Below are 230,686 nucleotides of genomic sequence, written 5' to 3'. Positions count from 1 at the left end.
TTTGATACGGTCGGTTAAACGTGTCAGACGTTCTGGTAAACGCATCAAATAGTCTTGTGCTTTCGCAGCAGTACCATTTAAGCCAGTCATTGTTGATACATTCCAATCGTTCAATAAAATCTCTGTAATTTCGATATAATCTTTTCCTGTATAAACGCCTAAACGCTGAGCAGCATCAGAAAAGTGACCATATACGCCACTTTTTTCACCATTCATTTCACGTAAAAAATGAGCAGGCATTACAATTTTTTGTTTCATCATATCCGCAAAAGCAATCATCATCTCAGATGGATCAATTTCAAAAATACTACTGATAAAACTCTTGTAAGCTTTATGGTGACGCATCTCGTCGGCAGCAATCATTGCACACATTTTTGACAATGAATTATTACCATGCTTTTTAGCTAAAGAGGCCGTACGACGGTGCGAAATATTAGTTGCTAACTCTTGGAAAGAAGTATAAACAAACGTCTTGTATGGGTCGTCATCTGTTTTAATATCAAAGCCATCAGCAATTAAATGCTGCGTTGAGATTTCAACCGCTTTCATATTTACACGTCCAGAAAGGTATACATATTTGTTCAGTAAATCTCCATGACGGTTCTCTTCTGCTGTCCAAGCACGTGTCCATCTTGCCCAACCTTGAGGTTCATGAACCATATCGACACCTTGTACTACCATAATTGATGATTCGTAAGTAGGCAAAGCTTCTTCAGTAATCATATCTCCAATCAACACTGCCCAATAATCATAAGGTAGTTCACGTGCAGCCTGCTGAATTTCTTTTACTTCATCAAAAAAAGTTTCTTTGCTAGCATCTGGTAAAAAATCAGAAGGTTGCCAGTTGGTATCTATAGGAATGAGGTACTTGTTCACAATGTCGTCCATATTAACGGCAAGGTGATTCATTACTTCAATTCTTTCATTTCGCTTTTCCATTTAATTGTTGTGGTTTGTGGACTAAGAGTATCGGTCAAAAGTTTTTTATCATCACAAAAATAGTTCCATTTTCGCTATAGAATTTTACAAAGATACTGAATAATATATAAATGCTAGAATGATAATTATCATTATTACCCTATATAATTTGGTATTATTCAGATTAATCTATAAATCTTTTAGTAATTGGATGATAACTGTCTACTCTTCTATCCCGTAAATAAGGCCAAGTTGAGCGATAATATTCCGTTTTAGCTAAATCTATTTCTTGAACATGCACTTCTTCTTGCTCGTGTGAACCTAAGTAAAGTAACGTTCCGAAAGGGTTCGCTACAAAACTTCCTCCCCAAAATTGTTGGTCAGCCTCACGTCCTACTCTATTAACAGACACCACATGAACACCATTTGCTACAGCATGAGAACGCTGTATAGTTTGCCAAGCATTATATTGCTCACGATTGGTATTAGCATCCGTTTCATTTGTATCCCACCCAATAGCTGTTGGATAAAACAATACTTCCGCCCCCATTAAAGCCGTGATTCTTGAAGCTTCAGGATACCACTGATCCCAACAAATTAATACACCAATTTTTGCAAATTTTGTTTGAAAAACTTTATATCCCGAATCTTCCGAAGAAGCATCTCCAGGGGTAAAATAAAATTTCTCGTAATATCCCGGGTCATCGGGAATATGCATTTTTCTATATTTTCCTAAGTAAGCTCCATCAGCATCTAATACCGCTGTTGTATTATGGTATAAACCCGCCGCCCGTTTCTCAAACAATGAAGCTATAATTCCTACGCCTAATTCTTTAGCAACTTCCGACAATGTTTCTGTAGATGGCCCCGGAATTGGTTCTGCCAAATTAAAATTAGCATGGTCTTCCACATCACAGAAATACAATGAGGTAAATAATTCTTGCAAACAAACAATATTAGCACCTTTTTGGGCTGCTTCACGAATGCCTTTAATTGCTTTTTGCATATTTTCCTGTACATTTTCAGTACAAGACATTTGGACAAGTCCTATGTTTACTTTTTTTGTCATTGATACTTACTTAAGTAATTGAGTGATTTAATGAATGGGTGATTTAGTGATTACACTTTCATTATCATTGAATTACTCTTTTTAATTATATCGTTTAATTTTGCTCTATTATTTCTTATCAAAACTAGAAGTTAATTTTTGCCATTCAAAACTACTCAAATTCCAATTCATTCATACATTTAAAATGTCCCAATGGACATTGCTCATAACCAATTTTTGAACAGGGTCTACACGCTAAATCTTTCACTTCAAGTGCTACAAAATTAGTTTGATACGGATACATTCCAAACTCAGGCACTGTATTTCCCCAAATTGAAACAACTTTTTTCTTTAATGCTGCCGCTACGTGCATCATTCCTGTATCATGTGTATAAACAATGCTTGCTCCTTTAATCAACGAAGCAGATTGGTTTAAAGTACATTTACCACAGGTATTTAAAATTTGTTTATTTGCTTTATTTTCAAAGGCAAAAACCAACTTTTCCGCTTGCTCAGTATCCTCTTTTCCCCCAATCAACACAAGTGGTAAATCTATCTTTTCACACAATTCTATCATCTTAGGCAATGGCAACTTTTTGGTTTCATGTTGCCCGCCAATAGCATATACAGCATAAGAATCTCTAAAGCTTGCAGGGAGCCATTCAACTGGCAATTCGTCTTTTGCTGGAATAAAATAGTCTAATCCAGCATTATCATTCTTAATCCCTAAAGTTTCAACCGTTTTTAGATTTCTATCAACTATGTGGACATTTGGCATCACATTTTTCTTAAACTTTACCAAAAGCCATTTTTGAAAATTTAGTTTATCATAACTGAATGATTTTACACCAAGTCTAAATTTGATAACCCTTGTTCTTAAATTATTATGCAAATCTATCACATAATCATAGCGTTCTTCTTTGAGTTGTTTTATCAAATCATTAAGGCTATTATCCAACAAGTAATACTTATCTATGTAGATATTGGTTTCAACTAAAGTTTTGTAAGATTTCTTCGTAACAAAATGCACTTCTGCATCAGGATATTGTTTTTTCAAACAGCGAACAACTGGAGTAGTTAAAATAATATCACCAATAGAAGAAAAACGAAGAATTAGGAATTTGGTCATGCAAATTGGGTGATTTTCAAGGAAGAATGTTCTGCAATTAAGTCAAAATCTGAATCTTGATGACAAATCTCAACCTTAAAATGAATAGCATAAGCAGCAATTAGGCAATCATTGGCTTTACGGATTGTTACTCCTTTTTGTCTTAAAGAGCGATAAAGGTTTGCGGATTCAATCGCTATATCAATGGGATTCAACACCAAACATCTAAAACTTAACAGAGAAGCTTTTAATCTTTCAAATTCTTGTTGGCTTTTTGTACCTTGCAGAATCTCTTGTAAAATTGTTGGCGTTATCCATAAAGGGTGATTATCAGCAATATATTCTCTTAGCAATAATGCTTGTGACGTTTTTTTGTGTTGTATTAATTGAATCCAAACCGAAGTATCAAAAATGATAGCGTGTTTCATTGACTTCTCCATTGTTCTAAATCGCCTTCCCAATCAATTCCTTTATCAATTAATGTCAATAAATCAACACGTTTCAAATACATTAAGTACTCTTTCAAAGCAATATTGACAATTTCTTTTTTAGAAGAAGCTGGTTTAAGTTGGCTAATCTCACGTAAGATTTCGTCATTTATTTCAATATTCGTTCTCATGATTTTCGGCTTTTAATATACAAAATTAACGATTTTTTAAGGTAAAGTCTTTAAAACATCTATTTCAATCAAAAAAATTGGGATGTTAGTTTTCCTAACACCCCAATTTATTATTTAAATCCTCCTGAATAAACCTCTTTGACAAAAATTCTATTAGCAAAACCTGAATTAATTTCAATCTTTTCGATTTGCTCTTGGTAAAAAGTTTCTCCGTAATAATCTTCAATCTGATATAAAATACGATGTGGTATAGCTCCACTATTAAGACTGATTAATTCTCGATAATCCTGAAAAATCTTTCGTTCAAATGATAGCTTTTTGCCATCTTCAAATGCTGTCTTCTCAGAAGAAATCACCCTAAATGTCTCTTTGTCAATATACAAATGATATTCTGTTTTAGGAACAGAACGATTTTTTGAATTAAGTGTTTTCTCCGTATAAGTTAAATGATAACACAACCTTTCATCTATTGTTACATCATCTGATAGCTCATAATTCTCCCATAAGTCCAAACGAAATGAAGTAAGTAAATAGAGTGGGTCAAGATTAAGGAAAGTCTCCCAATAATCATCAGTATCTATTTTTTTCCATTTTTCACCTCTTATTCGATCATCATGCTGCCATCCTTCAGCTTGATTTACTACCTTATAAAACAAATCTGGGTTTTTCTTTTTTAGGAGATAATTGGTAAAAGCACTCTCCCATTTTTCTTCATAAAAAGGCACATTACTATCTTCAAAAGATAATTTTGAAAGGGTATGTACTTTTTCAATTCCTTTTATAATTTGTCCTCCGCCAAAGCCTAGTATTACTTTTTCTAAAATTTTAGCATTATTTTGGCTAGCCAGCGAATCAAGGACATTATTGCGTTTAGCTTTTGTCTTTTCTAAATATGCTGATCGATTATTTTTCTCTTGTTCCCAATCGGCAATATCTCTTTCTATTTTTTCAAAAAAGGCAAGTCTGGTTTCTTCTTTTTCATTAATCTCATCCTGCTGAATCTCAAAGCCTAGCTTTTTTAATTCACTAAAACGAGGTGTATGGGTACGTTTCTTTTTATCAACAAAAAAGCTATTATTGGTTCTCACAACTAGCTCGCGTCCCCATACTTTTCGCATATCATTTTTAATTAACAAGTCTGCGTAAAACAAGGCTTTTTCACGATTTTCAAGTAAGAAATACAACTGACTCAAATTGTTAGTGATGATAAATCTTATTTTAGTATTTTCATCTGATTGCGGATATTTTACCAGAAGGCTTTCTAAATAGGCTAAATGAGGTAGCATTGCTTGTTCATCAATGCCCGATGCTAAGGTAACTTTTTTTAATTGTGCCGTTATTTCCTTTTCAAATTCAAGCATTTGCTTGTACTCTGGATGTTCTACAGAAGTCAAAAACACAAAAGTCTCTTTACTTACTTGGGGATAATAGCCTAGTTTTTCATTCAGTTTTACTTGAATCTTTTCCAAAGCAATATGTATTGCCTTTTCTATTTCATCCCCATATTCATTGTTTACTTCAATTTTATTTAAGCCTTTTTTTAAATCCTCTAATGTTGCAAAAGGATCTGATGTAACTATTTCATTCGTATTGAATTCTTCTTTATAAATAGTTTGCGATTGACACTTCACTTCTACTTTAACAATCACCTTAAAGCTTGAGTAAGGAACATAAGAAAACTTTAGTGTTTTTTTATTGAATATAGTATCAATTCTGCTTTTTTGATATTCAGGGACAGGAATCGTCACAAAAATTTTAAGTTGTCCATTGTCTGCTTCCTTGATATAACCTTTTATATTGAAAAATTCTTTCTTCAGATTTGTCTCTGAAACAGGTAAACGATTCCCTAATTGATAAAAAGTAGATTGCGTAAGAAAATTATCTAAACAACTATATTCTGAAGGAACAATGCTTGGAATAATAAAGTTTTTTTTAGTAAACTTCACCTTTTCTTGTGAGAATCCGCTAATAAAACTAAAAAAAAGGATGATAAAGGGTATAGTTCTTTTCATATGGCAAAAAAAGAGTCCATCAAACTTATTTTGATGGACTCTCTTGTTTATTGGTTTATTTTTTAGCATCAAAAATCTGTACCGTATTATTCAAAATATAGAATACATTTTGAGTAGCAGGGTCAATTTCATAAACTGGTCTATCGTTTTTGAAAATCAATTTATCTACTTCTACTCCGTCAGTCTTTCTTACTTTTACTAATACTTTCTCACCAGTTTCTTCTTTCGCATAAATATACGAGAAGTCTCTGTTTTGTTTCATCGCTTTAAAACGAGATCCATATCTTGATGCCAATTGATTTAAAGCACCTGCACCCATTGCTGATGCATCCGCCATTGCCATTTTACCCTTATCGGCTTCTCTAACAACTCCAAGGTCTCTCAAAACGCCATTTTCATCGCGCTGATACATTCTAATTTCCCCTCCTTCTAACACATTTTTAGCAGAGTTAACTCCAAGTGCGAAGCTACCTACCATTGAAGCTCCTTTAATCAACTGTCTGTTGCCTTCACCCGGTTGTTTGTACACTTTATGATATTTCACTTTACCATCTAGTCCTACACCCATTACCTCTACTGGGCCTGACAAAACAACACCCCAAGGGAACAATTCTATACTATTTAGCTCTTTTTCATTTTTGATGTTAACTTCTGCAAAAGGTTCTGGTTTGTCAGCTATTGATGGGTCAAACTTATACAGCTTTTCGTCATTATAAACGATATAGGCGTTGGCAGCTTCATCATAATATGGTAAAACAGGTCTTTTTTCATTGAATTTGATGTTTCTTTTCCATAGTTTACGTCCACTTTTGTAATCCACCATGTTACCATAAGTACCCGTCAAATACATTACTTTATCACCAACTTTACCTAAGTAATAAATAGGATCTTCTTTTTCATCAGCAATTTCAATAAAGCTCTTCCAAAGTTTTTCTCCTTCTTTATTTATCAACATCATTTCGTTTTCAGCTACATAAAGGAAGTCTTTATCAATAGGAATAACACGCTTTAAACCATCACCACGAGCATCTTTTTTCCAGATTTTTTCACCCGTCTTCAAGTCAAAAAAGTTAAAACCACTATTATGAGCAATTAATAATTTTGTGCCCCAGTCTTCTAAATATACTATTCTCTTTGTCTTGATTGATTCCTCCCAAATACTCTTTCCAGTTTCAGTATTCAAAACATTCAAATATTCTTTAGAAGACAGCAAACCTTTGCTGTTTACTACCACGATATTTTTATCGTTTTGAGTAGGGAAAAATCTGGTATATTCTTCTTGCCCAGTCCAGTTTAATTTACCTGTTGTTTTATTAAAAGAATACAACTTACCATAAAGTAGATAATAGATGGTTTCGCCATTTATTCTAGCAATATTGGTATTCACAGATTCTTTTAAAGAAATACTAAAAATAAACTTTTCTTTACTTACCGCTGAATTCCATTTCAATGTTCCTGTTTTCATATCCAATAAGGCAATTGACACAGTATTGCTGTTTTTTAATGTCAATAAATATTCGTCAGATTCAGGAATAAAATCAGATTGAAATACAGTGAAAGGCTCTTTAGAAGAATTGTAAACAATCTTACCAGTTTCAGTATTGACAACCACGTATTTAGAATTAATAAAAGCCTCTACATAAGGGCTATTAGCAACACTAGTAAGTTCTTTTTTTTCTTTAAAAAATTTACCGAATTCAGGGTCGTCCAAAATATCTTTTACAGAAGTTGCCCCAAAATCATCTTTGGTTAAAGTCCATACGATTTTTTTACTTTCTGCATCAATTCCTTTTAAAGTAGAACCTTCTTTAATGACGATAATACCAGTAATTTCATTTTGTACTAAATCTTGAATGTTACCTTCTGTTTGAAGAATGTGGTCGAATGAACGTTGGGCAAATGTGCCAAAAGAGCATAGCACAAGTAGGAAAGCAGATAAAAACTGTTTCATTTGTAGTAGTTGTTTAAAATATTAAGGAAAATTTATGGGGATACGGTAGTATTTTCCACAATTCTCTTCTAATGGTTTTTAAACAATAGATGATATTAAAGTGTAGATACTACTTAGAAACAAATATAAATAAAAACCTAAAAAAATCTAAATGTAAATCAATATTTAACTTTGAAATTATTATTCTAAACTTCGTAACAGACAATTCAAGGCAAATTTGATAACTTTGTTAATATTTTTACAAAAAACAAGTAAAATGCTAATTACAGTTGACGAGCAATCGTTAATTGATCATTAAAATCATGGCTGAACAAAAACAACAAGATACTGCTTCCTCGCTAAAAGAAATCATTTCGCATGCCAAAGAATATGGCTTTGTATTTCCTTCTTCTGAAATTTATGATGGGCTACAAGCCGTTTATGATTATGGTCAAAACGGTGTAGAGTTGAAAAACAATCTTAAAACTTTGTGGTGGAAAGCCATGACGATGCTCAACGATAATGTTGTTGGGATTGACGCAGCCATTTTTATGCACCCGCTTACATGGAAGGCTTCAGGACACGTTGATTCTTTCAACGACCCAATGATTGATAACAAAGATTCTAAAAAACGTTATCGTGCTGACCAATTATTAGAAGCCAAAGCTGAACTTTATGAAGCTGAAGGAAGTCCTGAAAAAGGAAAAGCATTATTACAGGAAATGGCACGTTTGTTAGATGCTGGTGAATTGGATGGCGTTCGTCAATTAATTATTGATGAAAACATTAAATGTCCAATATCTGGTACAAGCAACTGGACAGAAGTACGCCAATTCAATTTGATGTTTTCTACCCAAGTAGGTGCAGTTTCAGAAGATGCTTCATTGATTTATCTTCGTCCAGAAACAGCACAAGGAATTTTTGTAAACTTCTTGAATGTTCAGAAATCTGGGCGTATGAAAATTCCGTTTGGAATTGCCCAAATCGGAAAAGCTTTCCGTAATGAAATCGTTGCGCGTAACTTCATTTTCCGTATGCGTGAATTTGAACAAATGGAGATGCAGTTTTTCTGTCGCCCTGGTACAGAAATGCAATGGTATAATTCATGGAAAGAAACTCGTTTGAAATTCCACCAAGCAATTGGTCTTCCTGCTGAAAAATTAAAATTCCACGACCACGAAAAGCTGGCTCACTATGCCAATGCTGCCGTGGATATTGAATACCAATTCCCATTCGGATTTAAAGAAATGGAAGGGATACACTCAAGAACTGCTTTTGATTTGACCGCTCACCAAACGCTTTCAAAGAAAAAACAACAGTATTTTGATGCCGACCTTGACGAAAATGGTAAACCTTATGGAAACTATATTCCTTACGTAGTAGAAACATCTGTAGGTGCCGACCGTCTGTTCTTGGCTGTACTTTGTAATGCATATACTGAAGAAACCGTGGGTGAAGGCGAAGCTGAAAAACAACGTACTTATCTAAAATTCCATCCATCGGTTGCTCCTATCAAAGCAGCAGTTTTACCTTTGGTGAAAAAAGATGGCTTGGCTGAAAAAGCACAAGAAATTTTCCATTCATTAAAACGTTCGTTTAATACCACTTATGATGATGGTGGTGCTATCGGGAAACGTTATACTCGTCAGGATTTAATTGGTACTCCTTATTGTATCGCCGTAGATTATCAAACAATGGAAGACGAAACCGTAACAATTCGTCACCGTGATTCAATGGAACAAGAAAGAGTAAAAATTGCTGACTTACGAGACAAAATTGGCTATGCTATCAGCATGGAAAGAGTATTTGAGCAATTATAATAATTACTTAATAATCATTCTTTTGAAAGGCTTTTGAGAAATCAGAAGCCTTTTTTATTTGGGTATTCTACAATAAAAAATATGTCTATACGTTATATAGGTACATTTTCTATGAAGAAACTGATTTTAAACTCTTCTTACTTCAACTCCAGAATACATCTCTTGTGTTTCTCTTTTAGCACAAAACATTCTACTTTACAGTAAGTAATAATTGGCAAGAAGTATTTTTTTCGTTGTTTTCTTCGTATTTTTCATAAGCATTATTTGCTCATTAAACCCCTTTACATTATGATCCAACCAATTCTACAAAACACTTCGCAACAAAAAAACGTAGTACTTCAATATGGTAAAGATGCCTTGCTTGTAATAGTTGGTGTACTATCAGCTAGTTTCGGGCTTAAAGGATTTTTACTCCCAAACGACTTCTTAGACGGAGGCGTTACGGGTATATCCCTGTTAATCAACATTTTAACAGACATCAATTTGCCTTTATTAATTATCATAGTCAACCTGCCTTTTATATGGTTGGCCTATACGCAAGTATCTAAAATTTTTGCTTTTAAAACTTTATTAGCCATTGGTGTACTAGCACTGAGTTTGACTTTCATTACATTTCCGATTGTCACTACAGACAAGCTTTTGATTGCGGTCTTCGGTGGTTTCTTTTTGGGTGCAGGCATTGGACTATGTATTCGTGGTGGTTGTGTATTAGATGGTACAGAGGTATTAGCCTTGTTTATTAGCCGTAAAACAGTATTGAGTGTGGGTGACGTTATTATAGTTATCAACGTGATTATTTTCTCTGCAGCAGCTATTTTAATTAGTGTAGAAACTGCCATGTATGCTATGCTTACTTATTTAGGTGCTTCTAAAACCATCGATTTCTTAATTCATGGTCTTGAAGAATTTACAGGCGTAACCATCATCACAGAACATAGCGAAGCTGTCAGAAAAGTAATTATCGAAAAATTAGGACGTGGTGTTACCATTTTTAATGGTAAAAGAGGGTTTGGAAAGCGAGGGCAATTAAATGAAGATTTAGAGATAATTTATACGGTAGTTACTCGATTAGAAATTCAAAAATTAACCGATGAAGTTGCCAATATTGATAAATCGGCTTTTATCATCCAGCAAAGTATCAATGACGTAAAAGGTGGAATGATTAAAAAATTGCCTTTGCATTAAAATAATTTGAAAATTTGAGGATTTGAAGATTTGAAAATACATTAATCAATAATATCAAGTGAATTAAAAATAACTTGAAAATGTATTACTCAATAACATCAACTGAATTAAAAAGGGTTTAATCTGTACTAGATTAAATCCTTTTTGATATTTTCATAAATAAAGAACTCCCAAAGAACCCTTTATAAAATAGTTTTTCTTCAAATTTCACTAACTCATAACAGCAATTATTCACGAAATCGGAAGGGACTTCTACATCAGAAACTACATTATCTGTTTTTATTAATCCTAATTTTATACCCAATCGTTGGCTTAATCTGATTGCGAGTACTAAAGGTGACAGAAGCCATGTCCAATAAGAAAAGTAATCAATCTTTAGTAAATGTCGAGGTACTAATACTTCAAAATCGTTAATAATAAATCTATGCTTTCCTCCTACTGCAATATCATGTGTACCCCAAAAAACATCAAAAGCATTATTATTTGAAATAAATATTCCGTCTGTATTTAATAAAGAATAAATCGTTTCAAAAGTCTTATTGATTAAGTCTCTCTCAAGGCAATAAAACACATCATTACAAACGATTACGTCAAATTTATTAAATACAGCAAGCTCACTTAAATTTTCTATATTCAGTCGCTGCACATTTAGTTTTCTTTCTTTACAAAAGAAAATGGCAGCTTCTGAATAGTCTATCCCTTGAATATTTTGGTAACCTTTTTTTATTAAAAAACTCATTAATCCCCCCGTGCCACAACCAATATCCAAAATACTGATATTGTCATTGTCAGGATATTTTTTGACTATTTCAGCTAATACTTTTTCATGTAAGATTCTATACCACCAAAGTTTCTCTTCGGCATCATACATCATTTTGTATTCTTCAACACTACTATTTAGCATGGTTTAGTACTTTATATTTTACTGAATATTGTGGATAATTGTTTTGTGTTAAGAACATTCTACCCATGTATTCTCCAATAATGCCCAATGACATTAATTGTACTCCTCCAAAAAACATGAAAACTGTAATAGAATATTCAGACAATATGCCCCATATATCTAATCCAAAAAGTAATAGCGAAACCACAATAAGGAAAAAGCCTGAGAGTAAAATAAACCTAGCAGGTAGGATTGAATAGCCAAAAATGATTGTCAGGAAAAGTACTGATAGTTTACTAAAGGTATAATTAGAATGCCCTTCTTCTCTTTCTGAATGTTCCACATGCACACTGCCTACTTGGGAAACTACACTAAAAATAATGCCATCGATGTAAGGAAATGGGCCTTTATACTGACAAATTTCATCTACAATATCTTTCTTGATTAATTTAAAACTTGAAAGATAGAGCCCTTTGGGTTTATTTAATAGATGGGTTGCTAATTGATTAACCAACCAACTTCCAAAGTTCCTGAAAATACTATGTTTTTTGTCTGAATAGTAAGTATAAATTACTTCTAACCCTGTTTTTTGTGCTTCTTCGAGTAGCTTAATAATTTCGGAGGGTGGATTTTGGAAATCATCATCAATCATCACAGCATATTCGCCTCTAACATGGTTTAAACCACACATTACAGCATTGAATTCTCCAAAGTTTTTTCTGAGTGAAACAAACGTAATATTGCTGTATTTTTTGGATAATTCTAAGCACACTTGCTCTGAGTTGTCGGGGCTACCGTCGTTGACTAACACAATTTCAAAGTCGTATTGATTTAATTCTTCATGAAGTTTTTCAATCAATTTACCAATGGTCTTTGCACCTTTGTAAACTGGAATGACAACCGATAATAACATAAAAAATGGGATTAGAAAATATTTATAGTTTCAATGATATATGTGATTTCGTTTTCAGTCAGTGAGGGATTTAGAGGAATACTCACCACCTCTTTATGTATTTTTTCTGTGATTGGCAATGATACTCGATTCCATTCGGTAAAAGCGTTTTGCTGATGCGGAGGGATAGGATAATGAATATCAGTACCTATTCCTTTAGATAACATATATTTTACAAAATCGTCTCTTTGGGTTGTCCGTATGACAAACAAATGCCATACATCATCCTCAAGCGTATCATTAGGGGGCAATATTATTTTGTCATTCTTGATATTATTGAGGTATAAAGAAGCTATTTTTCGTCTGTAATGATTATCATCTTCCAATTTCCGTAGTTTCAAGCTTAATATTGCTGCCTGAATCTCATCTAGTCTGCTATTTATTCCTTGATAATCAAATACGTATTTTTTGCTAGAGCCATAATTTCTTAAAGCCATAATTTTTTCAGCCAACGCTTCATCGTTGGTTGTAATAGCGCCAGCATCACCCAGTGCTCCTAAGTTTTTAGAAGGATAAAAACTAAATCCAGCACCATCTGATAAATTTCCTGCTAGTTTTCCATTGTATTTAGCCCCATGAGCCTGTGCGGCATCTTCAAATACATATAGATGATGCTTTTTTGCTATCAGATTAATCGTCTGCATATCACAGCATTTTCCGTAAAGATGCGTAACCAGTATAGCACTTGTTTTGGATGTTATTTTTTGCTCAATGTTAGCTGGGTCAATTAAATAAGTTTCCAAAGAAGGTTCTACTAAAACGGGAACATAGCCAGCATGTTTAATAGCTAGAATAGTAGCAATATAAGTATTAGAGGCAACTAAAATTTCTGCTTCCAGAGGAAAGGCACAAGCTTTAAGGATGATTGTTAAAGCATCCAAGCCATTTGCAACGCCCAAACAATATTTTACGTTACAAAACTGAGCAAAGGCTTCTTCAAAAGCCCTTCCCTTCTCTCCTAGTATATACCATCCCTTCTCTAAAACTTCATCAAAAACTTCTTTGATTTCCAGCTCAAAAGGCTTGTTTATAGCCTTTAAATTAAGAAAAGGTATTTGCATTTTCTTTTTGTTGTATCATTTCATAAGGTTCGTCGATATAATCACTAGCATCATATAGCTCGTTGGCTAAAACTAATAGAATACATGACTCAGAGAAAGAATCCATAATGTGCCAATCCTCAGGTTCAAGGATGATGCACTGATTAGGGGAACTTAAAAAATATTCTTTTTCGCTCTTCCCATCATTAATATAAATTCTACAAGTACCTGTCAAACAGGTAATTGCCTGCCAAGTTTTTTTATGGCGATGCCCCCCCCTCACCTTGCCTTCTCCACAGTGAATATAAAAAACCCTTTTTATACTGCCAGGAAGATGCTTTTCAAAAACGGTTAGAGAGCCTGATTCAGAATCAAAACATTGTAATTCAAGAAATTTACTCATTGAAATTTTGTTTTCCACCAAAAGTCATCGGAAATTATGTAGAATAAAATCCGATTGCATTGATGATTTAATTAATAATTTTCTGAATTGGATAAATGTGATGTGATAATTGTTTTTAGTTTATTTTAAACTAAAAACGGTTTTCATGGTTGGTATAAAACTTATTTTTTTATACCTAAAAGCAGTTACTTCAAAGATAAACCTCAAAACTTAATTTTCCAAAATCAGGCTATCAATTAAATAACGAAATCGATACCAAAATTTATATTTCAGAGGGCATTATATTATCTCTTTAAAAGAGGGTAAACAAAAAAATAGTTGATTTATTTAGTTTAGTGCCTTGTTACGTTACTTTCTACCAAACATAAGAAAGCAGTAATCCAATGAAAAGGACTACTGCTTAATAAAAATATAATATATAGATTTAGAGATTTTTTTTTACTTGGTATATTTCCCCACAATTTTTCTGATAGAGGAGGATTTAATCATACTCATTTTTCTTCTGGAAATAGGCGCATACAAATTGTTGTCCATGATGATGGTATTATCTTTACTAATATATTTCACAACATATTTAGGATTAATGATGTATGACTTGTGTACTCTTAGAAATCCCTGAGCATTCAATTCATCTTCAAAGGCATTAATACACTTTGCAAACAAGGAATTTGTTCCATCTTTCAAGTGTATTAGGGTATAATTCCCGCTGGCTTCCAACATAATTATCCTATCTATTCCAATGAATATCTTTCTTTTTAAATCAACGGTTAGTTGTATTTTTGGGCGAGGTATTAAAAGTGACATACGCTATCTATAGTTGGTGGTTAGAAAAACTATTCAAGTTCCTGTCAGTTTAGTCGTAGAAAGGCGTTATGATGGTAACAAAATCTTTTATTTTTTTTATTTATGAATACCGTTTTGTTTCAACCTTCGTTTAAAATGAATTAATAAAAGATTAATACTAATTTTGTAGGCTTGTATAAAACATCAATACATTTCAGTCTGTCTTAACAAAAACAGTGAGAAGAAAATTTTCTAAAAATTAAATGAAAAATAAAAGCATTCAATTTATAATCATTTTTATAGCAGTAATTGGCGTTAATCTATTGGCAAGCCATTTCTTTTTTCGGTTAGATTTAACCCAAGAAAAACGATATACGATTGCTGATGCTACCAAGAATTTATTGCAAAACCTTGATGATGAAGTATATATAAAAGTATATTTAACAGGAAAAGGTATTCCTGCTGGTTTTAAGCGCTTAGAAAATGCTGTTAAAGAGACGTTGGATGAATTTAGGATTTATGGTGGTTCAAACGTGAAATACACCTTTGTTGATTTGAATGCTGAATATAGAGACGAGAAAACAAGAAATGAGAGAATAGCGGCTATTGCTAAAAAGGGAATTACGCCTACTAATGTTTATAATAATGAAGATGGAAAAAAAACGCAAAGTTTGATTCTACCCGGTGCAATTATCACTTATAAAGGCAAGGAAATTGCTACTTTATTATTAAAAGGGAATAAATTATCCTCTCCACAAGAAATTTTGAATCAGTCTTACGAAGGTGTTGAGTATCAGTTAGCTTCTGCCATCAAAAGAGTAACAGCTACTCAAAAAAAGAAAATTGGCTTTTTTATTAATTATACATCGCTTCCTGCGGTCAATCAGCTAGACTTAATTGGTGCTTTAAAGCCCAACTATGAATTATATCCTGTTGATTTAAGAAATTCCCCTACGTTGGATGGCTTAGATGCTATTTTTGTGTTAAAGCCCGACCAGCTTTTCAACGATGATGATAAATACAAAATTGACCAATTTATTATAAACGGAGGCAAGGCGATTTTCTTTGTTGATGCAGTAAAGGTGGATTCTGTAGCTCGAGAAGGGAATATGGCTCAAATTCAAAATGTTGGACTAGAAGATTTATTGTTTAAATATGGTGTCCGTTTAAATCCTAATTTAATTAAGGATGCCCAAATGAGTGCGGCTATTCCTTTGGATATTGGAAATTTTGGCGACCGTTCTAATATTCAGCTTGTTCAGTGGCAATATTATCCTTTAATCAACACTTTTGGGAAGTCGCCAATTGTTAGAAATCTGGATGCTATTTATACTAAATACGTAGGTTCATTAGATACCGTTCGTGCCGATGGCATTACTAAAGTACCATTGTTGATGACATCTCAATATACGCAGTTATTGCACGCTCCAGCGATTATGAGCTATAATTTCGCTAGTAAAGATTTGAATGCTAATCAATACAAAGGGGGTGTTCAAACTGTGGGTATATTGCTTGAAGGTAAATTCGAGTCTTTATTCAAAAATAGAATTTTGCCTAGCGACCCTCGTTTTGCTACTTTTAAAGCAGAAGGGAAGGATTCTAAAATCATCGTTTGTTCAGATGGAGACATTCCTGTGAATGATTTTGATCAAAAACACAATGCTCCCCTACCCCTTGGTTTTGATAAATACTCTGGCAATACATTTGCCAACAAAGATTTTGTATTAAATGCTATTGATTATTTATTGGATGATAATGGCGTAATAGTAGCCCGAAACAAAGAAATCAAGCTAAGACCTTTAGACAAAGCGGCCTTGCAAGATGAAAGAACTTATTGGCAATCAATCAATTTAATTGTTCCCGTAATCATTTTAGTGGTTCTTGGGCTTGCCAGAAACTTTTGGAGACAAAGAAAATATACACGATAATATATTTTTAACTGCAAAAAAAACCTTTCTTCTTAGCGAATTTTGGTGAAAAATAATTAAAAGTCGGGGCTTATTCGTAGTTTTGTAGTAATTTTTAAAAATAAAGTACTCAATATCAAAACCCGATGCGTTTTGATAATGTAATAGTCATTCTCAACTAAAAATATTCCTCAAGATAATGAAATTCGTCGTATCCTCATCAGTTTTATTGAAACAACTATCGACAGTTAATGGCGTTATTGCTAATAATCCGATTGTACCTATTTTGGAAAACTTCTTATTCCAAATTGATCAAACTCAACTGACAGTGACTGCTTCTGATTTACAGACGGTAATGATTACGACGCTAGCAATTGAATCTTCAGACAACGGAGCAATCGCTATTCCTGCTCGTTTATTGTTGGATACTCTCAGAGGGTTACCAGATCAGCCAATTACGTTTAAAGTTGATAAAGACACTTTTGGTACTGAAATCATCACCGAAAATGGTCGTTATAAGCTATCAGGCGAGAATCCAATCGATTTCCCTAAAGTGCCACAAGTGACAAAGAGTTTGTCAGTACAAATATCTGCTGAAGTACTAAGTGCAGCCATTTCAAATACTATTTTTGCTGTTTCAAATGATGACTTACGTCCAGCAATGACAGGCGTTTATGTACAACTGTCACCTGAATATACCAATTTTGTAGCAACAGACGGTCACCGTTTGATTCGCTATAAAAGAAGCGATGTAAAGTCTGAGTATGATTCTACGATGATTATTCCTCGTAAAGCATTGAATCTATTGAAATCATCATTGCCTTCTGACGATACTACCGTTACTTCAGATTTTAGTACATCTAATGCTTTCTTCAGCTTCAATAATGTGAGAATGATTTGTCGTTTAATCGACGAGCGTTTCCCTGATTATGAAAATGCTATTCCTAAAAACAATCCAAATGTTTTGACAATCAACCGTTCAGAGTTTTTAGGTTCTTTGAAACGTATTTCTATCTATTCAAACAAAACAACTCATCAAATTCGTTTAAAACTATCAAACAACGATTTAGTGATTTCGGCTGAGGATTTGGATTATTCTAACGAAGCTAATGAAAGATTAATGTGTGATTATGAAGGCGATGAAATGGAAATTGGCTTTAATGCTAAATTCATGATTGAAATGTTGGGCAACCTTACTTCAAACATGATTTCGCTAGAAATGTCTCAGCCAAACCGTGCTGGTTTGATTATTCCTGCTGACAAAAAAGCTGACGAAGATATTTTAATGTTAGTAATGCCAGTTATGCTTAATACTTATGCATAATTAAAAATATAATCGAAAAAAGGCGTGAGAGTTTTATTCTTACGCCTTTTTAGTTTTAAAATGTTAATGATTGTTAATGACAAACTTTGTTATTCAATTAACAGTTAAAGAATTATTCATCGGCTAAACTATTATAACCAATTTAAACGTTTTGTATCAAACTTAATCAATCTTAATAAAATGTTAAAAACTAGAATTTTATCTGCTTTATTAATCCTTTTTGCCATCGGTGTAAATGCTAAACCAACTCTTTCAAAAGACCCAGTTGCTGCTACAGGCATTCAATTTTTCAAAGGTACTTTTAAACAAGCTTTAGCAAAGGCCAAAAAAGAAAACAAAATGATTATGATGGATTGCTACACTACTTGGTGTGGACCATGCAAAATCTTGAAAAATCAAGTATTTACTGATAAAGCTTTGGGAGATTACATGAACCAAAAATATATTTGTGTAGCCATGGATTATGAGAATGGTGAAGGCCCAGCAGTTGCTCAAAAATATCCAGTAGATGCATACCCATCAATTTATTTTATTGATAGCAACGGTAAGCCTAAAACGATTATGGTAGGTGTTCCTAACCCTATTCCGAATGCTGCCAATGTAATTTTAGCACAAGCGAAAAAATTTGTAAAGTAATATTTTTGAGAAAATAAAAAAGCCGTGATTTTGTATCAAACAAAGTCACGGCTTTTTTATTAGTAACTGAAGTGCTTATAAAATCTATTGCGCTATTTTGATGAATCGGTGGATAGCATAAAATTTATTTAACAACTTCCTGTTTTGTCCTCATTTTAATGTTCAGTACTTCCACCAATAATGAGAACGCAATAGCAAAGTATAAATATCCTTTTGGTACCTCACCTACTTCTGAACCAAATAAAGAAACGTTAGCATCATGAGCAGATTGAGCGATTAGCATAAAGCCAATCATAATCAAAAATGCCATACCCAGCATTTGAATAGAAGGGTGACGGTTTACAAAATCACCAACTGGCCCAGAAAAGCCCATCATAATAGCAATAGACAGTACTACTGAAATAATCATAATTGGTAAATTATGAGTTAAACCAATCGCCGTAAGAATCGAGTCTATCGAGAATACAATGTTAATCAATGCGATTTGAAGCACTACAGCCGTCAATTTATCCGCTGCCGAACCTTTAGGTACTTTTACATCATGTTCCTCTCCTACCTCAAGTTTCTCATGAATCTCTGAAGTAGCTTTAAATAGTAAAAATAATCCTCCGACAAATAAGATTAAGCTCTGTCCAGAAATCCCAGCATTAAACCAACCTAAATTAATGAAAGTAAAAGGTTCTTGTAATGAAATAATGAATGAAATACCAAACAATAAGGTAATTCTAAAAAGCATTGCTAACAATAAACCTATATTTCTAGCTTTTGCTTGGTCTTTCTTCGCTAATTTATTGGCTGCAATTGAAATAAAAATGATGTTATCTATTCCAAGAACGATTTCTAAAAAAGTAAGTGTAAGTAAGCTTATAATACCCCCTGCTGTAAATAATTCTGACATTTTAGTTTTGGTTTAAATATTTTGATTACACAAATTTATTCAGTTTAGCCAATAAACAAAACCTCAATTGTTATGAAAGGTTAAAAATCACTACAGTTTATCCCAAAATTGGCATGAACGTTTTGATGAGTTCTTCTTTTTTAAAGCCTCATCTAGCCTTACTTTACAAAGGTCGCTTGCTGATTATAAAAGAATAAAAAAATATGCAAATTTTCTTATAATTTAACTTATTGATAATAAAACACTTATCATTTTTTACAAAAAAGTATTGATTTTTTTCTTCGTTGAGATTTGCACAGTAAGGAAATAAAGCGTAATTTTGCACCACCTTAAAAGAAAGGGATTTGGTTTCATAGCTCAGCTGGTTCAGAGCACCTGCCTTACAAGCAGGGGGTCCTAGGTTCGAATCCTAGTGGGACCACCAAATTACAACAACAATCTCGGTTTCATAGCTCAGCTGGTTCAGAGCACCTGCCTTACAAGCAGGGGGTCCTAGGTTCGAATCCTAGTGGGACCACCATCAAACAAGACAAGCCTTAACATTTTGAAATGTTAAGGCTTTTTTATTGGCTTCATATTGATATCAAACAAAAAGGGTTAAAAAGATAAATCTTCTTAACCCTTTTTGTTTGATAAAGCTCAAAGCTAATTACTCAAAGCTGACAGCTATTTACGCATCATATTTGCCATGTTAGGCATTTTCATTTTGCCATCTTGCACATTGTTCATCATTCTCATCATTTTGCGCATTCCGTCAAACTGTTTGATTAAATTATTAATCTCAGTGACAGACGTTCCTGAACCAGTTGCAATACGCTTCTTACGAGACATATCTAAAATTTCAGGCTTCTGGCGTTCCTTCGGCGTCATTGACTGAATAATAGCTTCGATAGATTTAAACGCATCGTCTGGAATATCTACGTCTTTCACAGCTTGCGACATTCCTGGAACCATACCCATCAAGTCTTTGAGGTTACCCATTTTCTTGATTTGTTGTAACTGCGAATAGAAATCTTCAAAACTAAATTGGTTCTGACGGATTTTCTTGTTGATACGTTCTGATTCTTCTTCATCAAAAGCATTTTGTGCTCTTTCCACCAAAGAAAGTACGTCACCCATACCCAAGATACGGCTCGCCATACGATCAGGATAGAATTGATCAAGGGCATCCATTTTCTCGCCTGTAGAAATAAACTTGATTGGTTTATCTACAATATGACGAATAGAAAGCGCCGCTCCACCACGGGCATCACCATCTAATTTAGTCAATACAACACCATCAAAATTCAGGCGTTCGTTGAATGTTTTAGCAGTATTTACAGCATCTTGCCCCGTCATCGAATCCACTACAAAAAGGATTTCTGAAGGTTTGATAGCATCTTTAACTGCTGCAATTTCATTCATCATTGCCTCATCTACCGCCAAACGACCAGCAGTATCGACAATGATTACTCTTTTACCCATTTTTCGTCCATAAGAAATGGCATTTTGGGCAATCTCAACAGCGTTTTTATTCTCAGGTTCAGCATATACATCTACGCCTACTTGTTCCCCTAATACTTTCAATTGGTCGATAGCCGCAGGACGATAAATATCACAAGCAACTAACAACACATTTCTACCACTCTTTTTAAGGTATTGTGCTAATTTACCTGAGAAAGTAGTCTTTCCAGAACCTTGTAAACCTGCAATTAAAATAACGGCTGGGTCTGGTTTTAAATTAATAGCCTGTACCGACGAACCCATCAATTTAACGAGCTCTTCATGCACAATTTTTACCAACATTTGTCCAGGATCAACAGCAATAAGGATTTTTTGTCCCATTGCTTCTTCCTTGATACGGTCAGTGATTTCTTTAGCTACTTTATAGTTAACGTCGGCATCCATCAAAGCCTTGCGGATTTCCTTGACAGTACTTGCTACATTGACATCCGTGATACGTCCCTTACCTTTCAGGGTACGCATTGCGGTGGTTATTTTACTGCTTAAATTCTCAAACATTTTTATCTATTGCTTCTAATTTTTCTTGTATGATTTTGCTCAAAATTAATTTTTACAAAGTTTAGTCATTATTGACACTCCTAAATTTTTTTCAGAACGATTTGTATTTTTCATCATCAAAACTAATCCAACATCTAAAGATGTTTTTATCTCAGATTTATTTTTGTGACAAGTCATTTCTCTACAATTTTGAGTTACAATACAAAGGTACAAAATTCTTAATAAAACAGTAGAGAATGATTTATGTATGTTGTATGTGAATCAAGGCTTTCAAAAATCAAATCTAAATAGTTTTAAAATAATTTCATCTACGCAAATACCTTGCGTATTAGCTATTCAACTTTGTATCGTTAAAAAACTTGTCATTGCTTCAAGTAGATTCTCATTAAGGGTTTCTAATTTATGATAAATCAAGTATTGACATTATCAATTCAATAAAATTGTTTATTTTACTCAGCCAAGTATTAGACCCATTAAAACAACTATTTTTTTCTGAAAAGTAATAAATAGTTTATCGCAAATGAACATACTATTTAAAACTATAGTAGGTAGCCAATCCTATGGCACCAATACAGTAAATTCAGATATTGATTATAAAGGCGTATATGCCCAATCGACCAAAGAACTGATTGGGTTTAACTATCTTGAACAAATTGATGTAAATAAAGATGAATGTTATTATGAAGTGAGGCGATATTTACAATTACTTCAATCTGCCAACCCAACAATGTTGGAGTTGTTGTTTATGCCCAAAGATTGTATCATTGAAAAACATCCTGCTTTCGATTTAATCATTCGTGAAAGAGATAAATTCCTGACAAAAAAATGTTTACATTCTTTTGGAGGCTATGCTATTGCACAAATAAAAAAAGCTAGAGGCTTACAAAAAAAGATGAATTGGGAACATGATAAAGTAAAGAGAAAGTCTCCTTACGATTTTTGTTATGTGTATGAAAACGGTAAAACTATTTCATTATTAACGTACTTAGGTATTAATCAACTTATTGAAAACCAGTGTGGATTAGTTGCTTTAAACCATTTTAAAGATTGTTTTTCTTTGTATTATGATGCTCAGAATACTTTAGGATATCATGGCATTGTAACTGAAAAAGGAAATGCATTAAAATTATCTTCTATTCCACAAGGAGAACAACCAGTGACTATTTTATATTATAATCAGGAAGGATATTCAGCTCATTGCCGAGAATACAACCAGTATAATGAATGGCTGACCAATAGAAATACCCAAAGATATGTTGATATAAACAATCATGGGCAACAAATAGATGGTAAAAACCTCTTGCATTGCCGAAGATTATTAGATATTGCCCGTGAAATTGCGACAGAAGGAACAATTAATGTTCGACGGCCAAATGCTAAAGAACTGTTAAAAATAAGGCATGGAGAAATTAATTTGGATGCTTTTATAGAAAATACAGAGTATGACATTCAACAGTTATACCAACTTTATGATATATCTACGTTACCAGATGATGTAGAAATGCCTTTTGTCAATTCGCTATTACTAGCAGTAAGAGAGGCAGTAAATTTATAGTGATTTTATGAAGAAAATATTAATATTAAGAGGCTTACCCGCGAGTGGAAAATCCACTTTCGCACGAAAGTTAATTAAAGACAATAAGGGTACATGGAAAAGACTTAACAAAGATGAGTTAAGAGACATGTTAGATAATTCGGTGTATTCACTAGATAATGAAAAATTTGTGGATACTGTTCGCAATGTGATGCTTATTGAAGCATTGAAAGAAGGCAAAAATGTGGTACTAGACGATACAAATCTTTCTGAAAAATCCATAGAAACGATTCGTGAAATTGCACAAAAATATGTAAAAGAGACTGGCAAAAAAGTAACGATAGAGTTTAAAGAATTTGATACGTCTTTAGAGGAATGTATTATTAGAGATGAAAGAAGAGAGAAAAAGGTAGGTCGCGAAGTGATTATGAAGTTTTATCATCAATATATGTTGAAACAAACTGATACAACTACCGACACCATAAAACCATCAAAATCAAGTGCTAGAGAACGTGGGCCATTTTATGAAGTACAAGACGAGACATTACCACACGCTATCATTTGTGACTTAGATGGTACTTTAGCCATTATTCATGATAGAAGTCCTTATGATTCAAAAAGCTGTGAAACAGATTTATTGAATGAACCTATTGCATCAATATTAAAAACCTATTACCAAAAAGGGTCAAAAATCATCTTGATATCGGGCAGAGAAGATAATGCAAAAAGTCAAACGATTAATTGGTTACATTATAATCGGATTCAATATGATGCCCTTTACATGAGAAAAACAGGTGATAGTCGTAAAGATGCGGAAATTAAGAAAGAGTTTTATGAGCAGTATATCAAAAATGTTTTTTTCGTAGAATTCGTTTTAGACGACCGTAATCAAATCGTTGACTTATGGAGAAACGAACTAGGCTTGGCTTGTTTACAAGTAAACTATGGAAACTTTTAATCGTTTAAAAACAAAAAACGCCACAAGGATTTAGATTCTCGTGGCGTTTTAAGAGGACAATATGATAATTATTTTCTAATCACCGCTCCGATTTCTTTTTCAAAAGCTGTCATTAGTTTTTCCATGGTTTTGTCAATTACTTTATCTGTCAATGTCTGTTCGTAATCTTGAAGGATAAAGCTTACTGAGTATGACTTTTTATCTGCTCCTAAATTCTCGCCTTGATATACATCAAATACGTTAATCTGACGCAACAAGTTTTTCTCGTAATTACGTGCCAACTTTTGAATTTGGTCAAAAGTAACTGTTTTGTCAATCACTAATGAAAGGTCACGACGTACTTCTGGGAATTTAGGTAATTCTACAAAAGCAGCTTTGTCGTTATATTGCTTGAATAAATAATCCCAGTCAAAATCAGCAAAGAAAACGTGTTGCTTTACTTCTGCCTTTCTGGCTACGCTTGGTTTTACTAATCCAACTTTCACTACTTCTTTTTTATTTAATACATAGCTTAGTCCATATTCAAAAGTAGCAGTGCCTTCTAATGGTTTTGTGTCTAAATTTTTGAAACCTAAACTACCCAACACTTTATTCACAGCACTTGCCAAAGTATGAAATGCTACTTTTTGCGATTTCAATTGCCATGTTTCATTTTCAGTATTTCCTGTTACGTACAATGCTAAATGGCGTTTTTCAACGTATTTGTCATTGATTTTGTGATAGGTTTTACCAAAATCAAACACTTTTAAATCTTTCTGACGGCGATTGATATTATGCGCTAATACTTCTAGTCCAGAAAATACCATCGTCTGACGCATCACGCCTAAATCTTCTGATAATTTATTCAAGATTTCAACATCATCATTTGGCAAATCAGCCTTAACCAATGCTGAATAAGCAGGTTTTGTTAAAGAGTTTGTAATGATTTCGTTGAAACCATTTGCGGCTAAAACCTGAGAGATTTTTAACTGCAATTGTTCTCTATCTTTCTGAGGGAAGCCAGATAAAAATTCAGTACCTAAATTTTCTGACAACTCTACATTTTCAAAACCATAGATTCTTAGCACCTCCTCGATAATATCAGCTTCACGCGTAACATCTACACGATAAGGTGGCACAATGGCTGTAAAACCATTTTCATCTTCTCCTTGAATCTGAATATCTAACGATTCAAGAATAGATTTTACCAAGCTTGTATCCAATGTTTTACCAATCAAACGGTTTACGTTTTTGTATAACACTGGAATCGTAAAATCTGCAATTGGATTTGGATAAAAATCACTTACTTCCGAAGCAACTACACCGCCAGCCAATTCTTGAATCAACAAAGCAGCGTATTTTAATGCATATAATTTAGCATTTGGGTCTGTACCACGTTCAAAACGGAACGAAGCATCTGTTTTCAAAGCATGACGCTGTGCAGTTTTTCTCACAGAAGCTGGGTTGAAATAGGCTACTTCTAAATATACACGAGTAGTTTCAGGCTTAATACCAGACTTTGTTCCACCAAAAACACCTGCGATACCCATTGGTTCTTCACCATTACAAACCATCAAATCGGTTTCGCCTAAAGTACGTTCTACTTCATCAAGCGTGGTAAATTTAGTACCTGCTGGAAGTGTTTTTACAATTACTTGCTGACCAGCAATAGCATTCCAATCATAAGCATGCATTGGTTGCCCCAAGCCATGACAGATGTAATTGGTAATATCTACAATATTATTAATTGAACGCAAGCCTATTGTTTCTAATGATTTACGCAACCATTCTGGTGACTCCTGCACTTTTACGCCATCAATCGTAACACCACAAAAACGTGGACAAGCCTCAGGGTCTTCTACGATTAATTCTATCGGGAAATTAGTATTATCTACTTTAAAAGCTTCTATGGAAGGCAAAGTAATAGCACGACCCGTTTTAGCTTTAATATCACGTGCTACTCCCCAGTGCGACGCAGCGTCTGCACGGTTGGGCGTTAGTCCAATTTCGATTAATAAATCTGCTTCTAAATTAAAGTATTGAGTAGCAGGCGTACCGTTTGGTAAATCAGTATCTAATATTAAAATACCATCATGCGAAGTACCAATTCCTAGTTCATCTTCTGCACAAATCATCCCTTCTGAAAGATGCCCGTAGGTTTTTTTACTAGTGATTTTAAAAATCTCTACTCCTTTGGCATGGTCATAAAGTGTAGTACCAACTGTTGCTACAATTACTTTTTGTCCAGCATCTACATTAGCCGCCCCACAAACAATTTGCGAAGGTGTTTCAGCACCAATATCAACAGTGGTTAAACTTAGTTGCTTTTCTTTCACCATAAATCGTTCGCAAGTAAGTACTTTACCTACTACAAAACCTTCTAAACCGCCCAAAATTGCTTCGTGACGCTCGATGGATTCTACTTCTAAGCCCGTTCCAGTTAAGAGACTATCTAATTCTTGAGCCGACTCTGTTATTTCTACAAATTGTTTAAGCCAATTAAGGGAGATTTTCATTCTAAATGCAATGTAAGATTTCGTGATTGAGAATTGTTTTCTTTTAAAAATTTCTCGGAAATGCAAAGTTAAACAAAAAATAGAAGACATAAATAAACCCCACAAGATTGCTTGCATCTTGTGGGGTAAAGATTTTTATTATGAAGACCTGCAAACACGTATGATTTTACTTTTTAGGTAAATCATAAACTGTTAGTTTTAGGCGGTCTTTTGTTATTTTAGTATTCAATAGCTCTACTTCAGCACTGACTCTGGCTGATTGCGGAGTAGATTGTAACACACCTGTTCTGTAATATTCTAAAGCAGATTTCAAGCACGCTTCATCTGCATCACCTAAGTCTTTGGTAAAATCATCTGTTTGAACTTTATCTACCGCAAAACCTTCGTAAAAATCACCCGTACCTGCTGAATTAACATTTCTGAAAGCGACAGGAAAAGCATAATAGTCCATCGTAGGAATAGCATAATAGCCTACTGGTTTGCCATGAGTAGCATTTCCTATCAATTTAACAGTCATGACTGGTTTTAAAGCATTTATTAATTCTTCACTTGCCGACGCCGTTCCTTTATTCACAATGATTACTATTCTACTTAATTTCAAGCCGTTAGTCGCATTAGTAAAATAATCAGTGCTGTTGTATTGTGTATAATTGCTATTATGTTCCGTTTTGGCAAATACCTTCCCAATTGCAGAGGCTGGAGCAATTAAATTTCCTAAATAATTAGACACTAACCCATAGCCTCCTCCATTGTATCTCAAATCTAAAATTAATTCTGTTACATTTTTTGACTTGAAATCAGCAAATGTTTGGTCTAATACATTAAGCGTAGATTGCGCCGTTTTACCATTGATTGCATCTCCTAAAAATGAATCAAAATTAAAATAACCTACATTTACACCATTTACAGAAAACACTTTCGGGTTTATTACGTAGTCTGATTTATAAGCCGCTGCAGTAAGCGTTAGTGTTTGTTGTGTACCATCTGGTTTAAGGAAAACTGTCGTTTGAGTACTTTTGGCAAGCTCTGTATTTAATTGATTAATATTAGCACTAATGGCATCAATTCCATTAATTTTTAATACCTGCCACCCACGTTTTATACCCAATAATCCCCCTGGAGACTGTGAATAGACTAATTTAACTCTTAAGTCTGTAGCACTCACAAAGGCATACTGTATGCCAGCATCAGTACTATTACCACTTACGTAATTATCCCATACAGATTTTTCAATGGCAAAGCTCCATCTATCTTGATATTTACCATTTACAAAAGGACTATATGTTCTTATTTTTCTCATTACCGAATCAGCGGTTGGATAGCTCGTCGGGTTAAATATAGCTGAACCGGGTAAATTCGTATTCCAGAGGTACAATTCCTGTGAAATAGCATAAACGCTATCCCTCACATCTTTTGTAGCATTACTAATGACATTGTCCTCTGTTTTCTTGCAGGAAGAGAACCAAGCAATCGTAAAAAGCAATCCAACAATTGCTATGTTTTTAGTTTTGTGAAGCATATAAAATAAAGTTTGATTTGGCAGAACATACAACGAATTCAATCTTAGATTATTGAGTAATAGCTTAAGATTGAATTCGTTATTTTTTCCACTTATATTCTAAGTAAAAATTTAAAGCTTCAACACTACCTGTGTTCTATCGGCTTTGCTTACTTTCTTGTAGAATTCAACAAATTCAGCGTAACTCTCAGCAGGAAACTTTCCGTGATTTCTAACAAACCTTCTAATATATAATAAGCTTCCATCTTTCATTTGAAATTCTGATTGGTAAGAACCAAATTTATTCACAAACTTTACCCCTTCTGGCTTAAACTCTAGGGCTACATTTTTAGGTAATTGATATAATACTGAATCTGTTTCAGTATAGGCCGTTTTTAGTACTATTTCTGTTTGACGTGGCTTATCTAGAGCGGGTGGAATAATATGAGTAATCGACATCAAGTTTGGTGTTAAAAACAACCTTGTTCCACTTTTAGAAGCACATTTTCTAACATTCAAATTTAGCTTTACTGTTGCCACAGGTATCATGCTTTTTTTATCTTGTATAGAAAAATCATTCAATTCAAAACTTGGTATGCTAATACTTTTATAAAGCTGTTTTTGTTGTTCATCCCGACTGGATAGATTTTTAATCTCCACATAATCATCCGATAACAGCCCTGTATATTCTGAAATTGCCTCGGCAGTAGCATTGCCATCTTCAGCTAAAGTTACCTTTATATTTCTATTTTGCTGGTTATCTTTTGCTTTATAAACAGGGGTGTGAACTAACTTTCCTCCTTCTGGTGTTGCCAACAAAGCGTATCTATCACTGGTAAAATCAGACAAATAGCCAAAGGCATTATCCTGTGAAGTACATTCCAACCATATAGTATCCGTTTTCATAGGTACACAAACAATTACATGATTGAATTGCTGAGAAGGAAAGTCTGTCTGAATATCTCTTTCATTACTACCTCCTCTAATAGAAGCATAAAATGATTCTATTCCTACATTTTTCAATAATGCCTTTGTATAGTTGGAGAGTGCCTTACAATCGCCATAGCCTTTCTCAGCTACATAGCTAGCTTCAAATGGTTGCCACCCTCCAATACCCAATTGGATAGAAATATATCGCGTTTTAGACTGTAAATATTCATATATTTTCTTAACCTTTAGCTTTGGGTCTGTAATATTGGCTACCAATTGTTTTACTTCCTGTTGAATATTTTCAGGTAAAATATCTCTTCCTTCGCACAAAGTGTTATCAAACAAACCGATGTCTTTCCAAGTTTTCAAACTTCCCTTAAAGCCCTCCACCTCAAATTCATTCGGAGCAGTTAATACTCCTTTTCCATAGCGTGTCCATTTAGGGGAATATGTTTCATTTTCATAAACTTTCATCCCCTTTACTTGCCAATTATAAGTAGTACCTTCTGGCTTGTTTTCCACAGTAGGTTCAGCCATCCCATTAATGCTTTTATAACGCAATGGCATACCTGTTGGCATTTGTATTTTCAATGAAGATTGTTCAACTGTCACATTTTCCTCATCTTCTTGCGGGAACCACATTGGATAAAATAGCAAATTTTTGTTAAGTGTCTCAGTAATAAACTCTACTGTAAAAGGGTAAAGAGCATATCGAAATTCAGCGTGTTTATAACGATTATCGCCAAAAAGTGTTCCGTTACCGTTCGCACTTCCGTCTTGAATATCATCTTTCTTGAGTTTCTTTACTTTCTCTCCATTACTATCATACAATACCCCTTCAAAATTGTTTACTTTTTGAAGTTTATTATAAAATAAATTCATAGAGGCATACTGCAATCCTTGTTCATCAAGGATTGTAATAATTGTATGCTGTTTTTCTATGGCTTCACCTAAGTTTTTTACGATAAAAACTGTTTCACTATTTCTGATAACAGCATGAGCCTTTTCCTTTAATTCAGCAGGAATACTGGCCACCGTCCAAGTATTCTGAGCAAAAGAATTACTCAGCGTAGCAATGAATAGTAGCGAACTTATTATGAATGATTTCATCATTTTATTGAGCTTTCTTTAAAACAATTTGTTCGGCGTGTTTTGCAATAATTTGGTCGAAGAACCTCTTCAACAATTCATATTCTTCAGCATAATACATAGTCTTCTTTAATTGTATTTTACTAGAAATAGAAATCCTGTCGTCGGCTTTGCCCACTAAAAACGTAAATCTCCCTGAGTCTTCTGGTAAATTCACTTTCATACTTTTAGGTACTTCTTCAACGACATATCCTTTCGGGATTTGATAGGTAGCAATAAAATTATCTTCAATCAAGGCAGCAAAATCCACTGGATATTTCCGCTCAAGCGTAGTAAAAGGGTTTTTATCTTCTCCTTGTCCAATCATTGGACTAATGTAAATTCTTTCTCCAGCTACCCCTACACCTTCAGTAATATTAAGGTCTAATTTTATTTGTAGGGGTCTGGTAATATCTTTTTCATCTTCAATATCAACAGTCTTTATCTCCCAAGCTGAATGTTTTTTCTTTAGATTTTCTATGTACTTTGCTTTAGTATCTTTTACAACACTTACCCTTTCATCATGTGCTAAATATCCCATGTGGTTTATGCTTAACTGTCCCTGTAATTGTCCCTCAGGGGTAATCTCCAAATTGGCTATCACAGTTTTGGCTAGTTTATCATTACTTTCCAACTTCACCCAGTCACCCGAATCACCATGAATTAAACGCCCTTGTCCATTCAAACAACGTATTGGCAAAATACCCAAAGACATCATTGGCTCAGTAGCATCTATTAGTAGCCATTTTCCTTGATAAGCAATCGCAGCAATCACATAATTAAATTTTCGTTCTAGTACATAATGGTCCAACACTCTCCCATTAGTTCTAGTACTCATCACAACAGGGTCAGCTTCTATGTCTAATTCTCTCAATAAAACAATCAGCATCAAATTTATATCAGCAACATTACCTGTTTTCGTTTCAAAGGCTTTTTTCAAGTTACTGGTAGCCAAAAAACTTTCGTTTTGGTTCCATGTCATATTTTTTGAAACATAGTCATATGCTGCTTGTATTTTTGATAGGCTATCCTTAGCCGTCAACTTTATAGTAGCTGCAACATCCTTCAAAAAGCCTCCTTTATTTAATAATCTGCCGAAGCGTTCATATTCATTTAAAGTTTTAGAAAAGTCATTCCATGTTGATGAAAAATTCTTGTGAATTCCACCTCTTGGCGTATATGCCGAAATCTCAAACTCTACTTGTGTTCGGTAGTCATCAATGGTTGTGATATAAGGTTCTTCTCTTAATGCTGGCACATCTTTTTGAACAAATCTGTAATATGTGGCGTTGATTGTTCCTACGCCAGCACCAAGATTTATTGATTCTTGCGTATTGCTTGCAACAAGGAAGGGCTGATATCCTTGCGTTATTACTTGAAATTGATAAAATTCAGGCACCTTTACTTGGTATTCACTCCAAACTGTAGGAATACTTCTTTGAAATTCCCAAGGACGAACTTCGGTGTCAAAATCAGATTCAATGATATAAGAAAACTCTATAATAGACCCTTCTTTTACATTCGGTAATGTAATCTTTTTAATACTATAATATTCATTTTTCTTTTCTAGAAAGATAGATTCTTTCTCTAGCTTTGTCACTTCAATTTTACCATTGACAAGATTATAGGTAGCTCCTTTAATATTAGTGGCGTACTCTTTAGCACTACTATTTTTAGCACTACTTAGTCCGAATGAATGGGTAGCCCAATCATAGCCTGATTTCTTGAGGATTTTAATTCTTCTATGTCTTGTAAAAATTACTTTCAAATTTTCCCCTTGAAAGGTATAATCATGGGTTCCGAAATCACAAAGGACTACGGCTTCAGCAGCAGTATCTTTATCATAGCTTTTACTTTGTAAATCTGCAATCTCCACTTTACCAAATTTGATGGGACTGTTTTGGGCAGCAGTAGAAAAGCCCACTAGAAGCAATAGAAGACAGAGTAGCCTTCCTTTAAAATTTAAGTTGTGGTTATTCATTTGTATGTATGTTTGTAGTAATTTAATAAAAAGGGTAAATAGTGTATTTATTCTCTCTATTCGCTTTCACCTTGTTACAAATATTCTAGAATATTGCTTTAATTTGACGCGTGATAGTAGTATCTATTATTTTATCATCTTCGGCTAGTAGAAGGGCTTTACTTAAAATGATAGATAATACGGCATCGCCTTCAAAAGGTAAAAAAACAGTTTCAGAGCCAATGTTTTTAGCACTTCTATCAGGTACTATACACAGATATTGGTCGTTAGGCTCCATCAAAATATTACCTGACCCAATATGAATCTTATAAATCCTAAATTCCCCTTTTACGATTACAAATTTATCTTTAACCTCTGCTACCTTGGCTATTTTTAACCGCGGAATAAGCCGTAGAAGGATTTCTTTGCGCGTCTTTGCCAGTTCCCCCAATTCTCCAAAAGAGTATGATTCCCAATAATTTCTAAATTGTTGAAGCCCTCCATTATCCCTCCACTCAGGGTCATTTCCCACACTAGCAACCCCAACAAACAAATCTACATCTCTCATAATCTCAGAGAAAACTATTGGAGGTACATCTATCAAGTTGATGGTAATATCATTATTATTGATAAACCTTACTTGGTCGGTTGAAATATAATGCCAAATCCCTGTATCATTCCAAGCATCATTAGCATTTACTTCACTTACCCAAAACTCTGCTCTAAGGTTATATTTCGGCAAATTAATTCTTGCTATTTCACTCTCATATCCTTTGTCGTATGCTCCTAAAAGGCTATATTTCCAGCCTCTTAATTTTGCAAGGGTATTAAATTGATGCTGCTTTAAAATATGAGCAGCCATACGATTAGAATAATTAAGTGTACTGATTTCAGCATCTGTTAACAAATAAACCTCTCTATAAACTTGCTTGATTGGTTGCTTTATTTGGTAATTTGCAAATACGTTTCGCCATGCCGTTACTTCAGCAATAGGCTTATCAACTGGATGCCAAAGTTTCACAAGAGTTTTGCTATCTATGTTTTCAATCAGTTTTTCATCGACAGAAACCCATTGACCATTCAACTTAAATGCACTGATTGTGATATTGTCATTAATAAATTCCCAAACCAATAAATCTGATAAATAACTCATCAATCCATGTTCTGCATAATATTGATTAAAATCATCCCAAGTCCAAATTCGGTCTTGAATCAGCATTCTATCTAATCTATCACGTTGGGCAGATAGCATCTTTTGAATCTGGACATTAACATCTTTGAATTCCTTTAGCTCATCAGCAAAAGTTTTCTTAACAACTGATGGTTCTGTTTTGAGTGATGAGCCTTCCTGCTTCGTCCATTTTATTTCTGTTTTTCCTACCGCACAGATTGTAAGAGTAGCGGTATAATCACCAAAATTTTCTGTTAATGTGCCTTTTTCTAAACCAAAATTAGATACCGACATATCTTCAATTTCTTCTGGGCTAACCCCAATTTTTTCTGAGGCTTCTATAATATATTTTTGAAGGAGTTCCTGAGAACTGGCTTGTTTGATGCGAAGTTTTAGGCGAGAAAGCTGAGAAACACCTCTCATACCAGATTGAGCCAGTACATAAATACAGGCATTACCAACACCTGCTGCTGCGGGGCCTTTACCTGGAATTTTTGTATGACATTTTTGAGCAACCTCTGAAAGTAACAAAACTATATTGGCGTCATTTTCTTCGAAAGTCAATAAAGACCAAACGCAGCCTTTTATTATACTACTATTTATTTCTTCCAGAAACGTTGCATTTACCCACGTATGTTCTCTGCCACCATAATGTGATGTATGTTCTTCAATTGTTGGCTTCAATTTTTTTACTAATATTAACCAATCTCTTATTATAGCTAGATACCGTTGTTTATCAATTGCTGAACAAATATTTGCTACCTCCTTTAAAAATTTATTGGTTGGTTTGCCTGAAGTTGCCGTTTTAAATAATGCAAGTAACTGATATAAAACAGTTTGCTCGGTAGCATCTGTACTTGCTATAAATCTGTTAATCTCTTGTCCAACCTCATCTTTACTGTCGGCAAAAACTGGGTTTATATTGTTTTCGTTGCTTGGTACCAGAAACTCATAAATTGCTAAAGCTTTTCTTTTATTATATCGGTTTGATTTTAATACATCATAAATCTTAGTTAGTTTTTGCTTAACTTCATCAGAGAATGGGGTTTCTTTGTTAGAAAAATGTAATTGTTTAATAAACATCTCTAGAGGAAAAGACCCCTGCTTTTTAGATTTAAGGTAGATATCAACAGCATCAATTATTTGTTTTTCATTTAATAACAAATTGGTTCTCAATATTATATTTAATAATGTTGACTTGATAGAATTTTCCCGTCTCTCGTTAAGGTTTAAATTCCAATTATCCCCTGAATTAGCTATTTCATCTAAAAGTAAAATCATTAGATTACTCTTAAATACTGTATCTTTTTCTTGGATTAACCCATAAGCTGTTAACCCCGAGAGCTTTGGATTGATATCACTCCACCCTTCTTTTATGGCCTCGTCTATCAGTTGATTCAGCAATGATGTTATTTCTACACTATGATATTTTGAACTATTTGTTCCAAAAATCATATCTTTAATTTTATTGAACATATAAGTAGTATTATGATAATATTTGAAAATTACCCTTTATCAGCCTCCAATCAAAGGAGTCAATTTCACAAAGCTTATCATCATAGAACTACTCAGTAATATTTGTTCGTCTAATGCTTCAGCCTGACGATTATCTATTAACACAAAATATCCATTTTTTTGAAATGCATCCAAAGCAATATATAACTGCTTTTCAGGATCAATTTTTCTTCTTTCTTTAGACTTGTACCCATTTAATACATTTCCAGTTTCAGAAGGTTGGACCAACCCTTGGAAGTAACCTGAAAGGCGATTGTTATAATTGGCTACTTCTTGATATACTCGCATTTGAATTAGGTCTTTAACCGTAATTATTTCTTGGTCAAATTCAAGTATAATTTGATTGGTAATTTTCCCAATCGCAGTTTCATCATTGATTGTTAGTGCTATCATAGAAGTTATCGTTAAATACTTTTCTTATTTGTCTTTCTGCTTCAAAATAATCTTTTCTGCATGCTTAAAAACAATTCTATTGTAAAACTCTCTTAACGCTCCATATTCTTCACTAGAATATATGGGCTTTTTCAAGACTATTTTACTATCTATTTTAAAGCCCCCTTCCAATACAGTCAATCTAAAGTCAAAGCGTCCTCCATTATCAGGCAAAGCGATACTCTCTGATTTAGGTAATTCTTCTACTGTATAATCTGCTGGAAGTTTATAAAGTGCACTAAAAATTTCTTCTTGAGGTATTCCAAATTCCACTGGATAACTTCTATTAGGCGTTTTAAATGGATTGGTATCTTCGCCCATTCCAAGCATGGGTGACAGGTAGATGCGGTCGCCAGCTATCGAATAGGCTTCATTCACGGTAGCTGTTAGTTTTAACAGAGGCATCGTTTCAGCTGAGTCAACACCAGTTATCGCTATTTTACTAAAATCATAATTAGGTTTATTCTTTTTATAGTCAACTAAATAAGCATCTTTTCCTTTTGCAAGCACCGCCGATTTGAAATAGATAGCTTCATGCCCTAAGTATGATATATCAACATTCCCTTTGAGTTGCTGGTCAGGCAGAATATCCATTTCCATTAAAACTACCTTTCTACTTGTTTGTGGTACAGGCATAGGTATCCAACGACTATTTTTCCGAACAATCAACCTCCCTTTATCATTCAAACAACGTAAGGGTAATTGTCCAACTTTGGTAAGTTTACTAGTAGCATCCAATAACAAATCTTTCCCGTTTAGTACCACATGAGCAATAGTAAAATCAAACCTATCTAATAATACTAAATCTGTAGGAAAGCCATTTTCACGTGTACTTAAAATAACAGGATTAGCCTCAAAACCGCACTCTCTGAGCAATCTTACCAACATCAAATTAATCTCGGCCGAGTTACCTATTTTTTTCTCTGCTACTTTATTGAGGTTAGTACCTGACGTGAACACTCTATTATCACCATCCCATTGCATCGAATTTTGGATATACTGATAAGCGGCTGTCAATAACGACAATGAATCCTTGGTTTGGCTTTTTAAGGTTTCAGCTATCTTTTGGGCTTCATCATATTTCTTGATTTGCTTTCCGAAATAGTCACTCGTTAAAAGTGTTTCATTAAGGGCCTCCCAAGTCTGAGAGTAATCTATTTTTCCCTGATTAGGGAAAAAAGTAGAGGCTAATTCAAATTCTAGTTTAGACCGATAATTTTCAATGGTCGTTATAAAAGGTTCAGGTTTGAGGGCTGGCGCATCTGCCAAAGCAAACCTGTATGAAAGATAAGGGTCACGAATATTACTACGTATAAAATTGCGGGAATCTTGTTTTGTTTCCTTTACTTTTAGGGGGATAAAGCTTAGCAATGTTATTTTGAAATCAAAATAAGCAGGAATCTCAGCCCTTATTTCACTCCAGATAGTAGGGATGTTTGTCTGAAAATTCCACGGACGAAGGTTATACCACATGCCAGATTCTAATTCATAACTGAATTCTAGCACAGAGCCTTCGCGAACTTGTGGGAACGTAAATTTTTTATAGTACGTATTACTACTTCCTTTCTCTTCAAAAAAATCCTCCTCAGACATTGTATAGCTCACTAGTGAGCCATTTTCAAGGTTCCAAGTAATAGCTTTTAGGTCAGTTACCGATTCTGATTTGTTTCCATCAGAAGATATATAAAAAGGGATTTTTTGGCTTGCAAAACCAAAGCCAGCCTTTTTTAAGATTTTAATTCGGATATGTCTTTTGTAATGTACTTTGGGCAAATCATTCCCAAAATAATAGGAATATTCGCCATAGTCACATAATACAACGGCTTCAGCGGACGTGTCTTTTTCGTAAGTCTTCATCTGAAGATCTTTCAAATCGATACTCCCAAAGGTGATTGGGGTAGCTGGCGTTTGGGCATTAATACAAAAACTTAGTAGAACACAAGCGATAAACAGGATACACTTGTGAGGTGTAAAAATAGGTGACATGTAAGAGTTAAATTTGTTCGTGGCTTAATAAACTATAGCATAGTTACTCATAATATTAAAACTCTCAAAAAATATTATGAAACTTTTTTTTAATTAAAATACCAACAATTTTATCACTTGAACAAAAGCAATTAAAAAAAAAGTCCAACCCATAATCTTATCAAACATATTCTGCGATAAATATTGAAAAATCGCTCCCTTCTTTTTGATGGCAATCAAAGCACATAAATAATTTAGTATAAAAGCACCAGTACTTGCACCTAACACAAAAGCAATTTTATCCAATAAAAATTCAACTTTTAAGTATTCGTAGTTTTGATAATTGATTAAGATAACTAACCAGAAAGCCATTATCGGAGGATTAAGAAATGACAATAAAAATCCTTTAATAAAATCGCCCCAATAAGAAGTTACTTCAATATCTACATTTATTTCTTCAGACTTAGAAAGCTCTTCCTGCATTTGTTTTGGTTTTAAATACTTCCACCCTATCAATAGTAAAACAGGCAATATAGCCCATTGCATAATTTCAAAAACCTGCGGGTATTTATCAAATACTTTTAAGCCCTCTACGGCTAAATAGCCATAAATTATTTCAGGAAGCACACCTCCGACAGTCATCCATAGACCTGCTATTAGGCTTTTTCTGAGGGTAGCTTGAATCACCGACATATTCAATGGACCAGGGTGAAAAGAACCTAAAAAACTAATGATAGTAGTGACGGAGAAAATAATAAGTGCTTTCATAAGACAGTAATACGTTTAGATTATTTAAATTGTTATTAAACAAAACTACTATATTTCTTTACTTCGGGTTTGTCGGCTGTATTACCAAAACATTATTTCCCGTAAATTGCATATAATATCGGCAACACCGAGCTTAATATTAGCATCCATTTTATTCCTGTTTGAATAACAAGAAGGCATCAATCAAGCAAATGCAATCCTCAGAAAATAATCAAACATCATCCTATACAGAAGAAATCACCCTTTTTGCCGATGTAATTGTTCCCGTAGCAGTACCTAATACTTTTACATATCGTGTACCACGTGAATATGCTGCCAGTATCACTACTGGTCTTAGAGTAATTGTGCAATTTGGCAAAACCAAAGTAGTAACTGCTGTTATTGCTCGCATTCATAATAAACCTCCAGAAAAATATCATGCCAAGTATATTTTAGAAGTATTAGACGACGCACCTTTGGTAAATACTAAGCAAATAGAACTATTTTATTGGGTAGCCGACTATTATATGTGTACTGTAGGAGAAGTGATGAACATCGCTTTGCCCTCGGGTTTAAAGATTTCTAGCTTATCGAAAGTGCAGTTTAATCCTGAATTTGACAAGCCTGAATTATTGACTGAACGTGAAGGAGAAATCATTGAAGAACTCAAAAAACATCAATCCTTAAATTATGATGAATTAGCCCGTTTTGCTGAAGTCAAAAATGTTTATCATATCATCAAGTCATTAATTCAGAAAAAAGCAATTATTGTTTTTGAAGAAGTACGTGAAAAATATTCCCCTAAAATTCTAAAAAAAATCAGGCTCAATGCATTTTATGAAGATACTAACTATCTAACAGCACTCATTGGTGAATTAGAAAAAACACCCAAGCAGTTGGATGTCATTCTGAATTATTTAAAATATGTCCCCGTATTACGCACCCCATCATTAAATAAAAAAGGATTAGAAAAAAGTGCCTTGACTAAAGCCAAAGTGTCGGAAAGTTCATTGAATACCCTCTTGAAAAATGGCATCCTTGAGCAATTTGAAGTAATTGTTAGTCGCTTCGAGGAAGACCTTGATTTTGTAGAAGCCCCTACTCCTATTTTGTCTTCAGCACAAGAAAGTGCCTTTACAGAAATCATGCAGAGTTTTCAAGAAAAAGACACTACCCTTTTGCATGGTATCACGGGTAGTGGCAAGACGGAAGTTTATATCAAACTCATAGAACAGGTATTAGAAAGTGGTTCGCAGGTATTGTATTTATTACCAGAAATTGCTTTGACTACCCAAATTGTGGTGCGACTTAGAAAAGTATTTGGGGATAAAATGGGCATTTATCATTCTCGTTTTTCTGATAATGAACGTGTTGAGGTTTGGAAAGGTGTAGTATCTGGCAAGTTTCAATTTATCGTGGGTGTACGTTCTGCCGTATTTCTGCCTTTTGATAATTTAGGACTTATCATTGTAGATGAAGAACACGAGACTTCTTATAAACAATTTGACCCTGCTCCTCGCTATCATGCCAGAGATGTGGCTGTAGTAATAGCTCACCGACAAAAAGCTAAAGTGCTGTTGGGTTCTGCTACGCCCTCTATCGAAAGTTTTTATAATGCTAAAATAGCGCGTTATGGTTTTGTAGAAATGAAAGAGCGTTTTGGTAATACTCAGTTGCCCGATATTGAACTGATTGACATCAAAACTGCCCGTAAACAGAAGCTGACGAAAGGCGATTTTTCTAACATGATGTTGGATACGATGGGGCTAAATTTTGAAAAGAAACAACAAACCATTTTATTTCAGAATCGTCGTGGATATTCGCCTTATATTCAATGCGAAGATTGTGATACAATTGTGGCTTGTCCTAATTGTGATGTTAGCCTAACCTATCATTACAGTAATCAAGAATTACGTTGCCATTATTGCGGACATCACGAACCAATGTCGAAGACTTGTCAGGCTTGTGGTTCTGCTAAATTGAAAACCAGAGGTTATGGGACTGAAAAGCTAGAGGAGGAATTACAATTATTTTTTCCAACTGCCAATATTGCCCGCATGGATTTGGATACTACCCGTACAAAAACGGCATTCCAGACACTCATTAATGAGGTAGAAAGTGGAGAAGTAGATATATTAGTAGGTACACAAATGGTATCTAAAGGTCTTGACTTTGAAAAGGTTAGTCTTGTCTGTGTTTTTGATGCCGACCGAATGATTCATTTCCCAGACTTTCGTTCCTCTGAAAGAGCCTTCCAAATGTTAACACAAGTAGCAGGACGAGCAGGACGAAGAGGAACGCAAGGAAAAGTATTGATTCAGACAAATAATCCAACACAAAAGATACTCAAGCAAATCATCGAAAATGATTATGAAGGCTTATATCAAGATGAAATCAAAGAGCGGGAAGATTTTCAATATCCTCCCTTTACTCGCATCATCAAGATTACCTTAAAACATATCGACCAGCCCAATGCTGAAAAAGCGGCTAAGGCATTAGCATTACAACTAACCGAAAAGCTAGGAAAACAAAGAGTTTTAGGTCCAGAAAAGCCATTAGTTGAAAGAGTACGCAATCAGTATTTATTTGAGATTTTGATAAAATTAGAAAAGGCCATCAACCTAAAAGGAGCCAAAACATTTATTGCAGAGCAAGTACAAAATATAGAATTGTCTAAGGATTTTAAGGGCGTGGGGATTGTGGTGGATGTGGATTGTGGGTAATTTGAGCAGATTTACTTTTTCACCTTTGAAAAAGCAATTAGTTCTAAGTAGAATAATATATAGTCTATTAAATTTAAAAAAAGACTAATAAATAAAATTATAAATCTTGTAAGATGGCTAAAATTGAAATTATTAAAAACCTTGCATTATTAGAGGAATTTGATACATCAAATAAATTAATTAGAATAGGGCTTGGGGAATTACAGAATATTAAATCAGGTGAACGTTTTTATTTTTTAACTTTTCAATTATTATCACAAGGTTTTGAAAGGTTTATGAAAGCATATATATGCTTAGGGTATTTTAAGAAAAACGGAATTCTACCAGATTATAAATACTTAAAAAATCTTGGTCATGACTTAGAGTTATTATTACAAGAAATATTAGATAATTTTTTTTCAGAGTTCCGAACAGTTCAATATCAAGTAGATAGAGACTTTCTAACTAATGATAAAGATTTAAAAGAATTATTCTTTTTACTTTCAGAGTTTGGTAAAATTTCAAGATATTATAATTTCGACATCATTACTAACAATAATAAAAAGGGTGTCGATATAATGGAAAGATGGAAATCTTATGAATATGAAATAATGATAAGAAAAAATATTTCTTTTGAAAAAATTCTTTCTAGTGATTTTAGTCATGAGGTAACACAAGAAATTACAAGTCATATAATCATAGTTTTTGAGAAGTTTCTTGCCAGCTTAGCAAGGCAATTTATATTTAATAATATGGGCGATATTGCAAAACGATTAGTATTAAACTCTTTTTTTGATTATGGACTATTATATGAAAAAAATATTGGTAAAACTGATTATAGAAAAGCGACAACGAAGTATAAAGAAACACCTTTAAAGGTTCATAAACGAACATTATTAGATAAATTAAATAGACGATTTAATTCTGAATATAAATCAAAAAGAATACTCAAATCAGAATATTTAGAAGAATGGCCATTTTATTGTGATGAAGTAATTATTGAGTGTCGTTATAAACATTGGTGCATAATTACAATTGAAGGTAAGGACTACTCTTTAAATGGCTCTGCCAAAGGTAGATATAAATTAGAAAACCCTCATGATGCAGGTATGGCTATTTTAGGTAAAACTATTAGTGATTTCACAAAAATGGCACTTAATTTATAGTTTATATAATTACTTTTGCCAAGGTTCGTACCTCCACGAACTTCTTCTTTTCCATAACCTATGAAATACTTACCGCTATTATTGATATTCCTTTCTATCCAAGCAAATGCTCAAACATTACCATCTTGGTTTAAAAAAGCTTTTATTGAAAAGGGTTTGGATAAAAAATATATGATAAATAAAAGGCTAAAACCTACATTTCTAGAAGCAGATTTTAATGCTGATAAAGAACAAGATATAGCTGTTTTTGTCACGGATAAACTCAATAAAAAGAATGGTATTTTAGTAATTCATGGTAAGACCAACGAGTATTATGTATTTGGGTCAGGTAAAAAACTTGACGATTCAGACAATTTTAATTGGGTTGACAAATGGTCGGTTTATAAACAGAAAACTGCACAGGAAACACAATTTGACCAAGAAAGCGGTGATATAATTGGAGGTAAAGAAATCAAATTGTCACATCACGCAATATTAATCGAAGCTTATGAAGATGGTGGATTTATAGCAGGAGGTATTATTTATTGGAATGGCAAAAAATACATTTGGATTCATCAAGGAGAATAATGTTTAGGAAAGGTCCCCACTAGTTCAAGTGTTAAACAAAGCGTCACTTGGACTAGTGGGAAAAAACTAATTAGTTAAAATTAATGATGCCTAAGTTAATGTTTGTAAGCATGTTATATAAAAAATCAAATAATTCCCTTTAATATTGTCATTGTATAAGAATAATGCGGTCGGGACTGCTCAAATTAAGCATTTGGCTTCTAAGAAACTTGACAGTAGATGAACAGAGCATATCTCTAAAATCCTACACTACGATTATTTACCCTTTGACATCAATATTAAACAAATACTTTAAACAATGAAGACTGTTAAAAAATTCACAACATTTGATGACATGAAGACTATTGAAAAGAAGGTTGTACGATATGATTCAAGTCTAAAAAACCATACTAACTTTGAAAAAGTCATTATGGACATTAGGTCAATAAAAGTTGACAAAAGTAAGCCTATTCATTCTAAACAATAGTTCATGGAAGATAATCTAAAAAATAGCTTATTGACCATTTGCGGATTGTTTGAAAAACACAATGTGCAATATATGATTATTGGAGGAACGGCTGTAGCATTAAATGGCTATTATAGACATTCTATGAACATTTCGGGGGAACTAACACAGAAACCAGATATTGATATATGGTATAATCCGACCTATGAAAACTACTTCAATATTTTGAAAGTAATAGAAGAATTGGGACAAGACATCACTGAATTCAAAAATGAGAAAAGCCCAAATCCTCGCAAGTCTTTTTTCAGATTTGACTTTGACAATTTTACCCTTGACGTTTTACCAGAAATAAAAGCTATTATCAAATTCATTGACGCAAATAAAAGAAAAGAGACAGTTGAACTACTGGAAACTAAAATTCATTTTATGCACTATTGGGATTTAATTGAAGATAAGGAAGCAACGGCAAGAAAGAAAGATTTGGAGGATATTGAACAATTAAAAAAAATTTGGGGTAAGGAATAGTTCCCACTAGTTCAAGTGTTAAGCAAAGCGTCACTTGGACTAGTGGGTGCTTGTAAATTTTCAAAGGATTTCCTACAGAAATAAAAAATCCCTGAACCATTAGAAGCGAACCAAAAGATTCCTTTTTTATCTTCTAAAACAGAAGAGATATTTATTTTTTTGCTACAATCTTAATATAGAATTCAATGGAATCCGACATAGTTTGGTTAGCTAAATTATCATAAAACTTTGCTGATTTATATCGGACATCCCATAGGGTTCGATCAATGACCAGCTTGCCATTCGCTCTGACAATTCCGTCCTTAACTTCCATTTTGGCTGGGAAAGTAACTGGGTGTGTGATACCTTTAATCGTTAGATTCCCTGTTATGTTTTTATTCTCCCCATTTATTAATGCAACCTTGGTAATTACGATTGTAGCAAATGGGAATTTTTTAACCTCAAAAAAATCAGGATCTTTTAAGTGATTAACAAGGTTATTATCACTCCGATGGTTTTTATCTTCAATTGTATTCATGTCGATTTCAACTGTACCACCCACAAGTTGACCGTTTTCAATCATCAATTCTCCTTTTGATATATATACGTACCCTGTTTGAGTGTTTAAACCATTTAGATTAGAACCTTTCCATGTTACAACACTTTCTTTCGTATCTATCATGATGTATTTATCATTCCCAACATGTAAGGATACAGAGCTTGCCGATGCATTTTCGTTTTCCTCTTTTACAGTTCCACGGCAACCGAAGACCAAAGGAGCAATCATCAAAATTAAGTAAGTGATTGATATCTTGTTGTTCATACTATAGTAATTATATTGATTAATAATAATTGACAAATGATTTTAAAATCAGCAATACAAATTATTGCTGATCCTCTTTCCTTCTAAAGTCCGTGATGGTCTTGCCGTCATAACGATACACTCCGTTCATAGAGCCAAACCATATACTGCCATCGTTAGCTTCCAAAATCCCACAAAGCATTTTATTTAACGACATTATCTCGGTTACAGCGGGGTTTTTATTGTACAAGGACTTTTGATCATAACGGGAAAGTGTCCAGTCACCAACCCCATTAGGATTGACTGGACCAGTAGTCCAGATGTTTCCTTTTTTATCTTCGATGATGGCAGAAGCACTCCTTTTCGTTACCTTAGTAAACCTATTGCCGTCATACCGCCAAAGACCATTAGAAATCACCAACGTATCGCCTTTTTTATCTTCGATTATCGACGCACCGAACCAAATATTACCTTTTCTATCTTCTATTATCGACCAAACATTGTAAAATGCCTTACCGTCTTTATTTCTGAAAACAGTAAATGTTTTTCCATCATAAAAACAAGCATCGCCACTTGTGCCAAACCATAATTTCCCGGTTCTGTCTTCAAGGATAGTATGAATGCCATTATTAGAAAGTCCGTCTTTCGTTGTAAAATTTTGAAATGATTTCCCATCATAACGGCTTGCTCCACCTCCAGTACCGAACCAAATATTACCGGCTCTATCTTCATAAATAGACAAGACCCCATTATTGACAAGTCCCTCCCTAGTTGTAAAATGTTGAAAGGATTCCCGCTTGGGATTGTAATGATAAACACCTGAATCAGAAGTAGCGACCCAAAGGTTTCCGTGTCGATCTTCCAGAACATTCCAGTATCTGCGCGAACCTATTTTACTTGCGAGATTAGTGAATGTTTTTCCATCGTATCGAAAAACACCAGCAAATGATGCAGCAATCAGAATAGTGCCATTTCGGCCTTGTTTTACATTACGAACCATTCTGTTAGGCCCGTAGGTAGTGACTGTGTCTTTGATGTCGTAATTGATATTATCTTTATGTGGTTCATTTTGCTTTTGTCCACAAGAGGCGTAAAAAACAGAGATTAACATCAAAGCGTATATGTGTATGTATTTCATAATTTATTTGTTTTAATATTGGTGACAGCGGCACGGTTCTAATAGCAGTCAATGCGGCTCCCTTATTTCATTTTTCAGTAAACACTAAGACGTTTTTTCTATTTTCATATCCCATCAAAATTGGTTCAGCGAATCTACTTGGATATTTTTCGGATTGAGAGATTTGGATTGTAAATAAAAATGTAAACTTTGTAAATAAAAAAATGACACTATGCTTGATAGCCGAAATCTCCTGTCTGGGAAAGGCAAGTACCTCTTTGGATTGATACTGCTTTTGTTTACTTCTGCAATCTGCGTAGCTTTCAGTATGACTGATAGTGACGACTTTGCTATCGAAAGAAGGGAAATTTTGCTCCGCAGAATCGGACATGAACTACTTTTACAATCAGGCGACAGTACGTCAAGGGTGCTTCCGATAAAAAAAAATGCAGAATATGAATATCAAATCAGCTTTGAAAATGATCTAACTTTCCAAACGGACTCCTTGGTAAATACTACCCAGCGTTTGTTGGCCAAAGACCCGCTCGCAGATGATTATGTTGTCAAAGTTCTGAACAGTAGCAACTCCAGTGTAGCCTATGGATATGCTATATCCAAAAATAAAAAAGATGACATTGTAGCTTGTAGAGGAAGAAAGCAACCCAGAGCAAGTTACATGATCAACATTAAATTTAAATCGTCGAGCATAAATACAGCTAAGAATGAATTTCTGCTAGGCGGTTTGCCCTTTTTAGTACTTGTTGGTTTTATTTTTTTGAAATCTGCTAAGCCTCAGAAAACATTACCTGACGGTCAGAATACAGACTTGTTAACTTTAGGTTCGGTGCTGTTCGATGCTAAGAATCGCAAGCTTATGATAAATGGAAAGACAATAGACCTGACCGCAACAGAAACCCGTGTATTGCTCATTTTTGCATTGTCTCCCAACGAGACTATAGAGAGAAGCCGACTGCAAAAAGAGATATGGGAAGATGAAGGTGTTATTGTGGGGCGTAGTCTGGATATGTTCATATCAAAACTTAGAAAAAAATTGGAATTTGATCCAGAGGTTAAAATTCTTAATATCCGTGGCAAAGGATATAAGCTTACCATCAGCTCTTAGGATGTGTTGGGAAAATTTTAGACTTACTAGCTATTAATGAAAGTGATTTAGGAGTAGGAATAGTAGACTTAGTCGCAGAATTGCTATTAATTCAAAGTGACGAAGACAAAGACTTTTTCGTTCTGGAAACATTTATATCAATAAAAGTAATTTAGGAATACCTTTTGCGTGGTCTTTAACAGACAGACCACGGAAAAGGATGACTTTATTATTCACAAAAAGACCAACTATTTAATGTTTTTCTTATTAAGAAAATAATAATAACCACGTATAGACACTACTCCAACAAAAAAAAGAATAACATATACCCAACTCAATTGATTTAGGATTGTATCGGCTTTAGAATTATTAAAATACAGTCCCAAAGAAATTCTTAAAAATACACAAATAGCAAACCCCCAAAGTAAATACTTCATATAGACCTTCATAATAATTATATAGTTTAAGTATTTTTAATACTGAGTGAATATTTCTCTCATCCGTGTTCTGTGTGCTACAGCCTATAGAAGAGAAGTAGCCAAAAGTACGAATTGGTTTATTTATATTTATTCTTTACTTTTAAGAAAAACCGTAAATGTGTATATATTTACAAGTTAACTATTATTGTATTAAGACCAAATCATAAAAATAAAAACACTGATATAATAAAAAATGATGGACAAAGTATTTACTATCAAAGGCCACAAAATTTCTGCTTTGATAATTGACGAAAATTCTCTGAAATTTTCAAGTCAAAATCACGACACCTACTCTACATTTCAAGAAGCTTGGAATAAAGCACTTTCTTTTGCAACAAAAGTTGAAATCAAATATGATGCTATAAAATCAATTAAAAAAGAAGAGAATGAAGATGATATCTTGATAAAGTATAAGACTTTAGGTGGAATTCCTATAGATTGTGAATTCAGCTTTATAAACAAAGAAGATTACGATGTTTTCTTTAGCTATTTTATAAAAAACCAATATTATCAGAAAACAAATGAAGCTTTAACGCCTTTTCGTGCTATCAGGAATTATTTAATAGGACTTGTAGCAACAATAGCTTATACAATTTTTTCATATTATGAAGCAATCGCAATAGAAAATGGAACAATAGAAGAAGCTAACTCTAATAAGGCAAAAGTTTTTAACTATGTTGTTGGGCTTCTTGGCGACAAGGGAGTAATCGCTGTTGGATTGAGTATGGCTATATTTTTTATTTACAAGATTTGGACACGATACAAAAACCCACCCAATCAAATCTGTCTTGTTCCACCAAATATATAAATAGCCCACGGAGAAAGAAAACAATAAAACATCTTTCTTAAAACATAATGCAAACCACAGAAACAACCTATTTATTTAGACCTGTCAATCAAGCTGAATTAGATAAAATCGCTAGTTCCGACTGGACAAAGTTTCCCCCTAGACTACCCGAGCAACCCATTTTTTACCCTGTAATGAATGAAGAATACGCTATTCAGATTGCAAGAGAATGGAATGTACCTGCTTATTGTGTTGGTTACGTGACAAAATTTGCTGTAAATACCAATTATCTTAAAAAGTTTAAAGTAGAAAATGTGGGTGCTGAAATCCACAATGAACTTTGGGTAGATGCTGATGAGCTAGAAGAGTTTAACAACAACATCGTTGGAAAAATTGAAGTGACAAAGGAGTTTAGATGAAAATTAGAGTATCAAAAGAGAAATATAGAACGACAAAAATTTATAAATTCTTTTACTGTACTAGGTCTTTGTTCGAACTAGAACGACAAATATCCTTGCAGTGTCCGACTTCAAGTATATAATACATTAATGACTTAAGCTTGAATCGTGACTTTTTGTAATTTCAGTTTGTAACTAAAATTCTATCTAAGTATAAGTGATGCTTCACTTAACACTTGAATTAATGATGCTATCAATATATTTTAATGAAGAATAAAATATTAATAGCTAATTTATTTCTATTATTTACTTTTAAGTAAATAAACGTGAGTGCGTGTATATTTATGAGTTTTGTACCATTTAAAAGACAGAATCACAAATGATATTTGAATTTATTTCTGACAAAAATTTCAAAGAACTTCTTGAGCGTGATTTTCAAGAATTAGAGACCTGTTTAAGTGTAAAAGCGACTAAATCAGTTCTTGTTCTTTCAGGTAGCATTATTGAAGCTTTATTAATTGAATATTTTCTTCAATTTTTACCAACAGCATACACAAGAGAAAAAATATTTAAACTTACTTTCCAAGAATTACTTGATTTGTCAGAAAAGGAAATATTATTAACTCCAAGAGAAAAAAATCTGGCTTGGGTAATTAAAGATTATAGAAATCTAATCCATCCAGGAAAAGAGATTAGAAAAGACGAGAAATTTGATTTTGAAAGTGCTCAAATTTCATTTTCATTAGTCAAAATAATAGTAAATGCAATCCGAAATAAATATAGTTCTTCATATGGCTATACTGCAAAAGAAGTCATAGACAAACTTAAAAATGACTGGAGCTTTAGGACAGTATATGGAAAAGTCATTTTAAAACTTAATAATACTGAGAGGATTAACCTTTTCCATAAATTGATTGAAAATGAATTTTACGAAAAAAAATATTGGGATTGTTTTTTGTTAGAAGATATAATTCCTCAACGAACATCGAATACAAATTTAGAATACACGAAACCATTCCTTCTCGAATTAAAGCCGTTGGTTTCAATTGACTTAATAAAAGAAAATCTGAAACAATTACTTAAAGAAGTTGAAACTGGCGATAGTGTGAAAGCATTTTCTTTATACAACCTATTTCACGAAGAATTAAACTTTTTGACTAAAGATGAAATAGAATCTATTGTTATATATATATTTTCAATGTTTAATGACGTATTAGAAAAATGCTCTGATTTAGTTGAAGAGAAAACATACTCAACTATTGGAAAATATATTGAGACTGAGAAGACTCAACTAGCGTTGAAAAACTTCGCTGTATTTTGTATGGTTCATTTTGACAACAAAGACGGCTTTTCAAAAGAAATGGACTTGTTTGAGCAAGTTTTCAATAGTCTTAATCAAACAGACAAGGAGTTTTTGCAAAAGGAGATGACAGCCTTTTTGTCTCCATTTGACAAACTTCCTCCAAATATGGTTAGTGGCTTTTTGCAACCAGCAATACAACGAAAAATAATATCTGTCAGCAAATAAAAATGCAGTTTCCGAATGTAAAGATGTAATCCTAATCCAACTTAATACTTGAATTAGGATGCTATTAGTACCCATATTCCGCCAAAACCCTTAAACGACTTCGTAACTATCAAAATTTATACATTCAATACAGCCTCTTTGTAGTATTTCCCTTTATATTCCAAGGGAGACATACCCGTAATTTTCCTAAAGACTTCTCGAAATGCTTTTACATCTGAATAACCCACTTCATACATTACTTCATTAATTGTTTTTCGGTTGGTTTCAAATGATTTTTTTGCAGTTTCAATTTTCACCCTTTGTGCATATTCAATAGGGGTGTTACCTGTTGCTTTAATAAACCTTCGGTCAAAATTTCTTCTACTAACATTATACTTGGTAGATAAATCTTCAATAGTAATTTTTTCAGTGATATTCTTTTCAATGTATTCCTGTGCTTGAAGAACCACCTCGTCATCATGTTTTTTTTGCCCTGTGAAAATGGCAAATTCAGACTGCGTATTTCTGTCCATTTCTATCTGAAACACTTTTGAACAATAAATAGCCGTTTGCCTGTCATAATATTTTTCAATCAGGTATAGCATTAAATTAAGAAATGAATACGCTCCGCCATTGGTATAAATGCCGTTTTCATCGGTAATTAATTTATCAATTTGCAAATTAACTTTTGGAAACATCATTCTAAAGTTTTCAGTAACAGACCAATGGGTAGAACAACTTCTCCCATTAAGCATTCCTGATGCTGCAAGTATAAATGCTCCAGTACAAATAGTGGCGATTTCCGCTCCGTTTTTATATTGTTTTTCCAGCCACGCTATCAACAACTCGTTGTCTTTCAACGCAAGTGTATAATTATGATTTAAGGAAGGGATAACGATAAGGTTTGTTTTTTCAATAGCCGAAATATTCAGATGTGGTTTTACCGTAAATAATCCCCCATTGAAATCTACTTTTTCAGCAATTCCAGCTAGTTGAATGATAAACAATTCTTTCTTGAAGTTTTCTTTCCAATAATTATTTGCCTTATTAAATATTTCATACGCTCCTGAAATACTACTAAGGTTATTTTCGCCATTAGGAACGATAATAGTGAGATGTTTCATTGCTTTTTTGAGTAAAAGTAATCATTTTAATTGTCCAAATCAACCCATCATAAAGTCTATTTAACACCTCTTTAAAATAAATATTAGACAATATATTTGTAGTATAATACTAAAGAAAGAAACATGCAAGCATCTAATTTTACAACAATTATCTTAGTTGATAATACTGCGGAAGAAGTTTACAAAGCCATTAATAATGTTCGTGGCTGGTGGAGTGAAGAGATTGAAGGTACTACAGACAAACTTTACAGCGAATGGAACTATCATTACCAAGATGTACATCGTTGCAAGATGCTAACGATAGAATTAATTCCCAACCAAAAAGTAATTTGGCAGGTACTAGACAACTATTTTAGTTTCACCCAAAACAAAGACGAATGGAAAGGCAATACAATGGTTTTTGAAATAACCGAAAAAGATGGCAAAACACAACTACAATTTACTCAAGTAGGCTTAGTACCCGATTATGAGTGTTATGATATTTGTGAAAATGCTTGGAACACTTATATCCAAAAAAGTTTGTATAGTCTTATTACAACAGGTACTGGACAACCCAACAGTCAAGAAAATCCACAAACTGAAGACGAAAAGAAAATGGCGACTTCAAACTATACCACTACCTTTTTTGTAAATCAAACTCCAGAGGAAGTATTTAGTGCCATTAATAATGTTCGTGGCTGGTGGCAAGGAGAAATTGAAGGCAACACCAATCAACTGGATGATGAGTTTGATTATCGAATAACGGAACATCATTTTTCAAAACAGAAAATAGTGGAATTTATTCCCAACAAAAAAATTGTTTGGCTAGTAACCGATAGTAAATTGAATTCTTTTACCGACAAATCAGAATGGACAGGCACAAAAATAATTATTGAGATTAATGAAATAAACAACAAAACACAAGTACGTTTTACACACGTTGGTTTAGTGCCAACAATAGCGTGTTATGATGCTTGTTCAGGGGCTTGGGAACAGCTAGTTCAAGCAAGTTTATACAGTTTGATAACTACAGGAAAAGGAACGAAGGTTTTTGGATAATAAAGGCTATCGTGTTTAGAAAAGTACTTTTCGTTATACAAAAATACACTTTTGCTTAAATCACAAAATACGCTGAACCTTTTTCTGAAGATTTTATGATAAATTACCGAGTTGAAAACGTGGAAGCACTTGTTGAAGGATTGAAAAAAGAAGTATTATTCATTGTTGATAAAATTGAATTATGGGAATCTATAGACTAAAAGTAAAACTGAAAAATAACAACTTAAATAACGATTAAATAGGAGCATTACTCACCGACATTGGTTGGTAATATGCAGACTTTTACAGAAATTCGTATATAGCGAACTTTTTTATGACATGAAATATTTCTCACTATTATTATTCATATTACTTTCTTCTTTAAAGACAAATGCTCAGGTATTCCCATCTTGGTTTAAAAAAGCATTTGTTGAAAAGGGATTAGACAAAACGTATGTAATAAATCAAACTCTAAAACCTACATTTCTACAAGCAGATTTTAATGCGGATAAAACACAGGATATTGCTGTTTTTGTGACTAAAAAACTCAGTAAGAAGAAAGGAGTTTTATTGATTCATGGTAAAACCAATGAGTATTATGTATTTGGGGCAGGTAAAAAATTGGGAGATTCAGATAATTTCAACTGGATTGACAAATGGTCTGTTTATAAAGAGAAAACGGCAAAAGAAACACAATTTGATAAAGAGAGTGGTGATATAATTGGTGGTAAAGAAATCAAATTATCACATTCAGCGATACTAATCGAAGCTTACGAAGATGGTGGATTTTTAGCAGGAGGTATCATTTATTGGAATGACAAAAAATATATTTGGATTCATCAAGGGGAGTAATGCTTGAGAAAGGTTCTACTGAGATTCAAACCCTGATTGAGCTTTTTTATGTAAATGCCAAGCAGGATTTTCTTCGGTATTACCAAATTCGTTAGAAAATGATTCTAAAGGTTTTTCTGTTAATTTTTCTTTTTTTAGTGTCAGTTTCCCAATCAAATCCATCAATTGCGAAATTGTATTTCTCTGCAATGTTGAAGCTCCTTCAATTAATTTTTGTTTGGCAAAAGCTAATTCCATTTCAATCCATTCCAACTCTAGCTTTCCATCTTTTTCATCAAAAGAATAATTAATTTCTAATTCAAAAAAAGTAGGCGTATGTATTATTTTAATTTTATCTGAAACTTTTGTTATCGCTCCTATATCATATTTCAATTGCTGTATAAAATAATATCAATTTTGATTACCTTAAATTTAGCATTATATAGATATGATAAAGTGTTGAGGTTAGTAAAACAGAAATAATATTTCATAGATGAATACATACTTTTGAGATGAAATCTAGATAAATTCCCTTATTTTTATAAGAATCAAATTTCATCAAAATCCCTCATCATGAACAAACTATACATTGCCTTTATTGCTTTACTTTTTTCTATTCATTCCCTTTTTGCACAGGATATTCCTAAAATTTTAGCGTTAAAAGATAGAGCCGTTTTGCAAGACCAATTGTTGGAAGAACGTTTTAAAACCTTGTTGCCTTCATTAATGCGAAAACAAGGTATTGATATGTGGTTAATCATTGCTCGTGAATATAATGAAGACCCTATTATTAAAACGATGTTGCCATCTACTTGGCTGAATGCTCGCCGAAGAACGATTTTGTTAATTTACGATAAAGGTGAAAAAGAAGGCTTGGAATGTTTGGCCGTTGCTCGCTATAATGTAGGGACAATTTTTAAATCTGCTTGGAAACCCGATGAAGAACCTAATCAATGGAAACGTCTTTCTGCGTTGATTGAGGAACGAAACCCTAAGAAAATTGCGATTGATGTTTCAGAACAATACGCACATTCTGATGGTTTATCACACTCTGAACATGAGGGTTTGGTACAAAGTCTATCCAAAAAAAGTCAAGACAAATTGGTCTCTAGTGAAAAACTCGCTGTTGGTTGGCTAGAAAGCAGAACGCCTCGTGAGATAGCACTTTATGAAACCCTTGACCGTATTACACATCAAATTATAGCAGAGGCATTCTCTGAGAAAGTAATTATTCCGGGGGTAACTACTACTGAAGATGTAGTTTGGTATCTCCGTGAAAGAGTAGCCGAATTAAAACTAGATACTTGGTTTCATCCAACGGTGGATGTTCAGCGACCCGACCCAGACAAAACTAATTGGCCTTACGACCGTCGCCCAGCGGAGGATGTAATACTGCCAGGAGATTTATTACATTGTGATTTTGGCATTACTTATCTTCGGTTGAATACTGATGTTCAAGAATTAGCTTATGTATTACGTCCTGAAGAGGTAGAACTTCCTGAATATTTAAGAAAGGCTTTGGTAGCTGGAAATCATTTACAGGATATTATGACGGGCTTCTTTAAAGTGGGCATGACAGGCAATCAAATTTTAGCATTATCCCTCCGCAAAGCAGAACAAGATGGTCTGGTGGCTCAAATATATTCTCACCCAGTAGGCTATCACGGTCATGCAGCAGGAACAACTATTGGTATGTGGGATATGCAAGGGGGCGTTCCGGGGAATGGTGAATATCCTTTGAATGAAAACACTGCTTATGCCATAGAGCTAAACGCTAAAGTAAAAATTCCAGAATGGGGAAATAAAGAAGTGAGAGTAATGCTAGAGGAACAAGGGATTTTTATCAATGGAAAAGTACATTATAACGACGGGCGACAAAAACAAATTCTGACAATTCCTCGAAGAGATAAAATTCAACATTTAGGACAGTGAATTATTGAGTGATTGAGTGAGTTGCGAATTAGTGATTGTTTTCAATTGTTAGTTAGCGAGTTGTGAGTTAGTGATTATTTCCAATTGTTAGTTAGCGAGTTGTGAGTGAGTGATTGCTTTAAAATAAATATTTTAGCTTTCACAAAAAGCTGACGTCCGACATCTGAATACCGAAAGCAAAAAGCCTACAGCATATAGCATAAAAACCAAAACTGTCTGATTACCGACATCTACCATTTCCACAATATGCGTAAGTTTGTGATATGAATAAAATACAATTACCCCTTTGGCTCATTAAACTTACGAATTTTGAATATTGGACATGGTGGATGTTTTATATTCCACTACTCCCTTATTGGCTTTACCAAGCTACTCGTACTCGCTCGCTTACTTTTTTTACCAATGCCGACCCTTGTATTGACTATGGGGGTTTCTTTGGTGAAAGCAAAATTGAGATTCTTAACCAAATTCCTGCAGAATTTCTGCCTACTTATTTTTTTGTATCAAAAGGAACTTCATTAACCAGCATCCAACAACAATTGATAGCAAATAAGCTTGAGTTTCCCATCATTTGCAAGCCAAACGTAGGAGAAAGAGGGTCGCAGGTAGAAAAAATAGCTGATGTTACATCACTTGAAAAATACCTGCAATCTGTTCAAGAAGATTTCATTATTCAAGAATTTATCACTTTTGATATTGAATTAGGAGTCCTCTATTATCGTTATCCCAACCAACCTAAAGGTCAAGTAAGCTCTATTACCCGAAAAGAATTTCTTTCAGTAACAGGAGATGGTAAATCAAGCATTGAAAAATTGATGCAAGCAAATACACGTGCCAGATTTCAATTAGAAAATATGCGTATACGTTTGGGCGAAAAAATAAAAGAGGTAATCCCAGCAGGACAAAAACGTTTACTAGAGCCAATTGGCAACCATTGTAGAGGTACAAAGTTTTTAGATAACAACTTCTTGATTAATGAAAAAATTAACCAAGTTTTTGATAAAATTGCCTTACCCATTGATGGCTTTCATTACGGTCGTTTTGATATGAAAGTAAAATCTATCGAAGACTTATACGAAGGTAAAAACATCAAGATTATGGAGTTAAATGGTGTCAGCTCAGAACCTGGACATATCTATGACCCCATTAATACAGTTTGGAATGCCTACCGTGATTTAGCCAAACACTGGAAAATTATCGCAGATATTTCTATTCAACAGCAAGCTAATGGAATTATGCCTGTTCCAACTAAAATTATTTGGCAAGTAGCTCGCAAGCATTTTGGATGAATAGGTATTTATATTATATCACTTTTAATAAAATTTAAAACCTCAATCCCCACCTCCTCCGCAACCACTACAGCCAGAAGCTGCGCATCCAGAACAACCACTACTACAACCACTATCGCTACTATGCCCATGATGGCTATCAAAACTAGATGAAGTAGAACAACCACTTCCAATATCATTATCTTTTTGTGGAGGTTCCTTTTTATCCCAATTTTTATTAGTTATAGCTTTTATAACAACGTCAAGTAAGCCTATAATAATTACAATGCCTGTAATTATTAGCATAAAAATACTACCTGATGCTTGAACAAATAAACCTAAAATACAAAATGTAATGACTAATACTGTTATTCGAATGATGGGAAGTTTAGGTTTCTCTATAATCCAAAACTTTTTCAGGTTAACTCTTTGGAAATCGACATCTGAAAATCGGGTATGATTATCCTGCCAAATATCTTCTGGTGGTATTGCCCCAAATGTTTCAAAATACAATTGATGTGAATGCGTATAAAAATCATTGAATTTCAAAGCTTCTTTCTCACCTCCTTTTGTAGGATTATGATGAATTTCCTTCTCTAGGGTATTTCTACAAAAATCAACCCAATAAGATTTAGTGAATGTAAGATGCAAATGCCAGACTTGGTCAACAGAATCTGAAGGTGTTATCCCTGTATCAGCAATACAACACAGAAATATAAACTTTTTATACTCTTCAATCACACGAAGAGTATAAGCTTTTGTCCATCCATTTTCACGAGCAACACGATCAGAGAACTTAAATACAACGGAGTTATCATCGAGTGAGAAATTTCTGATTTTTTGCCATAATTCAGCTTGTTGTGTCGTCATTTTGTAGAAGATTTATTTCTGTTTAATTAACATAGGTAATTGTTCTAGTGACTATTTGATATTTTTTCTATTATATGATAACGGTGTTATTAAGTCGTCATAAATTTAAATAATTAAGTCTATTAAACTAATAGCATTAAAGAATTTTATACTAAATTTCATGTTTTCGTTTTCTTCTTTCACCGCCCTATTCTCAATATTCTTTCTACTCCAATTAAACAGATATTTTGTTTTACCTTTGTGGTATGGAAACCAATCAGACAACACAACAAATTCTTCAAAACTTGGGGATTGAAGCTTTGAATCCGATGCAAGAAGCGGCTCAAAAAGCTATCCTTGAAGACAATAATGTACTTTTAATATCACCTACAGGTTCTGGAAAAACCATTGGTTTTTTAATGCCTATTTTGCAATTATTAAAGCCTGATGTTCCTTCTGTACAGTGTTTAATTCTTACTCCATCACGTGAATTAGCTTTACAAATCGAACAGGTTTGGAAGAAAATGTCAACGGGCTATAAAGTAAATGTTTGCTATGGCGGACATGATGTTGGTACTGAAATTAAAAATTTAAGTAATCCGCCAGCAGTATTAATTGGTACTCCTGGACGAATTGCCGACCATATAACACGTAGGTCTTTTAACCTAGACGGTATCAAAACGTTAGTATTAGATGAATTTGATAAATCGCTAGACCTTGGCTTTCATGAGCAAATGTCTTTTATCATTGGTGGTTTACGAAAACTCAATAAAAGAGTATTAGTATCGGCTACCAAAGGCATCAAAATTCCAGAATTTACAGGCGTTTCTTCTCCTACTTTATTGAATTTTATTCCAGAGGATAAAGTAGCCGAGGGCTTAGTAATGAAAGTGGTTATTTCAGAACAAAAAGATAAAATTGATGCATTGTTCAATCTGCTTTGTTCAATTAATTCTGAATCTGCCTTGATTTTTTTAAATCATAGAGATGCCGCTGAACGTACTTGTGAGCTACTTCAAGATATGGGTATTTATGCTATTTTTTATCATGGTGGAATGGACCAAGACGACCGTGAGCGTGCTTTGATTCAATTTAGAAATGGTAGTGTTCGTTATTTAGTTACGACCGACTTAGCGGCTAGAGGCTTGGATATTCCTGAGATGAAACACGTAATTCATTATCATCTGCCCTTACAGGCTCATGAGTTTATTCATAGAAACGGAAGAACGGCACGTATGAATGCGGAAGGTACGGCCTATTTAATTTTCTCTCGTAATGAACATCGTCCGAGCTATGTAGATGATTCTTTAGAGGAATTAGAAGTGCCAGAAAATAACCCTCTACCCCAAGCTCCTGAGTTTCTGACAATTTATATTAGTGGAGGCAAGAAGAACAAACTCAACAAGGTTGACATCGTTGGTTTCTTCTCTCAAAAAGGCAAATTAGAAAAAGGTGATTTAGGGCTCATCGAAGTAAAAGACTTCACCTCTTTTGCTGCCGTGAAAAAAGATAAGGTAAAAGAATTATTACAAACCGTTCGTGATGAAAAAATGAAAGGTAAGAAGTATAAGATTGAAGTGGCTAGATGATATTGATGGATTTATAGACTGGAGGACTTTAAGAAAAATATTTCCTATCTCTGTTAATCTTTACAATCAAATATTTTGAAATTATTTACTTGTACTTTTAGTCTTCAAGTCCCAAAGTCTTTTAGTCATTTTTCAAAAACTATTCAACATTGAACAATCCTAAAGTTTTTTTAATAACCCCTCCTTTTACGCAACTGAATACGCCGTATCCAGCTACTGCGTATATAAAAGGGTTTTTGAATACTAGACATATTATTTCTAATCAAGCTGATTTAGGAATTGAAGTAATATTAAGCCTTTTTTCAAAAGAAGGGTTATTGAATCTGTTTGCCCAAATTGAAAGTCAAACACTACCATTATCAGACAATGCTCAACGTATTATAGCCCTTAAAGATCACTATATCCATACTATTGATGCAGTAATCCTTTTTTTACAAGGGAAAAATCCTACCTTATCACATTTAATTTGTCAAGAAGATTTTTTGCCCGAAGCCAGTCGCTTTGCTCAATTAGAAGAACTAGATTGGGCTTTTGGAACAATGGGAACGCAAGATAAAGCAAAGCATTTTGCTACACTTTACCTTGAAGATATTTCTGATATTATTGTTGAATGCGTGGATGCACATTTTGGATTTAGTCGCTATGCTGAACGTTTAGGTCGCTCGGCCAACAGTTTTGATGAACTGTATGAAGCATTATCGCAAGAGTACACCTATATAGATGAATTACTCATCAAGATTTTAGCGACTAGAATGGTCGATTTTAATCCTAATTTGGTAGCGATTACAGTACCTTTTCCGGGTAATTTATACAGTGCTTTTCGTTGTGGGCAATGGATTAAAAAACATTTTCCCTTAGTAAAAATTGCCATGGGCGGAGGTTTCCCGAATACAGAATTACGTTCGCTTTCTGATAAAAGGGTATTCGAGTTTTTTGATTTTATTACCTTAGACGACGGTGAAGCCCCTTTGGATAATTTAATAGAACACTTAGAAGGCAAGCGAAAACAAGAAGATTTAAAAAGGACTTTTACTTTAGTAGATGGTGAAGTAAAATATATTAATAATAGCCATACACATGATTACAAACAGTCGGCTGTGGGTACGCCAGACTATGCTGATTTACCTTTAGATAAATACATTTCAGTCATAGAAATAGTAAATCCTATGCACCGAATGTGGAGTGATGGCAGATGGAATAAACTAACAATGGCACATGGCTGCTATTGGGGTAAATGTACTTTCTGCGATATTTCGCTAGATTATATCAAGCTTTACGAACCAATCTCTGCCAAAATACTCTGTGATAGAATGGAGGAAATGATGGCTCAGACAGGACAAAATGGTTTTCACTTTGTCGATGAAGCAGCCCCTCCTGCCCTGATGCGTTCTTTGGCTTTAGAGATTATCAGGCGAAAACTAACCGTTACTTGGTGGACAAATATACGTTTTGAAAAAAGCTTTACAGCCGATTTATGTCTATTGTTAAAAGCATCTGGTTGTATAGCCGTTTCAGGTGGTTTAGAAGTAGCCTCTGATAGATTACTAGCATTGATTCAAAAAGGTGTGACAGTAGCCCAAGTTGCCAGAGTAACTCGTAATTTTACCGAAGCAGGCATTATGGTGCATTCATATTTGATGTACGGATTCCCTACTCAGACGGCACAAGAAACCATTGACTCACTAGAAATGGTACGTCAGATGTTTGAATTGGGCATTTTACAATCTGGCTTTTGGCATCAATTTGCGATGACGGCTCATAGCCCTGTCGGAATGTATCCAGAACAATTCAAGGTTCAGAAAGAGAGTGCTAAAATTGGTAGTTTTGCCAATAACGATATTTTTCATATTGACCCTACTGGCACAGACCACAGCCTATTTAGCGACGGATTGAAAAAATCTCTGTTCAATTTTATGCATGGTATTGGTTTTGACTTAAACCTTAGTCAGTGGTTTGATTTTAAAATACCTAAAACCAAAATACCCAAAAATTATATTGAGCATGCCGTCAATCAAGAGGAGGAGGTTTCTTTAAAACCTAGTAGTAAAATTGTTTGGTTAGGCACAAAACCAACGATTAAGTATATTACTAAAAATCAAAAAGGTAGGCTCTTGAATCTAGCTAGTCTGTCTTTTCATGATAAAAAGGAAAGCTTTAATATTGCTGTCGAACAAAAGCAAGGGGAATGGCTAGTTGAAATATTACAATTGATTTCTGTTTCTAATCCAAAAGTTTATACGTTTCAAGAAGTAAAAACACATTACGAAGCGTATGGGCTAGAAGATTTTGAATTATTTTGGTTCAATAAGCCTGTCAATAATCTCCAGAATTTTGGATTATTAACTTTATAATCGTTTTATTAAAACGCCGATAATTTTCAAAACATTGAAGATTTTTAATTTCTTAATAAACTCCAATATTTACATTTCGTTGGCGGCAGTAGCACTAACGGTAGAAACTCAATTGCAATTGGGGATGGCTCCCCAGTGGCACCCTTATTTGTTCATTATCTTTTTTGCTACCTTATTTGATTACAATTTACACCGCCTTGTTACTTTACTGACCAATAAAGAGGCTTTAAATGATGATAAACATAAATGGCTGAAAGAATACTTAAACCTCTTTTATGCCTTAGTAGTTTTTTCGGTAATAGGATTCTTAATTGCCGTATTACTTGCTAAAAAAGAGGTTTTAATCACCTTAGCTCCTTTTGCTTTAATTACTTTTTTTTATTCATTACCGATATTCAAAAATCAAAAATACCTTTTCCGATTAAGGGAAATACCCTTCCTAAAAATATTTCTTATATCAATAGTCTGGTCAGCAACTACTATATTATTACCCATCATTCAATCAGGAAGACATTTTGATTCACAGCACGTTAGCATTATGCTCATCGAGCGGTTTTTGTTTGTTTTTGCCATCACTATTCCCTTTGACATTAGAGATATCCATGCCGATATTCAGTCGGGATTAACTACTATTCCGAATTTTATCGGCAGCAAAAAATCATTAGTAATAGCCAATTTCTTAATGATTTCTTTCCTGTTGATTAGTTGTTTTCATTACTCAAATGCACCTTTTCAGTTTATCCTTCCTGCCTTTATCATTTCTGGAATCAGCACTATCTTTTTTTTTAACATTAAATCTATCCAAAATCTTACTTTTTATCATTATGGTATTTTAGATGGAACTATGCTTTTGCAAGGTATTTTAGTTTGGCTCGCACATACAATACTTGTTTAAAACACAAAGGCTAGATTCAATCATCTGAATCTAGCCTTTTGTGAAAATATTATTTTATGATTAGTCTACTGTACGAATCAAATCTTTTTTAACAGCGGTTTTGGTTTTGCTGATGGTATATGGGATACATCTAGCAACACCGCAGTCACAAGTTACTTTTTGGATGGTTACAGTATGGTCTGAAAAACAATCATTAGCATTAAATACTCGCACGGTATATTGCTGAACAACCGTTGTTGGATTTGGCACATCAGACCTTAACACTCCGTCAGTTGGTATAGCCGTCGAAGTAGCATATAGTTTTCCTCCTGTATAAGTTGCACCTGCACTAATATCATATCTCAAATTTGTACTAAATCCTGTAAGCTTTATCGTTCCATCATTTTTTACAAGGTCTTGGTCACAAGTTGAATTGGTAGACGTGGCAGTAATACCCAGTGCCCTATCAAAAACAACTAAATTAATCATCGTAGTATTAGAGCATAGTCCATTGCTTACTTCTACACTATAAATTCCACCTTGGCTAACTTGAACATTATTAAGCTGTGGACTTTGAATAGAAGAAGTAAAACCATTAGGACCCGTCCAAACATACGTAGAAGTAGCTGGCGTAACCGAAAGAATAACATTTGTACCTGCACAAACTGGTGAAGTCGAAGTTGATATCACAGGGTCAGGAATTGGACTAAATGTAGCGACAACTGGTGTTCTGCTCCCTGCTGGCGATTCACAACCACTCACTAAATCTTTACAAGCAACAAAATATGTTTTTGATGCAGTGACTGGTACAGTGAACGGACTACCTCCTCCTAAGATAACTACTGAACTTTGTGAATCATACCAAATAGGGGTATAACTAGGTGCACAAGTAGCTTTTAAATCAAGGCTTCCAGCACCACATATTAATCCTCCTGCCACCGTCGCTGGTAATGGAGCTGCTGGAGTGCTACTCACAGAAATTGTCAATTGTGTTCTATTAGCCGTTGCCACTCCACAATGATTATCATTTGCTTTACAACCCACAAAGAATGAAATGGTTGAGGTAGCATTAAAAATAAAAGTATTCCCCGTACCCAACACAGTTGTTGAAGTTGCCGAATTATACCATTGTGGGATTAAACCAACTGGACAAGTAGCATTCAAGGTGCCAATACCAGGATTACAAAGAACCGACCCGCTTGACGTTGTCACCTTCGAACTAAAATCTAATGTTTTAAATGTCACATCGTTGTAACAAGCATCGCTACCCGACCAAATACGAACAGTATATTTAGTTCCCGGCTTTAAACCAGTAAATGTAAATGATGTTTGTCCAACACTTAACGTTTGGTTAGCCCCTGCGCCAAAAATTGGTGTTGTACCAAAAGTTTCGCCTTCTTTAATACTAGCTTCAATAACCTTTGATGCATTATAAACAAGGTTAGAAATAGTAGCAGTACCGTTGTTGTTAGGCACAAACCCTGTACAAGTTCCAAGCGTAAAGCTAATATCACTTGCAAGGACAGTGGGTGCATCACAACCAGCACATTTTAAGTTACCACATACGAAGGCAATAGATTTACCTTGTTCCCCAGGTTGATAAGCAATCTCAGTCGTAAATGTGTTAGTCGTAACATTAAATTTTGATACACAGTCACCATAAAATGTAGTAATATATAAATTACCATCAGGTCCAAAAGCTAAATCGTATGCCTCTACATCTCCTACTGTTCCAGTGATAGAAGGAGTTATAAAATCGAATGAAGCAATCAAAGCCCCAGTTGTTCCATTATAATGGAATAGTTTGTCTGGACCAGTAGTTCCTGAGGCAACTGCCCAAAGAGTACCATCCGCACCAAAATTTAAACCACGATAGTTATATCCACTTGGAGCAGTAGTAAACAATGACGAAGGCCCTGCATAGCTTGAATCTACAGATTCAATTGTACTTAAACCACCTCCTGAAAAATAGTTTGTAGCTACAAATACTCTCCCGTTTGCAGGATTAACAGCTACACCCCACAATCCCACATCTTTATTTGTTAAACGGTTAGTACTATAAATACCTACTACTGTGTTTGTAGTTGTACTAACCTTTGATACGCCTTGATAGCTAGTTACATACAAATATTTTCTATCTGTAGACAATACCACATCTAGTAAATCTTGTCCTGGCACTGGTATAGGTGCCAAGTAAGCTCCTTTGGCTAAATCATACACTAAAATTTCTGATCTAAAACAGCAGGTAGCGATATAGGCTACGTTTTTAGTCGGGTCTACTACGATACCTTCTCCACCTCCGCTAATTGAACAACCTACTGGCCCTGCACCAGTTCCACCAAAAGGGTATATCTCTGAACGACTACCCTGCGTAGCATTTGGCAATTCACTAACAATCATGTAGTATTTATCACATCCGAGAGGTGCATTCTGAGCTTTTAAATAAAAAGAAGAGAGCATCGAACACAACAATATTACCAATGAAGTGATGTTGTTTGGAAAACGAGAGGATTGTATTCTCTCATAAGAAAGTAAAGGTTTTATCACAATATTACGATGAATGTTTTGTTGGAAAAATACGCCTACCTTGGTTATCGGTAAGAAAAGGTCGAATAAAGTCTGATTGACTTTACTTAGCCATAATTTAAAATTGTTCATCATTTTATATTTGTATTTTTTCAAGTAATATATTTATCAAATTAGATTAAGCTTATTTTTGAACTTTATTCCAAGGTAATGAATTGATATTCTTTCCTACCTTTTTACCTTCTGCTAAACCGACTTCATTATCTTGTCGGGTATGAATTCCTCCATATAAACGCGACATAGCAGATTCTTCGGCAGCAGCCCAAAACGATTTAAAACTTCTTGCTTTATAGTCTGTATTCCTCTCTGCATCTCTAGGTCTTCCTACGTGCGAATCATCAACGAAACTAAAATTTGGTCCATATAAATCTGTCAAAATAGTGGCCGTTGATGCACTTTGAACAGCATGCCCAGAATAATAAGCTGGGAAAGGGGGTTCAGGCCAATATAAATCCCAAAGGGTATCAATGTTGAAATAAATAAAAGAATATGGCCGTTGAGCATTATAAATGTATTTTGTTTTCCAACAATTAATAAATGAATCAGCCACACCCATTCCAACCCTAGCATACGTTTCAGCCGCTTTAAATAAATCTGGTTTTGCCCCTTGTACAGCAAAATTAGCAATGTTATATGAATGTCCGGGTGGCGAAAATGTTTCCGAAGGGTCGTCTCCCCACCAGTTGGCTATTTCTTTTTCCTCCTGCGTCAATGTCTTACGTTTCATATAAACCTCATACATATAAGCATAGTATTTTGAATCAGGCCTATAGTCGTAACCAATCATTGTTGGAATTGGCAATACGCCATTTAATGGTGCAAAGGTTCTGTTTTTGCCCCAATATGGATGTAAAGGAAGAGGAATCTTTGATTGCCCTTTAACGGGCGCTTTCCATAAGCCTTTACCTACTGGCACTTTATAAGATGTATCAAAATTCCTTTTATATCCTTCATGACCTCCGTCTGATTTCGACCATTCGAAAATTGCCTGAGCCACAGATAAACCAAAAGCTTTTGAACGTTCAGCTACTTTTTCATCAGTTGTTTTAAGCTCATTGTTATAAATAGCAGTCTCTAAAGAATCTATTGCATTAATGTTTTTCTTAGCAGATTGTTGATATAATTGTTTCAAAAGAAAGGCTTGCCCTGCATTTAGTGATAATACCCAATTGTAAGTCTGCCCAATTGTAGGTTTAGGTAAGTTATTTAATCCTTGTAATTTTCCTGCTAATGAATTTTTCCCAACTGCCCCTGCCACTACACATTCATACATGGTTAAACCTAAATACCCCAAAGAACGTGAGCCATAAGTAGGCGAACCTCCGGGTGTATTTTTCATCGTTGTCAAAGCCATTTTTCCCCATAGAAGAGCTACTTCAGAAGAGACAACTTTTTTTACAGGCTCACTTGTTTGCACTTTATTTTTTGTTGCTTGACCTTGAACACTCGAATAGGACAAACAAAGAATCGACACAAATATAAAAGCTTTTATTAGTCTCTTGTCATAGAATATTTCTTGCTTAATAGGCAAGCACAATGAATTAGTATTAACGTATATATGCTTATTAATTAGGTAAAAAATCATATTTTAAATTATCAACAGAAGAATTTCCAACAAAACAGCATTAGCTAACTGCTAATACAAACTCATTTAAATCATCAAAAGTTATTAAAGTAACGTAGAATTTATTTATCAATTGATAAAAAGCAACTAAAACCATGCCAAATTATTGGCAAATTCGCAATAAAACCTATTCAATTCTTCATTTTAGTGTTTTATTATTAAAATGTCCTAAGTATTTATTGAATTATCTATTCAATTTGAGAATTCTAAGACCCACTGATAAAAAAAAGTCCCTTTACTTATTCAGTAAAGGGACTTGCAATATTAATATAATGGATTTTGAATCAGATTGCTATTTTTATTCAGCTCTTCTAACTTTATAGGTAAAAAGTAAGCCCTATCTTTCCAGTTTCTATCTTGTATATCTATCACTTTATAGTTAGGAGTACTTGATGTTGTTTTATCTGGATTTAATGGATACCTAATCTCTATCCCTTTGGCATTATCAAAAGTAGTAGGCGCTATCATCCATCGGCGAACATCAAAGAAACGATGATCTTCAAAAGCCAATTCTACCCTTCTTTCATTTCTATAACGCTCTGACAACGCTTGCCCGCTTTCAGTTATATCTGGCATTCCTGCTCTTCTACGAATCATATTCAAGTATTGGCGAGCTTCGGCATCTTGCCCTAAACCGATACAAGCTTCTACATAATTCAAAATCACTTCGGTATATCTAATATATCTCCAAGGAAAATCTTGTTTTACGTATTGTGCATCAATCGTCTGATCAATAAACTTTCGAAGATAATATCCAGAATAAGTACCATTCCAGTCTTCAATAGGGCCTTTCCGCGTATCTAGGCCAGCCACAACATCCACAGCATTAGACGACGCGTTCCATTTTTCCCAAAAACCCACCTGTATTACTCCTTTAGGGTCTGATGCTGTTACATCTGAGGGACGTTTACGCCACTGAACGCCTTCATAAAGGATAGTAGCATAAAAACGTGGATCACGATTTTTGTATGGATTTTTAGCCTGTGTTGTATTTAACCAACTAAACTTAGAGCCGTCTTTCATTTCGTAGGCATCTACCAGTTGCTGTAATGGCGTATTGCTTCCCCAACCATGATAACCATTAGGATTATTAAACAAACCGGGGTTATACCCATCCCAACTATCTTCTGTTTTAGGCAAAAAGAATCTTACGAAAATATCTTCTACGTTTTCTTTCATCAAAAACATTTCTCCATAGTTTTTTGCAGTGGAGTCACCTGCTGCGGGACTGCCTTTGTAAATACTATACGCACCTAAATCGATTACAGCTTTCGCTGCGTTCTTAGCAGCTAACCATCTTGCATTGCGGTCACCACCAACATAACCAATCAATTCTGGATGTGTATAACTTCCTGCCCAAGTAGGTGCTTTATTGTACAAATCACTTGCTGCATGCAATAATACTCTGGCTTTTAGTGCCAAAGCAGCCCCTTTGGTAGCCCTGCCTTTATCGGCTCCAGTGTTTGCCAATAATAAGTTTTGTGCTGCTTTATCGCAATCGTCAACAATAAATTTGATACAATTTTCATAGGTATCTCTAGGGGGAGTAAAATCATCAGACAATTTGTAAGCTTTCGTAATAATAGGCACACCACCATAAACTGATACAAGGTTATGATATAAATAGGCTCTTAGGAAATATACTTCTCCTATCAATCTTTTCTTTGTATCAGCGTTATCAAAGGGTGTACTTTCTATTTTTTCAAGAAAAAGATTGCAGGCACGTATATACTTGTATACGTTTGCCCAAATCATCCCTTTGTAGCGATTGCCCGACCAAAAATCCCAAACCGAATAGTCACTGGCTGTGACTAAACATTTAGTAACGTTGCTACTTCCAAAATCAGCATTATACATCGACTCATCGCTCAATGATGCCATCATCATATTACTGAAACCATGTGGAATACCTAAATAAATATTATTGACGAAAGTAGTTACCAAGGCTTGGTCTTTCCAAACGGCATCTTCTGAAAACTGATCTAAAGGCTGGAGGTCAAGGTCAGTTTTACACGAAATAGTGTTAAGAAGCACTAAGGCAGTTGTAAGTAAAATATATATTGTTTTTTTCATCTGATTAAATGTTTATGTAATTCCTGCAATGAGTGTTGATTAATCAGCACTCACCAAGAATTATTTGATCTTCAAGAATCAAAATTTAGAATGTAAACGAAAGCCCTGTATTAAGCACTTTTTGAAGTGGATAACCTTGTCCGCTTCCGCTTCCCATTTCTGGGTCAAAGTCTTTATAGTCTGGACTAAACGTCCATAGGTTAAGACCGCTCACATAAATTCTCGCTCCTTCTAAACCTAGTTTTTGACTTAGTTTTTTTGGAAGAGAATATCCAAATTGAATGTTTTTTAAACGGATATAATCAGTGTTTTTCAAGAAATAGGTATTTCTATTACTTACCCAATATTCATTACTACGGTTGAAAGTTCTTGGGCCACTAGCATTTGGATTCTCGGGCGTCCAACGTTCGTTATAAAAACTTTTCAAGAAATTACCAATTTCACCCGACTCAGTAGAGATATAATTCACTGCCCCAAAAGCTCCTTGAAACAAAATGCTCAGGTCAAATTGCTTATAGCGAAGATTAGCCGTAAAGCCCGTTGTAAAGCGTGGAATATTACTTTTAGTATTTCTTATACGGTCGTTTCCATCAATTTTACCATCTTTGTTCACATCCTCAAAAATCACATCACCCGGTCTGGCATTATCCCAATGTGGGTAAGCATCCACCGATGCCTGATCTTTAAAAATACCAATAGCATTATAATACAAATCTGCCGTAGGATTTTTGGGGTCAGTAGGAATAGGATATCCTGTAGTTTTTTGATAGTCTGGCGCACCGGGTGCTTCATCCCAGAATACAATTTTATTTTTTGAATACCCTCCGTTAAAACCAAGCTGATAACTGAAATCTCTTGATTTGTTATGATAATTAATATCAAACTCAAAACCTGTATTCGCTACCTTACCAATATTTTCGCTTGGCAATGTTAGTCCCGTTGATGTTGGTACTGAGGCATTTCTTGGCCACAAAATTTGCGAACGAGTATTGTAGAAGTAATCAGCAGAAAATGATAGTTTATCTTTTAACAATTGCATATCAAACCCAACATTGGCCTGATTGGCTACCTCCCATGTTACGTTTAAGTTAGGAATACGTGTTTCATAAAGGGTTTTGTTTTCTTGGTCTATGCCCAAAATAAGTGGCTGAGGAACTCCTCCGCTATTGGCAAAGAAACCATAAGAAGAGAGATATTGCCATTCTGCGATACGGTCGTTACCAGTTTGTCCCCACGATGCCCTCAACTTCATGTTATCAATAAATGACACCTTATCTTTCCAAAATTCTTCTTCTGATAATCTCCATCCTAAAGAAACACCAGGGAAGAAACCATATCGTTTGTCGGCAGGGAAAATGTATGAGCCATCATAACGCCATACAAATTCGGCTAAATATTTTTCTTTATAGTTGTAGTTTACACGACCAAAAAAGTTTCTACGTGCATTCTGTGAAGCTGACCCATTATTATCTTTCTGTAAATCTCCTCCTGCAAAAAGTTGGTCAATTGCCGTCGAAACAAAGTATCTACGATAGGCAGAAAATTTGTCCATTTGTCCAGAACGCGTCTCAGTACCAACCATAAACTTCATATAATGATGACTTCCAATCTGTCTTTCATAGTTCAAAATTGAGTTCATCAAAATACTATGATTATCCTCCATTTGTTCTGTTAAACGAGCATCATCAAAGCCTTTTTTACCTTTTACTAACACAGGTTTACCACTAGCATCAACCGTCTGACCATCCCAAGAATACAAATACCAAGGAGTTTCAAATCTCTTATCAAAACGTAGGCCTTTGTCTATACTGGCAGTAGTCAAGAAAGATAAACCTTTCACCCAAGGAATCTGAATATTCAGTTTCATATTACTATTTAAGTAATACCACTTATCTCTATCATATCCTGTAGCATCAGTACTTACTACTGCTGGATTATCACCATATTCAATATCTGGGCCAGGGGTTCCATCTGGCCAATAAGCAGGCAAATTAGGTTTGCCACGCATCACCATTCTAAAAATACTTCCAGCATTACGTGTAGGATAATTTCTATCTTCCATTCTTCCAGAAACATCAAACCCAAAACTTATATTTTTACTAATTTTGGCATCTATATTACTCCTAAAATCATATTGATTGTATTTTGTACCACTGTTTTTATAGTAACCGTCTTGGCTTTTAGCACCGAACGATACAAAGTATTTAAAGTTATCACTCCCACCAGCAATACCAATGTTAGCATAGTTTTGTGAAGAAGATGGTTTTAATACAGCCCCAAACCAATCAGTATTAGGATAACGCCAAGGGTCAGAACCATCTCTAAATTTTTGCACTTCTTGTGCCGTGAATCTACCTGTTCTATTTGCATAAGCATCAATTTCATTGAGCATAGTAGCATACTCTGCTGCATTTGCCATCGCTGGCAAGCGGGTAGGCTGTCCAAAACCTTGATTAAGGTTAAAAGTAATCGTTGGCTTACCACTTGCTCCCCTTTTGGTAGTTACTAAAATAACGCCATTGGCAGCCTGAGCACCATAAATTGCAGCAGAGGCATCTTTTAAGATGGTTATACTTTCTATCGTACTTGGGTCTAATCTTTCAAGCGAACGACCAGGGACACCATCTACTACCACCAACGGACTGCTATCTCCTAGTGTGTTTACGCCCCTGATACGTAATGTTGCACCATCGTATCCTGGTTCACCACTAGATGTTACAGCCACTAAGCCAGGTAAACGTCCTACTAAACTATTACTGACATTCATAGAGGGAGATTGTACTACCTCTGAACCTTTTACAGATACTACAGAGCCAGTTACGGTTACTTTTTTCTCAGTACCATACCCCACTACTACTACTTCATCAAGCGACTGTGCATCAGTTGATAACGTAATGTTTAGGACTGATTTACCTCCTACGACAACTTCTCTCTTTTGAAAACCAATTGAGCTGAAAATCAAGACGGCGTTATTATCAGGTACAGATATTTTGTATTGCCCTTTAGCATCGGTGATGGCTCCTCGCTGGGTACCTTTAATTAGGATGTTAACACCCGGCAATACCTGCCCCGTTTCGTCAGTAACGGTTCCTGTTATAGTTTGCTCTAAAATCTCAATACTCAATATATCATCACTTTCTTGGAGCGTATTGGTTGTAGAGGAGCTCCCAGTAGAACGATTGATGATAACCATTTTACCAGAAATCTCATAAGTTAGATGAAGAGGTTTAAACAGATTATCAAAAATTTTTGATAATTGAGCATTTTGAAAATCAACACTAATTTTTCTGTTTGATTGGATAAGCTTTGAGCTAAAAACAAACTTTACATCTGTTTGTTTTTCAATTTGGGTTAGTACACTTCTCATGCCTAACTCCTGAGCTTGCAATGTTACTCGTTGACTTAGAACATTTTGGGCATTAGTATTACTCGCAAAAGTGGAGCTCATAAGCCCGATTGCAAGAAAAACTTGAGTGAGTGTAATTTTCATAGCCGTAAGTAGTAACTTATGGATTTGTAATGTTTTTTTCATACATTTGGAGATGTTTTGTTTAGGTTGAATTTGAGCAAAACAATTCCCGCACTTTACCTAGTAAAGTGTTCATTGGCTGTAACCAAAAAGGGAATTTCAAGGTCGGTAATGCGGGAACATTACCGACTTTTTTTGTGGAGTCGGTTTTTAGTGTTTCATCTAGTTAAATAGTCTTGGTTTAATTAAAATTCAATATTTAGTTTAAGGTTTACTTTATTTGCAGCCTTTGCTATAAATTACAATCTGACCATCCAGAATTTCGTAACGAGCCTCTACGCCTTTACAGATAATATCTAGTTTGTCGAATAGTTGTAAGTCGGTTAACGAAGCTGTCAATGGGCAATTGGATAATAGTTCTTCATCAAAAACGATATCAATACTATAAGCTTTTTCTAGGGTTTGTAATACTTCGCTTACAGGCGTATCTTCAAATTCAAATTGTGGTTTTGTATTCTTTTTGATGGTAATTTTAGGTAGTTCAACCAACAATTTATCCATTCTTACTTCTTCGCGAGCATAAACAATCTTTTGATTAGGGGTCAACACTACGCCTTTCAATTCTCTACTTGTAGCTTTTTCTTCAACCCTCGTATCTGATTGGGCAAAGACTGATACTTTTCCTGTTTTTACTTCTACGGTCACTTCCTTTTCTTTGTCATAAGCACGAACAGTAAAACTTGTACCCAACACTTTGGTAATTAAACCATTCGCATACACTAAAAATGGTTTCTTTGGATTCTTAGTTACTTCAAAAAAAGCCTCTCCCGAAAGGTATATTTCACGATTGTTACCCTCAAATTGCTTTAAATAACTAATCTTACTACCTTTCTTCAGTAAGACTAAACTTCCATCTACTAGCTGAATTGGCAAAGGGCTTTCATGGTCGTTCTTTACTTCTATTAGTTTCTCAGGATTAGCAGCAACGTATTTTTCATAAATTCCCTTTGGCTCGTTTATCTGATTCAATAATTGATGATAAGTAATGCCTAAGCCAATGATTATGGCTATTAAAGCAGCTACTTTAAGCCATTGATTTTTGCTCGTGGTGAACCATCTTATTTTTTTAGTCGTATTATTCTCTTGCTCATCAATTTTTGAAACAGTATTTTTTACTAATTCTTCTACCTCTGTTTTTTCTAATGATAGGTCTTTAATAACCAATGCTTTTACAATTGACTTTGCTTTTTCTACTTGAGACTTTTTTTCTGGATTTGCCTCTAACCATTTTTCCCAAAAGGCATTCACTTCTCTGTTTGGACTTAATACCCAATTTCGGAAATTAACATCCCACACAAAGTCTTCTGTATTGAAGTCACGATAATTTTTCATATAGCTTAATAATACCTTTCTATATAGCGTTAGACATCAATGGTACACAGATACCATAAATTATTAAAAAAAATATAAAAAAAGTTAAATTAATTATTTTGAGGCCTTTATTAGCGCAATAAAAGCGGTAAAAACAACGCAATAAACTCGGTAGTCCAATATTTTTTGAGTTGTTTAATAGCCATCTGAAGAAGATTTGAGGCTGTCTGAGGGGCAATATCCATAATTTGAGCGATTTGGTCACGCTCTAATTCTTGGAAAAATTTAAGATAAATAACTTCTTTTTGTCTTTTTGGCAAAGTTTCAATTACTTGTTTAATGCGTTGGGCTAGCACCAAACTTGTTTCATCCTGAATAAATTTTTCTTCAATAGAAAATTCAATATCAAAAATATCATTTGCTTCAGTATAAGGGTCAGAAAAACGAAGTTGGAGAGATGCTCTATGAATTCTTCTTCTTAACGAAGCCATCAAATAAGGTTTTACAACAATTTCATTTGATAGGTGCTCACGACGCTCCCATAGTTGCAAAAATAAATCTTGAATACAATCTTTAATAAACTCCTTGTCCTTAGAAAATTTTGAGCCATAATGAAATAATGATGAAAAATTAGCTTTCATCAATTCCTCGAATGCTGACTTGTCTCCTTCAAGAAATCTAAGCCATACGAATTGGTCAATATAATTTTCAGGATTTAGATTAGAGAGTTTCATAGTAATTTGGACATAAGCAATTATGTTAACTGTAAACCAGCAATGATAACTGTGGAAATTTACAAATAAATATTGAAATACTTAAATTTATGTTAATAAAATCTTAATCTGTCATGATACCAATACCATACATAAAAATGTCATGATAGTTTCATTCAGCAAAATTTTGATTGACTAAAACCATAGCGATATACGCTAAGTAAAATCTGTTATTATTATAAAGAGATTTTAAGCATTTCAATACTCAACTATTTATATTATAATAAATTATTGGAAAAGTTCTGGTTAAAAAAATGGTTAATGGAAATAAAAAAGCCAAAAACCACAGTAAACTGTAATGGTTCTTGGCTTTTCGTGAAACAACAATTACGCAATATTATTTCACTGATAATATTTTAAACTCTGTCCTCCTATTTTCCTGATATTGTTCTTCCGTACAAGGCACTCCGTCGATGCATTCATTAATGGGTTGGTTTTCCCCGTACCCTTTAGCCACAAGGCGATTAGGGTCTATGCCACTTTCAACCAAAAAATCGACAACAGCTTTGGCTCTTTTCTGTGATAACTCCAAATTATAGGCCGCACTCGCCCTTGAATCCGTGTGTGAACGAATCTCAACTTTCATAGTAGGATATTTCTGGAGAATTGGCAAAAGCGTATTCTCTAATTCTCTGGCAGCATCAGCACGGATAAAATACTTATCAAGGTTATAATAAATATTATTTAGTTTGATAATATCTCCTTTGCCATACATTTCTTGTATATGTTGGCGATTATCTATGTTCTTAATTACTTCGCTATTGGTAGCATAATTATCTTTTTCAACCGTTAACTTATTTTCTGTTTCGGGCTTAACTTCAAATTCATACTCTCCATCTTCACCCGTAATGACGGTTTGCTTAGTCTTGTCTTGTTGGTTTTCTAAGGTTACTTGTACACCTGCAATTGGCTTCTGATTTACTTCCGACTTCACAATACCTTTTAATACCGAAGTATTAGATTTTTCAAGATAAATAGCCAAGGTAGTGTTCTGAGCAGTATTACTTCTGGTAGAGAACGTAATTGAATTCATCTGGTAGCCTTCTTTAATCGCCTTGAACTCATACTCAGATAGCGATTGTAAGCAAATTGACATAGCCCCTTCTGCATTAGTCACCTTCAATTCTTGATTTTCTCCATTAATTACACTTCTAATATCAACCTCCTCTAAAGGAGCCTTCGTCAAAGCATCATACACCATAATATTTAATGGATGGCACTCTCTTCTAAAACTATAAATATTGTCATCATGAATGCCCTTTTTACGGTTTGATGAAAAGTACCCCGAATTTCTAGCACCATCAGTAATCAAGCCGAAATCATCTTTTTCAGAGTTTAAAGGAGCACCTACATTCACTACCGTTCCAACGAATGCACCATCTTTTCTTTCAGCATAAAAAATATCTAATCCGCCGAGTCCTTCATGTCCATCCGAGGCAAAATATAGGTTATCGTTCTCATCGATAAAGGGGAACATTTCATTTCCTTCTGTATTAATTTCCCGTCCTGCATTTACTGGCGTTCCCCATCTTCCATTGCTATAGTCAACTACATAAATATCAGTTCCGCCAAAACCACCGGGCTTATCGGAAACAAAATACAGTTTGGTATTATCTACATTCAATGCAGGATGCCCACAGGAATACTCATTGCTATTAAAGGGCAACTCTTTTACATCGCTCCAATTTGTTTTGTTTAAATTGGCAATATATAATTTTAGTCCATTCGTACCACTTTTTGATTGCCTCGCCTTACCATTGTTATAGTTATTTCTTGTAAAAATAACCCGTTTCCAATCTTTAAAAAAACTCACTGGCCCTTCATGGTATTTTGTATTGAGCACTCTGCTAAAATCTTCAATTTTGCTTAATGGTAGGTCTTGTGCAACTGCTTCATTATTACTGGTGCTTGACGACATTCCCCCTAACGATGTAGCACCCTGTAAGCCCAATTTGGGCGATAACAAAGCTGTATCGGTAGCAATGTATAAATTTAGAAAAGGCGTTTGGTTCCATCCAAAAACACGTTTTATTACCCCAGATTCGTCACGAGCCGAGCAAAAAACTAAACCACCTTTGTAATACATCGGACTAAAGTCTGCTTGGCGAGAATTAATATTGAGGTATTCTATTTTATAGGAAGATGAATCTCGGTAAAACTGACTCATATCCATGTATGAAATCGTAAAACGCTTTCCTCTTAAATCAGCTTTTTGTTTTTCGCCATACAATGAATAATATTTCTGCGATTCACGATATTTTTGATTGGATGCTAAGGCCTGTGCATAATACAGATAAATCTCACTTTCAACATCAGGATAATCTTTAATGATATTGAAATATACTCTTTCTGCATTTTTAGTATCTTGTATTTTCCGATAAGAAAAACCAAGTTTTCTTAATGCTTCTAAGGTGCTTTGAATGTCTTGTCTTTCACGTAAAAAATCTTCATACAAACGAATAGCTTCAAGGTAACTTAGCTTTTCAAATTGATAATTAGCAGCCTTTAGTTTGGTTTGAGCATAGACATCCCCAAATGTGCCAAGCAAAAACACACATAAAACTAGACCTATTTTATAGATTTGGGTTATCATTATAGTAATGGTATACTACCTATAAATGTGTTGAATGATAATTGTTTAACAGTATTATTTATCTAAAATAACAAACAATATCTCAAAACTAGCACAAGATATTTAGGTTTTAAGATTAAAACCAATAAAAAAGGTTTGGAAATTCATCCAAACCTTTACTTTCACTAGGTAAATAATATTTTGAAGCTTAGATTTTAACGGCTTGTCTAGCAATTAATTTCCATTCTTTTTTAGTTTTTTGGAAAACAAGCAAAATGCCTAATTTCACCGTTGCTGGTACATTACGATTATTCGTTTCAGCGTATAACTTATGGCGAACAATGGCAGTATTGCCAAAAATTTTGATTGTTTGTTCTGTCAAATCCATTGTTTTGAAATCAGAATCGCCATTCATTAAAGTCTCTATTAAATGAGCTTTCCCTTCTAAACTTCCGCCCGAATGTCCGTAACTCAAATCATCATCCAATATTTTTTCTAGTGTTGCTTTGTCTGCATCCACTACAGCTTTTCTAAATGTCTCGACGGCAGCAGCTACTTTTGCTTCATCATCTGTTTGTGCTTGGCTCATGGTTATCGTTCCTAATAAGATGGTACCTAATATTAATAGCGTTTTCATTATGTTAAAATTTATTGTGCGGATGCACATTATTTATTTTTTACTCTGTGTTTTAGTATTGCCTTTTTGCAACAACCAAACTGATAAGTTTTTAGCCGCTTTGAAATTTTCAAATTCCATTGGCAAACGTTTTCCGTTTAAGTATTCATTGTAAATCCAAGGGTCACCAATGGCAAATACTGTTCCTTTGCCTACTTTGGCTACTGCCATGATAACGTCGTCGCCTTCACTAATACTTGCTTTTGCTGGTGATTTTACCGATAAAACAGATAATTCTTTTACGAATACTTTACTAACATCTTTAAAAATAGGGTGATTAGCAGGTATTGTTACACGTCCTTGTTCATACACATTATTTTTCACCATATTGATGCTTTTGTTAGTAAACTGAATACCGAACTTAGCGGCCAATTTATTGAAATGTGGTAATTCCACATTAGCAGAATCATTAGCCATCAATACTAAAGTTCCCCCAGCTTTTACCCAGTTTTCAATCGCTGTAATATCCTGTGCTTCTACAAAATTAGGGTTTGGTGTTTCCTTTTTAGTATCAGGGTCAACAATGATATAAACATCTAAATCTTTTAAATTTTCGGCTCTTGGTGCAGTCGAAACTGTACATAATTCAGCACCATAATTTTCGAAAATACTTCCCCACAATGTAAAGCCAGAATCTTTACCATCATACCATGTATAATGATATGGCTCAGTAATGCCTTCACGCGTAGTACGCATTTCGTGGTTAAAATAATTGTCTAATCCTACTTTTTTGCCTGCACCTACCCCTAAATCTTCAGCAATTTCCATTTCAACGCTTGCCATGATAAATGGAGCCATGCCTTTTAAGTCATCACGACGGATAGGTTCTTTAAGGTAATATTCATAGCTACCGTCACGGTATGGATTTCCGCCTAAGCCACTTACCAATACTACTTTTTCAAGGTGATTGATGCCATTGCTTTCTGTAGAAATAAAGTTTCTTAAAATCCCGTCATATCCTTTTTTAGCATTTTGATAATAAGCCTTATCGATGTATCCCATTCTAGCACCTTTTGCCAATCCATAAACCATCATTGAAGAACCTGATGCTTCAAGATAATTGCCTTTACCATTGATTTTATCCACAACTTGATACCAACAACCTTCTTTCGGGTCTTGATATTTCACGATAGCAGCCGCTAGTCTTTGATAAATTGCGATTAGTTCTTTGCGTTTTGGATGGTCTTTTGGGAAAGTATCCAACACATCTGCTAAAGCCATGATGTACCAACCGATTGAACGTCCCCAGAAGTTTGGAGAAACACCAGTAGTTTTATCTGCCCATTTTTGCTCGCGACTTTCGTCATAACCGTGGTATAATAAGCCTGTTTTAGGGTCACGTGCATTTTTTTCCATCCAAATAAATTGGTTGGCGATGTCATCAAAATTCTGTGGCTGATTAAAAGCTTTGCTATATTCTGCATAGAAAGGCTCTACCATATACAAACCATCTAACCACATTTGGTTTGGATAAATTTGCTTGTGCCAAAAACCTCCTTCTTTAGTACGTGGTTGTTCAGAAAGTTGTTTTCTAAGCAAATCGGCAGCCAATTTAAACTTTTCTTTACCCGACTCACGGTAAAGCATTACTAAAGAACGACCACCTGTAATATTATCAGAATTGAAATTATCGTATCGGTACGTCTTGATTTCTCCTTTATCGTTTACATAAGAATCCATGTTGTTCAAGATAAAACGATAATATTTAGCGTCACCAGTACGATACCATACTCTTTCAATGGCTTTCAAAAGAATAGCTTGTTCATAGTCCCAACGAGCACGCTTTCCTTCTTCTTTGTAGGTAATAGAGTCTTTGTGAACGTCTAGCATAATATCTGCCATTCTCGTAGACCATTTCGTTTGTGCAAACGAAGTATTCATCGAAAAGAAAAGGCAAATTCCAGCAAGAATTATACTACACTTGCTAACAATAGGAATGGTAAAAAAAAGTTTTCTTTGCATTTTTTGTTAAATAATTATTTGTTTTGAGCTGTAAGCAATGAGTTGTGAGTGATAAATTGTGAGTTGTGAGTTGTCCTTTATCCTTGCCTAAAATAGGTTGCACTTCAACGGTAACAATTGATTAGGAAAGTCAAACATTAATATTCAATACTTTAATTGATACAACAACATCGTTTATTTTATATTAAGTAATGAACCTAAACGACATCCGTGTAGAATAATTTAGTGATAATCAAACAATTAATCGCTAAATCACTCATTCACTAAATCACTCAATTCCCCTATTACTTAAATCTCTACTTGAGCATTGCGTGGAGCAAAAAGATGCATAATTCCCCAAGCTAAAATATACGCACTTCCACATAATAAAAAGATGATATTATACCCTGCATTGATATCACCAGAGGCTTTGTAAGTATCCAGTAACGAACCTACTACAAAAGGGAAAATCATTCCTCCTACTGAGCCAGCCATTCCACCAATACCAATGACAGAACTAATTGCTTTTTTAGGAAACATATCTGATGCTACTGTATAAATGTTAGCACTCCAAGCTTGGTGAGCCGCCGCCGCAATACTGATTAACGCTACAGCTTCCCAGATGTTAGTGGCATAACGGGCAGCCATAATTGGTACTACACAAATAGCAAAAATAAACATGGATACTTTTCTGGCTTTGGGAATTTCCCAACCTTTTTTGATAAAGTATCCTGATAAATATCCTCCACCAATACTTCCGATGGTAGTAGCTGTATAAACCAAAATCAAAGGCAAGCTTGGTTTTTTCAAATCTAAATTAAACCTCGTTGAAAAATATGACGGCAACCAAAATAGGAAAAACCACCAAATAGGGTCTGTCAACATTTTTCCAAAAACAAAAGCATAGGTTTGTCTAATGCCAAAAAGCTTTATCCAAGTAACAGGCTTTTCATTAGCATTTACGGGTTCAACATCACTATGAATATAGTCATATTCAGCTTTCTCTAATTTTTTATGTCTCGATGGAATCTCATAATAAATTATCCAGAAAACTAGCCAAATAAAGCCTATTCCACCTGTAATGATAAAAGCCATTTCCCAACCATAAGAACCCAAAATCCAAGGTACCATAATAGGTGCTACTACTGCACCAATGTTAGCTCCTGAGTTAAAGATACCTGTTGCCAAAGCTCTTTCTTTTTTGGGAAACCATTCAGCCGTTGCTTTAATGGCTGCTGGAAAGTTGCCCGCCTCCCCTAAACCAAGCGCCGCTCTAGCTAAGCCAAACCCGAAAGTACTTTTTGCAAATGCATGAGCAATGGCAGCAAGACTCCACATAATCACAGAAATTGTATAGCCCAGTTTTGTACCTATCTTATCAATAATACCACCAAAAGCCATTAAACTCAGTGCATAAGCGGCCTGAAAGGCTATTACTATTCTACTATAATCTGTTTCTGTCCAACTAAATTGTTTTTCTAAAGTTGGTTTCAAAAGACCTATCACTTGTCGGTCTAAATAGTTGATGGTTGTAGCAAAAAAAAGTAGCGCAACTATTTGCCAACGGTACTTACCAATCGTCTTGTTCATTTTTTTGGGATTATACTATAAAATTTAAGCAATTAATATCTTCATCTCTATCTAAAAAATGAACATTAATCATACTTCACTAAAAGGGAAAAACACTTATTTTTTACTTGATTTATAAAAAATGATTCCAGATTAATGAGTAATTATACAGTATTTAAGCCTTATTCTTTTAATAGAAATTATTGAAAAATATTTTCCCCCAAAAAAGCGTTTTAGTAAACTAGTATAACTAGATTATTTCAAGAAATGGTATTTTGTTCTATTGTCTGTTCTGAACAAAGGTTTAGATAAACATATCTCTTAAAGTAGAAGGATACAAACATTTTATTGAATATTTTTCGTAAATCTTTTCGGGAACGTTGCCATTCATACAAAATTTAAATTTCTATATTTGTAGGATAACCTATTTAGCTAAAAATTGTAATTTCAACACAGCAAAAACGGCACGAGAAAAGGAATCAAAAATTTGTACAATTCAAAGAAATAACATTTTGGAACATATTACCATTAAAGATATTGCTAAAGCCTTGAACCTCTCGACTTCAACCGTTTCGAGAGCGTTGAGAGGGAGTCATGAAATTAATCCAGAAACCAAACGCTTGGTGATGGAATATGCTGAAAAGTTCAATTATCAGCCCAATCCAATTGCCTTAAGTTTAAAAGAAAACAAGAGCAGATCTATTGGTGTAATAGTCCCTGAAATTGATAATCCTTTCTTTTCACAGGCCATTAATGGTATTGAAGATATCGCTTATAACAAAGGTTATCAGGTAGTTATCTTTCAAAGTCATGAGTCATACGAAAGAGAAGTAATTAATACACAGCATATTACATCAAGACGGGTAGATGGTTTATTGATTTCATTGTCGGGACAAACGACTAACGTAGATCATTTGAAACGCTTGCATGACAAAGGTTTACCCATCGTTTTATTCGACCGTATTTCGGATGAAATAGATACACATAAAGTGATTTCAGATAATTTTGAAGGCTCGTTTACAGGCACCGAACATTTAATCAAGATAGGAAGGAAAAGGATTGCCCATATTGCGGCTTCGCCACATTTGTCAATTTCCAAAGAAAGAGTAAAAGGCTATTTGGCAGCCTTAGCAAAATATAATATTCCTGTTGACGAATCTTTGCTAAAGTACTGTAATTATGGCTTGCAGGATATTGAGTTTGTGATAGACCAACTTTTCACAAATGGCAACCCTCCTGATGCCATCTTTACGGCTAGTGATAGGTTAGCATTAGGTTGTTTAAGTACCCTACAAAAAAGAGGAATTAAGATTCCCGAGGAGGTAGCTTTGATAGGTTTTACTAATTTAAAAGTGGCTTCTCTCCTAGCGCCATCACTAAGCACCATTGTACAACCAGCTTTAGAGATGGGTAAACGTTCGGCTGAATTATTATTTGAGCTAATAGAAAATACATCTAAACTACCCAAAAAGTATCAAACGTTTAAATTATATACAGAATTGATTATCAGGAAATCTTCTGATAACAGGATTCTGATTGATTTATAGGTAGTAATTAGTAAATAGTGATTGGTGAATGGTCTGCCGTTGCGGTAGTATTTCAATTTACTACCTATCAGTTATTTACTTCAAATGAAAACATGGCTTAAATTGTACTGATTACTTAAGAATCTTTTAACAAGTTATGTTTAATTTATTTAGTCCTTTCAATCGTAAATTGAACCAATCCAGCCAATGATTTTCTATAGATAGAATCAGGGAAGGTAGAAAGAATATTCTGTGCCTCTTCAACGATGTTTTTCATCACTTTTGTGGCATATTCTAAGCCTCCAGATTGTTTTACGAATGATATGACCTCTGCTACCTTTTTAGGGTTATCAGACTCGTTCTTGATGATATTAATGATATTACGCTTGGTGCTCCAATTCGCTTTGTTCAAGGCATAAATCAAGGGCAATGTCATTTTCTTTTCTTTGATGTCAATCCCTAAAGGTTTACCGATTTCAGCATCACCATAATCAAACAAATCATCTTTAATTTGGAAGGCAATACCTACCTTCTCTCCAAAAGAATGTGCTTTGGCAACAGTTGCTTCATCTGCCCCTACTGAACTAGCACCAGCGGCACAACAAGCAGCAATAAGGGTTGCCGTTTTTTGTCGGATGATTTCAAAGTAAACGTCTTCAGTAATATCCAGTCGGCGAGCTTTTTCAATCTGCAATAATTCTCCTTCCGTAATTTCTTGGAAAGCCGTAGAAATGATTTTCAGGTTTTCAAAATCGTTATGTTGAACCGACAATAAAAGTCCTCTGGTTAATAAATAATCGCCTACCAAAACGGCAATTTTATTTTTCCAAAGTGCATTTACCGAGAAGAATCCACGGCGGTAATTAGAATCATCCACCACATCATCATGAACCAACGATGCCGTATGCAATAATTCGATTAAAGCAGCACCACGATAGGTTTTTTCAGTGATTTCTCCACAAATTCCAGCTGATAAAAACACAAACATCGGGCGTAATTGCTTGCCTTTGCGTTGTACGATATAATTCATAATCGTATCCAACAGCATAACCTTCGTTTTCATAAACTCCTTAAATTTTCCTTCGAAAGCATTCATTTCAGTAAGGATAGGAGCCTGTATTTCTTTGATAGATAAATTCATGATATTTTTAAATGGCTTGCAAATTACGCTTTTCTCTAAAAAAATGTATATTGCCTTAATTAATAACCTAAATTTATTTTTTTAGTTCGTTATTCAATGAATCGTTTGTTTTGCTAAATTGTTCATTCATAAGTGCATACCAAACCTTGACTGGAGTATTAAAAATCAATATTTAATTATGAGTAAAATTTTAGTTTTGGCGGGTGGGTCGGTAAAAGGTGCATATCAAGCAGGTGTTGTTAAAGCAATTTTTGAAACAGGGTTTTCCCCAGATGCCATTTATGGTGTTTCTGCAGGCAGTATGAATGCGTCTTATCTGATTAACAGTTTTGGCAGACAAAGTATTGAAAATGATGGCTATATTAACTTAAGTCAGTCATCAAAGGATTTATGCGATTTTTGGATAGACAACATTTATGCCCCCGAGTGTTTGTCACTCAGAAGAGGTACTTATGAGTTAGGGTTAAGTGCTATTCGTAGGAATTTTGAAGGTTTATTGGATACAACACCTTTAAGAGAAATTTTGAATAATAACATTTCTATGCGAAACCTTAATGCTAGTCCTGTACAGCTAAAAGTTGGTGCTGTGGACATTATTAATGGCAATATGGTTTACGCCAATTCCTCTTATGATCATTTTCTAGATTATATCATGGCATCCTCTGCTATTCCTATTTTGATGCCCGTAGTCAATATTGGCGGGCAAAATAATATGGCTTTTCTGGATGGAGGTATGCGTGATGTAGCACCTGTTAAAAAGGCTATTCAAGATGGCGGTACTGAAATTATTTGCGTAGCCTGTCATACGCGTAATATTGACGGAGGATATTTCCCTTATGGCAATCTTTTAGCTTTGGTTGACAGAGTAATGGATATTGCTGTAAATGAATGTTTGAATGCCGACTTAGACTGGGCAGAGTTTAGAAATGAATGCTTACCAGCCGACGGCTCACCAAGTCAATTTGGTATTTTGGCAGGGCAATCCAGAATAAAATTAAAAATCATTCGCCCTCAACATCATTTGAACATTGATATTCAAGCCTTTAATAGTGATGATATTAAAAGGATGATTTTATTAGGTTATGAACAGGGAATGGAGGAAATGAGGGGGTATAAGTTGTAGTTTTTAGTGATGAGTTAGTGAATTGTGAGTGATGAATTATCTAAAAGCTCATGCATGTTCAAAGCTTGACATGGTATTTCACTAAATAAATGAAGTAGTCATATTATATGAAATGCTTTGTAAGAATTTCAAACATTTATTTTTTAGAAAAAAACGCAAATATTGTATATATAATTACCTACAAGCACATAGAAACACTCCACAATGACAGAGAAAATAAACTTAAAAGGCGGTGTATTAATTATTGGTTCTTTATTGTGGCAAGATCATTTAAAGAACGAAAAGGAGGACAACTTAAGAAAATTATGGCGGGAAAAGCATTTATCGCTTGACAATAAAATAATGGTTAAGGTTCCAATTCGCTATGGCAGACTTTCTAATTCGGATATTTATACAATGACTTTTTCTAATTCTTGTAGGACTACTAAACAAGGAACAGGTTTTTTTGTACCATTTAAACAGACACTTTTGACAACATTTACAGACTTAATGAGTGAAGTAAAAGAAACTTCAATTGCTGAGGGAATGAACGGAAAACTTTTATCAAAAGAAAAAGGAACAGAAAAGATTTGGTGTTGTATGGGCTTATTAACAAACCCCCAAACAGTTAGTAAAGAGACTAAAAAATCATTAATAACTCAATGGAGTGAGAAAATTTCTGAACAAGGCACATTAGATATTTCCCAGTTTAAAATTGGACGAGAAAAGCCGTGTATTGACAAAAAAGGGAATTTGAGTTTAAACTGGCTTTCACCTGTTGACAAAAAGGACACTGAAAAATTAAACAGCTACGATCTTATAATTGCAACAGCTACAAAACCGACAAAATATCCAAGTATTGAAGAACTTTCTGAAAAAGTAAAAGCAGATACGACACGATATTATTTTATACAGAATTATAAATTTGGCATCACAACATTTCAAGACATTAAAGTATTAAACAAAGTGTAATGATAAATGCCTCCAGATAACATTGGGTTTTATGCAAGCTAAGCAAACGGAATAACAATGAGCATTTGTAATGTTATTCAGCTTTTGTACGAGCTGGACGAATATCTTTGTTTTAACTTTATACTTTCACTCAGCAGTGATTAGTTATTGTAGGCAGACACCATTCTATTTCCCAACTTATACATAGCCTTACTAGCTTATACTATGTTACTGTGACACACAATCCATAAATAATGAAGCTACCTAAAAGATCTAAACAACATATTTCGGAAACTGCATCTTTTAAATTATTTCAATCTAAAATACCCGACTCTTGGATTATAAGAGAAGTTACCGAAAGAGATTATGGAATTGACTGTTACCTTGAACTTGTAAATGATGATGATGAATTAACAGGTGAGCTTGTTCTTATTCAACTAAAATCAAGACAAACTATACTGTGGACTCGAGAGAATACATACACTTTGATAGGAATTGATATAGCTACATCAAACTATTGGTACAAGTTTGCGGTTCCAGTTTTTATATTTCTTGCAGACATAGAAAAACAAGAAATTTTTATGCTATCTGTTGACTATTGGATTAAAAGAAATTTTTCTGAATTTATTAAGCAATCTACTTTCAACTATACGTTTAACCGGAGCTCACTTTTTGAAGGTAAAGATGGAATATTTTTTTTCAAATTTTACTTCTATTATGAACATTATAGACAACAATTTGAAAATGAATTATTGTTTTTTTTAACTAGTCTTCAACATTTCCAAGACTTTCAAATTGAACACCATAACAGAGACTATCATTTAGGCATTGAAGGTACTGATTTAATCTACTTTGAAGCTATGCATCGTAACTATAAATTTTTATGCATTTACTTTAACTTAGACAATCCAATACCGCCAATGAGAGAGTTAAAGAAAAAAAGCAGAGAAAAATTCGGCGACGCTCTACACTACGAACTCTATGAACATGACTTAACAGAATGGGTTGGAGAATTTCAAAAACTTACATTAAAAATCATTAAAGGATTAAAAGAATTTTTAGATGGAGAAATGTCATATTGGTTGACAATAAACCCTAGCATCTATAATTATATAATTAACATTAGAGAAGATGGACAGCTCCCAAGCTGGTAGAAAAAGCAAGCAACATTGATTTTGCAGATTTCGTCATTGTTGGTGTTTGTTCACCAACAATACTTGCGTCAGCAACGCACCGATTAGTAAAACACCCATAATCATAAAAAAGAGTTTTGAATACTGAATTTTAAACTCTTCATACTAAATGGCAAACTATATATATGAAAAACATTTAGATAATCCGACAAACAAACAATCGAAAAATCATCGTGCTCACGCCTAATACTGAGCGAACCCATATCATATCACACATTTAATCTCTAAAATACAGTTTCATGAAAAGTAAAATGATTACCTTTTTCCTTTTAATTAGTGTAGTAGCTTATGGGCAGGTAGATAGCACCGATTTAATTGTTCAGAAAATAATGAACGAGCAAAAAATTGTTGGACTTTCCCTTGCAGTGATTAAAAATGGGCAACCACAAGTGAATAAGGGATATGGTTTAGCAAACGTAGAACACAATGCACCTGTAACAGCTGAAACTGTTATTCGGCTCGGCTCTGTCAGCAAACAATTTTTTACCACAGCCATTCTGAAATTACAGGAGGAAGGAAAACTAAGCATTGAAGATGATGTTCACAAATTTTTTCCTGATGCTCCTGAAACATGGAGGCCGATACGTTTGAGACACTTGATGTCGCATACTTCTGGACTAAAAAGAGAAGGCCCTGCTTATAATAATTCAATTATTCAACCCGATCTTGTGATTATCAAATCAGCTTACTCCTTGCCACTTGATTTCAAGACTGGTGAAAAATACCAATATTGTAATCTTGGATATTATATGTTGGCAGAAATCATCAAACAAGTAAGTGGTATGCCTTGGCAGGATTATATACAAGAAAAACTCTTTATTCCTGCCGGTATGAAAAACAGTGGCATGACCGATTTTTATCCTATTATTCCTCATCGTGCTAATGGGTATATGCATAAAAATGGAGTGTTGGTAAATGCTGATGCAATGTATGCAGTACGACCAAGCGGTGGTTTTCTTTCCACTAGCTCTGATATGATTTTATGGGAGAAGGTGTTGAGAGAGAAAAGTAGTATCTTGAAAAAAGAGAACTGGGAACGGTTATGGCAACCTGTTATAAAAACAATAGACGATCCGAAATCAAAAGCCTATTATGGCTTTGGGTGGACAATTGATGAATATAACGGACACAAGGTAATTGAGCATGGTGGTGCTAATGTTGGTTTTCGTTCGCATTATGCCCGTTTTGTAAATGACAATTTGACAATCATTATTATGACGAATACAGACGAAGCTAATCCAAAAGCTATTGTCAGAGCTTTATCAGACTATTATTTTAGAAGCCCAAAACCTTAAATAGGTAACACAGAAAGAGTCCATGCCCGAATGCAAGTTGAAAGAACTTTGTAAAAAATAACAATATGTAATTATGGTAGTACTTGAACGATATATTTCTCCATACGACGGAAAAAGTATTGTGCTTGGTGTTTACAGCACAATTGAAATTGCAAATAATGCAAAACAATTATATATAGCAAAATGCAAAAATATAGATAAATGGTCAGAACAATCGTACAGAACAGTAAATCTTGATGTAGATGTAAGTATTGAAGATATTTCTGATATTTTGGTTTTTCACGAGGGGCTATCAAATGGAATAATATATTTGATTAATTCAGTAGACGAAGGATTTGGACAAATTGGTAGTAGAATCATCAAAGCTTTTTTTACCGAATCAGAAGCTAAAGAGTATGTTATCGAAATGGAAAAACAAGAAAAAGAATATGAGCCTAGTTGGTACGAAATTGAAATTAAGACACTTGATAGTTTTGACTTCGAGGATTAAGCTCAAAATAGTATATGAAAAAAGACAGCATCACCCCTCACTGGTCTAAGTGTTTTTCATTTAGACCTACAAATAAATGCAGTCTCTAACTGCTACCATACCATAGGGTTATTGTAGAAATAATCTTATGAAACACTCATAAACAAAGAGTTTTGAATACTGAAATTTTATCATTCAGCATTCAAAACTCTTCACTCACAACTCAAAACTACACTGACATGATATCTCTTTCTTTATCAGCAAATACAGCATCTACTTTAACAATATAGCTATCTGTGATTTTCTGAATACGTTCTTCGCCAGCTTTTACAGCATCTTCTGAAACGCCTTCATTTTTCAATTTCTTAATAGAGCTGTTCGCATCTTGACGAACGTTTCTCACATTAATTTTAGCTGTTTCTATTTCAGCTTTTACTCTTTTTACTAATTCACGACGACGCTCTTCGGTAAGTGGTGGAATATTTAAACGAATAATTTCACCATCGTTCATCGGTGCTAAACCAATATTTGAATTACGAATTGCTTTTTCGCATTCAGCAATCATTTTCTTTTCAAAAGGTTTTACAACGATTGTACGAGCATCGGGTGTATTGATAGATGCCGCACCTGTTAGGGGCGTCATCATGCCATAATAATCTACTTGAATACCATCTAACATTGAAGGGCTTGCCTTACCAGCACGAATTTTTGAAAGCTCAATCGCTAAGTGCTTTAAAGCTCCGTCCATCGTTTCTTTCGCTGCATCAATGTAAAATTCTATTTCTTCCATTGCTTAATATATGATTTCGGATTTTATATGCTGATTACAAGGCTTCGATGTTGCTTTAAATTCATCATCGGTCAACCCATATCATTAACTAATTAAAGTTCCTACTTCTTCTCCTTTTGCTAAATCTGCTAAATTGTTGTTTTTGTTCATATCAAATACAATGATAGGAACTTTATTTTCTTGGCATAAAGTAAATGCCGTAGTATCCATGATTTTTAAACCTTTGCTGATAGCTTCTGTAAACGAAAGATGTGTATAACGCGTAGCAGTAGGGTCTTTTTCAGGATCGGCAGTATAAACGCCATCAACTCTGGTACCTTTTAATACTACATCCGCTTCAATCTCAATTGCACGTAATGCCGCTGTTGAATCTGTCGTAAAATATGGGTTTCCTGTTCCCGCTCCGAAAATTACGATACGACCTTTTTCTAAATGTCGCATTGCTCTACGACGAATAAATGGTTCGCAAACAGCATCCATTTTGATGGCAGTCTGTAAACGAGTAAACATTCCGTGTTTTTCTAAAGAAGCTTGAATCGCCATTCCGTTGATAACGGTAGCGAGCATCCCCATATAATCTCCCTGAACACGGTCAATACCAGCTTTAGCAGCAGCTGCACCACGGAAGATATTTCCTCCGCCAATAACAATGGCAATTTCAACACCTAATTCTTTTACTTTCTTAATTTCAAGAGCGTATTGCTCTAAAATTGATGGGTCTATTACTTCACCATCTGAACTGAGGGCTTCGCCCGATAGCTTGAGAAGAATTCGTTTATACTTCGGTTTGTCCATGATTTAAGGTTTTTTCGGAGGCAAAGATATACTTTTTTTTTATTTGGCGTGGAAAATTGTCGGTTTCACAATCGAGACTTATTCAAATTCAATTAAAACTTGATTTTTTTCCACATTTTGTTTATTACTCACTTTAATGTTCTTAATGATACCCTCGCCCGTAGCTTTTAGCACATTTTCCATTTTCATTGCCTCTAAAATCAGCAAAGAATCGCCTTTCTTAATGCTATCGCCTATTTGCACTAATAGCGATACGATTAGTCCCGGCATGGGGGCTTTTAAATCGTTTACTTTAGTAGAAGCTGTTTCAGACATGCCCAATTGTTCTAATAAAATATCGAAGCGGTCTTTTACATTGACCACATATTGACGATTATTCATTTTAATCAAGAACGATTTTGCTTGATAATCGGCCTCTAATACCTCAGCATTATACGAACGATTGTTGTACAGGATATGAAAATGATTATTCCTGATTTCAACAATATCCCAATCTAGTGGTTGTTCATCAATGGTTGTACCTGTCTTGTCTGATACAATGTTAAATGTTTGCTGATTTACGGTGGCTTTCAACATGGATGTTTAATTAGATTTGTTCACCAAATATACACCAATAAGGATGATACTCATGCCTAAATAATGCTGAAATATTATAGCTTCTCCATCAAGTACGCCCCATAGGATAGCAACTATTGGAATCAGGTAAGTAACAGAGCTTGCTAGTACAGCACTCGTCATTTGAATTAAACGGTTGAAGAGCACCATTGCAATAGCAGAACCTAAAACGCCTAATAACATAGCAAATATTAACGCTTGCAATGCATTAGGTTGTTGTAGCCTTGATACAAAGTCGGTCGAAAACAATACTCCTGCTGCTACTGGGCCGATAGTCATAAAAATACTTGAGGTGATTAAGAAAGAATCTATGCCCAACCCCGTCAGGTATTTTTTAGTGATGTTCAGGTTGATACCGTACAATAGAGTAGCCGCAATAACAAAAAAAGCATAGCCATTCACATGAAAACCAGTAGCACCAGCTAATATTAGCAATAAAGCCCCAACAAAACCAAGCACAATGCCGATACCTTGACGCTGAGTGATTTTATTACTAAAAAAAAGTGCTCCCACAATCAGCGTAAACAAAGGGGTAGTAGAGTTTAACGCTCCTGAAACACCGCTATCTAATTTTGACCCTGCAAACGAGAACAAATAAGCAGGAAGAAGATTGCCTAATAAACCTGCCAATAGAAAATAGACGGCTTTATTAAGAGGAATCTTTTTGATATTGATGATAAAGAAAGGGAGAAAGAAACAAAAGGCTGAAAAAATACGAATTGAACCCACCTGTGCAGGGTCAAAGACGGTCAAGCTTTTTTTAACGAGGATAAACGAACTTCCCCAGATGCCAGCTAAAAGAGCCAATAGGCCCCACACAAGTAAAGGGTTTTGAAGTTTTGTAGGTACTGTTGTTGAAGTAGTAAGGGTTGTTTTCATAAAAGATTTTAGTCGAAAATTAGGGAAGTTTATTGGGCATTGATTGAATTATTAAAAAAATAGCGAAGCAAATCTTTTCATTTACTTCGCTATTTTTTTAGGTTTTAAGTAGTCGCTGTGTCAATTAAAGCATTTACAGTAATACCTTAAAATCGTATCGGCTGATTACTCACAACTCTTACTTAACAAGGAGTTCTTCCTCACTATAAAATATGGCTACTTCATTCAGAATACTTAGAATCTCTTCATAATTCATAGAAGTAACTAATCTCATCCTAAAGTCTTTGAAGTGCGACAAGCCTTTGAAGTAATTGGCATAATGTCTTCTCATTTCTACAATACCTGTATGTTCTCCTTTCCAGCGAATACTGAAATCAAGGTGTTGTTTACAAACATTAATCCTATCATTCACCGTTGGCGGAGCCAAATGCTCCCCTGTTTTGAAAAAATGTTTGATTTCATTGAATATCCATGGATAACCAATGGAAGCCCTGCCAATCATGATTCCGTCTACGCCATAGCGATTTCTATATTCTAATGCTTTTTCAGGTGAATCAATGTCTCCATTTCCAAAAATAGGAATCCTAATTCTTGGATTTTCTCTTACCTTCGCAATCAAACGCCAGTCTGCCTCTCCTTTATACATTTGCACCCTTGTTCTTCCATGAATAGTTAGGGCTTCAATGCCAATGTCTTGTAAACGTTCGGCAACGTCTTCAATGTTTCTGGTGGAATCATCCCATCCCAAACGGGTTTTTACAGTAACGGGCAAATGTGTTGACTCTACTACGGCTTTGGTCATCAATACCATTTTAGGAATATCTTGCAACAATGCCGCACCTGCCCCACGACAAGCTACTTGTTTAACAGGGCAACCATAATTGATATCTATCAAATCGGGACCAGCCTTGGTAGCTATTTCCCCGCAGTTCCGCATAGTTTCTATGTCGGAACCAAAAAGCTGAATCCCTATTGGGCGTTCGTATTCAAAAATATCTAATTTCTGAATGGATTTGGCTGCATCACGGATGAGGCCTTCAGAAGAAATAAATTCAGTGTACATCAAATCAGCACCATTGGCTTTACACACTGCACGAAACGGAGGATCGGAAACGTCTTCCATCGGAGCAAGCAATAAAGGAAACTCGCCTAATTCTATGTTTTTAATCTTAACCATTGTTCTTTTTCAATTATTCTTGAATGTTTTTTCACATCCTATTCGTGAATATTAATTCAAACTGTGTTTTACTCTGTTTGCTATAATTGTTCACTGCCAATTTTTACGTAAATTTACAACCATTATGACAGAATTCGATACTTTTAATCCACAAACTGACCGTCCGTTTATTGCCAAGCTAATGATTTTAATTGGATTGACATTAATTCTGATGTTTGTAGGTTCAACCATAGGGCTTTTTGCCTTTTCATTAGTCACTGGTGCTCCATTTGAAAAAGCAATCTCTTTTCAACAACATCTCAAAGACTATCCCAATACTTACTTAGGTATCATGCTACTTCAGGTGTTTTCTACGCCTCTACCATTTATTGGCGCATCGTTGATGTATTGGTACGTTTTTGAAAAACAAAGCATTCAATCTTTAAGTTTCCAACCTACTATTTTAAATGTATTGCTCATTACGATGGTATTAGTCATAGGCTTTATGCCTTTTGATGCCTTGATTATAGAGCTTAACCAAAAACTACAATTGCCTGCTTCATTAAAGGGATTAGAGGAGTGGATGGAAAATGCTGAAAAATCAACAGGAGAATTGACCAAATTCCTTACAACCTTTAAAAACCCTGCACAATTTGTTTTAGCTATATTAGTAGTAGCAGTATTTGCAGGCATAAGCGAAGAGCTATTATTTAGAGGAGTATTGCAAAACTTAGCCTTAAAAGCCTTTAAAAACCATCATGCAGCCATTTGGTTTGCTGCTTTTTGGTTTAGTTTTATTCATTTCCAATTCTATGGCTTTATTCCTAGGATGTTATTAGGTGCTATGTTTGGATATTTGTATTATTGGACCCAAAATCTATGGCTTTCTATGTTTGCCCATTTTGTGAACAATGGCTTTACTTTATTGATGGCATATTTGTATCAGATGAAAGTAACAAACACGGATATTGAACAAACCAAAACAGTACCCGTAGCAATGGCGTTGATTTCAGGTTTATTTACCATCATTTTACTTCGTTGGTTCTGGCTTAATAGCATTTATAGAGACAATGAATGATTACTTTTGATTTTTTGAACTGATAACAATGCTATTTATGACAGATTGGAAGAAAATTTACGAGTCTACAAATCCATTTAGAGCAGAGCTTGCCAAAGTTTATTTGGAAGACGAACATCAAATAAATACTGTGGTTATCAGTAAAAGAGATAGTTCATACCATTTTGGGCGTTGTGAAGTATATGTTCATTTGAAGGATGCCGTTTTGGCGAAATTCTTATTGGAAAATGAGGGTGGTTTTGAAGAAAGTAAAGAAATTGCATAAACTATTAATAAAAAATAATCAATATGAATGAAAAACTACAAGGAATGTCAAATCTAAAACAAAGGGTAATTGCAGCCGTTGTGGCTGTTCCTTTTTTGATATTTTGCATTGTTTTTAGCGATTGGACTTTCTTTGGGCTTTTTGCTATTATTGCTATTTTAGCACAGCTTGAATTTTATAAATTATTAGGACTCGATGGCGACGAGCCACTCACCTACTATGGCACCTTTTGTGGTTTCATTTTGGTATCAGTTACCTTTTTAATTGAAAAAGGGATTATTCCTGAAGCTAATTATTATATCCTTTCGCCTTTGATGGCGTTGATATTTTTTATCAAACTTTATAAGGCACAAGACGAAAAACCATTTAAAAATATCGCTTATACTTTTCTCGGTGTTATTTATGTTGCCTTGCCTTTTGCACTGATTATCATTTTAGCATTTTTAAATAGTACAAATTTTAGTTGGCAACGTCCTTTAGGTTGCTTATTTTTGCTATGGGCAAGCGACACTGGCGCTTATTTTGCTGGAACAAAATTTGGGAAAACGAAGTTATTTGAAAGAGTATCACCCAAAAAATCATGGGAAGGAAGCGTAGGAGGATTTTTAGCTTCAATGTTGGTTTCTTTTATTCTTTCAAAATACTTTACAGACCTTTTGCCTTGGCAGTGGTTTGGTTGTGGTGCGATTATTGTAGTAGCAGGTACTTATGGAGATTTAGTAGAATCATTATTCAAAAGAAGTATTAAGATAAAAGATTCAGCTTCGACCATTCCAGGGCATGGCGGTTTCTTGGATAGATTCGATGGTTTATTGCTTTCTATTCCGTTTATTATTACTTTTTTAAAGCTATTTAACTAAACTTAGTCTGAATTCTACTAAACTTATCAAACGTTAAAAACTGTTAAAGCCACACAAGATTTTCATTTGAAAGCGTTATATTGAGTAAGTTTACATAAAAATTCATCATCTGAAAGTGAAACGATGTTACTAAGATTTAAATACATATTAATTGTTACTTTACTTATTTGTCTATCTCAATACACAAGCTTTGGACAAGGACAGGATAAATCCGTGATTTTCTCTGGTAGAGTTGTGGCTGACCGTAGTTCTGATTTTTTGCCTAATGCTTATGTTTTCAATCCGCAATCTGGGAGAGGGACTTTGACAGACGATTTTGGTAATTTTTCATTGTATGTATATCCTGGCGATAGTGTGGTATTTACTTATGTAGGTTATAAAAAGAAGTATTATATCATTCCTAGAACCAACGAACAAACTCAGGTAGCTACGATTTTTATGACTGAAGAGTCGAGAATGTTGGCGGAAGTAAAAATTTACCCATACAGGACTGAGGATGAATTTAAGAAGGCTTTTCTAGACATGAAGTTAGATAATGAAGCAGGAAGAAGAGCATTAGCCAAAAACCTTGAACAATCTAAATTGAATGTACTAGCCCTCAGGGCAGGCTTGAGTGGAGCTGGAAATTTCAAAAATTTCTCAGACCAAATGACCTTTGCTGCTGCTAATAGAAGTTTTGTGCAAAGCCCCTTGATGGCATTTACCAATCCTTTTGCGTGGGCAAACTTTATCAAGTCTATCAAAAATGGAGATTTAAAAAAGACTGAGTATAAAAAAGCATATGAAGATGCTCCTTCTGAGGGGATTTCTAGACAGAAATTCTTGAAAGAACAAAAAACTGGAAATTAAATTTAATGTTATTTTGCTTAGTTACATTTCCAGTAATTTTTACAGCATTTATCAATTATAGAAACTTCCAGAAAAACGGTTTACAGAACTGTTTTCTGGAAGTTTTTTTCTTTATAAAGTAGTGATTATGATTAGCAAATAGTGATTGGAGAACGACCCGCCGTCGCAGTAGCATTACAAACTACTAGTTATCAGTTGTTTACTATAAACAAAACCTTGTTTAAATTGTATTAATTACTTTACTTACAACCGAATTAACCACATTGAAAATTGGAGTTTATTACAGAATCATATCGCATTAGAATTACCGAAGTAGATGCTCATAGCAATCTTACAATCCCTGCATTAAATGGCCTTTTTCAAGAAATGGCTTGGCGACATTCAGTAGATGCCAACGTATCAGCCCCCGAACTAACAGCCCAACATAATATTACTTGGGTATTATCTCGCTTAAAAATCTGGATTGAAAAATTGCCCTCTTATGACGAAACGGTTACTGTAAAAACGTATGTACAAGAAATTGATAAATACTTTTATTACCGTGATTTCAAAGTATATGATGCCAACGGCATAGAGATTATTCGTGCCAATGCACTATTTGGCTTGATTGACATTGCACGTCGCAGAATTACATCTGTACCCGATTGGATGCGTGCCATTACGCCTACTTGTGGCAGCGAAAAACCAGTACAGAAGGTCTCGGGAAAAATTGTGCCTTTAACTTGTATTGAAACCCAAAGGTCATTTGATATTCGCTGGCATGATATTGATTCAAACCAACATGCGAATAACAATCGCTATGTGGAATGGCTGATGGAAAGCGTACCTACCAATGTATTAAACGATGGTGTGCTGAAGACATTTGAGATTATCTTTAAAAATGAAAGTCTTTTTGGTGATAAAATCATTACTCAAAGTCAGCGAGGAACAGAAGGTTTTATACACAAAATGGTTAACCAAAATGGATTAGAATTGGTAACAGGAGCAACTGTTTGGGAGGTATAAAATAAATGATATACCTCTTATAAGGCTTTTAAAATCTTATTCGCTCGATTTTTAAAGGCGGGTGATTGATAAGGTAATTGTTCTTCAATGAGAAACTTTAATTCACTTTTTAGTTCGGGATACAGTTTACTTAAATTGAATAGAATAGTCATAGAGAATACCCTGATAGCAATGGCTTCGTCATGATTACTTAGGTATTTGAAACAAGTATCAACCGCTAATCCATGTAGTTCTTCTGGGATAGCTATGTCTTGCAAAACCCTAACAGTATTGCGTTTGATGGCATCGTGTAAATTGTCTTGCTGTAGATTCAATAGCATTTTTTCGATATAAGGCGTAAGCAGAAAAGGCCAGCGATGAATGCAATCCGACATGATATTGGCAGCATGTTGATTCTTTCTGCTATCTCCTTCAAAAAAAACTACCATCAACTCATCAAACCTTTCAGGCTTTCCATCAATCCAGTCTATAATTTTCGTAAATATTTCTCTTGAAAAGCGTTCAGGGATAGCCTCTTTGATATTCATGGTTTACAAAAACTTAATTTCAATTCTTCTGTTTAGCTTTCTATTATCAGCAGAAGTATTGGGTAAAAGTGGTTTATTTTTTCCATACCCCTCCGCTTTAATCATGGTAGAGTTAATGCCCTTTAGAATAAGATAAGTTCTTACAGCATTAGCTCTTTTCTGAGAAAGCACCAAGTTTTCAGCATCCTTCCCAACATCATCCGTATGTCCAGAAACCTCTATGGGCAATTCTTTATTTTCATTCAGCAAAATAATCAGTTTATCCAATTCTATCATCGACTCTGGGTGTAATTCCCATTTGCCCGTATCAAAAAAGATATTATTTAGGATTTCTTTTGCATTCTTCTGAATAGGCTCAAGCGAGATATTTAGCACCTTATCCGTACCGATTTGTTGGGATAAATCTACATTAATACTTTTAAAGAAATAGCCTTTTTTATTGACGAAAATAGCATATTCTGTTCCTGCAGTAAGTACAAAAGTATATTTACCTGTTTTGTTGTCCGACGTAAACAAGCCCATCTTTTGCTTATCTTTTAACGATACCAATTCAATATCTGCGGCTAAGGTTTGTTGAGTTTTGGCATCTGTAACAATTCCTTTCAAGAAAAAAGTGGGTTTAAATCTAGTCTGCAAGCTTTCGGGCAAAATGATTTCTACAATTTTTGCCCTACGGTATTTATTATCTTGATTTTGCTCTAAAGAATAATAGGCTTTTTTACTATCCGATGTAATAAATAAAGCTACTTGGTCTTCATGGGTATTTAAGGGAAATCCTAGGTTCTCTGGTGTACTCCACTTTCCTTCCTGATTTTCAGAGAAAAATAAATCCAATCCTCCCAAACCGACATGACCTTCTGAGGAGAAAAACAACGTTTTGCCGTTGGCATGGATAAATGGAGAAAGGTCGTCCTCAATGGTATTGATGGTATTGCCAAGATTTACAGCTTTTGCCCAGTTATTAGTGGAGTCTAATTGACTAACCCAAATATCACGCTTGCCAATACTTCCCTTTCTATCAGATACAAAATAAAGCATGCGTCCATCAGCCGATAAAGATGGTTGAGATTCCCATTCACCAGAATTGATATTAGTGCCTAAGTTTTGAGGAGATGACCAATCATCCCCTTGCTTATAAGAAATAAACAAATCGCAACTTCCGTAGCCTTTTCTTCCTCCGCAAGAGGTAAAGACTAATATTCTGCCATCAGCCGAAATAGAGGCCGTACCCTCGTTTTGAAGCGTATTTATTTTATCCGAAATGGATGTAGGAACAGACCATGTGCTGTCTTTGAAAACTGATTGGTACAGGTTTTCATCTTTTTCTTCTTGACCAGTAAAAATAAGTGTTTCACGATCGGCAGAGAGTACTGGAAAATATTGGGATTCAAAACGATTGACTGTTTTGGGGAGTTCTATCGGAGAGATTTTCAAAGGGTTTTCAATCGCTTTGATTGAAAACTTACAACTTTCAAGTCGTGCTAAATAGCGTTTTTTATTCGAAAGAGAAACAGCAGGAAGTCCTTTTTCAAGATAAACCAAGGCTTTCTGATATTCGCCCTTTTTTAAATACAGCAACCCTACTTGTTGCGAAGCAATTTCACTAACACTGGTTTTCTCTTGGGCATTGATGGCTTTTTCGTAATGTAAAATAGCATTACCAAACTGCCTGTTTTGTTCATACAGCTTGCCTAAATGGAAGTAGGGTTCTGCAAATAAATTATCTTTTTCAATGGCTTCTTCAAATTCGTTGAAAGCCGTTTCGATATCCCTATTTTGTAATGCATTTAAGCCTTTTTGATAGGCATCAACTGCTTTTTTATTAGTCGAAGAAAGTGTATTCTGACCTTTAGACTGGAAAATACAAGTAATCAAGATAACGAATAACAATATACTTCTCATGTATGGCAAGTTTAATAGCGCAAAAGAATTTGTTGTACAATTTAGTAAGAAACTAGTCAATTGTTATGCGCTATTAACCAAGTATCCACTAAGGAATATCCATAAATTTATGTACTTGTAACGAAATTCTCCACTTCGGATTGTTCTTGATGTATTCAATAATCTGTGGAAGCATCTGTTCCATTCTACTCCATTCTGGTTGAAGATAAAGCATACAATCAGGAGAAACCAAAGCAGCAAAGCTCTCAGCCCATTCAAAGTCTGATTGATTGAAAATAATCACTTTCAATTCGTGTGCTTTCGGATAAATATCAGGATTAGGAGCTTTGAATTTTTTAGGTGAAAAACAAATCCAATCCCAAGCACCCGTTACTTGTTGGCAAACACCTGATGTTTCTATATTGGTTTCAAATCCTGCTTGATGCAACGCTTCTGTCAACTCATCTAAATTGTGCATCAAAGGTTCTCCGCCAGTAATGACAGCCAAACGACCAGCATGAGCGGAGGCTTCTTCAACAATTTGATTGATAGTAAGTTTTGGATGAGCATTTATATCCCAAGATTCTTTCACATCGCACCAATGACAACCTACGTCACATCCGCCCAGACGGATAAAATAGGCTGCCCTCCCTTGGTGAAAACCTTCGCCTTGAAGCGTATAAAAGGCCTCCATTGTGGGAAGTGATTGATTTGATGAAAGAATTTCTATATCGTTTTGTTGTACTGTCATGAGTGTAATGTCAAAATATAATTACAAAATTAACATTTTTCTGGCAGTAAATTGTATTGGGAGTTTGAAAGGTGTAAAAGGGGTGAGTTTGAAGATGCTCGGGATTGATTATAGATTTCTTTATAACTCAACTCATGGCATGACTTTGAGTCATGCCATGAGTTACATATAGACTGTGTTTATTTCTTTGTAGTATTTTTAAGATATTCTTTAAATTGCTATTTTTCACAAAGTTCCTTCAATTTGTCGAGTGCTTTGGGATAACTCTCGTTCATATAATCTACAAAATCTTCTGCTGTATCTAAGTCAACAGTAACGATTGTAGTACCATTGTTTTCTTCGAAGGTATAGTTTTCAAATCCGTTTGCCCATTTTTCTACTTCTGGTCCTTCTGTAATTTCCTTGTCAGCCTTTAAAAGACCATAATGTTGAATTGAAACAAATTGGTTGGGAATATTTTCAGCTATCTTGGAAACCATCCCTCCCTTTTCTCCATTCTCATCTACTCCAATAAATAGCATTTTATTTCCCTTATTCCAACTTCCTTCATAGGTAGATGTCGGGTTAAACAAAGAAGTCCATTGCTCATAAGTTGTTTTACTGCTAATGCCAAGCATAAAATCATATATCTTAGTCACAGGAGCATTAATGCTTACTTTGAATTGTAACTTTTCCATAAGAGTAAATATTGGTTTAAATTAATCTTTCGAGTTGTTATTTTCCGATACTTAGCAGTCGTTTAACATAGTGTATAACTAATCGTAGACTCTCCTACGATTCAAATTAAAAGGGTACCTTGCTGTTCAACATATTTAGACCTGGAACAATAAATAATGTGCAGTCTCCGACTGGATTCGCGGTGTTAGATTCATCCTAAAGGGCAATTGAACGAGAGATAAAAATCCTATTTACCAACTTTTCTACCTGTCTTTCTGAACTAGTAGAAAAGCAGTAATTCGTAATATTTCATTCAGTTAAAAACTGAATTTACTTTAGTACAAGTGAGGCTACACTTTTGACAATATAATCTTAGCAAATCGTGGTATTTTGCTTTTATTTAATTATTATTTGGGTTATATGGCCCACCTGTTTCTCCCCAGCCCCATTTAGGCATTGGTTCGCTTTTATCTAATGGATTATTGGTCAATTGAGAATTGATGACTGCGAGTCTTGTTCCCCATTCAATGTAACCCACGAAAGCAGAGCGAAATTCAGGGTCACTTTTTAGTCCAACTTCATCAGCAGTTTGCAACAGAAGTTGAACCCAACGTTGGCGTTTATTTTCTGTAAGCATTTTGCCTATATGTTTTCCAATCATTTCAGCATGGCTTCCACCGTCCTCAGTTGTCTATAATTTGTCTCCTCCAAAAACTTCTGCAACAAAATGAGAAACGTGCTTGACATGTTCTGATGACATATTTTTAAAAACTTCACTGAGTAAGTCGTCCTTTAAAACTTTATCATAAAATTTCGTAAACAAGGTCTCAAAGGTTTCCATATCACCCGCCCATTCATATAAGGTTGGTATTTTCTCCATTTCATATAAATTTTTAGATTGGTATTTTACAATGACTGATAAAGTTTTACATCTTAGCAAATGTAGCGTTTTTCACTACAAATGTTGATACAGAGTAGTACAACAGCAGAGTTTTATTCCTCCTTCCATTCTTGTGCAATCCTTTTATAAGACATTCGCTTTTTTCTTCGGTTAAATCTGTCCTTCATAATTTGGGTCAAAATCTATCATCCATTCAATTCCGTATTTGTCTCTAAACATACCAAAATATGAACCCCAAGGACTGTCGGCAATAGGCATTTCAATTTGTCCACCTACTGAAAGTCCGTTAAATAATTTGTCGGCTTCTTCTTTGCTTTCTGCACTGATTGAAATTTTACTTCTGTGTTCATTTTCGTTTGTTCGTCCCATAATTTCGGGGACATCATTAGCCATTAGAACGTTTTTACCAATCGGCAAAGCAATGTGCATTATTTTGTTTGCTTCATTTTCTGGGACTGCAAATTCAGGACTAGCAAGGTCTTTGAAACGCACAATCTTTGCGAATTCTCCGCCAAATATTGATTTGTAAAAATTAAAAGCTTCTTCGGCATTTCCGTTAAAGTTAATGTGGGGATTGATGAGTGCCATAGTTTTTATGTTTAAATTCTTTATATACAAACCTACCCTTTAACACTCAATAAACAAGGTCTAAAAGCGACAAAAAAGAGGTTCTTTGTGCCAATATCTATCACTAGTATTAGGTTCTACAACTAGTCGTAGGTGTTGTTGGTGAACAAACAAAAATAACGGCGGAAAAGCGTCCTTCTAATCTCGTAAAATAAACCTTAATGCATCAAAGTACGCAACTATTGGTTCTGTCATATGGGTTTCTTCGGGGTAGTTTTTATACATATATTCTAGTCCTTTCGGTTTTCTATTTGCAATCAAACTATCAAATTTTAATAAATCGGTATGAAAGAAAGTTCCTTCGTTTCCGTCACTGTAAAAGAAACGTTTTTTGAGAGATGACAATTTTGCCAATTTAGCTTCTGTAAGTTTTAGCATATAATTGTTGTCCCACCAAAACGAGGGACTTACGGCTATATACGCATTAAACATATCAGGATGTGTGAGCATACAATTTATCGTTGCAATACCACCGAAAGAATGCCCCGCCAATATTTTATAGGATGTCGTTTTGTAATTTATTTCAATGTAAGGCATTAACTCTGTTTCTATGAATTGAAGAAATTGCTCATTACCGCCACTTGGTTTTAGGGTAGCGTCTTCCTTTCCATCGTAAGTCTTTGTACTATGGGAAGGGGTAAGGTCTTTTTTCCTGTCAATATTAATAATACCTACCACTATTATTTGAGGAAATATTTCATAGTGGCTTAGGTAATCAATATAGGAGGAAAGTATATGAAAATGGTTTTCTCCATCCAATAAATATAACACAGGCAAAGCCTTCTTAGGCTTTGTTGAATCTTGTTCTGGAACATGAATATAGAATTGCCTGTCTTGATTTAATACTTTGGAGTGTAGTGTATATACTTCATTTGAAATGTGATTAAACAGTTTAACACTTTGCGCTTTTGATTGCAATGAGAAAAGCAATAAAAATAATATCCCGCATTTGATAGCATTAGCATTGATTGACATAGCGTATTTATTTAAAATTAATTTACAATATTTACGGTTGACACTCCTTAGTTTTTCAATATTTTGTCCGAATTGCCTACAAATAGCAGGTATTGCCGACGGTGTGGAATTAGAATTCCGTCAAGCCCCACTATTGTCAATACCAATTTTGGCGGTTGTTGTTTCTGTTTCAATAGAGTTATTTTGCTTTTTTGATAGCAAATTAAGGTACCAATAGGTAACTACTGGAACAGCAAAAAGTTGGAAAATAAAGACAACTGCAGATAAAATTTCACCCAATTTCTGTCCTCCACTAATAACTAAAAGCTGTTTTCCTAAAGGTCCATTCGAAAAGATAATTGTACTTGCAAAGTTCCATCCGAAATGAAGTCCAATTGGCAAATACAGAGATTTTGTCCTTGCAAACGCCATTGCGAACATAGCCCCCCAAATTCCTGTCATTATGAAAATAATAGTCATTTGTAAAGGATTTCCCAATGCTCCAGACGTAAACCAATGATAAATACCAAAGCATATTGCAGAAGTTATGCAAGCAGTCCTGACACCAAATTTTTTAATAAGTATATAAAGCAAAGCACCTCTGAAAATTAATTCCTCATATAGCACCGAATTTAGTGTCCACCATGAACTGGCTAATAATTTTTGCCTTGTAAATTCATTATTAAGTGTCCACTTGTTAGCTATAAAAAAAACGAAGGATAAATAATAAAGTGTACCACAAACAGCGGCTATTAAAATACCAAAGAAAAGATTAAAAAGTGTGCTTTGTGTTGGAACAATTCCCAAAACCAACAAACTCTTTTTGAAAAATATCCATAACAATAGCCAAGAAATTATAAGTTCAACTATTAGTCCAAGCATGGGTTTGTTTATTTTTCAATGTTTAGTCAGTCAAAATATAATGGCTGCTAGCTCGTAAATATAAGCATATTTGCGAGTTTTTTTAAAAATAAGTGATTGATACAAATAAATCAATAAATACTTTTACAAATCTACAAACACTTAACTTTCAATCAATTACACTAATTATTTTTAATAATTGTGGCTTATAACAATACTAAAATCATATTCTAACCCATGAATACTTGCATTTTGTTTTATGTCATTTGCATTTAATAGAATGTAAATCCTATCTTTTTTAGCTCAGTGAGTCTTCCGACAATATTAGGAAAGTTTCAAATCATCATTCAAGACGTTCTAAATCATGTTTTAAGGCGTTTTAGTGTTTTTGATGGGCAAACTTTGACTCATCAATTCAACGAGGCGAAAACCTCATAAACACTCCCTAAAATGAAAATGCTAATCAAAACACTTTTTTTCATTTGTTCGCTTTTAATCACTTTCATCGGACAAGCCCAAACGGAACCTTCTCGTGTAAGCTTTACTATCAAAAACCCTTCTCTTAAAAATAGACTGGTTGGCTTTAGTAGTTACAACACACAATTACAAAAAATTACTGGAGGCTATGGTTATAGCTTAAATGCACTGGCTTCGCACGCTGTCAATTTGCCTTCGCCAGTGTATGTTTATCAAGAAAAAAATGGTATGAAAGAATTATTCTGTGTAGTAACTCAGAAAGATGACGGAAAAGTCTTTTTCATCAATCAAAACTATGAAATTACTCGTGAACAGTATTTAGACTTTGCTCGGGCAGAAATGGTTCAGAAGAATCATGAAAAAGAGAAAGACGAAAATTCAATAGAAAGTATAGCCAAGAAAATGGGTATTAAATTGGTGGGTGTCAAGATAAAAGGTGCATCATGGTTTCCTTTGATGGCTCATATACGTTATGAATTACCTTGGGGAAACGATAAGCAAATAGGCTTTTCAACCTCATTAAGTAAAGCAAAAGGAAGATATGTATTTCTTCCAGTGGGTACAAAAATATATCAGTGCAGTGATAAGTATTGGGACAGAAACGTAAAATTCACAGAGAAACTTCTACTAACTATTGAAGGAAGCAAAGACGATTATACCGTTTCATTACAATAAAAATTCGTGGATTTACTCAAGCTATTTTGTAAAGAAGCCCTTATAAACTCATTGTTATATTTCAATAATTAATTTTAAAAAAATCATAATCATGAAAACATTATTCTCAAAAATCATCAATCCCGTTTATACATCTGCTTGGTACACTGACTTGTTATTGGCTTTACCACGCATTGTTGGCTGTTACTTTTTAGCCTTAAATTTTGGTGGAAGTAAGTTCCCTTGTCCTGATTGGTTTATTCAAGATGTTGCTAAATTTGGTTTTCCATTCCCTACATTTTTTGCATGGGCAGCAGTACTCGCTGAAACATTTGGGGGTGCTTTGTTAGTTATTGGTTTATTTACCCGCGTAGCAGGCTTTATGGTAATGTGTACGATGTTAGTAGCAATTTTCTTTCAAAAATGGGGAGGTGAAGTATGGGAAATGTTACCTGCAATGGGTTTTCTCTGGATTTCTTTATACGCTATCGTCATGGGTTCTGGATATTTTGGACTTGACCACCTCATTGCTAAAAAGTGGCTCAGATAAAACATTTTACGCTTAATTTGATTTCATTGTTTAGACTGCCCAATAATACCTTTATTTTTAAAACATTCCCCCAGATGCAAATCTACTGGTCAAATTATTCTGTTCCGCTTTGGTTTGGCTTTATCCAAGCATGGATTTATGCTTTTCTTTTTTGGAAAAGAGCTTATCAAAACAACCGTCTTTCCGACTACCTATTTGGTTTGGTATTGATAGGAATGGCTTTTAATATCTGGGAGTATATGCTGGGTTTTTCGGGCATTGAAATCCTATGGCAAGAACTAAATTTTCTTCCAAGAACATTTGGTCTTGCTTTTCCTCCACTTTGTTACTTTTATTTTAAAAGCCAAATAGACAAGGATTTCCGTTTTACTTTAAAGGATGTTTATCATTTCTTACCCTTCTTGATAGATACCTTATATCGTATCGTGATTTTTTCAATGGGGAAAGATTTTGTTCAGTATTTTGAGAAAAATTATCACAGTGCTTGGGGAATCGGTCATCTTGAACTACTGATAAGCATTATGCTGACTGCTTATTATGTTTATCGAGCATTCAAGCTTTACAATCAATATAGACTATGGACAAAAACCCAGTTTTCAGATATAGAGGCTGTTAGTTTTAAATGGTTCCGTAACCTATTGATTGTACTACTCTTAGATTGGGTAGTATCATTGATTAAATTGGTTGTGATTAGTAATTTCAAATTAGATTTCCAGCAGGACTGGTGGGATAATTTAATAGGTGTGATATTGATATATTACATTTCAATTACGGGTTATGCCCAAGCTCAACCAACCAAAGATTTAGTCTTCAAAGAAGCAGAGAACACAATATTGGAAAATCCACAAAAAGAGAAATTTGATGAAGGAGAGTTAAACCAATGGAAAACAAAAATATTAACATTAATGCATGATGATCAACTGTATTTACAGCCTGAACTCACGCTTTCTGATATTGCTATTCGACTTAAAACTAATATCTCTGTGCTTTCGGGTGTAGTGAATAATGCCTTTGGAAAGAATTTCAATGATTTTGTGAATGAATACAGAGTAAAAGAGTTTCAAAAAAGAGTCCTCTTGCCTGAAAATAAAAATATTACTCTTTTGGGTATAGCCTTTGACTGTGGTTTTAATTCAAAAGCCACTTTCAACCGTTCCTTTAAGAAATTTACAGGAAAATCACCGAAAGAATTTTTGACTTAATGCAAAACTGGTCTTAGGAAATCCTAAGACCAGTTTGATAGATATGTTTCATTGGTCGCAAGCATCACATCGCCTAAACATTATAAATTGTTTTTGTCCAAAGAAATCTCCTTTTTCAGTCCAAGTCTTTGCATAATTTGAAATAATATCAAGCCCTTCTTGCCAAGGTTCATTATTAAAAAGACACTCCCCAATTATCCTTCCATCTCCTCTTTTAGAAATATAAACTTTTAGCCAATTCAGTTTTTGAGTTGTCAATTTATACTTTACTTTCTCTTTTAATAATTCAAATATAGCTTCGTTTTCAGGAATTAATTCCCATTGCCCTTGTAAACTAAGATTGCCTAGCTTTGGATGCCAAAGTATCTCTTTATTGTCAATTACTGTCGAAAAGTCTAATGCTGGATTATGACTGTCAGTAAAGCTGTCTATGATAGGTTCAAAAGTTGTAGTTAAATAGTTGTCTAAGACAGAGTCTATTTTATCTTGAATTGTCGAACCAATGCCTACTATATTTTCTTCAATTCCATTTGGAAAATATTTAGAATGAAGTGTCAATACCGTTAGCTGAATTATACTTGGATGATTATCGGGATTATCATTAATTGCTGTCGCAATTTCCAACGCTGAATTTATAATCAGCGCCATATATTGTGGATGATTTTCCACTTGATAGCCAGAAGTGATAAGTCTATTCTTTAAAATGTCAAGCAAAAGGAGGTTATCGTCTATTAATTGATTATTTTGAGGTACTTCCTTTTTATTTGCAAAATGAGTTTGATATAACTCAATAGCTCTACTTGCAATAAGTGAGGTTTGTCTATCGTCAAGCCCTTTTTCTTTCAGAAATTTTTCAACGTCTTTTACTGTACTTACATGGTCGCATAACACATTTAGAGATAATAGAATTAATTCATCAACTTCTTCTTTTGTAAATTTTCTTTGATTGTCTTCTTTCTTTTTTAAGAAATCGAATAGTCCCATTTTTATTTGCTTTTTTTATATTAACACCAGCTCGCAACTATACGAAGGTTTTGTAGTACTTTTTGTATTATTCCCAAACCAGTCTCAGGAATCATAAGACCTAAAACAATGAAGAGCGTCACGTTCGAAAGGGCTTATTAAATATATTAAAATGTATCGGAACAAAATGAATCTTTATCTATGATACATTTGCGAGCGTGATGCTCTTTAACATTTTGAGGCGTAGGAAATAAGCTAGGACTAGTTTAAGCCTCAAATTTTTCCTTCTAAAGATAGCCCTAAATAGAGATAACCCATTAAAAAAAGTATATTCATTAGAAATAGAAATAAAATATTTTTTAATCCATAACTCGTAGCAAGATTAAATTTATTTATTATTTTTAGTATTACCATATAAGTAATAAATACAAAAGAAATAATAGGTATAAAAAAAATGAATATGCCTAATATACCAATAACAATCTCGTATTGTTCAGGTATTTTTATTGCCAATGTAAAATATATTGACATTATAACTATACTAATAATACTAGTATAACTCCCCCACTTTATTAGCTGGAATATTGTTGTATTTATTTTGTTGTCCATCTTTGAATTAGTTTAATTACTCATGCTATTCGATTCGAACATAAGGTCAAATCGAATGAATGATAAAACGTTCTCTGAACGTTCAAGCAATTTATCTTCTTAGATTAAAGTGCTATTTTATCAAAGCTACTACTGAATTTATTTTGGGTACAAATAACGCTACACTTAACAACTGCACCAGTATAGGTGTTTACCAACTCACAATTCATCCACATTCCTTTTTGTTGTCTTAAAAATAGTTTGTAATTTAAACAAAATTCAAGCCTTCTTTGAACAAAATATTCAAATAGTAAAAGTATGCTTACGGTACATCCACAATATATTAAAGATGCCAATGGTAAAAAATCATTGGTTGTACTTCCTGCCAAAGAGTTTGATGCTATTATGGAAGAATTGGAAGAGTTAGAAGACATTAAGCTTTATGATGAAGCCAAAAAAGAAGATACTGGCGAACGTATTTTATTTTCTGATTACTTAAAAAACAGAAAAGCAAAAAATGCCTAACTACACGGTTGTATTATCTAAAAAAGCTAAAAAACAATTAGATAAACTTTCTGATGACATTGTCGAACCTATCATTAATGCTATCGCTGGATTGGAAGAAAACCCACGTCCTACTGGGTATAAAAAATTAAAAGGTAGAGATGGTTACAGAATTAGAACGGGCAACTATCGCATCATCTATGATATCTTTGATACTGAACTTATTGTGGATATCATCACGCTCGGACATAGAAAAGACATTTATGAGTAAAAACAGCACCCTACTGTTCCACGTCTTTAGACTTGGAACGATAAATGTACTACCAACTTTATAAAACATAAAGCATGATAATCTTTTTTAAACGCCTTTTTCAGAAAAAAGCCCCCATTATTCTTCAACAAAGAGAAACTATTCCAAATTTAACCCCTGATTCAATTGCATATATTGAATCAAGTTTAAAAATCACCCTACCTTCGTATTATAAAGATTTTCATCTCTCTGAACTTGAATTGATTGCAAAATTAAGAGAACTACAAGAAGATGATATGATTTATCTTTCAACAAACCCTGAATGGCTAATTCATCACAATCAATATTTATTCAATAGAGCAAAAACTGAGCAATATTTATCTAATATGTTTTGCATAGGAACTGACGGCTGTGGAAATGATAGTTTTATAAATCTTGATGAAAATGATACTAATATTTATTTTTTAGATCATGAAAAAACAACACCTCAATTAGAAATAGATGATAGGATATCTGATTCATCAAAAGATGTATCTAATTTGACAAAATTCGTAATTGAATGCATAGGTGAAATTGAATATTTCATTAAAGAGAATAGTGATGAAGAATAAGACATGATTATAAAAATTAACAAATAAATCTTTACCTACAACACAAACACCATCTATTTACTATTATTAATAAAAAACGCCTGATAAGAATATCCTACCAAGCGTTTTACTAATCCTCAGCTTTCTCTCTACCATCAGCCATTCTTACAATTTTAGGAGAAAATCTGGCTAGTACATGTACTAATTCTTCCTGCGACGCCATTACTTTATTGATGTCTTTATAAGCTTGGGGAGCTTCGTCTAAATCTGCCCCAATTAGTTGAACACCCGCTTTATCAAGGGCATCTCTTAAATCGCTTTTGGTAATCATTCCTAATGCTTTGGTACGCGACATCCTTCGTCCTGCACCGTGTGCAGCCGAATTAATGCCTTCATCAATGCCTTTCCCACGAATGACAAATCCTGGCTGTGTCATCGAAGCAGGAATAATTCCTAAGTCGTTAGCTCCTGCTGGTGTTGCTCCTTTTCTATGAACCATCACCTCTGTTCCATCTGACAATTGTTCTTTCCAAGCAAAATTATGGTGGTTTTCAATGCGTTTTAAAGGGTTTTGGTTCATGGCTCTGGCAATTTTATTATGAATTTCATGATGATTCGCCGAGGCGTAATCTCCCGCTAAATTCATTGCTAACCAATATTCCTGTCCTTCGTCGGTATTCATATCCAACCAAGCCAAATGCTTGGCTTCTTTAGGTAACCGAGTTTTATTCATGGCAATTTTTGAATAATGATTCGCAATATTCCCTCCTAAACCACGTGAACCAGAATGTGAAAGTAAGGTCAAGTATGAACCTTTAGGCAGATTCATTAAATCGTCTTCTGCCAAAATCTCTAAAACGCCCCATTCAACAAAATGATTTCCTGTTCCCGAAGTGCCCAATTGTCTATATGCTTTATCCTTTAAATCACGGGTGATTTTGAGTGCTCCCCATTCCGAGCGGTCGAATAATGAATCATCGAATTTCTTTCCTGATTCTGCGCCCATGCCAAAGAAAGTGTTTTCAGTTAATACTTTTTTCAACAATTTATCTTCTTTTTGAATCATATTGGCTGGCAAATCAAAAATACTCATACACATTCTACAGGCAATATCAACGCCGACTGCATAAGGAATAATAGTGTTGGCAGTTGTCGCCAATACACCACCAATAGGCAAACCATACCCTTGATGGGCATCAGGCATTAAAGCTCCTGCTACTGAAATGGGTAATTTCATGGCAGTTTGCATTTGGTCTAATGCACCTTGCTCAATTTGAGCAGCACCATAAATTTTATATGCTAAAGCTTCTTCCCTTAAATCTACGTCTACATCTGCTTGGCGACCTATTTTAGCCAATTCAAATTTAGGTTTAGCATTCTCTGCTTCGATTAATGACTTACCATATTCACTCAATATAATTTCCTGACCTATTTCCTTTAGGTGTTTGGTATAAAGTGCTAGATTAGTCAATTTATTTTTAGAAAACGAAAACTTTTTAGGTGATTCTATCATTTGCGCAAACATCAATAGCACTTGTGCTTTGGGATAGACTCCATTATTTATTAAGCCCCCAGCAACTCTTGAAAACTTGGCTAAAGCTTCTTCTGATTGTACGCCCAAGGCTTGCAAATCTTCTTGGACGATTGTTTCTTCTAGTAAAATGTTCATTGGTTTTATTTAATTTTTTCAAAATTGTTTTTCATAGTTTAAATAGAGGAGATTCATAAAGAATAGGTGTAGATGTATTTTATAAGGCAAAAAACAAAAAGAGATTTATTTGCTCTACCAACTGAGCTACAACTCGATTAGAGAAGGTGAGGCTCGAACTCACGACCCAATAGTTAAGACGAAGTATCTCTTTTTTACGGCACTCATTTCTTTGAGGTAACAGGCATCAAATGTTGTATTAAGCTGGGACTCGAACCCAAAGCATAGAGCTTTTACCACGAAGTAACATTTGATTAACGACACTCATTTTACAAGAGCAAAAAGTACACTGAGGGGGGGCATTGCATTGCTGGAGTCGAACCAAGATGACCTCATTGAATCTTATTCAATCTCGTCATTCCTCCCCTAATCTTGCTACGAAGTAACTCAGCATCTACGGCATCCTGTAAATATCTTAAAGCGCTATTTTCTCTATCATAGATAAAGCTGATTCCCCAGATTCAAGAGCAAATAATACATCAAAAATTTTATCTGACCATCCTGCAATTAAAAATACATCATCTCTTTGCACATTGATGGGTGCTTGACCATACCCAGCCAAATCAAATAAATATAATTTAGCATTTGGAGCTATCTTTTTGTAAAGTCTCCAACAGTTTGACATAGAATTCTCGCCCTTTGTATCCCATAATTGCATATCAGTAAACATCATTACTTTATCTGCAATGTACTTGCGGTTAATCAAATCTTGTATGACCAAATAGCCATTTGTTGAATAGCCCACTTCTCCTTCTCGTCGGTAAAAAGCATCAACATTTGCCAAAATTCCTTGGGTTGGTAATTGTATTACTTTCCAAGTATCGCCAAATATACCTGTTACCATGTTTTTGCATTTTGATTGCAAAATCATCCCTAAGAGTAAACCTATATCATACAATAAAACCTTACTTTTAGAAGAAATACTTTTCTGCATAGAACCTGAAACATCGCAAGCAATGACCACTTTTACATGATTATCAAATCCTTTCAAACTAGCTACACTGTATTTTATAGCTTGTTCTAAAGCATTCAGTATTAATGGAACATTGCCATGATTAACTTTAGATAATTCTCTATACGCTGCTAAAAACCTAAATGGCAATTGTTTTGAATTAGCTACCGCTCGGCTATCTGATAAATAAGTACATACTTTTTGTAAGTATATTTCTTCTACATCAGCTTCAAGTATGTTTCTTAGATTACGCATCAAAGCCATATAGCCTACTTTCTGAGAATCAATTAGTTCTTGCCATTTATGTTTAAAGGCGAGTTTTCTTTCATCCTTATTGTTAAAAGACTTCTGTCCTAAAGCTGAAAGTTCTGTTTCCCATGTATACGGAATAGCTAAAGTATTCTGAGCGATTTTATTAAATATTACTTGTTGAGCTTCGTCTTTTGGCTTAGGGTGTACTAAAAATAAAGCATCTCTCAACTTAATCCCATTAGCATTATTATATTTTGCAAATTGATATTCGTCGAAATTATTAAATGCATTTGCTAAACCTTTCTGAATTTGCTTTGATAATCTATTGAGTTGTTTTGTACCTGTACGAACATTGCTTTTTTGATAATACGCTAATACTTCTAATATTTCGTCTGGTCTGACAACGATATGTTCGATGGTTTTTCTAACTAAACTATTCCCTTGATTAACTTTTGCCAATTCAACAGAGAGCAAGACAGGCACTGTTCGCAAATACATTTGCTGACGTACATACACTGCAAGCTTTGCCACAAACTCGGGACTTACTTTAGTCATTAATTCCTGAATTCTTTTTTGTCTGCTATCCTCATCTTCATAAGTAGTAGCTTCTATCATACTTGTCACTGAGGCGGAATATAATTCCATTTCAGGACTTACTTTATAAGCTGGTGCTCCTTCATAGTTTTTAGAGAGCGTAACAGCATCTTTAAACCAGTTAAATTTCATCATTATAGGCTGTTTTCATTGTTGACACTACAAAGTTGCAAAGCCACAACGCAGTCTTTTTGCGTAGTAAAATTTATTTTCTATTTTTAGCAAAATATTTTATCATTGCCTAAAATAAGTTGCCTTCAAACAGTGACAACTCCTCACTCACAATTCAAAACTCAGTTAATATGCCTACTAATAGAAATGCCTTAATCCGTTATAAAACCATTGATACTTGTTTGCAGAATCGTCAACGAAAATGGACTCTCGAAGACTTAATTGAAAGTGTATCCGAAGCCCTTTATGAATATGAGGGAATCGACAAAGGAATTAGCCGCAGAAGTATTCAGGCTGATATTCAAATGATGAGGAGCGAAAAATTGGGCTATGAAGCACCGATTATCGTGATTGATAAAAAGTATTATACTTATGAAGACCCTAATTTTAGTATTACCAAAACACCTCTGACAAGTGCGGATATATCAAGGATGAATGAAGCCCTTGATATGCTAAAACAATTTAAAGGGTTTTCTCATTTCGATCAACTAAGTGAAGTGGTCAATAAGCTTGAAGAACATATTTATAGTAATAAAGAAAAAAGAGCGTCGGTAATTGACTTTGAGAAGAATGAGAATTTGCGTGGGCTGGGTTACTTAGATACCATTTATCAAGCTATTCTTCAGAAAAAAGCAGTATATATCAATTACAAATCATTCAAAGCGAGAGATGCTAACCAATTTCATTTTCATGTATGGTGGTTGAAGGAATATAAAAATAGATGGTTTGCAGTAGGTGTTAAACATGATAAAGACATTATTACCAATTTGGCCCTTGATAGAATCTTAGATTTACAAGTTGATACAGCGTTTCCTTATATCGAAAACCTAAGGTATAGCCCAGAATTGTATTATTATCATGTGATTGGTGCAACAGTTAGCCATAATATTAGAAACAGTCGAGTACGTATTCAGGTATCAAATCTTCATGCTCCTTATGTAGAAACTAAACCGCTTCATCATTCACAGCAGGTGATAGAAAGAAACCATAAAGGAATCATTATTCAAATAAAAGTTCAGCTTAATTTTGAACTTGAAAGAGAAATATTAGGCTTTGGGGATGGAATGGAAGTATTGGAGCCTAAATTATTAAGAGAAAAGATACAAAAGCGATTAACAATCGCTAGTAATCAATATTAGTATTAATTACTGATGGCATGACTTGGAGTCATGCCATCAGTAGTATTTGCAAAAATTACTTGCCTTGTGCTTCCACAACAGCAATAGCTACCATGTTGACAATCTCTCTCACAGATGATCCTAATTGAAGTACGTGAACAGGTTTTCTTAATCCCAATAATATTGGCCCAATATATTCTATATCACTAGTTTCTTTCAATAAGTTATAAGCAATGTTAGCAGCTGAAAGGTTAGGGAAGATTAAAGTATTGGCTCCTTCATCTGCTAATTTAGAGAAAGGATAATTTTCCTTAATCAATTCATTATCAAAAGCCAAGTGCGCTTGCATCTCTCCTTCTACAATCATCTCTGGATGCTTCTTTTGTAAAATAGCGGTTGCTTCACGCATTTTTACAGCATCATCACCATTGGCAGTTCCAAAGTTTGAATAAGTCAATAAAGCGATTCTTGGTTTTAAGTTAAAACGCTCTACTGCCTTGGCTGTTAGTTCCGTGATTTCTACGATATCTTCTACTGTTGGGTTGAAGTTTACTGTCGTATCCGAGAAAAATACTGGCCCTTTTTTAGTAAGGAGTATGTACATACCTGCTACTTTCTTCACGCCATCTTCACGACCAATAATTTGTAAAGCAGGACGAATAGCATCTGGATAGTTACGCGTAAGACCCGAAATCACACAGTCGGCATCACCAGTTTCTACCATCATCGAGGCAAAGTAACTGCGTACTTGCATCTGCTTGTGGGCTTCGTATTGGTTATAGCCTTTGCGTTTTCTTTTATTAAAGAAAATATCGCCATATTCTTTCAATCGTTCAATCGTTTCTGGGGCACGTGTATCGATGATTTGTACTTCGCTTAAATCTAGGTTATTCTCTTGAATAATTCTTCTGATTTTAGTCTTATCACCCAACAATATCGGTACGCAAATACCTTCGTCTTTCGATTGTTGTACAGATTTCAATACCTTCAAGTTTTCAGCATCAGCAAATACTACGCGCTTAGGCGAGCGTTTTGCTTTGTTGAAAATGTATTTCATCAATTGGTTATCTAAGCCCAAACGCTTACTCAATTCTAATTCATAAGCATCCCAGTCAAGAATCGGCTTTTGTGCTAATCCCGCTTCCATCGCCGCTCTGGCTACTGCTGGCGCTACCGTAGTAATCAGTCGTGGGTCAACAGGTTTAGGAATGATATAATTTCTACCAAAAGATAAATTCTTTTCGTTGTAAGCTAAGTTTACAATATCAGGCACTGGCTTTTTGGCTAATTCAGCCAACGCTTTAGCAGCAGCCAATTTCATTGTTTCGTCAATTTCCGTTGCTCTTACGTCCAAAGCACCTCTGAAAATATAAGGGAAACCCAATACATTATTCACTTGGTTAGGGTAGTCTGAACGACCTGTCGCCATGATAATATCTTCACGAGCAGCTACTGCCTCTTCATAAGAAATCTCTGGTGTTGGGTTAGCCATGGCAAAAACGATAGCATCTTTTGCCATTGTTTTTATCATCTGTTGAGAAACGATATTTCCGACAGATAAGCCAAGAAATACATCCGCCCCAACCATCGCTTCTGCCAGATTATGAATATCAGTACGTTCAGTAGCAAAAGGTTGAACATATTTGTTTAAGTCTGTGCGTTCTTTAGAAACCAGACCGTCTTTATCAAACATCAATATATTCTCTACTTTAGCACCTAAGCCCAAATATAATTTAGCACACGATAAAGCAGCGGCTCCAGCACCCGAAATCGTGAATTTACATTCTTCGATACGTTTGTTTACCAATTCTAAAGCATTCAACAAAGCAGCCGCCGAAATGATGGCCGTACCGTGTTGGTCATCGTGCATGATAGGAATATTGAGGTCTTTTCTCAGTCTTTCCTCTATTTCAAAACACTCTGGCGATTTAATGTCTTCAAGGTTTACGCCTCCAAAAGTTGGCTCTAGAATCTTTACAGTTCTAATTATTTCTTCAGGATCTTCTGTATTCAATTCTATATCAAATACATCAATATCTGCAAAGATTTTAAATAATACGCCTTTACCTTCCATCACTGGTTTTGAAGCTTCGGCTCCGATATTACCTAATCCCAACACGGCTGTACCATTTGAGATTACAGCTACTAAATTACCTTTGGAAGTATATTTATAAACGTCTTCTCGGTTGGCCGCAATCGCCAAACATGGCTCGGCTACACCCGGCGAATAAGCTAATGAAAGGTCTCTCTGTGTTTCGGTTTCTTTGGTGGGAATTACTGCAATTTTACCCGGACGACCTTTTGAATGATAGTCTAAGGCATCTTGTTTCCTAATTGAAATTTGGCTCATAATGAAGTGTCACAAAAAATGGTTTGTTTCAAAAACTGTCGCAAAAGTAAGTCAATGGTTTTTGATAAGCTAAGAAATTACGATGTATTAGGAATAGGTTAAAAAACAATGATGAACCTTTGATTAGAAAAAACATTGCCTAAACAATTCAACATAAAATTTTATTAAACTGATACAGTCCAAGTACGCAAGAATATTTGGTTAGAACTCAAAACTTCCATACCTTCTTTTTCTGTTAATTCTTGCTCATGAATTTCGCTATCTGCTATACCACACCAAGGTTCAATACAAACAAAATCAGCATTAATAGCTGCCCAAATACCTAAAAAAGGGAATCCTTCAAAAGTAAATTTTAATTGTGTCGGAGCTTTATCGGTTTTCAAAATTACTTCCGTAGATTGCAGGTGTTTGAAAACAAGGGCATCCTGATAAAACAATTCTTTTGTTAAAGGCAAACGATTGGTGTTTTCTAAAAAAGTACTCGCTTCTTTTTTGATTAATCCACCATTGGCTAATTCCCATCGTGGAAAATCTTCTGTTTTATCAAATGCCAAATAATAGTCTTCATAAACAGTATCATCTGAAAGTGGTACAGCAAAAGCTGGGTGACCGCCTACTGAAAAATACATTTCATCATTCCCAGTATTTGTAACCGAATATGATACCGACAACGTCTTTCCTATCAATGTATAAATCAAACGAAATTCGAAAGTAAATGGGAATATTTTCAAGGTTCCTTCATCTTCCGTTAACAAGAAAACGATGCTATCTTCTGTTTTTGATTCAACCTTAAATACTTTTTCACGAGCAAAACCATGGCGAGGAAGCGTATAGGTAAGTCCTTGATAAATGTATTGATTATTCTTTAATGCTCCTACAATAGGGAATAATACAGGCGAACTCTTTCCCCAAAAAGCGGGGTTGGCTTCCCACATATATTCCACACCATTTTCTTTATTAAATAGGCTTACTAGCTCTGCTCCTAGCGAATTAACACTTGCTCTTAAATATTGATTTTCAATTATTTGCATAATTATTTATCGTAATTATTGTATCGGTTTATATATTTATTCCCTTAAAATTAATAATCAATAGCGACAATCCCTTGCGTTTACCAAATCCTAGAATAATCTCATACAACGGCAACAACAAGGGATTGCCACTACGTTTTATAAAAAACTCCTCCCTCACAATTCAAAACTCTGCCCTCAAAACTCCTCACTCAAAGACTCTTTCCATTTGTTCGCGGTCAAACTCTTTTTCATTATTGGCTAACCAGATGGTAGCTACGCCATTGCCAATAAAGTTGGTAATAGCTCTTGCTTCAGACATAAATCTATCAACACCTAACAATAAAGCTAGTCCCTCTACAGGTATTACTTTAATCGCTGTTAGTGTAGAAGCCAATACGATAAAACCACTGCCCGTTACTCCAGCCGCGCCTTTTGAAGTTACCATCAAAATGCCAATGACTGTCAGAATCTGTTGCAAATCTAAATGAACATTGAATACTTGCGCCAAGAAAAGTACTGCCATAGATAAATAAATGGTGGTACCATCTAAATTAAAGGAATATCCCGCTGGCACTACCAAGCCTACTACTGATTTTGAACAACCCATTTTCTCTAGTTTTTCCATCAACGACGGTAAAGCTGCCTCTGATGAAGATGTCCCTAAAACAATCAGTAACTCCTCACGAATATACTTTAAAAATTTCCAGAGATTGACTTTATACATTCTCAAAATAAAATACAATACTACAAAAATGAAAATTGCCATTGTGCAATATACTGTTACCATTAGTTTACCCAAAGGTAAAAGTGTATGAACACCATATTTGGCAATGGTAAAAGCCATTCCTCCAAAAGCACCCACAGGGGCAAAAAGCATTACTTTGTGCAAAGCCCAAAATATTTTCTTAGATACTGGCTGAAGAAATTGTACAATCTCATTTCGTTTGGAATAATTGCTCAATATAACGCCTAAGATAATGGCTAAAATAAGGATTTGAAGGGTAGCATTATCCATTAAAAACTTTAGCCAACTGAATGATTCGGCAGATTTAGTATATTTAGAAATATCGCCTCCTTTTATTTCAGAAGTAACTACACCATCGCCCGGGCGAATGATATTTGCCATGATTATTCCAATAAACAGTGCTAATGTCGTAACAACTTCAAAATACAACAACGATTTAGCCCCTACTTTACCCACCTTTTTCAAATCTCCCATCGAAATAATGCCTAGCATGATGGTGATGAAAATAATAGGACAAATAAATATTTTCACAATGCTGATAAAAATACTACTTAGCAATTCACTAAAACTAGTTTTTATCTCAAATTCAGATAAATACAGGCTAAATTTTATCGGTTTTTCTAAAATAGGCTGTAAGGCTATTTCTGGTGCGAAATGCCCTAACAATACCCCCGCTGTGATGGCTGTAAGTACCCAAAAAGTTAAATTTTTAAATAGTTTTTTCATGGAAATTAAAATTGTTTACGTAGTAATTGGTAAATAGTGATTGATGATTAGCATTTCAATTATTTGACGCTCAATTGTTTAATAAAAAATAGCTTAATGCCTACGGCTTACAGCCTAAAGCAAAACAGTTAAAGGTTAAAAATATTGCATTAGTCCATACCAAATACACACATTCAATAAAGATAAAGGAATACTGACACTGACCATTTGGGTGGCTAAACTAGGATTGAGTTTATACGTTACTGCGATGATAGTAGCAGTATTCATTGACCCTAAAGTAGCCCCAATTACACAAAGTTTTCCTAAAGCTGAATATTCTCCTAAAATGAGCATATAAATGATAAAAATTAGCAATGGAGCAATAAATAATTTATAAAACAACCCATAGAAGAGTGCTTTTAAGTCTAATTGGCTCTTGTTAAAATTAATTTGTAAGCCAATAGAAAGTAATGCTAAAAAACTAAAGGGACTTCCGAGTTTATCTAAAATTTGCTGTCCCCATACAGGAAAATGATAGTTTGAAAGGTTTAGTATTAATGCTAAACAAAAAGCTACAAATGGAGGAAATTTAAAAATATTGATGCCTACTCTTCCAAATGAAAAATCAGCAGAAGATGAGTAATAGGATGCTGTAAAAATTCCTAAAGTGCCACACACCACAAAAGAGCCTGCTTGGCTCATTAATACACCATATTGTAACCCTTCCTTGCCAAAAAGCACTTCGAAAATCGGAAAACCTACAAATGAAATACTACTGATGCCTGCAGTAAGAATTAAAGCTCCTTTGGTATTATCGTCTATTTTTATAAATGGTGCTAGCAAATTAAAAAATATGAATGACCCCACATAAATAATATAAGGCATTAAAACAGGCAATAATAAATGGCTACTAAAATGAATTTCGGTAGTATTTAGGAAAGTCAACGCAGGTAAACAAACATAAATAATAATGGTATTCAACACCGTGGGGGCATCCTCAGAAAAACCTTTCAGTTTTCTGAGGAATACACCAATGGTTAGGCAAATAAGTAATAATAATAAATTGGTCAAGTTTTAAATAGTTATTAAGTTGTACTCAGTAATTAATAATAGCTGTGAGTGGTGAGCTTTGAGCCTTGAGATTTAACTATTGATACACTTTACAGTCTAATTGATAGGCTACCATAATAATATGCTCCATTGAAACCAAACTGATTCGCATTTCTGGTATAGGGTACTTGTCCGTTTGAATAAGAAGCATAATTGCTCAGCACTTTGTCAGGATAAACGTTTGTAAAATTATTTCCTCCGATAGTAATGCTTAAAGACTTATTGATACTATAGACTACCGAAGCATCAAATAGATTTTTTCCTCCGAATGTTTGGCTACGGTGATTCTGTCCTGATGGCTTCTCCCAAGCGGTAACTTCGCCAAAGTATGAACTTCTGAAATTTATACTCAACTTGCCTACTTGATAACCTAAAGATACCAAAACTTTAGTATGTGGCTGACTGGTTTCTATGAGGGCTCTACTTACGGTATCAATCAATACTACAGGAGCTTTAGTATCTTGTTGTAAAGCCGTAGGCGTTGCTTTAATCTTAGTAATTTCAGTTTTGTTGACTGTCAGGGCAACGCTTGCCGTAAATTTACTTTTAGGACTGATTGAGTTTTTATAAGACGCCACTACGTCTATCCCCTTTGTTCCAGTATTGATAGCATTGGTAAAAAAGGTGATTTCTTGAAAATTAGGGAATAAGTTTTTCAAGGCAGCTATGTTATTAACATTCAGGTTTTCTGTGATAATAATTCTATCCGTAATATCAATCTGATAGGCATCAACGGTTAACAAAAGGCTATTGCCCACTTTTGCCGTAATCCCCAAATTATAGTTCCATGAAGTTTCTGGCTTGGGGTCTTCTATCCCGATTTGTTTCAATCGTGGGTCATCAGAAGGCAATTGCTTGGTACTTCTAATAATTCCATTTTGCACTGTAGAAGTGGTGGCAGCATTCGCAATTTGTTGAAGCAGTGGTGCTCTAAAACCTTTGTTGATTGACCCTCTGATAGATAAATCCTCTGTAATTTTTATTCTTGACGCTAATTTCCCAGAAATATTACTACCAAAATCGCTATAATTCTCATACCGTAAAGCTGCTGCAACTAATAATCTATTAGTAATATCGCTTTCCACATCGGCATATATCCCTATATTAGAACGGTTTACGCTTTTTACATCAGCCTTATCGATACCAACCCTTCCTTGTGAACCTGGTGTTTTGTTTTTTGAAGCTGCCAATGGTCCTATCAAATACGATGCTTCGTCACCAGCACTAAGTGAAAAATTATCTACACGATACTGCGTACCGAAAGCAAAGTTAACAGACTTTGTATTCCACAAACCAAGTATAGTTTTTGAGGCATTTATTTCCGTCAAACTTTGACCAAATGAAATTCTACCGATGTAAAAATCTCTTGGAGAAGATGCTCCCATAGAAGCATTTGAAGAGTTTTTGGCAGATTGATCAAGGTAATTTCTACCATAGCCAGTACTAAAGTCCCAGTTCCAACCTGTAAATGTCTTACGTTTAATACCTGCAAAAGAAGAATAATCAACAGAAGTACCAGGTAGTTCTGGTACATAACCATCAGGATATAAATCTACATTGGAAGTAGCACTAGTAGGCAAAGCGGTACGGAGGAAAGCACGTGCAAATACATCTTTTTGAGAAAAGCCCCCGAAAGAATATAAAGTCCAATCTATCTTTAATGGAATATCAAGGTTATAAAATACTTGACCAGATTTCATTGCATTACTTCCATAAGCTGTAGGGCGAAATGAACCATAAGTACCATCTCCCCAGTATCCTCTTGATTTCAAAGCTGCTTCATCTGTTGCTTTTACGTTGGTATAAATTCCCGTATAAGCTCCTCCTGCTACTGGCTGGGGATTATATGGGTCTGAGCGGTCAGTTCCTTTTACATCTTGGTAACTTCCTGTAAGGTTCAACGAAGCCTTCTTGCCTAATGAGAAACCATAATTGATTGCCGCGGTATATCCACCACCGTCCCCTTCGGAGGTAACACCATACTGAATCTGAGCTGAACCATTGTTGACAGATTTTTTCAACACTAAATTGGCGATACCCGCAATAGCATCAGAGCCATATTGAGCGGCGGCACCGTCGCGTAGAATTTCCATTCTTTCCAATGCCAGTGAAGGTACAGCATTCAAGTCTGTCACCACTGTTCCTTTTCCTACGGTCACATTATTGTTGAGTGCCGCAAACTGATGATGTCTTTTGCCATCAATAAGCACCAACATTTGGTCGGGAGATAGTCCTTTTAAAGATGCTGGGTCAGCATAGTTGGCTACACCATTGATACCATTTTTGGCCGAATTGAATGAGGGCGACATGAATTGTACTTGTTGAGATAATTCCGTTTGCCCAGTCGACTGCAATTCTTTTGCACTGATTACATCCACAGGCACTGGTCTCTCGACATTCGTACGAGCCACTGTAGAACGTGAGCCAATTACTACAACTTCACCCAATTGTTCATTATCTTCTTTCAAAACAACCTGCATTACGTCTTTAAGGCTTACGTTTACTTCCTGTTTTTTGAATCCAATAAATGAAAACACAAGTACTTCGCCATCTTTGGCTACCATACTAAATTTACCTTCAGCGTCACTCACGGTACCTCGTGTAGTTCCTTTTATTAAGATATTTACACCAATGAGGGCTTCTCCTTTTTCGCTAACTACTTTTCCTGATACTTTTTCTTCTTCAATAATAGCTTCCTCTTTTTCACTGGGAAAAACGTTTGATTGTTCTTTATTCCTTTTCAAAATAATCTGTTCTTCAATTACCTCATAACGAATTTGGTTTGGGAAAAGAAGTTTAGGTAGTACGATACTGAGGGCTTCACGATTTACTTCAAGACTTACTTCTTTATCAAGATGAATTGAATTATTGCTATACACAAAATGTACACCCGACTGTTTTTCGATTTCCAACAATATCACTTTCAAACTCACATTATTGAGTTTTAAGGATACTTCTCTGTTGAGAATCTGCTGTGCTTTGCTCGGAGAGCCTAGAGCAATCACCGAAAAAATAGCAAAGAAAAGGCACTGACTAATTGTAATTTTCATAATCGTAAGCATTAGATGCTTTGTAGCTAGAAGTTTTTTCATCGGTTAATTAAATTTAGTATTGTTTTTGATTTATTTGAGACATATTATCCCACCTCTCTCAAAATTGATTCGAGAGCAGTAAGTATTCTACAGCAATATTGGTTTGATAGTTAGTTTAAGGGCATCCGTTTCCTTTCAGTGAAATATTTTGCCCATCTATTACGTACTCAGCTTCGATGGATCTACAAATTATTTCGAGGATGGTAGAGAGGTGTACATTTTCAAAATTACCGCTCAAACGACAGTTTCGGAGTTTAGGAGATAAATCGATACTTACATTAAAATTTTGTTCAATTCTTTCTATGACGTTTTGCATGTTATCATCATCGAATTGTAATGATGATAATTCCCAGTAAAAAGTTTTATCAGTAGGTAATAAATTCACCAGCATCTCATCTGTCTTTGTTTCCAACACCACTTGTTGTTTAGGTAATAAAATCACTTCTTTTTCTATTTCATTTTTCACAGATACCTTTCCTGTAACGACTGATACTTCAAAAGTTTCCATCGCAGGATATGCTTTTACATTGAAACTAGTTCCTAAAACTGTGGTAGTCATTTTACCTGAATAAATCAGGAAAGGGCGACTTTCGTCTCGTTTTACATCAAAAAAAGCTTCACCTTTTAGATTTACCTGTCGATACAAACGGTCAGATTGATTATAACTCAACTGCGTTTTAGGTTGTAATAGCACTACACTTCCATCTGGTAATACCACCTTTAAAATTTTAGCAGAAGAGTTTTCATATTTTGCCCAATCCGAAATCGGAATATCAGATTTGATTTTGCTTATATGCTCATGGCTATTCGGCAAAAAATAAAAAGAAAGTCCAGCGACAATTACTAGCATAGCTGCCATACTAGCCATTGCCCAAACCCAACGAGGAGGAGTATATCTTTCCTGACGCTTGATTTCTTCACGGATAGATTTTTTAATCTTATTTTCAAGTTCAATACGTTCCAGTTGTGTTAATTCACTTAGTCCATCTGGGTTATTTTCAAATGAAGCGTACCATCTTTCAACAAAGAATATTTCTCCTTCCGAAGCTTCATTGTTAAGATAACGTTCAATAATTTCTTGATTTAGTTTCATTTTATTTCGCTTTCAAATACTAAGTGAAACAAGCCGTACTTTTCCCCTATGCTGATAGAAATATTTTTTTAACAAATGAAATAATTAAAAGCCATCAATTTACCGAAAAACAAAAAACAAGCCTTTTGAGCTTGTTTGAGTATATTTTATTAAATAATTAAATAGTCTTTACTTTGAAGTATTTTCTATTTTTTTGATAATTTCTTCAACTTCTTTAAACGGAAGTTTTAAAACACTCGCAATATATTCTGCTTTTTTACCATCTTCCCATAATCCTTTTATATGATTGAAAATAATATTCTCTCTTTCTTCCATTCTAATTTCATCTGCAATAGTCATATCAATGTTGTTTAATTAGAAGAGCTTTTCAATTTCTTAATAATTTCCTCTACCTTTTGAATAGATATGCCAAAAGATTTTGAAATTAATTCAATAGAAGCCCCATTTTGAAGTAATCCCTTAACATAATTAAATGTAGTTTTTTCTCTTTCTTCGGCTCTAATTTCATCTGCAATAGTCATAGCAATATTGTTTACATTTTGTGAAACCTGTGTAAATATAGGCGATAATTTGTTCTGTGTCAAGTTGATACCTTCTTCGATATAGCGAAAAGTAGTCTTAATAAAATCATCCTGATGGGCAACATCTAAAGCATTTAGCTTATTAACCAAGAAAGGTGTTAAACTCAAAAAGTTATTCGCTTTGTCTCTACTATGCTTCATTAACATCGTTGTGACACCCAGCAAATCACTTTTAAAATTTTCAATTTGATAATCTTCAATCTCATTAAGGGAGAATAGCAGGTAATCAAATTGAGGAATAAACTGATGAAGACTTTCATGAGGATTACCAAAATAAGCAATCATCGAAAGCTTTTTCCAAACTGTCTCTCCATGATAAATAACCGTCGAGATAACGACAGATAGTTCTTTATTTTGTTTTTGCTCTTCTAACCACACGTTATTCATATAACGCAAAAGCTGTAGATGAGGATATTTTTCTGGATAAGATTTGTGCTCAAAAAGTAACGAGACCAAAGCCTTTTGTCCAGCATATTCTGTTTGATAAACAATATCTGCCAAATGCTCTGATAAATCAGCATCCGTAAACGAAGCATTTGTTTTCTTTAATTTAAACAAATTTATTCTCTCTCTAATTTCAGAGGAAAAGTTTCTTCAATAAAGCTCTGTGCAATCTCTAGTCTAGAGAAAGTTTCTTTAAAGAACTTGTCGTGTGGATTATTTAATTGACTCATGATGATAGAACATTTTAATAAATTAACTTTTACATTAGTGTAGTGCAGGTATTAATATAATAGATAGTGCCGTGTAATCGCTCAATACTTCTCTTAGTATTTTCAAAGCTTTGGTCATTTGATTTTCAACTGTTTTTTCTGAGATGTCTAGGCGTTCAGAAATTTCTCTTTGTGATAGTCCCGTTCTTTTCAACAAAAATACCTCCCTACATCTTTCAGGCAACGATTGTAACGCTTTTTGATAAGCTTCGTTTAATTCGTCAAAGGCAACCATTTGTTCCGTAAAATTATAGTCGTCTGCTGGTTGTACACTATTAGAATACTTTTCAAACAAATCGTTTTTCTTGTACTGAGCAATTACCAGATATTTCACAGAAGTAAATAAGTAAGCTTCAATAGTTGTAGTGATAGTCAACAATTTGCGACGTTCCCACAAGGAAATAAACAATTCTTGTATTACCTCTTCTGTCAACTCACGATTTTGAAGTCGCTTATATGCAGCAGCATAAAGTTTGGAAAAAAACTTTTGATACAGAAAATCAAAAGCTCTTGCATCACTTTCTGCAAGCGACGTAAGTATTTCTTGATCTGTATTGAATATTTTTATTTCCATAGTTTGGCACAAAGTAAATATATATTTGTACTAAACCTTCAACTTGAAAGTATTTTTCATACGATTCGCTTTAATTAACCGTACCATAACAAATATTGACTGCAAAGACCATTATTTTTGACGACTTAATGTCTTTATACCTCTAATAACGTCAATTAAAAGATTTATAAAATATCCAGAATTTTATCTTTAATTTTTACATAATGAAATCAATCAATGTTTTCAAGAGTTTCTGTTTAGTATGCTCATTATTTACCAGTGGAATAGCGGTAGGTCAAACCACTGAGCTGAATAGTCATGCAGGTGCTTTAAACTTTTTAGTAATGGGCGATTGGGGTAGAAATGGTGCCGACCATCAAAAACCTGTAGCTAGCCAAATGGGGAAAGTAGCTACAAAAATCAAGGCCGATTTTATCATTGCTACGGGCGACAACTTTTACCCAAGTGGTGTTAGAAGCGAATATGACCCACTTTGGAAATATTCTTTTGAGGATATTTATACTGATTTCTCGTTGCAGTGGGACTGGTTTCCAGTGTTGGGGAATCACGATTACAAATCGAATCCAGATGCACAGGTAGCTTATTCAAAAATTAGTCGCCGTTGGAATATGCCTGCTCGTTATTACTCAAAGACGTTTTCTATCAATGGTGATGCCAACCAACAAGTATTGATAGCTTTTATCGATACTAATCCTCTTATCCCTGAATTTTATAAGGGTGAATACAGCAATGCAGTTGTTAGTCAAGATAGTACTGCTCAAAAAGTTTGGTTAGACAAAACACTTTCAAACAATTCTCCATCCATCAAATGGAAAATTGTGGTAGGTCATCATCCTCTTTTTACGGCTACTGAAAAAAGAAGAGAAAGCTATGATACACGTGCTATCCGTGCTTCGTTAAAATCAGTACTAGACAAGCATAAGGTTGATGCCTATTTGTGTGGACATGACCACGATTTACAACACTTATTACCTGAAGGTAAAACACATTATTTTGTATCAGGTTCTGCTTCAGAAAAAACGCCTATTGGCACTTTGCCAATTAGTAAATTAGCACTTTCTGATTATGGTTTTATGGTATTTTCAGCCACTGGGAACAAACTTTTCGTTCAAGTAATCAATGAAGAAGGGAAAGTAGTTTATACTACTGAATTGACAAAATAAGTCTCTTTAATAATTCTTAGAATTATGCATGCGAAGTTCGGTTAAACGCTTGAAAGGCAATGTTTAACTCGAATCTCGCATGTATAGTTTCAGGCTAATCTTTCATTGAGCAGACCATCGTTTTGTGATAAAAATTAGTTTTGTACAAATTATATTTCTCTGTAAATATTTTTACACACCTCAAAAACAAGTTCATATTACTGACAATCAACAACTTAACATCCATATCACTATTTCATTTTGAATAATTTCTTGGCATTCTGGATTTTATCTGCAATTTTTACGTATAAATTTTTGTTCTCATTTTACTAGCAAACTAGCATAAATATTACAAAAATTAAGTACAAAAAGTATTAAACTTAACAATGGCAGAGCATACCAAATGCCTTATTATAGGCTCAGGACCAGCGGGTTACACCGCAGCAATTTACGCTTCACGTGCAGGATTGACACCGATAATGTATCAAGGGCCACAACCAGGCGGGCAGTTAACAATAACCAATGACGTAGAGAACTTCCCAGGATATCCTAATGGAATTCAAGGACCAGAAATGATGCAAGACTTAGAAAAGCAGGCTCGTAGATTTGGTACTGATGTACGTTATGGAATGGCTACTTCGGTAGATTTTTCAGTAAGTCCAAAAAAAGTTTTCATTGATGATACACACGAAATTTTAGCAGATACCGTTATCATCTCAACGGGCGCTTCAGCCAAATGGTTAGGCTTGCCTTCGGAACAAGCTTTTAATGGTCGTGGAGTATCAGCTTGTGCTGTTTGTGATGGTTTCTTTTTCCGTAATCAGGAAGTAGCAATCGTTGGTGGTGGTGATACAGCAGCAGAAGAAGCTACTTACTTAGCCAATCTTTGCTCAAAAGTACACATGATTGTACGTCGTGATGAATTACGTGCTTCGCAAATCATGCAAAAAAGAGTTACTTCAAACCCTAAAATTCAAATGCACTGGAATACAGAAACAGATGAAGTGTTAGGTGATGACGGAGGTGTAACAGGCGTAAGAGTAAAAAATACAGTATCAAACGAAACCACTGTTTTACCTGTAACAGGTTTCTTTGTGGCAATTGGTCATAAACCTAACACAGACATTTTCAAAGGTTTCTTGGATATGGATGAGGCAGGATATATTATCACAGAAAAAGGATCGAGCCGTACTAATATTGCAGGGGTATTTGCTTCAGGCGATGCACAAGACAACATTTATCGTCAAGCAATTACAGCAGCAGGAACTGGCTGTATGGCGGCTTTAGATGCAGAAAGATGGTTAGCTGAAAATGAATTACACTAACAGCCTATTTTGATGGCATCTTCGTTCTTTATTAATTTTATTTCAGATGAATACAATTAAAAAATTATTAGTCTTAGTATTTTGTCTCGTTTCATTCATTTCTTTTTCACAAGAATCTGGGAGTTTTAAGAAAAACCCTAAGATTAATGTGAAAACAAATGCAAAGGATAAAAGCAACAAAAATTTAGACGAAGCCTTAGATGAGTTGCCCAAACTGCAATTCAGGACTGACTATGTTCCTGAACCAGTAGCTACTTCGTCGGCTATTACTGCTTCCTCAAAATTTGAACCTGCCAAAGAACTAAATTCTTCGATTAGTATTTTTGATACAACATCTGTTGATGAAAGAGAACCTTTAATTGTTGAGATTGAAGAAGAAACCAGAGCAGAAGGCAGTGATGATTTTGTGTCAGTAGCCACCTATTTTTCTATTTGGGATGCTACTAATATCGACCCTTACGATATTAATCCAAAAGATTTTGACGATGTAGTAGATATTGAGCTATTTAATAAAGAACAAGGTAGATACTGGTCTGTACCAAACTCAGCCCCAAAATTAACGTCTGTATTTGGTCCTCGTTGGGGAAGAATGCACTCGGGCGTTGATTTAGATTTAGAAACTGGCGACCCTGTTTATGCTGCATTTGATGGCATTGTCAGAGTATCAGGATATGATGGCGGTGGATATGGTAAATTCTTGGTAGTTCGTCATTATAATGGCTTAGAAACGCTTTATGGTCACTTATCTGCTAAAAACTTTGAATCTGGCGCTTATGTAAAAGCTGGTGACCAAATCGGTTTAGGTGGAAGTACAGGTAGAAGCACAGGTTCACACCTGCACTTTGAGACTCGCTATGAAGGGAACCCTTTCAATCCTGCTATTTATGTATTTAATTTTTCTGGTGAAAGAACTGAACCTGTTTCAGACCATGTATTAATTTCTGCCAGAGTATTCGATACCTACGGACTTTCATTAGATAACGAATATGGTTCAAGTGCTAGAAAAGTAAAAACACGCAGAACTGCTTGGACAACCGTTCGTTCTGGTGATTCATTATATTCTATCGCTAATAGAGCAGGGATTTCTGTAGATAAATTAGCAAGAATGAATGGTATGAGAATTTCTGCTAGTTTAAGAATTGGAAGAAGACTTAGAATTCATTAATTAATAGTGATAATATTTAAAAAGAGCCAACAGCACCAAAATCTGTTGGCTCTTTTGTTTTTTAGCTCAATTTCCTGTTTAAATTGCAACGTTTTTCAATTCAGAAATAAGAATTTATATTACAATGAAGTTAGATATATTGGTGATGGCGGCACATCCAGATGATGCCGAATTAGGTTGTGCTGGAACGATTTGTATGCAAATAGCGCAAGGCAAAAAAGTTGGAATCGTTGATTTTACTCGTGGTGAGCTAGGAACAAGGGGGACACCTGAAATTCGCTTGGCTGAATCTGTTGAAGCTACCAGAATTTTAGGAGTTCATGCGCGCGAAAATCTGGGTTTTAGAGATGGTTTCTTTGTCAATGATGAAGAGCATCTGATGAAACTCATCAGGGTAATCAGACGCTATCGTCCTGAAATCGTGTTAGCCAATGCCATTAACGACCGTCACCCAGACCATATTAAAGGCTGTGAGCTAGCAGTAGATTCATGTTTTAAATCCGGACTACGAATGGTTGAAACGTTTGAGGATGATGGAACTTTACAAGAAGCTTGGCGACCTAAAAATGTTTATCATTATATTCAAGATAGGTATATAGACCCTGATTTTGTAGTAGATATTTCGGCATACTGGCAACAAAAAGAAGATTCAATCAGAGCTTTTAGAAGTCAGTTTTATGACCCAACCTCAAAAGACCCTGATTCATATCTTTCTTCTCCTGCATTTTTGAAATTTGTGGAAGCACGTAATCGTGAAATGGGACATAGTATTGGTGCAGAGTTTGGCGAAGGCTATACGTCTTACAAAAAAATTGGGGTAACTGATTTGTTCCATTTGAAGTAGTGATATAAAAATTATGTCAGTGACGCCCAAAAAGTCACTGACTTAATAAAAGTTAAGGAGATAGACGTTCTATCTTCCAAACGTGTTCTTCTAATTTTGTATAAGCAATCCTATCGTGAAGCCTTGACGGGCGACCTTGCCAAAATTCAACATAAGTTGGTATTAAGCGATAACCACCCCAATGCGGAGGGCGGGGAATAGGCTCGTTACCAAATTTTTCTCTTAAATGTTTTTCTCTTTCTTCTAATACTTCCCTACTTTCAATCACCATACTCTGATTAGAAACCCAAGCTCCTATTTGGCTTCCTAATGGGCGGCTTTGAAAATAAGCGTCTGATTCTTCGGCACTTACTTTTTCAATAGTTCCTTCAATGCGTACTTGACGCTCAAGTTCATTCCAAAAAAATGTAATACAAGCATTAGGGTTTTCGGCTAATTCTGTTCCTTTCTTGCTAAGGTAATTTGTATAAAAAGTAAAGCCATTATCAATACCTTTCAACAAGACAATCCTTGCTGAAGGTTTAGCATCGTTGCCAACCGTTGACACAATCATAGCATTGGGCTCTGGCAATTTACTGGCGATAGCCTCATTAAACCATTTTTGAAATTGTTCTATCGGAGAAACACTTACGTCTTTAACGTCTAAGCTGCCTTTGCTATAGTTTTCACGAAGTGCAGCAATATCGATTTGTATCATTATTGGATTGACTATCTTTCTATTATATAGTCCTATTTTGGTTACTGATAAATTAGTAAAATGATGCTCATACCATTTACTTTTAAATAAACACAAAGTGTATATAATAGTTGCGTAAACGAGTAAGAATCAACATTACTAACGCACAATTTCGGGAAAATAAACCAAAGCAACAATGAGCAAAGTTATTGTTATATCGCAAATCTGTATTAAATAGATTTATTTAGTCAAGCAAAAACGCTTTCTACGTGAAATTGGAAGGATTCGGCCATCTAACAAAATAAGGTCATATTTATCTACCTCCCGAATGAATTTCTGGTTTACTAAATACTTTCTGTTGATTCTCAAAAATGAATCGGTATTAACTCTTCCTTCAACTTTAGAAAGGGTTTTGGCGATTACCTTTGTTTTTCCAAAAGCAAAGTGAATACGTGTATAATTGATTTCTCCCTCAAAAAATATAATTTCATTCGCAAAAAAAGTAGCTCTTTTACCCAATTTGAATTGGATTGGCAGAATATGTTGTGGTATCATGGTATTGCTATGTTAGGAGGATTTTACATAACAATATTCCCAAAATTTGGTAAGTAGAACAATGTGTTAAATACGGTAAAGTGTACCGTATTTAACCCGTATTTATACATGTAGCTTTTGCTTAATCTTATTTAGCTGCCACCTTCTGTGTAATTACTTTGTTGGTATCATTAGTAGGTATTTTATCTTCCCACCCAATATTTACCTCAACATTCGGCAATGCTTTTTGTAAGGCTAATACGCCTTGCTTAGTAACTTTAGTTTGCCAACAATATACTTTTTTTAGGCTTTTCAATTTTGCCAATTCTTTGATGCCTACATCGCTTATTTGGGTATCAAATAAATTGATGTATTCCAGAAACTCCAAATCCTTTAGTTGGGCTAACCCAACATCAGTAATGGCTGTATGTTCTAAATGTAAACGCGTTAAATGTTTTAATTTAGAAATTTCAGCCAAGGATTTATCTGTAATCTTTGTACTACCCAACTTTAACCATATAATTTGGTCAGATAGATTGGTCAAAAGATTTATTTTTGAATCATCAAAAGTACGCGCATTCACAAAGTTGACATCTAAAAAGTGCTGTTCTTTTGATACAGACATCACCACAACATTCATTGATGTTAGTTTCTGAATATCACTTTCAGCAGCGGCTGATACTTTTTCGTTAAATACAGGTGAAATACTTTCTCCTCCACTAGTATTATTGGTTTCCCCTCCGCTACTCAAAGATGCCAAGAATGGTTTTACTTTTTCGTCTGGTTTTAGTTGTGCTACTTTCTTATCAAAGCCTGCTCCGTTTTGAATCCACCAATGCAAAAGCGAGATTTCTTGTTCGCTCAAAGGTGTTTTCCCTTTCGGTGGCATGTGGTGTTCGTCTTCTTCGGGCAATAACAAACGTTTGATTAATTCGCTGTTGGCCGCATCATTTGCTTTGATGATTGCCCCATTTTCTCCACCTTTTATCAAAAGTTCCTGAGTATCCATTCTCAATCCTCCTTTGATTTTATTGGCATTATGGCAAGACCAACATTTTTGTTCCATCACTGGGGCAACAATATCTTGATAGACCAATGCTTCATTGATATTTTCAATTTTCTTTCTAACTCCTGTTCCTCCTTTGGTTCTCGGTGGCAATCCTGCCATCGAACGAAAAGGCTCGGGCGTATAAGCGTATAGATAGTCTTCGCCATGCGTCATATTCCCCCCTAAATGTCCTGTTCCTGTTAATAAAATCACGATTAAATAAACAGCAGGCATATAGGCTTTCTTCATGGTTGGGTCTTGTTGCCAATTCACTTTCATGTACCAAGCCGCTAACGCAACTAATGCTACACCAATACCCATCCACTGGTGAAGGAATAATGTTTCTTCATTGTATTCACCAGAAGTAGAAAGTAAGTAACCAAAAATACAAGATATAACTGCCGTAATCATACCCCAAAACAAAATGGGTGCAATAGCAGGCTGTAGAGATTCGAGTCCTTTTTTACGAGAAATAAGTTCTAATATGGCAGCAATCATCAGCATTCCGATAGGTAGGTGAACTACTACAGGATGAAAATGTCCAAAAAACATTGCCCAATCAGAAGGAACATTCGTTTGTAATAAAATCATTGTTTATTGTTTTGAGCTTTTAGCAATCAGATTTGAGCAATGAGCTGTGAGTTCTTGGTCACTCATGGCATGACTTCCAATTACTTAGCAAGTATGATAAAGCTAGCAAAGTCATGCCATGAGTCTTTTTTATGTTAAGCTAAATCATCTATCATGACTAGCGAGAGAATTAATTCTCTCGCTAGTCATGATAGATGATTTTTATAATTATAGCGTCAATAAACTCATTACTCCTACGCAATTCTTTCTAATTTAACTGGATACGTTTTTTTAGAATTCCATTGAGGGACATAAACGTTTTCGTCAGAATCTACATATACATCATGCGGATGCATGAATACTTGATTAGGGTCATCTTTGTACTGACGTTGTAGTTTACCGTCTTTGTAAGTAGGCTCTGAACCACCCGGTGTTGACACTACTTTCATATCTTTATCCAATACTTGTATGTAACCAGAATTATTCCAAGACCCATCTGTACTTCTGAAAGCGGCAGCAAAAATATGATCGCCACGTAATACTGGGCGACACACAAAAGTACCCGGCAAATGATAAACAGTTAAGAATTTTCCATCTAATGTAAAACGTTTCAAACAGTTATGCACACGGTCGGTAACTAGTAACGTAGGATTCTTTTTATCACGAGTATCTACTAAAATACCGTGGCAGGTATCAAATTTCTCGTCGGTATATTCCTTAGAATACCCACCAAAATGACGGATATATCTTCCTTTTATATCGTATTGCGTAATGTATTGCGAGCCGTACCCATCCGCCACATAAATATCACCATTGGCAGGATTAACGGCTGTTTCGGTAGGCACAAAACGATTCGGTGATTCATAAACGCCTGTTTCTTTGGGATATTCAAGCTTCATTACTTCACGCCCTTTCAAATCCGTTTTAATTACTTGGTGACGAGCATTATCGCAAATAAACAAAAACTGTTCTCCGCCTTCATTTGCAATGGTTAAACCGTGTGCACCTGGATAGGTAGTTCCCCAAGCATCTAATAACTTCCCTGATTTATCATAAATCAAGATATTATTTCTGGTTTCATTGGTACACATAATCAAACGTCCTTTGGCATCTTCCACCATTTCGTGACAATCGTTCACAGGATTTTTGTCAGCATCCAATACGCCCCATCCTGCTATTACTTTGTACTTGTGTGAATTGTGTCCAATCACAACGTTTTCTATGTTCTTTTGAATCTTATTCGCCGAAACTGAATTTGCTATTAAGCCAGAACCCACAGCTAAGCTACTGGTTTTAAGAAAGTTTCGTCTTGATTGATGCTCGTTCATTGATTATGCTTTTTTATATTCGTTAAATAGTAATCGGTTTCCAAAAGGGTCTGTTAAACTCATGATACTTGCCGCCCAAAAGGCTTCTTCTATGGATGGGCGATAATATTTATAAGGTCTGGTTTGTAATTCGTTGAAGAAACTTTCTAAATCAGAACAGTCAATAAAAACTTTTCCTCCCGGAGTGCAGTCTCCGTAATGTTCGGTAAGATGAAAAGTCAATTCCCCTCTTGAAATCTGGATATAATAAGGCGTATTTTCTTCAAACTGATGTACCCAGTCTTCTTGAAAACCGAGCCAATCAATATAGAATTCTCGGGCTTTATTGACATCAAAGATTCTCAACAAAGGAATTGTCTTTTCTATTTTCATGTTATTTTTCTAATTCAATGACGTTATCTAACTCGCTTTTATCTAAAGATGCAATATCAAATACAAAATAGTTATTATCTAATTTTTGAAACTTAATAGGAGTACCATTTTTAAACAACTTCGCACTTTTGAACGCTTGAGGAACTTTCAACATAAACTTATCGTCATTGTATTTCAATAAATGAAGATAGATTTTGTTCCCTTTTTCAGTAACAGCTCCCCATTCCTGCGGACGAATAAAGCCACCTTTAGAGCCATAAATGGTTTCTCCATAAACTTTAGTCCACTCTCCTACTTTCGCCAAACGTTCTACAAATTCTGGCTGGATTTCCCCATTTGGCATTGGCCCAACATTTAATAAAAAGTTAGCTCCATAACCAGCAGCACGTACCAAATAATCTACCAATTGCTTAGGTGTTTTATAGTGGTCATCTTTGATATTATATCCCCATGCACCATTCAAGGTCTCACATGTTTCCAATGGCAATGCTGAAATATCTTGTCCGCTCAATCCTCCTTTGTTTTCACCCGGTAAGTCACGCTCAAACATTTGGAAGTCTTCACCTGGGAGTGGACTCAAATGGTGATTATTCCCAATCAAACATTGTGGTTGAAGTTTATGAATCAAGCCATAAATCTCATCATATTTCCAGTCAATTTTTGATTGCAAGGTTTTGTCATGGTCATTATCTAGCTGATCCCAGTGTCCATCAAACCAAATAGCCGATACTTCCCCATACTTTGTCAATAACTCTGTCAATTGACTTTTCATAAAAGCTAAATAACTGGCATAATTACTCTTTTTAGTACGGCCAGTTCCTTTTCCAGTTTTCCCTGTTTCATAAGGATAGTCATCACGGTACCAGTCTAACAAAGAATAATAAAAACAGATTTTAATCCCTTGTTTATGACATTCGTCTGCTAATTCCTTGACAATATCACGCTTGTAAGGCGTATTCATGATATTCCAGCTTGACTGCTTCGTATCGAAATTACTAAAGCCATCATGGTGGCGAGTAATCAAGGTAATATATTTCATCCCTGCACCTTTGGCAATATCTACCCATGTTTTGGCATTAAAATCAACAGGATTGAAGGCTCTTTGCAGTTTGGTATAATCCTTCACAGGAATATTTTTTATTTGCATTACCCACTCTCCATCACCCAAAACACTGGATAAACCCCAGTGAATAAACATCCCAAAGCGTGCTTTTTCAAATTCTTCACGTGCTTTAATATTTTCGGGACTTGGCGTATAACCCGTTTGGGCAAATGTTGACAAACTTGTTAATAAAGCCAATAAGGCTATTTGTATCTTTTTCATAATAGTTTAAAATATTTGATTTAAAGGAGTAAGATACAACTGCACAATTATACTCTATTCATGCTATCCTGTTTAATCAGGACAGCACAGGCTTAATCACTTTTCCTGCCGTATCGGTCAATCTAAAGTTTCTTCCTTGAAAAGGATAAGTAAATTCTTCATGATTGAAACCTAAGCAGTGCATAATGGTAGCTTGCAAGTCAAAAACGGAAGTTCTATCCTTCGTACCTACATATCCAAGCGGGTCAGTTTCACCATGAGAATATCCCCCTTTGATGCCTCCGCCTGCCATCCAAACGGTAAAGGCTTCGGTATGATGGTCTCTGCCTTTAAAAGCCGCTGCTTTGCCCTCGCGGTTCTCTTGCATGGGTGTTCTACCAAATTCGGCACCCCACACAATCAAGGTTTCGTCTAATAATCCCCGTTGTTTTAAATCTTGTATCAGTGCCGTAATGGCTTTATCGACGGTAGCACATTTATTGGTTAAGCCATTCACGACATCACTGCTTTCAGAAGCTCCCCCGTGCGAATCCCATCCCCAATCAAATAATTGCACAAACCTTACTCCTTGCTCTACTAATTTTCTGGCTAATAAACAGTTGTTGGCAAAGGATTCTTTTCCCATTTCAGTACCATACATTTCATGAATATAGGCAGGTTCTTTGGAAATATCCATTACCTCAGGCACAGTAGTCTGCATTTTAAAAGCCATTTCATATTGCGAAATTCTAGCTAAGGTCTCAGGGTCATGAAATTCTTGATATGACTCCTTATTGATTTCAGTAATAGCATCAATCGTATTTTTCCTAATGTCGCGATTTACCCCTGATGGGTCAGAAATATATAAAACTGGCTCTCCTTGGTTTCTACATTGTACTCCTTGATAAACAGAAGGCAAAAAGCCACTTCCCCACAAGGCTTTACCCCCGTCAGGATTTTTCCCTCCAGATGTTAACACCATATAGCCCGGCAAATTCTGGTTTTCAGACCCTAACCCATACGTTGCCCATGTACCCGTGCTTGGTCGCCCTAAACGTGCCGAGCCTGTGTGCAAAAGCAATTGTGCGGGGGCATGATTAAACTGGTCGGTGTACATGGCTTTTAAGAAAGAAATATCATCTGCCACGGTTTGTAAATGTGGCATTTTATCCGACATCCATGCTCCGCTTTGTCCTACTTGTTGGAAATTCGCCTGTGGACCCATCATCTGAGGTACACCACGAATAAAGGCAAATTTTTTGCCTTCTAAAAATGATTGAGGACAAAGCTGTCCATCCAATTTCATCAATTCTGGCTTATAGTCGAATAATTCTAATTGCGAAGGAGCGCCCGCCATGTGCAAGTAAATAACAGACTTAGCTTTCCCTGCAAAATGAGGCATTTTAGGCGATAGAGGATTAGCAACATTCGTCATAGCCGAAGGCTGATTGCCTCCACAACTCTGTAGCAAAGAACCCATCGCCATCATTCCTAAACCTGTAGTACATTGTTTTAGAAAATGCCTACGTGTTTCGTGACGGAGCGTTTCAAAAAGAAGTTCTTCTTGTAAGTTTTTCATAATTACGTAATTATTATATTACAAACTTTTCTTTTATCAAATAATGAATTAGACCATTGGAAAATATCTGGAGCTTTAATGTATCTATATCTAAAATTTAATATTCCCTTCTATAAGACCTTACTTTTCTTGCCTTGATGCAAGAAAAGTAACAAAAGAAAATCAAGAAATTCCGAAACTCGCTCCGCTCAAACAGCGGAATTTCATCAAATGCTGACGCCAGATTAAGATAAAATTTCAAGTACTATTACAAAACGATATACTCCACACTCAAAACTCTACATTCCTCGCTTATCAATCATTCTTTCATAATAAACTCATCCAAATTCAACAAGGTGCTTGCTACTAAAGTCTTGGCGGCTAAGTCAGGAATATTTTTTGGTTTGATATTATCATCTGGACAAATATTCAATAGCAACGCTGCCTCATTTTTACTTTTCTGATACGTTATTAGTGTGTTAGTATAAAGCTTTTTCAAGATGGCTAATTTCTTGTCTGTAATGTTTTTACACATCGTTAATCGATAAGTATTCTTGATTTGCTCATCAATTGTTCCCCCGCATGCTTCCATCTTCTTGGCTAGGCTTTTAGCACATTCTAAATAAACGGGGTCATTTAAGGTAACAAGTGCCTGCAAAGGTGTATTGGTTCGGATTCTCCTAGCCAAACAAATATCACGGTTTGCTCCATCAAAAGTTATCATGGATGGATATGGCGTTGAACGGCGCCAGTAGGTATATAAAGCCCGTCGATATTTGTCTTCCTTATCACTTAGTTTCCAAGCCATGTTACTATAGGGCGTATTCCAAATGCCATCTGGCTGATACGGCATAACACTTTTACCATACATTTTATAGCTCAATAAACCACTTACCAACAATGCTTGGTCTCTGATTTGTTCGGCCGACAAACGTACTCTTGGCCCACGAGCCAACAATCGATTCATCGGGTCTTTTTCTAATAAATCTTCATTAGCTTTTGAATCTTGCTGATATGTTGCCGACATGACGATTTCCTTCAACAGCTTTTTAGGTTTCCATTGATATTCATCCATAAATTTTATAGCCAGAAAATCTAATAATGCTGCATTAGTAGGCGTGAAACCTTGTGTACCAAAATCCTCTAGGGTTTCTACCAAGCCCGTTCCAAAAAGTTGCTCCCAAAAACGATTCACCGCCACTCTGGCAGTCAATGGATTTTCGTTACTCCCTAGCCACATGGCTAAACCTAAACGATTTTTACGCGCTCCTTTCGGTAATCTTCCCAAGGCTTCAGGAATATCTGGTTGTACTACTTTCGTTTTTGCTAACCAATTCCCTCGCTCCCAAACATTCGTTTGTCGGGCATATTCAAGAGGGTTATCGAGCATAACGGGCGTGTTTTCAGTATTTGCCCTTATTAATTCCAAAAAGGATTGTTTTTTTTCATTGTACTCTGGCTTTCCTTTGCCCGGAAATTCAGGTAATAAGGTAAAACTTCCAATCACACAAGTACTTTGGTCTGGTTTGACTTTTGCATTCTTGAAAGTCAAGTACCAATCCTGTCGACCGCTCATTTTGGGTAAATCATATAATTGATAGTCCCATGAGTTAGTCCATCCTCCTTTTTGCGTAGTGTCTAATTTTATCGTCGTGAGTACTTTCCCTGTCAATGAGCCTAAGCGAATTTCCATCAACGTTGGGCTTCCTGTTTTGTTTCCATACGCTACCAAAAGCTGTCTTTTGCCCTCCACAGGCAAAGACTTAAACCTTACCGAACCACCATTTCTTACACCTAGATATTTATTATCAGCCAATGCCCCATTAATAAATTGGTCGCCCGCATGCGGATGAATTTTAGGTTCTAGAAAAGTCAAATATTGCGTGATTTCTTTTTCTTGCTGGCTACTGAAATTAGTTTTTAACCACGTTTGTAAACCCTCTAGTTTTGCCTTGTCTTCTGGCTTATTAAATTGCCTTAGATAAGGAGAATCGTCTGGTACATCTTCATCACGAGTATTGTAGAAAAACGCCATTGATTTATAATAGTCTTCATGACGAATAGGGTCATACGGATGCGAGTGGCATTGTACACAAGCAAAGGTTGTAGACTGAAATACCTCCCAAGTAGTGTTTACTCTATCTACCATCGTAGCATTTCTAAACTCTTCATCATCCGTACCACCCTCATCATTATTAACAGTATTCCGATGAAAGGCCGTAGCGATATATTGTTGTTCGCTTGGGTTTTTCAATAAATCACCCGCCAGTTGTTCTTTAATAAACTGCGTGTAAGGCATATCTTGGTTAAATGCCTTGATGACGTAATCTCTGTATTGCCAGATATTCCTACCTTCATCTTTTTCATAGCCTTTTGTATCTGAATACCTAGCCATATCCAGCCACATGCCTGCCCACCGTTCACCAAATTGTGAGGATGCCAGCAGGCTATCTACCATCTTTTCATAGGCATTATCACTATCATCCTTCATAAATTCCTCTATTTGTTTTTCGGTAGGTGGTAAGCCTGTTAAATCCAAACAAAGTCTTCTTAATAATATCGATTTTCCCGCTTTAGTTGAAGGTTTTAAGCCTTCTTGCTCCAATTTATTTTTTACAAAATAGTCAATGTCATTCTTCTCCCATTTATCACCAAACAAACTAAAGAATCCTGCAAAAAAGCCTTTGTTCGGCACTGTAGGCATCTCTGGTTTTACAAAAGCCCAATGCTCGCCCCAATTTGCTCCTTGATTCACCCATTTTGTTAATATTTCTATCTCTTCTTTTTTCAGAGGCTCTTTTTTCAAAGGCATCCTTTCTTCAGGGTCTTTATGCGTAAGTCTGATAATAAATTCTGAATGCTCAGCATCACCTGGGATAATAGCTGGCTTTCCTGATTCGGTTTTTCCCAACGCCTCTTCTCTAAATAGCAAACTGAATCCGCCTTGCTTTTTTACCCCTCCATGACAAGCAATACAATGCTTATTCAAGATGGGTTTTACTTGCGTACTATAATCTACCTCATTGCCTGTTTTATTCAGGGAATACAGCGAATATCCCCAAATAATGACAATAGAACCGATAAAGATTAATTTACTAATATTCATATTTTTACGAATCTTACAATGTAGTGACTCTTATTTATCAAAACAGTTCACAGTAAAAAACCCTATCTATATGCTAAATACTTTTGAATGAGTTTTTTCCCGTTTAATTGTAAACTATTATTTTAAATCAATGGCAGTTTATAAGCTTGCCCTATAAAGATGGATAATGTACTGGAAAATATCATCTATGTTGATGAAAAAGCGAAAAACAAAAACAGTATGTACCAAGTATCCTTATCCTTAATTACGATTGATATTTTGAAATAATCTAATATTTAATTGCAAACTTACCTGTTTAAAGCCTACATTTACATGACTCTTTTTATGAAAAACATAGATAATATTATTATATATATACTTCAATGACTACAAGAGAAGAAGGCTTTTTAGGACAACGGACATACATTATGCCTCATGAGTTATTGTCAAGAGTTATTAAGCACCCATTAGTCGAAACCTTATATATTACTGACATTGGGTATTATCTCAAAGCAAATAACCATGCTTGCGAACGTAAAAATGGTTGTGGACAGCATATTCTAATATATTGTTTAGAGGGCGAAGGCTGGTATATGGTAGATAACCAAAAGTATTTTGTCAATCAAGACCACTTTTTTATTATTCCTGCTAATATTCCACATAGCTATGGTGCCAATATTGATAATCCATGGACAATCTATTGGGTACATTTCGTTGGTACACTATCGGCACATTATATAAACTTCTTATTTGAAAACACTAAAAATTATTCGCCTGTAGCATTGCTTCCCAACAATCAGCGTTTAGTGATGTTTGATGATATTATTTCGCATATCGAAATGTCATTCAATGATGATAACATCGTTTATGCAAACGCTCAATTCGCCCATTTTCTAACTACTTTCAAAGCTTCTGTTTTTAACCCCAATCCTCAACACACTACAGAAACTGACCCTATCAGTAAGGTAATTGCTTATATGAAAAAACACCTGACTGAAACACTCACGTTGGAACAATTGGCAGATGTAGCAGGAATGTCTGCATCGCATTTCTCAGCAGTTTTTCGACAGAAAGTACAAAGTTCCCCAATCAACTTTTTCACTTTTCTCAAAGTACAACAAGCCTGTAGCTTATTAGAACATAGCAAATTAAGAGTAAAGGAAATTGCTTACACCATTGGTTATAATGACCCTTATCATTTTAGTAGAATATTTACGACAGTGATGGGTATTTCACCTCGTGAATTCCGTAAAAAAATAAAAGAATAGGTTGACTTATAAAGTAATCAGCATAAAAAAAGCGACTCTGATTGCTCAAAGTCGCTTTTTTTCTTAGGAAATGTTATGGTTATCTTGGACGACCACCACCGCCACCAGTAGTTGCTGGAGCTGCTTGTTGTTGCTGACCGCCGCCGTTTCCGCCACCGTCGCCACCATCTTTCAAGTCATCGTTATTAACAGATTTCTTTCTCTTTTTAGGTGCATCAAAAGACATCTTACCAATACGGTAACTGAAGTTAATTTTAAAGTTCATGTTACGTAAAGTAGTAGTACTTTGCTGAGAAATCGTCGAAGATTCTATGTTATTATTAATCTTGAAACCATTAGGTGTAAAGAAGTTTTCAGCTCCAAAACCGATACTTCCTTTTTTGTTTGCCAAGTCTTTCTTAATACTTAAACTGTAAATTCCGAAACCTCCTTGGCTACCTTGTAATTGTACTTGATTACCACGATAGAATGAGAACGCCTGAAAGCCCCAGCCTTTAGAAAGGTTATAACTACCAAACATTCTAAAGCTTGCTACCCATCCTTGGTTTTTAGCATTCAAAAGTGGGTCAGGGTTGTTGTTATTCAAAACAGCATAATAAATATCTGTTCCTCCGCCTAATTGGAATTTGTTAGAGATATTCACACTTCCAAACAAGTTCATTCCATAAGCATCTTCATTACCAATGTTACGGTAAGAAGTTAAAAGGAATGGTCTGCCTTGGGCATCTACTTCATTTGTACGAATACTTTGGATAGAACCTGTAGTATTACGCATAAACAATGCTGTTGTCAAGAACGTATTTTTAAAGAATGTATTTATCGTAAATTCATAGTTGTTGGTGAATTCAGGCGATAAGTTTGGATTACCTTCTGTAACGTTTGAAGGGTTTGAAGCATTACGATTCGGGTTTAAGAACTGTAATGATGGTCTTTGAATACGACGGTTATAAGCCAATTTCAAAGTAGTTCCCCCTTTCAAGCTTTTTGATACGTTGAAACTTGGCACCAATGTTCCGTAGCTTGGAATATCAATATTATTCTTTGCTCCACCTTCCGTTGTTTGAATCGCATTGATGTCAGTATGTTCATAACGTACACCACCTTTGAAGCTATATTTTTGCTTAGTTGTTAAGGTATAAGAAAAATAAGATGCTGCAATGTTTTGGTCGTAATCTAATGCTCCATTATTTCCAACTTGAGTAAACGTACTATTTACTTTTCTGAAAATTCCTTTTCCACCAAATTCAATCATTTGTGTTTTACCAATTGGTGATTGATAATCTGCTTGAAGTGTAGTTTCTTGGTTATAACTTGGGTTGATATTCGAAATACGGTTTCTACCTAATTGCACTAAAGAGTCAGATAAACCATAAATAATGTTCGTGAAATTATTTTTACGATCATTACGACTATACTGTGCTGACAAACTTAACTCTTGCTGAGGCTTTTTGAACGTATGCGTATAGTCAACGTTTAAATCTATCGTTCCAGAATTATCTTTCGTTTCTACATCACGTACTGTTGTTGTATTACTTCCGTTTGTTCTGATAATGTTTGTAGATAATGCATCTTGAAAAGTATTCTGATTTCTTGCACCATAACGAGCAGAAGCAGTGATTGAGTTAGACTTATTAATATCCCAGTCCCATCCAAATTGATAAGAACCAAACAAACCATCATTTCTAGTTGATGCACTTTGTTTCGTAATTGTTCCATCAGATTTAGCTAGCTGTGTATTAACAAACTCACCATTTACATTATAGTTAGCACGGCCAAAACCACCTAACGAGAAACCCATGTTTCCTTTTCTATAGTTTCCGTTCAATGACATGTTAGCACCACGAATACCTACACTGCTATCCAAGTTTAGGGTTAAACCTTGTAGAGTATTCTTTTTAGTGATGATGTTGATAATCCCTGATGACCCTTCAGCATCGTACTTAGCAGAAGGCGAAGTAATTACTTCAACAGACTTAATCATGTTTGATGGAATTTGTTTCAAGGCATCTGCAATACTACTAGCTACAATTGTTGAAGGTTTATTATTAATCAACACCTTTACGTTTTGGCTACCACGAAGTGTAACGTTACCATCCAAATCTACTGATAACGAAGGTACTTTTCTTAATACATCTGTTGCGTCACCACCTTTGTTAGTTGCATCTTTTTCAGCATTGTAAACCATTCTGTCAACTTTGTCTTCAATCAAAGAACGCTGACCTTCTACGGTTACTTCTTGTAAAACTTGACTTGTTTGGTTTAATTTAATCACACCTAAATCAATGTCATCGTTTTTGTTCACAATTTTCACATCAATTCTTTTTGAGTGATAACCCAAAAATGAAATAGCCAATACGTAATCACCAGTAGCTACTTTTGCTAACGTAAATTTACCTTTATCATCACACACTGTTCCATCAACAGGTTTGTTAGTTGCTTTCGCTAATAATGCCACACTCGCAAATTCAACAGCTTTAGTCGCTGATGAGTCGATTACATAACCTGTAATTTTTGCTGACCCTTTTGGCGCAGCTTGAGCCGTTCCCGGAATAGCAGTAGCTTCTTTGGGACGTCCACCACCCATTCCGCCCATTCCCCCTACTGGAAACTGTGCAAAAAGGTTGGTGCATATAAGGCTAAATAACGTTAAGGATAATAATATTTTTTTCATAAATATATTTTTAAAATGTTCGCTCTTTTCTTTAATCAGAAGCAAAGTTGGAGTAAATAATTTGTTGTAAGAATTAAAAAAGTACAAATGGATTGAATTTGAGATAAGTGGGAAACCCACAAAATTTATCGATTAGACACTCTTAGAACACAAAAATTGCACTGTCTTCTCTTAGATTTAGACAATTTTCGACCAAATACAGAAGTGTGTCGGTGAATGACAATTTTTTATGGACTCAATTTAAAGAAGCTAGAAAAGGCTGATACACAATACCTTTTCCAGGCAATGAGCATGAAATTTATTGCTGATTTAACCTATTTTCTCACCTTGTTTATAGGTGTATTCGGGAGAAAGCAATTATAAACAGTCATTAGTAGTTAGTGTTATGAATAACCTTACCTGTTATCTTCTGTAGAATTTTGGTCGCATGAATCCTTGAATTTTCAATAAATAAGGAATGCGTATTCATTCCTCCGCAAATTACCCCTGCTAGATATATATTGGGTAAATTTGTTTCCTGTGTGTCGTCATTATACGTAGGTTTTAGGATTTCATCATTTGATAACGTAATTCCTATTTTCCGTAAAAAATCTAAGTTAGGTTGATAACCCGTCATCGCAATGACATAATCGTTTTCAATCGTAATAATTCCTTCGGGCGTTTGGATATCTATTTCATGTGGACGAATACTGGCAACCTCTGAATTGAAATAGGCTTTGATAGAACCTTCCTTGATTCTGTTTTCAATATCTGGTTTAGCCCAATACTTTACCCTGTTTCCTATTTCGTCCTGTCTGATAACCATTGTTACGCTTGCTCCTTTTCGCCAAGTTTCTAAGGCTGCATCAACCGCAGAATTATTGGCACCAACTACTACTACATTTTGTAAAGCATAAAAATGCGGTTCTTCGTAATAGTGTGTTACTTTTGGTAAGTCTTCACCAGCAACATTCATCAAATATGGAATATCATAAAAACCTGTGGCAATAATAATATGCTGTGCTTGATATTCGCTTTTAGTAGTTTTAATGGTATAAATAATATCTTCTTTTTCGTCCGACTTGTCGATTTGCTCAACACCTTCGAAAAGTTTTATATGCAACTTTCGGTGAATAGCTACCCTGCGATAATATTCTAAGGCTTCAGAACGAGTTGGTTTAGCATTATTTGAAACAAAAGGGACATCACCAATTTCAAGTCTGTCCGAAGTACTAAAAAAGGTCATGTTTGAAGGGTAATTGTAAAGCGAATTTACCAGACATCCTTTTTCTAAAATCACATAGCTTAATCCAGCTGTTTGGGCTTCTAATCCACAAGCCAAACCGATAGGTCCTCCACCAATAATAACCAAGTCGTAATGTTGCATATAAGTAATAATTGTGAATTGCGAGTGGTGAGTCTTCCGTCAATGCGATTCTGACAGCTGCATCTTAACTCACTCAACAACATCATTTATTTTAATAGACACTTATCATCTTTTAATAGAACAAGTTTCTCTGTCTTTCTAACACACAAAACCCCGCAAGAGTTCTGCAACACTTGCGGGGTTTAAGCATTTAGCATTTATTCATGCTATATTTACTCTCCACTCTTTACTGATGAAGCACCAGACACATCAGATCTTACTGATGGCTGTCCTTTGTATCTTACGGATGAAGCACCACTTGCTTCTACATTCAATGTTTTACTAGCGTTTACTCTAGCAGAACTTGCACCAGAAACTTCAGCATCTACATCTCTTGCTACAAAGTTGTATGAATCTACATTACTTGCACCAGAAAGGTCAAAGTTAAGTTTAGAGGTTTTACCGTTTAATTTTACCCTAGATGCTCCAGAGCAATCTAAATTCACTTTGTCGGCATTGATACTAATTTCAGTATTGGCAGCGCCTGAAAATTTCAACGTCACATCTTCTAAATCATTGAAACCTGAGATTTTAGATCTAGTAGCACCCGAGAAATCTACTTGTTTTAGGTTGGGCATAACAATCGTAAAAGATACTTTCTTACGGTTATTATTCCATTTCCAACCACCATTTGAATTACGGTATTTGGCTATAAGCGTTGTGCCACTTACCTTAACTTCCAAATCTTCAATGTCTTCAGTACGTTCAGCATCCACTAATACTTTGTAGGCATTGCCATACTTTACATCAATGATAAAAGCACTTGACATATCTAATTTATCAAAACCTTTCAAAGAAAACTCTTTGGTATTCTGAGCAAACATTACGTTGGCAATTCCTAATAAAAAACTCAATAATAAAGTGTTACGAAAGTAGGTTTTAGTATTCATGTCTTTGTTGTTTTTATTTTTTATTAAGATGCAATGTATGCTACAAAGGTTGCACACTTGTTCTTTTTTTTATAAAAGGTTTAGTATTATGATAAAACGGCTATTATTAGTCTTGTTCTTTTTCTATAGAACCGCCCTCTTGTACTGAACGATTCACTGAAGGTTCGCCACGATAACGAATAGAACCGAAGCCTACAGTTTTGGCATCTAGTTTTTCACGAACATTGATTTCTGCTGAAGCTGTGCCTTTTACTTCTAAAGTGGCACTGACAACATCCAAATCGAACGATTCTAATTTTGATTCATTGTCTAGTTTAGCTTTCAATTTGTTGTAATTTCCGCTAACCTTTAGTTTAACGCCATTGGCAAGGTCAACCAAAAGTTCTTCTCCGTCAAAATTCTTTATTTTACTAGTTCCCACACCACCTTTAATAGCAAAGCCTTTTAATCTTGGCATACTAATATGAATATCATAAATATCACTTGGCTTTTGTCCGTCTTTGGCTTCAATAATCAATGTACCGTCAGACACCGTATACTTCAATTTTTCAAGGGCATTTTCCCCAGCGCTACTTACTTCTACACTAAACTCGTCTGCTTGATTTACCAATACATTCGATATACCAGACAGGTTGACTCTTATGTTTTCAAAATCTTTTAATGGCAAAGTCTGAATAGATACGCCCTCAGGAAAACCATATTGCTCATCATCTGAATTATGGTCTGAATTTCTTTTTGGGAAACGATTCTCACAAGTAAGGTCTCCGTCTTTGGTAAACTTCCAGATTGAGCCTTTGAATAAATCTCCTGTACTTTCGTCAAAATATCCACCATCAAAATTGTTATCTACAAAACTTGCAAAGCCACGAGTCATCGAGAATGTTTTTCCATAAGGAATATATACTTTCATTCTGATTCTTTGGTCACGGAAATGAGCATCATCTTTGAATTCAAATCTGTCATCAAATTTCAAAACAGAGTCTTTCTGAACGATATTATACATAACAGACATTGCATTGATTTCTGCATCTTTTTTGTCAGCACCATCTGCTCTGAAAATTTTCTCAATTTTAATGTCAGTACCATCATAGCCAATTAGCTCAACTGAAGGCTCCCAGTCTTGATCCAACCCTGTATAATTAATATCAAAGATAGGTGTTTTCTGATTGAAGTTAAACGTTACGTTTTCTTCAATAGAGGCTGTTTTTGCAAAGTTTTTAGCATATTTTACGCCCGTGTACATTGTACTAAGCAAACCAATCAAAAACACCCCTAGTAAGCTTTGCCAAATGATTGCATTGAAAAGGTTTCGGCGAATGACCAATGAAATACCAGCACAAGCCACTACAAATGCAGGAACTGCCAACGTTAGGAAACCACCTAAAAATAATAATGGAGAAGCATCACGTGCAATCAAACCTACAGGCAAATGGTCACCAATATATACGTTAGCATTTTCCAACGCTGTTAAGCCTACAAAAAGCGAAAAGAAAAGTGCTATGATAAATATTACTCCCGAGAAAGTCATCATCCCTCCCACAAAGATTCTAGCAATGGATGCTAAAAATACTGTAAATGGTCCTAATGCTTTAAATACTTGCGAAATAACACGGAAAGGTAATAACAAGATTCTAGTGAGAGTATCCTCAGGTTTACCTTCTGAATGCAACGTTCTTTTGATATTTGATTCGATGTTTTCAAGCGTAATAGGTTCGCCCGACATTTGCATTTTATCTGTCAAAGACTTCGCTTCTGGTGCTATCGCCCACAGGATTAAATATAATACAACGCCCGAACCAAAAAGGAAAATACTAAGTACAAATACAAAACGAAGCATACCTAAATCCCAACCTGTATAAGAGGCTATACCGCTTACTACGCCCCCCATTACTTTGCCGTCTGGGTTAAGGTAAAACTTACGGATTCTATCGTCTTCTTCCAATGCTGCATTCGCAGGGAAAGCAATCCAACAAGCGATGTATAACACGAATGTTACGCCGCTTAATATGCCTGCTGTAATCGGGCCTATGCCTAGTAAGAAAAATAAAAATGTTAAGCGAATCCAAAGTGGGTCAAAGCCCAAATTATGAGCAAGTCCTGCACAAACGCCACCTAATAGTTTTCTTTTGACATCTCTGTAGAGTTTTCTATCATGTGATGCAAACCTACTATTTTCATAAGTATGTGCTTTACGCTCTTGATATTCCTCTTGTTTTTTCTCTTCTTTAGGTTCTTCTTTTTTCTGTCCACCTACAGCAAAGTCTTCATCTTCTTCGATGGCAGCGAAATCAGACACTGAACCCATTGAGGCAATTAAGCCATCTACGTCTTCAATGGTAATTACTTGAGAATCTTCACTTTTATGTTTAGTCCAAAATTTTTCAGCAATTCTGGCTTCGATGTCTGCAACAATTTCTTTTGAACCTTCATAAGAAGCAAAATATTTCTGAATAGATTTCAGATAGGCATTTAATCGCTCGAAGCCGTCTTCTTCGATATGAAAAACTATGCCTGCAATATTGATTGATATGGTCTTTTTCATGTTTGAATGAATATATGAGTTAATACCCAAATGCTATTATTAGTTTTGTCTGGTTGGCGTTTAGCATATTTTCTTAAACTCCTTCCTGCTCTGATTCTTTGTTATGGTGATGAAAAGAATCATGAATTATTTGATTGACAGATGCTTGTAATTCACTCCAAGTTTCGCCAAACTGAACCAAAAATGTTCTTCCAGTATCTGTTAGGATATAATATTTTCTTGGAGGCCCTGATACCGACTCTACCCATTTGTAATCCAACAATCCCGAGTTTTTTAACCGTGTAAGCAAAGGATAGAGCGTTCCTTCCACAACCATTATTTTGGCAGAAGTTAGCTCCTCAAGCATATCAGAGGCGTAAACTTCTCCTCTGGAAATGATGTGCAGGATACAAAATTCTAAAATTCCTTTCCGCATCTGCACTTTGGCATTTTCTAAATCCATATGTATATGTTCTGTTTATATTGTTGGTCTCAAAGTCTTCAACCCTGAATAATAAGCTATTGATTGCGGGCTGTGATGTTGGCTTTTCATGTTGAATAAATGGCTTACTAACTGTTGTTTCATTACTCAATGTATAAAGCTTGTGAATCAAACCTTGAACAAAGATATAAAAAGGTACTATGCGATGCAAGGTACTATGGTAAAATATTTTTTGATTTATACAAAAGGATTAAAATAATTACGAAAGGCAAAAGAAAGTCAGTAAAACTAAGAGGGAAAAAGTAGCATTGGGCTAAAAAAAATTTAGCGAACCTTAATAAGGTTCGCTAAAATGTATCACTAACACACCAAAATATGGTTTCGAGTTTAAAGAGCATAACTCTTCTTGCTAAAAACCTATTTGAATTTATAGATATCACTATTTACTTCATAAGTAAATAGCTAAATTGATCTTCACTTGAAAGAATTAAATAAAACCTAAAGTAAATGATAATAACAAACTTATAACAATAACTTGTTAATTCAAATTTGAATTATATTTTTCTTGAGTAATAGAAAAAAACTTGTTATTTATTATCAATTGTTAATATTTTTATGAAAAAACTTTACATTATTTCTAATATTCTCGCACTCATAAATAATGCCAAAATTTATTAAATATTATTTTTCCATAATATTTAACGAAATAATAGACAAAAGTAATAAACATATGATTTTTTTTATCCTGTATTTTTAGCATTAGACTTTTTATTATGAGCTATATCATAATTTCAGTACCCATAAACTGGATTTACTAACCTATTTACTTTGTAAAACCTTTTGTCACTCGTCAAAAAACCTTTTGTATTTAAACTTATTATTTCCTGACATTGGGATGAAAAAGTGTTAGTTTATTAGTCTTTTGTTAAATATACATTACCATAAATCGATGTTTTATAGTAAAACACTTGATAAAATACGCTTAGAAGGTGCTATTTATTTGAGTCATATTATAAACTAAAAGTTGGGGTTTAATATTATATATAAACTAAAGAAACGTCATTAATCTTTTTTAAAACCTTATGGTTAAAAAGAATTAATGACGTATCAAGAAAAACTTTAGCTGGAAAAATAATATATTTTTATACTTCTAAGCATTTGCTTTCTTTCTTCTCCAATTCAAAACTCTATTTTTCAAGCTTTCGATGATGTAGTACATACTTGGTACTAACAACAGCGTTAATAATAACGAGCTAGTTAAACCTCCGATAATTACCCAAGCCATCCCATTTTTCACTTCCGCTCCTGAACCACTTGCTAAGGCAATAGGCAACATCCCTGCTATCATGGCGATGGTAGTCATCAAAATAGGACGTAAACGTTCTTTGCCTGCTTCTATTAATGCTTCCGTAACGGACATCCCTTTTTCTTTTAGGTGATTAGTAAAGTCTACAATCAAAATACCATTTTTGGCTACTAGCCCTAATAACATAATCAATCCTACGATAGCAAATATTGTTAAAGATTCCATTGTCAAAGCCAAGGCTAACAATGCCCCAATCAAAGCAACAGGAATAGAAAACAATACTACAAATGGATAAATAGTGCTTTCGTACAGGGCTACCATGATTAAATAAACCAATAAGATACCTAATAACATAGCCAACCCTAAGCTACCAAAAGCATCTGCTTGGCGTTGTGCTTCTCCTTGATATTCAATAATAACACCATCAGGTAGTTTTACAGTACTCAACGTTTTTTGAATATCCGCTACTACAGTTCCCGTTGCTCGTCCCACGGTTGAAGCCGTTACTTTGATTGAATTCATTCTGTCTGAACGTTCTAACACAGCTTGTCCCACAATTTCACTCACATTGGCTACTTCTTTTAAGCGAATGATTGCTCCGCGACTATTTCTAAGCGTCAGCTCTCTCACATTTTCGATAGAACGCTTATCAGATTTTTCTAAAGAGATATTAATCGGATATTCCTCTCCTCCTTGCTTGAATTTGCTTTGGTCGTTTCCTCTAAAAGCCAATTGCACTGCTAAACCCACTTCAGGAATCGTCAAACCAGCTTTCGTGATTTTTTCACGGTCAAGATTAATAGCAATTTCTGTTTTCGGACTTTTAGTACTAAATTCTACATAGTCAGTCCCGGGTGTTTTACGAACGACTTCTTTCACAATTTTGGCTGTTTCCAAAATCTTATCCATATCAGTTCCTTTAATCGCTACTTGGATAGGTGCTTCGCTACCACCAGTCAGTGAAGTAGGGCGAACAACAACTTTTACACCCGGTATTTTTGATATTTCATCTCTTACCAACATTCCCATCGCATCTGTAGAAATGTTACGATGTTCTTTATCTACTAGCGTAACTGAAAGCTCCGCGATGTTTGAATTAGCGCTACCTGTACCCACGGCTCCAGTCTGTGTCCCAACGTTAGAGAACACTTTGGTTACTTCTGGTTTTTTCAATAAAATGGCTTCGGCTTGTTTCACCATCAAATTGGTTTGTGCTAAAGGTGTTTGCGGAGACATTTCTAATTGCACTGAAAACTCCCCACGGTCGCCAGAGCCTGCAAATGATGACCCAATAAAGCCCTTCGCCAATAAAGCAATCGACCCAATGAACATAAGAATAATACCGATAAGTACGTAGCGTTTGTGTCCTAACGTCCATCTTAGGATAGTACCGTAATCTTCTTTCAGCCCATCAAGGAAGCGTTCAAAACCAAGGTTTACTTTACCCCAAAGGCTATCTTCACTCAGGATTTCTATTTTTCCCCAACGTGATGCCAACAAAGGAGTAAGCGTAAAAGAAACAAATAAACTCATCAAAGTAGAGAATACTACTACCAAAGAAAACTCACGAAGAATATTTCCAATCAATCCTCCACTCATTGAAAGTGGTAGGAATACCACAACGTCTACTAATGTAATGGCAATAGCAGTAAACCCAATTTCACTTCTTCCTTCAATCGCCGCTTCCATTTTGGATTTACCCATTTCGAGGTAGCGATAGATATTTTCTAATACCACGATACTATCATCTACGAGAATACCAACTACCAAAGAAAGCCCCATCAAACTCATTAAGTTGAGCGAGAATCCGAATAAGTACATTAAAATAAACGTCGGAATCATAGCCGAAGGAATAGCAATCAATACAAATATTGAACTTCTGAAACTGTGTAAGAAGAACAACATTACTAAACCAACGATGATAATGGCCAGAAATAAATCGTGTATTACAGCATCTGCTGAAGCAAGCGTATAAATAGACTGGTCGGCGGCAATATCATAACTAAATCCCTTGCTAGCATACTGTGCTTGAATCGTTTTCAACTTTTCTTTTACCAATTTACTTACGTTAACAGCATTAGCATCGGCTTGTTTCACAATTTCAATCCCTATCCCAGCCTTACCATTATTTCGGTTAAGGGTTTTGGTTTCTGTTTGTGCATCTGTAATGATGGCAATGTCTTTTAATAAAACTCGGCTACCGTCAGCATTTTGACGAACGATTAGTTCACGGAGGTCTTCTACTTTTACAATTTTGGCATCTAAACGTATAGACGTTCTGTTTTCATTATTCAATACACTACCTGCTGGGTATGAGCTATTACTATTGGCAATCAATTGACTAGCCTGTGCCGATGAAATATTATAAGCTTGTAGTTTATCATTATCAAAAGTAACCTGAATTTCACGTTCATTACCACCAATCAATCGAACCGTTCCTACACCGGGTACGTTTGATAAAATTGGTTTTAATTTTTGGTCGATAAGGTCGTACAAAGCTGGTTCTGACATTTTTGCCGAGGCACTTATTCTCAATACAGGAATTTCGTCTGTATTAAATCTACTCACTACGGGGTCGTCTATATCATCAGGTAGCGTTGATTTAATTTGATTAATCTTTCTTTCGGCATCTCTTTGCGCATTCAGTGTATTAATGCCCGCTTTCAATTGAACGGTGATTAACGATACACCTTCAGATGATGATGACGAAATTTTATCTACCCCTTCTATGGCCGAAACGGCCTCTTCTACAGGTTTTGTAATTGTATTTTGTACTTCTTCAGACGACGCACCACGATACGTTGTTTGAACGATGATTACGTTAGCTTCAAACTTGGGTAATAAATTATAATTCAGTTGTTTATAACTTACAAAACCAAATAAAATCAACGTCACGAAAATTACTGTAATCAGTAATGGTCGTTTTATGGCTATTTCAGTAATTGACATATTTCTTAAAATTATTGGTTAGTGGTTTTTGTAATTTTACTACCATTGGTCAGGTTGATTTGTCCACTTGTGACCACTTCTTCGCCAGCTACTAAGCCACTAATCACTTCTATGTTTTCGCCTATCTCACGGCCCACAGTAATTTTACGGAGTAAGGCCGTATTGCCTTCTACTACATAGACAAAAGGATTCTTTGTACCTTCTGCTAAGGCTAGCTTAGGAATTTGTAGTAAAGTTGCTTTTCTCCCTAAATCAAAATCAACCATTACATAAGTACCCGCACGGAGCACGTTGGTATTCAATAGTAATTCCACACGATAATTATGGTTTTCATCACCTTTAGGCGAAATAAATTTTATTTGACCTGAGAAGCTTTTATTTGGGAATACATCAGAAGTAACTTTTGCTGTTTGTCCTAAACGTAATTGATAGACATCTTTTTCATTGACAAAAACTACTGTCTTCAAGTGTACATCATCTGTAACAGTTGCAATGACAGTACCGGGGCTTACAAATTCGCCAGCTACTAATTTACGAGCTGTAACCACACCACTAATCGGCGAAATAATATTGCCGTCTTCAATTTGCTGTTTTACTTGTTCTATTTGTAAACGAGTATTTTCAACGTCATACTTAGCATTTATTACGCTCAATTCAGTACCAGCATTACCTTTATATAAATCGTTGTTTCGGGCATAATCTTTTTCTAATTTAGCAAGGGTTAGCTCGTTAGTTTTCAATGTTATACTTTTCAAACGATTGTCAAGCGTACCAACAATCTGACCTTTGGCAACCCGTGAACCAATATCAATGGTTAATTTTTGAATTTTGCCTTGGATACCTACGGCAATGGTTGCTTCATTACTCAATTCTAACGTTGCTGGTAAAGATACCTTTCCATCAAAAGGTAATAGTTGAGCTTTGGCTGTAGCAACCGAAACAGGAATAATGGAACGGTCTACTACAACTTTATTAGCTTCAATTTTTTTCTTGTTTCTGAATAAGGTAAAGGCTATCAAGCCTGCGATGGCAAATATTGTGAGGGTAACGATGAATGACTTTTTCATATCTGGTTGAATTAAAATTGACTAATATAGCTTTTTAAGGTTCCTTTAGATTTTTCATATTCGAGACGCGAGCTCAAGAAATTTATCAAGGATGTAACATAGTTACTCTGTGCTTCTTTATAAGAATAATCTGAATTGAGTAAGTCAGACAGCGTAGCTACGCCCTTTTGATACTCCAATTCGCTATTATCATAAACCTCTTTGGCTAAATTCAAATTTTCTCGGTTAGTGGCTAAATCTGATGATGATTTTTGTAGTTGAGCATTCGCATTTTGAAACTGCATATCCATCGTATTGGTATTAATTTTCAGATTAGCTCTAGCATTTTGCAGCGTCAGTTCAGCCTGTTGCACTTGACTACTCTTGCGATAACCACTAAAAATTGGCACATTTACTTTCAGTCCAATTGCTGAAAAATCTATCCAATTTTTGAAAGATTGATTGATTTCGTTACCAAACGCCATCACTCCATAACGAGCATAAGCACTTACGGTAGGCAGATATGCTGCGTGTTTGCGTTTAACATCAAATTCTTGAAGCAGGATATTATTTTGTTGAATTCTATAATCTAAAAGATTAGTAATATCGGCTGTATTTTCTGGTGAAACTGCTACAAAACTTTCATAATTACCTATTTCAGAAACATTCAAGGGTTCATTCAAAGGCATTCCCATAGCATTTTTCAGTTTATTAATAGCCACTTGCTTATTAGCTTGAAGAATAGATTTCTGAGACAGGATGTTATTCAAGCTTACTTGGGTGCGGTCATATTCGGTTTTTTTGATAACTCCTTTGTCTAATCGCAATTTCAATATTCCCAATAGTTCACGGTATTTCTTTTCGTTTTCAAGCAATATTTTCTCTTGTTCTACATAAACCAATACTTGAAAATAAGCCCCTGTAGTGCTATAAATAAGGTTATCTTGATTTTGCTCTCTTTTCAATAATGATACCTGATTGTTGGGTTCAGCAGCCTTGATACCCACCAACATTGATTTATCAAAAATCACTTGGTCGACCTGAGCCGTACCATTGGTATTGTATTGATTACCAAATTGTAAACGAATTTCTGTGGGACTAAAAGCACCTGCTGGAATCACAGAAACCTGTCTTTTTAGGTTATCATCAAAAGTAATGGTTGTATTTACTTGCGGTAAATATCCTGCCAAGGCTTCTCTTGATTTCTCTTTGGCAATCGCTATTTCATTGTCATAAATGCTATTGCTTATATGGTTTTTTAAGGTAAACGCTATGCATTCTTTTAGCGTCATTACCTTTTGAGCTTGCGTTGAAAATCCACTCAGGGCGAGCCATAAATAGAAGAGCAATTTTCTCGTTTTCATAAAATATAGTTGATTTGGTTATTATTGAATTTGAAAAGATTGACAACGTCAACCTTTTAGGCAAAAAAAACTACTTTTCAGCGTTTTCTTTTAATTTGATTAATACCCTTTTGAAAATAGCTAAATCTTCCTCTGAAATATCTTTAAGATTCTTATGAGTATTCTGATTGATAATTTCCTCGCATTTTTTCAACATCTCAGAACCATCTTCAGTAATAACAATATGCTTTTTACGACGGTCGATTGAGTCATTCACACGCACAACTAAGCCTAGGTTTTCAAGCTGGTCGATATGGCGCATTACCGCAGACTTATCTTTTTTCATAATATCTGCTAAGTCTGACTGAATAGAATCTTCTTGAGAGAGGATTTTCAAAATAAAGTTTTGCTCAGGAGTAATCATCAGACCATTTTCTTCAAAGTTTTTAGCCGTTTGCTTAAACAATGCTTTGATTGTGGTAGCAAATAAAAATTGAAATGAGTTTTGATTAATATCCATGTTATTAGTTGTAATAATAAATAGTTGACAAATACAACGATTCAAAATTACAACTAAAGTTTTGATTTCCAAACTGCTACACGATTATTTTTTAGAAACTTTTTGCTCCTGCTAACATTCAACGAACAAAACATCCTGATTTCTCAATATTCAATTAAAATTCCCTCTTAAAATTCCTTAGTTCATCCATCAGAATCCTCATTTCATCGGAAAATGATTCAATAAATATTCATTTTGAAGTTGTTTTGAATCGTCAATTAAACAACACGATGATGAAAACCTTTACTTATCTATTAATCCTCTATTTCTTATTTATTGCTACGCAAGTTTTTTCACAAACTACGGTAACAGGCAAAGTGCTTGATGAAAAAGGCAAAGGCTTACCAGGGGCAAACATCTCTTTGAAAGGCTCTTATGATGGTGCTACTGCCGATGCGGATGGAAACTTTAAATTTACCTCTACCGAAAAAGGTGAACAAATACTCGTTTGTACTTTTGTAGGTTTTGATACCTTCAATAAAAGTATTTTGATGGATCAGAAGAATATTGAAGTTATTTTCAAACTTAAAGAATCAGCGAACGAACTAAATACTGTCACTGTTACAGCAGGTACTTTTAAGGCGTCAGATGAAAAGAAAACAACTTTAATAAAACCTTTGGATGTTGTAACTACAGCGGGTGGCGGAGCCGACATCACCAAAACAATGACATTGTTAACTCCGGGGTCACAACGCAACGGTGAGTCGACTGGGATGTTTGTTAGAGGAGGTTCGGCACAAGAGTCTAAAATTTTGATTGATGGACTAACCGTTCAAAATGCTTATAATACTGCTTCGCCTGATGTGGCCTCTCGTTCACGCTTCTCTCCTTTTCAGTTCAAAGGTTCAGCGTTCTCAACAGGTGGATATTCTGCTCAATATGGTCAGGCTTTGTCAGCAGTATTATTAATGAACACGACTGATTTAGCGACGGAATCAAGTTATACTGTCAATGCAAATTTTGCACAGCTTGCTACTGCTTATACAAATTTATCTGACAACCATTCAATCAGCGGAACACTAGCTTATACTAATTTAACACCCTTATTCAAGATATATCCACAAAATATAGATTGGGTAAAAATTCCAGAACAAATTAATGCCGCAGCCTCTTATCGTTTGAAACCGTCGGCAGATGCAGCCTTTAAACTAGATGCAGTATATGCCAAAAGCGAGTCTGGTATGTTGTTCAATAATACTGACCAAAATCTTTCGCTTGCACGATTTGGGATAAAAAACGATAACATCCTTATAACTAGTACTTATCAAAAAGCCTTAGACAAAAATGCAGCATGGGTATTGAAATCGGGCGCCTCTTATTCTTATAACAAAGATAACCTAAGCGTAAATGCTGATGCTTTTGAAAAAACTGAACAGCGTTCTCAATTCAGAGCTGTTGCGATAAAGTCTTTTGATAATGGCTCAAATATTTTGTTTGGTACAGAAGGACACATTGCTGAGTATGGCTTAACAATAGCCCAAGCTTTGAGCGATGCAAAACAATACAAATTGACGGATAATTTTGAAACACTATTCTCTGAATCAGAGTTTTACTTAACCCGTAAATTGGCTGGTAGAATCGGTGTTAGAGCCGAGCATTCATCCTTAGCATCAAGCTTTAATGTAGCGCCAAGATTTTCTTTGGCTTATAAAACAGGTCTTTATTCGCAAATATCAGCCGCAGGAGGTAGTTTCTATCAAACGCCTGATTTTCAATACTATTACTATAACAAAACGCTAGGGTATGAAAAAGCGACTCATGCAGTATTGAACTATCAAGTTATTAAAGATAACCGTACTTTCAGGGTGGAGGCTTATTATAAAAAGTATTCAAACTTAGTGCGTGAATATCCTGCCCAAGAAAACTATTTTGATGCCAATCCTCAACGTTTTCCAAATGGTAGAACTGACAATTCGGGTTTTGGCGATGCTCAAGGACTTGATGTATTCTTTCGTGATAACAAATCTTTTAAGAACGGGCAATTGTGGGTGAACTATAGTTACTGCGACTCAAAGCGTTTGGCTGGCAATTACCTTACTGAAACGCAACCTAGCTTTGTATCAAACCATAACCTAAATGTTATTTACAAGCAATACATTGCCAAACCTATGATGACGGTTTCGGGAACATATTCCTTCACGAGTGGTCGCCCCTACTATAACCCGAACAATCCAGTCTTTATGTCCGACCGCACCCCTGTTGTACATAATACCAGCATTTGGGTTAATTACTTGACGAACATCAAAGGCAATTTTATGGTAGTTTACTTTTCGGTTGATAATATCCTAGGAACGCATAATGTATATAATTATCGCTATTCGGATGATGGCAAGACACGTACAGAAGTAAGACCAGCTGCATATCGCATGATTATGCTTGGTACATTTATCACAATTTCTAAGAAAAAAGTATTGCCAGAAGATATGCGTAAAAATTGATGACACACAAACATTTTTCACGCTAAGAAAACAACAACTCACCCCTTGAAATACTTAGTTCATCGGAATTAGATTCATTCAAAAGCTAACGTAACCTACTTTTGAAACATCGAAGCTGTTTAAACTTTCTCTTTCGGGTTAAACTAAGTCTTTTTGAATAGCTTGTTCCAAAATTTACTCAACGTAGCGATGCTATGCTTCGCAAATTTTGAAAAAATCAATTCAAAAATACAATACTTTCACCTAAGAAACTGAAAGTTTAAACAGCTTCATCAAAAAGAAAATACTCACACAAAAACATAACCGAATATTATCATGAAAAATCTATTATTAACTTTCGTTATTGCATTAACAGTTTTTATCTCAAAAGCCACCGATAGTGAACGCTTTAATAAAGCCATGGGCGAAACCTTGGTACAATTAGGACAAGCCAAAGATGTTGCCTCATTCCAAGAAGTAGCTAATAAATTTGAAAGAATTGGCAATTCCGAAACCGCGGAATGGTTGCCAAATTATTATGCTTGCTTAACCTACACACTTATTGCCATTCAACAAAAGGGCGATGATATTGATAAGTACTTAGACAAAGCCGATACTTTTGTAGAAAAACTTGCACAGCAAAAAGTAACAAGCTTAGACGAAGTAGAAGTATTGAAAGCACAAATAGCGATGATGCGTATTTCGGTAGATGGGCAAGCTAGGTTTATGAAATATGGTTCAGCTTTTGAAGGAGCTATTAACAAAGCAAAAGCAATCAATCCTGAAAACCCTAGAGCTTATGCTTTAAAAGCTCAAATGATTTTTTATACACCAGAACAATTTGGAGGAGGAGCTAAAAATGCTTGTCCTGAAATCCAGAAAGCCTTAGAAAAATTCGCTAACTTCAAAGCAATAAGCCCTATTAGTCCAAACTGGGGTGTAGAACAAATCAAGGGCATGGCGAAGGCATGTAATTAAGATAATAAAATTATACAAGAATTATGACGGTGTAAAAGCCGTCATTCATTTTTATGGCAAAGGAATTAAAATCAAGTTTTTGGGGACGTTTCTGGTTGATAGGCTTTTTTACTGTAATGGCCTTTAATGGGCATTTCTATTTTATTATCGCTATTATCCGAGGGAAAAGTCAATACAAAGATTTCTTTATTAATGTAATTTACAGCAATATTTATGATGCCACCATGATGATTGGTTTGTGCTGGTTATTCATCAAGTTTGGTTCTTTTAGTAGGTTTTCATTAGTAAGGCACGGCATTTTAACACTCTGTATGATAGTCTCGGCTATACTAAAGTTTTTTAGTTTTTCTTTTCTATACGGCCTTTTTGAAGAAAATACGCCTGAAAGAGTCTCTAATTATTCCAGAGATAATTATGATTTATTCTTTGTATTAGGTCCTATACTTGGGGCTAATATTATCTACTATTGGTTTACGCATGAACGCACTAGGCTTATTAAAATGACCGAACAGGAATATCAGCTATTGCAATTAAACGACCTAAAAATCAGGGCTGAATTAGAGGCACTAGAAGCTAAAATCAATCCTCATTTTTTATACAATTCCTTAAACTCTATCGCTTCGTTAGTACATGATGACCCAGACAAAGCCGAACATATGGTATTGAACCTTTCAAAATTCTATCGCTATTCAACAGGACGAAGTCAAGAACATTTTGATACCTTAGAGAACGAATTAGAGATTGTAAAGACTTATCTAGAGATTGAGAAAATACGTTTTGATGAGCGATTGGTTTACGCTGTTGAATTTGAAGACGAAGCTTTTAGGAAATACAAAATACCGAGATTTTTGTTACAGCCTATTATTGAAAATGCTATCAAACATGGTATTTCAAAAATTGCTGGACAAGGTATCTTGAAAATTAAGGTCTCGCAGGATCAAGACAACTTAATTATCAAGATTTTTGATAACGGTGTTCCCTTTCCAGATAATATTTTTTCTGGTTATGGTTTAAAATCTATCCAAGATAAACTTCGTTTGCTTTCAGGCGAACAGGCTTCGATGGAACTGACCAATAAACCAGAGAAAGTTGTTATTATTGCTTTGCCTGTAGATAGTGATAAGCTGTAAGCTTTGAGCTTTGAGTCTTTTTTGCTATTTACTTTTTTGATTTTTAGTTTAACGGATTTTTAGTTTCCAGTTTTTAACTTGCATTTTTTCGATGTGCTGTACTTCAGCAATGCCAAATTCTCTGAAACCTGCTTTTTTGAGTACGTTCTGAGAAGGTAAATTAAAAAATGGAGTATCGGCAATGATGGTTTTTAATGATGGTTCAAGGCTTGCCCAATCTATCAAACAATTGAGGGCTTCAGTAGCATAACCTTTTTCACGGTGTTTGCCATCAATAAAATAGCCTACCATAGTTACGCCATCTTGGTCGGGAAATCCAGCAAAACCAATACCACCAATAGAGATATTTTCAGCAACTAAAACTATTTCCCAGTTGGTGTACCAAAAAAAAATGTCAGAATTTTCAGCCGTCATCGGAAGCCAAAAATTAACTAAAGCATCCAAAGTTTCAGCTTTGTCAAAATCACTAATTTCCCATGTAGATGGATTTAAACCTAATTTTTCTACCATCTTATCTCTACTTTGAATAAACCAAAGCGTCAATAAATCATTATCTAAGGGAATTAATTTTAAGCGTTCAGAATATATTTCTATCATCATTATCTCCACGATTGGCCATCATCGTGTATATCAAAAAGTAATCAACGATTTGGCAAATCGTGATAAAAACTATGTTTAAAACAATATTAATCGACGACGAAAAACTCGCTATCAATCGCCTCGAAAGATTGCTTAGCAAATATAAGGATACTTTTGAGATAATAGGGCGTGCAAACAATGGAGCCGAAGGGCTTTCGCTCGTAGAAACGCTCCGTCCAGATTTGATTTTTTTAGATATTGAAATGCCTGTCATGACGGGCTTTGAAATGCTTTCTCGTCTTACTTTTATGCCTTTGGTGGTTTTTGCTACGGCTTTTGACGAGTATGCTATCAAAGCTTTTGAAGAAAACTCAATAGATTACCTCTTAAAGCCTATCGAATATGAAAGATTGGATAAAACTGTGCAGAAATTAATGCTCTGGCAGTCGAACACTGTTGCCAAAATAGAGCAGCCTACCAATCAAGAGAATCTATTCAATGATAATCTACTGAAAATGATTGAGGCAATGAAGCCTAAAAAGGCTATTAGCTCAATTTCCGTAAAAACGGGTAACAAAATTTTATTGATTGATTTACAAGACATTAGCCATTTTGAGGCTGATGATAAATATGTTTTTTTGATTACCCTCGACGGACAAAAGTATTTAACGAGCTACACGATTTCTATCCTTGCAGAGAAACTGCCTTCTACTCAATTTTTACAAATTAGTAGAGCGAACATTGTCAATACTCAGAAAATCAAAGAAATAGAAAAGCATTTTAATGGAAAATTTCAGATTACGATGAAGGATAAAGGACAAAGTAAAATGATGTCTGGCGGGACTTTTGGGGAGGCGATTAAAGGTTTGTTTGAGATTTAGGTTTTTTTGGGGGGGGGACTTTAGGATTTTAGACTTTAAGACGCTAGACATAAGACTAGAAGATGAAGCGTTTTGAATTTGAGAGCTAAAGGACTTTAGGATGATAGACTAAAAGACACAAGATGTAAGAGTTTAGACTTCAACATTAAAAAATTGTAGGATAAAAATCACTAACTCACAACTCACTCAATCACAACTATCTAACTATTTAAAAATCCCTTTGGCTATTAAATACGGCACGATTAACCAAAGTAATCCTTTGATTAAGAAAAAGAAAAAACCTGCCCAACCTAAGCGTTTGAGCCATGCACGAAAGTCTTTTTTGGGTGGTTGATTATTATTTTCCAATGTATGCAGATGATGGTTTCCAATTTAACGCCATTCTCTTTTAAATAGTTTTCAACTCAATAATTTTTCTCTCATTGAGTTGAAAAGCATTTATTATTATTTTAATAAATCATCTACAGCAGTTTGTACTTTTTCAAAGCCAAATCTTCCTATAACTTCTTGCATCATGACTGTAATTTGGTCATTACACAAGTTACCAATACTTCCTTCGTGACTGTGTTTTAAATCACGATTAGGTGTATAAGTATTTGAATTGATTTCGTTACCGATAATTTTATAAGCCTCACGGAAAGGTACGCCCTGCAATACTAACTCGTTTACTCGTTCTACCGAAAATAATAAATCATATTTGGTGTCTTCTAGAATACCTTCTTTGACTTGAATATTCGAAAGCATGAAGTAAGTCATGTCTAAACAATTGAGTATCTCATCAAAAGCAGGCATCAATATTTCTTTCAAAATCTGCATTTCACGATGATATCCCGAAGGTAAATTACCCATCACCAACATAATTTCGTTAGGAAGCCCTTTCAAACGATTGGTTTTTCCTCTTAACAATTCTGCTACATCAGGGTTCTTTTTGTGGGGCATAATAGAACTACCTGTTGTCATTTCATCTGGCAATTTGATAAAGCCAAAATTCTGCGAGTTATACAAGCAAATATCCATCGCCAACCTTGAAAGCGTTGAGGCAAATTGAGCAATGGCTGTAGTAGCAAACAATTCCGTTTTACCACGCGACATCTGAGCGTACACTACATTATAATGAAGGTTGTCAAACCCTAATAATTCAGTAGTCATGGTGCGGTTCAAGGGAAACGACGAACCATAGCCTGCCCCTGAACCTAGCGGGTTTTTGTTGGCCAAACGATAAGCTGTTTGCAACATTTCCATATCATCCACCAAACTTTCAGCATAAGCACCAAACCACAGTCCGAAACTTGAAGGCATCGCAATTTGTAAGTGAGTGTATCCGGGTAGTAGCACCTCTTTGAATTTTTCACTCAAAGAAATCAACAATTCAAACAATTGATTAGACGACTCAGCCACTTCTTGCAAACGGCTACGGGTGAAAAGTTTTAGGTCTACCAATACTTGGTCGTTGCGCGAACGCCCCGAATGTATTTTCTTGCCAGCCTCACCCAATTTACGCGTAAGCATCAATTCTACCTGTGAATGAACATCTTCAATACCTTCTTCAATGATAAAATCTCCCGATTGAATAGTCTGATAAATTGCCTTTAGTTCTTGTTGAATTTCAGAGAGTTCTGATTTTTCAAGCAAACCAATGCTTTCTAACATCTGTGTATGAGCCAAAGACCCCAACACATCAAATTCAGCGAGGAGTACATCAAATTCAGGGTCACGCCCAACGGTAAATTTTTCAATTTTTTCGTTTACCGAAACATTATCTTTTTGCCAGAGTTTGCTCAATTTTTTATCTTTTATAATTCGTTTTAAACCTTAATAAATATCTTCTTTTGATACATCCATCGCAAAATTAGCCATTCAAATAATAAAATGAGTGTTCCTTGCACCAAGGTTTTATAAGGAAGCCCAAAAATCATGGCATAATCTTTCCCGAGATGGATGAATAAAGATTTTGCAATATATGAATCTACGGTATGTGCTATGATATAAGCAGCGATAGAATTTGTGCCAATTACTAACAAAAAATAGGCATAGTTTCTTTTTTCAAGGACGTCAATCGTCCAGTAAAAAAATGCCATTAACAGAAAACACCAACCTCCGCTAAAGATTACCCATGTTGGAGTCCAGATTCGCTTTACATTCGGACAAATTCCTAAACTATTAATCAATGACCCTAAGGCTAATCCTGCTATTCCTAGCACGATGAAGGTTCTCAGTTTTTGATTAGCCGTAGTAGTTGATTTCAATATATTGCCAGCCAAAAGTCCAAGAATCATGGTGCCTAAAGTAGGAATAAAACTCAAGGTGACATACCCTCCTCCATTGAAAACAAAAGGATTTTCACGAGGAAAGAGGTTTAAAAAACATTGATCAAAATGTGCAGCAAAATTGCTGTTTTTATTCCAATGAGCAGCAAAACCTTTTAGTAAATGTGGCCAATCTTTATCCACACCAACTGATGAATAATCAAAAGAAGAGTCAGGCAGTGGATAAACTGCAAAAGCTAGCCAATAGCCTAAAAGGATGATAATTAAGGCTGTAATCTGTATCTTTTGTGAGCGGAAATTTAATAGAAACAAGAACGAATATCCTAAGCCTATTTGAGTAAGGGTATCTTCAAATGTGAAATTTGTTTGGTTTCGCCATTGAGATCGAAGAAAAATACCTAATAAAATCAACTTCAAAGAACGCCACAATACATGACCAAATGTCTTGGAAAAACTTCCTTCTTGTTGCAAACGATTCGCCACTGAATAAGGAAGGACTACGCCTACTAAAAAAGAAAAAGAAGGTTGAATTAAATCATGTAAAGAACAGCCTATCCACGACACATGAGATTGATGAAACGCCAGTATTTTCCAAAATGAACTTTCGGGTAATGCTTCTGATACTTTATCGAAACTCAGTACCTCAGCCATCATTAAAAACATCACAAAGCCTCGATATACATCTGCGGAACTGAGGCGACTAGTAGGTAATGACTGAGACATTGTTTCTTAAGTTTTTTTATCTGGCAATGATTACTTCTCCTAACATTTTAATATACAAATCTATCCCTTCTTCTATTTCTGAAAGGTATATAAATTCATCTGCTGTATGCGAACGCCCAGAGTGCCCAGGACCTAATTTCAATGACTGGCAGTCTAACACAGCTTGGTCGGAAGTAGTGGGCGACCCATAAGTATTCCTTCCAAGTTTAATACCCGCTTGAACAATTGGGTGTTCCAAAGGAATAGATGATGGCTTCAATCGAATAGAACGAGCCTGCGCATCTGATTCAATATGCTGACGAATAGTATTCAATGTTTCTTCTAATGAATATTGCTCTGTTACCCGACAGTCAATCGTAAAAGTACATGTATCAGGAACTACATTATGTTGCTTACCAGCATTGATAATAGTAACCGACATTTTCATCTTACCTAACACAGGCGATACTTTAGGAAATTCATAATTTTGAATCCAATTAATATCACGAAGTGCTCTATAAATGGCATTATCTCCTTCTTCACGAGCAGCATGACCTGCCTTTCCATGAGCGGTACAATCTACCACCATCAAACCTTTTTCGGCAATAGCCAAGTGCATTTCTGTCGGCTCTCCTACTATGGCGAATGATATGTCGGGCAAATCGTTTTCTTTCAATAATAACTCCAACCCATTTACGCCTGAAATTTCTTCTTCGGCAGAAGCCACAAAAAGGACATTGAAACTTAAATCACTTCTATGATAAAAATAGCAAAAAGTAGCCAATAAACTCACTAAACATCCCCCTGCATCATTACTCCCTAAACCATATAGCTTATCCTCTACCACGAGTGGTTCAAAAGGGTTTAACGTCCAAGAAGGATTTGGTTTTACGGTATCGTGATGTGAGTTTAGCAATACCGTTGGTAAAGAAGGATTGAAATGTTTGTTCCTTGCCCAGAGGTTGTTAATTTTTCTACGAAAGGGCATATTTCTTTCTCTGAAAAATTCTTCAAGAATATCACCTGTTTGTTGCTCTTCACGGCTAAACGATTGCGTAGCAATCAATTGTTTTAAAAGGGCAATAGCGTCTTGTGTAAGTTGTTGTTGTAAGGTCATATCATTAACTTGGTTTCAGAACCAAGTAGCTTTTTATCCGAATATTGAAAACCGGTTTGAAAGTGCTAAAATATCTTCTTTACGCGCTAATTGATTAATCCACTCAGCTGGAATTTGGTCAAAACCATAATACAAACCAGCCATTCCACCCGTTACAGAGCCAATAGTGTCGGTATCACCCCCTAAATTTATACCCTTGAGGACAGCGTCATGAAAATTGTCGGTCGTAAGAAATGTCCAGAGACTGGCTTCTAATGTATGAAGAATATATCCAGAAGAGAAAATTTCCTCTTGAGCGAGGTGAAAAATATCATCAAATAAAATTCTATTATAAAGCTCAATTTCAGAGTTTTTTATTTGAATTAAATGCAAGTAATCGCGAACAGTATTTTGGGTTTCGTAATAAGCCTCAAACTTATTTTCTTCTTTTAATAGGTTTATGACAAATTCAACGGCAAAAAAACAACCAATAATGGTACGAACATGTGCATGAGTAATACTAGATACTTCTTTGACCATGCAAAAGCGTTGGTCAATAGGCTTATTTTTCAGGTAAAAAGCCAATGGCAGAATACGCATCAATGACCCATTTCCATTCGAATAATCATCACATTCACCAGATTGGTAAGGCGAAACCCCTTTTAATATTTTATCAATAGCATTTCGTGTAGCAACACCAACATCAAAAACTACCTCTCGGGGTGTCCAGACGTTGAATTGATACCAATCACATAAACGCTTGGCTAATTGTTCTATATCGTAGCCTTCAATTAGTTGTTCAGCCAAACAAAGCGACATGGAAGTGTCATCTGACCAAGTACCAGCAGGTTGATGATGCGTACCATATTCACGCATCCCCACTACTGGTTTTGCTTGTAAATGTTTACGACTCATAAACTCTACAGGTACGCCTAAAGCATCACCAGTGGCAATGCCAAAAAGTAGTCCTTTACTGTGTTGCATAAACGTAAATCAGACCTAAGTCTGCTATCATTTTATAGGTTATTCGGTTATCAAAACGGTTCCAGCGATACCATCTTTAACGGCCAATTTTACTTCTTTAGCATGGCAAATTGTTACTTGGGCTACTCCATCAGTCAATGCTTTAAAGGCATTATCCAATTTTGGTATCATTCCTTTGTTGATAGCTCCTTCAGCTTTATAATGCTCATAATCAGCAGGCTTCAATACAGCTATTACAGCTTCATCATCCTCGGGGTCTGACAATACTCCTTTTTTCTCAAAGCAATAAACCAAGTTTACTTCATAGTCCTCTGTCATTGCCACGGCTATTGCTTGGGCTTGGGTATCAGCATTGGTATTCAGCATATTTCCTTCTTTGTCATACGTCAAAGGAGCAAACACTGGCACAATATCTTGTGATAACAAACTGGCGATGAAAGAGCTATTTATTTTTTCAATATCCCCAACAAAACCATAGTCAATCGTTTTTACTGGACGCTTTTTCGATAAAATCACACCACCATCCGCACCAGTCAATCCAATGGCATTATCGCCAAATTGTTGCATACGTGCTACTAATGATTTATTGACCAAACCACCATACACCATTGTTACGACATCCAACATGGCTTTATCCGTGATTCTTCTTCCTTCAACCATGACAGTTTCAATGCCTAATTTTTCAGCTACTTGGGTGGCTATTTTACCTCCGCCATGAACCAAAATCTTGGGTGCAGGAATATCTGAGAAATCTTTTAGAAACTGTTCACAAAAAGCAGGATTATCAATAACGTTCCCTCCGATTTTTACAACTGTTAATTTCATATTATCTTATAGAAAACGCTTTTGGCATTTGTCAAGCATTTTCAAAAACAAAAGCTAGAATAAATAAGGACTTTCTTCTTTGATTATTTTAAGTAGAATTTGCTTCAACACTACCTGTGCCGACCATACTCTGTTACCTGCTTGTTGAACTACTACAGAATGATGAGAATCTAACACGGCATCTTCTACTACAATATTTCTACGAACTGGCAAGCAGTGCATAAATTTAGCGTTGTTGGTCAGCTTCATTTTGTCCATCGTCACCATCCACGCTGGGTCTTGATTTAATATTTTCCCATATTGTTCATAAGACGACCAGTTTTTGGCATAAATAAAATCGGCATCCTTAAATGCTTCTTCTTGATTATAAGTAACCTTGGCATTGCCTGCAAATTCAGGGGCAAGCTCATAGCCTTCTGGATGTGTAATCACAAAATCAACATCAGCCGCATTCATCCATTCTGCAAAAGAATTTGGAACAGCCTGTGGCAAAGCTTTTACGTGCGGAGCCCATGTAAGTACTACTTTAGGACGAGGTTTCGTTTTCAATTCCTCAATCGTAATTAAATCGGCTAGCGATTGTAGTGGATGACGAGTAGCAGATTCCAAACTTACGATTGGTTTACCTGTATGTTTTACAAATTGATTTATTACTTTTTCTGAATAATCCTCTTCACGATTTACTAATGTCGGAAAACTACGAATACCCACAATATCACAGTATTGTCCCACAACTGGAGCAGCTTCTTTAATATGCTCGGCTTTGTCACCATTCATGATGGCACCATCTTCAAACTCTAAGCCCCAGCCATCCTGTCCAACATTCATTACCATAAGCTCTAGTCCAAGATTCTGAGCGGCACGTTGTGTACTTAAACGAGTACGAAGACTTGAGTTAAAAAACAAAAGACCCATAGTTCTATTTCTACCTAGGTGTTTATCTGCATAAGGAGCTTTTTTGTATAATAGGGCCTCTTTTACAAGTGCTTGTACATCAATGGCATCTTTGACCGACAGAAAATGTTGCATATTTTATAAGCTGATTTAATCTTAGATATTATTTAAATTTCTTCAAGTCTGATTAAGCAGATTAATATTTTTGAAGAAGATTTTGCAAAGTTAATTCAATTGTTAAAATAATGCATGATTTTGTTAAAACAGTTAAAGAACTATTAAATCGTGGGTTTGTAGTGAATAAAGATTAGACTTATTTTGATAAAAACATTTTTATCAAAATTGAGTAGATTAAAAAGTTTGATATTACAATCGAGCAAAAAAATATGGCGAACCTCAGAAAGACTCGCCATACTGCCACTAACACACCAAAATATAGACTTATACCTTTAAAAAAGAGAACAAATCTTATTTCTTAAGAGTACTTACGTAAAAAGTGAGGAAAAGGATTCGTCAAACTATTTTTTTTTAAATATTTTTTTCATGACGCTACAATTTCTAATTGCCCTTTTTTTAAAAACCTCTATATCAATATTGTATTATTTCAATCTTACTATGAAGCTGTTTTATTAACAGGGTTTGCCATAGGCAATTATCGTTAAGAGGAATGTTTTCTTATCAAACAATTAGCTCAATGAGCCGCACTTTATCGTTTATTTTTAAAAAATAAAGCAGTAGATTTGACGTTAGGGAAAAGGAAAAAACTAATTGCCTAATATTAAAATCGCTTATTTAGCATATTATTTATGATCTTATCTGTAGATATTTATAGCCGTAATACTTGGTGGAAAGTAGCCTTCTTAGGGTTTTGCTTGATTGTCGGTATATTTTCTTTATACTTTACTGACAAAATCGTTTCTAAGCTTGAAGAACGTGAAAAACAGCAAATAGAATTATATGCTGAATCGCTGAAATATGCCATGACCAGCGACCCGAATCAGGATGTAAATTTTTTCTTTGAGAAAATAAAAAAATCGAATGAGAATAATACCATTCCTATCATTCATAAAGATGGAAACGGATATTTAACAGCTAGAAACATAGAAATGCCCGAGGGCTTAAGCTCTAAAGCACAGCAAACATTTTTACAGCAAAAACTAGAGGAAATCATCAGAGACGACAACCCACCTATCGAGCTCGACATGACCCTCCACACCGAATATATTTATTATGGCAATTCTCGTTTATTAGATTTGCTTCGTTACTACCCCCTTTTTCAATTAGCAGTAGTATTAGTCTTTGGCTTAGCAGCCTACCTGTTTTTTGATGCCTCGAGGCGTTCAGAACAAAATCAAGTTTGGGTAGGTTTGGCGAAAGAAACTGCTCATCAATTAGGTACTCCCCTTTCTTCTCTTACAGCATGGGTTGAATATTTCAAAAATGACCCAACTTATGACCCCGAAATCGTTAAGGAATTAGAAAAAGACGTTATCCGATTAGATATTATCACAACTCGTTTTTCAAACATTGGGTCTATTCCAGTATTAAAACCAGAAAACATCATCGAAACAATAGAGACCTTTATGTCGTATTTGCAAAAAAGGATTTCTACAAAAATTATTTTTTCATTTGATAATCAACTTAACGAAAAACAAACCGTTAATATCAATCGCTACTTATTTGAATGGGTAATCGAAAATATTTGTAAGAATGCCGTTGATGCCATGGGGGGCGTTGGCTCTTTAAAAATCACCTTATCTGAAACCAAAAACAATAAAATTGCCATCGACATTAGCGATAGTGGCAAAGGTATTTCTAAACAAAATGTCAGCAAGGTGTTTAATCCAGGCTTTAGTACTAAAAAAAGAGGTTGGGGCTTAGGGTTAACGTTGGCAAAACGTATTATTGAAATATACCATGATGGTAAATTATTTGTAAAACATTCAGAATTAAATAAAGGTACTACATTCAGAATTTTGCTTGATGCTTAATCAGCTTTCTTTTTGCTCTTAAAATGTCTAATTTTGCACGACAATTTAGGCAATTACATTATGCAACAATACTTAGATGCTTTAAATCTTAAGAAGATATTACTTATTGGTCTCTTTTTCAGGGTATTATCTATTATTTTTTCTAAAGGATATGCTTTTACAGACGACCATTATGAAGTAGTTGTGCTTGCACAAAATTTGCTCGACAAAATTGACTCTCCCTTTACACAAGATTTTTTAGTAAATGGTGAAGCCTATCTGTTCAGTTTAATATATCCCTATATCCATTATTTGATTTTTGCTACTTGTGAATGGTTTGGTACAACCAATCCAGAAACAAAAATGTTATTCGCAAGAATCGTCAATAGCCTTTTCTCGTTATTAAGTATTTATTATGGTTATAAACTGACGGAACGCCTAAGTAACCGAAAAAATGATGCAAAAATCGTTGGGCTATTGTTAGCTGTATTTTGGGTATTCCCATTTATGTCGGTTAGAAATCTAAGAGAATTTGTTTGTATTCCTCCTTTATTGATTGCCTGTTATTATGCTGTCAAACCAAAATTAGATAACAAATCTGTTCTCTGGGCAGCTTTTTGGTTTGTCATCGCTTTTGTATTCCGTTATCAAATTGTATTTATTCCTTTTACAATTGGTTTAACTTGGCTGTTGACTAAAAATCAATGGCAAAAAGCCATACTATTTGGATTCGGATGCATCCTTTTTTATTTACTCACGCAAGGAATTTTTGATTATGTATATTGGGGCAGTCCTATTGCTTCTATCAAAGCTTATTTCACGTTCAATGCTGATGCAAAAAATATTGAGATTTACCCTAATGGTCCTTGGCATAGGTATATCGGAACAATGGCGGGTTTAACTTTGGCCTTATCGTCATTAATGTTTTTTGCGGGTTATTTCAAAACAGCCACCCAAGCTGGCAATAGACGAATGTTGTTTTTGGCTTCGTTATTTTTCTTTGCTTTTCACTCTTATTATCCTAATAAACAAGAAAGATTCATCCTGCCTTTTATTCCTTTCTTCTTGATATTGGGGGTAATCGGCTTCAGAGACATTTACGAAACATTGCAAAACAAAGCATGGTTCAGGAATACGACTAAGGTACTGGTCTATTGGTTTATTGTCCTCAACACTGTTTTACTTTGTATTCTTTCGGTAACCTACACTAAACGTTCGAGGGTAGAAAGTATGAACTATTTCAGAGAAAAAGGTGATCTTCAGAATTTTGTTGTGCAAAACTTTCAGGCTTCGCAACCAGTGGCTATCTTTTATTTAAACAGACGATTAGACTATTACGATATAGATACTCCTAAAAAACTAGAAGAGTTGCCAAACGAGCTTAAATCGGGTAAAAAGGCATATCCCAACTATTTAATTTTAGTGGGCTCGGCAGATTTGGAAGCAAGGCTTGCGATGATGAAAAAAATATTCCCCAACTTACAGCACGATACTGACATAGAACCAAGTTTTATAGATAACATTGCTTACGTTTTAAATCCTTCACACAATCATAACGAGACTTGGTTTATATATAAAATAGTTCGATAGTACTTTTCAAAAATACTTGGACTCAACTATACTTACATTATTAAAACTAATCAATCTTAAAGCAAATAATGCAAAAATCTCATCAATCAGTTTATTTCCCTAATTTAAATGGAGTTCGATTTATTGCCGCTTTTTCAGTACTCATCCATCATACAGAACAAATAAAATATTTGATGGGTCTTGAAAATTTTTATGATTTCTTTATCTTAAAAAATATGGGGAAGTTGGGCGTAGGTTTATTTTTTGTATTAAGTGGCTTTTTGATTACCTACCTTTTGTTGAGTGAAAAAAATAGAAGAGGGGACATTTCTACGAAGGATTTTTATATCAGGCGAATCCTGAGAATTTGGCCATTGTATTATATCATAGTATTGTTAGCGTTTTTTGTTTTTCCAGAATTTTCTTTTTTCTATGGCCCTCTGGGAAATGACTTTAATTATGATGCTAATTTTTATAAAAGACTTCCTTTCTTTTTACTTTTCCTTCCCAATGTAGGTTTTGTATTTTATAGAGCACCCTATTTATGTGCCCAAACTTGGTCTATAGGTATTGAAGAACAATTTTATGCCATTTGGCCATGGATTATTAAAAGGAAAAATCCTTTTAAATCATTTTTAATCGTAGTAGCAGTATTTGTAGCAATAGTAGGGAGTACGTCTTTCTATTTTCTAAAGTTGAGTGATTTACCAGAAGCGACCAAGGCTAAGATTTATGAAAACCTAGCCCTATTTTTTAGTCAGTTTAGAATACTAACAATGGTAATTGGAGGGATTGGAGCCTATTTAGTGTTTAGTAAACAAGAAAAGATTTTATCTTTCTTATTTAAAAAGAGTACTCAAATTATCGTTTACACGATAACAGTATTGATAATTGGGTCAAATGTCTATATTCCGGGTTTCAATCTCGAATTTCATGGCTTTTTCTTTTGCTATTTCATTATCAATGTAGCCGCAAACCCTAATACGATCCTAAACCTAGAAACCCCAATTATTCATTACTTAGGTAAAATTTCTTACGGTATTTATATCTACCATTCAGCCGTTATTGTATTCTGTATCAATGCTATACATTACTTTTTGGGGAATAACCTGAGCCTTCCTGTTTTTAACGTCATTCTATACACGTCAGCCATCGGTTTAACCGTCCTTGTGTGTGACTTATCCTTCCGCTTTATAGAAACGCCATTATTACGTTTGAAAGAAAGATTCAACCGATAAATATTTGATAATCAGAATATTTTGTTAAACTAATATTCTGATTATCAATCATTATGCCCCAACATTGAGCTAGTTTTCTCTAGGAGTATTTTGCATCAATAATTTACTTTGTAGCTCTATAATTTGTTTTTGCATTTCAATGACATCATCAGCTTTCAATGCAACATAGCCAGCTTCTGATTCTTGCACGACAGACATCGAAGGAATATCTGTTTCACCTGTTAAATAAGCAACTTTTACATTCAATGTTTCCGCCATTCTTTTCAACTGAGAATACTTTGCATCGTTTCTATTTAAAATAGCATGTAAAGTAGCTTCCGTAATTTTTGATTGAGTCGCTAATTGTAATAACGTCATTCCTTTTTCTACAATTAGTACTCTTACTCTGTCCTCAATTCTTTTCATTTCTGTGCTGGGTAAATAATCTAATTCTCAAGAAGTATTAGTATTTATCTTTAATAATTAAAGTTGATTTATTGTGATTTATTTAATGTAAATTTTGAGTTATACTCATATAACTATAGCTTTGCATTATCAAATTATTGATAATTAATACATAAAATCGACCTAGTGCCTAACAAATTATGTCTAACAAAATTTGTAGGGTACAAATATAAACGCTCTGACATTCGTATGCCACCAAATGACCTAAAAAAAACATCCGAATTACTTAAATGCCGGATAAAAGCTTGCAAAGATTCTTTACCGAATAATTGGAGGCAAAGAATTATCATTATCGCACCTGAGTATGATAGTTTAAAGGGTGCAAGATTAATGGATAATGTTTACAAACTCCGTTCTTCTGACTTACGCCTTACAGAGCTAATTGAAAAAATTGTAGAAGAGATTAATCAAAAAAAGGGGCAAAATCCTAAAAAAATATAGTTTTGATAAAGAAGAGAACAGATTAGTGATGGACAATAAAAATTAATTTTGTCACATTTTAAGTATAAACGCTTATTACTAGAAATTGTTTTCAGAATCTTATATTATTTATATTTCATTATCATTAATTTGTGCTAATGATGTTTTTAAGATATAATTATTCAAAAGATTTATCTAGTAATAAGCATTTTCTAGGACTATTAAAATTAGTAATTAAAATCTTTTATTCCACTAATTTTTCTGTTTTTTTGTCGTGAAAAAATATCACAAATAGAATTAATACTACGGCAGCAATACCGGCAGGTACCATCCATACAGAAGTCCAATCGTGGACATTATCAGTAGTATATTTTGTCAATACTTTTCCAGAAAGAAACGAGCCGATTCCCATTCCGACACCATACGTAGCTAATGTAATTAACCCTTGTGCCGAGTTCTTGATTTTATCACCCGCTTTGTTATCTGTATAAATTTGACCTGTAACAAAGAAGAAATCATAACAAACACCATGCAATACAATTGCTAAATATAAAAGCCATTCTGATGAAATACCATCGCCATAACCAAAACAGATAAATCTGATAATCCAAGCGATAAGACCAACGATTAACATCTTTTTAATACCAAACTTTTGTAAAGCAAAAGGAATCAAAAGCATAAATAACACCTCAGAAACTTGTCCTAAAGACATCTTGTTCTCTACGTTAGTCATGTGTGATTCAGTAAGTGATAAATTCGCATGAGCATAATAAAATGCTAATGGAATACATACTAAAACCGATGATATAAAGAATATTAAGAAAGATCTATCTTTAAAAAGTACAAACGAGTCTGTACCTAATATTTGCGAAACAGAGGCTGTGCCAGTAGCTTTTGGAGGCGTATTTGGCAAAGTAAAAGCATAAATTCCCCAAGCAATAGAGGTAAACATCGCAATTTGGAAAATCGTTACTTTATCCCCAATCTCATATGCACCAATAATATTGGTTACTACAATCCAAGCAATCGTGCCCAATACTCTGATTGGAGGGAATTCTTTACCTGGGTCTTTCATCTGATTCATCGCAATCGAACTAGACAATGCCAAATTTGGTGCGAAAGTCAAGGTATAAGCTAAAATGTACCAAAAGAAAGTATCTGCATCTTTGTTTTGAATTAAGAAATATAAAATAACGGCTCCTAATAAATTCAAAACACCCATTACTTTTTGTGCCGAAAAGAATCTGTCAGCAATCAATCCCACGAAAAAAGGGGCAAAAATTGAAGCAATTGAAAAAGTAGCGTAGGCACTTCCTATTTGATCACCATTAGCATGTAATGACGTAAATAAATACTTACCCATTTGACCGTACCAAGCTCCCCATGTACTAAACATCAGGAACATCATAAACATAAGTTGAATTCTAGTAGTTAATCGCATATTTTGTTTTAGATAAAGTAAGAAAAGCCTAAAATTGAAGATTTTCAAGCAAGTAATTTAATTCATAAATTTATAAATTCTGTCATGGCTAACCCTAAAAATACAAACTAGAATGCTAAATAATTAAAAGACAATTAATTATCTAGCATTGTGTTTTTCTGATATTTTAAAAAATTTGAAAATATCAGAAAACATGTTTTAATTTTGCCTAACTTTTTTGAATTACAGGAAGGTCATTTTCTGACTTTTTTCATCAACAAAATAATTATCTGATAAAATTCTATAGCGAATAGTAGTGGTTAAAACACACATTATAGGTACAATGCCGTAAGCATTGTACCTTTTTTTATAACTTCTTATAGGCTTCTTTAAATGCTTCAAACTCATCTTGTAAAATCAAGATTTCCTTCTCAAAAAATCTAAAATCGCAGTGTTTGGCTTTTTCTTCAATAATTCTTGTTATCTCGTGTAAACGAGACGCCCCTAATGTTCCCGAATTACCTTTCAACGTATGAAGTTCGCTTTGTACCTGTTTGCAATTGCTTGAATGAAATCCTTCAATAGCAAGCTGAATCTGTTCGGTGGCTTCTTCTTCAAAACCCTCCAGAATAGAACTCACGAAGCTCATATCTCCGCCAACACTATTGGCAAGCTGTTTGATAATTTCTTGATCAAGCACAGGCAGTGAATCTAGTGAGATTTCAGCAGGGGGATTTACTTTTTCAGTTGATTTATCATCTGCTACTGAGGTTATCTCAGCTTTCATTGAACCTGCCGTATTAATTGTTTTAATAGGGTTCTTTTTGTGATTGTTCCCTCTTTCAACCCATTCCCTGACTTTTCTTACCAATATTTCAGCCCTGATTGGTTTAGGAACATAATCATTCATCCCGTTGGCCATAAAACGGTCACGGTCTTCGCGCATGGCATAAGCCGTCATGGCAATAATCGGTGGCAGGTTATCTGATAATGCTCTTAATCGATGAGTGGTCTCTACACCATCCATTTCAGGCATCTGAATATCCATGAATATTACGTCAAACGGTTTTTCTACTAATGATTTTTCTACCAAAGCAATGGCTTTTTTACCCGAATCGGCTGTAATTACTTCACACCCAGCTTTGCGCATGATTTCGCTTGCCACTTTTCGGTTTGTTGCATTATCATCTACTAGTAAAATATAAGGCGTGATATCACTAAAATGACCTACAACTTGGAATGCTACTTCGTCTTTTTTAGCCATCATTGGGCTAATATCCGTTTGCTTGATTTCGATGATAAACCAAAAAGTAGAACCTTTGCCCCAGTCTGAATAAACGCCTATTTCACCCTTCATCAAACGACAAAGCTCTTTTGAAATGGCTAATCCTAAGCCTGTACCACCAAAAGATTTTTTAGTAGAATTATCCACTTGTTGAAACGCATTGAAAAGCATTTTCAGGTTTTCTTCTGTAATACCAATCCCAGAATCTTTTATCTCAACACGTATTCTATTAAACTTACCTCTTTTTTGCACCAGATTTACCTTGATATTTACGGTTCCATTCTCGGTAAATTTCAAAGCATTGGAAGTAAGATTGGACAAAATCTGTAAAAGACGTGTTTCATCCGCAATCACAAACTCTGGCAAATTCTCGCCAAATTCGCAGATAATTCTATTGCCTTTATTGGCTGCAATCTGTGAGAAAAGTGCTTGTAATCTATCAAAAACATCTTTGAAAACAATTGGTGCTTCATGCAAAGCCATTTTCCCTGCTTCAATTTTAGCTAAATCTAAAATATCATTTAGGATATGTAAGAGTGTTTCTGATGATTTCTTAATGGTTTGAACATAGTCTTTTTGTTCTATATCCAGTGCAGTATCGTTCAATAAGTCTATCATCCCGATGACACCGTTCATGGGTGTCCTAATCTCGTGGCTCATATTGGCCAAAAACCGCTCTTTTACTTTTAACGAACGTTCCGCTTCATCTTTTGCCTTAACAATGTCTTGTTGGTATTTCTTTAAATCGGTTATATCTCGCCCTATCCCCGATACCTCCTCAATCATACCATTATTTAAGAAAATTGGATTAAGATAAATTTCTATCCAATTCGGGTTACCATCTTCCGAATCTAGCTTTACTTCAAAATGCTGTTGCTCACCTCTAAATGCGGCTTTATATTTTTCTTCTAATACCCTCCTATCCGCCGCAGAAACCATTCTAAAACCAACTTTCTCTGTACTCAACATCAATTGTGGCTTTAGATTTAATTGGTTTTCTATCAATTGAGAATATTCCTTATTGAAAGATGTTAACAACATCTTACGATTCACCGACCACATTAAGTGTGAACTACCTTCAATAATAGCGTTCAATCGAGCTGTTTCACGAGCCAAAATATCTTCTGCCTGCTTACGGGCAATAGCTAGTGCTACCTGACCAGAGATAAAGTCAAGTAACTCTAAATCTCGTTGTTCATATTTATTCTGACGTTCATACGATTTTAAGCCAATGATTCCCGTTACTTTATTCCCTATTCTCAGAGGCACGCAAATCATCACTTTGGGTACTACACCATATAAATAAATTGTTTTGTCTTCAGCCAATTTAAAAATGTCATCATCCCTTAAAATTAAAGGTCTGTTGGCTGCAATGGCATATTCTGTTAGTCCATTCCCCAACTTTCGTTTGGTAAAATTCACTCGACTATCAAAATATTCATCGACATAATAAGGGAAATATAAGAACGATTTTGCAGAATCGTATTGTGCGATAAAGAAGTTTTTTACGTCTATTACCTCTCCTAATTCTTTATGAATATTGACATATAAATCATCCAAATTGGTAGAACGAATCGTTGCTTGTGCAATACTTGCATATAGCTTTGATGCTCGCTCAGCCCTTACTTTAGCCGTTGAATTATGAAAAATACAGCGAAAAGCAGTAGGTACGTCTTTCTCAAAACGACAGTTAACCGAACCTGCTAAATAAAGTCGGCGACCATCTTTTCTTCTAAAAACTACCTCAAAATCAGGAATATTGACACCATTTTTTACCTTCTCAAATTTCTCAAGGGCATCTTTGGCAAAGTCTGGGTGAAGAATATCTTTTAACCTTAAAGCGGCTAATTCGTTCGACTCATAGCCCATGGTTTCTAACCATGACTTATTTACATACAAAAATCGCCCAGAAATACTCGTGATTTGAATTACGTCGGTAGTATTCGTGATTAAATCTTGTAACTGAGCATTAGAACGTGCTAAAGCTTCGGCTACTTTTCTACGTTCAGTAACATCTTCACCAATGATTGTTAAGTACCTTGTATCATCACCCGCATCATTGAAAATGGTAGAATTCAGTTCAACGTATTTTACTTGCCCACTCTTTGCAAGCATTGTTCTTTCTTTTTGGTCAAACAATCCACCTTTTTCCATGGCATCTTGAAAAGAGGTTATCCTTTGCACCTTCTCTTCACTTGGCACCAATACATCAAAAAAGTTTTTACCAATCAATTCATCTGGCTGATAACCTAACATCCTCATAGAAAAGGCATTACAGTACAATATCGTACCATTATCCTCCAGCACCATCCCTACTAAATTAAGATTCTCTACAGCCTTTTCTAATTCAGCAGCCATTGAGGGCGGCATTTCGCCTGCTCTTTCATTGGCTTCTAATACTCTTAATTCTTTTTTGAGGTGACGAATTTCTATGATTAATTCTTCTTTTGTTTTATGAGACCAACGCATAGCTTTTGTTCTTGGTTATTTTCCTTTTCGATTTTAACGAAATTTTATCTTAAAAGTACAAAAAACGGCGTAATTTTAAGGAATAAAAGCAATTCATTAGTCTTTTTGACATTATTTAACATCCAAAAACCAACGACAGAATCATTGAAAGACGTAAGAGCTAAAAAAAGTCTAGGACAACATTTTCTAAGAGATTTAGAGGCAGCAAGAAAAATTGTAGAGCTGATGTCACTTCATGGGGGCTATGACCAAGTGATGGAAATTGGACCAGGAATGGGCGTACTTACTCAATTTTTATTACAACATACAGAATATCAAACTTCGGTAGTTGAACTAGACCGTGAGTCGGTGGAATACCTCAATATACATTATCCACAATTGAAGGGAAGAATCCATTCAGCCGATTTTTTACATCAGGATTTATCGACCTTCTTCAATGGTCAAAAATTCGGCATTGTGGGCAATTTTCCATATAATATTTCTTCACAGATTTTATTTAAAGTCCTCGACTATAAAGATTATGTACCAGAAATCGCTGGTATGTTTCAGAAAGAAGTAGCCGTAAGGATTGCTTCAAAGCCTGGCAACAAAGATTATGGTATTTTAAGTGTCCTCTTACAGGCATTTTATGATATTGAGTACTGCTTTTCGTTGGGGCCTGAAGTATTTTCACCACCACCAAAAGTAAATTCTGGCGTAATTCGCCTAAAAAGAAATAATGTATCGGATTTGGGCGTATCCGAAAGTAAATTTAAGGCTATTGTAAAAATGGGGTTTAATCAGCGTCGTAAAACACTAAGAAATGCCTTGAGAGCCTTACAATTACCTGAAAATCCGTTTTTAAATAAACGTGCAGAGCAATTATCTGTAGCCGATTTTCTTGAACTAACTCGGCTAGCCGAAGATAATGCTCCGATTATTGAGTAAAATCCTCTAACTATTTAGTCCATCCAAATAATTGCTGGGGCTACAAAATCATGGAATCGACAAATCAACAACCTTTTGAACTTACTCCTTTTGAACTCACAAAGGAATACTTAGAAAAAATACAGACTGCCATCTCAGAGCATGAAAATGAGTTAATCATCGCTGAAATGGGAGAGTTATATCCAGCAGATATAACTAATATTTTGTATGAGTTGAACGGTGAAGAGTCTCATTATTTAGTAAAGTTATTAGACAAAAAATTAGGTGCTGAAATCATCACTAATCTTGATGCTGATGATCGCAAGAAATTCCTCAAGAATTTTACAGCAAAGGAAATTGCGGAATACATTGACGTGTTGGATTCAGATGACGCCGTTGATATTCTGAACGAACAACCTAAAGATATTTCCGAAGATATTATCGGTTTGTTGAAAGACAGAGAGCAAGCTCGTTTTGTGAACGATTTGATGCACTATGACGAAGACTCTGCGGGTGGTTTGATGCAAAAAGAGTTAATCAAAATCAACATAAAGCAGTCAATCACTGAATGTATTGAAGAAATAAGAAGACAAGCCGAGGATGTAGAAAACGTATCTGCCGTCTATGTGGTTGATGATGAAAGTATTCTATTAGGCAGAGTATCTTTAAAAAGAATAATTCTTGCTAAAAGAGGGGCCAAAGTATCGGATATATATGATGAAGATATTGTTTCTGTAAAAACTACCGCCACAGGCGAAGAGGTTGCCGATGTAATGCAGAAATACGATTTGGATGCTGTGCCAGTTGTAAATATTCAAGGACGTTTGCTAGGAAGAATTACCATTGATGACGTGGTCGATTTTATTACTGAGTCTGCTCAAGAGGATGTTCAAGCGATGACTGGTATCTCGGAAGACGTAGAAGAAGACGATAGCGTTTGGCTATTGGTGCGTTCTCGTTTGCCTTGGTTAATTGCAGGTATGTTCGGGAGCTTTATTGCAGCAAAACTCATTGATACACTTGGTAATATTATTGAAATCACAGCCGCCGTAGCTGCCTTTATTCCTTTAATTGGTTCAACAGGTGGAAACGTAGGAATCCAATCCTCTTCACTGATTGTACAAAGTTTAGCCGATAAATCTGGTATCGATATTCCTTTAAGGGAACGTCTGTGGAAGGTTTTAAAAGTAGCTTTATTAAATGCTTTTATCGCTGGTGTAGTAGCTTTTATAGGTTCATTAGCAGTAGATGGCGCCAATGTTCATTTATCCCTTACGGTATCTTTATCATTATTTGCAGTTGTTTTATTGGCATCATTCATGGGTACAATTACTCCTTTGGTACTGAATAAATTTGAGATTAATCCAGCCATTGCTTCGGGGCCATTTATCACCACCACCAACGACCTTTTAGGCTATGGCATTTATTTATTAATTGTTTTTTTCTTGATGTAGATTATGATTGCAGTTATACAAAGAGTTGCTGAGGCTTCGGTAAAAATAGAGGGGAATATAAAAGGGAGTATCCAAACTGGCTTTTTGATATTATTAGGGATTACTCATGCAGATACTTTGGAAGACGTAGAATGGCTTTCTAAGAAAATTGTTGGCATGAGAATTTTCTCTGATGAAGAAGGAAAAATGAATCTTGACCTAAATACTATAAATGGTGATATTTTGCTAATTAGTCAATTTACATTACACGCTAGTACTAAAAAGGGTAACAGACCAAGTTTTATTGAGGCGGCTCGTCCAGAGGTTGCTATTCCTTTGTACGAACAAATGATACAACAGTTATCGAAAGATTTAGGCAAAAATATACAAACAGGCGAATTCGGGGCAGATATGAAAGTATCGCTTATCAATGATGGTCCTGTTACAATTGTGATAGATTCCAAGCATAAAATTTAGTCTTTTTAAAATGATACGCAATACTATTGTAACGATTGCTGCCACTTTGGTGATTATAGCAGTAAATCTGAATGCTGATGTAGTACATTGGCCTCTTTTTGTTATCCTACTTTCGGCTTTAGTAATTGGTTACTTAGAACCCAAAAAAGGTTGGATTTCGGCGATTCAATTAATAGTCGGAATTTTTGCTGGTTTTTATCTTGCCCAGTTTTTAGGAATAGAAGCAAAATTTCCTAATATCAATCAATTCTCTACTTATATTTCACCTCTTCCTTGTTTGTTTGGAGGTTTTATGGGTAGTTTTTTCAGTAAAACACTGCATCAAAAATGACTATCGAAGAAGCACAAAACACGGTTGATAATTGGATAAAAACCATTGGCGTTCGTTATTTCAATGAACTGACCAATATGGCAATGCTTACGGAAGAGGTAGGCGAAGTAGCAAGAATAATTGCTCGTAGATATGGAGAACAGTCTGAAAAGGAATCAGACAAGGCTAAAGATTTAGGGGATGAAATGGCGGATGTATTGTTCGTGTTAATATGTCTGGCGAATCAAACAGGTATCAATTTGACAGAAGCTTTACAAAAAAACCTAGACAAGAAAACAAAACGTGATGCTACTCGGCATTTGGAGAATGAGAAGCTTAAATAGCGGTCAGCTATGAGCCTTCAGCTTTGAGAAGTGAGCTTTGAGATATAATTTCTATTAGGGTGCGACTTAAGTCGCACCCTAATAGAAAGGGAAGATTAATACTATAAGATAACTATTCGGTATTGTGCACATTCAAAAGCTCAAAGCTCACTTCTCAAAGCTAAAAGCTAAAAGCTTACCCCTACTTCTTCATCTGCTTAGCTTCTACTTCTTTTACCATTTTTTGTCCTTGGTCTTTTGTGATTGCTGGTTTAATAAAAACAGAAATTTGGTCAACAGAAGGGTTCAACTTGGTGATAGACGAATGCAAAACATCAAATTCCATCTCGCCTGAAATAGCATTAAATTCCTGCGGAGTCAATCCTCCATTATCATCTGAAAAATCATTAAAGCGAACATTGATATTTTTACCCGCGAGCTTTCCTCCTTCCCAACTTACTACGCTTCCTCCTAAATCCCATCCAAAGCCAGTAATTGTAAACGTTTTGCCATTTAACTGAACAATTTCAGCTAGTTTCATCCCTAAATGAATGCCATTTTTTGAACTCCAAGGCGAACTAAAATCTGTTTTCTCATCTTTCGTATAACGCACTCGTATCATTACATCCTGAATCTGCTGATATTCCTTGCCGTCTTTCCAATAAACTTCTACTTCTTTTTCAGTATCAGGATAAAGCTTTGTTATTTTAAACTGTCCTTCGCCAGTTTCTACTATTACGTCTTTCTTGACATTCTCTGCTGCATACTTTTTAGTAAGCCCCTCAAAATTCACACAAGCTAAAATATCCTCTAAATATAGTTCTTGAATGGTATCTGGTCTTGCAATAATTTTTGAATGTCGCTTAGCATTTGTACTCGAATCTATCTTACTATCTTCGTTTTTCTTTTGGCTACAGCCATTCAGACACACCATTGAAATAAAAATTATTGAAATTCTCACTAAAGTAAAAAAACTTACAAACGGTTTTTCCATGATTATTATTGGTTTATTTCCCAAAGCTAATAAAAAAGGCTTGGAGGGACAACCCTCCAAGCCTTTGATTTTTATCATTTATTCTTAGATTAAGAATGAATTGCACGGTTTTCAGTCGCTGCTAAACAAGCTTCTTTCATCGCCTCGGTATAAGTTGGGTGCGAGTGAGACATTCTTGCTACGTCTTCTGCACTAGCACGATATTCCATGGCTACTACAGCCTCGGCAATCATATCCGCTGCTCTTGCGCCAATGATGTGTACGCCTAATATTTCGTCAGTAGCCTTATCAGCTAATACTTTCACTAAGCCGTCAGTATCACCAGATGCCGTAGCACGACCTAACGCTTTGAATGGGAACGAACCTACTTTATAAGCCTTTCCAGCCGTTTTCAATTCTTCTTCAGTTTTACCTACAGAAGCTACTTCTGGCCAAGTATATACAACGCCTGGAATCAAATTATAGTTGATGTGTGGTTTTTGTCCTGCAATAGTCTCTGCTACAAAAACACCTTCTTCTTCCGCTTTGTGTGCTAACATTGCTCCACGAATCACATCACCAATCGCATAGATTCCTGGTACTTTTGTTTGCAAAGTATGCTCATCTACTTCAATCTTACCACGCTCAGTTGTTAAACCTGCTGCTTCAAGATTCAAGCCATCAGTATATGGACGGCGACCGATACAAACCAACACATAGTCGCCTGTAATTTGTACGTCTTCGTCTTTACTATTTTTAGCTGTTACCGTTACATCGTCTCCATTGTTTACAACACTCGTAACTTTATGAGAGAAATAATACTCAGCACCTAATTTCTTAATCGATTTTTGTAATTCTTTACCCATCGTTTTATCCATCGTAGGAATCATCGAATCAGCAAATTCAACAAAACTTACTTTAGCACCCAAGCGAGCATACACCGAACCTAACTCTGCTCCGATTACCCCAGCACCAATTACTACAAGATGTTTTGGAACTTCTTGTAAGTTCAAGGCTTCCGTTGAAGTAATTACTCTCTTTTTATCAATAGGAATAAAAGGCAATGCTGTTGGTTTAGAACCCGTAGCAATAATAATATTTTTACCCGTAATCTGTTCAGAAGTACCGTCAGCCTTAGCAACATTAATGGTGTTTTTGTCAACGAATGACCCTAAACCATTATGAACAGTAATCTTGTTTTTCTTCATCAAGAAATTAATCCCGTCATTCATTTTCTTCACAACACCTGCCTTACGGTTAATCATTTGCTCGATATTAATTTTTGGAGCAGAGATTTCGATACCGTGGTCAGCAAAAGTATGCGCTGCATTATGAAAATGCTCTGAAGAATCTAAAAGAGCTTTTGAAGGAATACAACCTACATTAAGGCAAGTACCTCCCAAAACTGAATATTTCTCAATGATGGCAGTCTTGTTGCCTAATTGTGCGGCACGGATTGCAGCTACATAGCCACCCGGCCCAGAACCGATTACTATTACGTCGTATTGCATATTATTAACTTTTGGCATTCAGTGATTAGCTGTTGGCCATCAGGTTTTATTACTTAAATTGATTTTTGATTAACAAGAAAAAGCATTTAGTACAGTACTGTTCTTTTATAAGTTATTACTATTTGAACAGTAGTTCCTTTTACTACAACAGGAATAATACTAACAAGTTCCCATCCGTTTCTAGCTGCTTTATTAAGTGTTTCTGCAAGAAACTTTTCGTCAATTTCTTCTAATTCATCCCATTCTGGTTCTTCACTATTGATAGAAATACTATAGGTCGAATATTCGTAGTTAGACATTGAGTAGAAAAAGATTATATATTATTAAATCAATTGAGACACTTTAAGGTGTCTCAATTGATTTATAAAATGCTATACATCTAACAATAGACGTGTTGGGTCTTCAAGAAGTTGTTTTACTCTTACTAAGAATGAAACTGATTCTCTACCGTCGATAATTCTGTGGTCATAAGAAAGAGCAATGTACATAATCGGACGAACTACAATCTGTCCACCAACTACAACAGCACGTTCTACGATATTGTGCATCCCTAAAATAGCTGATTGAGGAGCATTGATAATTGGCGTTGATAACATCGAACCAAATACACCACCGTTAGTAATCGTAAATGTTCCACCAGTCATTTCTGGTAAAGTCAATTTATTATCTCTTGCTTTTACAGCCAAACGAATTACTTCTGACTCAATACCTGCTAAAGATAATTGTTCTGCATTTCTGATAACAGGAACTACTAAACCTTTTGGAGCAGAAACCGCAATTGAAATATCGCAATAATCATGGAAAACGATTGAGTCTCCATCAATTGAAGCATTCACTGCTGGGAATTCTTTTAAAGCTACACAAACTGCTTTGGTAAAGAATGACATAAAGCCTAAACCAACACCGTGTTTCTCTTTGAATTTATCTTTGTATTTGCCACGAAGATCCATGATTGGTTTCATGTCTACTTCGTTGAAAGTAGTTAACATCGCTGTTTCGTTTTTCACTTGAACCAAACGACGGGCTACTGTCTTACGTAAAGAAGTCATTTTCTCCGTTCTTTCTCCTCTACCTGACGTTGATGGAGCTGCTACTGGAGCTGGCTCAGACGCTTTAGCAGGAGCAGGCGTTGGCACAGCTACTGGTTTTTGTGCTGATTGTGCATCTTCTTTCGTAATACGTCCACCTACACCAGAACCTTGAACATTTGCTGGGTCGATACCTTTTTCTGCTAATGCTTTAGCTGCCGCTGGCGAAGCATGGCCTGCTGCATAACTAGTAGCTGATGCGCTTGAAGCTGGTGCTTCTGGTGCAGTAGGAGCTGCCGTTGGTGCAGAAGTCGCTACAGCCTGACCAGCACCTATAGTGATAGTGGCTACTATTCCACCGATTGGCAAGGTAGTACCTGCTTCGGCTACAATATGTAATGTTCCTGTTGCTTCAGCAGGAAGTTCAAAAGTTGCTTTATCTGATTCTAGTTCACATAATACTTCGTCCATGTTTACTGAATCTCCTTCTTTTTTGTTCCATGAAGAAACCGTTACTTCTGTAATTGATTCTCCGACGGCAGGAACTTTAATTTCAATCGTTTTTGGAGCTTCTGTATTAGCTACTGGTGCTTGAGCTGGAGCAGAAGGTGCAGGCGCATTTGCTTCTTGAGTAGCTGGAGCAGGCTCTGCTGGAGCAGGAGCAACTTGTCCCCCTACTGTTTCAATAATACATATAACAGCACCAATCGGTAAAGTATCACCTTCTTTAGCAACGATTTTCAAGACGCCTTCAGCTTCGGCTGGGAGTTCAAAAGTGGCTTTGTCTGATTCTAGTTCACACAAAACTTCATCCATTTTAACAGTATCTCCGTCTTTTTTATTCCAAGCGGCGATAGTTACCTCTGTTATTGACTCGCCTACTGGCGGTACTTTCATTTCAATTGCCATATTCTGAATTTATAATTTAGAATTTAGATTTTAGAATTGATGATATCTCTAAAAACCAAAACTATATGATTAAAATACTTAGTTACTATAATTTAAGTTGATTGATGAATTACAAGCGTTGTCTCTAAAACTTGTTTAATCTAAAACACTGGTAACCCTATGAATTAATAAAAGTTGGTTACCCATTCAAGCATGAGTAACCAACAAATTTATTTTTACGCGAATGCTCTTTCTATTAATGCAGCTTGTTCTTCATTATGAACTTTTAAGAAACCTGTTGCAGGCGAAGCTGATTTTTTACGTGCTACTAAGCCTTCAAATGGTTTCCAGCCAAATTCGCGAATAACGAATGACCAATATCCCATGTTTTCTGGTTCTTCTTGTACCCAGTACACTTTTGCTTTAGGATATTTATCTATCTCTGCCTGAACTTTTGTAGTAGGGAATGGTTGTAATTGCTCTACACGAATGATGGCTACATCTGTACGGTTATCTTTAGCTTGTTTGTCTAACAAATCAAAATAAACTTTACCGCTACAAAGCAATACTTTCTTCACTTTTTTTGCTTCTACAAAAGTATCTCCATAAACTTCTTCAAATTTCCCATCTGTAAAATCACTGATTGGTGAAACTACTTTTGGATGACGGAACAATGATTTTGGAGACATCATCACCAATGGCTTACGGAATTCCCAAGCTAATTGACGACGCAAAGCATGGAAAAGGTTAGCTGGCGTAGTAAGGTTTGTTACTACTATATTCTCTTCGGCTGCTAATTGTAAATATCTTTCTGGACGAGCGTTTGAATGCTCAGGTCCTTGACCTTCATAACCATGTGGTAACTGCATTACCAAACCATTCATTGTTCCCCATTTAGACTCACAAGAAGCAATAAATTGGTCAATCATTGTTTGGGCACCATTTGAGAAATCCCCAAACTGAGCTTCCCAAATAACCAATGTATCAGGGTTTGCTAAAGCATAACCAAACTCAAAACCCAATACTGCATATTCTGACAATAATGAGTTAAAAATTTGTAATTGCTCTTGTCCTTCCTCAATATAATTTAAAGAAGTATATGATTCATTGGTATTGGCATCATGTAAAACAGCATGACGGTGCGAGAACGTTCCGCGCTGTACATCCTGTCCTGATACTCTTACGGGTTTGCCTTCCAACAATAACGAACCGTAAGCCAATGCTTCAGCAGTTGCCCAGTTCAATATACCATTTTCAAAGAATCCCTTTCTATCTGCTAATACTTTTTCAATTTGCTTCAAGGCTGTAAAACCAGCAGGCAATTTTGAAAGCGATGCAGCAATTTTATCGATAGCTTCTTTTGAAATACTTGTTTTCGGAGAATTATCAAAATCTGCTAGATTAGCATAACGTAATTCAGCCCAACGGTTATCCAATTTTAAAGGATGGTATTCAGGACGAATTTTTTGTTTTACTAAATCTAAACGAGCTTGTAATTCACTCTTGAACTCAGAATCCATCTCTGAAGCCAATTTTGCATCGATATCACCCCTAGCAATCAATTTCTGAGTATATAACTCTCTTGGATTTAAGTGATTCGTAATATTTGCATAAAGTGTTGGCTGAGTAAAGCGAGGTTCGTCAGATTCGTTATGGCCATTTCTACGGTAACAAACCATATCAATAAACACATCACGGTTGAATTGTTGACGGAATTCTGCGGCCATTTTAGATACAAAAACTACCGCTTCAGGGTCATCACCATTTACGTGGAATACAGGTGCATCAATGATTTTAGCAACGTCTGTACAATAGATTGACGAACGAGCATCTTCAAAGTCTGTTGTAAACCCTACTTGGTTATTAATCACAAAGTGGATAGTTCCACCTACTTCGTAACCTTTTAGCTTTGCCATTTGGGTTACTTCATAAACAATACCCTGACCAGCAACGGCGGCATCACCATGAATCAAAATTGGCAAAATTTTATCGTAATCTCCTTCGTAGTGAGCATCTGCTCTAGCACGACAAAAACCTTCTACCAAAGGATTTACAGCCTCAAGGTGTGAAGGGTTTGGAGCTAATTTCAAAGAAATTTCAACACCCGACGGAGAAATATGTTTTGAAGAATATCCTAAGTGATATTTCACGTCACCATCGCCATGAATTTGGTCAGGAAGATTACCTTCAAAACCATCAAAAATAGCATCGTAAGACTTGTGCATAATGTTGGCAAGCACATTCAAACGACCACGGTGTGCCATCCCTATCATGGCTTCTTTCACGCCTAATTCTGCTGAACGGTTGATGATAGCATCCAATGCAGGAATCGTACTCTCGCCACCTTCCAAACCAAAACGTTTTTGACCTAAGTATTTGGTTCCCAAGAAGTTCTCGAAAACTACTGCTTCGTTCAGTTTTGTTAAGATTTGTTTCTTTTCATCAATAGAAGGATTGAACGATAAGGCTTCTCTTTCGATTTTAGTACGTAGCCATTCTTTCACTTCTGGCTCACGGATATATGCATATTCAAAACCGATAGAACCTGCATAAATCTTATTAAGCGATTCTAGTATCTTACGTAAAGAAACAGCACCGATGCCTAAGAAATTTCCAGCTTGAAAATTAGTATCTAAATCAGCTTCTGAAAGAGAATAATCTTTCAAATCTAAACGGGGCTGACGGTTTTTTCGATTACGAATCGGATTGGTTTTTGCTAGAAGGTGTCCACGAGAACGAAAGGCTTTAATTAAACTAATTACAGCCATTTCTTTCTGAACGTTTGAAGTATCAGGCGAAGAAATGCCTTCACTTTTTATACCATTGGCCACCCCTTCAGAGTCACTCCAATTTGCGTGAAAATCAAAACCTTTGAAAAAGTTTTGCCAACTTGTATCTACCGAATTAGGGTCTTTTGAATATGACTCATAAAGGTCAGAAATCGCTGCCGTATCAGCATTGGCAATGTATGAAAATTGATCCATTATAATGTGACGTAACCAGAATTGGGACTATCGTTATTTGTTTCTTTTTTGTTCTTATTCTATTCTAACGGCAAAGTTAAGCTAAGCTTTCAAATTAAAACATAAAAATTATTTGTTTTTTATTGAAAGAATGCCAAATTTATATAGCACAGCTTTTAATGATTCTAAAAGGGTACGTTTCTTTACAAAGTACAATAATAACTTCAAAAGTTAATTATTTTATACTATTGGTTAAGCTTTTTTAGGTTTTCGATATATTCCAGTGCTTTTATAGATAATAAACGCTCGTTTAGATAGCAAGATTATTTCAGAAATATCTAAAAACACCCGATTTACCATTGCCTGAATCAAATTCATAGCGTAACATTATCTGATGAAAGCCTTCTTTAGCCCCGACTGCCCCATTTGAATTACCCGTAAAGTCATAAGCATATCCAAGCTGAATTTTACTGAATTGAATTTGTAAAGAGCCTAAAAAAGCATTATTTGAAAATTCAGACCCTGTATTTTGATACCACACTCCTAATCCAAAACGCTTATTAATCCATGCTGTTGCATTAAGGTCAACATCTGTTCGGGTAGTATAGTTGTTTGAAAGCCTTCTGACAAGTATCCCCGTCTTCAACTGAAGGTCATCATCGATATCAAAAACATATCCTGCTGTAATAAACGAAGGTTGGTTGAATTCATTTTTATTGGCATTCAAATTCAATAAAGAAATACCTGCGTAATAATCATCATTATGGTAATAAATCCCCAAGCCAACACTTGAATTAAATCCTGTCGTACCAACACCTCCACCACTTGATGAGATATATGCGGGCACTTGCGTAACACCAGCCTGTACGCCTAATGCTAATTTGCCGTCATTGGGTAAGGTAAAACGATAGGCGAAGTCTCCGTATAATCCTAAGTTTCCTATAATACCGCCTGTATTGTTACCAATCAATTGATCAGCACTGTATGCTTGAAAACCTATCGCCATTTTATCTTGAGCAATGGGCATATCAAAATTGAAATACTGTTGATTAGTAGCGGCCGCACCTACTGTACTAAATAACGGGCGACGGCGATACAGTACTGCCATACTTACTACCTCGCGACTGCCCGCATAAGCTGGATTTACATTCAGCGGCATCAACGGATAGGTAATATATAATTGTTCTTGTTGAGCAAAACTCACAAAAGAGCATAACAATGAACCAAGGAAAACAAGATTTAGTAATATACGATGGATGACGTTTTTCATAGATGAAATATTTTGGGGCGAAGTTACAAAAAGCCTGATTACAATGTTTCTATCATACTACTTATTTCAAGGCTACATTTCTAGTCATTAGCTTACCAATGCCTATAAATAGGAAAGAAACCATTATAAAGACGAGGGTTATAAAGGAGGCATTGATAATTACTTTCAGATAGCCAAGCTGAATAACATTAAAAAATGGATATGGATAGAAACCCGAGAAAGCTCCGCTTAATAAAATAAAAATCATATAGAGGAAAGGAAAAATTAACCAAGGTAGAAAATCACTCCATTGGAGTTCGTCTTTCTTGACATATACGAGCCAATAGATAAAAAAAATTAGAGGTATAATTAAATGGAGTAATTCGTCTGCAACCCTCAATAAGCCTTCTGGATGCCATATAAAGCGTAGTATCGTATTATAAATTATGCTGACAATAACGATATAGACTGTGGTGGCTGTTAATGTCTTGGGAAGTGACAAAAAGTTTGTCAATGCAATATTTGGCTTTAACAATAATACTGTGGCACTCATTGAAACGAGGAGGTTGCTAAGGACAGTAAAATAGCTAAAAAACCTAATCGTTAATTCTGAAATATCTGCTTTTTTGTTTGTTATCAATAAATAATATTGGAGAATCAAGGCAAACCAGCCCAATAAAACTAAAAATATTAAAAATATCTTTTTTGACGGGATTCGCGAAATTTTCATACTGGAAAGATTAAGGCAATTTGTAATAACAACTTGAAATCTACTCAGAATCTTTTTTGTTTTCAATGATTATAAAACATATTTTTATAGTCATTGAAAATTCAATCTCATACTTTTGCCATTTTATAATTGGTATTTGTTAATATAAGCTATTAAGTTTAACATGAATCTAAGTATTTATAACAAAATCAATAATGATGGTTTTGCTATTCTTGATAATGTTTTTAGTGACGAAGAAATCAACAATTTATTGTCGCATATCGAACAAGTAGGCACCATAAAAGATACTTTTAGAAAAACAAAAGATTTATTTGCTATCCGACAGTTCTTTAAAGAAGTCCCTGATTCGGTCAAAATAATTTTTTCGGCTAAGTTGAGACAAATTATTACTGAAATATTTGATACTGACTATTTTGTGGTGAAATCTATTTATTTCGATAAACCAGAAGATTCCAACTGGTTCGTTGCTTATCATCAAGATTTAACAATATCTGTAGATAAAAAAGTAGAGATTGAAGGATTTGACCTTTGGACAAACAAACAAAACCAATTTGCGGTACATCCGCCAATTGATATACTTGAGGATAATTTTACTATTCGTATTCACCTTGACGATACTGATGAAGCCAATGGAGCATTAAAAATAGTACCAACATCTCACTTAAAGGGAATTTATAAACCTGAAACGATTGATTGGGCAGTTGAAACTGAGACTATTTGTTCGGTAAAAAAAGGAGGAATAATGTTTATGAAACCATTGCTTTTACATGCCTCAAATAGAACGACGAATAATAAAAAGCGAAGAGTTTTGCACATAGAATTTAGTAGAAAATCATTACCTCAAAATTTAAATTGGTCTGAGTTATTAATAGTTTAAAACGATGTTAAAATTGAAATCATGAATATATCCCTAAATTCCTCATTTACATTGAATGTGCTTCCTCATAAAGAAAAGATTCGTTTAGTAGTTATCAAAGATGAGCAGGAGTTCGTTTGCAGAATTGAAAACAGAAAAAAACTTAATCAATTCATCACCAATGAATGCTCTTCTATTTTCAAAGGAAGGCTACAATTGATTAAAGATAAAGAAGACGTATTTGTACAAGTTAAAGGAGAAATCATTGGTAAAATATCAAAAAATATTTTTGAGAACTCATTAACCGTTGCATAATACTATTGTATTGCTATTATCATTAATACGCTTACTTCTTTACTGGGCTTGTAACGAAAACGTAGGTAAATAATAACGCAAACAATACATATATCAAACAAATAAACCATAGGTAAGAAAGAGCAGTATATTGCATTGCTGCTTTTAATAAAGCAATGCCTGCAATAGCAAAATGCATTAAATTACCCATTGCTAATGGTCGAGCATAAATTCCACCGATTAAAACGGTTTTAGCCATCCAGTTCATCATGGCAAAACCCAGATATAATGCCCCAAGTACTTGTAAGATTAAAACAGGAAATGTAGTTTCACTCCCACTTATAGAAGCAATAATTTCTTGTGGGAAAAATGTGCATGAGATACCAATCAGTCCCATCACTACAGCACTAGCAACCATTAAATATTTTGTATTCATTACTAATTTTCTTGAGCTTACATTATACAATGCAAAGATACGCACAGTTAGTGTCTTGCAAGTAAGGTACTAAAAACAAGCATCAATACCTTACAATACTCTATACTTCAACGCTTGTTCAGAAAGCAAATCATGAAAAGAGAAAGATAAATATTGATTTTGTTTTACTACTTGAAACACACATTGTGTTACTAACAGATTTTCCCTGTTTATACGCATATCATTCTCCTCGTCGCCTGTTCCTCCATAGAGGTGAAAATCAATTATTTGTTCAGGACTATAATTAGGATGTTTACCTTGAAAATCATCAAACCATTGCTCTCGCTGATGTCTGATTTCATCACTATACAAGGTAGCCGATGACCAAATGTGTGCCTTACTCGCATCTTTCTGAGCATGATGTAAAACTTTGCCATCCCAACGAAATTCGCATAGCTTTATATTTTCATTGTCGTTATGAATAACTATCAAAGTAAAATTTTCTATTCCTTCAAATTCGTATTGTGCCAAAAAGTCATCCGTCGAATTAAACTTGAAAAAATCCAGAATCACCTGCCCTCTACTTTGTTTATAAGGAGGATTGTGCTGATGTTTTTCAAATGCTCCGTTTAATAAGCAAAGCGTAAAGTCATCAGAAGTGGCGAACCAAGTACCCCCAGCTTGTGCATCTTTCGGGAAAAAAACCTGTTTGCCACTGATAACATACTTCCTTGGAGGTATCGCTTTGGGGCGTGCAAGGGCTTCGTCTCGATTATTGGTCAAGAAAAAACCATTTTTATTAGGCAAATAAGTAAGTACACACATTTTTAATAAATGAGTTGGTATTGATTTACATGAAATTTTAATCTGTTTTAGGCTTCAGCCATTTTGCGATGTTTAATGGTAGAATGAGCTACACCAAAGTCAGAGGAAATTTGAATAGTTGGATACACTTCATTCAACCCAATTTTGATAATCGCCAGATGATGAATAGTATGTTCTATCAGGTAAGTAAGTTCGCGAAAAAAGCTACTTGAAATATCCATTGCCTGTTCTAAACCGAATGCAGATTGAAGGGTTAATGTTCTATCGTGCTGGTAAAAATCCAAGCGATTGGCTACATTCTCTAATACTTCCAAAGCAAAACCCTTATCCCTTTCTATGCGTAAATCTCGTTCACGGGCATCATAGTTTACCATTCCTGTTTCGTACCCTTTTAAAAGACATAAGTAAAATTCAGTAATATGCCTTACGTGTTGTCCAACTGAATGATAATGCAAGGGGGCAAGATTATCTTTATACACTTCGTTTTCTAAACTCTCCATCAAATCAGCAAGCTGTTTGATAATCTCAATGTTAATTTTTTGGAGCATCTTTTTATAGTTTTATGTGAATTGAAAGCAATAATTTGTAAACATTTTCTAGTTACTGAACCACGGCATTGACTAAAATTGTAAATGTCACATCCTCACTCATGCCAAGCGTTCCTCCTCCTACAGCCCACTCTCTCCTGTTAATGGTGGTACTTCCTAAAAAGGTAGCATTGTTCCCTTCCTGTTTGAATGTAAATGGTATTTTGACATTTTTGGTAGTTTCTTTAATCGTCAAATCAAAATATCCGACAAAGTCATTGCCGAATTTTTCAATCTTTGTAGATTTCATTTTAATGGATGGATATTTAGCTACATTAAAAAAATCTTCCTTTTCCTTCAAATGTCTGTTGCGGATATTATTGTCGGTATCCAACGTAGACGCCTCTACAGAAGCCACCAAACTTGCATTATTTAAATCATTTGCATCGAATTTCAACACTCCTGAAAATCCTCTGAATTTACCATTGATGGTAGAGCCTAACATTTTTATTTTAAATGTGACCCCTGCGGTTACGGGTTTCCATTGTTGTGCAAAGGTGCTGATATTTACGAAGAGCAAACAGATTAAGATTTTTTTCATAACTTCTAAAATTTATAGGAAATTGCCACCATTGGCAAAAGGCTTTTATAGCGCCATCGGTCGTTTTCTTGGTTGGCTACAGATACTTTTTTATCGGAAGTATATTCGACAAAAAAGAAACTTAAACCACCCCGTATACCTATTGTATTATTTACCAAATAGCGCAGAAATAATTCTGAGTTTAAACTACCTTTGTCTGAATCGCTTACTAATAATAGATTAAAATTAGTTGGTTTAGCCTCTGAAACGACAGTACCATCATTGAACTTTCGCTTTGAAGCCTTGGCAATTAAATCGCCTGACTGCTTAGTACCAAAACTAAAGCCAATAGCATCTATATTGATACCAACTTCTAATTTTTGAGTAAGGGCGTATTGTAAATTAATAGTAAGATTTAATGCGTTAGCTTGTACTTTTTTTATACTAAAGGTATCAATATTTGCTACAATATCATCTGATACTAATGCTGCAAAATTGGATGTACCCGAGGTTAGGCTTGCGGGAGCTGTTCGTAACTGAATATCATTCGCAAAAAAAGACGTTAATCGTACTCCATATCCTATTTTGAAACGATAAGATTTGCCGATACCAAACATTTGAGTATATGATAGTGCCGGAGAAAATCCTGTTCCTGTAGCTAAAGCCAAATCGGCTGTTTTATAAGACGTATCATAGCCTTGAGCAAAACCTTTGATACAGACAAGACTCAACAATAAACATACAAATATTTTTTTCATTATGCTTGAATTTAATTATTTCATTTAAAAATTTCACTATAACAACTTGGCACTTCCAAACAATACACTAAATTGCCGACACCAAACCAATACGTATTTCTGTTTATCAAGCTTAGCCTCCTGTGGAACATCCAATACAAACGTACCTGTTTTATCAAGTTTTACTACGGTTACGAAATTGGTTGAACGAGTATCCTCGGCTAGATAAATGTATAGGTCTGGTCCTTGTTCAGTTTTAAAGTTTTCAAAGGATAAATATTTCTTGTCAGCGTTATTGCTATCGCTAATGATCTTAACTGTCCCTGAAACTGCATGCGCACCATTTGAAAACATACCTGTAGCTAATTCTTTTCCTTCTTTTATTTCAGGAGGCTGTACATTATTTACTGGAATGAGTTCAATATTTTTGACACATGAACTTAGTAAAGCAATACTTGAGAAAATGATGAGAAGCGATTTCATTGTTTTATGATGTTGATTACATCACAAATTTGGAAATATCCAAACAATCGCATTGTCGGCTAGGTGACCTAAAGTAAAAATGAGCGTCTATTTCAATAAATGATTACTTAACCGAGAGGAATTGAATTTAATTGAAGCAAAAAAATATGGTAAAACTATGAGCCAAATTTAATTCTTGATGCAAATTTTGCTTTTTTCATTATAAATTTGGTAGAAAGAGCAAAGTAAAGAGGATAAAATTAAGTATTTTTAATGATTACTTCTTAAATTCACAGCATAAATACCTTAAAATTGAAGCTGCACAAAATCCCCAATTCCAATTCATGGCGAAATTATTAATTATTGACGATGAAAAAGCGATTCGAGGTGCTCTGCGAGACATACTAGAGTATGAAGGCTATAATATTGACGAAGCAAACGACGGTGAACAAGGACTAGAGATGTTCAAGCAAAACGACTATGATGTGGTGCTTTGCGATATTCGTATGCCTAAAATCGATGGACTAGAGCTACTTCAAAAAGCAACAGAATTGGGACGTTCCACACAATTCATCATGATTTCGGCTTTTGGAAATGTAGAAACTGCAGTAGAAGCCACTAAACGTGGAGCCTTCGATTTTATATCTAAACCGCCTGATCTGAATCGTCTTTTAGTAACTGTAAGAAATGCAGTAGAGCGCGGTAAAATGATCATAGAAACAAAAGTTTTGAAGAAAAAAGTTTACCGATTGAATGAAATTGTTGGAGAATCTGTCGCTATTCAAAAAGTAAAAGATATTGCAGACCGTGTGGGGCCGACTGAGGCGCGTGTATTAATTACTGGTCCTAACGGGGCGGGTAAGGAAATGGTTGCGAAGCGTCTGCATGAAAAAAGTAATAGAGTAGGAATGCCTTTGATTGAAGTAAACTGTGCTGCCATTCCTGCTGAATTAATCGAATCAGAATTGTTCGGTCATGAAAAAGGCTCTTTTACTTCTGCCGTTAAACAAAGAATTGGCAAGTTTGAACAAGCAGATGGCGGAACACTATTCTTAGATGAAATTGGTGATATGTCGCTTTCGGCACAATCAAAAGTGCTGAGGGCTTTACAAGAACATAAAATTACGCGAGTAGGTGGTGATAAGGAAATCAAAATCAATGTGCGTGTTTTTGCAGCGACCAATAAGAATTTACAAGTAGAAATTGCAGAAGGACGTTTCCGTGAAGATTTGTATCACCGTTTAAGTGTGATTCCGATATATGTACCCCCACTTAAACAACGCCCAGATGATATTCCTTTGTTAGTAGATAAATTTCTTAATGATGTGGCCGATGAATATGGACAACCAACTAAGCAAATTGAAAAAGAAGCCATGGAGTATTTACAAACTTTACCTTGGACAGGGAATGTTCGTGAATTAAGAAACGTTGTCGAGAGATTAGTCATTATGTGTAATGAATTAATTACAGTAGAGGACGTTAAAATATTTGCTACGCCTGTGATTTAGTTAAAGGCTTTGGCTATTAAAAAGGGCAAATTCATTTTGAATGAATTTGCCCTTTTTAATTACACGACTTGTAAAGTCGTGCTACTGTTTAGTCGGTTTTGTCTCTTTCAACTTTTTCTCCGCCTTATCAAGCACTTCGGTTTTCCAGTTTTTATCTGTTTTAGCTGTTTCTTCTTTTTTCTCGGTATTGACTGAAAAGCCTGTTCGGTTTACGATTTTCCACTCGCCTTTTATCAATTCCATTATCCTCAGCTCTTTGGTTGCTACCTTTTTACCGTCTGTGATTTTTGTTTGGTCGAAACTAAGCCATACATAGGTTGGATTTACTTTTCTAAAATTAAAATTCTCTCTGGTATAACTTGCCTTAGTCACTTTAGGGTTCTGACCGAAATAAGTAATAACAAACTTGCTGATATTATCCCAATTTTCTTGTTGTGCTGTTAATTCTTTATCTACCTCAGCCCAATAGGTTTGTGCTGTTTGTCGAAAACAAAGGCTCCATTTTTCAAAATTCCTTGCATTAAAATAGTTAGCCTCATCGGCTATCACTTGCTTTATTTGTCCTTGTTCTTCGGGACTAGTAATATTTTGGGCAAAAGTATTATGCAGGCAAAGTAGACAGGCTACTAGTAGTAAAAAACGAAGGTTCATGGTGATGCGAATGATTAAAAGGTATAATAAATTCTTTATTCCTAGCGAGTGACTTAAGTCACTCGCTAGGAATAATTATTAGGTCACCGACAGCCAAAAGCCGAAGACCGATAGCCCATAGCCCTTATAAATTCTTCTCAATAAAATTAGTCATCATTGTATAAAGGTGGAAACGAGTGTTACCTCCATAAATACCATGATTCTTGTTTGGATAATAAAACGATTGAAACTGTTTATTAGCCTTAATCAACGCTTCTTCTAGGGCTATTGAATTCTGAAAATGTACGTTATCATCTCCCGTTCCATGTACTAATAGAAAATTCCCTTTTAAGTTTTTAGCATAGGTAACAGGCGAGTTTTCATCATAGCCCTTTGCATTTTCCTGAGGAGTTCTTAAGAATCTTTCAGTATAAATACTATCATAAAAACGCCAGTTCGTAACTGGAGCAACAGCAATGGCTGCTTTGAAATAATCAGCACCTTGGAACAAACAATTTGATGACATATATCCACCATAACTCCATCCTTGAATCCCGATTCTAGTTTTATCTACATAAGGTAAATTTCCCCAATATTTTGCAGCTTCTATTTGGTCTTTTACTTCTAGTTTTCCTAAGTTCAGGTAAGTACATTTCTTAAAATCTGCTCCTTTTCCACCAGTACCACGGTTATCTACACAAGCAACGATGTATCCTTTCTGAGCTAAATGCTGATACCAAAATGAATTAAAACTATCAAACTGATTTAATACCTGCTGACTTCCCGGTCCACCATATAGAAACATAAATACTGGATATTTTTTCTTAGGGTCAAAATTAGTAGGCTTAATCATCCATGCGTTCAACTCAATGTTTTCAGATGTTGTGATGGTCATAAACTCCTTTTTGGCTAAATCATAAGTTTCAAGGGTTTTTCTTAGTTCAGCATTGTCTTCTAACACTTTTACTAACTGTCCCGAGAGAGCTTTGTGTAAACTTACCTTTACTGGACTATTCGCCGCCGAATGATTGAGGATGTAGTATTTAAAATCATTGCTGAAATTAGCACTATTCATTCCCTTCTCTTGCGAAAGCTGTTTTTTGTTTTTCCCATCTAAAGAAATACTAAATAATTGGCGTTCGGTATTAGATAATTCGGTAGACGTAAAGTAAAGTGTTTTTGTTTTTTCATCAATCCCATAAAAATCATCTACTTCCCATTTACCAGTGGTGATTTGCTGTATCAATTTACCCGTAATATCATAATGATAAAGGTGTTTGAAACCGTCTTTTTCCGAAGATGCAATGAATGATTTCCCGTCAGACAAATACGTTAAATCATCCGCAAAATGTTCAACATCTACATAGGTTCTACTTTCTTCTGTATGGATTACTTTAGTATTACCCGTTAAAGCATCAGCGTGAAGAATATCCAAATGGTTTTGTAAACGATTCATTTTTGTGATAGACAACACATTAGCATCCTGTGTCCAGCGAATCCTTGGCACATAAATATCAGTATCGTAACCAATATCCATTTTAGTGCTTTTTACTTCATTCAGGTGATACACCGAAATAGCTACTTTAGAATTTGCTTCTCCTGCTTTTGGGTACTTATAACGGTAATCTGTAGGATATAATTTACCCCACATTTGCAAATTATATTCTGGTACATTGCTCTCATCAAAAGTATAATAGGCTATTTTCTTGCTATCGGGTGACCATTGAAAGGCACGAGCAAAAGAGAATTCTTCTTCATAAACCCAGTCGCAAGCACCATTGATAATATGATTCCATTTTCCATCATTCGTAATTTTCTGCTCTGTCATAGTACTTAAATCTACGATAAATAAGTTGTTTTGACGCACAAAAGCTACTTTAGAACCGTCAGGAGAAAAAGTAGCAAACATTTGTTTCCCTCCGCTAGAAAGTTGAACAAGTTTCTTTGTTTTCAAATCATATACAAAATTTTCTTCTTTCGAACTACGTCGATAAATAGGCTCTGATTCTGTACTTATCAATAATTTTTGTTCATCTGCAGAAAGTGCGTAGTCATCTATTACTATTTTTTTTCCTAGATTTTCTACACTTACTGCTTCATTAAAGATGGTCTCTACCGCCGCACCATCTGTCACTTGATATTTGATAACTTTGCCATTATCAAGGGCAGTATAAAATGCACCATCTTTCATCCAATTGACATTTTCTACTTGTTTTTGGTTGAAAGTATATTTAGTCCAAATATCTTCTAAGCTAACTTTCTTTTTTTGTGCAAACACTGGAGTATTCACAGCGTAAATAATGATGAAGGCAATATAAAGCAGTTTTTTCACGAATATTATGGGGCTTGGTTGTTGATTGGTTGATTTTTGGAATGTTTTTTATACAAAATATAAAAGCTTTCTATGTTATTGTCAAAGATAAAAAAAATAGAGGAAAAGGCTGTTAGAAAGCTTGATTAAGCTAAAACAAAATTGGCATGACCGAAGCCATGCCAATTTTGAGCGTAATATTTTATAACTGATTCTATTTATTAAAAATAACAACCTCAGGGGTTTCAGTAGTATTACTTGTGTTCATCGCCCTGTCTTTAATGGTCACTTCAAACTTCACTGTATCCTTTTTACCCGTTAGATTAGGTATCCCTGCGAAGTTAAGGTATTCAAAATTGACAGAATAATCTACAACGCCTTCGATAGGACCAGCCTTAGTACCATCTTTTAAATGGAATAATATATTCCCTCCAAATTTCACACTAGGGTCGCTCAATACGAACTTGCCATTCTTTTTTACATATAAATCAATCAAGAAAGTTCTGACATCTAACCCATATTTTTTTTGCAAAGCTGCAAATTCCTGAGCATTAAATCCTAAGTCACCATCACCATCTTGAAAGTTAATAGAAATAATCACAGAGTCTTTTTTAGTCACCCCTAATTGAGTTGGTTTCTCTGTAGTGATAATACGAACATTATTATATGAAATACTGGGTATATTACTAAAATCTGGTACGCCCGTACAAGAAAACATAAGCACTAAAAAACTAAAGATGTATAAGTTCTTTCTCATAGCATTTAAAAACATTTTAACGGTATAACGATTTTCCTCGCTTCCTTGTTGTTTTATTGTTCTGTAAAGTTAATGATTTGCTTAATTTTGCAGAACGATATTAGATTGATTTCACGAATCGACCCCAAAATGATAACATCAGCACAATTAAAAGCAAGCGTACTCAACGTAAATACACAAAATTTTGATGACTTGGCACTAAACATTTTCCGTTTTCAAGCTCACAATAACGTTACTTATGCAAAGTACTTAAAATATCTACAAGTTGATGTATCAAAGGTTGAGTCAATCAAAGACATTCCATTTTTACCGATTGAATTTTTCAAAACTCAGACCATCCTCAGTGGTGAAGTACAGCCAAAAGTAATTTTTGAAAGTAGCGGAACGACAGGGCAAAATACATCAAGACACTTGGTAGCCGACCCTGATTTCTATTTGCAAATTGCCGAGCAGATTTTTGAAAAATTCTATGGTAAACTCTCCGAATTTCAAATTCTGGCATTGCTCCCTTCCTATCTTGAGCGAAACAATTCTTCTTTGGTATATATGGTTGAGCATTTTATCAAACAAAGTAAATCGCCAGATTCAGGGTTTTATCTCAATAATTACAACGAACTAGCAACTACCTTAAAAAGAATTGCCTCAGAGGATTCTTCTAAAAAAATATTATTAATCGGGGTGACCTTTGGCTTACTAGATTTTGCCGAAGCGGGCTTAGACTTATCTTTTCTTCAAACATTTCAACACTTAACAGTAATGGAAACAGGCGGTATGAAAGGACGAAGAAAAGAATTGCTCCGCGAAGAAGTACATGAAATACTGACGAATGCCTTTTATGTCGATAAAATTCATTCAGAATATGGCATGACCGAATTATTATCGCAAGGATATTCTTTTGGCGAGGGTATTTTTGATTTACCTCCTTCGATGAAAATCTTATTAAGAGATGTAAACGACCCTTTTAATGTTGAACATCAAACCCGAGGAGGCATCAATGTAATTGATTTGGCCAATGTAGACTCTTGCTCATTTATTGAAACCAAAGATCTAGGCTCATTTATCCCTGACACTGGACAATTTAGGGTATTAGGCAGATTTGACAATTCAGATATTCGCGGTTGTAACCTGATGATTTTATAAATCAGGGATGGGCTTCTAGCCACTCTTCACCATCTTTATAAACCTCTCTTTTCCAGATAGGTACTACTTGTTTCAGGGTATCGATTAGCCATTGGCAAGCTTCAAAAGATGCAGCTCGATGTGGTGTGGAAACAGCAATTACCACGGCCACATCACCAATTTCTAACGTTCCTTTGCGATGTATCATTACAATTTTTTCAATCTCCCATTTTCCTTTGGCTTGGTCGGCTAATTCTTGCATTTTTTTGACAGCCATCGTATCATACGTTTCAAAGATGAGTCTTACTACTTCTTTGGCATTATTATGATTTCTGACAGTTCCGATAAATACATCCACTGCTCCCGCACGTTCTGACTGTGCTGCATCTATACAAGCTTGAATATCAATGGCTTTGTCCGCTATTTGTATCATTTAAAATATTCGTTTAGTCTAAAGAAAATTTTGAAGAATGTTAACGCACGAAAATTTAAATCCTAATTTTCAAATCAACACATCTTCAAATTTTCAAATTATTTCTCCAATTCCACAAAAGAGTATCTATACAAATGCTTCTCGTCGGTTTCATGGTCTATCCTACTTACCTCTTCCCAAATATTTTTATCAATGGATGGGAAAAAAGTATCTCCTTCAAAAGCATGATGCACTTCTGTCAGATAAATTTTATCTGCAAAAGGCAAGGACAGACGATAAATCTCTGCACCACCAATGATAAATGTTTCGTTATCTTCTATCTCACTAGCTGCTTCAATAGCATCTTCCAAAGAATGAACGGTTATACAGCCTTCCACTTGAAAATCTTGGTCTCTGGTAATGATAATGGAAGTACGATTTGGCAAAGGTTTACCGATAGATTCAAAGGTTTTACGCCCCATAATCACTGGATGCCCAGTTGTAAGTCGTTTGAACATCTTTAAATCTTCGGGCAATCGCCAAATTAGTTGATTATTGTGCCCGATAACGCCGTTTTCAGCAACGGCTACGATGATTGATAATTTCAATGTAGTTTGATTTAACTTTTTACTCAAAAATAATCGTCTTGTTGCCATGAATAAACACACGATCTTCAAAAACAAATTTCAAGGCTTTGGCCAATACTATTTTCTCTACATCCCGTCCCGCCTGAGCCATCTCTAAGGCATTTTTGGTGTGGTCTACCCTTGTGATGTCTTGAAAAATAATTGGTCCTTCATCTAAATCATCTGTTACAAAATGCGCTGTTGCACCAATAATTTTTACACCTCTGTGGTGTGCTTGTTTATAGGGATTAGCCCCTATAAAAGCAGGCAAGAACGAATGATGAATATTGACAACTTTCTTACTGAACTTCTTGGTAAATTCTGGCGTGAGGATACGCATAAACTTGGCAAGAATCAGATAGTCTGGCGAGTAGCTTGTCACTACCTCCTCTATCTGTTTCTCATGTTCAGCACGGGTAATTCCCTCCGCTGGCACATGATGAAATGGTATATTAAATTTTTCTGTAAGCGGACGTAATACTTCATGATTGCCAATGACTGCTAAAATATTAAATGGCAAATCGTTGAATTCATTTCTAATCAATAAATCTGAAAGGCAGTGATGTTCTTTGGTAACCAATACTACTACATCTTTTACTTGTTTGGTCGTAAGGTCGATATTGGCAGTACTTGGCAAAATTCCTCTTAGTCCATCTTCAATTCTTTCTGGGTCGCAGTCGCCAGAAAAAGCTACACGCATGAAAAAAAGATTGTTATCAACATCTACAAACTCGTCGGTACGTTCAATATTAAGGTTATTAAAAAAAAGTACTCCTGTAATTTTATGAACAAGTCCCTTTTCGTCGGTACAATCAATTCTTAATATATAATCAGTCATTTTTAATTAAAATTAAATTTGGGTTTTCAGTGTTTTACTCAAAACATAAACGCTTGATGTGGGTTCGATTCCCACTGGTGTCGTAAAGATTAAAATGTTCTACTCATCTTCACAAACTCAATTCCATCTTTTGTCCAAGTTTCCGACACGATTTCAAAACCAAATTTTTGATAAAACGGATAAGCACTTACTCTGGCATTACACCAGAGATTCTTTATATGTTGTTTTTCGCATTCTTCAATCAGTGCTTGAAGTAATACAGAACCATAACCTTTGCCTTGATGAGCTACTTTTGTAGCAAATTTTCTAAACTGGGCATTTTCTTCTTCTAAAAATAAGGATACAACAGAAAGCAATTCAGTATTTTCGAATACTCCAAAATGCACCCCTCTTTCATCTTCTTCTAATTGCACATAAGCTAGTGGTTTATCTGGCCACATTACGCTTTGTCGGATTGACCAAGTATCGTTAGGATTTATTTTTCTGACTTCCACAAATACTATTGATTAATATCATTTTGCTTTAATTAAAATACAAAGTAAGTAGATTAATTGTTATTCTTTTCAAAGCCTTTATTACTATTTTGGTTAAAAGGCTTTTTCTAGAGGTATTTATAAGCAGTAATGATGTATTTTTATCAAACAACTGAATGTTAGTTTTATTAACAACCCTATTTTCCAATATTTTTATTTTCAGGCACTTAAAATTGTATTTTTTTCAAGCCTTAGCCAATCTATATAGAATTTAGAGAAACAAAACACATTCCGTATTAATTCATTGATTACCTTTGCCCCAAAATCATTCTTTAAATAAAAGAAATTTGAATTAATTCAAACAATTAAAGTTCAAAATTCCCAATTAGCATATTTCACAATGGAAAAAATTAAAGTTGCGAACCCTGTCGTTGAATTAGATGGCGACGAAATGACTCGAATTATCTGGAAATTCATTAAGGATAAGTTGATTACTCCTTACTTAGATGTAGATATTAAATACTACGATTTAGGAATGGAATACCGTGACGAAACTAATGACCAAGTTACGATTGATGCAGCAAATGCTATCAAAGAATATGGTGTTGGTATCAAATGTGCTACAATCACTCCAGACGAACAACGTGTTGAAGAGTTCGGCTTGAAACAAATGTGGAAATCGCCAAACGGAACAATTCGTAATATTTTGGATGGTACTGTTTTCCGTGAGCCAATCGTTTGTTCTAACGTTCCAAGATTAGTACCAAACTGGACAGCTCCAATCATGATTGGTCGTCACGCTTTTGGTGACCAATACCGTGCTACTGACTTCTTAACAAAAGGAAAAGGTAAATTAACAGTTACTTTCACACCTGAAGATGGTTCTGAACCACAAACTTTTGAAGTATTCAACTTCAAAAACGACGGTGTAGCTTTAACAATGTATAACACTGACGAGTCTATCCGAGGTTTTGCTCACTCATGTTTCAACATGGCATTAAGCAAAGGATGGCCTTTATATTTATCTACTAAAAACACCATCTTGAAAAAATACGATGGTCGTTTCAAAGATATTTTCGAAGAAATTTACCAAGCAGATTACAAAGCGAAATTCGTTGAAGCAGGTATTGTTTACGAACACCGTTTGATTGATGACATGGTAGCTTCGGCATTGAAGTGGAATGGTAATTTCGTTTGGGCTTGTAAAAACTACGATGGAGACGTTCAGTCTGATACAGTTGCACAAGGTTTCGGTTCATTAGGTTTGATGACTTCAGTATTGATTACTCCAGACGGAAAAACAATGGAAGCTGAAGCAGCACATGGTACTGTTACTCGTCACTACCGTGACCACCAAAAAGGAAAACCAACTTCAACGAACCCAATTGCTTCTATCTTCGCTTGGACTCGTGGTTTGGAATTCCGTGGTAAATTAGATGATAACCAAGAGTTAATCAACTTCTGCCAAACGTTAGAAAAAGTTTGTGTTGAAACAGTTGAATCTGGTAAAATGACTAAAGACTTAGCAGTTTGTATTCACGGAAATAAAGTGAATCATGGCGAGCATTATTTATATACTGAAGAATTCTTAGCTGCTTTAGATGAAAATCTTAAAGCTGCTTTGGCGAAATAATTTTCGCTTTTCTTCAATATTATAAGAGGGCAAAATCTTAATGATTTTGCCCTCTTTGTTTTTTACAAGGTTTTTGTTGATATGTTACAAACGATATTCAATTACAAATGCTGTCCAACCGTCAGGTTTGGTTTGTAAAGAAAAATTGAAGCCATGATTATTCAGTATCTCTCTGCAAAGCATTAATCCTATACCTTGCCCTTCTGGTTTATCGCTAAAGAATGGCGTAAACAATTGCTGTTCAATGGCTTTTGGAATGGGCTTTCCATTATTCGCAATCACAATTTGTTTCTCATCAACATTGATAGCAATGGTTTCATCGCTACTCCCTTCACAAGCTTCAATAGCATTTTTTAATACATTCACTAATACTTGCTCTATTTGGCCAACATCTATTAAAACAAGTTTTCCCTCTCCCTTATAATTACTAATTATCAAGATACCCTTTTGCTCTATTTGCAGGCGCATCAATTGTACAGTATTTTTTACAAGGCTAGCGATATTCCTTTCTTCTTTATTAGGCAAAGGCAGACGGACAATATCAGCAAAACGCCTCATGAAAAGATTCAAACGGTCGTTGCGTTCGGTAGCTACTCTTAAGGCATTTGATAAATCTTCTTCTTCAATATATTTTTTGGTTACTTCCAGAATAGAGTTTACAGCTCCTATTGAATTGTTGACTTCATGAGCCATCATTCTGATTACCTTGCCATAAGCCTTCTTTTCAGTCGCTAGAATTTCAGTGGTCAATTCTTCAATCAGTAGAAATGGGCGAGCAAAGCCCCTATCCATAAAAAATGAACGCTGTATTTTATAAGTAGCCAAGCCATTTAATTGGACAGTTTGGGCTTCTTTATTTTCTAATAATAGTAAATATGGAATAATGGGATGAGGAATCTGACTTAATGGTAAAGTATTTGGTAAATATTCAGGCAAAGAAAAAAGCTCTTGTGCTTTTGGATTGGTCTTAACGATATTGCCATCAAAGTCTAAAATGATAATCGCTATTGGCGAAGCCTGAATGAGTTTTTCCAGAAAAAAATGCTGTTCAACTACCTGTAAGCGTTCTTGTCGGAGTTGGTCTATCATGGCATTATACACTGCTATCAGTTCATCCATTTCGTACTTGCCTACAGGTTTGAATTTCACCGCAAAATCTTGGTCTTTAATAGCCTCTGCACCCATCAACAAGAATTTTAGCGGTTGTATAAAGTCTTGATACAACTGCACAGCAATGATTAATGAGGCAAGCACCAATAATTCAGAAAGGATAAAATAGAGTTTGTTTTCATTCAAAAGCCGAAACGTTAAAAAGATAATAACGGCATGAATGAGCGTAACAAAAATGATATATTTTACTTTTAAGGACAAATGAATAGTTGTGAGTTAGTGAGTTAGTGAATGATTTTTTATGAGTTGTGAGTTAGTGAATTGTGAATTAGCGAGTTTTTAGTTGATTATTTTATAATTATGTAATAATCAGTCATAAATTTGCCCCTAAATGAAATAAATCACTAACTCACAACTCACTCATTCACAATTACTCCACAAAAGGTATATTAAATTTTTCCAGCCTTCTGTACAAAGCAAAGCGTGTAATGCCTAGCGAACGAGCTACTTTTGATATTTTGTTTTGATGAAAAGCCATTGCTCTTTGAATCATTAACAATTCTATTTCATCCAAAGTCATCGTCCCAACTTCTGGTAGCGTATTCTTGTTCGCTTGTATGGTATTAATAGAAATATTCTTTTGAAAATCCTCAATCGCTAGTTCATCTTTAGGCGTGAGTAAAATTGTTTTTTCAACTAAATTTTTCAGTTGACGTATATTCCCTGGTAAAGGTAAAGATTTCAACCAATTGATCGCTTTAGGAGCTATTGTTAAATAGGGGCGTTCGTAAATAGTTTTGAGATTATTGACAAAATAGATAGCCAGTGAAGCAATGTCATCAGGTCTTTCTCGTAAAGCGGGCAATTTTACTGAGATAAGATTGATTCGATAAAATAAATCTTCCCTGAAAGTATTGTTCGCCACCATTTCTTCCAAATTACGATTAGTTGCACAGATGACTCTTACATCTACTGTCTTGCTTTTGCTGCTTCCCAGTGGTTCAAAGGTTCTATCTTGCAATACCCTTAATAATTTCACCTGACTTGATAAATCTAAATCTCCGATTTCATCTAAGAATATTGTGCCTTTATTGGCCAGTTCAAAACGCCCTATCCTATCGGATTTAGCATCTGTAAAAGCTCCACGTATATGTCCAAACAATTCACTTTCAAATAAACTAGCCGAAACACCTCCTAAATTTACTTTAATAAAAGGCTTGTTTTTTCTTTTACTATTTTGATGAATGGCCTCTGCAATCAATTCTTTCCCTGTGCCGCTTTCGCCTGTAATCAATACGGGAGCATCAGTAATACCTACTCTACCAATCGTTTCAAGGATTTCTAATAGCTTTGGGTCTTCGCCCACGATGTGCTCAAACTGGTACTGTTGGTCTAACTTTTTACGATTGAGCGATTGTACTTTTTGCTGAGAAAGATTTAAAATCGTGTTAATCGACTGGATGATATAATCGTTCTGCCACGGTTTAGTCATAAAATCCTTAGCCCCCAATTTCATTCCTTCAACAGCCAAATTGATAGTTCCCCAACCTGTCAACAAAATAATGGCAATATCAGGAAAAGTGCCACGGATAATTTTTAAGGCCTTTATTCCTTCGTCTCCAGAAGTTTCAATCGAGAAGTTAAGGTCTAGTATAATTAAATGTGGTTGAAATTCTTCGATAATATCCATCGCCAAAACAGGTGAAGAGGTCGTCTTCACCTGAAAGCCTTCTTGCCGAAGCATCAACGAAAGGGATGTCTGTACGGCTATATCATCATCTATGACTAATATTTTGTTCATGTTTTTAAGCTGTGAGCAATGAGCTTTGAGCCTTGAGCTTTTTTATTTTAGCTTTCTTTGAGCAATGAGATATGAGAAATGCTATGAGCATTGAGCGTTAAACGATTGAATTCTCATAACTCACTACTCAAAGCTAAATTCTATTATTCATATTTTTGAGCTGTGAGCGTTGAGCTACGAGCTTTGATAAATGAGTAAACCAATGAATTATAAGCTTTAAACTCTTAAAAATCTCATGGCTCAAAACTCATAGCTCACGGCTAACAGCTAATTTACTGTTCATGCAGAGCCATTGCTGGTTGAATTTTGGCGGCTTGGCGGCTTGGGTAATAAGCACAAAGCGTTACGATGCCATATAAGATAACAATAGAAAGTCCGATTGCCATCCAATAGATACTTGCTTTTAAATCAAACACATTCATCAAAGGAAACTGTACGGCAAACAATATTCCTATCAACATTCCGAAAGTGGCAATTACCCACATTTCGCCTACAAATTGAATTTTAACATTGCCTTCAGTAGCTCCCATCGCCCTCCGTACACCTATTTCTTCACGGCGTTTGGCAATATTTAAATTCAAAATGCCAAACAGTCCCATCGCTACATTCACTAATAGAAACACCGTAATGATTAGAAAAATTATCACAGGAACTAGTGCTAAATTATGTTGGTTTTTTCGTTGGTCTGTAAGATAACTTACTTCAGTTGTCCATTCTTTAGCGATTGCACCAATATCTTTGACTAGTTTTGCCTCAAAATTAGCATCTGTTCCCGGTTTTATTTTGATAAGCACTTTCGAGTATTGGTATTTATCATCGATTAAAGTAAAGATACAAGGTTCATTATTGGTAAATTCTCCCTTGGCTTTAAAATTATCAACCACACCAACTATTTTCTGGTCTTCGCCCAATACTTTTCCAATGGGGTTTATGTCGCCAAATAAATTCTCTTGCGTTTTTTTATTAATCACTACGGCCTTAAATTTAGCCACTGCATCAGCTTTTTTATACCAACTGCCTTGCAGGATTTTGAGGTTTAATGTTTTTGCAAAATTTTCATCCGTAAAGTAATAATCCCCATTCGTATTATTCTTTTTATATGAAATCCCTCCATTATGCTGACTAAAGGAGAAAGGAGAATTATTAGACATCCTAGTCGCTATTTCTACTTCTGGATACGACTTTATTTTCTGATAGATGCTATTTAACTTTTCTTTAACAGCAGTAGTATCTTGGTTTGTCGAGAGTTCTAAAGCCCATATATTATCGTATTGAAAACCGATTGGCTCTAAATAATTTTTAAAATTATAGCTAATGAGTGTCATCACTCCAAAAAGCACAAGAAAGGAAATCCAAATTTCGACCATCAATAAAGTGTGGGTCTTTTTTTTGTTCCAAATGAGTTTAAATAAATGCTGTAACATATCAGTTGTGAATTAGTGAATGAGTGATTTAGTGATTGTTTTTAGTTGTGAATGAGTGTGTTGTGAGTTAGTGATTCTTGTTATTTGTCGAATCAAAAATCTCATCGCTCATTGCTCAAAGCTAAAAACCAAACAGCCGATAGCTGAAATCCGATAGCCGATAGCCTCTTAAGAGCTTTTCAGTGCGTCTATAACTTTCATTTTTGACATTCTGATGGCTGGTACTACGCCTGAGAGTAATCCGAAAATCAAACAAACCAATAAACTCACACCGAATACACTAAAATTAATCGTTAGGTCAGCATAAAGAATTAAACCACTTTGATTGAAAATAGCAATAATAATAGCCGTGAGTGTCAAAGCGAAACCTCCACCAATCATCGTAATAAAAATATTCTCAATGATAAACTGCCAAGCAAGCGAGCTAGAGGGTGCACCAAAAGCCTTGCGGATGCCTATCTCAGAAGCTCTTTCCATGATTCTACTCACATTCAAATTCACTAGATTGATAGCGGGCAACCCCATTAACATCAACACAATAAAACTTATGATGATGTATATATAAATCTCCTTACCGTTTCTCAAAAGGCTGTATAACACAGTATCTACATAAGGCTGTGCTTTCACGTCGATAATATCAAACTTATTCCCAAAAGACTGTATGGGTAAAGGTATTTTATTCACTGATGCATCAAACTCTTTTTGGATTTCAACAAAATCGCTTTTGTCTTTTGCCAAGATAATCACCGTAAAATTACCTTGTATGCTCTTTGATTGATAATTACTTTTAGGCAGATTATAAGGGAAAAACACATCAGAGAAAGTCATAAATCGAGTAACAGGTGCCGATTTAACAACCCCAATTACTTTAAATTTTTCATTATCCACTTCTATCATTTTTCCAATGGCCGATGCCGTTTCATCTTCAAAATACTGCTTTTTCATGGCATCAGTAATCACAACAACATGGTCGCCATTAGCAATATTTTGATGATTAAAAGGCTTTCCTTCCAAAAATTCATAATCGGTTACTTCCCAAAAATTAGGATCACAGTATTTTGTACTAACCTTAATTCTGCGACCATTCAAATACGAATTAGCCGAACTTATCATGGTTGAAAACCCTACATTTTCAGGTGTTTTCAAAGGCTTGATATGTGTTTTGATGAAATCATAAGAGAGAGCCCCTCCATTCATAGACGTTTTGGCAGAATCGTATAAAGCTACATTCATGATATACAGCGACCTATCTCGTTTGTTTTCAGGATAATGACTTCCCACCAAATGGTCTAGGAAAGAAGTAATGACCATCAGCACCGTTAGCGTGAGCGTAATACCAAACAGCGTAATAAACGTATAAAATGGATGCCTAAGCAGGACTTTCCATGCAATTTTAATATAATTGAACAGCATGATTTTTATATTTTAGAGGTTAAATTAAGATACTTGCGAGCCATCAAAAAGACGAATTAAACGGTGCGTTTTCTTGGCCATGTTTTCATCGTGCGTAACCATTACAATGGTACTGCCTGCGGCATTCAGCTGTAAAAGAATATTCAATATTTCGTTCCCCATCGCACTATCCAAATTTCCTGTTGGCTCATCTGCTAAAATGATTTCAGGGTTTCCGACAATGGCTCTGGCAATGGCAACACGCTGTTTTTGTCCTCCTGAAAGCTGATTGGGAAAGTGTTTCATCCTGTTGCTCAATCCTACTTTTTCTAAAGCCTCTTTCGCTGCATCTCTACGACTTTTGCTGGTTGAAGTACGGTATAGCAAAGGAATTTCAACATTATCTAAAATCGACAAGTCGTTGATAAGGTGAAAGCTCTGAAAGATAAACCCTATTTTCTGGTTGCGTAGAAAAGCCAAATCCTTATCCGTGAATTTTTCTACAGGTTTACTATCAATGGCAATTGTGCCTGTCGAAGGCTCATCTAATAAACCCATGATGTTCAACAACGTACTTTTGCCACAACCCGATGGCCCCATAATAGAGACAAATTCTCCTTTTTTAATGTCTATATTGATATTGTTCAATGCCAATGTTTCAATATTACTAGTCTGATAGACTTTCTCGATGTTGGTTAGTTTAATCATGATTATTTTCTAAGATTTAAAGATTCGTTTTGTTCAAAATCGTATAAAGTATAATAACGTAATGTATAATATGCTTGCCAATAGTCCCTTAGGGCAATGATATAATCTCTTTTGGCGCGATCTTTTTCTTGCAAGGCTATGCTCAAATCTGTGATGCTCAAATCTGCCAGAATGTACCTATCTTGGGCAATCTGATACCTTTTATTGGCTATTTCATCTGTTTCTGCGGTGAGTTTCACTTGCTTTTGAAGCATTTCAAAAAGCGTTACTTGTGTATAAATCTGTTGCTCAAAAGTCAGTTTATCTTGCTCTACACTTTGCTGTGTCAATTGTAAATTGGCTTTAGCTGTTTCAGTACGAGCCTTAGACCTTCCCCAATCCATAATCGGCAAAGTAAACTGTATTTCGACGAACTCACGGTCTTGAGCATTTTTATAAATATCCAAAGGTCTTGCTCCACGATTAGACAAACCAAACGCTACATTCAAAGAAGCATTCAAACCATTTTCACTTTTAGCCTTGTTCAAATCTCGTTCAGATTCCAAGATTCTACGGCGAAAGGCAATTGCATCCGAGCGACTATTCAAGGCCTCTCTGATAGCTCTTTGTGCATCAATCTCAAAGACCTTAATCTGAAAAGGAATATCAAGGTCTAATTTTGTACTTTCCCTATATCCAATGTATGATTTCAATTGTAGCATAGCTACCTCCGCTTGTTGCTTGGCAGAGGCTAAATCTTTCTGAGCATTCAGCACTGATAAACGTAATTGAAGAATATCATTCTCTGAAATCTTGCCCAACTCTAGCCTTTTCGATGCAATTTTATACAGCGTATCGTTATTACTCCTATTCTTCTCGGCAATTTGTAAATTGACCTGTGCAATCAATAAATCAAAATAGTAACTACTCACATTCAAGGATACTTTTTCTAAAGACTCCAAAAATAGCTGTTGGCTTTCTGAATATTTTAAAGGCTCTATCTGTTTATCCCATTTCATGGCATTGAACCTAAAAAGCGGTTGCGTCAATCCAAATGCTACAGGTATCCCATTATAAAGCGTTGTATTTCTCTCGAAATCATCAAAGCGTTGAAGTTGCTTTTGTACATAAATCGTTCCTCCTGTTTTAGCAATACTTTGGCTAAGCGATAGCGTTAAGGTTGAATTATTATTAGAAACCGACTGAAAAGCGACTGTTCCATCAGGTTGAAGCACTTGAATAAACGAACGCGTAAAACTTGGCAATGCACCACTTAAACTCAATTGCGGTTTAAAATCAGCTTGAAATGATTTGAATCGCCAGAAGTCAGTTTCCTTTTGCGTGGATGCTTGTTTAGCAGCAATAGATTTATCTTTGGCCATTTGCACGGCTTCATCTAAGCTTAATTGAGTTTGCTGAGCCAATGATAAATTGCTGATAAACAATAAGATGTATCGTAAAGTGTTTTTCATTATTGCTCAATTTTAATTTCGTTCAAATGCTCAAACTTGCTCAAATCTGAAATAATTACTTTTTCGCCTGCTTGAATACCACTTTTTATCTCTACAAAATCAAAGTTCGAAAGCCCAATTTCTACCTCTCTCCTCTTGGCAATTCCTTTTTCTAATACAAATACAAAGGTTTTTCTTTTACCATTAAACGCAGGGCCATTCGCTACTCGAACCGCATTACCAATGCGATTGGTAACCATAAAAACCTCCACCTTCATATTGGGACGAAGCGAAGCGTGTTTGTTGTCCTCTAAAGCAACTGAAAACTGCACGATGCCATTGGCTACCGAAGGTTTTATTTGTACCACCATGCCACGTAGTGACACTTCATTGATTTTTACAATCACAGGCATCCCTATTTTCAATTGGTCGGAATAGGTATCTGAACAAGAACCTTCTATTCTAAAACTGCCTAAATCAGCTAATTTGGCTAACATTTCACCTTCGTTGACGGCTGAACCGATTTTGTCGTTTACCCAAGTAAGCACGCCTGAACGGTCGGCAATGATATCTGCCATTGTGATTTTGTGTTGAAGTTCTTTCAAATTCTTGCTTTCTATTTCAGCATTTAGTTCAGACTCTCGCACATTTGCTCCAACAGACTTTCGGTGATAATTCAGTTCGTTTTCTAATTGTGCTTTTTCTAGTTCTGCAATCTTCAACAAATTTTCGGCTTTGGTTACGTCCTCTTGGGTTCTCCCTCCTACTTTTAGCAAGCGCTTGGTGTCTTCCAAATCTGCTCTCAAGCGATTAATAGTTAAGGATTTTATTTTATCGCTGATGTCTGCATCATAGATTTTTTTATCTAAATCCATCTTCAACTTTCCAATGCTATTTTGCTTTAAAGCCAGTTGGTCTTTTAGTTTCTCCAGCTCTATCATCGTCAGCGATTTATCTAAATCCATGATAGGCTGACCAGCTTTTAATGATGCACCAGTCGTAAAAAACACTTTTTTAATGCTTGCCTTTATCGGACTAGTAATGGTTTGTTCAAAAGCAGGGATTACTTCGCCCGATGCCGTTAAGGTATTTTCGATACTGCCCATTTCAGCAACAGCCGTTCTGATTTTTGAAGCTTCCAAAGAAGATTGAAGAGAATTTCTAAAAAAGTAGAGTATCGCAATTAACGCTGACACAAGCAACAAACCGATAAGCCACTTTTTAGATTTTCGTTGATTAATAAGGTTTTGAGAAATTTCTTTGTCCATAATACTGTTAGATTTGCCAATAGTATTCCAAAGACAATGCCAAACACTAATTGATTGATTATCAATCAATTAAACAAAATACAAAATGTAATTTATGTGCGATTTAGCACGGTTTGTGCGGGATGGAACGGGCTAGTATTACCGTATAATAAGTTTTGGGAAATTTATCGTATGATAATTTGGGAAGTATGTGAGGTTTTGGTAAGTTGTGCGGGATTGTTGGTACTGGCAGATTATGGCATTAAAGTTAATTTATTTTAATCAAGTACCTAAACAACATTAATAGTTAACCTTAATTATTTACTTTTAAGAAAAATTTTAATGTAAAGATATTTACTAGATTAGTACAATCTAACAAATTGACTATCAATGACCTAAATAAAAAAACCATGAAATATGTAATAAGTATAGGAATCAATAATGTCAAAGGTTTGACGCCTTTAAAAGCAGCAGTTTCAGGTGCAGTTGAATTTAATGATTGGGCAAAAACGCAAGGTTATGAAACTTATTTATTTGCTGACGATGATAATAAAGTAGTTTCACAGTCTGATATTTTCAATCAAATCAATACAATTATTGAAGAAAAAATTTGTGAACAACTTATAGTTTTTTTCTCAGGACATGGAATACTTAAAGGTCCTAACCAAGAAGTTTGGCTATTATCAAATGCCCAAAACAATCCTAATGAATCAATTAATTTAACAGGTTCGGTTGACAATGCAAGAACATCAGGAATTCCATATATAGTATTTGTTTCTGATGCTTGCAGAATTTTACCAACTGAAATTCAATTTACAGGAAATGGCTCAGTAATATTTCCTATTCTTGATGATACAAATGAAGATTGTGCAATTGATTTGCTTTATGCTACTAGACCGGGAAGTCCTGCAAATGAATTTAATAGCAAAAAAAGTTCTAAAAAATTTGGACTATTTACTCAGTCAATAATTGAAATTCTGAAAGGAGACTATCCAAATTTAATTTACTCTCAAAAGGCATCGGGTAGTTGGCTGACAAATTATTATGATTTATCACATTTGCAGGTTGACCAAAACTATAAAAGCTTAAATAATGCGGATTGGCATATAGACACAATCAACATTGAATATCCATTAAAATCAGTTGTTTCAAAAAAAGCAAGCGAAATAAAAATTACTCTAACTCAAAACCCTGAAATTAGAATTCAGCATCAAAATCCCAAACCGAAATTAGCAAGTTTTTCAGATGATGAAGCAAAAAAGATTCTTTTAAAAACAAATAAAGAAGTAAAAAGTGGAAAATTTTTTGAATCAGATTTGTACGAAAAAATACAAAGGGATTTAGAATTCGGTTTAAACGATTTAGGTAATAATAGTTTTAAATCTATACTTGAAGATTTGGGATCTTTTCCTAGTTCAATTGATCCTTATAATATTAAATCAAATTTAATATCTAATTCTGAAAGAATTTTTGATTCAAAAGGTAGAGAAAGTTTTGAAACTAAAACTGGCTTTACTATTGTCGGTAATGAAATTCAAGATGTAATTGTAAATGGGAATAGAAAAGAATTTTTTTTTGAAAATAACAAACAGCAAATTAGAATTTATAATGATGACCAAATAACATCTGCACTAATTATTTTAAGAAATGGAAATTCAATACCAATAGCAATTTTAAAAGGATATATTGGAACGCTTGTGTTTAATGAGAACCAATTATTGACTGTAAATTACACACCAAGTAGAAACAATGATAAATACGAAGAATTTAAACGAAATGAAAAAGAAATAAATTTTGTCAGGGCGTTTATAGCAAGTTCAGCAAACGAAGGATTTGACTATCAAAGTACTTTTAATAAGGAATTTGATGAAAATGGACGAATGAATCATAATAATGCTGGTAGTTTTTTAAGAAGAGAAAAATCACTTGACCCGTCTTTGGGCTTATATGCTGTTTATGCCTATCGCCAAGCTGGAAAAATTAAGGATGTTAAATCAGTTTATAGATATATGAGAGAAGAAAGTGATAGTATGCCATTTGATGTAGCTATGTTGGCTGATAAGATTGGAATTGAAAGAAGAAGGCTTGCTCCATTTTGTCCTATGCTTTCATTAGGTTGGGCATATCGACAAAAATTTGAGGAATTCTTACATCCCAAAATTAGAGAAGCATCTAATTATTTAGTTCCAAACCTATGGACAACTTTCGATAAAAAAGTTACAGAATCTATCATAAATCTATTCACAGAAAATATTTTACAATGAAATTAATATTTATTCATGGACGAGCCCAAGGTCGTAAAGACCCAATAGCACTTAGGAAACAGTGGATAGACACTTTCAAAGTTGGGTTAGCTAAATCAGGGCTTTCAATTCCAATTCTTGAAGAAAATATTTACTTCCCGTATTATGGTGACATATTAGATGAATTGGTTTTTTCTTTAAATCAACCAATGGAAAATATAATTAAAAAAGGTAGCGATTTAGACAACAAGGATGCCAAATTTTTCAACGATTTTCTTTTAGAACTGGCATCAAATGCAAAAATAACAGAAGAAGACATTGAGAAAAATAGCTCCCAAGAAATAGTCAAAAAAGGGCCTTTAAATTGGAATTGGATACAAGCAATTTTAAGAACCTTGGATAATACTGGTAAATTGGGAGAATTATCAATTAAACAATTTACTTATGACGTTTACTTATACTTAACCATGCCAAATATTAAAAATGCAATCAATACAGTTGTAAAAAATCAGATTAGCAATGAACCTTATGTAGTAGTTGGACACTCATTAGGGACAATAATAAGTTATAATATTTTAAGAGATTCCACTGAATTGAATGTTTGTAAATACATTACAATAGGTTCTCCACTTGGGCTAAAATCAGTAAAAAAATATTTAAAAACTCCAATTAAAATGCCTGATTGTGTAAAAAATGGATGGTTCAATGCTTTTGATGATCGAGATGTCGTAGCATTAAATCCATTAGACAAAACTTATTTTAATATTCAACCACAAATAGAAAATAAAAGTGATGTTGACAATCAAACTTCTAATAGACACGGTATTGAGGGTTATCTTAACGACAAGACAGTTTCAAAAGTTATATATGACGCATTGATAAAAGACTGCATCAAATAACTTTTGTCGAAGTTCGTATGTCCACAAACTGTATAAGCTACATACCACTAGACGTTGCGTTCTAAGAACGCTTGACACTCTGACGTAGTGAAACACTACGTCAGAGTGTCAAGCGAGAGTAGCGGCAACCCTTGCGGTTGCCGAAAACGAATAACTCATACCCACCCCTCCTGCAACGCTTTGCCTACTAACTCCACAGGCGTTTTACAATTAGCTTTTTTTAGTAGATTTTTGCGATGTGTACTTACTGTATGCAAGCTTATAAAAAGCCTATCGGCTATTTCTTTACTGCTTTTATTTTCTACAATCATTTTTAAAATTTCTCTTTCTCTTGGTGTAAACGGGGTATTAGATAACGTAAGCGTATTGGTTTCAGTAATATTATAGTATGATGGCTCTCCGTCAAGTCCTATGATAGAAAACGAAGGAACGCCGTCTTGTTTTATATGCGAAATATCGGTGTCTACGTCCAACGTACGATAATAGTTCGTTTCGTCAAAATCTATTTGCACCGCTTGGTGTAGCAGTCGTACATAGCGATTGTCTTTAGTACGCATCCTAAGGTCGTACTGCATTTTGTATTTTGATATTTTCTCAAACGGCAAATCCTTGAAAAATTCTGTAATTCGTTGTTCAAATTGCAAAAAGTAAGGTTTATCGTCGGGATGTATTATGTCTAAGAAAAAGTGAATATCCATTTCTTCGGGCATATAGCCTAGCACGTTGGTAACGCCCGGACTTACAAAATCAAAGTCTGCTTGAAAAATATTAAAGACATAATAGTAATAAATCCCCGGCTGAAAGAGATTAAGGAGTTGCTTATGTAATTCTAACTTTAATTTTAATTCGAGTGGGTATCCAGGCTCTTCTTTTACCACTGTATTCCATACTTTTTTGGCACTAAGATAAAGTTGCGAATGCTCGTTTGACATAATCGTAAATATTCTTGATCTGATAGTTATTTTGTTCTATGTGGGTCTTAATTCATGTGCGTTTGACACTACATTAAAAAAAGTCGGGTAGAGATAATTCAAGCCACAGTCTTGGGCCGATAAGGAAATTCACTTTATATCAATTATTCTTTGTTTCGTAAAGACGAAAGAAAATAGGAAGCAGTAACAGTAGAAAAATAAGAAAGTAACTGTGAATATACTGAAAAGTGTTGGAGAAAGTCAAAAATAACTCAATAAAGATAATCATTATCACAGAAAATAGGACAGCAAGGAATTGACTTTAAATGAAGCATAAACTCAAACGGTAACCGCGAGGGTTACCAATAAATACTACCTCTACTAACTCCGTGGTCTGTGGCACACAGAACACCTCTCCCACTGTGTTCTGTGTGCCACAGACCACGGAAAAAGACATGAGTGAACAAGAGGGTCAATTGCTCAAATCTTTGGAATATTGAGTAAATAAATACCGACGTTAGTTTTATAACATAAGTCCACAACTCCTCTTAATACTAGTAACTCATGAAAAAAGTACTATTCTTAGTCTTCTTCTTAGTAACCTCATTTAAAATTATTGCACAAACAAATGCAGTCGTTAAAAATCTTCATTATAAACCCTTCAACGGGAATGGTTTTGTTTGTGTAAATCCTAAACAGAAATTCAACCGAGCTTTATATGGTGGCAATTCTGCTTTTAGGGTAGAAGCTGGCGATTTTCCAGAGTTTGCTTTGTACTTACCCGGCATGGGCGGAAACTGCAAAATTGGCTTGTTAAATGGTACAAAAAGCAAATGGCTTTCGGAAGCACAAAAGATACAAACGGTGTATCAAGACGGAGCGATGCTCTATAAAATTCAAGATGAATTATTGGGTGATGCTACTTTGGAATTAAAAGTAACAGCTACTTATTCACAAGAAGCCCTATTAATAGCTTATCATATTGAAGGAAACAAACCCAAGCATACGCAACTTACTGTTTTGTTTGGAGGAATTACGGGGAAAAAGTTTTCAAGAGATGGTGATATTGGGGCAGACCCTGAGAGTAGCTTTTATTTAAAAGCAGAAAACTGTAATAACAATAAAATCAACATCGTTAAAAACTCCTTTAGCATACAATATTTACCAAAGGATTCTACCCAAGTGGTAGCAGGGCTATTTCCTGACAATTATACTTTATCTATCACAGATGCAGTCACCCAAAAATCTCCTTTAGACGTAAATTCTTATCGTAATAAAGTTTCAAATCCATGTTTGGCAGGTATTGGTGATTTAAAAAACACAGAACAATACCTCTATATTCAAAAAGGAAAGGTGGGGTTTGGCTATTCAGCGATTCCTGCATTTGTCAAACAGAATGAAATACTTCGTCAAAAAATTGTTAATACTGTCCAAATTCAAACACCAGATACGTTGCTAAATCCTATGGGACAAGCCCTAAGTTTAGCGGCGGATGCCATTTGGGATAGTCCTACTTACATGCACGGTGCCGTGGCTTGGCGTATGCGTTTGCCTGCTTGGCGTGGACCTTATATCGCTGATGTAATGGGGCAACACGACAGAGCGAAAACGCACTTTTCTGCTTATGCCAAATCACAAGTGGGTGAAGCTTTTCCATTAGCCGATTCTTCACCTGATTCTGCTATGCACTTAGCTCGCCAAGTCGAAAAAATTGGAAAAGGTATTTTTACAGAAGGATACATTTGCAGAAACCCGAATGGTGATATTCGGGCACACCATTATGATATGAATTTGGTGTATATCGACCAACTCTTAAATCATTTCAATTGGACGGGCGATACTACCTATTTACGTGAGATGTGGCCAGTTATCAAAAAACACCTCTCTTGGGAAAAACATAATTTCGACGCTGATGACGACGGGCTTTATGATGCTTATTGTTGCATTTGGGCTAGTGACGCTTTGCAATATAGTGGCGGTGGTGTTACCCACTCTACTGCTTACAATTATCGAGCATTTCGTTCAGCCACTTTATTAGCTAAATTGTTGGGTGAAAATGGGAAGCCGTATCAAGACGAAGCCGATAAGATTTATAAAGCGTTACAAGAAAAACTTTGGCTAGATGAAACAGGCTGTTTTGCTGAATACAAAGATGCTTTGGGCCTGCAATCCGTACACCCTTCTGCGGGGCTTTGGACCATCTATCATGCCATTGATGCACAAGCAGCTTCGCCCAAACAACAATATCAGATGACTGAATATGTTGAAAAAAATATTCCTCATATTCCTTTCCGCATCCCTGAACTTAAGCAAAATTTTTATCAGTTGAGTACTACCAACTGGCAACCTTACACATGGAGTATCAACAATGTAGCATTGGGCGAAAACCTCCATACTTCATTAGCTTGTTGGCAAGCGGGTAATAAAAACTTAGCCTATGAAATTTGGCGTAACACCATCATCGAAAGTCTTTATACTTCTGCTTCGCCGGGTGGATTTGAGCAACTATCAAGTTTGGATGCCATCAGAGGCGAACTGTATAGAGACTTTGGCGACGGCATAGGTATGGCTGGCAGAAGCTTAGTAGAAGGTTTGTTCGGAATTAGACCGCAGTTGTTAGAAGGAAAACTATTGATTGAACCCGGACTTCCCAATGAATGGGCTTATGCCAAGCTAAAAACGGCTGACATTGAATTTAACCTCAAGAAAAACGCTAAACTATATGAATACGACATTAAAACTTTTTGGAATAAATCGTCTGAACTAATATTAAGGATTTCAACGGAATACCAAAAAGTAAAGTCTGTTGTACTTAATGGAAAACCTGTAAAATATGCATGGACACAAAACGGTAATAATGAGCCAATCCTTGAAATAAAGGCATTAAAAGGTAAAGCATTTTTAGTGAAAGTGTTATTTGAAGAAAATAAGGCCGTGAACAATGTCTCAAAACGAGCAATACCTAAAATAGAACAGGCTACAATAAACCCTGAGGAAAGCATAAAAAGCAATGTATATCATTCGATAGATTTAAGTAGTTCATTCAATGATAAGGTAACTCGTATTTTCAAAAACAAGTACTTGTCTCCTCGCCCACAAAGTGCTACGTTGCAATTGCCCGTTCAAGGTATTGGTAATTGGTGTTACCCCTTGGTGGAAGCAATTATTGATGACTCAGGTCTTCGTCAAAAAGCAAAACAACAAAATGGATTCATTCATTATCAACAAATTCCATTTGCTACGCCCGCTGATACGAATCAGGTGAATATTGCTTTTGCTAGTAAATGGGATAATTTTCCAGATACATTGCATATACGTCCTAAACAAAAAATACAAGGTCATGCGATGCATTTATTGATGGCTGGTACTACCAATCCTATGCAAAGCCAGATGATAAACGGTAAAGTAGTTGTTCACTATGAAAGCGGAGAACAGACTTCTTTTGAATTACACAATCCGAACAATTGGTGGCCCATTGAGCAAGACTATTTTTATGATGGCAAGGCTTTTAAATATTCAAAAGCAGAACGCCCTCCTCGCCTATTATTAAAAACAGGAGAATTTATCAAAGAAAATCCAAAGTATAGCAGTATCAAAGGTTTTAGTAATATGGCGATTGATGGCGGAGCGGCCAACGTTTATCAATTCCCGATTCTTCTAAAACCGATTAAATCTATTCAAGTAATCTCTCTTTGCAATGATGTTATCATTGGTTTAATGGCTCTTACCGTTCAGGAATAAGCATTTTATAATATAAAAAAAGAGGTGGAAAAATATTTTTCATCTTTTTTTCAATTTTATTTGGAATGTTCGTTCCAAATATATTACCTTTACGGAACAAACATTCCAGATATGGATTCTGGAATTTAAAACAACAAAAAAAATGAACAAATTATCAAATAAAATCGCCATCGTTACAGGAGGTAACAGCGGAATCGGATATGCAGCAGCTCAAGAATTAGTGTCAGAAGGTGCTACAGTAATTATTACAGGCAGAAATAAAGTAACCCTTGAAACCGCCGCTACTGAGCTTAATGCAAAGGCAATCGTGGCAGACCAAGCAGATTTGAAATCGATTGATAAATTGGTTGAAGAAGTAAAAGCTACTTATGGTAAAGTTGATATTATTTTCTTGAATGCTGGTATTGCGGCTTTTGCTCCTTTAGAATCTGCCTCTGAAGAACATTATGATACCATTATGGATGTTAACGTAAAAGGTGTATTCTTTACATTACAAAAATTCTTACCCATTTTAAACGACGGTGCTTCAATTGTATTCAACACTTCTATCAATGCCCATGTTGGTATGCCAAATTCTAGTGTGTATGCTGGTAGTAAAGCGACTATCTTAGCATTCAATAGAGTATTTGCTACTGAATTAGCTCCAAGAAAAATACGTGTAAATGCTATTTCTCCTGGTCCTGTTGAAACACCACTTTACGGAAAATTAGGTTTAGGACATGAAGAAGTAGCTGGTTTTGGCGAAATATTAGGCAAGAAAATCCTATTGAATCGTTTCGGACAGTCAAGCGAAATTGGTAAAGCGGTAGTATTCTTAGCTTCTTCTGATTCTTCGTTCATTACTGGTACCGAACTTGTTGTTGATGGTGGTTTATTGGTAAATCCAGTAGCAATCTAATTTTTTTGATTATATTTGGAATGTTCATTCCGTTTAAATAGCTTTGCTTGAAATTATTCGGCAAAGCTATTCGTATTATTTTAAAACGATCAATATCATGGCAAGGACAAAGGAATTTAATGAAATAGAAATCTTAGACAAAGCAATAGATTTGTTTTGGTTTAAGGGATATAATGGCGCTTCGATGCAGGATGTGGTAGATTCTTTGGGACTAAGTCGTTCGAGCATCTATGATACTTTTGGGGATAAACATCAGTTGTATATTTCAGCCTTAGAACAATATAGAAAACAAGCGGCAGGAGGCTTGATTGATATGGTAAAACAATCTGTCAGTCCCCTACAAACCATCCAGCAGCTCTTAGAAATGCTTGCGAATGATAGCCTTAATCCAATTTGTAGCAAAGGCTGTTTTATGACAAACAGTACGATAGAGCTAGCACCCCACGACCCAGAGATTCATAAAATAGTCAAAGACAATATGCAAGACATAGAAGAGGCTTTCTATAATCTTGTAAAAAAAGGGCAAGATTTGGGTGAAATTACCAACCAAAATGATGCAAGAGCCTTAGCCAGCTTCCTGTTCAATACCATTTCAGGCATCAGAGTTGCCGCAAAGTCGGGGGCTAATAAGGCTGTTTATCAAGATATTATTGATGTTACGTTGTCAGCCCTTCGTTAATCATTCCAATCTTTCATTTCCTCTTTGATATCTTCAATCAAAAAATGATTGATTGGAACTTTGGCATCTTTTAGCAAATAGATACTCGTTCCATATTCTCGGGCAAAAGGATTTTCTAGTTTGCCCGTTAATGATACCGCTTGGAAAAGCGGTCTTTCTTTTTCACGGTTTTTATCATCATCGTCGGCAAATTGTATCAAAATGATGTTCTTAATTTCAACTTTATCCAGAGGCGGATACCAATTGATATAATCAGCATTGACAGTAACAGCTCCGATATTTGGGAATGTTGAATAATAATTGATAGCACCCGCTTGTCCATAATTATCACAAAGTACCAGAGTATGTTCTTTGTCTGCGATACCCACATAAACACTATCTACTTTTTGTGCTAGTTCTTTCCAGCTTAGCATATCTGCAAAATCTTGTGGCATCGTATGGTCTCTACCATCCTCCCATCTTAGCATCCCAAACTTTTTATAACTAGCTAATTTTCCTTGTATTTCAGTGGGTGTAACATTCGGAAATGCAATTCTGTACATCGGTATAAACAGTAACAGAATAATCAAAATTGCTACTGGACGAAGGTATATTTTCCAGCCTTCGTTCAATACATTTTCTAGGTATACTGAGCCGAAGGACAATAAAATTGGGTATAAACCAATGGCATAATAATCCTTCGCTTGTAAATAAACAAAGGTTGATAAGGTAAACACAAAGGCCCAAAAGAACACTCGATACGCTTTAAAGGGTTTATACCTAAAAAAAGAAATAAGTGCGGCTATAAGCACAAAGAGTGAAGTAGTAAAAAAGAATAGCTGTTCTTTGAGAAAACCTACTCTACTGACATTGACCAATTGATATTTTTTAAGCAAAGCCAAATGATGGAAAACAGGGTAATTGTTATTTACCTGCCAAATTAAATTAGGAAGTACGAGCAAAAACGCAATGAATACGGCAATGTATAAATGTGGATTTTTGAATACTTTCCGATGGGGACTCAATACCAAAGCAGGAATAAAACCTATCAATAAAAATACAATATTGTACTTATTCAAGAAGCCAAATGCAAAAGTAACAGCCGCAATCCACACCCATTTGTTTTGGGTGGTGATAAAATACTTTAATAAGGAAAAATACAAGAAAGTCCAACAAAGAATATCTAAAGAATTGGGCTGATAAAGGGTATTTATTCGTAGGATGACAGAAAAAGTAACAGCACAAGCCCCTAAAATCAGGGCGAAAATACCTCCTTTTAACGCTTCAATGGCTTTCCAGACTACTACCATGGTTAATACACCAAATAGAGCAGGAAAAAACTTCACCCAAAATATACCATTGCCCAATTGCAAAATGATATACGAAAACCAAGAAGTAACGGGCGGAACTGATAAATATCCCCATGCTAAATGGTGTGCTTGGTCGAGATGCAGATACTCATCTCGGTGTAAATCATAAATAGGATGGATTAAATTATATTGAAGGATAAACTTAAAAACAATGAAGCAAATGAGTATGATAGATTTCTTATTCATGGTCTTTCGGAAGCGAGGTTAGTATTTTAAAGCAATATATCAAATGTATGGCATAATCAAAATGCAAGTATCAATGTTAGTGATAGATTCTTGAATATTTTATCTATTTTTACAAAAACTGATTTTGAGACTTTAGGATTGTAGCATAAAAACGAAAAATAAGAGCCTTAGCATTATTTAATCGACTCTTTTAATGAAAAGCTACCACTCGCTAAATCACTTAATAAGTAGCAAGACATGACCTCAAAAACACAACAAACAACCAATGAAATCAAGAATTTTGTCTTGAGTTCCTACTTCGGTGACGGACTCAGAATTACTTTTGGTGCGTTGGTTCCTAGCTTAATTTTATCTCAGTTTGGTTTATTACAAATAGGCATTACGGTTTCCTTAGGTGCTTTATGTGCCAGTATTGCCGATACCCCCGGTCCTATTACCCATCGTCGCAATGCGATGTTGGTTACTACGCTCGTCGTTTCTATTGTCTCTTTACTCACAGGCTTCGCCAATATTTCCGTATACGCACTAGGCTTTATTATCCTAAGCTTTAGCTTTCTGTTTTCCATGCTATACGTATATGGAAACCGTATTGCATCCATTGGTACTGCGGCCTTGTTAGTCATGACGTTAGGCATTGGTGATATTCGTTCTATTACAGACATCCTACTCTACACAGCTTATATTGCAGGTGGAGGGTTGTGGTACTCTGCCCTCAGTATATCTTTGTATAAAATTATGCCTTATCGACTAGCCCAACAGTCATTAGGTGATTGCGTAATTGAGGTCTCTCATTTTATGAGAATCAAAGCAGGTTTTTATAAAGAAGGAATGGATTATGACGAGAATTATAAAAAACTACTAGAATGCCAAGTATTAGTGAATGAAAAGCAAAATGCTGTGCGTGATTTGCTTTTTAAAAGCCGAGAAATTGTTCGGGAGTCTACCCAACAAGGGCGTTTTTTAGTAATCGTTTTTGTAGATGTGATGGACTTGTTCGAACAAATTATGTCTACCTTTTATAGCTATCAAACCCTTCATAAACAATTTGATGAAATAGGTATTTTAAAACAATTTGAGGTTGTATTATTACACATGTCTGACCAATTAGAGGAGGTAGGATATGCGCTAAAAGCTGATGCAAAACCACAAATTTCGCTCCGCTTACCACGTGAAATCAGGGATTTAAAACTGGAAATTGAAGCCCTAGAAAGAGGAGAATACGGCAGTGAATTTAAAGAAACTGGTGTGCAGGCTTTAAAAAATATAGAAGTAAATGTTGAAAATATTTATCATAGAATCAAGAAAATCAACGGGCATTTTAAAGATAGAAAAGCAAGAAAACTTACAAAAAGTCAGACCCAATCAGCTTATTTTATCTCTCATGAAGAATATGACTTTGGTTTATTCAAAGAGAATCTCGCACTAAAATCAGAGATTTTTCGCCATGCTATCAGGGTGGCCGTCGTAATGCTGATTGGCTTTATCATTGCCCAGTCCTATAATTTTCTACATAGCAACTGGATTTTGCTGACGATTATGGTCATCATGAAACCAGCTTTTAGCTTAACCAAAGAACGAAATTATCACCGCTTGATTGGTACTATTATCGGTGCCATTGTAGGCATGAGTATCCTTGCTTGGGTGGAAGATGGTTCCGCACTTTTTGCTATCTTATTAATCTGCATGTTGGGTGCGTATAGCTTTCAACGTAAAAACTATGTAGTCAGTGTATTATTCATGACTCCGTTTATCCTGATTCTATACGATTTCCTAGGAATGGGAAGCAGAGCAATTTTCATTGAAAGAGTCTATGATACCATCATTGGCGGAAGTATCGCTTATGTAGCTAGCCATGTGTTCTTACCAAGCTGGGAACATCAGAAACTCAAAACAGTTTTGGTAGAAATGATTGAAGTCAATTTGGCCTATTATCATCAGGTAACTACCTATTATTTCGGACAACGATATGATAAAATTCCTTATAAAATTATTCGTAAAGAAGTATACGTTCGTAGTGCCAATTTAGCGTCTGCCTTCCAAAGGATGTTTTCAGAACCTAAAAGTAAACAACTAAGTATCAAAGAAGTACATAAATTCACTGTATTAAATCATTTGATGTCTTCGTACGTAGCAACGTTAGCATTGTATATAATGGAACATACGGGAGATATTCCTGCGATGGAAAAACTTAAAGAAATTGCTACGAATTCTGAAAAACTACTACACGAGTCAATGATGATATTAATCAATGAACAAAATGTCATCAATACTGACATGAAAATTTTGCCTTTGAAACATCATTTTAAAGAAGATGATGATACCCTTTTGATTGTAGAACAATTTATAGATTTGCAAAAAGTAGCCTTTGATATTTATAAAATTTCACAAAAAATAAAGGTTTAAAACGGCTAAAA

189 protein-coding genes, 2 tRNA genes and 1 pseudogene (1 of these 192 running past the window's edge) are annotated in these 230,686 nt (G+C 35.1%); 71 read left to right on the top strand and 121 right to left on the bottom strand.

All coding sequences use genetic code 11. From position 1 onward, the window contains the following. From J2Y60_RS02850 to J2Y60_RS02820, 7 genes are all read right to left on the bottom strand, one after another. Positions 1-939, bottom strand: partial view of an acyl-ACP desaturase gene (locus J2Y60_RS02850; RefSeq protein ID WP_309912031.1) — the 5' portion only. 39 nt of this gene lie to the left of the window's left edge; only the first 939 of its 978 coding nucleotides appear in the window; the start codon lies at positions 937-939; the stop codon falls past the left edge of the window. Between the two features lie 163 nt (positions 940-1,102). Further along, positions 1,103-1,987, bottom strand: coding sequence for a carbon-nitrogen hydrolase (locus tag J2Y60_RS02845; protein WP_309912032.1), 885 nt, complete (start codon positions 1,985-1,987; stop codon positions 1,103-1,105). A 151-nt stretch (positions 1,988-2,138) separates the two neighbouring features. After that, positions 2,139-3,095, bottom strand: coding sequence for a glycosyltransferase family 9 protein (locus J2Y60_RS02840; RefSeq protein ID WP_309912033.1), 957 nt, complete (start codon positions 3,093-3,095; stop codon positions 2,139-2,141). Further along, positions 3,092-3,514 carry a PIN domain nuclease gene (locus tag J2Y60_RS02835; RefSeq protein ID WP_309994532.1) on the bottom strand — a complete coding sequence of 141 codons (423 nt, stop codon included), beginning with the start codon at positions 3,512-3,514 and terminating at the stop codon, positions 3,092-3,094. Before J2Y60_RS02835 ends, J2Y60_RS02840 begins: the two co-directional genes overlap by 4 nt. Next, the gene (locus J2Y60_RS02830) at positions 3,499-3,693 is read right to left on the bottom strand and encodes a type II toxin-antitoxin system VapB family antitoxin (RefSeq protein WP_309912035.1); all 195 of its coding nucleotides are present in this window, start codon (positions 3,691-3,693) and stop codon (positions 3,499-3,501) included. Before J2Y60_RS02830 ends, J2Y60_RS02835 begins: the two co-directional genes overlap by 16 nt. Positions 3,694-3,803: 110 nt before the next feature. Next, positions 3,804-5,705 carry a hypothetical protein gene (locus tag J2Y60_RS02825; RefSeq protein ID WP_309912036.1) on the bottom strand — a complete coding sequence of 634 codons (1,902 nt, stop codon included), beginning with the start codon at positions 5,703-5,705 and terminating at the stop codon, positions 3,804-3,806. Positions 5,706-5,760: 55 nt separating this feature from the next. Next, positions 5,761-7,656: a PQQ-binding-like beta-propeller repeat protein gene (locus J2Y60_RS02820; protein ID WP_309912037.1), complete on the bottom strand. Its 1,896-nt coding sequence runs from the start codon at positions 7,654-7,656 to the stop codon at positions 5,761-5,763. 302 nt (positions 7,657-7,958) lie between these two features. Here J2Y60_RS02820 and J2Y60_RS02815 point away from each other — a divergent pair, with 302 nt between their 5' ends. Both J2Y60_RS02815 and J2Y60_RS02810 read left to right on the top strand, forming a co-directional pair. Beyond that, positions 7,959-9,455, top strand: a complete 1,497-nt coding sequence (locus J2Y60_RS02815) for a glycine--tRNA ligase (protein ID WP_309912038.1) — start codon at positions 7,959-7,961, stop codon at positions 9,453-9,455. A gap of 288 nt (positions 9,456-9,743) precedes the next feature. Beyond that, a complete protein-coding gene (locus J2Y60_RS02810; protein WP_309912039.1) occupies positions 9,744-10,640 on the top strand; it encodes a YitT family protein in 897 nt (298 codons plus the stop codon). Positions 10,641-10,773: 133 nt separating this feature from the next. Here J2Y60_RS02810 and J2Y60_RS02805 read toward each other — a convergent pair whose 3' ends face one another. The 5 genes from J2Y60_RS02805 to J2Y60_RS02785 form a co-directional block, all read right to left on the bottom strand. Then, on the bottom strand, positions 10,774-11,544 hold the full coding sequence (locus J2Y60_RS02805) for a class I SAM-dependent methyltransferase (RefSeq protein ID WP_309912040.1): 771 nt from the start codon (positions 11,542-11,544) through the stop codon (positions 10,774-10,776). Beyond that, positions 11,534-12,436: a glycosyltransferase family 2 protein gene (locus J2Y60_RS02800; RefSeq protein WP_309912041.1), complete on the bottom strand. Its 903-nt coding sequence runs from the start codon at positions 12,434-12,436 to the stop codon at positions 11,534-11,536. Before J2Y60_RS02800 ends, J2Y60_RS02805 begins: the two co-directional genes overlap by 11 nt. Before the next feature lie 11 nt (positions 12,437-12,447). Then, on the bottom strand, positions 12,448-13,536 hold the full coding sequence (locus J2Y60_RS02795; RefSeq protein WP_309912042.1) for a DegT/DnrJ/EryC1/StrS family aminotransferase: 1,089 nt from the start codon (positions 13,534-13,536) through the stop codon (positions 12,448-12,450). After that, positions 13,517-13,918, bottom strand: coding sequence for an FdtA/QdtA family cupin domain-containing protein (locus J2Y60_RS02790; protein WP_309912043.1), 402 nt, complete (start codon positions 13,916-13,918; stop codon positions 13,517-13,519). The genes J2Y60_RS02795 and J2Y60_RS02790 overlap by 20 nt, the downstream gene beginning before the upstream one ends. Positions 13,919-14,356: 438 nt before the next feature. Then, positions 14,357-14,722 carry a LytTR family DNA-binding domain-containing protein gene (locus tag J2Y60_RS02785; RefSeq protein WP_309912044.1) on the bottom strand — a complete coding sequence of 122 codons (366 nt, stop codon included), beginning with the start codon at positions 14,720-14,722 and terminating at the stop codon, positions 14,357-14,359. 242 nt (positions 14,723-14,964) lie between these two features. Here J2Y60_RS02785 and gldG point away from each other — a divergent pair, with 242 nt between their 5' ends. The 3 genes from gldG to J2Y60_RS02770 all read left to right on the top strand — a co-directional run bounded on the left by gldG (position 14,965) and on the right by J2Y60_RS02770 (position 18,568). Then, positions 14,965-16,629 carry a gliding motility-associated ABC transporter substrate-binding protein GldG gene (gldG, locus tag J2Y60_RS02780; protein ID WP_309912045.1) on the top strand — a complete coding sequence of 555 codons (1,665 nt, stop codon included), beginning with the start codon at positions 14,965-14,967 and terminating at the stop codon, positions 16,627-16,629. 178 nt (positions 16,630-16,807) lie between these two features. Continuing rightward, positions 16,808-17,932: a DNA polymerase III subunit beta gene (gene dnaN / locus J2Y60_RS02775; protein WP_309912046.1), complete on the top strand. Its 1,125-nt coding sequence runs from the start codon at positions 16,808-16,810 to the stop codon at positions 17,930-17,932. Positions 17,933-18,112: 180 nt separating this feature from the next. Then, positions 18,113-18,568 (top strand): thioredoxin family protein, encoded by a 456-nt coding sequence (locus J2Y60_RS02770; RefSeq protein ID WP_309912047.1) that lies wholly within the window; start codon positions 18,113-18,115, stop codon positions 18,566-18,568. A 124-nt stretch (positions 18,569-18,692) separates the two neighbouring features. On the opposite strand, the gene J2Y60_RS02765 is transcribed toward J2Y60_RS02770, so the two are convergent. Beyond that, positions 18,693-19,466, bottom strand: a complete 774-nt coding sequence (locus J2Y60_RS02765) for a TerC family protein (protein WP_309912048.1) — start codon at positions 19,464-19,466, stop codon at positions 18,693-18,695. A gap of 346 nt (positions 19,467-19,812) precedes the next feature. Between J2Y60_RS02765 and J2Y60_RS02760 the strand changes: the two genes are divergently transcribed. Together J2Y60_RS02760 and J2Y60_RS02755 are read left to right on the top strand one after the other, a co-directional pair. Beyond that, positions 19,813-19,890 (top strand) — tRNA-Val (locus J2Y60_RS02760). Between the two features lie 18 nt (positions 19,891-19,908). Beyond that, positions 19,909-19,986: transfer RNA gene (locus J2Y60_RS02755), tRNA-Val, on the top strand. 146 nt (positions 19,987-20,132) lie between these two features. Here J2Y60_RS02755 and ffh read toward each other — a convergent pair. Continuing rightward, the gene (gene ffh, locus J2Y60_RS02750) at positions 20,133-21,467 is read right to left on the bottom strand and encodes a signal recognition particle protein (protein WP_309912049.1); all 1,335 of its coding nucleotides are present in this window, start codon (positions 21,465-21,467) and stop codon (positions 20,133-20,135) included. 520 nt (positions 21,468-21,987) lie between these two features. On the opposite strand from ffh, the gene J2Y60_RS02745 reads away from it, so the two are divergent. Beyond that, the gene (locus J2Y60_RS02745; RefSeq protein ID WP_309912050.1) at positions 21,988-23,022 is read left to right on the top strand and encodes a DNA polymerase beta superfamily protein; all 1,035 of its coding nucleotides are present in this window, start codon (positions 21,988-21,990) and stop codon (positions 23,020-23,022) included. Between the two features lie 7 nt (positions 23,023-23,029). After that, positions 23,030-23,959: an AAA family ATPase gene (locus J2Y60_RS02740; RefSeq protein WP_309912051.1), complete on the top strand. Its 930-nt coding sequence runs from the start codon at positions 23,030-23,032 to the stop codon at positions 23,957-23,959. 68 nt (positions 23,960-24,027) lie between these two features. Here J2Y60_RS02740 and pheT read toward each other — a convergent pair whose 3' ends face one another. The 8 genes from pheT to J2Y60_RS02700 form a co-directional block, all read right to left on the bottom strand. Further along, positions 24,028-26,454 (bottom strand): phenylalanine--tRNA ligase subunit beta, encoded by a 2,427-nt coding sequence (gene pheT, locus J2Y60_RS02735; protein WP_309912052.1) that lies wholly within the window; start codon positions 26,452-26,454, stop codon positions 24,028-24,030. A gap of 166 nt (positions 26,455-26,620) precedes the next feature. Beyond that, complete coding sequence (locus J2Y60_RS02730) at positions 26,621-27,973, bottom strand: S41 family peptidase (protein ID WP_309912053.1); 1,353 nt, start codon at positions 27,971-27,973, stop codon at positions 26,621-26,623. Between the two features lie 111 nt (positions 27,974-28,084). Further along, positions 28,085-29,992 carry a DUF3857 domain-containing protein gene (locus J2Y60_RS02725; RefSeq protein ID WP_309912054.1) on the bottom strand — a complete coding sequence of 636 codons (1,908 nt, stop codon included), beginning with the start codon at positions 29,990-29,992 and terminating at the stop codon, positions 28,085-28,087. Positions 29,993-29,996: 4 nt separating this feature from the next. Next, entirely contained in the window at positions 29,997-31,991 is a 1,995-nt protein-coding gene (locus J2Y60_RS02720) for a transglutaminase domain-containing protein (RefSeq protein WP_309912055.1), read from the bottom strand. Between the two features lie 85 nt (positions 31,992-32,076). Beyond that, the gene (locus tag J2Y60_RS02715) at positions 32,077-34,617 is read right to left on the bottom strand and encodes a DUF4132 domain-containing protein (RefSeq protein WP_309912056.1); all 2,541 of its coding nucleotides are present in this window, start codon (positions 34,615-34,617) and stop codon (positions 32,077-32,079) included. A 39-nt stretch (positions 34,618-34,656) separates the two neighbouring features. Continuing rightward, a complete protein-coding gene (locus tag J2Y60_RS02710) occupies positions 34,657-35,049 on the bottom strand; it encodes a hypothetical protein (RefSeq protein ID WP_309912057.1) in 393 nt (130 codons plus the stop codon). Positions 35,050-35,073: 24 nt separating this feature from the next. Further along, positions 35,074-37,074 carry a DUF3857 domain-containing protein gene (locus J2Y60_RS02705; protein ID WP_309912058.1) on the bottom strand — a complete coding sequence of 667 codons (2,001 nt, stop codon included), beginning with the start codon at positions 37,072-37,074 and terminating at the stop codon, positions 35,074-35,076. A gap of 93 nt (positions 37,075-37,167) precedes the next feature. Beyond that, positions 37,168-37,821 carry a LysE family transporter gene (locus J2Y60_RS02700; RefSeq protein WP_309912059.1) on the bottom strand — a complete coding sequence of 218 codons (654 nt, stop codon included), beginning with the start codon at positions 37,819-37,821 and terminating at the stop codon, positions 37,168-37,170. A 191-nt stretch (positions 37,822-38,012) separates the two neighbouring features. Here J2Y60_RS02700 and priA point away from each other — a divergent pair, with 191 nt between their 5' ends. The 4 genes from priA (at position 38,013) to J2Y60_RS02680 (ending at position 43,205) form a co-directional block, all read left to right on the top strand. Then, complete coding sequence (priA, locus tag J2Y60_RS02695) at positions 38,013-40,523, top strand: primosomal protein N' (protein ID WP_309912060.1); 2,511 nt, start codon at positions 38,013-38,015, stop codon at positions 40,521-40,523. 113 nt (positions 40,524-40,636) lie between these two features. Beyond that, positions 40,637-41,668, top strand: coding sequence for a hypothetical protein (locus J2Y60_RS02690; protein WP_309912061.1), 1,032 nt, complete (start codon positions 40,637-40,639; stop codon positions 41,666-41,668). 60 nt (positions 41,669-41,728) lie between these two features. Continuing rightward, on the top strand, positions 41,729-42,235 hold the full coding sequence (locus J2Y60_RS02685; RefSeq protein ID WP_309912062.1) for a hypothetical protein: 507 nt from the start codon (positions 41,729-41,731) through the stop codon (positions 42,233-42,235). Positions 42,236-42,704: 469 nt separating this feature from the next. Then, positions 42,705-43,205: a hypothetical protein gene (locus J2Y60_RS02680; RefSeq protein ID WP_309912063.1), complete on the top strand. Its 501-nt coding sequence runs from the start codon at positions 42,705-42,707 to the stop codon at positions 43,203-43,205. Between the two features lie 151 nt (positions 43,206-43,356). On the opposite strand, the gene J2Y60_RS02675 is transcribed toward J2Y60_RS02680, so the two are convergent. After that, the gene (locus J2Y60_RS02675; RefSeq protein WP_309912064.1) at positions 43,357-44,007 is read right to left on the bottom strand and encodes a YceI family protein; all 651 of its coding nucleotides are present in this window, start codon (positions 44,005-44,007) and stop codon (positions 43,357-43,359) included. Positions 44,008-44,068: 61 nt separating this feature from the next. Next, a complete protein-coding gene (locus J2Y60_RS02670; RefSeq protein WP_309912065.1) occupies positions 44,069-45,124 on the bottom strand; it encodes a two-component regulator propeller domain-containing protein in 1,056 nt (351 codons plus the stop codon). A 307-nt stretch (positions 45,125-45,431) separates the two neighbouring features. Between J2Y60_RS02670 and J2Y60_RS02665 the strand changes: the two genes are divergently transcribed. The 4 genes from J2Y60_RS02665 (at position 45,432) to J2Y60_RS02650 (ending at position 49,397) form a co-directional block, all read left to right on the top strand. Further along, positions 45,432-46,226: a winged helix-turn-helix domain-containing protein gene (locus J2Y60_RS02665; protein ID WP_309994530.1), complete on the top strand. Its 795-nt coding sequence runs from the start codon at positions 45,432-45,434 to the stop codon at positions 46,224-46,226. Between the two features lie 651 nt (positions 46,227-46,877). Then, complete coding sequence (locus J2Y60_RS02660; RefSeq protein WP_309912067.1) at positions 46,878-47,492, top strand: hypothetical protein; 615 nt, start codon at positions 46,878-46,880, stop codon at positions 47,490-47,492. A 47-nt stretch (positions 47,493-47,539) separates the two neighbouring features. Next, a complete protein-coding gene (locus tag J2Y60_RS02655) occupies positions 47,540-47,890 on the top strand; it encodes a hypothetical protein (protein WP_309912068.1) in 351 nt (116 codons plus the stop codon). A 358-nt stretch (positions 47,891-48,248) separates the two neighbouring features. Then, entirely contained in the window at positions 48,249-49,397 is a 1,149-nt protein-coding gene (locus J2Y60_RS02650; RefSeq protein WP_309912069.1) for a hypothetical protein, read from the top strand. A 116-nt stretch (positions 49,398-49,513) separates the two neighbouring features. Here the strand turns inward: J2Y60_RS02650 and J2Y60_RS02645 are convergent, their stop codons facing one another. Continuing rightward, the gene (locus tag J2Y60_RS02645; protein ID WP_309912070.1) at positions 49,514-50,500 is read right to left on the bottom strand and encodes a helix-turn-helix domain-containing protein; all 987 of its coding nucleotides are present in this window, start codon (positions 50,498-50,500) and stop codon (positions 49,514-49,516) included. A 123-nt stretch (positions 50,501-50,623) separates the two neighbouring features. Here J2Y60_RS02645 and J2Y60_RS02640 point away from each other — a divergent pair, with 123 nt between their 5' ends. Next, positions 50,624-51,538 carry an SRPBCC domain-containing protein gene (locus J2Y60_RS02640; protein WP_309912071.1) on the top strand — a complete coding sequence of 305 codons (915 nt, stop codon included), beginning with the start codon at positions 50,624-50,626 and terminating at the stop codon, positions 51,536-51,538. Positions 51,539-51,856: 318 nt separating this feature from the next. Next, positions 51,857-52,369 carry a hypothetical protein gene (locus J2Y60_RS02635; RefSeq protein WP_309912072.1) on the top strand — a complete coding sequence of 171 codons (513 nt, stop codon included), beginning with the start codon at positions 51,857-51,859 and terminating at the stop codon, positions 52,367-52,369. 15 nt (positions 52,370-52,384) lie between these two features. On the opposite strand, the gene J2Y60_RS02630 is transcribed toward J2Y60_RS02635, so the two are convergent. Next, positions 52,385-52,741 carry a hypothetical protein gene (locus J2Y60_RS02630; protein ID WP_309912073.1) on the bottom strand — a complete coding sequence of 119 codons (357 nt, stop codon included), beginning with the start codon at positions 52,739-52,741 and terminating at the stop codon, positions 52,385-52,387. Between the two features lie 180 nt (positions 52,742-52,921). Between J2Y60_RS02630 and J2Y60_RS02625 the strand changes: the two genes are divergently transcribed. Both J2Y60_RS02625 and J2Y60_RS02620 read left to right on the top strand, forming a co-directional pair. After that, positions 52,922-54,280: a M24 family metallopeptidase gene (locus J2Y60_RS02625; RefSeq protein WP_309912074.1), complete on the top strand. Its 1,359-nt coding sequence runs from the start codon at positions 52,922-52,924 to the stop codon at positions 54,278-54,280. A 263-nt stretch (positions 54,281-54,543) separates the two neighbouring features. Next, on the top strand, positions 54,544-55,569 hold the full coding sequence (locus J2Y60_RS02620; protein ID WP_309912075.1) for a hypothetical protein: 1,026 nt from the start codon (positions 54,544-54,546) through the stop codon (positions 55,567-55,569). A gap of 42 nt (positions 55,570-55,611) precedes the next feature. Here the strand turns inward: J2Y60_RS02620 and J2Y60_RS02615 are convergent, their stop codons facing one another. Further along, positions 55,612-56,418, bottom strand: coding sequence for a hypothetical protein (locus J2Y60_RS02615; RefSeq protein ID WP_309912076.1), 807 nt, complete (start codon positions 56,416-56,418; stop codon positions 55,612-55,614). A 245-nt stretch (positions 56,419-56,663) separates the two neighbouring features. Here J2Y60_RS02615 and J2Y60_RS02610 point away from each other — a divergent pair, with 245 nt between their 5' ends. From J2Y60_RS02610 to J2Y60_RS02600, 3 genes are all read left to right on the top strand, one after another. Next, entirely contained in the window at positions 56,664-57,986 is a 1,323-nt protein-coding gene (locus J2Y60_RS02610; RefSeq protein ID WP_309912077.1) for a DEAD/DEAH box helicase, read from the top strand. Between the two features lie 149 nt (positions 57,987-58,135). Further along, positions 58,136-60,337, top strand: coding sequence for a B12-binding domain-containing radical SAM protein (locus J2Y60_RS02605; RefSeq protein WP_309912078.1), 2,202 nt, complete (start codon positions 58,136-58,138; stop codon positions 60,335-60,337). A gap of 34 nt (positions 60,338-60,371) precedes the next feature. Continuing rightward, on the top strand, positions 60,372-61,232 hold the full coding sequence (locus J2Y60_RS02600) for a UbiA family prenyltransferase (protein ID WP_309912079.1): 861 nt from the start codon (positions 60,372-60,374) through the stop codon (positions 61,230-61,232). A gap of 60 nt (positions 61,233-61,292) precedes the next feature. Here the strand turns inward: J2Y60_RS02600 and J2Y60_RS02595 are convergent, their stop codons facing one another. From J2Y60_RS02595 to J2Y60_RS02550, 10 genes are all read right to left on the bottom strand, one after another. After that, the gene (locus J2Y60_RS02595) at positions 61,293-63,872 is read right to left on the bottom strand and encodes a hypothetical protein (protein ID WP_309912080.1); all 2,580 of its coding nucleotides are present in this window, start codon (positions 63,870-63,872) and stop codon (positions 61,293-61,295) included. A 49-nt stretch (positions 63,873-63,921) separates the two neighbouring features. Then, positions 63,922-65,214: a vanadium-dependent haloperoxidase gene (locus J2Y60_RS02590; protein WP_309912081.1), complete on the bottom strand. Its 1,293-nt coding sequence runs from the start codon at positions 65,212-65,214 to the stop codon at positions 63,922-63,924. Between the two features lie 471 nt (positions 65,215-65,685). Next, on the bottom strand, positions 65,686-67,494 hold the full coding sequence (locus tag J2Y60_RS02585) for a RagB/SusD family nutrient uptake outer membrane protein (RefSeq protein WP_309912082.1): 1,809 nt from the start codon (positions 67,492-67,494) through the stop codon (positions 65,686-65,688). Between the two features lie 85 nt (positions 67,495-67,579). Further along, positions 67,580-71,026, bottom strand: coding sequence for a TonB-dependent receptor (locus J2Y60_RS02580; RefSeq protein ID WP_309912083.1), 3,447 nt, complete (start codon positions 71,024-71,026; stop codon positions 67,580-67,582). 213 nt (positions 71,027-71,239) lie between these two features. Beyond that, positions 71,240-72,355: a FecR family protein gene (locus J2Y60_RS02575; RefSeq protein ID WP_309912084.1), complete on the bottom strand. Its 1,116-nt coding sequence runs from the start codon at positions 72,353-72,355 to the stop codon at positions 71,240-71,242. Between the two features lie 110 nt (positions 72,356-72,465). Then, positions 72,466-73,068, bottom strand: a complete 603-nt coding sequence (locus tag J2Y60_RS02570; protein WP_309912085.1) for a sigma-70 family RNA polymerase sigma factor — start codon at positions 73,066-73,068, stop codon at positions 72,466-72,468. Positions 73,069-73,444: 376 nt separating this feature from the next. Then, the gene (locus J2Y60_RS02565; RefSeq protein WP_309912086.1) at positions 73,445-75,700 is read right to left on the bottom strand and encodes an OmpA family protein; all 2,256 of its coding nucleotides are present in this window, start codon (positions 75,698-75,700) and stop codon (positions 73,445-73,447) included. A 187-nt stretch (positions 75,701-75,887) separates the two neighbouring features. Then, positions 75,888-76,316, bottom strand: coding sequence for a nuclear transport factor 2 family protein (locus J2Y60_RS02560; RefSeq protein WP_309912087.1), 429 nt, complete (start codon positions 76,314-76,316; stop codon positions 75,888-75,890). Between the two features lie 33 nt (positions 76,317-76,349). Beyond that, entirely contained in the window at positions 76,350-78,317 is a 1,968-nt protein-coding gene (locus J2Y60_RS02555; RefSeq protein ID WP_309912088.1) for a glycoside hydrolase family 88 protein, read from the bottom strand. A 288-nt stretch (positions 78,318-78,605) separates the two neighbouring features. Beyond that, entirely contained in the window at positions 78,606-79,886 is a 1,281-nt protein-coding gene (locus J2Y60_RS02550) for an MFS transporter (protein WP_309912089.1), read from the bottom strand. 491 nt (positions 79,887-80,377) lie between these two features. Here J2Y60_RS02550 and J2Y60_RS02545 point away from each other — a divergent pair, with 491 nt between their 5' ends. After that, entirely contained in the window at positions 80,378-81,412 is a 1,035-nt protein-coding gene (locus J2Y60_RS02545; protein ID WP_309912090.1) for a LacI family DNA-binding transcriptional regulator, read from the top strand. A 145-nt stretch (positions 81,413-81,557) separates the two neighbouring features. Here the strand turns inward: J2Y60_RS02545 and J2Y60_RS02540 are convergent, their stop codons facing one another. After that, positions 81,558-82,532, bottom strand: coding sequence for a polyprenyl synthetase family protein (locus tag J2Y60_RS02540; protein WP_309912091.1), 975 nt, complete (start codon positions 82,530-82,532; stop codon positions 81,558-81,560). Between the two features lie 178 nt (positions 82,533-82,710). Between J2Y60_RS02540 and J2Y60_RS02535 the strand changes: the two genes are divergently transcribed. The 5 genes from J2Y60_RS02535 (at position 82,711) to J2Y60_RS02515 (ending at position 87,563) form a co-directional block, all read left to right on the top strand. Then, positions 82,711-83,655, top strand: a complete 945-nt coding sequence (locus tag J2Y60_RS02535; RefSeq protein ID WP_309912092.1) for a patatin-like phospholipase family protein — start codon at positions 82,711-82,713, stop codon at positions 83,653-83,655. 204 nt (positions 83,656-83,859) lie between these two features. Beyond that, positions 83,860-84,606: a hypothetical protein gene (locus tag J2Y60_RS02530; protein ID WP_309912093.1), complete on the top strand. Its 747-nt coding sequence runs from the start codon at positions 83,860-83,862 to the stop codon at positions 84,604-84,606. Between the two features lie 233 nt (positions 84,607-84,839). Continuing rightward, on the top strand, positions 84,840-85,739 hold the full coding sequence (locus J2Y60_RS02525) for a DUF4365 domain-containing protein (RefSeq protein ID WP_309912094.1): 900 nt from the start codon (positions 84,840-84,842) through the stop codon (positions 85,737-85,739). A gap of 278 nt (positions 85,740-86,017) precedes the next feature. Then, complete coding sequence (locus J2Y60_RS02520; protein WP_309912095.1) at positions 86,018-87,073, top strand: serine hydrolase domain-containing protein; 1,056 nt, start codon at positions 86,018-86,020, stop codon at positions 87,071-87,073. A 73-nt stretch (positions 87,074-87,146) separates the two neighbouring features. After that, positions 87,147-87,563, top strand: coding sequence for a hypothetical protein (locus J2Y60_RS02515; RefSeq protein WP_309912096.1), 417 nt, complete (start codon positions 87,147-87,149; stop codon positions 87,561-87,563). 208 nt (positions 87,564-87,771) lie between these two features. Here J2Y60_RS02515 and frr read toward each other — a convergent pair whose 3' ends face one another. The 5 genes from frr to dusB form a co-directional block, all read right to left on the bottom strand. After that, a complete protein-coding gene (frr, locus tag J2Y60_RS02510) occupies positions 87,772-88,332 on the bottom strand; it encodes a ribosome recycling factor (RefSeq protein WP_309912097.1) in 561 nt (186 codons plus the stop codon). 84 nt (positions 88,333-88,416) lie between these two features. Next, on the bottom strand, positions 88,417-89,127 hold the full coding sequence (gene pyrH / locus J2Y60_RS02505) for a UMP kinase (protein WP_309912098.1): 711 nt from the start codon (positions 89,125-89,127) through the stop codon (positions 88,417-88,419). 78 nt (positions 89,128-89,205) lie between these two features. Then, complete coding sequence (locus J2Y60_RS02500) at positions 89,206-89,703, bottom strand: acetyl-CoA carboxylase biotin carboxyl carrier protein subunit (protein WP_309912099.1); 498 nt, start codon at positions 89,701-89,703, stop codon at positions 89,206-89,208. Between the two features lie 6 nt (positions 89,704-89,709). Next, positions 89,710-90,621 (bottom strand): DMT family transporter, encoded by a 912-nt coding sequence (locus J2Y60_RS02495; RefSeq protein ID WP_309912100.1) that lies wholly within the window; start codon positions 90,619-90,621, stop codon positions 89,710-89,712. A 178-nt stretch (positions 90,622-90,799) separates the two neighbouring features. Continuing rightward, positions 90,800-91,798, bottom strand: coding sequence for a tRNA dihydrouridine synthase DusB (gene dusB, locus J2Y60_RS02490; protein WP_309912101.1), 999 nt, complete (start codon positions 91,796-91,798; stop codon positions 90,800-90,802). A 124-nt stretch (positions 91,799-91,922) separates the two neighbouring features. Here dusB and J2Y60_RS02485 point away from each other — a divergent pair, with 124 nt between their 5' ends. The 5 genes from J2Y60_RS02485 (at position 91,923) to J2Y60_RS02465 (ending at position 95,834) form a co-directional block, all read left to right on the top strand. Beyond that, positions 91,923-92,855 (top strand): CPBP family intramembrane glutamic endopeptidase, encoded by a 933-nt coding sequence (locus J2Y60_RS02485; protein WP_309912102.1) that lies wholly within the window; start codon positions 91,923-91,925, stop codon positions 92,853-92,855. 37 nt (positions 92,856-92,892) lie between these two features. Further along, entirely contained in the window at positions 92,893-93,120 is a 228-nt protein-coding gene (locus J2Y60_RS02480) for a DUF2007 domain-containing protein (RefSeq protein ID WP_309912103.1), read from the top strand. A 23-nt stretch (positions 93,121-93,143) separates the two neighbouring features. Next, complete coding sequence (locus J2Y60_RS02475; protein WP_309912104.1) at positions 93,144-93,980, top strand: phosphatidate cytidylyltransferase; 837 nt, start codon at positions 93,144-93,146, stop codon at positions 93,978-93,980. A gap of 123 nt (positions 93,981-94,103) precedes the next feature. Further along, positions 94,104-94,829, top strand: coding sequence for a carboxypeptidase-like regulatory domain-containing protein (locus J2Y60_RS02470; RefSeq protein WP_309912106.1), 726 nt, complete (start codon positions 94,104-94,106; stop codon positions 94,827-94,829). Between the two features lie 270 nt (positions 94,830-95,099). Then, entirely contained in the window at positions 95,100-95,834 is a 735-nt protein-coding gene (locus J2Y60_RS02465; protein ID WP_309912107.1) for an acyl-ACP thioesterase domain-containing protein, read from the top strand. A gap of 17 nt (positions 95,835-95,851) precedes the next feature. On the opposite strand, the gene J2Y60_RS02460 is transcribed toward J2Y60_RS02465, so the two are convergent. The 9 genes from J2Y60_RS02460 to J2Y60_RS02420 all read right to left on the bottom strand — a co-directional run bounded on the left by J2Y60_RS02460 (position 95,852) and on the right by J2Y60_RS02420 (position 103,014). After that, positions 95,852-96,361, bottom strand: coding sequence for a hypothetical protein (locus J2Y60_RS02460; RefSeq protein ID WP_309912108.1), 510 nt, complete (start codon positions 96,359-96,361; stop codon positions 95,852-95,854). 3 nt (positions 96,362-96,364) lie between these two features. Then, a complete protein-coding gene (locus J2Y60_RS02455; protein ID WP_309912109.1) occupies positions 96,365-98,263 on the bottom strand; it encodes an OmpA family protein in 1,899 nt (632 codons plus the stop codon). Positions 98,264-98,351: 88 nt separating this feature from the next. Continuing rightward, positions 98,352-98,936 carry a 7-carboxy-7-deazaguanine synthase QueE gene (locus J2Y60_RS02450; protein WP_409014206.1) on the bottom strand — a complete coding sequence of 195 codons (585 nt, stop codon included), beginning with the start codon at positions 98,934-98,936 and terminating at the stop codon, positions 98,352-98,354. Between the two features lie 275 nt (positions 98,937-99,211). Next, complete coding sequence (locus tag J2Y60_RS02445; RefSeq protein WP_309912111.1) at positions 99,212-99,670, bottom strand: SRPBCC domain-containing protein; 459 nt, start codon at positions 99,668-99,670, stop codon at positions 99,212-99,214. A gap of 380 nt (positions 99,671-100,050) precedes the next feature. Beyond that, entirely contained in the window at positions 100,051-100,287 is a 237-nt protein-coding gene (locus tag J2Y60_RS02440; RefSeq protein WP_309912112.1) for a hypothetical protein, read from the bottom strand. Positions 100,288-100,341: 54 nt separating this feature from the next. Next, positions 100,342-100,530: a hypothetical protein gene (locus J2Y60_RS02435; RefSeq protein ID WP_309912113.1), complete on the bottom strand. Its 189-nt coding sequence runs from the start codon at positions 100,528-100,530 to the stop codon at positions 100,342-100,344. A gap of 171 nt (positions 100,531-100,701) precedes the next feature. Then, the gene (locus tag J2Y60_RS02430) at positions 100,702-101,139 is read right to left on the bottom strand and encodes a VOC family protein (RefSeq protein WP_309912114.1); all 438 of its coding nucleotides are present in this window, start codon (positions 101,137-101,139) and stop codon (positions 100,702-100,704) included. 177 nt (positions 101,140-101,316) lie between these two features. Beyond that, positions 101,317-102,153 carry an alpha/beta hydrolase-fold protein gene (locus J2Y60_RS02425; protein WP_309912115.1) on the bottom strand — a complete coding sequence of 279 codons (837 nt, stop codon included), beginning with the start codon at positions 102,151-102,153 and terminating at the stop codon, positions 101,317-101,319. Between the two features lie 120 nt (positions 102,154-102,273). Then, complete coding sequence (locus J2Y60_RS02420; protein ID WP_309912116.1) at positions 102,274-103,014, bottom strand: type II CAAX endopeptidase family protein; 741 nt, start codon at positions 103,012-103,014, stop codon at positions 102,274-102,276. Between the two features lie 429 nt (positions 103,015-103,443). Here J2Y60_RS02420 and J2Y60_RS02415 point away from each other — a divergent pair, with 429 nt between their 5' ends. The 3 genes from J2Y60_RS02415 to J2Y60_RS02405 all read left to right on the top strand — a co-directional run bounded on the left by J2Y60_RS02415 (position 103,444) and on the right by J2Y60_RS02405 (position 105,876). Then, positions 103,444-104,145, top strand: a complete 702-nt coding sequence (locus tag J2Y60_RS02415) for a hypothetical protein (protein WP_309912117.1) — start codon at positions 103,444-103,446, stop codon at positions 104,143-104,145. A 91-nt stretch (positions 104,146-104,236) separates the two neighbouring features. Further along, positions 104,237-104,674 carry a DoxX family protein gene (locus J2Y60_RS02410; protein WP_309912118.1) on the top strand — a complete coding sequence of 146 codons (438 nt, stop codon included), beginning with the start codon at positions 104,237-104,239 and terminating at the stop codon, positions 104,672-104,674. A gap of 74 nt (positions 104,675-104,748) precedes the next feature. Beyond that, positions 104,749-105,876, top strand: coding sequence for a helix-turn-helix domain-containing protein (locus tag J2Y60_RS02405; protein ID WP_309912119.1), 1,128 nt, complete (start codon positions 104,749-104,751; stop codon positions 105,874-105,876). A 48-nt stretch (positions 105,877-105,924) separates the two neighbouring features. Here the strand turns inward: J2Y60_RS02405 and J2Y60_RS02400 are convergent, their stop codons facing one another. Then, the gene (locus J2Y60_RS02400) at positions 105,925-106,860 is read right to left on the bottom strand and encodes a DUF6348 family protein (RefSeq protein WP_309912120.1); all 936 of its coding nucleotides are present in this window, start codon (positions 106,858-106,860) and stop codon (positions 105,925-105,927) included. A gap of 885 nt (positions 106,861-107,745) precedes the next feature. Between J2Y60_RS02400 and J2Y60_RS02395 the strand changes: the two genes are divergently transcribed. The 3 genes from J2Y60_RS02395 (at position 107,746) to J2Y60_RS02385 (ending at position 108,792) form a co-directional block, all read left to right on the top strand. After that, positions 107,746-107,952 carry a hypothetical protein gene (locus J2Y60_RS02395; protein WP_309912121.1) on the top strand — a complete coding sequence of 69 codons (207 nt, stop codon included), beginning with the start codon at positions 107,746-107,748 and terminating at the stop codon, positions 107,950-107,952. Continuing rightward, positions 107,945-108,202, top strand: a complete 258-nt coding sequence (locus J2Y60_RS02390; RefSeq protein ID WP_309912122.1) for a type II toxin-antitoxin system RelE/ParE family toxin — start codon at positions 107,945-107,947, stop codon at positions 108,200-108,202. Before J2Y60_RS02395 ends, J2Y60_RS02390 begins: the two co-directional genes overlap by 8 nt. 74 nt (positions 108,203-108,276) lie before the next feature. After that, on the top strand, positions 108,277-108,792 hold the full coding sequence (locus J2Y60_RS02385) for an SMI1/KNR4 family protein (RefSeq protein ID WP_309912123.1): 516 nt from the start codon (positions 108,277-108,279) through the stop codon (positions 108,790-108,792). A gap of 109 nt (positions 108,793-108,901) precedes the next feature. On the opposite strand, the gene J2Y60_RS02380 is transcribed toward J2Y60_RS02385, so the two are convergent. Both J2Y60_RS02380 and J2Y60_RS02375 read right to left on the bottom strand, forming a co-directional pair. Further along, the gene (locus J2Y60_RS02380) at positions 108,902-110,440 is read right to left on the bottom strand and encodes an RtcB family protein (protein ID WP_309912124.1); all 1,539 of its coding nucleotides are present in this window, start codon (positions 110,438-110,440) and stop codon (positions 108,902-108,904) included. Positions 110,441-110,894: 454 nt separating this feature from the next. Further along, entirely contained in the window at positions 110,895-112,412 is a 1,518-nt protein-coding gene (locus tag J2Y60_RS02375) for a TROVE domain-containing protein (protein ID WP_309912125.1), read from the bottom strand. Positions 112,413-112,579: 167 nt separating this feature from the next. Between J2Y60_RS02375 and J2Y60_RS02370 the strand changes: the two genes are divergently transcribed. Beyond that, entirely contained in the window at positions 112,580-113,587 is a 1,008-nt protein-coding gene (locus J2Y60_RS02370) for a WYL domain-containing protein (RefSeq protein ID WP_309912126.1), read from the top strand. 55 nt (positions 113,588-113,642) lie between these two features. Here J2Y60_RS02370 and J2Y60_RS02365 read toward each other — a convergent pair whose 3' ends face one another. The 9 genes and pseudogenes from J2Y60_RS02365 to J2Y60_RS02325 form a co-directional block, all read right to left on the bottom strand. Continuing rightward, on the bottom strand, positions 113,643-115,916 hold the full coding sequence (locus tag J2Y60_RS02365) for an NADP-dependent malic enzyme (RefSeq protein ID WP_309912127.1): 2,274 nt from the start codon (positions 115,914-115,916) through the stop codon (positions 113,643-113,645). A 164-nt stretch (positions 115,917-116,080) separates the two neighbouring features. Then, on the bottom strand, positions 116,081-116,947 hold the full coding sequence (locus J2Y60_RS02360) for an aldose 1-epimerase family protein (RefSeq protein ID WP_309912129.1): 867 nt from the start codon (positions 116,945-116,947) through the stop codon (positions 116,081-116,083). 187 nt (positions 116,948-117,134) lie between these two features. After that, positions 117,135-118,400: a cation:dicarboxylate symporter family transporter gene (locus J2Y60_RS02355; RefSeq protein WP_309912130.1), complete on the bottom strand. Its 1,266-nt coding sequence runs from the start codon at positions 118,398-118,400 to the stop codon at positions 117,135-117,137. A 135-nt stretch (positions 118,401-118,535) separates the two neighbouring features. Beyond that, a complete protein-coding gene (locus tag J2Y60_RS02350) occupies positions 118,536-119,450 on the bottom strand; it encodes an AEC family transporter (RefSeq protein WP_309912132.1) in 915 nt (304 codons plus the stop codon). An 89-nt stretch (positions 119,451-119,539) separates the two neighbouring features. Beyond that, positions 119,540-122,581, bottom strand: coding sequence for a TonB-dependent receptor (locus tag J2Y60_RS02345; RefSeq protein ID WP_309912134.1), 3,042 nt, complete (start codon positions 122,579-122,581; stop codon positions 119,540-119,542). A 115-nt stretch (positions 122,582-122,696) separates the two neighbouring features. Then, positions 122,697-123,674, bottom strand: coding sequence for a FecR family protein (locus J2Y60_RS02340; protein WP_309912136.1), 978 nt, complete (start codon positions 123,672-123,674; stop codon positions 122,697-122,699). Positions 123,675-123,842: 168 nt separating this feature from the next. After that, positions 123,843-124,013 (bottom strand): hypothetical protein, encoded by a 171-nt coding sequence (locus tag J2Y60_RS02335; protein WP_309912138.1) that lies wholly within the window; start codon positions 124,011-124,013, stop codon positions 123,843-123,845. Positions 124,014-124,024: 11 nt separating this feature from the next. Further along, positions 124,025-124,929: pseudogene (locus J2Y60_RS02330) on the bottom strand (Rpn family recombination-promoting nuclease/putative transposase). Between the two features lie 34 nt (positions 124,930-124,963). Next, positions 124,964-125,542 (bottom strand): RNA polymerase sigma-70 factor, encoded by a 579-nt coding sequence (locus J2Y60_RS02325; protein ID WP_309912143.1) that lies wholly within the window; start codon positions 125,540-125,542, stop codon positions 124,964-124,966. A 203-nt stretch (positions 125,543-125,745) separates the two neighbouring features. On the opposite strand from J2Y60_RS02325, the gene J2Y60_RS02320 reads away from it, so the two are divergent. From J2Y60_RS02320 to bshB1, 4 genes are all read left to right on the top strand, one after another. Then, positions 125,746-126,705, top strand: coding sequence for a tartrate-resistant acid phosphatase type 5 family protein (locus J2Y60_RS02320; RefSeq protein WP_309912145.1), 960 nt, complete (start codon positions 125,746-125,748; stop codon positions 126,703-126,705). 365 nt (positions 126,706-127,070) lie between these two features. Further along, positions 127,071-128,009, top strand: coding sequence for a thioredoxin-disulfide reductase (gene trxB / locus J2Y60_RS02315; RefSeq protein WP_309912147.1), 939 nt, complete (start codon positions 127,071-127,073; stop codon positions 128,007-128,009). 46 nt (positions 128,010-128,055) lie between these two features. After that, positions 128,056-129,174, top strand: a complete 1,119-nt coding sequence (locus J2Y60_RS02310) for a peptidoglycan DD-metalloendopeptidase family protein (RefSeq protein WP_309912149.1) — start codon at positions 128,056-128,058, stop codon at positions 129,172-129,174. 124 nt (positions 129,175-129,298) lie between these two features. Further along, a complete protein-coding gene (gene bshB1, locus J2Y60_RS02305; RefSeq protein WP_309912150.1) occupies positions 129,299-130,018 on the top strand; it encodes a bacillithiol biosynthesis deacetylase BshB1 in 720 nt (239 codons plus the stop codon). 52 nt (positions 130,019-130,070) lie between these two features. Here bshB1 and pdxH read toward each other — a convergent pair whose 3' ends face one another. From pdxH to J2Y60_RS02265, 8 genes are all read right to left on the bottom strand, one after another. After that, positions 130,071-130,715, bottom strand: coding sequence for a pyridoxamine 5'-phosphate oxidase (gene pdxH, locus J2Y60_RS02300; RefSeq protein WP_309912152.1), 645 nt, complete (start codon positions 130,713-130,715; stop codon positions 130,071-130,073). 219 nt (positions 130,716-130,934) lie between these two features. Further along, positions 130,935-131,249: a LytTR family DNA-binding domain-containing protein gene (locus J2Y60_RS02295; protein ID WP_309912155.1), complete on the bottom strand. Its 315-nt coding sequence runs from the start codon at positions 131,247-131,249 to the stop codon at positions 130,935-130,937. A 127-nt stretch (positions 131,250-131,376) separates the two neighbouring features. Continuing rightward, positions 131,377-132,867, bottom strand: a complete 1,491-nt coding sequence (locus J2Y60_RS02290) for a c-type cytochrome domain-containing protein (RefSeq protein ID WP_309912156.1) — start codon at positions 132,865-132,867, stop codon at positions 131,377-131,379. 233 nt (positions 132,868-133,100) lie between these two features. Continuing rightward, positions 133,101-134,174 carry a twin-arginine translocation signal domain-containing protein gene (locus J2Y60_RS02285; protein ID WP_309912158.1) on the bottom strand — a complete coding sequence of 358 codons (1,074 nt, stop codon included), beginning with the start codon at positions 134,172-134,174 and terminating at the stop codon, positions 133,101-133,103. 3 nt (positions 134,175-134,177) lie between these two features. Beyond that, positions 134,178-134,546: a glyoxalase superfamily protein gene (locus tag J2Y60_RS02280; protein WP_309912159.1), complete on the bottom strand. Its 369-nt coding sequence runs from the start codon at positions 134,544-134,546 to the stop codon at positions 134,178-134,180. 1 nt (position 134,547) lies between these two features. Then, positions 134,548-135,870 (bottom strand): alpha-L-fucosidase, encoded by a 1,323-nt coding sequence (locus J2Y60_RS02275; protein WP_309912162.1) that lies wholly within the window; start codon positions 135,868-135,870, stop codon positions 134,548-134,550. A 76-nt stretch (positions 135,871-135,946) separates the two neighbouring features. After that, entirely contained in the window at positions 135,947-137,428 is a 1,482-nt protein-coding gene (locus J2Y60_RS02270) for a DUF1501 domain-containing protein (protein ID WP_309912164.1), read from the bottom strand. A gap of 298 nt (positions 137,429-137,726) precedes the next feature. After that, a complete protein-coding gene (locus tag J2Y60_RS02265; RefSeq protein ID WP_309912166.1) occupies positions 137,727-140,513 on the bottom strand; it encodes a DUF1553 domain-containing protein in 2,787 nt (928 codons plus the stop codon). A gap of 362 nt (positions 140,514-140,875) precedes the next feature. Here J2Y60_RS02265 and J2Y60_RS02260 point away from each other — a divergent pair, with 362 nt between their 5' ends. Next, the gene (locus J2Y60_RS02260; protein ID WP_309912167.1) at positions 140,876-141,760 is read left to right on the top strand and encodes an AraC family transcriptional regulator; all 885 of its coding nucleotides are present in this window, start codon (positions 140,876-140,878) and stop codon (positions 141,758-141,760) included. Between the two features lie 79 nt (positions 141,761-141,839). Here J2Y60_RS02260 and J2Y60_RS02255 read toward each other — a convergent pair whose 3' ends face one another. From J2Y60_RS02255 to J2Y60_RS02215, 9 genes are all read right to left on the bottom strand, one after another. Further along, positions 141,840-144,431, bottom strand: a complete 2,592-nt coding sequence (locus tag J2Y60_RS02255; protein WP_309912170.1) for a TonB-dependent receptor domain-containing protein — start codon at positions 144,429-144,431, stop codon at positions 141,840-141,842. A gap of 370 nt (positions 144,432-144,801) precedes the next feature. Next, the gene (locus tag J2Y60_RS02250) at positions 144,802-145,797 is read right to left on the bottom strand and encodes a YpdA family putative bacillithiol disulfide reductase (RefSeq protein WP_309912172.1); all 996 of its coding nucleotides are present in this window, start codon (positions 145,795-145,797) and stop codon (positions 144,802-144,804) included. A 212-nt stretch (positions 145,798-146,009) separates the two neighbouring features. Then, a complete protein-coding gene (locus tag J2Y60_RS02245) occupies positions 146,010-146,726 on the bottom strand; it encodes a head GIN domain-containing protein (protein ID WP_309912174.1) in 717 nt (238 codons plus the stop codon). 106 nt (positions 146,727-146,832) lie between these two features. Beyond that, a complete protein-coding gene (locus J2Y60_RS02240; RefSeq protein WP_309912176.1) occupies positions 146,833-149,268 on the bottom strand; it encodes a PspC domain-containing protein in 2,436 nt (811 codons plus the stop codon). A 73-nt stretch (positions 149,269-149,341) separates the two neighbouring features. After that, entirely contained in the window at positions 149,342-149,710 is a 369-nt protein-coding gene (locus tag J2Y60_RS02235) for a PadR family transcriptional regulator (RefSeq protein ID WP_309912178.1), read from the bottom strand. A 1,129-nt stretch (positions 149,711-150,839) separates the two neighbouring features. Next, positions 150,840-153,944 carry an efflux RND transporter permease subunit gene (locus tag J2Y60_RS02230; protein ID WP_309912179.1) on the bottom strand — a complete coding sequence of 1,035 codons (3,105 nt, stop codon included), beginning with the start codon at positions 153,942-153,944 and terminating at the stop codon, positions 150,840-150,842. Positions 153,945-153,955: 11 nt separating this feature from the next. After that, positions 153,956-155,011: an efflux RND transporter periplasmic adaptor subunit gene (locus J2Y60_RS02225; protein WP_309912181.1), complete on the bottom strand. Its 1,056-nt coding sequence runs from the start codon at positions 155,009-155,011 to the stop codon at positions 153,956-153,958. An 11-nt stretch (positions 155,012-155,022) separates the two neighbouring features. Beyond that, positions 155,023-156,354 carry a TolC family protein gene (locus J2Y60_RS02220; protein ID WP_309912183.1) on the bottom strand — a complete coding sequence of 444 codons (1,332 nt, stop codon included), beginning with the start codon at positions 156,352-156,354 and terminating at the stop codon, positions 155,023-155,025. 70 nt (positions 156,355-156,424) lie between these two features. Beyond that, on the bottom strand, positions 156,425-156,853 hold the full coding sequence (locus J2Y60_RS02215; protein ID WP_309912185.1) for a MarR family transcriptional regulator: 429 nt from the start codon (positions 156,851-156,853) through the stop codon (positions 156,425-156,427). Positions 156,854-157,122: 269 nt separating this feature from the next. On the opposite strand from J2Y60_RS02215, the gene J2Y60_RS02210 reads away from it, so the two are divergent. The 3 genes from J2Y60_RS02210 (at position 157,123) to J2Y60_RS02200 (ending at position 161,417) form a co-directional block, all read left to right on the top strand. After that, positions 157,123-159,330 carry a TonB-dependent receptor gene (locus J2Y60_RS02210; RefSeq protein ID WP_309912187.1) on the top strand — a complete coding sequence of 736 codons (2,208 nt, stop codon included), beginning with the start codon at positions 157,123-157,125 and terminating at the stop codon, positions 159,328-159,330. Positions 159,331-159,645: 315 nt separating this feature from the next. Next, positions 159,646-160,287, top strand: coding sequence for a hypothetical protein (locus J2Y60_RS02205; protein ID WP_309912188.1), 642 nt, complete (start codon positions 159,646-159,648; stop codon positions 160,285-160,287). 53 nt (positions 160,288-160,340) lie between these two features. Further along, complete coding sequence (locus J2Y60_RS02200; protein WP_309912189.1) at positions 160,341-161,417, top strand: histidine kinase; 1,077 nt, start codon at positions 160,341-160,343, stop codon at positions 161,415-161,417. Between the two features lie 48 nt (positions 161,418-161,465). On the opposite strand, the gene J2Y60_RS02195 is transcribed toward J2Y60_RS02200, so the two are convergent. After that, the gene (locus J2Y60_RS02195; RefSeq protein ID WP_309912190.1) at positions 161,466-162,017 is read right to left on the bottom strand and encodes a GNAT family N-acetyltransferase; all 552 of its coding nucleotides are present in this window, start codon (positions 162,015-162,017) and stop codon (positions 161,466-161,468) included. A gap of 71 nt (positions 162,018-162,088) precedes the next feature. Between J2Y60_RS02195 and J2Y60_RS02190 the strand changes: the two genes are divergently transcribed. Continuing rightward, positions 162,089-162,877 (top strand): LytTR family transcriptional regulator DNA-binding domain-containing protein, encoded by a 789-nt coding sequence (locus J2Y60_RS02190; protein WP_309912192.1) that lies wholly within the window; start codon positions 162,089-162,091, stop codon positions 162,875-162,877. A gap of 204 nt (positions 162,878-163,081) precedes the next feature. On the opposite strand, the gene J2Y60_RS02185 is transcribed toward J2Y60_RS02190, so the two are convergent. The 7 genes from J2Y60_RS02185 to J2Y60_RS02155 form a co-directional block, all read right to left on the bottom strand. Further along, positions 163,082-163,225, bottom strand: a complete 144-nt coding sequence (locus J2Y60_RS02185; RefSeq protein WP_309912195.1) for a hypothetical protein — start codon at positions 163,223-163,225, stop codon at positions 163,082-163,084. A 96-nt stretch (positions 163,226-163,321) separates the two neighbouring features. Continuing rightward, the gene (gene argH / locus J2Y60_RS02180; RefSeq protein ID WP_309912196.1) at positions 163,322-164,659 is read right to left on the bottom strand and encodes an argininosuccinate lyase; all 1,338 of its coding nucleotides are present in this window, start codon (positions 164,657-164,659) and stop codon (positions 163,322-163,324) included. 23 nt (positions 164,660-164,682) lie between these two features. Next, positions 164,683-165,867, bottom strand: a complete 1,185-nt coding sequence (locus J2Y60_RS02175; protein ID WP_309912198.1) for a DUF5009 domain-containing protein — start codon at positions 165,865-165,867, stop codon at positions 164,683-164,685. A 16-nt stretch (positions 165,868-165,883) separates the two neighbouring features. After that, positions 165,884-166,963: a M20 family metallo-hydrolase gene (locus J2Y60_RS02170; RefSeq protein WP_309912200.1), complete on the bottom strand. Its 1,080-nt coding sequence runs from the start codon at positions 166,961-166,963 to the stop codon at positions 165,884-165,886. Between the two features lie 33 nt (positions 166,964-166,996). After that, on the bottom strand, positions 166,997-167,926 hold the full coding sequence (locus tag J2Y60_RS02165; RefSeq protein WP_309912201.1) for an ADP-ribosylglycohydrolase family protein: 930 nt from the start codon (positions 167,924-167,926) through the stop codon (positions 166,997-166,999). A 39-nt stretch (positions 167,927-167,965) separates the two neighbouring features. Beyond that, positions 167,966-168,751, bottom strand: coding sequence for an acetylglutamate kinase (gene argB / locus J2Y60_RS02160; protein WP_309912203.1), 786 nt, complete (start codon positions 168,749-168,751; stop codon positions 167,966-167,968). A 54-nt stretch (positions 168,752-168,805) separates the two neighbouring features. Continuing rightward, on the bottom strand, positions 168,806-169,780 hold the full coding sequence (locus J2Y60_RS02155; RefSeq protein WP_309912205.1) for an N-acetylornithine carbamoyltransferase: 975 nt from the start codon (positions 169,778-169,780) through the stop codon (positions 168,806-168,808). A 671-nt stretch (positions 169,781-170,451) separates the two neighbouring features. On the opposite strand from J2Y60_RS02155, the gene J2Y60_RS02150 reads away from it, so the two are divergent. The 3 genes from J2Y60_RS02150 to J2Y60_RS02140 all read left to right on the top strand — a co-directional run bounded on the left by J2Y60_RS02150 (position 170,452) and on the right by J2Y60_RS02140 (position 174,422). Further along, positions 170,452-171,636, top strand: coding sequence for an ATP-binding protein (locus J2Y60_RS02150; RefSeq protein ID WP_309912207.1), 1,185 nt, complete (start codon positions 170,452-170,454; stop codon positions 171,634-171,636). 60 nt (positions 171,637-171,696) lie between these two features. Beyond that, a complete protein-coding gene (locus tag J2Y60_RS02145) occupies positions 171,697-173,205 on the top strand; it encodes a glycosyltransferase family 39 protein (RefSeq protein WP_309912208.1) in 1,509 nt (502 codons plus the stop codon). A 68-nt stretch (positions 173,206-173,273) separates the two neighbouring features. Continuing rightward, a complete protein-coding gene (locus J2Y60_RS02140) occupies positions 173,274-174,422 on the top strand; it encodes an acyltransferase (protein WP_309912209.1) in 1,149 nt (382 codons plus the stop codon). Between the two features lie 69 nt (positions 174,423-174,491). Here the strand turns inward: J2Y60_RS02140 and J2Y60_RS02135 are convergent, their stop codons facing one another. Next, entirely contained in the window at positions 174,492-174,827 is a 336-nt protein-coding gene (locus J2Y60_RS02135) for a helix-turn-helix transcriptional regulator (protein WP_309912211.1), read from the bottom strand. A 228-nt stretch (positions 174,828-175,055) separates the two neighbouring features. Here J2Y60_RS02135 and J2Y60_RS02130 point away from each other — a divergent pair, with 228 nt between their 5' ends. Further along, the gene (locus J2Y60_RS02130; RefSeq protein WP_309912213.1) at positions 175,056-175,307 is read left to right on the top strand and encodes a hypothetical protein; all 252 of its coding nucleotides are present in this window, start codon (positions 175,056-175,058) and stop codon (positions 175,305-175,307) included. A gap of 223 nt (positions 175,308-175,530) precedes the next feature. Here the strand turns inward: J2Y60_RS02130 and J2Y60_RS02125 are convergent, their stop codons facing one another. Together J2Y60_RS02125 and J2Y60_RS02120 are read right to left on the bottom strand one after the other, a co-directional pair. Beyond that, a complete protein-coding gene (locus J2Y60_RS02125) occupies positions 175,531-176,727 on the bottom strand; it encodes a nucleoside permease (RefSeq protein ID WP_309912214.1) in 1,197 nt (398 codons plus the stop codon). Positions 176,728-177,073: 346 nt separating this feature from the next. Further along, entirely contained in the window at positions 177,074-180,460 is a 3,387-nt protein-coding gene (locus J2Y60_RS02120) for a PAS domain S-box protein (protein ID WP_309912215.1), read from the bottom strand. Between the two features lie 144 nt (positions 180,461-180,604). Here J2Y60_RS02120 and rsmA point away from each other — a divergent pair, with 144 nt between their 5' ends. The 5 genes from rsmA to J2Y60_RS02095 are packed head-to-tail and all read left to right on the top strand — an operon-like array spanning position 180,605 to position 183,930. After that, positions 180,605-181,387: a 16S rRNA (adenine(1518)-N(6)/adenine(1519)-N(6))-dimethyltransferase RsmA gene (gene rsmA, locus J2Y60_RS02115; protein ID WP_309912217.1), complete on the top strand. Its 783-nt coding sequence runs from the start codon at positions 180,605-180,607 to the stop codon at positions 181,385-181,387. A gap of 50 nt (positions 181,388-181,437) precedes the next feature. Further along, positions 181,438-182,820, top strand: coding sequence for a magnesium transporter (gene mgtE / locus J2Y60_RS02110; protein WP_309912219.1), 1,383 nt, complete (start codon positions 181,438-181,440; stop codon positions 182,818-182,820). 3 nt (positions 182,821-182,823) lie between these two features. Then, positions 182,824-183,276, top strand: coding sequence for a D-aminoacyl-tRNA deacylase (gene dtd / locus J2Y60_RS02105; RefSeq protein WP_309912221.1), 453 nt, complete (start codon positions 182,824-182,826; stop codon positions 183,274-183,276). A gap of 10 nt (positions 183,277-183,286) precedes the next feature. After that, positions 183,287-183,607, top strand: a complete 321-nt coding sequence (locus J2Y60_RS02100; RefSeq protein WP_309912222.1) for a hypothetical protein — start codon at positions 183,287-183,289, stop codon at positions 183,605-183,607. Further along, entirely contained in the window at positions 183,604-183,930 is a 327-nt protein-coding gene (locus J2Y60_RS02095; protein WP_309912223.1) for a nucleotide pyrophosphohydrolase, read from the top strand. The genes J2Y60_RS02100 and J2Y60_RS02095 overlap by 4 nt, the downstream gene beginning before the upstream one ends. A 181-nt stretch (positions 183,931-184,111) precedes the next feature. Here J2Y60_RS02095 and J2Y60_RS02090 read toward each other — a convergent pair whose 3' ends face one another. From J2Y60_RS02090 to J2Y60_RS02060, 7 genes are all read right to left on the bottom strand, one after another. Beyond that, positions 184,112-184,903 (bottom strand): hypothetical protein, encoded by a 792-nt coding sequence (locus J2Y60_RS02090; protein ID WP_309912225.1) that lies wholly within the window; start codon positions 184,901-184,903, stop codon positions 184,112-184,114. An 89-nt stretch (positions 184,904-184,992) separates the two neighbouring features. Further along, on the bottom strand, positions 184,993-186,393 hold the full coding sequence (lpdA, locus tag J2Y60_RS02085; protein ID WP_309912226.1) for a dihydrolipoyl dehydrogenase: 1,401 nt from the start codon (positions 186,391-186,393) through the stop codon (positions 184,993-184,995). A gap of 86 nt (positions 186,394-186,479) precedes the next feature. Then, positions 186,480-186,692, bottom strand: a complete 213-nt coding sequence (locus tag J2Y60_RS02080) for a DUF4177 domain-containing protein (protein WP_309912228.1) — start codon at positions 186,690-186,692, stop codon at positions 186,480-186,482. Between the two features lie 72 nt (positions 186,693-186,764). Then, positions 186,765-188,330: a 2-oxoglutarate dehydrogenase complex dihydrolipoyllysine-residue succinyltransferase gene (odhB, locus tag J2Y60_RS02075; protein WP_309912230.1), complete on the bottom strand. Its 1,566-nt coding sequence runs from the start codon at positions 188,328-188,330 to the stop codon at positions 186,765-186,767. Between the two features lie 215 nt (positions 188,331-188,545). Then, positions 188,546-191,293 carry a 2-oxoglutarate dehydrogenase E1 component gene (locus J2Y60_RS02070; RefSeq protein ID WP_309912233.1) on the bottom strand — a complete coding sequence of 916 codons (2,748 nt, stop codon included), beginning with the start codon at positions 191,291-191,293 and terminating at the stop codon, positions 188,546-188,548. A gap of 307 nt (positions 191,294-191,600) precedes the next feature. Beyond that, positions 191,601-192,542 carry a PorP/SprF family type IX secretion system membrane protein gene (locus J2Y60_RS02065; protein WP_309912235.1) on the bottom strand — a complete coding sequence of 314 codons (942 nt, stop codon included), beginning with the start codon at positions 192,540-192,542 and terminating at the stop codon, positions 191,601-191,603. Positions 192,543-192,603: 61 nt separating this feature from the next. After that, on the bottom strand, positions 192,604-193,251 hold the full coding sequence (locus J2Y60_RS02060; RefSeq protein WP_309912237.1) for a Pr6Pr family membrane protein: 648 nt from the start codon (positions 193,249-193,251) through the stop codon (positions 192,604-192,606). Positions 193,252-193,414: 163 nt separating this feature from the next. On the opposite strand from J2Y60_RS02060, the gene J2Y60_RS02055 reads away from it, so the two are divergent. Continuing rightward, entirely contained in the window at positions 193,415-194,128 is a 714-nt protein-coding gene (locus tag J2Y60_RS02055) for a phytanoyl-CoA dioxygenase family protein (RefSeq protein WP_309912238.1), read from the top strand. A gap of 21 nt (positions 194,129-194,149) precedes the next feature. Continuing rightward, positions 194,150-194,422 carry a hypothetical protein gene (locus J2Y60_RS02050; protein ID WP_309912239.1) on the top strand — a complete coding sequence of 91 codons (273 nt, stop codon included), beginning with the start codon at positions 194,150-194,152 and terminating at the stop codon, positions 194,420-194,422. A 31-nt stretch (positions 194,423-194,453) separates the two neighbouring features. Here the strand turns inward: J2Y60_RS02050 and J2Y60_RS02045 are convergent, their stop codons facing one another. The 6 genes from J2Y60_RS02045 to J2Y60_RS02020 all read right to left on the bottom strand — a co-directional run bounded on the left by J2Y60_RS02045 (position 194,454) and on the right by J2Y60_RS02020 (position 197,968). After that, positions 194,454-194,837 (bottom strand): hypothetical protein, encoded by a 384-nt coding sequence (locus J2Y60_RS02045; protein WP_309912241.1) that lies wholly within the window; start codon positions 194,835-194,837, stop codon positions 194,454-194,456. 90 nt (positions 194,838-194,927) lie between these two features. Further along, entirely contained in the window at positions 194,928-195,641 is a 714-nt protein-coding gene (locus J2Y60_RS02040; protein ID WP_309912243.1) for an NRDE family protein, read from the bottom strand. 47 nt (positions 195,642-195,688) lie between these two features. Further along, positions 195,689-196,189, bottom strand: coding sequence for a hypothetical protein (locus J2Y60_RS02035; RefSeq protein WP_309912244.1), 501 nt, complete (start codon positions 196,187-196,189; stop codon positions 195,689-195,691). 52 nt (positions 196,190-196,241) lie between these two features. Continuing rightward, positions 196,242-196,769, bottom strand: coding sequence for a YceI family protein (locus J2Y60_RS02030; protein ID WP_309912246.1), 528 nt, complete (start codon positions 196,767-196,769; stop codon positions 196,242-196,244). A gap of 5 nt (positions 196,770-196,774) precedes the next feature. Next, entirely contained in the window at positions 196,775-197,506 is a 732-nt protein-coding gene (locus J2Y60_RS02025) for a hypothetical protein (protein WP_309912248.1), read from the bottom strand. 36 nt (positions 197,507-197,542) lie between these two features. Next, on the bottom strand, positions 197,543-197,968 hold the full coding sequence (locus J2Y60_RS02020) for a DM13 domain-containing protein (protein ID WP_309912250.1): 426 nt from the start codon (positions 197,966-197,968) through the stop codon (positions 197,543-197,545). 323 nt (positions 197,969-198,291) lie between these two features. Between J2Y60_RS02020 and J2Y60_RS02015 the strand changes: the two genes are divergently transcribed. Then, a complete protein-coding gene (locus J2Y60_RS02015) occupies positions 198,292-199,455 on the top strand; it encodes a sigma-54 dependent transcriptional regulator (protein WP_309912252.1) in 1,164 nt (387 codons plus the stop codon). Between the two features lie 81 nt (positions 199,456-199,536). Here the strand turns inward: J2Y60_RS02015 and J2Y60_RS02010 are convergent, their stop codons facing one another. The 3 genes from J2Y60_RS02010 to J2Y60_RS02000 all read right to left on the bottom strand — a co-directional run bounded on the left by J2Y60_RS02010 (position 199,537) and on the right by J2Y60_RS02000 (position 203,153). Continuing rightward, on the bottom strand, positions 199,537-200,106 hold the full coding sequence (locus J2Y60_RS02010) for a hypothetical protein (RefSeq protein WP_309912255.1): 570 nt from the start codon (positions 200,104-200,106) through the stop codon (positions 199,537-199,539). A 124-nt stretch (positions 200,107-200,230) separates the two neighbouring features. Next, on the bottom strand, positions 200,231-202,417 hold the full coding sequence (locus tag J2Y60_RS02005; RefSeq protein ID WP_309912256.1) for a S9 family peptidase: 2,187 nt from the start codon (positions 202,415-202,417) through the stop codon (positions 200,231-200,233). Between the two features lie 193 nt (positions 202,418-202,610). Then, a complete protein-coding gene (locus tag J2Y60_RS02000) occupies positions 202,611-203,153 on the bottom strand; it encodes a hypothetical protein (protein WP_309912258.1) in 543 nt (180 codons plus the stop codon). Positions 203,154-203,225: 72 nt separating this feature from the next. Here J2Y60_RS02000 and J2Y60_RS01995 point away from each other — a divergent pair, with 72 nt between their 5' ends. Further along, positions 203,226-204,293, top strand: a complete 1,068-nt coding sequence (locus J2Y60_RS01995; protein ID WP_409014204.1) for an acyl transferase — start codon at positions 203,226-203,228, stop codon at positions 204,291-204,293. Position 204,294: 1 nt separating this feature from the next. Here J2Y60_RS01995 and J2Y60_RS01990 read toward each other — a convergent pair whose 3' ends face one another. The 4 genes from J2Y60_RS01990 to J2Y60_RS01975 form a co-directional block, all read right to left on the bottom strand. Further along, on the bottom strand, positions 204,295-204,705 hold the full coding sequence (locus J2Y60_RS01990; protein WP_309912262.1) for a molybdenum cofactor biosynthesis protein MoaE: 411 nt from the start codon (positions 204,703-204,705) through the stop codon (positions 204,295-204,297). Positions 204,706-204,803: 98 nt separating this feature from the next. Beyond that, entirely contained in the window at positions 204,804-205,292 is a 489-nt protein-coding gene (locus tag J2Y60_RS01985; protein WP_309958955.1) for a dihydrofolate reductase, read from the bottom strand. 19 nt (positions 205,293-205,311) lie between these two features. Beyond that, a complete protein-coding gene (gene purU / locus J2Y60_RS01980) occupies positions 205,312-206,148 on the bottom strand; it encodes a formyltetrahydrofolate deformylase (protein WP_309912265.1) in 837 nt (278 codons plus the stop codon). An 89-nt stretch (positions 206,149-206,237) separates the two neighbouring features. After that, positions 206,238-206,642: a GNAT family N-acetyltransferase gene (locus J2Y60_RS01975; protein ID WP_309912266.1), complete on the bottom strand. Its 405-nt coding sequence runs from the start codon at positions 206,640-206,642 to the stop codon at positions 206,238-206,240. Between the two features lie 379 nt (positions 206,643-207,021). Between J2Y60_RS01975 and J2Y60_RS01970 the strand changes: the two genes are divergently transcribed. Then, positions 207,022-208,254, top strand: coding sequence for an isocitrate dehydrogenase (NADP(+)) (locus J2Y60_RS01970; RefSeq protein WP_309912268.1), 1,233 nt, complete (start codon positions 207,022-207,024; stop codon positions 208,252-208,254). A gap of 84 nt (positions 208,255-208,338) precedes the next feature. Here the strand turns inward: J2Y60_RS01970 and J2Y60_RS01965 are convergent, their stop codons facing one another. From J2Y60_RS01965 to J2Y60_RS01935, 7 genes are all read right to left on the bottom strand, one after another. After that, positions 208,339-209,550 carry an ATP-binding protein gene (locus tag J2Y60_RS01965; protein ID WP_309912270.1) on the bottom strand — a complete coding sequence of 404 codons (1,212 nt, stop codon included), beginning with the start codon at positions 209,548-209,550 and terminating at the stop codon, positions 208,339-208,341. Positions 209,551-209,794: 244 nt separating this feature from the next. After that, positions 209,795-211,165 (bottom strand): sigma-54 dependent transcriptional regulator, encoded by a 1,371-nt coding sequence (locus J2Y60_RS01960; RefSeq protein ID WP_309912271.1) that lies wholly within the window; start codon positions 211,163-211,165, stop codon positions 209,795-209,797. A 272-nt stretch (positions 211,166-211,437) separates the two neighbouring features. Continuing rightward, positions 211,438-212,589 (bottom strand): FtsX-like permease family protein, encoded by a 1,152-nt coding sequence (locus J2Y60_RS01955; RefSeq protein ID WP_309912273.1) that lies wholly within the window; start codon positions 212,587-212,589, stop codon positions 211,438-211,440. Between the two features lie 168 nt (positions 212,590-212,757). After that, positions 212,758-214,002 (bottom strand): ABC transporter permease, encoded by a 1,245-nt coding sequence (locus J2Y60_RS01950; protein WP_309912275.1) that lies wholly within the window; start codon positions 214,000-214,002, stop codon positions 212,758-212,760. Between the two features lie 24 nt (positions 214,003-214,026). After that, positions 214,027-214,689: an ABC transporter ATP-binding protein gene (locus J2Y60_RS01945; RefSeq protein ID WP_309912276.1), complete on the bottom strand. Its 663-nt coding sequence runs from the start codon at positions 214,687-214,689 to the stop codon at positions 214,027-214,029. Between the two features lie 2 nt (positions 214,690-214,691). Further along, on the bottom strand, positions 214,692-216,140 hold the full coding sequence (locus tag J2Y60_RS01940) for a TolC family protein (RefSeq protein ID WP_309912278.1): 1,449 nt from the start codon (positions 216,138-216,140) through the stop codon (positions 214,692-214,694). Continuing rightward, complete coding sequence (locus tag J2Y60_RS01935; RefSeq protein WP_309912280.1) at positions 216,140-217,387, bottom strand: efflux RND transporter periplasmic adaptor subunit; 1,248 nt, start codon at positions 217,385-217,387, stop codon at positions 216,140-216,142. The genes J2Y60_RS01940 and J2Y60_RS01935 overlap by 1 nt, the downstream gene beginning before the upstream one ends. 389 nt (positions 217,388-217,776) lie before the next feature. On the opposite strand from J2Y60_RS01935, the gene J2Y60_RS01930 reads away from it, so the two are divergent. Further along, positions 217,777-219,630 (top strand): caspase family protein, encoded by a 1,854-nt coding sequence (locus J2Y60_RS01930; protein ID WP_309912282.1) that lies wholly within the window; start codon positions 217,777-217,779, stop codon positions 219,628-219,630. Then, positions 219,627-220,508, top strand: coding sequence for a hypothetical protein (locus tag J2Y60_RS01925; RefSeq protein WP_309912284.1), 882 nt, complete (start codon positions 219,627-219,629; stop codon positions 220,506-220,508). The genes J2Y60_RS01930 and J2Y60_RS01925 overlap by 4 nt, the downstream gene beginning before the upstream one ends. A 155-nt stretch (positions 220,509-220,663) precedes the next feature. Here J2Y60_RS01925 and J2Y60_RS01920 read toward each other — a convergent pair whose 3' ends face one another. After that, on the bottom strand, positions 220,664-221,440 hold the full coding sequence (locus J2Y60_RS01920) for a LuxR C-terminal-related transcriptional regulator (RefSeq protein ID WP_309912286.1): 777 nt from the start codon (positions 221,438-221,440) through the stop codon (positions 220,664-220,666). A gap of 543 nt (positions 221,441-221,983) precedes the next feature. Here J2Y60_RS01920 and J2Y60_RS01915 point away from each other — a divergent pair. The 3 genes from J2Y60_RS01915 (at position 221,984) to J2Y60_RS01905 (ending at position 226,737) form a co-directional block, all read left to right on the top strand. Beyond that, on the top strand, positions 221,984-225,160 hold the full coding sequence (locus J2Y60_RS01915; protein ID WP_309912288.1) for a DUF4450 domain-containing protein: 3,177 nt from the start codon (positions 221,984-221,986) through the stop codon (positions 225,158-225,160). Between the two features lie 142 nt (positions 225,161-225,302). Beyond that, positions 225,303-226,058: an SDR family oxidoreductase gene (locus J2Y60_RS01910; protein WP_309912290.1), complete on the top strand. Its 756-nt coding sequence runs from the start codon at positions 225,303-225,305 to the stop codon at positions 226,056-226,058. 97 nt (positions 226,059-226,155) lie between these two features. Next, positions 226,156-226,737 carry a TetR/AcrR family transcriptional regulator gene (locus J2Y60_RS01905; protein ID WP_309912291.1) on the top strand — a complete coding sequence of 194 codons (582 nt, stop codon included), beginning with the start codon at positions 226,156-226,158 and terminating at the stop codon, positions 226,735-226,737. On the opposite strand, the gene J2Y60_RS01900 is transcribed toward J2Y60_RS01905, so the two are convergent. Further along, a complete protein-coding gene (locus J2Y60_RS01900; RefSeq protein ID WP_309912293.1) occupies positions 226,734-228,272 on the bottom strand; it encodes a glycosyltransferase family 39 protein in 1,539 nt (512 codons plus the stop codon). The genes J2Y60_RS01905 and J2Y60_RS01900 overlap by 4 nt on opposite strands. Before the next feature lie 237 nt (positions 228,273-228,509). On the opposite strand from J2Y60_RS01900, the gene J2Y60_RS01895 reads away from it, so the two are divergent. Continuing rightward, complete coding sequence (locus tag J2Y60_RS01895) at positions 228,510-230,675, top strand: FUSC family membrane protein (RefSeq protein WP_309912295.1); 2,166 nt, start codon at positions 228,510-228,512, stop codon at positions 230,673-230,675. Positions 230,676-230,686 lie beyond the last annotated feature (11 nt).

The sequence above is a fragment of the Arcicella sp. BE140 genome (genome assembly GCF_031456255.1).
Taxonomy (GTDB): Bacteria; Bacteroidota; Bacteroidia; order Cytophagales; family Spirosomataceae; genus Arcicella; species Arcicella aquatica.
Note: the sequence above shows the minus strand (reverse complement) of the source record. Positions and strands in the feature narration are given on the sequence as shown.

Excerpts from the sequence above, each read along its gene's own strand:
- J2Y60_RS02830 (WP_309912035.1), bottom strand. The coding sequence starts at position 3,693 with ATGAGAACGAATATTGAAATAAATGACGAAATCTTACGTGAGATTAGC.
- J2Y60_RS02030 (WP_309912246.1), bottom strand. The coding sequence starts at position 196,769 with ATGAAAAAAATCTTAATCTGTTTGCTCTTCGTAAATATCAGCACCTTT.
- J2Y60_RS02720 (WP_309912055.1), bottom strand. The coding sequence starts at position 31,991 with ATGAATAACCACAACTTAAATTTTAAAGGAAGGCTACTCTGTCTTCTA.
- J2Y60_RS02715 (WP_309912056.1), bottom strand. The coding sequence starts at position 34,617 with ATGTTCAATAAAATTAAAGATATGATTTTTGGAACAAATAGTTCAAAA.
- J2Y60_RS02435 (WP_309912113.1), bottom strand. The coding sequence starts at position 100,530 with ATGGAGAAAATACCAACCTTATATGAATGGGCGGGTGATATGGAAACC.
- J2Y60_RS02275 (WP_309912162.1), bottom strand. The coding sequence starts at position 135,870 with ATGAAAAAGATACAAATAGCCTTATTGGCTTTATTAACAAGTTTGTCA.
- J2Y60_RS02655 (WP_309912068.1), top strand. The coding sequence starts at position 47,540 with ATGCAAACCACAGAAACAACCTATTTATTTAGACCTGTCAATCAAGCT.
- J2Y60_RS02125 (WP_309912214.1), bottom strand. The coding sequence starts at position 176,727 with ATGCGATTAACTACTAGAATTCAACTTATGTTTATGATGTTCCTGATG.
- J2Y60_RS02635 (WP_309912072.1), top strand. The coding sequence starts at position 51,857 with ATGAAATATTTCTCACTATTATTATTCATATTACTTTCTTCTTTAAAG.
- odhB (WP_309912230.1), bottom strand. The coding sequence starts at position 188,330 with ATGGCAATTGAAATGAAAGTACCGCCAGTAGGCGAGTCAATAACAGAG.
- J2Y60_RS02020 (WP_309912250.1), bottom strand. The coding sequence starts at position 197,968 with ATGAAATCGCTTCTCATCATTTTCTCAAGTATTGCTTTACTAAGTTCA.
- J2Y60_RS02150 (WP_309912207.1), top strand. The coding sequence starts at position 170,452 with ATGATCTTATCTGTAGATATTTATAGCCGTAATACTTGGTGGAAAGTA.
- J2Y60_RS02295 (WP_309912155.1), bottom strand. The coding sequence starts at position 131,249 with ATGATACCACAACATATTCTGCCAATCCAATTCAAATTGGGTAAAAGA.
- J2Y60_RS02835 (WP_309994532.1), bottom strand. The coding sequence starts at position 3,514 with ATGGAGAAGTCAATGAAACACGCTATCATTTTTGATACTTCGGTTTGG.
- J2Y60_RS02220 (WP_309912183.1), bottom strand. The coding sequence starts at position 156,354 with ATGAAAACGAGAAAATTGCTCTTCTATTTATGGCTCGCCCTGAGTGGA.
- J2Y60_RS02575 (WP_309912084.1), bottom strand. The coding sequence starts at position 72,355 with ATGAAAAATTATCGTGACTTCAATACAGAAGACTTTGTGTGGGATGTT.
- J2Y60_RS02000 (WP_309912258.1), bottom strand. The coding sequence starts at position 203,153 with ATGAGAAAGAACTTATACATCTTTAGTTTTTTAGTGCTTATGTTTTCT.
- J2Y60_RS02355 (WP_309912130.1), bottom strand. The coding sequence starts at position 118,400 with ATGAAAAAACTATTTAAAAATTTAACTTTTTGGGTACTTACAGCCATC.
- J2Y60_RS02430 (WP_309912114.1), bottom strand. The coding sequence starts at position 101,139 with ATGGCACTCATCAATCCCCACATTAACTTTAACGGAAATGCCGAAGAA.
- pdxH (WP_309912152.1), bottom strand. The coding sequence starts at position 130,715 with ATGATACAAATCGATATTGCTGCACTTCGTGAAAACTATAGCAAAGGC.
- J2Y60_RS02205 (WP_309912188.1), top strand. The coding sequence starts at position 159,646 with ATGAAAAATCTATTATTAACTTTCGTTATTGCATTAACAGTTTTTATC.
- J2Y60_RS02280 (WP_309912159.1), bottom strand. The coding sequence starts at position 134,546 with ATGAAAATAGAAAAGACAATTCCTTTGTTGAGAATCTTTGATGTCAAT.
- J2Y60_RS02810 (WP_309912039.1), top strand. The coding sequence starts at position 9,744 with ATGATCCAACCAATTCTACAAAACACTTCGCAACAAAAAAACGTAGTA.
- J2Y60_RS02580 (WP_309912083.1), bottom strand. The coding sequence starts at position 71,026 with ATGAAAAAAACATTACAAATCCATAAGTTACTACTTACGGCTATGAAA.
- J2Y60_RS02260 (WP_309912167.1), top strand. The coding sequence starts at position 140,876 with ATGACTACAAGAGAAGAAGGCTTTTTAGGACAACGGACATACATTATG.
- mgtE (WP_309912219.1), top strand. The coding sequence starts at position 181,438 with ATGGAATCGACAAATCAACAACCTTTTGAACTTACTCCTTTTGAACTC.
- J2Y60_RS02515 (WP_309912096.1), top strand. The coding sequence starts at position 87,147 with ATGGTAGTACTTGAACGATATATTTCTCCATACGACGGAAAAAGTATT.
- J2Y60_RS02070 (WP_309912233.1), bottom strand. The coding sequence starts at position 191,293 with ATGGATCAATTTTCATACATTGCCAATGCTGATACGGCAGCGATTTCT.
- J2Y60_RS01930 (WP_309912282.1), top strand. The coding sequence starts at position 217,777 with ATGAAATATGTAATAAGTATAGGAATCAATAATGTCAAAGGTTTGACG.
- purU (WP_309912265.1), bottom strand. The coding sequence starts at position 206,148 with ATGACTGATTATATATTAAGAATTGATTGTACCGACGAAAAGGGACTT.
- J2Y60_RS02595 (WP_309912080.1), bottom strand. The coding sequence starts at position 63,872 with ATGATGAACAATTTTAAATTATGGCTAAGTAAAGTCAATCAGACTTTA.
- J2Y60_RS02725 (WP_309912054.1), bottom strand. The coding sequence starts at position 29,992 with ATGAAATCATTCATAATAAGTTCGCTACTATTCATTGCTACGCTGAGT.
- J2Y60_RS02175 (WP_309912198.1), bottom strand. The coding sequence starts at position 165,867 with ATGTCTCAGTCATTACCTACTAGTCGCCTCAGTTCCGCAGATGTATAT.
- J2Y60_RS02080 (WP_309912228.1), bottom strand. The coding sequence starts at position 186,692 with ATGTCTAACTACGAATATTCGACCTATAGTATTTCTATCAATAGTGAA.
- J2Y60_RS02405 (WP_309912119.1), top strand. The coding sequence starts at position 104,749 with ATGCAAATCTACTGGTCAAATTATTCTGTTCCGCTTTGGTTTGGCTTT.
- J2Y60_RS02375 (WP_309912125.1), bottom strand. The coding sequence starts at position 112,412 with ATGATGAAATTTAACTGGTTTAAAGATGCTGTTACGCTCTCTAAAAAC.
- J2Y60_RS01995 (WP_409014204.1), top strand. The coding sequence starts at position 203,226 with ATGATTTGCTTAATTTTGCAGAACGATATTAGATTGATTTCACGAATC.
- gldG (WP_309912045.1), top strand. The coding sequence starts at position 14,965 with ATGAAAAATAAAAGCATTCAATTTATAATCATTTTTATAGCAGTAATT.
- J2Y60_RS02640 (WP_309912071.1), top strand. The coding sequence starts at position 50,624 with ATGCAAGCATCTAATTTTACAACAATTATCTTAGTTGATAATACTGCG.
- J2Y60_RS02135 (WP_309912211.1), bottom strand. The coding sequence starts at position 174,827 with ATGAAAAGAATTGAGGACAGAGTAAGAGTACTAATTGTAGAAAAAGGA.
- J2Y60_RS02745 (WP_309912050.1), top strand. The coding sequence starts at position 21,988 with ATGAACATACTATTTAAAACTATAGTAGGTAGCCAATCCTATGGCACC.
- J2Y60_RS02200 (WP_309912189.1), top strand. The coding sequence starts at position 160,341 with ATGGCAAAGGAATTAAAATCAAGTTTTTGGGGACGTTTCTGGTTGATA.
- J2Y60_RS02335 (WP_309912138.1), bottom strand. The coding sequence starts at position 124,013 with ATGACTATTGCAGATGAAATTAGAATGGAAGAAAGAGAGAATATTATT.
- J2Y60_RS02610 (WP_309912077.1), top strand. The coding sequence starts at position 56,664 with ATGGAAACCAATCAGACAACACAACAAATTCTTCAAAACTTGGGGATT.
- J2Y60_RS02190 (WP_309912192.1), top strand. The coding sequence starts at position 162,089 with ATGTTTAAAACAATATTAATCGACGACGAAAAACTCGCTATCAATCGC.
- J2Y60_RS02035 (WP_309912244.1), bottom strand. The coding sequence starts at position 196,189 with ATGCTCCAAAAAATTAACATTGAGATTATCAAACAGCTTGCTGATTTG.
- J2Y60_RS02685 (WP_309912062.1), top strand. The coding sequence starts at position 41,729 with ATGAAATACTTACCGCTATTATTGATATTCCTTTCTATCCAAGCAAAT.
- J2Y60_RS02345 (WP_309912134.1), bottom strand. The coding sequence starts at position 122,581 with ATGAAAAAACTTCTAGCTACAAAGCATCTAATGCTTACGATTATGAAA.
- J2Y60_RS01970 (WP_309912268.1), top strand. The coding sequence starts at position 207,022 with ATGGAAAAAATTAAAGTTGCGAACCCTGTCGTTGAATTAGATGGCGAC.
- dusB (WP_309912101.1), bottom strand. The coding sequence starts at position 91,798 with ATGGTTAAGATTAAAAACATAGAATTAGGCGAGTTTCCTTTATTGCTT.
- J2Y60_RS02210 (WP_309912187.1), top strand. The coding sequence starts at position 157,123 with ATGATGAAAACCTTTACTTATCTATTAATCCTCTATTTCTTATTTATT.
- J2Y60_RS02790 (WP_309912043.1), bottom strand. The coding sequence starts at position 13,918 with ATGAGTAAATTTCTTGAATTACAATGTTTTGATTCTGAATCAGGCTCT.
- J2Y60_RS02215 (WP_309912185.1), bottom strand. The coding sequence starts at position 156,853 with ATGGATATTAATCAAAACTCATTTCAATTTTTATTTGCTACCACAATC.
- bshB1 (WP_309912150.1), top strand. The coding sequence starts at position 129,299 with ATGAAGTTAGATATATTGGTGATGGCGGCACATCCAGATGATGCCGAA.
- J2Y60_RS02485 (WP_309912102.1), top strand. The coding sequence starts at position 91,923 with ATGACAGAATTCGATACTTTTAATCCACAAACTGACCGTCCGTTTATT.
- J2Y60_RS02380 (WP_309912124.1), bottom strand. The coding sequence starts at position 110,440 with ATGAACATTTTACTAGAAGAAACAATCGTCCAAGAAGATTTGCAAGCC.
- J2Y60_RS02680 (WP_309912063.1), top strand. The coding sequence starts at position 42,705 with ATGGAAGATAATCTAAAAAATAGCTTATTGACCATTTGCGGATTGTTT.
- J2Y60_RS02520 (WP_309912095.1), top strand. The coding sequence starts at position 86,018 with ATGAAAAGTAAAATGATTACCTTTTTCCTTTTAATTAGTGTAGTAGCT.
- J2Y60_RS02730 (WP_309912053.1), bottom strand. The coding sequence starts at position 27,973 with ATGCTTCACAAAACTAAAAACATAGCAATTGTTGGATTGCTTTTTACG.
- J2Y60_RS02390 (WP_309912122.1), top strand. The coding sequence starts at position 107,945 with ATGCCTAACTACACGGTTGTATTATCTAAAAAAGCTAAAAAACAATTA.
- J2Y60_RS02805 (WP_309912040.1), bottom strand. The coding sequence starts at position 11,544 with ATGCTAAATAGTAGTGTTGAAGAATACAAAATGATGTATGATGCCGAA.
- pyrH (WP_309912098.1), bottom strand. The coding sequence starts at position 89,127 with ATGGACAAACCGAAGTATAAACGAATTCTTCTCAAGCTATCGGGCGAA.
- J2Y60_RS01895 (WP_309912295.1), top strand. The coding sequence starts at position 228,510 with ATGACCTCAAAAACACAACAAACAACCAATGAAATCAAGAATTTTGTC.
- priA (WP_309912060.1), top strand. The coding sequence starts at position 38,013 with ATGCAATCCTCAGAAAATAATCAAACATCATCCTATACAGAAGAAATC.
- J2Y60_RS01990 (WP_309912262.1), bottom strand. The coding sequence starts at position 204,705 with ATGATACAAATAGCGGACAAAGCCATTGATATTCAAGCTTGTATAGAT.
- J2Y60_RS02230 (WP_309912179.1), bottom strand. The coding sequence starts at position 153,944 with ATGTCAATTACTGAAATAGCCATAAAACGACCATTACTGATTACAGTA.
- J2Y60_RS02045 (WP_309912241.1), bottom strand. The coding sequence starts at position 194,837 with ATGAATACAAAATATTTAATGGTTGCTAGTGCTGTAGTGATGGGACTG.
- argB (WP_309912203.1), bottom strand. The coding sequence starts at position 168,751 with ATGAAATTAACAGTTGTAAAAATCGGAGGGAACGTTATTGATAATCCT.
- J2Y60_RS02480 (WP_309912103.1), top strand. The coding sequence starts at position 92,893 with ATGACAGATTGGAAGAAAATTTACGAGTCTACAAATCCATTTAGAGCA.
- J2Y60_RS02550 (WP_309912089.1), bottom strand. The coding sequence starts at position 79,886 with ATGAACAAGACGATTGGTAAGTACCGTTGGCAAATAGTTGCGCTACTT.
- J2Y60_RS01940 (WP_309912278.1), bottom strand. The coding sequence starts at position 216,140 with ATGAAAAACACTTTACGATACATCTTATTGTTTATCAGCAATTTATCA.
- J2Y60_RS02385 (WP_309912123.1), top strand. The coding sequence starts at position 108,277 with ATGATAATCTTTTTTAAACGCCTTTTTCAGAAAAAAGCCCCCATTATT.
- J2Y60_RS02820 (WP_309912037.1), bottom strand. The coding sequence starts at position 7,656 with ATGAAACAGTTTTTATCTGCTTTCCTACTTGTGCTATGCTCTTTTGGC.
- J2Y60_RS01925 (WP_309912284.1), top strand. The coding sequence starts at position 219,627 with ATGAAATTAATATTTATTCATGGACGAGCCCAAGGTCGTAAAGACCCA.
- J2Y60_RS02690 (WP_309912061.1), top strand. The coding sequence starts at position 40,637 with ATGGCTAAAATTGAAATTATTAAAAACCTTGCATTATTAGAGGAATTT.
- J2Y60_RS02060 (WP_309912237.1), bottom strand. The coding sequence starts at position 193,251 with ATGAAAATTTCGCGAATCCCGTCAAAAAAGATATTTTTAATATTTTTA.
- J2Y60_RS02145 (WP_309912208.1), top strand. The coding sequence starts at position 171,697 with ATGCAACAATACTTAGATGCTTTAAATCTTAAGAAGATATTACTTATT.
- J2Y60_RS01915 (WP_309912288.1), top strand. The coding sequence starts at position 221,984 with ATGAAAAAAGTACTATTCTTAGTCTTCTTCTTAGTAACCTCATTTAAA.
- J2Y60_RS02455 (WP_309912109.1), bottom strand. The coding sequence starts at position 98,263 with ATGAGAAGTATATTGTTATTCGTTATCTTGATTACTTGTATTTTCCAG.
- J2Y60_RS02325 (WP_309912143.1), bottom strand. The coding sequence starts at position 125,542 with ATGGAAATAAAAATATTCAATACAGATCAAGAAATACTTACGTCGCTT.
- J2Y60_RS02240 (WP_309912176.1), bottom strand. The coding sequence starts at position 149,268 with ATGAAAAAGACCATATCAATCAATATTGCAGGCATAGTTTTTCATATC.
- J2Y60_RS02585 (WP_309912082.1), bottom strand. The coding sequence starts at position 67,494 with ATGAAAAAAACAATATATATTTTACTTACAACTGCCTTAGTGCTTCTT.
- J2Y60_RS02055 (WP_309912238.1), top strand. The coding sequence starts at position 193,415 with ATGAATCTAAGTATTTATAACAAAATCAATAATGATGGTTTTGCTATT.
- J2Y60_RS01935 (WP_309912280.1), bottom strand. The coding sequence starts at position 217,387 with ATGGACAAAGAAATTTCTCAAAACCTTATTAATCAACGAAAATCTAAA.
- J2Y60_RS02365 (WP_309912127.1), bottom strand. The coding sequence starts at position 115,916 with ATGAGCCAAATTTCAATTAGGAAACAAGATGCCTTAGACTATCATTCA.
- J2Y60_RS02255 (WP_309912170.1), bottom strand. The coding sequence starts at position 144,431 with ATGAAAAAAATATTATTATCCTTAACGTTATTTAGCCTTATATGCACC.
- J2Y60_RS01945 (WP_309912276.1), bottom strand. The coding sequence starts at position 214,689 with ATGATTAAACTAACCAACATCGAGAAAGTCTATCAGACTAGTAATATT.
- J2Y60_RS02400 (WP_309912120.1), bottom strand. The coding sequence starts at position 106,860 with ATGGGACTATTCGATTTCTTAAAAAAGAAAGAAGACAATCAAAGAAAA.
- J2Y60_RS02530 (WP_309912093.1), top strand. The coding sequence starts at position 83,860 with ATGACAGAGAAAATAAACTTAAAAGGCGGTGTATTAATTATTGGTTCT.
- J2Y60_RS02765 (WP_309912048.1), bottom strand. The coding sequence starts at position 19,466 with ATGTCAGAATTATTTACAGCAGGGGGTATTATAAGCTTACTTACACTT.
- J2Y60_RS02100 (WP_309912222.1), top strand. The coding sequence starts at position 183,287 with ATGATACGCAATACTATTGTAACGATTGCTGCCACTTTGGTGATTATA.
- J2Y60_RS02090 (WP_309912225.1), bottom strand. The coding sequence starts at position 184,903 with ATGGAAAAACCGTTTGTAAGTTTTTTTACTTTAGTGAGAATTTCAATA.
- J2Y60_RS02310 (WP_309912149.1), top strand. The coding sequence starts at position 128,056 with ATGAATACAATTAAAAAATTATTAGTCTTAGTATTTTGTCTCGTTTCA.
- J2Y60_RS02450 (WP_409014206.1), bottom strand. The coding sequence starts at position 98,936 with ATGGAGGCCTTTTATACGCTTCAAGGCGAAGGTTTTCACCAAGGGAGG.
- J2Y60_RS02050 (WP_309912239.1), top strand. The coding sequence starts at position 194,150 with ATGAATATATCCCTAAATTCCTCATTTACATTGAATGTGCTTCCTCAT.
- J2Y60_RS02265 (WP_309912166.1), bottom strand. The coding sequence starts at position 140,513 with ATGAATATTAGTAAATTAATCTTTATCGGTTCTATTGTCATTATTTGG.
- J2Y60_RS02565 (WP_309912086.1), bottom strand. The coding sequence starts at position 75,700 with ATGATAACCCAAATCTATAAAATAGGTCTAGTTTTATGTGTGTTTTTG.
- J2Y60_RS02525 (WP_309912094.1), top strand. The coding sequence starts at position 84,840 with ATGAAGCTACCTAAAAGATCTAAACAACATATTTCGGAAACTGCATCT.
- J2Y60_RS02025 (WP_309912248.1), bottom strand. The coding sequence starts at position 197,506 with ATGAAAAAAATATTTGTATGTTTATTGTTGAGTCTTGTCTGTATCAAA.
- J2Y60_RS02140 (WP_309912209.1), top strand. The coding sequence starts at position 173,274 with ATGCAAAAATCTCATCAATCAGTTTATTTCCCTAATTTAAATGGAGTT.
- J2Y60_RS01955 (WP_309912273.1), bottom strand. The coding sequence starts at position 212,589 with ATGTTACAGCATTTATTTAAACTCATTTGGAACAAAAAAAAGACCCAC.
- J2Y60_RS02320 (WP_309912145.1), top strand. The coding sequence starts at position 125,746 with ATGAAATCAATCAATGTTTTCAAGAGTTTCTGTTTAGTATGCTCATTA.
- J2Y60_RS01910 (WP_309912290.1), top strand. The coding sequence starts at position 225,303 with ATGAACAAATTATCAAATAAAATCGCCATCGTTACAGGAGGTAACAGC.
- J2Y60_RS02555 (WP_309912088.1), bottom strand. The coding sequence starts at position 78,317 with ATGCAAAGAAAACTTTTTTTTACCATTCCTATTGTTAGCAAGTGTAGT.
- J2Y60_RS02670 (WP_309912065.1), bottom strand. The coding sequence starts at position 45,124 with ATGAAATACATACACATATACGCTTTGATGTTAATCTCTGTTTTTTAC.
- J2Y60_RS02700 (WP_309912059.1), bottom strand. The coding sequence starts at position 37,821 with ATGAAAGCACTTATTATTTTCTCCGTCACTACTATCATTAGTTTTTTA.
- J2Y60_RS02535 (WP_309912092.1), top strand. The coding sequence starts at position 82,711 with ATGAGTAAAATTTTAGTTTTGGCGGGTGGGTCGGTAAAAGGTGCATAT.
- J2Y60_RS02625 (WP_309912074.1), top strand. The coding sequence starts at position 52,922 with ATGAACAAACTATACATTGCCTTTATTGCTTTACTTTTTTCTATTCAT.
- J2Y60_RS02840 (WP_309912033.1), bottom strand. The coding sequence starts at position 3,095 with ATGACCAAATTCCTAATTCTTCGTTTTTCTTCTATTGGTGATATTATT.
- J2Y60_RS02500 (WP_309912099.1), bottom strand. The coding sequence starts at position 89,703 with ATGTTGAAAGCCACCGTAAATCAGCAAACATTTAACATTGTATCAGAC.
- J2Y60_RS02065 (WP_309912235.1), bottom strand. The coding sequence starts at position 192,542 with ATGAAAAACGTCATCCATCGTATATTACTAAATCTTGTTTTCCTTGGT.
- J2Y60_RS02130 (WP_309912213.1), top strand. The coding sequence starts at position 175,056 with ATGCCACCAAATGACCTAAAAAAAACATCCGAATTACTTAAATGCCGG.
- J2Y60_RS01900 (WP_309912293.1), bottom strand. The coding sequence starts at position 228,272 with ATGAATAAGAAATCTATCATACTCATTTGCTTCATTGTTTTTAAGTTT.
- J2Y60_RS01905 (WP_309912291.1), top strand. The coding sequence starts at position 226,156 with ATGGCAAGGACAAAGGAATTTAATGAAATAGAAATCTTAGACAAAGCA.
- J2Y60_RS02395 (WP_309912121.1), top strand. The coding sequence starts at position 107,746 with ATGCTTACGGTACATCCACAATATATTAAAGATGCCAATGGTAAAAAA.
- J2Y60_RS02340 (WP_309912136.1), bottom strand. The coding sequence starts at position 123,674 with ATGAAACTAAATCAAGAAATTATTGAACGTTATCTTAACAATGAAGCT.
- frr (WP_309912097.1), bottom strand. The coding sequence starts at position 88,332 with ATGGAAGAAATAGAATTTTACATTGATGCAGCGAAAGAAACGATGGAC.
- J2Y60_RS02270 (WP_309912164.1), bottom strand. The coding sequence starts at position 137,428 with ATGAAAAACTTACAAGAAGAACTTCTTTTTGAAACGCTCCGTCACGAA.
- J2Y60_RS02815 (WP_309912038.1), top strand. The coding sequence starts at position 7,959 with ATGGCTGAACAAAAACAACAAGATACTGCTTCCTCGCTAAAAGAAATC.
- J2Y60_RS02010 (WP_309912255.1), bottom strand. The coding sequence starts at position 200,106 with ATGAACCTTCGTTTTTTACTACTAGTAGCCTGTCTACTTTGCCTGCAT.
- J2Y60_RS02845 (WP_309912032.1), bottom strand. The coding sequence starts at position 1,987 with ATGACAAAAAAAGTAAACATAGGACTTGTCCAAATGTCTTGTACTGAA.
- J2Y60_RS02165 (WP_309912201.1), bottom strand. The coding sequence starts at position 167,926 with ATGCAACACAGTAAAGGACTACTTTTTGGCATTGCCACTGGTGATGCT.
- J2Y60_RS02770 (WP_309912047.1), top strand. The coding sequence starts at position 18,113 with ATGTTAAAAACTAGAATTTTATCTGCTTTATTAATCCTTTTTGCCATC.
- J2Y60_RS02225 (WP_309912181.1), bottom strand. The coding sequence starts at position 155,011 with ATGAAAAAGTCATTCATCGTTACCCTCACAATATTTGCCATCGCAGGC.
- J2Y60_RS02370 (WP_309912126.1), top strand. The coding sequence starts at position 112,580 with ATGCCTACTAATAGAAATGCCTTAATCCGTTATAAAACCATTGATACT.
- J2Y60_RS02420 (WP_309912116.1), bottom strand. The coding sequence starts at position 103,014 with ATGCTTGGACTAATAGTTGAACTTATAATTTCTTGGCTATTGTTATGG.
- J2Y60_RS02250 (WP_309912172.1), bottom strand. The coding sequence starts at position 145,797 with ATGCAACATTACGACTTGGTTATTATTGGTGGAGGACCTATCGGTTTG.
- J2Y60_RS02460 (WP_309912108.1), bottom strand. The coding sequence starts at position 96,361 with ATGAATATCAAAGAGGCTATCCCTGAACGCTTTTCAAGAGAAATATTT.
- pheT (WP_309912052.1), bottom strand. The coding sequence starts at position 26,454 with ATGAAAATCTCCCTTAATTGGCTTAAACAATTTGTAGAAATAACAGAG.
- J2Y60_RS02570 (WP_309912085.1), bottom strand. The coding sequence starts at position 73,068 with ATGAAACTCTCTAATCTAAATCCTGAAAATTATATTGACCAATTCGTA.
- J2Y60_RS02620 (WP_309912075.1), top strand. The coding sequence starts at position 54,544 with ATGAATAAAATACAATTACCCCTTTGGCTCATTAAACTTACGAATTTT.
- J2Y60_RS01950 (WP_309912275.1), bottom strand. The coding sequence starts at position 214,002 with ATGCTGTTCAATTATATTAAAATTGCATGGAAAGTCCTGCTTAGGCAT.
- J2Y60_RS02425 (WP_309912115.1), bottom strand. The coding sequence starts at position 102,153 with ATGTCAATCAATGCTAATGCTATCAAATGCGGGATATTATTTTTATTG.
- ffh (WP_309912049.1), bottom strand. The coding sequence starts at position 21,467 with ATGTTTGAGAATTTAAGCAGTAAAATAACCACCGCAATGCGTACCCTG.
- J2Y60_RS02675 (WP_309912064.1), bottom strand. The coding sequence starts at position 44,007 with ATGAACAACAAGATATCAATCACTTACTTAATTTTGATGATTGCTCCT.
- J2Y60_RS02710 (WP_309912057.1), bottom strand. The coding sequence starts at position 35,049 with ATGATAGCACTAACAATCAATGATGAAACTGCGATTGGGAAAATTACC.
- J2Y60_RS02290 (WP_309912156.1), bottom strand. The coding sequence starts at position 132,867 with ATGATTTTATTACAAACGAATGTTCCTTCTGATTGGGCAATGTTTTTT.
- J2Y60_RS02785 (WP_309912044.1), bottom strand. The coding sequence starts at position 14,722 with ATGTCACTTTTAATACCTCGCCCAAAAATACAACTAACCGTTGATTTA.
- J2Y60_RS02495 (WP_309912100.1), bottom strand. The coding sequence starts at position 90,621 with ATGAAAACAACCCTTACTACTTCAACAACAGTACCTACAAAACTTCAA.
- J2Y60_RS02645 (WP_309912070.1), bottom strand. The coding sequence starts at position 50,500 with ATGAAACATCTCACTATTATCGTTCCTAATGGCGAAAATAACCTTAGT.
- J2Y60_RS02470 (WP_309912106.1), top strand. The coding sequence starts at position 94,104 with ATGTTACTAAGATTTAAATACATATTAATTGTTACTTTACTTATTTGT.
- J2Y60_RS02615 (WP_309912076.1), bottom strand. The coding sequence starts at position 56,418 with ATGACGACACAACAAGCTGAATTATGGCAAAAAATCAGAAATTTCTCA.
- J2Y60_RS02410 (WP_309912118.1), top strand. The coding sequence starts at position 104,237 with ATGAAAACATTATTCTCAAAAATCATCAATCCCGTTTATACATCTGCT.
- J2Y60_RS02155 (WP_309912205.1), bottom strand. The coding sequence starts at position 169,780 with ATGCAACATTTTCTGTCGGTCAAAGATGCCATTGATGTACAAGCACTT.
- J2Y60_RS01920 (WP_309912286.1), bottom strand. The coding sequence starts at position 221,440 with ATGTCAAACGAGCATTCGCAACTTTATCTTAGTGCCAAAAAAGTATGG.
- J2Y60_RS02040 (WP_309912243.1), bottom strand. The coding sequence starts at position 195,641 with ATGTGTGTACTTACTTATTTGCCTAATAAAAATGGTTTTTTCTTGACC.
- J2Y60_RS02650 (WP_309912069.1), top strand. The coding sequence starts at position 48,249 with ATGATATTTGAATTTATTTCTGACAAAAATTTCAAAGAACTTCTTGAG.
- J2Y60_RS02740 (WP_309912051.1), top strand. The coding sequence starts at position 23,030 with ATGAAGAAAATATTAATATTAAGAGGCTTACCCGCGAGTGGAAAATCC.
- dnaN (WP_309912046.1), top strand. The coding sequence starts at position 16,808 with ATGAAATTCGTCGTATCCTCATCAGTTTTATTGAAACAACTATCGACA.
- J2Y60_RS02560 (WP_309912087.1), bottom strand. The coding sequence starts at position 76,316 with ATGAAAACGCTATTAATATTAGGTACCATCTTATTAGGAACGATAACC.
- lpdA (WP_309912226.1), bottom strand. The coding sequence starts at position 186,393 with ATGCAATACGACGTAATAGTAATCGGTTCTGGGCCGGGTGGCTATGTA.
- J2Y60_RS02245 (WP_309912174.1), bottom strand. The coding sequence starts at position 146,726 with ATGAATACTAAAACCTACTTTCGTAACACTTTATTATTGAGTTTTTTA.
- J2Y60_RS02095 (WP_309912223.1), top strand. The coding sequence starts at position 183,604 with ATGACTATCGAAGAAGCACAAAACACGGTTGATAATTGGATAAAAACC.
- J2Y60_RS02795 (WP_309912042.1), bottom strand. The coding sequence starts at position 13,536 with ATGCAAATACCTTTTCTTAATTTAAAGGCTATAAACAAGCCTTTTGAG.
- J2Y60_RS02665 (WP_309994530.1), top strand. The coding sequence starts at position 45,432 with ATGACTGATAGTGACGACTTTGCTATCGAAAGAAGGGAAATTTTGCTC.
- dtd (WP_309912221.1), top strand. The coding sequence starts at position 182,824 with ATGATTGCAGTTATACAAAGAGTTGCTGAGGCTTCGGTAAAAATAGAG.
- J2Y60_RS02660 (WP_309912067.1), top strand. The coding sequence starts at position 46,878 with ATGATGGACAAAGTATTTACTATCAAAGGCCACAAAATTTCTGCTTTG.
- trxB (WP_309912147.1), top strand. The coding sequence starts at position 127,071 with ATGGCAGAGCATACCAAATGCCTTATTATAGGCTCAGGACCAGCGGGT.
- J2Y60_RS02825 (WP_309912036.1), bottom strand. The coding sequence starts at position 5,705 with ATGAAAAGAACTATACCCTTTATCATCCTTTTTTTTAGTTTTATTAGC.
- J2Y60_RS02705 (WP_309912058.1), bottom strand. The coding sequence starts at position 37,074 with ATGTCACCTATTTTTACACCTCACAAGTGTATCCTGTTTATCGCTTGT.
- J2Y60_RS02475 (WP_309912104.1), top strand. The coding sequence starts at position 93,144 with ATGAATGAAAAACTACAAGGAATGTCAAATCTAAAACAAAGGGTAATT.
- J2Y60_RS01960 (WP_309912271.1), bottom strand. The coding sequence starts at position 211,165 with ATGAACAAAATATTAGTCATAGATGATGATATAGCCGTACAGACATCC.
- J2Y60_RS02015 (WP_309912252.1), top strand. The coding sequence starts at position 198,292 with ATGGCGAAATTATTAATTATTGACGATGAAAAAGCGATTCGAGGTGCT.
- J2Y60_RS02800 (WP_309912041.1), bottom strand. The coding sequence starts at position 12,436 with ATGTTATTATCGGTTGTCATTCCAGTTTACAAAGGTGCAAAGACCATT.
- J2Y60_RS02360 (WP_309912129.1), bottom strand. The coding sequence starts at position 116,947 with ATGCAAATAATTGAAAATCAATATTTAAGAGCAAGTGTTAATTCGCTA.
- J2Y60_RS02285 (WP_309912158.1), bottom strand. The coding sequence starts at position 134,174 with ATGAACGAGCATCAATCAAGACGAAACTTTCTTAAAACCAGTAGCTTA.
- J2Y60_RS02540 (WP_309912091.1), bottom strand. The coding sequence starts at position 82,532 with ATGAATTTATCTATCAAAGAAATACAGGCTCCTATCCTTACTGAAATG.
- J2Y60_RS02170 (WP_309912200.1), bottom strand. The coding sequence starts at position 166,963 with ATGACCTTACAACAACAACTTACACAAGACGCTATTGCCCTTTTAAAA.
- J2Y60_RS02440 (WP_309912112.1), bottom strand. The coding sequence starts at position 100,287 with ATGCTTACAGAAAATAAACGCCAACGTTGGGTTCAACTTCTGTTGCAA.
- J2Y60_RS02120 (WP_309912215.1), bottom strand. The coding sequence starts at position 180,460 with ATGCGTTGGTCTCATAAAACAAAAGAAGAATTAATCATAGAAATTCGT.
- J2Y60_RS02415 (WP_309912117.1), top strand. The coding sequence starts at position 103,444 with ATGAAAATGCTAATCAAAACACTTTTTTTCATTTGTTCGCTTTTAATC.
- J2Y60_RS02445 (WP_309912111.1), bottom strand. The coding sequence starts at position 99,670 with ATGGAAAAGTTACAATTCAAAGTAAGCATTAATGCTCCTGTGACTAAG.
- J2Y60_RS02195 (WP_309912190.1), bottom strand. The coding sequence starts at position 162,017 with ATGATGATAGAAATATATTCTGAACGCTTAAAATTAATTCCCTTAGAT.
- J2Y60_RS02235 (WP_309912178.1), bottom strand. The coding sequence starts at position 149,710 with ATGGATTTAGAAAATGCCAAAGTGCAGATGCGGAAAGGAATTTTAGAA.